At 68.2% G+C, this 228,520-nt stretch carries 207 protein-coding genes, 2 tRNA genes and 4 pseudogenes (2 of these 213 cut by a window edge); 120 read left to right on the plus strand and 93 right to left on the minus strand.

Annotated elements, in window-relative coordinates; all coding sequences use genetic code 11:
* From Sp245p_RS11190 to Sp245p_RS11200, 3 genes are all read right to left on the minus strand, one after another.
* Positions 1–287, minus strand: partial view of a hypothetical protein gene (locus Sp245p_RS11190; RefSeq protein ID WP_014239879.1) — the 5' portion only. The gene continues 76 nt to the left of window position 1, outside the view; 287 of the gene's 363 nt are visible here — the first part of the coding sequence; its start codon is at positions 285–287; its stop codon lies beyond the left edge, outside the window.
* A gap of 8 nt (positions 288–295) precedes the next feature.
* Positions 296–700 (minus strand): response regulator, encoded by a 405-nt coding sequence (locus Sp245p_RS11195; protein ID WP_014239878.1) that lies wholly within the window; start codon positions 698–700, stop codon positions 296–298.
* 259 nt (positions 701–959) lie between these two features.
* Positions 960–1,340 carry a hypothetical protein gene (locus tag Sp245p_RS11200; RefSeq protein ID WP_014239877.1) on the minus strand — a complete coding sequence of 127 codons (381 nt, stop codon included), beginning with the start codon at positions 1,338–1,340 and terminating at the stop codon, positions 960–962.
* Between the two features lie 542 nt (positions 1,341–1,882).
* Between Sp245p_RS11200 and Sp245p_RS11205 the strand changes: the two genes are divergently transcribed.
* The 3 genes from Sp245p_RS11205 to Sp245p_RS11215 all read left to right on the plus strand — a co-directional run bounded on the left by Sp245p_RS11205 (position 1,883) and on the right by Sp245p_RS11215 (position 13,823).
* The gene (locus Sp245p_RS11205) at positions 1,883–3,319 is read left to right on the plus strand and encodes an ATP-binding response regulator (protein ID WP_014239875.1); all 1,437 of its coding nucleotides are present in this window, start codon (positions 1,883–1,885) and stop codon (positions 3,317–3,319) included.
* 589 nt (positions 3,320–3,908) lie between these two features.
* Entirely contained in the window at positions 3,909–12,734 is an 8,826-nt protein-coding gene (locus Sp245p_RS11210) for an Ig-like domain-containing protein (RefSeq protein WP_109138506.1), read from the plus strand.
* A 318-nt stretch (positions 12,735–13,052) separates the two neighbouring features.
* Positions 13,053–13,823, plus strand: a complete 771-nt coding sequence (locus Sp245p_RS11215) for an SAM-dependent methyltransferase (RefSeq protein ID WP_014239871.1) — start codon at positions 13,053–13,055, stop codon at positions 13,821–13,823.
* Here Sp245p_RS11215 and Sp245p_RS11220 read toward each other — a convergent pair.
* Complete coding sequence (locus Sp245p_RS11220) at positions 13,809–14,729, minus strand: LysR family transcriptional regulator (RefSeq protein WP_014239870.1); 921 nt, start codon at positions 14,727–14,729, stop codon at positions 13,809–13,811. The two genes, Sp245p_RS11215 and Sp245p_RS11220, sit on opposite strands and share 15 nt — an antisense overlap.
* A gap of 107 nt (positions 14,730–14,836) precedes the next feature.
* Here Sp245p_RS11220 and Sp245p_RS11225 point away from each other — a divergent pair, with 107 nt between their 5' ends.
* The 8 genes and pseudogenes from Sp245p_RS11225 to Sp245p_RS11260 all read left to right on the plus strand — a co-directional run bounded on the left by Sp245p_RS11225 (position 14,837) and on the right by Sp245p_RS11260 (position 21,845).
* Positions 14,837–15,568, plus strand: coding sequence for an SDR family oxidoreductase (locus tag Sp245p_RS11225; protein ID WP_014239869.1), 732 nt, complete (start codon positions 14,837–14,839; stop codon positions 15,566–15,568).
* A 25-nt stretch (positions 15,569–15,593) separates the two neighbouring features.
* Complete coding sequence (locus Sp245p_RS11230) at positions 15,594–16,103, plus strand: carboxymuconolactone decarboxylase family protein (RefSeq protein WP_014239868.1); 510 nt, start codon at positions 15,594–15,596, stop codon at positions 16,101–16,103.
* Positions 16,100–16,471 (plus strand): Atu4866 domain-containing protein, encoded by a 372-nt coding sequence (locus Sp245p_RS11235; RefSeq protein ID WP_014239867.1) that lies wholly within the window; start codon positions 16,100–16,102, stop codon positions 16,469–16,471. The genes Sp245p_RS11230 and Sp245p_RS11235 overlap by 4 nt, the downstream gene beginning before the upstream one ends.
* Before the next feature lie 176 nt (positions 16,472–16,647).
* Positions 16,648–17,277, plus strand: coding sequence for a calcium-binding protein (locus Sp245p_RS11240; RefSeq protein ID WP_014239866.1), 630 nt, complete (start codon positions 16,648–16,650; stop codon positions 17,275–17,277).
* Positions 17,278–17,358: 81 nt separating this feature from the next.
* Positions 17,359–19,098, plus strand: coding sequence for a type I secretion system permease/ATPase (locus tag Sp245p_RS11245; RefSeq protein ID WP_109138507.1), 1,740 nt, complete (start codon positions 17,359–17,361; stop codon positions 19,096–19,098).
* A gap of 14 nt (positions 19,099–19,112) precedes the next feature.
* Complete coding sequence (locus Sp245p_RS11250; protein WP_109138508.1) at positions 19,113–20,450, plus strand: HlyD family type I secretion periplasmic adaptor subunit; 1,338 nt, start codon at positions 19,113–19,115, stop codon at positions 20,448–20,450.
* A 155-nt stretch (positions 20,451–20,605) separates the two neighbouring features.
* Positions 20,606–21,091: pseudogene (locus tag Sp245p_RS36515) on the plus strand (tyrosine-type recombinase/integrase); the annotation flags it as partial.
* Positions 21,040–21,845, plus strand: a protein-coding gene (locus Sp245p_RS11260; protein WP_088123925.1) for an IS5 family transposase whose coding sequence is annotated in 2 segments (ribosomal slippage) — positions 21,040–21,367 and positions 21,367–21,845 — 807 coding nt in all. Because the reading frame shifts where the segments join, the coding sequence is not laid out codon by codon here. The pseudogene Sp245p_RS36515 and the gene Sp245p_RS11260, both read left to right, overlap by 52 nt.
* Before the next feature lie 227 nt (positions 21,846–22,072).
* On the opposite strand, the gene Sp245p_RS11265 is transcribed toward Sp245p_RS11260, so the two are convergent.
* Positions 22,073–22,675: a hypothetical protein gene (locus Sp245p_RS11265; protein ID WP_129557165.1), complete on the minus strand. Its 603-nt coding sequence runs from the start codon at positions 22,673–22,675 to the stop codon at positions 22,073–22,075.
* A 384-nt stretch (positions 22,676–23,059) separates the two neighbouring features.
* Here Sp245p_RS11265 and Sp245p_RS11270 point away from each other — a divergent pair, with 384 nt between their 5' ends.
* The gene (locus Sp245p_RS11270; protein ID WP_129557166.1) at positions 23,060–23,359 is read left to right on the plus strand and encodes a hypothetical protein; all 300 of its coding nucleotides are present in this window, start codon (positions 23,060–23,062) and stop codon (positions 23,357–23,359) included.
* Between the two features lie 44 nt (positions 23,360–23,403).
* Here the strand turns inward: Sp245p_RS11270 and Sp245p_RS11275 are convergent, their stop codons facing one another.
* The 3 genes and pseudogenes from Sp245p_RS11275 to Sp245p_RS11285 all read right to left on the minus strand — a co-directional run.
* Complete coding sequence (locus Sp245p_RS11275) at positions 23,404–23,802, minus strand: 3TM-type holin (protein WP_014239857.1); 399 nt, start codon at positions 23,800–23,802, stop codon at positions 23,404–23,406.
* Position 23,803: 1 nt separating this feature from the next.
* Positions 23,804–24,121 (minus strand): hypothetical protein, encoded by a 318-nt coding sequence (locus tag Sp245p_RS35400; protein ID WP_014239856.1) that lies wholly within the window; start codon positions 24,119–24,121, stop codon positions 23,804–23,806.
* Between the two features lie 405 nt (positions 24,122–24,526).
* Positions 24,527–25,003, minus strand: a pseudogene (locus tag Sp245p_RS11285) (transposase); the annotation flags it as partial.
* Between the two features lie 926 nt (positions 25,004–25,929).
* On the opposite strand from Sp245p_RS11285, the gene Sp245p_RS11290 reads away from it, so the two are divergent.
* A complete protein-coding gene (locus Sp245p_RS11290; protein ID WP_041810961.1) occupies positions 25,930–26,682 on the plus strand; it encodes a GntR family transcriptional regulator in 753 nt (250 codons plus the stop codon).
* Positions 26,683–26,960: 278 nt separating this feature from the next.
* Here Sp245p_RS11290 and Sp245p_RS11295 read toward each other — a convergent pair whose 3' ends face one another.
* Together Sp245p_RS11295 and Sp245p_RS11300 are read right to left on the minus strand one after the other, a co-directional pair.
* On the minus strand, positions 26,961–27,908 hold the full coding sequence (locus Sp245p_RS11295; protein WP_082188132.1) for an alpha/beta fold hydrolase: 948 nt from the start codon (positions 27,906–27,908) through the stop codon (positions 26,961–26,963).
* Complete coding sequence (locus Sp245p_RS11300) at positions 27,794–28,525, minus strand: SDR family oxidoreductase (protein ID WP_014239852.1); 732 nt, start codon at positions 28,523–28,525, stop codon at positions 27,794–27,796. The genes Sp245p_RS11295 and Sp245p_RS11300 overlap by 115 nt, the downstream gene beginning before the upstream one ends.
* 216 nt (positions 28,526–28,741) lie before the next feature.
* On the opposite strand from Sp245p_RS11300, the gene Sp245p_RS11305 reads away from it, so the two are divergent.
* From Sp245p_RS11305 to nudC, 11 genes are all read left to right on the plus strand, one after another.
* Positions 28,742–30,088, plus strand: a complete 1,347-nt coding sequence (locus Sp245p_RS11305; protein ID WP_014239851.1) for a class I adenylate-forming enzyme family protein — start codon at positions 28,742–28,744, stop codon at positions 30,086–30,088.
* A 68-nt stretch (positions 30,089–30,156) separates the two neighbouring features.
* Positions 30,157–30,876: an SDR family NAD(P)-dependent oxidoreductase gene (locus Sp245p_RS11310; protein WP_198421076.1), complete on the plus strand. Its 720-nt coding sequence runs from the start codon at positions 30,157–30,159 to the stop codon at positions 30,874–30,876.
* Positions 30,870–31,145: an acyl carrier protein gene (locus tag Sp245p_RS11315; protein WP_014239849.1), complete on the plus strand. Its 276-nt coding sequence runs from the start codon at positions 30,870–30,872 to the stop codon at positions 31,143–31,145. The genes Sp245p_RS11310 and Sp245p_RS11315 overlap by 7 nt, the downstream gene beginning before the upstream one ends.
* Before the next feature lie 57 nt (positions 31,146–31,202).
* Entirely contained in the window at positions 31,203–31,847 is a 645-nt protein-coding gene (locus Sp245p_RS11320; RefSeq protein WP_014239848.1) for a hypothetical protein, read from the plus strand.
* Positions 31,844–32,251, plus strand: coding sequence for a carboxymuconolactone decarboxylase family protein (locus tag Sp245p_RS11325; RefSeq protein ID WP_014239847.1), 408 nt, complete (start codon positions 31,844–31,846; stop codon positions 32,249–32,251). Before Sp245p_RS11320 ends, Sp245p_RS11325 begins: the two co-directional genes overlap by 4 nt.
* The gene (locus Sp245p_RS11330) at positions 32,248–33,006 is read left to right on the plus strand and encodes an AfsA-related hotdog domain-containing protein (protein ID WP_014239846.1); all 759 of its coding nucleotides are present in this window, start codon (positions 32,248–32,250) and stop codon (positions 33,004–33,006) included. Before Sp245p_RS11325 ends, Sp245p_RS11330 begins: the two co-directional genes overlap by 4 nt.
* An 8-nt stretch (positions 33,007–33,014) precedes the next feature.
* Positions 33,015–33,911: a hypothetical protein gene (locus Sp245p_RS11335; RefSeq protein ID WP_109138509.1), complete on the plus strand. Its 897-nt coding sequence runs from the start codon at positions 33,015–33,017 to the stop codon at positions 33,909–33,911.
* Between the two features lie 14 nt (positions 33,912–33,925).
* Entirely contained in the window at positions 33,926–34,669 is a 744-nt protein-coding gene (locus tag Sp245p_RS11340) for an HAD family hydrolase (protein WP_041810959.1), read from the plus strand.
* A gap of 67 nt (positions 34,670–34,736) precedes the next feature.
* Positions 34,737–35,675, plus strand: a complete 939-nt coding sequence (locus Sp245p_RS11345) for a DMT family transporter (protein WP_109138510.1) — start codon at positions 34,737–34,739, stop codon at positions 35,673–35,675.
* A gap of 37 nt (positions 35,676–35,712) precedes the next feature.
* The gene (locus Sp245p_RS11350) at positions 35,713–35,997 is read left to right on the plus strand and encodes a YciI family protein (RefSeq protein ID WP_014239842.1); all 285 of its coding nucleotides are present in this window, start codon (positions 35,713–35,715) and stop codon (positions 35,995–35,997) included.
* Between the two features lie 10 nt (positions 35,998–36,007).
* Entirely contained in the window at positions 36,008–36,976 is a 969-nt protein-coding gene (gene nudC / locus Sp245p_RS11355) for an NAD(+) diphosphatase (RefSeq protein WP_014239841.1), read from the plus strand.
* A 354-nt stretch (positions 36,977–37,330) separates the two neighbouring features.
* On the opposite strand, the gene Sp245p_RS11360 is transcribed toward nudC, so the two are convergent.
* The 7 genes from Sp245p_RS11360 to epsC all read right to left on the minus strand — a co-directional run bounded on the left by Sp245p_RS11360 (position 37,331) and on the right by epsC (position 42,468).
* Positions 37,331–37,405: transfer RNA gene (locus tag Sp245p_RS11360), tRNA-Met, on the minus strand.
* Positions 37,406–37,536: 131 nt separating this feature from the next.
* Entirely contained in the window at positions 37,537–38,670 is a 1,134-nt protein-coding gene (gene mnmA / locus Sp245p_RS11365) for a tRNA 2-thiouridine(34) synthase MnmA (protein ID WP_109138511.1), read from the minus strand.
* A gap of 138 nt (positions 38,671–38,808) precedes the next feature.
* Positions 38,809–39,138 (minus strand): ferredoxin family 2Fe-2S iron-sulfur cluster binding protein, encoded by a 330-nt coding sequence (locus Sp245p_RS11370; RefSeq protein ID WP_035672428.1) that lies wholly within the window; start codon positions 39,136–39,138, stop codon positions 38,809–38,811.
* A gap of 46 nt (positions 39,139–39,184) precedes the next feature.
* Positions 39,185–39,850 carry a molecular chaperone DnaJ gene (locus Sp245p_RS11375; protein WP_014239838.1) on the minus strand — a complete coding sequence of 222 codons (666 nt, stop codon included), beginning with the start codon at positions 39,848–39,850 and terminating at the stop codon, positions 39,185–39,187.
* Between the two features lie 144 nt (positions 39,851–39,994).
* Entirely contained in the window at positions 39,995–41,107 is a 1,113-nt protein-coding gene (locus tag Sp245p_RS11380; RefSeq protein ID WP_014239837.1) for a cysteine desulfurase family protein, read from the minus strand.
* 27 nt (positions 41,108–41,134) lie between these two features.
* Positions 41,135–41,617 (minus strand): Rrf2 family transcriptional regulator, encoded by a 483-nt coding sequence (locus Sp245p_RS11385; protein ID WP_014239836.1) that lies wholly within the window; start codon positions 41,615–41,617, stop codon positions 41,135–41,137.
* A 77-nt stretch (positions 41,618–41,694) separates the two neighbouring features.
* Positions 41,695–42,468 carry a serine O-acetyltransferase EpsC gene (gene epsC / locus Sp245p_RS11390; protein WP_109138512.1) on the minus strand — a complete coding sequence of 258 codons (774 nt, stop codon included), beginning with the start codon at positions 42,466–42,468 and terminating at the stop codon, positions 41,695–41,697.
* A gap of 265 nt (positions 42,469–42,733) precedes the next feature.
* Between epsC and Sp245p_RS11395 the strand changes: the two genes are divergently transcribed.
* Positions 42,734–43,396, plus strand: coding sequence for an alpha/beta hydrolase (locus tag Sp245p_RS11395; RefSeq protein ID WP_014239834.1), 663 nt, complete (start codon positions 42,734–42,736; stop codon positions 43,394–43,396).
* Positions 43,397–43,401: 5 nt separating this feature from the next.
* Complete coding sequence (locus Sp245p_RS34875) at positions 43,402–43,545, plus strand: hypothetical protein (RefSeq protein ID WP_158310390.1); 144 nt, start codon at positions 43,402–43,404, stop codon at positions 43,543–43,545.
* Positions 43,546–43,554: 9 nt separating this feature from the next.
* Here Sp245p_RS34875 and Sp245p_RS11400 read toward each other — a convergent pair whose 3' ends face one another.
* Positions 43,555–44,619 carry an anhydro-N-acetylmuramic acid kinase gene (locus tag Sp245p_RS11400; RefSeq protein WP_014239833.1) on the minus strand — a complete coding sequence of 355 codons (1,065 nt, stop codon included), beginning with the start codon at positions 44,617–44,619 and terminating at the stop codon, positions 43,555–43,557.
* A gap of 121 nt (positions 44,620–44,740) precedes the next feature.
* Between Sp245p_RS11400 and tyrS the strand changes: the two genes are divergently transcribed.
* Together tyrS and Sp245p_RS36250 are read left to right on the plus strand one after the other, a co-directional pair.
* Entirely contained in the window at positions 44,741–45,994 is a 1,254-nt protein-coding gene (gene tyrS, locus Sp245p_RS11405; RefSeq protein WP_014239832.1) for a tyrosine--tRNA ligase, read from the plus strand.
* A 210-nt stretch (positions 45,995–46,204) separates the two neighbouring features.
* The gene (locus Sp245p_RS36250) at positions 46,205–47,806 is read left to right on the plus strand and encodes a Calx-beta domain-containing protein (protein ID WP_109138513.1); all 1,602 of its coding nucleotides are present in this window, start codon (positions 46,205–46,207) and stop codon (positions 47,804–47,806) included.
* Between the two features lie 68 nt (positions 47,807–47,874).
* Here Sp245p_RS36250 and Sp245p_RS11415 read toward each other — a convergent pair whose 3' ends face one another.
* A complete protein-coding gene (locus tag Sp245p_RS11415) occupies positions 47,875–51,507 on the minus strand; it encodes a YhdP family protein (protein WP_014239830.1) in 3,633 nt (1,210 codons plus the stop codon).
* Positions 51,508–51,609: 102 nt separating this feature from the next.
* Here Sp245p_RS11415 and Sp245p_RS11420 point away from each other — a divergent pair, with 102 nt between their 5' ends.
* Positions 51,610–54,621 carry a bifunctional [glutamine synthetase] adenylyltransferase/[glutamine synthetase]-adenylyl-L-tyrosine phosphorylase gene (locus Sp245p_RS11420; RefSeq protein WP_109138514.1) on the plus strand — a complete coding sequence of 1,004 codons (3,012 nt, stop codon included), beginning with the start codon at positions 51,610–51,612 and terminating at the stop codon, positions 54,619–54,621.
* The gene (gene bcp / locus Sp245p_RS11425) at positions 54,618–55,121 is read left to right on the plus strand and encodes a thioredoxin-dependent thiol peroxidase (RefSeq protein ID WP_014239829.1); all 504 of its coding nucleotides are present in this window, start codon (positions 54,618–54,620) and stop codon (positions 55,119–55,121) included. The genes Sp245p_RS11420 and bcp overlap by 4 nt, the downstream gene beginning before the upstream one ends.
* Before the next feature lie 43 nt (positions 55,122–55,164).
* Here bcp and Sp245p_RS11430 read toward each other — a convergent pair whose 3' ends face one another.
* On the minus strand, positions 55,165–56,160 hold the full coding sequence (locus tag Sp245p_RS11430) for a glycosyltransferase family 61 protein (RefSeq protein WP_014239828.1): 996 nt from the start codon (positions 56,158–56,160) through the stop codon (positions 55,165–55,167).
* 28 nt (positions 56,161–56,188) lie between these two features.
* Positions 56,189–56,836 carry a ParA family partition ATPase gene (parA, locus tag Sp245p_RS11435; protein ID WP_014239827.1) on the minus strand — a complete coding sequence of 216 codons (648 nt, stop codon included), beginning with the start codon at positions 56,834–56,836 and terminating at the stop codon, positions 56,189–56,191.
* Between the two features lie 111 nt (positions 56,837–56,947).
* On the opposite strand from parA, the gene Sp245p_RS11440 reads away from it, so the two are divergent.
* The 3 genes from Sp245p_RS11440 to Sp245p_RS11450 all read left to right on the plus strand — a co-directional run bounded on the left by Sp245p_RS11440 (position 56,948) and on the right by Sp245p_RS11450 (position 60,331).
* Positions 56,948–57,919 (plus strand): L-threonylcarbamoyladenylate synthase, encoded by a 972-nt coding sequence (locus tag Sp245p_RS11440; protein ID WP_014239826.1) that lies wholly within the window; start codon positions 56,948–56,950, stop codon positions 57,917–57,919.
* Positions 57,920–58,110: 191 nt separating this feature from the next.
* Positions 58,111–59,562 carry an FAD-binding oxidoreductase gene (locus tag Sp245p_RS11445; RefSeq protein ID WP_014239825.1) on the plus strand — a complete coding sequence of 484 codons (1,452 nt, stop codon included), beginning with the start codon at positions 58,111–58,113 and terminating at the stop codon, positions 59,560–59,562.
* 103 nt (positions 59,563–59,665) lie between these two features.
* A complete protein-coding gene (locus tag Sp245p_RS11450) occupies positions 59,666–60,331 on the plus strand; it encodes a hypothetical protein (protein ID WP_014239824.1) in 666 nt (221 codons plus the stop codon).
* A 16-nt stretch (positions 60,332–60,347) separates the two neighbouring features.
* Here the strand turns inward: Sp245p_RS11450 and Sp245p_RS11455 are convergent, their stop codons facing one another.
* Positions 60,348–61,388, minus strand: coding sequence for a lysozyme family protein (locus Sp245p_RS11455; RefSeq protein WP_014239823.1), 1,041 nt, complete (start codon positions 61,386–61,388; stop codon positions 60,348–60,350).
* Positions 61,389–61,640: 252 nt separating this feature from the next.
* Here Sp245p_RS11455 and Sp245p_RS11460 point away from each other — a divergent pair, with 252 nt between their 5' ends.
* From Sp245p_RS11460 to Sp245p_RS11470, 3 genes are all read left to right on the plus strand, one after another.
* On the plus strand, positions 61,641–63,440 hold the full coding sequence (locus Sp245p_RS11460) for an acyl-CoA dehydrogenase (RefSeq protein ID WP_014239822.1): 1,800 nt from the start codon (positions 61,641–61,643) through the stop codon (positions 63,438–63,440).
* 135 nt (positions 63,441–63,575) lie between these two features.
* Entirely contained in the window at positions 63,576–64,253 is a 678-nt protein-coding gene (locus Sp245p_RS11465; RefSeq protein ID WP_014239821.1) for a hypothetical protein, read from the plus strand.
* A 68-nt stretch (positions 64,254–64,321) separates the two neighbouring features.
* Entirely contained in the window at positions 64,322–64,597 is a 276-nt protein-coding gene (locus Sp245p_RS11470) for a hypothetical protein (RefSeq protein ID WP_014239820.1), read from the plus strand.
* Between the two features lie 6 nt (positions 64,598–64,603).
* Here Sp245p_RS11470 and pcsA read toward each other — a convergent pair whose 3' ends face one another.
* From pcsA to Sp245p_RS11530, 12 genes are all read right to left on the minus strand, one after another.
* A complete protein-coding gene (gene pcsA / locus Sp245p_RS11475; protein WP_014239819.1) occupies positions 64,604–65,341 on the minus strand; it encodes a phosphatidylcholine synthase in 738 nt (245 codons plus the stop codon).
* Positions 65,342–65,584: 243 nt separating this feature from the next.
* Positions 65,585–66,931 (minus strand): glycolate oxidase subunit GlcF, encoded by a 1,347-nt coding sequence (gene glcF, locus Sp245p_RS11480; protein ID WP_014239818.1) that lies wholly within the window; start codon positions 66,929–66,931, stop codon positions 65,585–65,587.
* 7 nt (positions 66,932–66,938) lie between these two features.
* On the minus strand, positions 66,939–68,192 hold the full coding sequence (gene glcE / locus Sp245p_RS11485) for a glycolate oxidase subunit GlcE (RefSeq protein WP_014239817.1): 1,254 nt from the start codon (positions 68,190–68,192) through the stop codon (positions 66,939–66,941).
* Positions 68,193–68,202: 10 nt separating this feature from the next.
* A complete protein-coding gene (locus Sp245p_RS11490; RefSeq protein ID WP_014239816.1) occupies positions 68,203–69,690 on the minus strand; it encodes an FAD-linked oxidase C-terminal domain-containing protein in 1,488 nt (495 codons plus the stop codon).
* A gap of 116 nt (positions 69,691–69,806) precedes the next feature.
* Positions 69,807–70,289: a methyltransferase domain-containing protein gene (locus Sp245p_RS11495; protein ID WP_014239815.1), complete on the minus strand. Its 483-nt coding sequence runs from the start codon at positions 70,287–70,289 to the stop codon at positions 69,807–69,809.
* 214 nt (positions 70,290–70,503) lie between these two features.
* Positions 70,504–70,629: a type B 50S ribosomal protein L36 gene (gene ykgO / locus Sp245p_RS11500; protein WP_012973122.1), complete on the minus strand. Its 126-nt coding sequence runs from the start codon at positions 70,627–70,629 to the stop codon at positions 70,504–70,506.
* Positions 70,630–70,749: 120 nt separating this feature from the next.
* Positions 70,750–71,715, minus strand: coding sequence for an SAM-dependent methyltransferase (locus Sp245p_RS11505; RefSeq protein WP_014239813.1), 966 nt, complete (start codon positions 71,713–71,715; stop codon positions 70,750–70,752).
* Between the two features lie 103 nt (positions 71,716–71,818).
* Complete coding sequence (gene mepA, locus Sp245p_RS11510; RefSeq protein WP_109138516.1) at positions 71,819–72,766, minus strand: penicillin-insensitive murein endopeptidase; 948 nt, start codon at positions 72,764–72,766, stop codon at positions 71,819–71,821.
* Positions 72,767–72,901: 135 nt separating this feature from the next.
* On the minus strand, positions 72,902–74,035 hold the full coding sequence (locus Sp245p_RS11515) for an ABC transporter permease (RefSeq protein ID WP_014239811.1): 1,134 nt from the start codon (positions 74,033–74,035) through the stop codon (positions 72,902–72,904).
* Between the two features lie 25 nt (positions 74,036–74,060).
* A complete protein-coding gene (locus Sp245p_RS11520; RefSeq protein ID WP_014239810.1) occupies positions 74,061–75,002 on the minus strand; it encodes an ABC transporter ATP-binding protein in 942 nt (313 codons plus the stop codon).
* Complete coding sequence (locus Sp245p_RS11525; RefSeq protein ID WP_014239809.1) at positions 74,999–75,946, minus strand: HlyD family secretion protein; 948 nt, start codon at positions 75,944–75,946, stop codon at positions 74,999–75,001. The genes Sp245p_RS11520 and Sp245p_RS11525 overlap by 4 nt, the downstream gene beginning before the upstream one ends.
* The gene (locus tag Sp245p_RS11530; protein WP_014239808.1) at positions 75,943–76,593 is read right to left on the minus strand and encodes a TetR/AcrR family transcriptional regulator; all 651 of its coding nucleotides are present in this window, start codon (positions 76,591–76,593) and stop codon (positions 75,943–75,945) included. Before Sp245p_RS11530 ends, Sp245p_RS11525 begins: the two co-directional genes overlap by 4 nt.
* Positions 76,594–76,960: 367 nt before the next feature.
* On the opposite strand from Sp245p_RS11530, the gene nifA reads away from it, so the two are divergent.
* Entirely contained in the window at positions 76,961–78,844 is a 1,884-nt protein-coding gene (gene nifA / locus Sp245p_RS11535) for a nif-specific transcriptional activator NifA (protein WP_109138622.1), read from the plus strand.
* A 22-nt stretch (positions 78,845–78,866) separates the two neighbouring features.
* On the opposite strand, the gene Sp245p_RS11540 is transcribed toward nifA, so the two are convergent.
* The gene (locus Sp245p_RS11540) at positions 78,867–79,913 is read right to left on the minus strand and encodes a hypothetical protein (protein WP_014239805.1); all 1,047 of its coding nucleotides are present in this window, start codon (positions 79,911–79,913) and stop codon (positions 78,867–78,869) included.
* Between the two features lie 264 nt (positions 79,914–80,177).
* Between Sp245p_RS11540 and Sp245p_RS11545 the strand changes: the two genes are divergently transcribed.
* From Sp245p_RS11545 to Sp245p_RS11600, 12 genes are all read left to right on the plus strand, one after another.
* The gene (locus tag Sp245p_RS11545; protein ID WP_014239804.1) at positions 80,178–81,071 is read left to right on the plus strand and encodes an adenylate/guanylate cyclase domain-containing protein; all 894 of its coding nucleotides are present in this window, start codon (positions 80,178–80,180) and stop codon (positions 81,069–81,071) included.
* A gap of 375 nt (positions 81,072–81,446) precedes the next feature.
* Positions 81,447–83,003, plus strand: a complete 1,557-nt coding sequence (gene nifB, locus Sp245p_RS11550; RefSeq protein WP_014239803.1) for a nitrogenase cofactor biosynthesis protein NifB — start codon at positions 81,447–81,449, stop codon at positions 83,001–83,003.
* A gap of 79 nt (positions 83,004–83,082) precedes the next feature.
* A complete protein-coding gene (locus tag Sp245p_RS11555; protein ID WP_014239802.1) occupies positions 83,083–83,274 on the plus strand; it encodes a 4Fe-4S binding protein in 192 nt (63 codons plus the stop codon).
* 44 nt (positions 83,275–83,318) lie between these two features.
* Positions 83,319–83,882, plus strand: a complete 564-nt coding sequence (locus Sp245p_RS11560; RefSeq protein WP_014239801.1) for a hypothetical protein — start codon at positions 83,319–83,321, stop codon at positions 83,880–83,882.
* Positions 83,879–84,652 (plus strand): 4Fe4S-binding leucine-rich repeat protein, encoded by a 774-nt coding sequence (locus Sp245p_RS11565; RefSeq protein WP_014239800.1) that lies wholly within the window; start codon positions 83,879–83,881, stop codon positions 84,650–84,652. The genes Sp245p_RS11560 and Sp245p_RS11565 overlap by 4 nt, the downstream gene beginning before the upstream one ends.
* Before the next feature lie 40 nt (positions 84,653–84,692).
* Entirely contained in the window at positions 84,693–84,989 is a 297-nt protein-coding gene (locus tag Sp245p_RS11570) for a nitrogen fixation protein NifZ (protein WP_014239799.1), read from the plus strand.
* Positions 84,990–85,012: 23 nt separating this feature from the next.
* Positions 85,013–85,324: a nitrogen fixation protein NifZ gene (locus tag Sp245p_RS11575; RefSeq protein WP_014239798.1), complete on the plus strand. Its 312-nt coding sequence runs from the start codon at positions 85,013–85,015 to the stop codon at positions 85,322–85,324.
* A 34-nt stretch (positions 85,325–85,358) separates the two neighbouring features.
* On the plus strand, positions 85,359–86,510 hold the full coding sequence (locus Sp245p_RS11580) for a cysteine desulfurase family protein (protein WP_109138518.1): 1,152 nt from the start codon (positions 85,359–85,361) through the stop codon (positions 86,508–86,510).
* Between the two features lie 38 nt (positions 86,511–86,548).
* Positions 86,549–86,758 carry a putative nitrogen fixation protein NifT gene (nifT, locus tag Sp245p_RS11585; RefSeq protein WP_035672252.1) on the plus strand — a complete coding sequence of 70 codons (210 nt, stop codon included), beginning with the start codon at positions 86,549–86,551 and terminating at the stop codon, positions 86,756–86,758.
* A gap of 5 nt (positions 86,759–86,763) precedes the next feature.
* The gene (locus tag Sp245p_RS11590; protein ID WP_014239797.1) at positions 86,764–87,048 is read left to right on the plus strand and encodes a hypothetical protein; all 285 of its coding nucleotides are present in this window, start codon (positions 86,764–86,766) and stop codon (positions 87,046–87,048) included.
* 14 nt (positions 87,049–87,062) lie between these two features.
* Positions 87,063–88,253, plus strand: a complete 1,191-nt coding sequence (locus Sp245p_RS11595) for a DegT/DnrJ/EryC1/StrS family aminotransferase (protein ID WP_014239796.1) — start codon at positions 87,063–87,065, stop codon at positions 88,251–88,253.
* A gap of 83 nt (positions 88,254–88,336) precedes the next feature.
* The gene (locus tag Sp245p_RS11600; protein WP_014239795.1) at positions 88,337–89,215 is read left to right on the plus strand and encodes an SIR2 family protein; all 879 of its coding nucleotides are present in this window, start codon (positions 88,337–88,339) and stop codon (positions 89,213–89,215) included.
* 152 nt (positions 89,216–89,367) lie between these two features.
* On the opposite strand, the gene Sp245p_RS11605 is transcribed toward Sp245p_RS11600, so the two are convergent.
* The 5 genes from Sp245p_RS11605 to Sp245p_RS11625 form a co-directional block, all read right to left on the minus strand.
* The gene (locus tag Sp245p_RS11605; RefSeq protein WP_014239794.1) at positions 89,368–89,994 is read right to left on the minus strand and encodes an FMN-dependent NADH-azoreductase; all 627 of its coding nucleotides are present in this window, start codon (positions 89,992–89,994) and stop codon (positions 89,368–89,370) included.
* A gap of 149 nt (positions 89,995–90,143) precedes the next feature.
* Positions 90,144–90,911, minus strand: coding sequence for a class II glutamine amidotransferase (locus tag Sp245p_RS11610; protein WP_014239793.1), 768 nt, complete (start codon positions 90,909–90,911; stop codon positions 90,144–90,146).
* A 75-nt stretch (positions 90,912–90,986) separates the two neighbouring features.
* On the minus strand, positions 90,987–91,415 hold the full coding sequence (locus tag Sp245p_RS11615; RefSeq protein WP_014239792.1) for an ArsC/Spx/MgsR family protein: 429 nt from the start codon (positions 91,413–91,415) through the stop codon (positions 90,987–90,989).
* An 8-nt stretch (positions 91,416–91,423) separates the two neighbouring features.
* Positions 91,424–92,317: an ADP-ribosyl-[dinitrogen reductase] hydrolase gene (gene draG, locus Sp245p_RS11620; RefSeq protein WP_014239791.1), complete on the minus strand. Its 894-nt coding sequence runs from the start codon at positions 92,315–92,317 to the stop codon at positions 91,424–91,426.
* Between the two features lie 27 nt (positions 92,318–92,344).
* The gene (locus tag Sp245p_RS11625) at positions 92,345–93,232 is read right to left on the minus strand and encodes an NAD(+)--dinitrogen-reductase ADP-D-ribosyltransferase (protein WP_014239790.1); all 888 of its coding nucleotides are present in this window, start codon (positions 93,230–93,232) and stop codon (positions 92,345–92,347) included.
* Positions 93,233–93,575: 343 nt separating this feature from the next.
* Between Sp245p_RS11625 and Sp245p_RS11630 the strand changes: the two genes are divergently transcribed.
* From Sp245p_RS11630 to Sp245p_RS11695, 14 genes are all read left to right on the plus strand, one after another.
* On the plus strand, positions 93,576–94,826 hold the full coding sequence (locus Sp245p_RS11630; RefSeq protein ID WP_109138519.1) for a hypothetical protein: 1,251 nt from the start codon (positions 93,576–93,578) through the stop codon (positions 94,824–94,826).
* A 272-nt stretch (positions 94,827–95,098) separates the two neighbouring features.
* On the plus strand, positions 95,099–95,980 hold the full coding sequence (gene nifH, locus Sp245p_RS11635) for a nitrogenase iron protein (RefSeq protein ID WP_014239786.1): 882 nt from the start codon (positions 95,099–95,101) through the stop codon (positions 95,978–95,980).
* 141 nt (positions 95,981–96,121) lie between these two features.
* Positions 96,122–97,561 (plus strand): nitrogenase molybdenum-iron protein alpha chain, encoded by a 1,440-nt coding sequence (gene nifD / locus Sp245p_RS11640; protein WP_014239785.1) that lies wholly within the window; start codon positions 96,122–96,124, stop codon positions 97,559–97,561.
* A 30-nt stretch (positions 97,562–97,591) separates the two neighbouring features.
* On the plus strand, positions 97,592–99,151 hold the full coding sequence (nifK, locus tag Sp245p_RS11645) for a nitrogenase molybdenum-iron protein subunit beta (protein WP_014239784.1): 1,560 nt from the start codon (positions 97,592–97,594) through the stop codon (positions 99,149–99,151).
* 210 nt (positions 99,152–99,361) lie between these two features.
* Positions 99,362–99,892, plus strand: coding sequence for an RrF2 family transcriptional regulator (locus Sp245p_RS11650; RefSeq protein ID WP_014239783.1), 531 nt, complete (start codon positions 99,362–99,364; stop codon positions 99,890–99,892).
* A gap of 145 nt (positions 99,893–100,037) precedes the next feature.
* Positions 100,038–101,246, plus strand: a complete 1,209-nt coding sequence (locus Sp245p_RS11655; protein WP_014239782.1) for an NAD(P)/FAD-dependent oxidoreductase — start codon at positions 100,038–100,040, stop codon at positions 101,244–101,246.
* 438 nt (positions 101,247–101,684) lie between these two features.
* Positions 101,685–103,172, plus strand: coding sequence for a methyl-accepting chemotaxis protein (locus tag Sp245p_RS11660; RefSeq protein ID WP_052584235.1), 1,488 nt, complete (start codon positions 101,685–101,687; stop codon positions 103,170–103,172).
* Between the two features lie 189 nt (positions 103,173–103,361).
* Complete coding sequence (gene nifE, locus Sp245p_RS11665) at positions 103,362–104,777, plus strand: nitrogenase iron-molybdenum cofactor biosynthesis protein NifE (protein ID WP_014239780.1); 1,416 nt, start codon at positions 103,362–103,364, stop codon at positions 104,775–104,777.
* Between the two features lie 5 nt (positions 104,778–104,782).
* A complete protein-coding gene (nifN, locus tag Sp245p_RS11670; RefSeq protein ID WP_014239779.1) occupies positions 104,783–106,183 on the plus strand; it encodes a nitrogenase iron-molybdenum cofactor biosynthesis protein NifN in 1,401 nt (466 codons plus the stop codon).
* Between the two features lie 47 nt (positions 106,184–106,230).
* Positions 106,231–106,632, plus strand: a complete 402-nt coding sequence (nifX, locus tag Sp245p_RS11675; RefSeq protein WP_035672311.1) for a nitrogen fixation protein NifX — start codon at positions 106,231–106,233, stop codon at positions 106,630–106,632.
* A gap of 4 nt (positions 106,633–106,636) precedes the next feature.
* Positions 106,637–107,101 carry a NifX-associated nitrogen fixation protein gene (locus Sp245p_RS11680; protein WP_014239777.1) on the plus strand — a complete coding sequence of 155 codons (465 nt, stop codon included), beginning with the start codon at positions 106,637–106,639 and terminating at the stop codon, positions 107,099–107,101.
* Between the two features lie 10 nt (positions 107,102–107,111).
* On the plus strand, positions 107,112–107,318 hold the full coding sequence (locus Sp245p_RS11685) for a CCE_0567 family metalloprotein (RefSeq protein WP_014239776.1): 207 nt from the start codon (positions 107,112–107,114) through the stop codon (positions 107,316–107,318).
* 189 nt (positions 107,319–107,507) lie between these two features.
* Positions 107,508–107,801 (plus strand): ferredoxin III, nif-specific, encoded by a 294-nt coding sequence (fdxB, locus tag Sp245p_RS11690; protein ID WP_014239775.1) that lies wholly within the window; start codon positions 107,508–107,510, stop codon positions 107,799–107,801.
* A gap of 68 nt (positions 107,802–107,869) precedes the next feature.
* Complete coding sequence (locus Sp245p_RS11695; protein WP_014239774.1) at positions 107,870–108,460, plus strand: nitrogen fixation protein NifQ; 591 nt, start codon at positions 107,870–107,872, stop codon at positions 108,458–108,460.
* A gap of 34 nt (positions 108,461–108,494) precedes the next feature.
* On the opposite strand, the gene Sp245p_RS11700 is transcribed toward Sp245p_RS11695, so the two are convergent.
* Positions 108,495–108,992, minus strand: a complete 498-nt coding sequence (locus Sp245p_RS11700) for a hypothetical protein (protein WP_014239773.1) — start codon at positions 108,990–108,992, stop codon at positions 108,495–108,497.
* Between the two features lie 281 nt (positions 108,993–109,273).
* Here Sp245p_RS11700 and Sp245p_RS11705 point away from each other — a divergent pair, with 281 nt between their 5' ends.
* From Sp245p_RS11705 to Sp245p_RS11760, 12 genes are all read left to right on the plus strand, one after another.
* Complete coding sequence (locus Sp245p_RS11705) at positions 109,274–109,654, plus strand: HesB/IscA family protein (protein WP_014239772.1); 381 nt, start codon at positions 109,274–109,276, stop codon at positions 109,652–109,654.
* A gap of 46 nt (positions 109,655–109,700) precedes the next feature.
* On the plus strand, positions 109,701–110,618 hold the full coding sequence (gene nifU / locus Sp245p_RS11710; RefSeq protein ID WP_014239771.1) for a Fe-S cluster assembly protein NifU: 918 nt from the start codon (positions 109,701–109,703) through the stop codon (positions 110,616–110,618).
* Positions 110,619–110,621: 3 nt separating this feature from the next.
* On the plus strand, positions 110,622–111,827 hold the full coding sequence (nifS, locus tag Sp245p_RS11715) for a cysteine desulfurase NifS (protein ID WP_014239770.1): 1,206 nt from the start codon (positions 110,622–110,624) through the stop codon (positions 111,825–111,827).
* Positions 111,828–112,046: 219 nt separating this feature from the next.
* Positions 112,047–113,192 carry a homocitrate synthase gene (gene nifV / locus Sp245p_RS11720; RefSeq protein ID WP_014239769.1) on the plus strand — a complete coding sequence of 382 codons (1,146 nt, stop codon included), beginning with the start codon at positions 112,047–112,049 and terminating at the stop codon, positions 113,190–113,192.
* Between the two features lie 13 nt (positions 113,193–113,205).
* Positions 113,206–114,075 carry a serine O-acetyltransferase gene (gene cysE, locus Sp245p_RS11725; RefSeq protein ID WP_014239768.1) on the plus strand — a complete coding sequence of 290 codons (870 nt, stop codon included), beginning with the start codon at positions 113,206–113,208 and terminating at the stop codon, positions 114,073–114,075.
* A 17-nt stretch (positions 114,076–114,092) separates the two neighbouring features.
* Positions 114,093–114,416 (plus strand): nitrogenase-stabilizing/protective protein NifW, encoded by a 324-nt coding sequence (gene nifW, locus Sp245p_RS11730; RefSeq protein WP_014239767.1) that lies wholly within the window; start codon positions 114,093–114,095, stop codon positions 114,414–114,416.
* 347 nt (positions 114,417–114,763) lie between these two features.
* On the plus strand, positions 114,764–115,615 hold the full coding sequence (locus tag Sp245p_RS11735) for an electron transfer flavoprotein subunit beta/FixA family protein (RefSeq protein WP_014239766.1): 852 nt from the start codon (positions 114,764–114,766) through the stop codon (positions 115,613–115,615).
* Between the two features lie 39 nt (positions 115,616–115,654).
* Positions 115,655–116,734 (plus strand): electron transfer flavoprotein subunit alpha/FixB family protein, encoded by a 1,080-nt coding sequence (locus tag Sp245p_RS11740; protein ID WP_014239765.1) that lies wholly within the window; start codon positions 115,655–115,657, stop codon positions 116,732–116,734.
* 29 nt (positions 116,735–116,763) lie between these two features.
* Complete coding sequence (locus tag Sp245p_RS11745; RefSeq protein ID WP_014239764.1) at positions 116,764–118,065, plus strand: FAD-dependent oxidoreductase; 1,302 nt, start codon at positions 116,764–116,766, stop codon at positions 118,063–118,065.
* Entirely contained in the window at positions 118,062–118,355 is a 294-nt protein-coding gene (locus Sp245p_RS11750; protein WP_014239763.1) for a ferredoxin family protein, read from the plus strand. Before Sp245p_RS11745 ends, Sp245p_RS11750 begins: the two co-directional genes overlap by 4 nt.
* Before the next feature lie 210 nt (positions 118,356–118,565).
* On the plus strand, positions 118,566–118,865 hold the full coding sequence (locus tag Sp245p_RS11755; RefSeq protein WP_014239762.1) for a hypothetical protein: 300 nt from the start codon (positions 118,566–118,568) through the stop codon (positions 118,863–118,865).
* Positions 118,866–119,094: 229 nt separating this feature from the next.
* Positions 119,095–121,086, plus strand: coding sequence for a methyl-accepting chemotaxis protein (locus Sp245p_RS11760; RefSeq protein WP_014239760.1), 1,992 nt, complete (start codon positions 119,095–119,097; stop codon positions 121,084–121,086).
* A 46-nt stretch (positions 121,087–121,132) separates the two neighbouring features.
* Here the strand turns inward: Sp245p_RS11760 and Sp245p_RS11765 are convergent, their stop codons facing one another.
* The 4 genes from Sp245p_RS11765 to recD2 all read right to left on the minus strand — a co-directional run bounded on the left by Sp245p_RS11765 (position 121,133) and on the right by recD2 (position 128,456).
* Positions 121,133–124,114, minus strand: coding sequence for a DUF3369 domain-containing protein (locus Sp245p_RS11765; RefSeq protein ID WP_109138521.1), 2,982 nt, complete (start codon positions 124,112–124,114; stop codon positions 121,133–121,135).
* Positions 124,115–124,269: 155 nt separating this feature from the next.
* Positions 124,270–124,992, minus strand: a complete 723-nt coding sequence (locus Sp245p_RS11770) for a Crp/Fnr family transcriptional regulator (RefSeq protein WP_014239759.1) — start codon at positions 124,990–124,992, stop codon at positions 124,270–124,272.
* 302 nt (positions 124,993–125,294) lie between these two features.
* Complete coding sequence (locus tag Sp245p_RS36255) at positions 125,295–125,906, minus strand: cold-shock protein (protein WP_014239758.1); 612 nt, start codon at positions 125,904–125,906, stop codon at positions 125,295–125,297.
* 351 nt (positions 125,907–126,257) lie between these two features.
* Complete coding sequence (gene recD2, locus Sp245p_RS11780; RefSeq protein ID WP_420867235.1) at positions 126,258–128,456, minus strand: SF1B family DNA helicase RecD2; 2,199 nt, start codon at positions 128,454–128,456, stop codon at positions 126,258–126,260.
* 239 nt (positions 128,457–128,695) lie between these two features.
* Here recD2 and Sp245p_RS11785 point away from each other — a divergent pair, with 239 nt between their 5' ends.
* Both Sp245p_RS11785 and Sp245p_RS11790 read left to right on the plus strand, forming a co-directional pair.
* Entirely contained in the window at positions 128,696–130,867 is a 2,172-nt protein-coding gene (locus tag Sp245p_RS11785) for a malate synthase G (protein WP_109138624.1), read from the plus strand.
* Between the two features lie 236 nt (positions 130,868–131,103).
* Positions 131,104–132,981 carry a methyl-accepting chemotaxis protein gene (locus Sp245p_RS11790; protein ID WP_014239755.1) on the plus strand — a complete coding sequence of 626 codons (1,878 nt, stop codon included), beginning with the start codon at positions 131,104–131,106 and terminating at the stop codon, positions 132,979–132,981.
* A gap of 106 nt (positions 132,982–133,087) precedes the next feature.
* Here the strand turns inward: Sp245p_RS11790 and Sp245p_RS11795 are convergent.
* Positions 133,088–133,162 (minus strand) — tRNA-Val (locus tag Sp245p_RS11795).
* Between the two features lie 234 nt (positions 133,163–133,396).
* Between Sp245p_RS11795 and Sp245p_RS11800 the strand changes: the two genes are divergently transcribed.
* The 3 genes from Sp245p_RS11800 to glk all read left to right on the plus strand — a co-directional run bounded on the left by Sp245p_RS11800 (position 133,397) and on the right by glk (position 137,134).
* Entirely contained in the window at positions 133,397–134,275 is an 879-nt protein-coding gene (locus Sp245p_RS11800; RefSeq protein ID WP_014239754.1) for an N-formylglutamate amidohydrolase, read from the plus strand.
* Between the two features lie 461 nt (positions 134,276–134,736).
* Complete coding sequence (gene otsA, locus Sp245p_RS11805) at positions 134,737–136,134, plus strand: alpha,alpha-trehalose-phosphate synthase (UDP-forming) (protein WP_014239753.1); 1,398 nt, start codon at positions 134,737–134,739, stop codon at positions 136,132–136,134.
* A gap of 10 nt (positions 136,135–136,144) precedes the next feature.
* On the plus strand, positions 136,145–137,134 hold the full coding sequence (gene glk / locus Sp245p_RS11810) for a glucokinase (protein WP_014239752.1): 990 nt from the start codon (positions 136,145–136,147) through the stop codon (positions 137,132–137,134).
* Positions 137,135–137,140: 6 nt separating this feature from the next.
* Here the strand turns inward: glk and Sp245p_RS11815 are convergent, their stop codons facing one another.
* A complete protein-coding gene (locus Sp245p_RS11815; RefSeq protein ID WP_244439363.1) occupies positions 137,141–137,734 on the minus strand; it encodes a uracil-DNA glycosylase in 594 nt (197 codons plus the stop codon).
* A 101-nt stretch (positions 137,735–137,835) separates the two neighbouring features.
* Here Sp245p_RS11815 and Sp245p_RS11820 point away from each other — a divergent pair, with 101 nt between their 5' ends.
* Positions 137,836–138,237: a 4a-hydroxytetrahydrobiopterin dehydratase gene (locus Sp245p_RS11820; RefSeq protein WP_063958361.1), complete on the plus strand. Its 402-nt coding sequence runs from the start codon at positions 137,836–137,838 to the stop codon at positions 138,235–138,237.
* 168 nt (positions 138,238–138,405) lie between these two features.
* Entirely contained in the window at positions 138,406–139,590 is a 1,185-nt protein-coding gene (locus Sp245p_RS11825) for a glycosyltransferase family 4 protein (RefSeq protein ID WP_014239749.1), read from the plus strand.
* A 3-nt stretch (positions 139,591–139,593) separates the two neighbouring features.
* Here Sp245p_RS11825 and Sp245p_RS11830 read toward each other — a convergent pair whose 3' ends face one another.
* The 10 genes from Sp245p_RS11830 to minC all read right to left on the minus strand — a co-directional run bounded on the left by Sp245p_RS11830 (position 139,594) and on the right by minC (position 149,625).
* Positions 139,594–140,796: an aminotransferase class V-fold PLP-dependent enzyme gene (locus Sp245p_RS11830; protein ID WP_014239748.1), complete on the minus strand. Its 1,203-nt coding sequence runs from the start codon at positions 140,794–140,796 to the stop codon at positions 139,594–139,596.
* Positions 140,793–141,176 carry a cupin domain-containing protein gene (locus tag Sp245p_RS11835; RefSeq protein WP_014239747.1) on the minus strand — a complete coding sequence of 128 codons (384 nt, stop codon included), beginning with the start codon at positions 141,174–141,176 and terminating at the stop codon, positions 140,793–140,795. The genes Sp245p_RS11830 and Sp245p_RS11835 overlap by 4 nt, the downstream gene beginning before the upstream one ends.
* Positions 141,173–142,171 (minus strand): N-acetyl-D-Glu racemase DgcA, encoded by a 999-nt coding sequence (gene dgcA / locus Sp245p_RS11840; protein ID WP_014239746.1) that lies wholly within the window; start codon positions 142,169–142,171, stop codon positions 141,173–141,175. Before dgcA ends, Sp245p_RS11835 begins: the two co-directional genes overlap by 4 nt.
* A gap of 79 nt (positions 142,172–142,250) precedes the next feature.
* On the minus strand, positions 142,251–143,357 hold the full coding sequence (locus Sp245p_RS11845; protein ID WP_014239745.1) for a methyl-accepting chemotaxis protein: 1,107 nt from the start codon (positions 143,355–143,357) through the stop codon (positions 142,251–142,253).
* A gap of 430 nt (positions 143,358–143,787) precedes the next feature.
* Positions 143,788–145,098 (minus strand): methyl-accepting chemotaxis protein, encoded by a 1,311-nt coding sequence (locus Sp245p_RS36650; protein ID WP_014239743.1) that lies wholly within the window; start codon positions 145,096–145,098, stop codon positions 143,788–143,790.
* Positions 145,073–145,621 carry a PAS domain-containing protein gene (locus Sp245p_RS11855; protein ID WP_014239742.1) on the minus strand — a complete coding sequence of 183 codons (549 nt, stop codon included), beginning with the start codon at positions 145,619–145,621 and terminating at the stop codon, positions 145,073–145,075. Before Sp245p_RS11855 ends, Sp245p_RS36650 begins: the two co-directional genes overlap by 26 nt.
* Positions 145,622–145,885: 264 nt before the next feature.
* A complete protein-coding gene (locus Sp245p_RS11860) occupies positions 145,886–147,277 on the minus strand; it encodes a CRTAC1 family protein (RefSeq protein ID WP_109138522.1) in 1,392 nt (463 codons plus the stop codon).
* A 240-nt stretch (positions 147,278–147,517) separates the two neighbouring features.
* The gene (gene minE, locus Sp245p_RS36525; RefSeq protein WP_014239739.1) at positions 147,518–147,913 is read right to left on the minus strand and encodes a cell division topological specificity factor MinE; all 396 of its coding nucleotides are present in this window, start codon (positions 147,911–147,913) and stop codon (positions 147,518–147,520) included.
* Entirely contained in the window at positions 147,910–148,725 is an 816-nt protein-coding gene (minD, locus tag Sp245p_RS11870) for a septum site-determining protein MinD (RefSeq protein WP_014239738.1), read from the minus strand. Before minD ends, minE begins: the two co-directional genes overlap by 4 nt.
* Positions 148,726–148,866: 141 nt before the next feature.
* Complete coding sequence (minC, locus tag Sp245p_RS11875; RefSeq protein WP_041810944.1) at positions 148,867–149,625, minus strand: septum site-determining protein MinC; 759 nt, start codon at positions 149,623–149,625, stop codon at positions 148,867–148,869.
* A 741-nt stretch (positions 149,626–150,366) separates the two neighbouring features.
* On the opposite strand from minC, the gene Sp245p_RS11880 reads away from it, so the two are divergent.
* From Sp245p_RS11880 to Sp245p_RS11930, 11 genes are all read left to right on the plus strand, one after another.
* Positions 150,367–151,104, plus strand: coding sequence for a PhoH family protein (locus Sp245p_RS11880; protein WP_014239734.1), 738 nt, complete (start codon positions 150,367–150,369; stop codon positions 151,102–151,104).
* Between the two features lie 288 nt (positions 151,105–151,392).
* A complete protein-coding gene (locus Sp245p_RS11885; RefSeq protein ID WP_014239733.1) occupies positions 151,393–153,537 on the plus strand; it encodes a bacteriohemerythrin in 2,145 nt (714 codons plus the stop codon).
* A 38-nt stretch (positions 153,538–153,575) separates the two neighbouring features.
* Positions 153,576–153,815: a hypothetical protein gene (locus Sp245p_RS11890; protein WP_014239732.1), complete on the plus strand. Its 240-nt coding sequence runs from the start codon at positions 153,576–153,578 to the stop codon at positions 153,813–153,815.
* Positions 153,816–153,887: 72 nt separating this feature from the next.
* Positions 153,888–154,490, plus strand: coding sequence for an SCO family protein (locus Sp245p_RS11895; RefSeq protein ID WP_014239731.1), 603 nt, complete (start codon positions 153,888–153,890; stop codon positions 154,488–154,490).
* A gap of 176 nt (positions 154,491–154,666) precedes the next feature.
* Complete coding sequence (locus Sp245p_RS11900; protein ID WP_014239729.1) at positions 154,667–155,029, plus strand: AtpZ/AtpI family protein; 363 nt, start codon at positions 154,667–154,669, stop codon at positions 155,027–155,029.
* Between the two features lie 12 nt (positions 155,030–155,041).
* Positions 155,042–155,785 (plus strand): F0F1 ATP synthase subunit A, encoded by a 744-nt coding sequence (locus Sp245p_RS11905; protein WP_014239728.1) that lies wholly within the window; start codon positions 155,042–155,044, stop codon positions 155,783–155,785.
* Positions 155,786–155,858: 73 nt separating this feature from the next.
* Positions 155,859–156,083, plus strand: coding sequence for an ATP synthase subunit C family protein (locus tag Sp245p_RS11910; RefSeq protein WP_014239727.1), 225 nt, complete (start codon positions 155,859–155,861; stop codon positions 156,081–156,083).
* An 87-nt stretch (positions 156,084–156,170) separates the two neighbouring features.
* On the plus strand, positions 156,171–156,821 hold the full coding sequence (locus Sp245p_RS11915; RefSeq protein ID WP_014239726.1) for a F0F1 ATP synthase subunit B family protein: 651 nt from the start codon (positions 156,171–156,173) through the stop codon (positions 156,819–156,821).
* Positions 156,818–157,297: a F0F1 ATP synthase subunit B family protein gene (locus Sp245p_RS11920; protein WP_041810942.1), complete on the plus strand. Its 480-nt coding sequence runs from the start codon at positions 156,818–156,820 to the stop codon at positions 157,295–157,297. Before Sp245p_RS11915 ends, Sp245p_RS11920 begins: the two co-directional genes overlap by 4 nt.
* Positions 157,298–157,394: 97 nt before the next feature.
* Positions 157,395–158,198: a DODA-type extradiol aromatic ring-opening family dioxygenase gene (locus tag Sp245p_RS11925; protein WP_014239724.1), complete on the plus strand. Its 804-nt coding sequence runs from the start codon at positions 157,395–157,397 to the stop codon at positions 158,196–158,198.
* A gap of 207 nt (positions 158,199–158,405) precedes the next feature.
* On the plus strand, positions 158,406–160,481 hold the full coding sequence (locus Sp245p_RS11930) for a sensor histidine kinase (RefSeq protein ID WP_014239723.1): 2,076 nt from the start codon (positions 158,406–158,408) through the stop codon (positions 160,479–160,481).
* A gap of 19 nt (positions 160,482–160,500) precedes the next feature.
* On the opposite strand, the gene Sp245p_RS11935 is transcribed toward Sp245p_RS11930, so the two are convergent.
* The 13 genes from Sp245p_RS11935 to fdhD all read right to left on the minus strand — a co-directional run bounded on the left by Sp245p_RS11935 (position 160,501) and on the right by fdhD (position 171,684).
* Positions 160,501–161,199, minus strand: coding sequence for a class II aldolase/adducin family protein (locus Sp245p_RS11935; RefSeq protein ID WP_014239722.1), 699 nt, complete (start codon positions 161,197–161,199; stop codon positions 160,501–160,503).
* 183 nt (positions 161,200–161,382) lie between these two features.
* Positions 161,383–162,387, minus strand: coding sequence for a WD40 repeat domain-containing protein (locus tag Sp245p_RS11940; RefSeq protein ID WP_014239720.1), 1,005 nt, complete (start codon positions 162,385–162,387; stop codon positions 161,383–161,385).
* A 99-nt stretch (positions 162,388–162,486) separates the two neighbouring features.
* Complete coding sequence (locus Sp245p_RS11945) at positions 162,487–162,876, minus strand: hypothetical protein (protein WP_014239718.1); 390 nt, start codon at positions 162,874–162,876, stop codon at positions 162,487–162,489.
* An 11-nt stretch (positions 162,877–162,887) separates the two neighbouring features.
* On the minus strand, positions 162,888–163,946 hold the full coding sequence (locus Sp245p_RS11950) for a formate dehydrogenase subunit gamma (protein WP_014239717.1): 1,059 nt from the start codon (positions 163,944–163,946) through the stop codon (positions 162,888–162,890).
* A gap of 32 nt (positions 163,947–163,978) precedes the next feature.
* On the minus strand, positions 163,979–164,173 hold the full coding sequence (locus Sp245p_RS11955) for a hypothetical protein (protein WP_014239716.1): 195 nt from the start codon (positions 164,171–164,173) through the stop codon (positions 163,979–163,981).
* On the minus strand, positions 164,170–164,766 hold the full coding sequence (gene fdh3B / locus Sp245p_RS11960) for a formate dehydrogenase FDH3 subunit beta (RefSeq protein ID WP_014239715.1): 597 nt from the start codon (positions 164,764–164,766) through the stop codon (positions 164,170–164,172). Before fdh3B ends, Sp245p_RS11955 begins: the two co-directional genes overlap by 4 nt.
* A 20-nt stretch (positions 164,767–164,786) precedes the next feature.
* Positions 164,787–167,675 (minus strand): formate dehydrogenase subunit alpha, encoded by a 2,889-nt coding sequence (locus Sp245p_RS11965; RefSeq protein ID WP_014239714.1) that lies wholly within the window; start codon positions 167,673–167,675, stop codon positions 164,787–164,789.
* A 15-nt stretch (positions 167,676–167,690) separates the two neighbouring features.
* Complete coding sequence (locus Sp245p_RS11970) at positions 167,691–167,891, minus strand: hypothetical protein (RefSeq protein ID WP_014239713.1); 201 nt, start codon at positions 167,889–167,891, stop codon at positions 167,691–167,693.
* Between the two features lie 176 nt (positions 167,892–168,067).
* Positions 168,068–168,679, minus strand: coding sequence for a TorD/DmsD family molecular chaperone (locus Sp245p_RS11975; RefSeq protein WP_014239712.1), 612 nt, complete (start codon positions 168,677–168,679; stop codon positions 168,068–168,070).
* 290 nt (positions 168,680–168,969) lie between these two features.
* Positions 168,970–169,554, minus strand: coding sequence for a DUF3306 domain-containing protein (locus tag Sp245p_RS11980; RefSeq protein ID WP_014239711.1), 585 nt, complete (start codon positions 169,552–169,554; stop codon positions 168,970–168,972).
* A 141-nt stretch (positions 169,555–169,695) separates the two neighbouring features.
* Positions 169,696–170,190 (minus strand): DUF3305 domain-containing protein, encoded by a 495-nt coding sequence (locus Sp245p_RS11985; protein ID WP_014239710.1) that lies wholly within the window; start codon positions 170,188–170,190, stop codon positions 169,696–169,698.
* On the minus strand, positions 170,187–170,813 hold the full coding sequence (gene mobA, locus Sp245p_RS11990; protein ID WP_041810940.1) for a molybdenum cofactor guanylyltransferase MobA: 627 nt from the start codon (positions 170,811–170,813) through the stop codon (positions 170,187–170,189). The genes Sp245p_RS11985 and mobA overlap by 4 nt, the downstream gene beginning before the upstream one ends.
* Entirely contained in the window at positions 170,803–171,684 is an 882-nt protein-coding gene (fdhD, locus tag Sp245p_RS11995) for a formate dehydrogenase accessory sulfurtransferase FdhD (RefSeq protein WP_014239708.1), read from the minus strand. The genes mobA and fdhD overlap by 11 nt, the downstream gene beginning before the upstream one ends.
* 119 nt (positions 171,685–171,803) lie before the next feature.
* Here fdhD and Sp245p_RS12000 point away from each other — a divergent pair, with 119 nt between their 5' ends.
* On the plus strand, positions 171,804–172,499 hold the full coding sequence (locus Sp245p_RS12000; RefSeq protein WP_014239707.1) for an ABC transporter permease: 696 nt from the start codon (positions 171,804–171,806) through the stop codon (positions 172,497–172,499).
* Between the two features lie 112 nt (positions 172,500–172,611).
* On the plus strand, positions 172,612–173,448 hold the full coding sequence (locus tag Sp245p_RS12005) for an ABC transporter substrate-binding protein (protein ID WP_014239706.1): 837 nt from the start codon (positions 172,612–172,614) through the stop codon (positions 173,446–173,448).
* Positions 173,449–173,541: 93 nt separating this feature from the next.
* Here the strand turns inward: Sp245p_RS12005 and Sp245p_RS12010 are convergent, their stop codons facing one another.
* Positions 173,542–174,771, minus strand: a complete 1,230-nt coding sequence (locus Sp245p_RS12010) for a D-alanyl-D-alanine carboxypeptidase family protein (RefSeq protein ID WP_244439361.1) — start codon at positions 174,769–174,771, stop codon at positions 173,542–173,544.
* Positions 174,772–175,174: 403 nt separating this feature from the next.
* Between Sp245p_RS12010 and Sp245p_RS12015 the strand changes: the two genes are divergently transcribed.
* Positions 175,175–175,969, plus strand: coding sequence for a hypothetical protein (locus tag Sp245p_RS12015; protein WP_014239704.1), 795 nt, complete (start codon positions 175,175–175,177; stop codon positions 175,967–175,969).
* A 121-nt stretch (positions 175,970–176,090) separates the two neighbouring features.
* Here the strand turns inward: Sp245p_RS12015 and Sp245p_RS12020 are convergent, their stop codons facing one another.
* A complete protein-coding gene (locus Sp245p_RS12020) occupies positions 176,091–176,852 on the minus strand; it encodes a proteasome-type protease (RefSeq protein WP_038529116.1) in 762 nt (253 codons plus the stop codon).
* Between the two features lie 420 nt (positions 176,853–177,272).
* On the opposite strand from Sp245p_RS12020, the gene Sp245p_RS12025 reads away from it, so the two are divergent.
* The 4 genes from Sp245p_RS12025 to clpA all read left to right on the plus strand — a co-directional run bounded on the left by Sp245p_RS12025 (position 177,273) and on the right by clpA (position 181,669).
* Positions 177,273–177,809, plus strand: coding sequence for a phasin family protein (locus Sp245p_RS12025; RefSeq protein WP_014239702.1), 537 nt, complete (start codon positions 177,273–177,275; stop codon positions 177,807–177,809).
* Between the two features lie 268 nt (positions 177,810–178,077).
* Positions 178,078–178,563 carry a phasin family protein gene (locus Sp245p_RS12030; protein ID WP_014239701.1) on the plus strand — a complete coding sequence of 162 codons (486 nt, stop codon included), beginning with the start codon at positions 178,078–178,080 and terminating at the stop codon, positions 178,561–178,563.
* A gap of 455 nt (positions 178,564–179,018) precedes the next feature.
* Positions 179,019–179,345, plus strand: a complete 327-nt coding sequence (clpS, locus tag Sp245p_RS12035) for an ATP-dependent Clp protease adapter ClpS (RefSeq protein ID WP_038529118.1) — start codon at positions 179,019–179,021, stop codon at positions 179,343–179,345.
* A gap of 8 nt (positions 179,346–179,353) precedes the next feature.
* Positions 179,354–181,669 carry an ATP-dependent Clp protease ATP-binding subunit ClpA gene (clpA, locus tag Sp245p_RS12040; RefSeq protein WP_014239699.1) on the plus strand — a complete coding sequence of 772 codons (2,316 nt, stop codon included), beginning with the start codon at positions 179,354–179,356 and terminating at the stop codon, positions 181,667–181,669.
* A gap of 79 nt (positions 181,670–181,748) precedes the next feature.
* On the opposite strand, the gene Sp245p_RS12045 is transcribed toward clpA, so the two are convergent.
* Entirely contained in the window at positions 181,749–181,940 is a 192-nt protein-coding gene (locus tag Sp245p_RS12045; RefSeq protein ID WP_014239698.1) for a YegP family protein, read from the minus strand.
* Positions 181,941–182,093: 153 nt separating this feature from the next.
* Here Sp245p_RS12045 and Sp245p_RS12050 point away from each other — a divergent pair, with 153 nt between their 5' ends.
* Complete coding sequence (locus Sp245p_RS12050; RefSeq protein ID WP_014239697.1) at positions 182,094–183,206, plus strand: CaiB/BaiF CoA transferase family protein; 1,113 nt, start codon at positions 182,094–182,096, stop codon at positions 183,204–183,206.
* A gap of 3 nt (positions 183,207–183,209) precedes the next feature.
* Here Sp245p_RS12050 and Sp245p_RS12055 read toward each other — a convergent pair whose 3' ends face one another.
* Positions 183,210–184,520, minus strand: a complete 1,311-nt coding sequence (locus Sp245p_RS12055) for a pentapeptide repeat-containing protein (protein WP_014239696.1) — start codon at positions 184,518–184,520, stop codon at positions 183,210–183,212.
* Between the two features lie 179 nt (positions 184,521–184,699).
* On the opposite strand from Sp245p_RS12055, the gene Sp245p_RS12060 reads away from it, so the two are divergent.
* Positions 184,700–185,176 carry a nucleoside deaminase gene (locus tag Sp245p_RS12060; protein WP_014239695.1) on the plus strand — a complete coding sequence of 159 codons (477 nt, stop codon included), beginning with the start codon at positions 184,700–184,702 and terminating at the stop codon, positions 185,174–185,176.
* A gap of 21 nt (positions 185,177–185,197) precedes the next feature.
* Here Sp245p_RS12060 and Sp245p_RS12065 read toward each other — a convergent pair whose 3' ends face one another.
* The gene (locus tag Sp245p_RS12065; RefSeq protein ID WP_014239694.1) at positions 185,198–186,400 is read right to left on the minus strand and encodes a GNAT family N-acetyltransferase; all 1,203 of its coding nucleotides are present in this window, start codon (positions 186,398–186,400) and stop codon (positions 185,198–185,200) included.
* A gap of 89 nt (positions 186,401–186,489) precedes the next feature.
* Positions 186,490–186,957 carry a RidA family protein gene (locus Sp245p_RS12070; RefSeq protein WP_014239693.1) on the minus strand — a complete coding sequence of 156 codons (468 nt, stop codon included), beginning with the start codon at positions 186,955–186,957 and terminating at the stop codon, positions 186,490–186,492.
* A gap of 408 nt (positions 186,958–187,365) precedes the next feature.
* Here Sp245p_RS12070 and Sp245p_RS12075 point away from each other — a divergent pair, with 408 nt between their 5' ends.
* Positions 187,366–189,231: a flagellin N-terminal helical domain-containing protein gene (locus Sp245p_RS12075; RefSeq protein ID WP_014239692.1), complete on the plus strand. Its 1,866-nt coding sequence runs from the start codon at positions 187,366–187,368 to the stop codon at positions 189,229–189,231.
* A gap of 139 nt (positions 189,232–189,370) precedes the next feature.
* Here Sp245p_RS12075 and Sp245p_RS12080 read toward each other — a convergent pair whose 3' ends face one another.
* On the minus strand, positions 189,371–190,990 hold the full coding sequence (locus Sp245p_RS12080; protein ID WP_246119759.1) for a S10 family peptidase: 1,620 nt from the start codon (positions 190,988–190,990) through the stop codon (positions 189,371–189,373).
* A 210-nt stretch (positions 190,991–191,200) separates the two neighbouring features.
* Between Sp245p_RS12080 and Sp245p_RS12085 the strand changes: the two genes are divergently transcribed.
* A complete protein-coding gene (locus Sp245p_RS12085; RefSeq protein ID WP_014239689.1) occupies positions 191,201–191,683 on the plus strand; it encodes a bacteriohemerythrin in 483 nt (160 codons plus the stop codon).
* A 128-nt stretch (positions 191,684–191,811) separates the two neighbouring features.
* Here the strand turns inward: Sp245p_RS12085 and Sp245p_RS12090 are convergent, their stop codons facing one another.
* The gene (locus Sp245p_RS12090) at positions 191,812–195,531 is read right to left on the minus strand and encodes a vitamin B12-dependent ribonucleotide reductase (RefSeq protein ID WP_014239688.1); all 3,720 of its coding nucleotides are present in this window, start codon (positions 195,529–195,531) and stop codon (positions 191,812–191,814) included.
* Positions 195,532–196,073: 542 nt separating this feature from the next.
* Here Sp245p_RS12090 and Sp245p_RS12095 point away from each other — a divergent pair.
* A complete protein-coding gene (locus tag Sp245p_RS12095; RefSeq protein WP_014239686.1) occupies positions 196,074–196,583 on the plus strand; it encodes a PRC-barrel domain-containing protein in 510 nt (169 codons plus the stop codon).
* 50 nt (positions 196,584–196,633) lie between these two features.
* Here the strand turns inward: Sp245p_RS12095 and Sp245p_RS12100 are convergent, their stop codons facing one another.
* From Sp245p_RS12100 to Sp245p_RS12110, 3 genes are all read right to left on the minus strand, one after another.
* Positions 196,634–197,098: a bacteriohemerythrin gene (locus tag Sp245p_RS12100; RefSeq protein ID WP_165359971.1), complete on the minus strand. Its 465-nt coding sequence runs from the start codon at positions 197,096–197,098 to the stop codon at positions 196,634–196,636.
* A gap of 98 nt (positions 197,099–197,196) precedes the next feature.
* Positions 197,197–198,210, minus strand: coding sequence for a DUF6352 family protein (locus tag Sp245p_RS12105; RefSeq protein ID WP_041811556.1), 1,014 nt, complete (start codon positions 198,208–198,210; stop codon positions 197,197–197,199).
* 106 nt (positions 198,211–198,316) lie between these two features.
* Positions 198,317–199,258: an alpha/beta fold hydrolase gene (locus Sp245p_RS12110; protein WP_014239683.1), complete on the minus strand. Its 942-nt coding sequence runs from the start codon at positions 199,256–199,258 to the stop codon at positions 198,317–198,319.
* 140 nt (positions 199,259–199,398) lie between these two features.
* On the opposite strand from Sp245p_RS12110, the gene Sp245p_RS12115 reads away from it, so the two are divergent.
* The gene (locus Sp245p_RS12115; RefSeq protein ID WP_014239681.1) at positions 199,399–200,034 is read left to right on the plus strand and encodes a septal ring lytic transglycosylase RlpA family protein; all 636 of its coding nucleotides are present in this window, start codon (positions 199,399–199,401) and stop codon (positions 200,032–200,034) included.
* Here Sp245p_RS12115 and Sp245p_RS12120 read toward each other — a convergent pair.
* Positions 200,031–200,852 carry an SDR family NAD(P)-dependent oxidoreductase gene (locus tag Sp245p_RS12120; RefSeq protein WP_014239680.1) on the minus strand — a complete coding sequence of 274 codons (822 nt, stop codon included), beginning with the start codon at positions 200,850–200,852 and terminating at the stop codon, positions 200,031–200,033. The two genes, Sp245p_RS12115 and Sp245p_RS12120, sit on opposite strands and share 4 nt — an antisense overlap.
* Positions 200,853–201,216: 364 nt before the next feature.
* Here Sp245p_RS12120 and Sp245p_RS12125 point away from each other — a divergent pair, with 364 nt between their 5' ends.
* The 9 genes from Sp245p_RS12125 to Sp245p_RS12165 all read left to right on the plus strand — a co-directional run bounded on the left by Sp245p_RS12125 (position 201,217) and on the right by Sp245p_RS12165 (position 211,082).
* Complete coding sequence (locus tag Sp245p_RS12125; protein WP_014239679.1) at positions 201,217–201,666, plus strand: MaoC family dehydratase; 450 nt, start codon at positions 201,217–201,219, stop codon at positions 201,664–201,666.
* 182 nt (positions 201,667–201,848) lie between these two features.
* Entirely contained in the window at positions 201,849–202,805 is a 957-nt protein-coding gene (locus tag Sp245p_RS12130; protein ID WP_014239677.1) for a bifunctional riboflavin kinase/FAD synthetase, read from the plus strand.
* 3 nt (positions 202,806–202,808) lie between these two features.
* On the plus strand, positions 202,809–202,985 hold the full coding sequence (locus Sp245p_RS34880) for a hypothetical protein (protein ID WP_014239676.1): 177 nt from the start codon (positions 202,809–202,811) through the stop codon (positions 202,983–202,985).
* An 88-nt stretch (positions 202,986–203,073) separates the two neighbouring features.
* The gene (locus tag Sp245p_RS12135; protein WP_014239675.1) at positions 203,074–203,766 is read left to right on the plus strand and encodes an orotate phosphoribosyltransferase; all 693 of its coding nucleotides are present in this window, start codon (positions 203,074–203,076) and stop codon (positions 203,764–203,766) included.
* Between the two features lie 207 nt (positions 203,767–203,973).
* Positions 203,974–206,829: an isoleucine--tRNA ligase gene (gene ileS / locus Sp245p_RS12140; RefSeq protein WP_014239674.1), complete on the plus strand. Its 2,856-nt coding sequence runs from the start codon at positions 203,974–203,976 to the stop codon at positions 206,827–206,829.
* A 147-nt stretch (positions 206,830–206,976) separates the two neighbouring features.
* Complete coding sequence (gene lspA / locus Sp245p_RS12145) at positions 206,977–207,480, plus strand: signal peptidase II (RefSeq protein ID WP_014239673.1); 504 nt, start codon at positions 206,977–206,979, stop codon at positions 207,478–207,480.
* A gap of 84 nt (positions 207,481–207,564) precedes the next feature.
* Entirely contained in the window at positions 207,565–208,170 is a 606-nt protein-coding gene (locus Sp245p_RS12150) for a DUF3035 domain-containing protein (protein WP_052584234.1), read from the plus strand.
* 103 nt (positions 208,171–208,273) lie between these two features.
* On the plus strand, positions 208,274–209,716 hold the full coding sequence (locus Sp245p_RS12160) for a M16 family metallopeptidase (protein WP_342799409.1): 1,443 nt from the start codon (positions 208,274–208,276) through the stop codon (positions 209,714–209,716).
* A 1-nt stretch (position 209,717) separates the two neighbouring features.
* Positions 209,718–211,082: a M16 family metallopeptidase gene (locus Sp245p_RS12165; RefSeq protein ID WP_014239670.1), complete on the plus strand. Its 1,365-nt coding sequence runs from the start codon at positions 209,718–209,720 to the stop codon at positions 211,080–211,082.
* Between the two features lie 119 nt (positions 211,083–211,201).
* On the opposite strand, the gene Sp245p_RS34885 is transcribed toward Sp245p_RS12165, so the two are convergent.
* Positions 211,202–211,369, minus strand: a complete 168-nt coding sequence (locus Sp245p_RS34885) for a hypothetical protein (RefSeq protein WP_014239669.1) — start codon at positions 211,367–211,369, stop codon at positions 211,202–211,204.
* 175 nt (positions 211,370–211,544) lie between these two features.
* Between Sp245p_RS34885 and pgi the strand changes: the two genes are divergently transcribed.
* The gene (gene pgi / locus Sp245p_RS12170) at positions 211,545–213,188 is read left to right on the plus strand and encodes a glucose-6-phosphate isomerase (RefSeq protein ID WP_014239668.1); all 1,644 of its coding nucleotides are present in this window, start codon (positions 211,545–211,547) and stop codon (positions 213,186–213,188) included.
* 112 nt (positions 213,189–213,300) lie between these two features.
* Positions 213,301–214,086, plus strand: coding sequence for a hypothetical protein (locus Sp245p_RS12175; protein WP_041810934.1), 786 nt, complete (start codon positions 213,301–213,303; stop codon positions 214,084–214,086).
* A 481-nt stretch (positions 214,087–214,567) separates the two neighbouring features.
* Here Sp245p_RS12175 and Sp245p_RS12180 read toward each other — a convergent pair whose 3' ends face one another.
* On the minus strand, positions 214,568–215,773 hold the full coding sequence (locus Sp245p_RS12180; RefSeq protein ID WP_014239664.1) for a hypothetical protein: 1,206 nt from the start codon (positions 215,771–215,773) through the stop codon (positions 214,568–214,570).
* Positions 215,774–216,105: 332 nt separating this feature from the next.
* On the opposite strand from Sp245p_RS12180, the gene Sp245p_RS12185 reads away from it, so the two are divergent.
* The 3 genes and pseudogenes from Sp245p_RS12185 to Sp245p_RS12195 all read left to right on the plus strand — a co-directional run.
* Entirely contained in the window at positions 216,106–216,948 is an 843-nt protein-coding gene (locus Sp245p_RS12185) for a hypothetical protein (protein ID WP_014239663.1), read from the plus strand.
* Between the two features lie 76 nt (positions 216,949–217,024).
* Positions 217,025–218,923, plus strand: coding sequence for a DNA mismatch repair endonuclease MutL (gene mutL / locus Sp245p_RS12190; RefSeq protein WP_014239662.1), 1,899 nt, complete (start codon positions 217,025–217,027; stop codon positions 218,921–218,923).
* 520 nt (positions 218,924–219,443) lie between these two features.
* A pseudogene (locus Sp245p_RS12195) lies at positions 219,444–219,785 on the plus strand (transposase); the annotation flags it as partial.
* Between the two features lie 34 nt (positions 219,786–219,819).
* On the opposite strand, the gene Sp245p_RS34890 reads toward Sp245p_RS12195, so the two are convergent.
* The 9 genes and pseudogenes from Sp245p_RS34890 to Sp245p_RS36530 all read right to left on the minus strand — a co-directional run.
* Complete coding sequence (locus tag Sp245p_RS34890; protein ID WP_014239661.1) at positions 219,820–220,092, minus strand: hypothetical protein; 273 nt, start codon at positions 220,090–220,092, stop codon at positions 219,820–219,822.
* Positions 220,093–220,111: 19 nt separating this feature from the next.
* Positions 220,112–220,917, minus strand: a protein-coding gene (locus Sp245p_RS12200; protein WP_088123918.1) for an IS5 family transposase whose coding sequence is annotated in 2 segments (ribosomal slippage) — positions 220,112–220,590 and positions 220,590–220,917 — 807 coding nt in all. Because the reading frame shifts where the segments join, the coding sequence is not laid out codon by codon here.
* 183 nt (positions 220,918–221,100) lie between these two features.
* Positions 221,101–224,244: a multidrug efflux RND transporter permease subunit gene (locus Sp245p_RS12205; RefSeq protein WP_014239657.1), complete on the minus strand. Its 3,144-nt coding sequence runs from the start codon at positions 224,242–224,244 to the stop codon at positions 221,101–221,103.
* Between the two features lie 20 nt (positions 224,245–224,264).
* Positions 224,265–225,419 carry an efflux RND transporter periplasmic adaptor subunit gene (locus Sp245p_RS12210; RefSeq protein WP_014239656.1) on the minus strand — a complete coding sequence of 385 codons (1,155 nt, stop codon included), beginning with the start codon at positions 225,417–225,419 and terminating at the stop codon, positions 224,265–224,267.
* A 181-nt stretch (positions 225,420–225,600) separates the two neighbouring features.
* Complete coding sequence (locus Sp245p_RS12215) at positions 225,601–226,644, minus strand: ATP-binding protein (RefSeq protein WP_246119760.1); 1,044 nt, start codon at positions 226,642–226,644, stop codon at positions 225,601–225,603.
* A gap of 38 nt (positions 226,645–226,682) precedes the next feature.
* Positions 226,683–227,372 carry a response regulator gene (locus Sp245p_RS12220; protein ID WP_014239654.1) on the minus strand — a complete coding sequence of 230 codons (690 nt, stop codon included), beginning with the start codon at positions 227,370–227,372 and terminating at the stop codon, positions 226,683–226,685.
* Positions 227,373–227,493: 121 nt separating this feature from the next.
* Positions 227,494–227,775: a TolC family protein gene (locus Sp245p_RS36655; RefSeq protein WP_483962345.1), complete on the minus strand. Its 282-nt coding sequence runs from the start codon at positions 227,773–227,775 to the stop codon at positions 227,494–227,496.
* Positions 227,661–228,083 carry a TolC family protein gene (locus Sp245p_RS12225; protein ID WP_052584232.1) on the minus strand — a complete coding sequence of 141 codons (423 nt, stop codon included), beginning with the start codon at positions 228,081–228,083 and terminating at the stop codon, positions 227,661–227,663. The genes Sp245p_RS36655 and Sp245p_RS12225 overlap by 115 nt, the downstream gene beginning before the upstream one ends.
* Positions 228,080–228,520 (minus strand): annotated as a pseudogene (locus tag Sp245p_RS36530) (DDE-type integrase/transposase/recombinase); its annotated part runs 138 nt beyond the window's last position; the annotation flags it as partial. The gene Sp245p_RS12225 and the pseudogene Sp245p_RS36530, both read right to left, overlap by 4 nt.

Raw genomic sequence — 228,520 nt, forward strand, 5'->3', positions numbered from 1 at the left:
GTCAGCGCCGTCGCGCCCGGCTGCGGCGCGAAGGTCGCCGCGTAATAGCAGTCATACTGCTTGTCGTCCGGCTTCGGGACGCCGTTCCGGTATTTGGTGTCGACGCAGCCCTGCTTGCGAAAGCCCTCGAAGCCGCGGAAGCCGCCCTGCCCCTGGCCGTCCAGCGCCCGCTTGGTGTGGGTTTCCACCAGCTTGCGCATGTCGGATTCACCCGGCTCCCCCGAACAGGCGGCCAGCGGCAGCGCCGCCAGACCGCACAGCACCACACGCCGCACCACCTCCCCCATTCTCGTCCTCACTTGCCGGCCAGCAGGCGGTCCACCCGCTCCTTCAGGGCGCCGAAGGACGGCGGCTTCACGACGAAGCCGTTGACGCCCAGGGACATGGCCTTCTTCACGATTTCGGATTCCGTGTGGTTGGTCAGGAAGACCACCGGCGTGCGGCGGTTCCGCACCTCCGCGCTGGCCCGCAGCTCGGCCAGGAACTGGAGGCCGGACACCGGCTTCATGTCGATGTCGCAGACGATCACGTCCGGGGTGGCGCGGATGCACTCCCGCATGCCGGTCTCCCCATTGTCGGCCTCGGCGATCGAGCGGAAGCCGATCTGCGAGAGGATCTGCATGATGGTCCGGCGCACGAAGGGCTGATCTTCGATGACCAGAATGCTGTACTGCCCGTAATCGACCGGCTTCCTGTCCATCGCGGCACCCTCCTTCGCCCGAGCCCGGGAACTGGCCAGGGAGCTGGTCAAAGAACTGGCCAAGAACCGGTGGACCCAGCCCATGGTCGTACAGCCGAACACTGATAATGCGACTCCGCTGAACGAGCAACCAAAGGACGGTTACAACTTTTAAAGAATGGCGGATTTCCGGCGGCATGGAACGGCAAAGGGCCGCGCGAAACCGCACGGCCCTTGGTTATCCGCATGAATCGAAGCCAACTCCAGCGATCGCCCGGCCCTACCGCCGGCTGGGCCCCTGCAACCCCAGGAGGGAGGAAATGACGCCGGCGACGAACCGGCGCTCCGGGTGCAGTTCATGCACCGCCACCGCGCGCCCGGCAAAGGACAGGGCCGCCTTCGCCATCCCCGCCGGGTCCGGACAGGCCTCGCCGTCGATGCGGAAGCGCGTGACGGTCTTGGTCAGTTCGTGCATCGCCGTCAACGGCGGGATGCACATCAGGAAACGGGCGCTGGCGACCGGCGTGAAGCCGCAGCGCTCGAACATGGTCTGAACGGTCACCGGGACACCGTCCGGCCCTTCGGTCCCGACCTGATAGCGGAGCAGGCGCTGCGCCCGCTCCTCCACCGCCTCGGACCAGCCGGCGGTGGCCGTAATCATAGGGTTGATCAAACCTGCCTCCAAATGCACCAGCCACGGGCCGCGCAGGCGCCAGGGACGTTAGATTGTTCGCCAAGCGAACAAGGTCAAGGAACATCCCATATGATGGAAACCTGCATCCGTTCGCTTACAAAGCAATCGGCGTGCCAGCGCAGGGTGGCGACGACGCAGGGCCGCCCCTTCCCCTTGCCGGGTTCCCGCATCGCTTTGAAACTCCACCTGAATAGCCTATGGCGTCGTTACCGGCGCCGGAGCGGCGCCACAGGATTCAACAGCGCGGCGACCGTCCCGGTGCCGCCGGCTGGGCTCCCCGCGCAACCAGGGCATGTCGTGTATGCGACAATCTGCCGCCCTTTTGGGCACAGCGTGTCGCTGCTCCGCAACCGACAGCCTTGAAGCGATGATCGGGACCCTTGCACGCGCGCGAATCGTTATGCCCACGAAAACAATTCCTGTTCTGCGCTGTTGTGACCTGAAGCATGCGGATTCAATAGCCGGAAGTTGTTGTGCGGCGGTGAGCGGGGGCCATCGTGGAGACATATATGCCGAAACATGCGGACTCGGATGAACCGGACAGGGGTGGATCAACCACCGGCAAGGCGTTGCGGGACAGCCTGGAAGCTCTGAACCGCAACCTTGCCGAAGGGGTCCGGACCGCGGACCGTCTCCAGCGCGACGCCAGCCGCTTGGTCGAGGAAAGCGCGCGTCTGGCTGCCGAACTGGTCGAGCAGCGCCGCGAGATGGGGCGGCTCCGCGACCGGCTTCACCGCTCCGAGGACCGCCGCGCCGTTCGGGAGGAGGAACTGCGCCGTGCCCATGAGACGGCGGAGCGCGCCAACCGGGCCAAGGCGCGCTTCCTGACCGCCGCCAGCCACGACCTGCGCCAGCCGATCCAGGCGGCGGCGCTCTATGCCCACATCCTGCGTGGCGCCGTCGGTTCCAACCCCTCGGCCAGAGAGGCGGCGGATCTGCTCCAGGCCTCCATCGACAGCCTGAGCGGTATGCTGAGCGGCCTTCTGGACCTCGCCCGGCTGGAGGCCGGCGCGGTGGACGTCGTCGTCACGGAATTCCGCCCCGACGCGCTGATGCACCGTCTGGCCCAGGAATTCCGGGAGAGCGCAAGGACCGAGGGGACAAGCCTGCACGTCCACCCCTGCGGCGTGGCGGTGCGGACCGACCCGCGGCTGCTGGAACGGATACTGACCCATCTGCTGTCCAACGCCATCCGTCACGGCGGGGGAAACGGGCGGCGTGTTCTTCTGGGCTGCCGACGTCGCCCCGATGCGCTGGAATTTCAGGTGTGGGACGACGGACGGGGCATTCCCCCCGACGCCCGGGCCGCCATCTTCGAAGAATTCCACCAGCTCGACAACCCGGAGCGCAGCGCGGCCAAGGGTTTCGGCCTCGGCCTGCCGCTGGTGGCCCGCATGGCGCGGCTGCTCGGCCTGACGCTGGACCTGCGGTCGCAGGTCGGGCGGGGTACGGTCTTCATGGTGACCGTTCCGCGCGCCGTCCTCCCCTCCAAACCCGACCGACGCCTGACCGCTGCCGCCCGCGCCATGGCCGTCGCCGCCACCAGCGCGGCGGCGACGGCATCACCAACGGATCGGATGAAGGGCCGGCGGGTGCTGCTGGTGGAGGACGACGAGCGGGTGCGCCATGCCATGACCATGCTGCTGAAACGCTGGGGCGTCCAGGTGACGGCCGTCGGCTCGGCGGAGGAGTTGGCTGACCGCCTGCCCCGGATGCGCCACCGCCCCCATGTGGTGCTGGCCGACCATCGCCTGCCCGGCGGCCAGACCGGCCGCACGGTGGCCGAGCTCGTGCGGAGCCGCTGGGATGTTCCGGTGGTCATCATCACCGGCGACACGGCGCCGGAACGGCTGCGCGAGGCGCGCTCCATCGGTTGCCGCCTGCTGCACAAGCCGGTGGAACCCGGCGACCTCGCCGCCACGCTGGACGACGTCATGGACCCGTGACCGGCGGGAGCTGCGGGTGCGGACCCGCAGCTCCCGCCGGTAACCATAGGACCGACGCGGAAATAGACGACCCTTGGGACGTGTCCATTCATTAAGAGGATTTCCCAAACCCTCTCAGTAAATGCTGCAAACGGCTTGGTGCCTCCGTACGCAGAAGGGCGGAAATCCGACCGTGGGAGATTGGCCGCCTGCCCTGTCACCGACGGACCTCGGCGAAATGCGATCAGCAGCAAACAGGGCGCGGTGCTTGCTGCCACAATTTTCCACTGCGCTACTTTTGCTAGTGCTTTGTTCATCAACACATAGAATAGTACGATAAAATTGCGAAGACCTCATGAACGAACCTCTGATAAGACAATAATTAATAACATATTAATACGCCATACATTGCAACATGCTGCAATTTGAAACACTGAAACAGTCTTGAATCCTTAATCTTGACCAAAAACGCGCTGTGTCAAATGCTGTTTTCATGCTTTGACCGTATTGACCAGGGCATCCATTTGTGGGCATGTGAAATCAAACGGGGTACTCATTTCTTTCAGAAAATGGGCGTTCCCGATTGCATCCCATTCAGGAAACGCCCGCCATGACCGAAGTGTCCGCCGTCGCCTCCACATCGCGCATCACCACCTCTGGTCGCTTCCCCCGCCCGGCAACCGAAATTGCCGTCATCGATACCGCTCTTGTTGGCTGGCGGGATCTTCAGGCGGGTCTTCCCGCCGGTATGGAAGCGGTTCTGATCGGCGAGGGCCGCGACGGCGTGGCGGTGACGGCGCAGGCCCTGGCCGGGCGTTACGGCATCCGGGCTCTCCATGTGCTGTGCCATGGCTTCGAAGGCGGGTTGCAACTCGGCACGGCACGGCTCGACCAGGCGGCGCTGGCGGAGCGCAAGGCGGAACTGACGGCCATTGGCGCCTGCCTTGCCGATGATGGCGACATCCTGCTGTACGGCTGCAACGTGGCGAGCGGTCACGGCGAGGCGTTCCTCGACGCGCTGGCCAACCTCACCGGAGCGAGCATGGCGGCGTCGCGGACTCCGACGGGCGCCGCGGAGCTGGGTGGCGATTGGGATCTCGCCTGGACGCGGGGCGTCGTGCGGACCGAGACGCTGTGGATCGAGAGCTACATGGGCGTGCTGATGGCGGCCCCCGAATCCGTGGACACCGTCGCCTATGTCGGCGAGTCCACCATCACCGTGACCTTCGACGGCAACCTCGACAGCGCCAGCCAGCCCGCCCTGTCCACCTTCGATGCGATTTCGCCCGGCGACATGTCCTGGGGCACCGGCGCCGTCCTGATCAACGGGGCGAAGGTCAACGTGACCGCCGCCGTTGTTTCCGGCAAGACCGTGACGCTGACCGTCAGCGGCACTCTCACGGCCGGCGACTACATCGAATTCCGCTACGTCGATCCGGCGGGCGACAACAGCAGCGGAGTGATTCAGGCCACCAACGGCCTCGACGTCGCTTCGGTGTACATTGTAACCACGGTCATGGGACCGCGTCCTGCGGTGCCCCCGGTCCTGCAGAACGCGACGGTGAACGGCGCGTCGCTGGTGCTGACCTATGATATGGCGCTCGACTCCGCCAACCCGCCGACGGCGGGCGCTTTCACCGTCATGGCCGGCGGCTCGCCGGCCACCGTCAGCAATGTCGTGGTGGACGGTGCGAACAAGACCGTTACCCTGACGCTGGCTCAGGCTGTTTCCCCCACCGATGCCGTGACGGTCGCCTACACCGATCCGACGTCGGGCAACGACGCCAACGCCGTCCAGGGCACCACGGGCGTCGACGCCGCGACCTTCGCCGCGCAGTCGGTCACCAACAACACGCTCGACCCGAACGGCACCCCGCCGACGTTGACGCTGACGCCGGTCGACAGCTACGCCCAGCTCGTGATGGGCAACCCGACCTTCGACCTGTTCAATGCCGTCGGCGCCTCGACGGTGGACAGCGGGCAGACCTTCACCGGCATGGTGCTGACCGTCCACTATGTTGCGGGCACCGGCAGCAACGAGTTCCTGACCATTGCCGGAACCGACATCGCGCTGAGCAACGGAAACTCGGGCAGCTTCACCGGCGGCAACTACGCGGTGACACTGGTGAACGGCGTCGCAACGGTGGCGATCAGCGGCATGGCGCTGAGCAACAGCGCGATGGGCACGCTGATCGACGGCATCGCCTACAAGACGACGACATCCACGCCTTCCAGCCTCAGCCAGACCAATTTCGGTTTCAGCGAAACACGCCCGATCGTCCTGCGCTCCATCACCGACAGCGGTGCCGCGAACAACACGACCGAGGTCAACAAGCTCGCCACCGCATCGTTCGGGATGCAGCCGGGCAACCTCTCGCCGATCACCATCACGCCGGACAACCCGACCGCCACCTTCACCGTCGGCACCCCGACCCGGCTTTCCTTTACGGTAAACATCAGCACGGCGCTGACCCTGGTGGGAAGCACCCTCCACTTCGATGTGGCTGCCCCCAGCGGCTGGACGATCGCGAATCTCCAACTCGACGGGTTCGCGAACAACACCCTGACCGGCATCATCATGCTCGGGACCCAAACGCTGACCTTCGACGTGACGGCCTCCGGCGCGGACACGTCCGGCCACTTCCCCATCAGCATCTTCACCTCCACCAGCGGCCTGACTCCGTTCGCGTCGATTTCGGCCGGCTCCGTCATGGTGACGGTCGCCCCGCCGGCTCCGATGCTGCAAAGCGCGTCGGTGGATGGCACGACGCTGGTCCTCACCTATGACAGCGCGCTGGACGCGGCCAACCCGCCGGCGGCCGGCGCCTTCGAGGTCAAGGTCGGCGGCACCACGGTCACGGTCAGCAACGTCGCCGTGAACAGCGCCGACAAGACGGTCACGCTGACGCTCGCCCAGGCGGTCTCGGACAGGGACACGGTCACGGTCGCCTACACCGATCCCACCACGGGCAACGACGCCAACGCCGTCCAGTCCCCCACCGGCACCGACGCCGCCAGCTTCACCGCCCAGCCGGTCACCAACACCACGCCGGACACCACCCCGCCGACGCTGACCTCGGCGGTGCTGAGCGGCACGACCCTGACCCTGACCTATTCGGAACTGCTGAACGGAGCCCAGGCTCCGACCGGGGCCTTCACGGTGATGGTGGGCGGCGTAGCGCGGACGGTCACCGCGGTCGCCTCCAGCGGCAAGACGGTCACCCTGACGCTCGACGCCGGCGTGACCTCCGTCCATCAGACCGTCACGGTCGACTACACCCCGCCGGGCTCCGGCACAAAGACCACGGACGCCGCGGGCAACGCCGCGGGCGCGCTGACCGGTCATGGGGTGACGGTGCCGAAGGACCCCAACTTCGTCCTGGAGGGCACCAATCCCTTCGGCCTCAACACCACTGGCCCCTGGTCGATCCCGACCTTCGCCGACATCGACGGCGACGGCGACATCGACGCGCTCATCGGCATGGGCGACGGCACCATCCTGTTCTACCGGAACGATGGATCGGCGACGGCGCCCGGCTTCACCCTGGCGGGCACCAACCCCTTCGGGTTGAGCCAGCTCGATATGAACGCCTCCCCGATCTTCGTGGACATCGACGGGAACGGCACGCTCGACGCGCTGATCGGCGACTTCAACGGCAACACGGTGGTCTACCGGAACGTCGGGACCGCGACGGCGCCCAGCTTCACCCTGGTCGGCACCAACCCCTTCGGACTGGGCAGTGTCGGAACGGCCACCACCCCCTCCTTCGTGGACATCGACGGCGACGGCGATCTCGACGCGCTGATCGGCAACTACGACGGCAACACAGTGTTCTTCCGGAACATCGGCACGGCGACGGCTCCCAGCTTCGCCCTGGAGAGCACCAATCCCTTCGGGCTGGGTGACGCCGGCAGCTACGCCCAGCCGACTTTCGTGGACGTCGACGGCGACGGCGACCTCGACGCGCTGATCGGCAATTTTGCCGGCGACATGCTGTTCTACCGGAACGTGGGATCGGCGACGGCGCCCAGCTTCACGCTGGAGGGCACCAATCCCTTCGGGCTGGAGAATGTCACCTTCAAGTCCGTCCCGAGCATCGTGGACATCGACGGGGACGGCGATCTCGACGTGCTGGCGGGCGGCGACAGCATCGGCAACAAAATCATCCTGTTCCGCAACCTGCCGCAGCCGCCGACCAACCTCGCGTTGACCGCGGGCACCAACAGCGGTTCCACGACGGACACGCTGACCAACGCCACGGCCCCGGCGATCACCGGCCAAGCCAAGGCGCTGTCCACGGTGGTGCTGTACGAGGGCGCGACGGCGCTGGGAACGGTGACGGCCGACGCCAACGGCCTGTGGACCATCACAACGGCCTCGCTGAGCGACGGCGCTCATTCCCTGACCGCCGTGTCGACCGACGTCACCGGCTCGTCGCCGGCCTCCAGCACGCTGACGGTGACCATCGACAGCGGGGCGCCCAACGCTCCGGCGGTGACCAGCGCGGCGCTGAGCAACAGCGCCACCCCGACCCTCAGCGGCACGGCTGAAGCCGGGGCGACGGTGACGGTCACGGTGGGCGGCGCCACCTACACCACCACGGCGACCAACGGCAACTGGTCGATCAACCTCGCCACCGCGACGCCGACTGCCGGCTCCCTGAGCCTGAACGCCAACGGCGCCAACCCCGTTACGGCCACGGCCACCGACGCGGCGGGCAACACGTCGTCCGCCGGCACCCAGACGCTGACCATCGACACCACCGCGCCCAACGCTCCGGCGGTGACCAGCGCAACCCTGAGCAACAACGCCACCCCGATCCTCACCGGCACGGCGGAAGCCGGCAGCACGGTGACCGTCACCGTCGGTGGGGCGACCTACACCACCACGGCGACCAACGGGACCTGGAGCGTCAACCTCGCCACGGCGACGCCGACCGCCGGCTCCCTGACCCTGAACGCCAACGGCAGCAACGCCGTCTCGGCCACCGCCACCGATGCCGCGGGCAATGTCTCGGCCCCCGGCACGCAAGCGCTGACCATCGACACCACCGCGCCAACCGCCCCGACCGTCACGACGGCGCTGAGCAACAACGCCACCCCGATCCTCACCGGTTCGGCGGAAGCGGGCAGCACCGTCGCCGTCACCGTCGGTGGGGCGACCTACACCACCACGGCGACCAACGGGACCTGGAGCGTCAACCTCGCCACCGCGACACCGACCGCCGGCTCGCTGAGCCTCGATGCCAACGGCGCCAACGCCGTCTCGGCCACCGCCACCGATGCCGCGGGCAACGTCTCCACGCCGGGCACCCAGTCGCTGACCATCGACACCACCGCGCCAACCGCCCCGACCGTCACGACGGCGCTGAGCAACAACGCCACCCCGATCCTCACCGGTTCGGCGGAAGCGGGCAGCACCGTCGCCGTCACCGTTGGTGGGGCGACCTACACCACCACGGCGACCAACGGGACCTGGAGCGTCAACCTCGCCACCGCGACACCGACCGCCGGCTCGCTGAGCCTCGATGCCAACGGCGCCAACCCCGTCACGGCGACGGCGACCGATGCGGCCGGCAACGTCTCCACGCCGGGCACGCAGTCGCTGACCATCGACACCACCGCGCCCAACGCTCCGGCGGTGACCAGCGCGGCGCTGACCAAGAACGCCACCCCGACCGTTGCGGGCACAGCGGAGGCCGGCAGCACGGTGACCGTCACGGTGGGTGGGGCGACCTACACCACCACGGCGACCAATGGAAACTGGTCCATCAACCTCGCAACGGCGACGCCGACCGCCGGCCCCCTGATCCTGAACGCCAACGGCGCCAACCCGGTGTCGGCCACCGCCACCGACGCGGCGGGCAACACCTCGGCTCCCGGTACGCAAACGCTGACCATCGACACCACCGCTCCGACCGCTCCGACCGTCGCCACGGCGCTGACCAACAGCACGACGCCCACCCTCACCGGCACGGCGGAAACCGGCAGCACCGTCACCGTCACGGTGGGCGGCGCCACCTACACCACGACGGCGACCAACGGGGCCTGGAGCCTCAACCTCGCCACGGCGACGCCGACCGCCGGCTCGCTCAGCCTCGACGCCAACGGCGCCAACCCGGTCTCCGCAACGGCCACCGACGCCGCGGGTAACACCTCCTCGGCCGGCACGCAGTCGCTGACCATCGACACCACACTGCCCAACGCTCCGGCGGTGACCAGTGCGGCATTGAGCAACAGCACCACGCCAACCCTCACCGGTACGGCGGAAGTGGGCAGCACCGTCACCGTCACGGTGGGCGGCGCCACCTACACCACCACGGCGACCAACGGCAGCTGGTCCATCAACCTCGCCACCGCGACGCCGACCTCCGGCTCGCTCAGCCTCAACGCCAACGGCGCCAACCCGGTCTCCGCCACGGCAACCGACGCGGCGGGCAACGTCTCGGCCCCCGGCACGCAAGCGCTGACCATCGACACCACGGCGCCGAGCGCGCCCTCGGTGACCAGCGCGGCGCTGACCAACAGCACGACGCCGACCGTCGCCGGCACGGCGGAGGCCGGCAGCACGGTGACCGTCACGGTGGGTGGCGCCACCTACACCACCACCGCCACGAACGGCGGCGCCTGGACCCTCAACCTCGCCACGGCCACACCGGTCACCGGCACGCTCAGCCTCAACGCCAACGGCGCCAACCCGGTCTCGGCCACCGCCACGGATGCCGCTGGCAACATCTCGGCGCCGGGCACGCAGTCGCTGACCGTCGACACCACCGCGCCCACCGCGCCGGCGGTGACCAGCCCCGCGCTGAGCAACAGCACGACGCCGACCCTCACCGGCTCGGCCGAGGCCGGCAGCACCGTCACCGTCACCATCGGTGGGGCGACCTACACCACCACCGCGACCAACGGGACTTGGAGCCTCAACCTCGCCACCGCCACTCCGGTGACCGGCATGCTCAGCCTCAACCCGAACGGCGCCAACCCGGTCTCGGCCACGGCGACCGACGCCGCGGGCAACACCTCCTCGGCCGGCAGCCAGTCGCTGACCATCGACACCACGCTGCCCGATGCCCCGACCGTCGCCACGGCGCTGAGCAACAGCACGACGCCAACCCTCACCGGCACGGCGGAAGTGGGCAGCACGGTGACCGTCACGGTGGGTGGAGCGACCTACACCACCACCGCCACGAACGGCGGAAACTGGTCCATCAACCTCGCCACGGCGACGCCGACCGCCGGGTCGCTGACCCTGAACGCCAACGGCACGAACGCCGTCTCGGCCACCGCCACCGATGCCTCGGGCAACGTCTCGGCACCGGGCACCCAGTCGTTGGTCATCGACACCACGCTGCCCGACGCCCCGACCGTTGCCACGGCGCTGACCAACAGCACGACGCCCACCCTCACCGGCACGGCCGAGGCCGGCAGCACCGTCACCGTCACCGTCGGTGGGGCGACCTACACCACCACCGCCACGAACGGCGGCGCCTGGAGCCTCAACCTCGCCACCGCCACTCCGGTCTCCGGCACGCTCAGCCTCAACCCGAACGGCGCCAACCCGGTCTCGGCCACCGCCACGGATGCCGCCGGCAACATCTCGGCGCCGGGCACGCAGTCCCTGACCGTCGACACCACCCCGCCGACGGCCAGCGTGCTGTTCGAGGACGACAGCATCGATGCCATCGAGCAGTCCAGCGCCGCCTTCACCATCAGCGGCGGCGAGGCCGGGACCAGCTTCACCTGGACGATCACCTCGGCCGGCGGCGGCCAGGTCACCGGCGGCGGCGTGATGAGCGGCCCGACCATGCGGGTGACCGGGCTGGACCTCTCCGCCCTGGGCGACGGCACGCTCACCCTGACCCTCGGCCTGACCGACCCGGCGGGCAACGCCGCGCCGCCCTTCACCGCGACGACGCAGAAGCTCACCGCCACCGTGGAGAAGCCCGCCCCGGTCGCCCCGCCGCCGACGGCCACCGTGGACGGCGCCACCGTCAACGGCTCGATCACCACCGGCGGCGACGGCAAGCGCGTCACCACCGTGACCATCGCGGCCAGCAACAGCAACCGCGTCGAGGACACCAGCACCGCCAACGCCGACCTCGCCGACGTGCCGGTGGTGCGCGAGCAGGTGGTCGACCGCCAGACCGGTGCGGTGTCCACCGTCACCACCCTGACGGTCAGCGTCTCCACCGGCGTGGCCGTCACCACCTCGGGCAGCGCCGAGCGGCAGACCGCCGCGGAGGCGCAGAGCGGGCTGACCGGCCTGATCGCCGCCATCGAGGCGCGCACCGACGCCGGCACCGCCTCGCGCGGCAACCTGACCGGCGGCGGCGACGGCTTCCTCTCGGTGCTCTCCGCCCAGGCCCAGCTCCTGGTGCGCGCCATCGACTTCAGCACGCCGGGGGTGGCCGCCGGCCAGGCGGTGCAGACCAGGGTGACCGGCAACACGCTGGGCGGCACCGGCGTCGCCAGCACGGCGCCGACCGCGGTGGTGCTCGACACCACGGCGGCGGCGGGTCCGGTGACCATCCAGCTCGACAACGTCGAGTTCGCGGCGGTGGTCGGCAACGCCACGCTGGTCGGCGGCGACGGCGAGCAGATCGTCTACGGCGACGACCACGAGCAGTACATGTACCTGGGGGCCGGCGACGACCTCCTGCACGGCGGCGGCGGCAACGACACGATCGCCAGCGCCGGCGGCAACGACACGCTGTACGGCGACGACGGCGACGACGTGGTGATGGGCGGCGAGGGCGACGACTGGCTGTTCGGCGGCGAGGGCAACGACCTGATCGGCGGCGGGGTCGGCAACGACGCGCTGTTCGGCGGGACGGGCCAGGACATCCTGTTCGGCGAGGCGGGCGACGACACGCTGACCGGCGAGGAGGGCGACGACACGCTGTCCGGCGGGGCGGGCAACGACCTGCTGTTCGGTGGGGCGGGCGACGACTTCCTGATCGGCGACGACGGCGACGACACGCTCAGCGGCGGGGCGGGCAACGACGTGGCGCTGGGCGGGGCGGGGCGCGACCTGATCGGGCTCGGCGCGGGCGACGACCTGGCCAGCGGCGGCGAGGGCGACGACACGCTGTTCGGCGAGGAGGGCAACGACACGCTGTTCGGCGGGGCTGGCAACGACCTGCTGAACGGCGGGGCTGGCAACGACGTGCTGTTCGCCGACGGCGGCGCGGACACGCTGTGGGGCGGCGCCGGTGCGGACGTCTTCGCCTTCGGGCGCAGCTCGGGCGGGTCGGTGGTGATGGACTTCGAGGTGGGGGTCGACCGCTTGGCCTTCTACGAGGCCGGCATTGACCTCGGCGCGGTGATCCGCTCGGCGCGGGTGGAGGGCGGCAACACCACGCTCGACGTCGGCGGGGGCAACCGCATCACCATCCTCGGACAGACCGGAAACGTCGCCGGCTGGTTCGGCTGAGGCGGCGGGACCGGAGCGCATTCCAGAAAAAGAAGGCGGGTACCGGGGCCTTGGGGCTCCGCCACCCGCCGTTTCCGTTTCCAGGCGGCCGTGGGTTGGGATGCGAGCCGCAAGCTGTGGGAGCGGTCTCCGGAAACGCAGGGCCGTTCAAGCGCGGAGATTGGCACAACCCTGGTGAGAACTTGTTGAGACGCGCCTCGCAGGTTATCCTGCAATTCCGCGCAGCCATCGCTCCACCACTCTCGCTCGCCGGACCCCCTCCTTCGTGCCGAGGCGAGTCCGCCCACTCTCAGCATCCGTTCAAGGACGTCTCCCAAAGTGGACATTCCTCGAATATTCACCATCAGTGAAAGCGCCCACCGCATTCACAACCCGATCACACCGGAAAATCTCGCCACGCTCGGCGCGGCGCTGCGGTTGGAGTCCGGAGCCCGGGTGCTCGACCTCGGCAGCGGTTCGGGGGAGATGCTGTGCAGTTGGGCACGCGATCACGGCATCACCGGCACCGGCATCGACATGAGCCGGTTGTTCACCGAGCACGCGAAGCTCCGTGCCGTCGAACTCGGGGTCGCCGATCGTGTCACATTCATCCATGGCGATGCCGCCGGATACGTTTCCGACGAGAAGGTCGATGTGGCCGCCTGTGTCGGCGCCACCTGGATCGCCGGTGGTGTCGTCGGCACGGTCGAGCTTTTGGCCCAAAGCCTGCGCGCCGGAGGGATCATCCTCATCGGCGAGCCCTATTGGCGGCAGCTCCCGCCGACGGAAGAGATTGCCAAGGGGTGCCTCGCCAACGCCATCGCCGACTTCCTCACGCTCCCTGAGCTTCTCGCGTCCTTCGACCGCCTTGGCTGCGACGTCGTCGAGATGGTTCTGGCCGACCAGGACGGCTGGGACCGCTACGAGGCCGCCAAATGGCTGACCATGCGCCGCTGGCTGGACGCCAATCCCGGCGATGACTTCGCGAAGGACGTTCGAGCCAAGCTGACCTCGGAACCTGTGCGCTACGCCACCCACACGCGGGACCATCTGGGTTGGGGCGTGTTCGCGCTGATGCCGCGGCAACGCCTCGACTTACCCCTGACGTGACGCCCTCGTCGACGCGCCGTTCCGCGCCCGCAAATGGTCGATGAGGGCGCGCAGCCGCGGCGGCACAGTCCGGCGGCTCGGATAGTAGAGGTGGAAGCCGGCGAAGGGCGGGCAGAACTCCTCCAGGACCGCCTCCAGCGCGCCACGCTCCAGATGGGGCCGGAACGTTTCCTCCATGCCGCAGGTGAGCCCGGCGCCGGCCAGGGCCAGCCGGACCATCATCCCCATGTCGTTGGTGGCGACCCGAGGACTCACCGCGATGTCGAAGTCGCGGCCTTCCTCCGTGAACTCCCAGCGGTAGGGCGCCACGTCCGGTGCCGGACGCCAGCCGATGCAGCGGTGGGCGAGCAGGTCGCGCGGATGGGATGGGCGGCCGGCCTCCGCCAGATAGGCCGGTGAGGCCACCACCAGCTGCCGCTGCGGGGTGGAGACCGGCACCGCGATCATGTCCTGCTCAATCGCTTCGCCCAGCCGGACGCCCGCGTCGAAACCCGCCGCGACGATGTCGAACTCCTCGTCGGTCACCAGGATGTCGACGCCGACCGACGGGTAGGCGGCCAGGAAGCCGGCCAGCGCCTCGCCCTCCAGGATGCTTTCCGCGATGGACGAAACGGCGAGCCGCAGCGTTCCACCGGGCGCCCCGTGCGTCGAGGCGATGACCTCCAGCGCCGTGCCGATCTCCGCCAGCGCCGGGCGCGTCGCGGCAAGCAGATGCGCGCCCGCGTCGGTCAGCCGGACGCTGCGCGTCGTCCTCTGGAGAAGCGGCACGCCGATGCGGTCCTCCAGCCGGCGGACCGTCTGGCTGACGGCGGAGCGGGTGACGCCCAGGCGCTCGGACGCCCGGCGGAAATTGAGCGTCTCGGCAACCGCCAGAAACGCCGCCATGCCTTCGAAGGGATCGCTCATTGGTTAGATATGCTAACCAGCCCGTTCATGATTGGCAACTCGAACCATCGCCCGCCAGATCATAGCTTGTCTCCGTCACCGCAACGATCGACGGAAGGGAGCACGACATGACCGCGATCACCGACAAGACAATCCTCATCACCGGCGCCTCCAGCGGCATCGGCGAGGGCACCGCCCGCGTCCTCGGCGCCGCCGGGGCGAAGCTGGTGCTCGGCGCCCGCCGGACCGACCGGCTGGAGTCCCTGGCCGCCGACATCCGGGCCGGTGGCGGAACCGCCGAGGTCCGCGCGCTGGACGTGACGAGCCGCGAGGACATGGCCGCCTTCGCCGCCTTCGCGCAGGAGCGGTTCGGGCGCATCGACGTGCTGGTCAACAACGCCGGGGTCATGCCGCTGTCCCCCATGACCTCGCTGAAGGTCGAGGAATGGGACCGCATGATCGACGTCAACATCCGCGGCGTCCTCTACGGCATCGCCGCGGTGCTGCCGGTCATGAACGGCCAGGGCTTCGGCCAGATCATCAACATCGCCTCCATCGGTGCCCTCGCCGTGTCGCCGACCGCCGCCGTCTACTGCGCGACAAAATACGCGGTGCGGGCCATTTCCGACGGGCTGCGCCAGGAGAACGAGCGGCTGCGCGTCACTTGCGTCTGCCCCGGCGTCGTGGAATCGGAACTGGCCCACACCATCACCGACCCGGAGGCCGAGGAGCTGATGCGGAGCTACCGCGCCGTCTCCATCAAGCCGGACGCCATCGGGCGGGCCATCCTGCACGCCATCGAGCAACCGGACGACGTGGACACCAACGAGATCGTGGTCCGTCCCACGGCCAGCCATTGAGCCATTCATCGAGGAGGATGTGAGCATGACCCACGGCACCGACACCCTCACCCGTCCCCCCGCACGCCTGCGCACCCTCGTCGCGACGGGGCTGCTCGCCGCGGTTCCGGCGATGCCAGCCGCCGCCCTGGCCAGCGCCCTGACCACGGAGGAGCGCGCCAAGCGCGGCGGCGAGGTGATCCGCAACCTGAACAACGGCCAGCCCCACCCCACCCTGGAGCGGATGCGCGAGGAGTTCCCCTTCCTGGCGGAGGCCACCGAGGCCTACGCGCTGGGCGACGTCTGGTCGCGGCCGGGGCTGGACACGCGGACCCGCCAACTGGCCGCGGTCGCCGCCTTCGCCGCCATCGGCGAGACGGCCTTCATGAAGATCCACGCCGGCTACGCGCTCAACGCCGGCGTCTCCGAGGACGAGTTGAAGGAGATCGTCTACATGGTGACGGTCCCGGCGGGCTTCCCCCGCGCGATCTCCGCCGCACGCACCCTGTCGGAACTGTTCGCCGAGCGCCGCCCGTCGGAAGGAGGCACGCCATGAAACGCGCGTTCGCCCGGACCGCCACCCTGACCGCCGCCCTGCTCGCCTCCGGCGCCGAGGCCCTGCCCGACCGCAAGGCGCTCGCCCAGACCGCCGACCGGCCTGGGGTGGCGCAAGCGGATCACCCCCAAGCGGATCACCCCTATGCCGGCCTGTGGGTGACCGAGGACGGCCGCGTCCGCCATGAACTTCTCCCCAACAACCGCTACGTCGAGGCGCGGGGCAGCCGGGAGAAGGCGTACCAGGGCCGCTATCAAGTCACCGGCGACCACATCGATTATTGGGACGACACCGGCTTCACCGCCGACGGCGACTTCATCGACGGGGTGCTGCACCATGGCGGGATGATCCTGCACCGGCGGCGCTGACCGCAGCGCTTTTTCTCTCCTGTGCAAAACTGTGAAGTGGACAACAGTGCCGGATGCCCGATCCGGGAAGAATGGCTGTGCAAGGGCGAGGTCTTCGGAACGAACCGGCAAAAGGAACGCCGAAGAACATCCCTCCCCCTGCATGGCACAATCCCCTGATCCGAAGGAAACGCATCATGGCAAACGTCTATGGCACGAACAACGCCGACTATCTCGACATGATCAAGTACGGCGTCAGCAATGACTACGTGCAGGGTTATGACGGCAACGACACCATCCTCGGCTGGTCCGGCAACGACACGCTGGACGGCTGGAACGGCAACGACGTGCTCTACGGCGAGTCGGGCAACGACCTGCTGATGGGCTATTACGGCGCCGACACGCTCTATGGCGGCAGCGGCAACGACCAGCTCTACGGCGAGAGCGGGTACGACAAGCTCTACGGCGGCGACGGCAACGACACGCTGAGCGGCGGCGACACCTTCGACGACCTCTACGGCGGCACGGGCAAGGACCAGATGACCGGCGGGGCCGGGGCGGACTGGTTCTTCTTCGAGACGAAGGACAGCGGCGACATCTACGCCGGCAACGCCGACACCATCACCGACTTCAAGGACGAGGACCAGATCTGGCTGAAGGGCAGCTACAGCTACGCCGGTTCGACCAGCGCGCCCGCCGACGGCCAATACAGCATCTGGCAGAAGGACGGCTACTACGTCGTCACGTGGAACGCGGCCAACGACACCGGCTTCCACGATCTGATCGTGAAGGGCGACAACCCGATGGGCGACATCTCCTTCTACTGATCCGCCTGACCGAGGTCCCGGGCGCGCCGTCCTTCCCGGCGCGCCCCTTTCCCTTCTCCGGACGACAGGAGCGCCCTTCCCATGGCCGCACGGGAATCCCGCCGCAGCCCATCCGCCCACCCGCCGGCCCTGCGCGCGATCCGCCGGCGCATCGCCACCGGCCTCGCCGCCGCGGGCGGATTCAGCGTCTTTCTTGCCCTCATCCAACTGGCGATGCCGCTCTACACGATGCAGGTCTATGACCGCGTGCTGGGCAGCCGCAGCGTGGAGACTTTGGTGGCCCTGTCGCTGCTGGCGCTGGGCTGCTTCGCCGTGTTCGGGCTGGTCGAGGCGATCCGCGGACGACTGACCCAGGCCATGGGGCATCTGGCGGCGCGCAGCCTGACCATGGACGCGCTGGAGGCGTCGATGGGCGGCCTGCTGCGCGGCGGCGCCAGCCGCCCGGCCCAGGTGCTGCGCGATCTCAACGAACTGCGCCAGTTCCTGTCCGGGCCGAGCCTCACAGCCCCGCTCGACGCCGCGCTCAGCCTCGTCTTCCTGCTGTTCCTGACGCTGATCCACCCGCTCTACGGCCTCGTCTGCGGCGGCAGCATCCTCTGTCTGGTCGGGGTGAGCCTGCTCGGCCGCATGCTGACCATGCCGGGTGCGGCGGAGGCCAACCGCGCCCTGTGCCGCCACGGCGCCGAGGTCGAGGCGGCGTCGCACGGCGTGGAGGCCGTCGCCGCCATGGGCATGATGGGCAATCTGCGCCGCCGCTGGCAGGCGGTTGAGGACGACCATCTGCGGCTGGTCAACCGGACCGCCGGACGGGCGCAGACCGTCGCCTCGCTCGCCAAGGTCTGCCGGATGACCGCCCAGGTGGCGATCCTCGCCGCCGGCACGATGCTGGTGCTGGACCGGCAGGTGTCGCCGGGCAGCATGCTGGCCGCCTCCATCCTGATGGGCCGGGCGCTGGCGCCCTTCGAGCAGTTGATCGACTCCTGGCGCAACTGGTCCTCGGCCCGCGAGAGCCTGCGCCGCCTGCGCGGCCTGTTCACGGCGGATGCGATGCCCGCGCCGGGCGTCCCCCTGCCCCGCCCCAGCGGCTCCCTGCTGCTGGACCGCGTGACCTACGTCCCGCCGGGATCGGACCGCCCGACCCTGCGCGGCCTCTCCTTCTCGGTGGAGCCGGGCGAGGCGGTGGGCATCGTCGGCCCCTCGGCGGCGGGCAAGTCCACGCTGGCCCGGCTGCTGGTCGGCGTGCTGGAGCCGACCCAGGGCGGCGTCTACCTCGACGGCCACAATGTGTGGCGCTGGCACCGCGACGACTGCGGCCGGCATGTCGGCTATCTGCCGCAGGGCGTCGGCCTGCTCGGCGACACGGTGGAGGACGCCATCGCCCGGCTGGGCGAGCCCGACCCGGCGCTGGTCACCGCGGCGGCGCGGCGGGCCGGCGTGCATGAGATGATCGGCCGCCTCCCCGACGGCTACCGGACGGCGATCGGCGAGGGCGGCGCCCTGCTCTCCGGCGGGCAGAGGCAGCGCATCGCGCTGGCCCGCGCCCTCTACGGCGATCCCCGCCTGCTCGTTCTCGACGAGCCCAACGCGAACTTGGACCAAGCCGGCGAGGCGGCGCTGCTGCGCGCCATTGCCGAGGCCAAGGCCGGCGGGGCCGCGGTGGTGGTGATCGCCCACCGCCGCTGCGTCCTCGACGCGGTGGACCGCATCGTCGTGCTGCGCGACGGCCTGATCGACCAGACCGCAACGCGGGCCGAGATGGTCCGGCGCCTGGGGAGCCCCAATGGCGCCGCCACCCCGCAGCCGGCTGCTGCAACCCTCTGATTGGAGACTTCGCGATGACGACGACCGACACGCTGCTGGGCCGAAGCGCCATTCCGGCGGAGCCGCGCCGCGCCGAGCCCTCCATCGGCGGAGCGGTGCGGGCGGGCTGCGCGGTGATCGCCCTGGCGTTGGGCGCCGGGCTCGGCTGGGGCTTCCTGGCCCCGCTGGACAGCGCCGCCCACGCACCGGGCACGGTGGTGGTGGACGGCAACCGCAAGACCATCCAGCATCTGGAAGGCGGCATCGTCGCCGAACTGGCGGTGCGCGACGGCGACACGGTGGCCGCCGGCCAGACCCTGCTCCGCCTGGAGGGGACGCAGAGCCGCGCCACCCTGGAGGAGCTGTCCACCGAACAGGCCGCCGCCCTGGTCCGCATGGCCCGCCTGCGCGCCGAATACGCCGACCAGCGCGCCTTCTCCGTCCCGACAGACCTGGTGGACGGGGCCCCCGCCGCCCGGCGCGCCCTGGCCGTGCAGCAGCAGCTGTTCGCCGCCCGCTGGACCCGCCACGACGGCGACATCGCCGTTCTGCGCGAGCAGCGCCTCCAGGCCGAGCGCGAGGTGACCGCCCACCGCGCCCAGGAGCGCGCGGCGGCCGAGCAGATCGTCTACATCGAGGAGGAACTGGCCGGCGTGCTCGACCTCTTCAACAAGGGTCTGGAGCGCAAGCTGCGGGTCTTGTCGCTGAAGCGCGCCATGGCCGATCTGGCCGGCACCCGCGATCAATCCCACGCCCGCGCCCTGCTGGCCGAGCAAGCGGTGACGGTCGCCGACACCCAGCTCCATGCCAAGGAGACGGCCCGCCGGTCCGACATCGCCGCCGAGATGGAGGAGGCGCAGAACGCCCTGGACCAGACCGCCGCCCGCCTGAAGGCCGCCCGCGACGCGGTGGAGCGCACGGAGATCCGCGCCCCGGTTCCGGGCCGCGTGGTCGGGCTGACCGTCTTCACCGTGGGTGGGGTGGTGAAGCCGGGCGAGCCGCTGATGGACATCGTCCCGGACAGCGGCCCGCCGACCATCGAGGCGCGCATCGACCCGCTGGACATCGACGTGGTGAAGGCCGGCCAGACCGCGCAGGTCCGCCTCAGCGCCTTCAAGCCCCGCCGCACGCCCTCGATCGACGCCACCGTCGTGGACGTCTCCGCCGACCGCCTGACCGACCCGACGACCCACGCCCCCTACTTCGTGGCTCGCATCCGCCCTCTGCCCGGCGCGCTGGAGCGCATCGGCCCGGCGGCCCTGCATCCGGGCATGCCCGCCGACGTGCTGATCGCGACCGGCCAGCGCCGGGCCATCGATTATGTGCTGGCGCCGTTGCAGGACGCCATGGCCCATGCATTGACGGAGGATTGAAGCGGAGCGCAGCGTCCTGCTTTGATCAAAGAAAAAGCCCGCCAAGTCGAAGACTTGACGGGCTTTCTTGATGGCAGCAGCGGAGTGCTGCCACCGTTACAGTCCTACAATCAAGTTCCCCGTCTGAGCGGAACAAAAGCAGATTTTCTCTCGGTTCAGACGCGGCGAAAGCCCTACGCGCGTGGCTCGGCCACGCCCTAGATGCCGTCATGGGCTTTGCTCCAAGCTCTGGCTTGGGCGGGCGGCACCTCGTATCTCCCACCAAGATCAGCACCGTCGAGTCGCACACCATCCTCCGGAACCGCTGGTGGAAGCCACTCATGGTGGAAGCCGGACTGGTGACGGACGATGGGAAGCTGCACTTCAGTTTCCACAAGCCCCGTCACGCGGCGGCCAGCCTGTGGATTGAGATGGGGCTCCGGCCCAAGCGGATTCAGAAGCTGATAGGCCATGCGGCGTTGCAGATGACCATAGGCTTACGGCCACCTCGGGCACGACCCGGCTCAAGGCAGCCAGATCGCCCGCCAAATGGAACGGCAGTTGGGTTAAGAGTGCGTAACAAAACCGGCTGGGAACGGTTGGTAGGGGCATGGCAGCCCCTCTTGTTTGCGACGCCTTGTGGGCGATCATCGAACCTCTGATCCCGCCGGAGCCGCCCAAGCCGAAAGGCGGACGGCCCCGGCTGTGCGATCGTGCTGCGCTGACCGGCATCCTGTTCGTGCTGCGCACGGGTATTCCTTGGGAGCTTCTGCCGGTGGAGATGGGCTGCGGCTCGGGTATGACCTGCTGGCGGCGTCTGCACGAGTGGCATCGGGCTGGCGTGTGGGAACGGCTGCATCGTGTGCTGCTCGACCGTCTCGGCTATGCCAACGCCATCAACTGGGATCGTGCGGCGGTGGACAGCGCCAGCGTCCCGGCAAAAAGGGGGGTGAGGAGACCGGCCCGAACCCGACGGATCGCGGCAAGCCGGGCTCCAAGCGCCACATCCTCGTCGATGCTAACGGCATCCCGCTCGCCCTGAGGATCTCGCCAGCCAACCGGCACGACAGCAAGCTGCTGGAGGCGCTGGTCGATGCCGTGCCGGCGATCCGCCAGTGTGCGGGCCGGCCCCGGCGGCGACCGGCCAAGCTGCATGCCGACAAGGGCTACGACTTCGCTCACTGCCGGCGGGCGCTGCGCCAACGAGCGATCATTCCGCGGATTGCCCGGCGTGGCGTCGAAAGCAGCGAGCGTCTCGGCCGATATCGATGGGTGGTCGAGCGTACGCTCGCTTGGTTTGCCCGCTTCCGCCGCATCGCCGTCCGCTACGAACGGCGCGCCGACATCTTCACTGCCTTTCACCATATCGCGGCCAGCCTCATCTGCTGGCGCTTCGTCCAGAGATGGTTCTGTTAGGCGCTCTAAGAGTGCAGATCAAAACCTCTTCCAGGCCAAGCAAAATCAATGGTTTGAACCCATAGAAACGGGGATTCGATGCGCGCTCTAAACCCTCCCGCCAGATCCGCTCACCACCACCGAGCGGCACAGGCGTATTCCAAGGGCTTGGCCGGACTTCTCAAGCGCGTCATCGTCAGAGATTTCAATAAGCTCGAGAACCCTATCCGGAAACTATTTCCATTATCTTAATCTCCAGGGTCATATGCCTCAACAATGAAAGGGCCTCTTCCTTTCACCATCGTCACTTCTATTTGAGCATCCGTTTCTTCTGGTGATTTTGCAGAACAAATGCGCCCAGTTACAATGTGCATCTCTCGTCCTATTGTTTTTTGAACAGTTGGAGAAATTGAAGTAACAGATACGTCAATTTTGTTAGAAGGCTTCGTCATGGCAATGTAATTACGACATGATCCGGAAGGTAAGCTAATGATAGTTGCTGACGACTCCGACAATTCTAAAAATCCTCTACTGTACTCTTTTGGCGTTTGCCCGTTGAACAGTCTGTTCCTTGTAGCTTTGGTCACATCGTACCACATCTGGTCAGGTACATTTTCGGCGAGAGATTCAGCGCGACTATCGCCGGATAGCATCCCAATCCTCATATATTCGTATGACAGTCCAATTAATGTGAGTACAACTGAAAATACCATGAAGACGTATATTGAGGTGATTATGCTGGATCGGGGACGCGCGACTTTTTGCTCGGCCAATAGCAAGCGATAAGACAATATAGCGAGCGAAAGCCCCAATCCGCTTAAGCCATATCCAAGCAATTTACTGAATTCCATTTCAAACCCCCCAACAGTTTTCTTGACATTATAAAATACTCAGCTCAACTTTCTCCGGATGCGTAATATCTATAATTTCCATTCATCTACAATCTGTCGAGCGGTGTTTTTGGGTGGGTGCTATTTATAAATATATGCCATCCGTATGCTTACCCATTTTGGCATCTAAGAAATACGTAGTACCGCTTATAGATTATAAAGCAGGTCTTCCAACTTTGATTTATTGTGAGCGGATAGATAAATCGCTTAAGAGACGAAGGCGGTTCGCTGGCAGCCGAAAAAAACGTAGCGCTATAGGCGGTCCATATCGATACGGAAAGGCTCTGCCTGCTGTCCTGTTTCGCAGCCTTTCGGACGAAAGAGGTTTTGACGGACATTTCCCAGATGGACGACTCATCCGTCTATTCGGGAGGCAGTTTACCTGCGTTCTCCTATGGAATCGAACCAGCGGCACCACGCATTCTGGGAGTTGCATCACCCGCACACTACTCACCTTTTACCGCCGCCGAAACAGTTTACGGGGGCTTTCGCAATGTGAGTGCCCAGGCTTATTCAGTCGACCGGATCGCTGCCGTCGCAGCAGGCGAAAAACGAGTGTTTTTGCGGGGTTTCAGGCCACGGTTTGCACAGGTTGTTGCAAACCGTGGCACTGAGTTCAAGATCAAGGGCCTTCTCAGCGCATGAGACGAAAGTCTCACACGTCGAAGCCACCGGCAGTTAACCGCGGATCACCTCGCCGCCCCCTTCAGCTTCTCGACGGTCCGCAAGGTGCCTATGCCCAGCATCGGCACCAGCAGCCCGAGCAGCGTTTCCGTGTCGATCTGCGGCAGGCTGGTGCCCGGCGCGTAGACCGTCAGCGCCCAGCCGGCCAGCGGGTACACGACCGTCTGCACCCCCAGCCCGAGCACGCACAGCCACCCCACCGCTGGGCGCCAGCCGGCAACAAACAGGGATGGGTGGGCGGCCTCTGCGGCGTTGACCTGGAGTTGTGCCGAATCGGACGCGGACAGCACGTCGATGACCTTGGCCTGCATCTCCGCCGCCGCCTTGGCTTGCGCCTGTGGATCGGGGATGCGCTCCACCAGTTCGGTGATGATCGGCATCAGCAGGGGAAGAAGCTGGAGCATGTCACACCTCCGTCAGGCCAAGGGCCATCATGGCGGCCCGGTGATGGTGTTCGGGGCTGTACCAGTCCGCCGGGAAGTCCCGCGGCGCCCGGCCATTCTCATGGGTGACGATGGCGCGGGCCATGCCGGTCAGCGTCTCGGCATAGCCCCAATCCAGCGGCGCGTCGGGATCGAAGCCCAGGCGGCGGGCCACCCTGTTCACATAGGCGGCGGTGTCATTCTCGGACGGCGGCGCCCAGCGGCTGATCGCCTGCTGGATGGTGACGATGCGCCGGCCCTGCGGGTCCGTCTTGCGCCGGTAGTTCAACAGCACCCGCATCAGCGCCCGCAGTCCGTAGAGCGGGCTGTCGAACTGGCGGAACGCAGCGTCGGTCTGGATGGCGGACAGGCCCAGCCAATCGTCGCCGTGGCGCAGATTGCCGGGGTTGTTGTTGCGGACCCTACGCGGCAGCGTGGGGGCGCGCGGGATCGCCGCGCCGGTTCACGTGGTCATCAGGACAGCACCCCGTGCGCCGCCTTCACGCAGTGTCGTGGCGATCGTCTCCGGCGTGGTGGGGCACTTGCCCTGCCAGAGCACCTTCCCAGTTCCATCGACTGCACAGATGGAGCCTGGGCCTGCGGCATGTCCAACCCCACGTACTGTTCCATGGCTGCCCTCGTCGGCGTCGTGGTTGCTGCTCGGTTGTAAACGCCAAGCCCATGCTTCGAGGGCCGCCACCCGCAATACCCCCATGTGCGCAAACCGGCACGAGCCGTGATTTTCCAGGTGCCACTCACCTTTGCCGAACACCGTCAGCCCCGTGGAGACGATCACCACGGAGACCGGTCCGTCCGTCCTGGCCGGCGCTGACGCGACCTTCCAGAATGGCGCTGCGCCGGGAGAAGGTCGTGTGATCCGGAACCGGCAGGTCCAGGCCGAGCAGGCGTATGAGCGGGCCCAGCAAACCCTCGGTCTGCCGCCATGGCCGACCGAACGCCAGACGCAGCGTCAGCCCGGTCTCGATGGTGACATCGGAGCAGCGCGCCGGCCGGCCGCGTCGGCCCGCAGCGGGCAGCGTCCAGGCGGCGGCGCCTCCGGCCTCACCCACACCGCCAAGTCACCGCGCCGGCGAAGCGCCGCATCGTGGGCCACCCAATTCTCCACACGATAGCGGGCCTTGGGGATCTTGCGGCGGCGGGGCTCATTGGCCTCGTCCGGCATCGGAGGCTCGGCTTCAGCGGGCCGCCTTTATAACCGCTTGGCCTCCCGAACACCACTGGTCCGGCCTTTTTGCACCAACGCCCCAGCAAATAGTTCTCTACAAAAATAAATACGCATCCTACCATGAAACAATATTTAAAAATCCTCCATTGACAGGCTTGTATCCATATATGATCATCATGAAAGCCATGCTTGTAATACTATGGTATGGTGTCATGCGGACAGCGCCTGAAAGCTTCCATTGCCAACATGCCATACGAACTGTCCCCAACAGCGGAACAAAGTGGCGGCCTTGAGGAGCTCGGGTTCATTGGCGAGCGCACGACAACGCTGGGCGGGCACTCCCAGCGTATAACGGGGTCGGGGCGCCACGGTCCGGTCGTCCGGCATGCCCAGGCGAGCGGAAACGTGGCAGCTGACGCCATCGAGCACCAGAGGGAAGCGCCGGCCGGCCGGAGAGCCACGGCCGGGGAGCTTGGCCATGAAAGAAGCCGAATGCCCGTGGGTCAGCCGCCAAAGGATCCGACTGCGCGCGCGCTCCGTCGCATCCCGGTCGCGGCGATGCGGCCCTTTGCCCCCAGGGTGATGAACCAGACGAACATTGCTTCTCACCTCACGGCAGGTGAGATGGCCTGGGCTCGATGGAAGCCTTCATGCGTCGACCGCATCACTGGTTGCCGGCATGAATGCAGGACGAACGTGGCGTCGTTCGCTCCAATGGTCCTCGCCCCGGATGGTCGTCCGATTACCAAGCGCTCAAAGACCCCCGCGCCGATCCTCCACGTTCATCGATGGATGCACTTTAACTCTACGCCTTTCTTCAAGCAGCACGGTGTTTATGCGTCTGCTCATGCGGATCGACCATCTACCCGTTCGATTACAGAACGCAATCCAGGCTTGGATAAAGAGACAGCGGAGATGATGCCATGACACATTCGTCCAAAGTCGTCGATCGCGTTTACCAGCAGCTCAAAGAGCTCGTCATTAGTTTTGAGATACCACCAGGCCACCAAATCCATATTGCGGACGTTGCCGACAAACTGAATGTGAGCGTGACGCCGGTTCGCGAGGCACTGAACCGGTTGCTGAATGAAGGGTACCTGGCCCGTTCGAGCGGCAGGGGATTTTACAATAGGCATATCGACATCGAAGAGCTGCGCGATCTCTTCCAATTGCGTGGAAGCATTGCGATTGGAGCCATTCATATTCTGTTGCGCACCAACCTCCGTGATCAGGTTGAGACTCTCCTGATATCTCCCGAGCTGTCCCGCAATGGGGAGAGCGGATCGCCATTCAAATTAAAGATTTGCGAAAACATCATAGCCGCCGTTGGAAACCATGAAATCATGCGGATCTACCGGAACATAAGCGACAGGATGAAATTCATTTGGGACATATATTCGGAAAGCAGCGTCGGAGCCGCTCAAATCGAAGAATATCGCCACAGGTTGAGCGAAGCGCTTCTGGAACGCGACATGGTTGCCTGCGTCGAGGTGATCGAACGCAACATCGAAACCCAGATTTGGATGCTGGACGAGGTCGTTCAGGTTGGTCTCGCCAGAGCCTACGGGGGCGGTTTCACACATATGTCGCGATTTTCAAGCCACACCGGCTTTCGATCGCCGCTTCACCGATCCCAAACTGAAGGGTTTCTCATTCTCGAACCCTCGCAAACCTGAACGGCGGCATTGCCGCCGCAACAGGGTTCTTCGCCGGGTTGGCTGAGGACAATCAGCTGCGCGAGGCCATCACCAGCGGCCCCCGTGCCTCGGCGCTGCCGGGGCATTGCCGGGGCTCCGCAGGAAATTCCTGGCGCGCACGGCTGATCCGTCAGGCGGCGGGTTGGCGCCGTCCGGGCATCGAAGACGCCACCGTGCCAAAGACGGGGAACGCTCCGTCAGCGTTCCCCGCCCCGCGCCCAGCCCGCGCAGCAACGAATCGAAAGGCCAAGGTGGGGCTAGGACGACTGGGCGCTCAGGAAGCGCAGCATCGTGTCAGCCAACCGGGCCGGCTGCTCGAGGTTCGGAATGTGCGCCGCGTCCGGCAGAACCACGAGCGTCCCCTTGAGGGCCGCGCACAGGGCCTGGGCCGCGGCCACCGGCGTGGACTGGTCCTGGTCGCCGACGATGACTAGGGAGGGGGCCGCGATGTCGCCGACGCGCGCCGAAAGATCGGCCGTGGCAAGCGCCTCGGCACAGCCGGCGAAACCCTCTGCCGCTGTTTGATGCAGCATCGTGCGCAGGCCCTGCATCTCCGGACTGTCCGCAAAACCCTGCGTCACCCAGCGCGCCGTGATCGCGTCGGCGAATGGAGCGACGCTGCTTGCCCGCACCTGCCCTGCCCGTTCCCGCCACATGGCCGGAACCGCGGTCGCCATCGAGGTGTCGACCAGCACGAGACCGCCGACGCGGTGCGGCGCTTTCAGCGCCATCGTTTGAGCGATCATGCCGCCGATGGAAACACCACCGACAAAGCAGCGTCCGACGCCGAGCGCGTCCAGCACGGCGAAGGCGTCGTCGGCCAGATCCTCCATCCCGTACGGTCCGGGCGGGGCCTCGCTCAAGCCGTGACCCCGCATGTCCGGGCGGATCACGCGGAATCGCCGCGCAAGGACCTCGGCCTGCGGATCCCAGACGTGATGGTTGGTACCGAGAGAGTGCAGGAGCAGCACCGGCGGCCCATCCTGCGGTCCCTGCACATGAATGTGTATGTTCGTCTTCCGTGGTCTGATGAACATGGGTCGCCTCGCACTCTCGACGGATCTCGGGACGCTCATCGGCGGCCCCTGGGTCACTGGATCAGCCACGCTTCCAGGGTGATGCTCGACGGCAGCGCCCGCGGCGAGCTGCGCAGGACGTAGAGGAGGGAATCCACCACGTCCTGGGGAGTCAGCATCCGTTGGCATTGCTCGTCGCTGAAGCGGACGTGGTCGCGCATCGCGTCGCGGAACGCGGTGTCGACGATGCCGACGACCAGACTCGACACCTTGATCCCCCAAGGAGCCACCTCCTCCCGCAGGGACTTGGTGAAGCCCTCCACCGCGTGTTTCGAGGCCGAATAGGCCATCATGCGCGGGTTGCCGCGAACTCCCCAGACGGATGACATGTTGATGATCGCGCCGCTCCCCGCCTCCTTCATGTGCGGAACGATGGCCCGCGCCGTCAGAAAATAGCCCTTCACATTGGTCGAGGCGACGGCGTCCCACTCCTCCTCGGTGCATGTCAGAATGCCTCCGAAGCGGTTGATGCCGGCGATGTTGATCAGAAAATCGATGCGGCCGAAACGCGTGATGCCGCGCCCCACCGCACCCTCGACCGCGGCCGAGTCCCGGACATCATGCCCGCTCAGTTCGAAGCGGGCCTCGTCCCATCCGGCGTCGCGGACGCGGGCAGCCAGCGCCGCGGCATCGTCGGAATGCAGAATGAGAAAGGCCCCCTGCGCGTAGAGCGCATCGGCCAGCGCGCCCCCGATGCCCCCGCCGGCCCCGGTCAGAAGGGCCACCTTTCCATTGAGATCAGTCATGTCTTCCCCATTGCCTGGACGTGCCCCGCGGACACGGATCGTGCCGTCCGCCTGATAGCCTGACCGGCCCTGGCAAGGCTCATACATATGGAAAAATATTGGGAAATATACGGTCGCCCGACGTTTTAGAATATTTCCTCCTATACGACGCAATATACGGGACTGCCGCCCGTCCACACGCTTACCTCGCTGCGGAGCGTGAGGAGGTGGTGACGCATGCACAAAGAAATCATTTCCAACTTTGCAAGATTTGGCGAAGAGCCGAGCCTGGTCTTCCATGGAGAGGTCTGCACCTACGGCGGGCTGTCTCTGGACATCGGCACGATGGAGCGCCTTCTTGATGAGAGGAGCGTCGCGCCGGGGGGTGTCGTCGCCATCGAAGGCACCTATTCCCCGGAGAACTGCGCGCTTCTGCTGGCGCTGATCGCGAACGGGAACATCGTGGTGCCGCTGCCGCCCGGACCGGCGGCGAAGCGCCAGGAGTATCTCGACGTGTCGGAGGCCGAGTGCCGCGTCGCCCCCGCCGGCAACGGGGAGTGGACCGTGGAGAGGACGGGTCGCGCCGCGACGCACGCCCTCTACGGCCGCCTGCGCGGGCTGGGCGCTCCCGGCTTGGTGCTGTTCAGCTCGGGCACGACCGGACGCAGCAAGGCCTCGGTGCTGAACTTCGCCAAGCTGCTCGGCCGGTATGACACGACGCAGCGCCGGCCCCGCCGCACCCTCGCCTTCCTGTCGCTCGACCATATCGGCGGCATCAACACGCTGATGCACACGCTCAGCCAGGGCGGCTGCATCGTGACGGTCGCGGAGCGCACACCCCGGGCGATCTTCAAGGCCATCGAGGCCCACAAGGTCGACACGCTGCCCACGACACCGACCTTCCTGACCATGTGCCTGATGTCGGGCGAGGCGACCCGGCACGACCTGTCGTCCCTGAGGCTGATCACCTACGGCACCGAACCGATGCCGATGCAGACGTTGCGCAAGCTCAACGCCGCGCTGCCCCAGGTTCGTCTCAAGCAGACCTACGGACTGTCCGAGGTCGGCATCCTGCCGACGGCGTCGCGCAGCAACGACTCGCTGTGGGTCAAACTCGGGACCAGCGGTTTCGACCACAAGATCATCGACGGCATCCTGTGGATACGATCCGACATGGCGATGCTCGGCTACCTCAACGCGCCGGCCGCCTTCGACGAGGACGGATACTTCAACACCCAGGACGCCGTCGAGGTCGATGGCGAGTATGTCCGTATCCTCGGGCGCAAGTCCGAGCTGATCAACGTCGGTGGCGAGAAGGTCTATCCCAACGAGGTGGAGAGCGTCCTCCTGGAGGTCGACAACGTCGTCGAGGCGACCGTCTCCGGCAAGCCGAACGCGGTCACGGGCATGGTCGTGCAGGCCCTCGTCCGGGTGGCCCGGCCCGAGCCGCCGCAGCAGACGGTGGCCCGCATCCGCGAACACTGCCGGGGCCGCCTGCAACCCTTCAAGATTCCGGCCCTGATCGACGTCACCGATCGCGAGCAGCATTCGGACCGCTTCAAGAAGGTCCGTGTGGCCTCATGAACGGGCGGTCCCTTTCCCAAGACGCGCCGCCGACCGGAAGCGCGCCCCCGCCGTCCCCTGCGGAGCGGGTGGCGGTCGTCAGCGGCGGCAGCCGTGGGCTCGGCTTCGTGCTGGTCCAGCGGCTTCTGGACGAGGGCTGGGGCGTGGCGACCTTCAGCCGGGGCACGCCGGGCGCCGATATCGAAGCGCTCCAGGCGCGGTCGGGGAGCCGGCTCTTCTGGCAGCAGGCGGACCTCCGTCTGCCGGAAAGCCTGCACAGCTTCGCCAAGGCCGTGGTCCGCAGGTTCGGGCGCATCGACCTTCTCATCAACAACGCGGCGCTGCTTACCGAGGGACTGCTCGCGACCACCCGGGGGACGACCGTCGCCGACGTGATCGCCGCGAACCTCGTCGGACCGATCGCGCTGTCCCAGGCCTGCGTCAAGCCGATGATGCAGCAGCGCCGCGGCACCATCGTGAACGTGTCGTCCATCAATTCGGTGCGCGGTCATCCCGGTGTCTCGATCTACACGGCGAGCAAGGCCGGGCTCGACGGCTTCACGCGGAGCATGGCGCGCGAACTCGGCCCCCTCAACATCCGGGTGAATTCGATCGTTCCGGGCTTCTTCGAAACGGACCTCGTCGCCGCGCTGACGGCGGAGCGGCGGGACCGGATCGCGCGACGCACGCCCCTGAAGCGGGTGGCGGAGATCGGCGAGATCGCCGACGTCGCGATGTTCCTCGCGTCCGACCGCTCATCCTTCGTCACGGGGCAAACAATCATTGTCGATGGAGGCTACACATGCTGAACGCGCGTGAAATCGAAAACGCCATCGTCGAGGAGATCAGGCTCCTGCTGACCGGTACCGACCTCGCGGGCGTCGAGATCGGCAGCGACTGCCACCTGACCCGGACTCTCCACCTCGACTCGCTGATGATGGCCAGCCTGCTCATCGCGCTCGAGGGCCGGTTCGGCCGGGACCCCTTCCTCGAGGATCTGAGCATCGCCGACGTGGCGAGCGTCGGCGATCTCGTGCGGGCCTATCAGCCCGTCGCCGCCGCGCCGGCGCTTGCCTGACCGCCGGACGGTCCTGCCGCACGCCGCACAACGATCCTCAAGAACAGGAGGCCCATCGTGACGGGCTCAGCAACCTATCTGCTTCATTCCAGGGTCCCGGTCGCGCCCGGGGCCAAGTTCCCCGTCGGGGCCCAGTTGGCGCGACGGGACCGCGAGGGCGGGCACGCCACCTTCGTCGCGCTCGCCGGCGACGAGGTGATGGAACTCACCGCATTCGCAAGCCTCGCCGAGCTTCCCGCCGTACTGGCGGTGCGGACCGAGGCCGAGCGCGGCGTGGCGCCCTGGCTGACGGGCGAATGGCGGCACGAGATCCTCGGCCATGTCGAGGACGTGATCGCAGCGCCGCAGGCCATCACCGCCGCGCCGATGGTCGAGATGCGTCACATCGAGGTCCCGCCGCCCGTCTATGCCGAGTACAGGCAGTGGCGGGAGCGGACGATTTACGAGGCCGTGCGCCAGCGCAGCGAGATCGACGACTTCCGCTCCTATCAATCGGTGCTGAGCACCGAGCCGGGCGTCATGTTCGTCGTCGGCTTCTCGGCCGAACCGGCGCGCTACGCCGAGGTCTACCGAACCCAGCAGTACCAGGAGATCCTGCGCGAAGCGGGGAGCCGCTACATCGCGCAAGGGCTCTCGGGCCTGCGCTGCACCCTGTACGCACGGCCGCAGGTCGCCGAGGAACTCGACCGGAGGGCGGCGTGACGGCGCGGTTCGACCAGGGAATGCGCCGGCTGACCGAACTGAACGGGCCGGCCGGCGAGCAGGTGATCCAGCAACTCGGCCAGTTTGCGCCGGATTTCGCGCGCCATCTCGTCGAGTTCATCTTCGGGGACATCTACACCCGGCCGGGGCTCGACCTCAAGACGCGCCAGATCGTCACGATCTCCGCGTTGGCCGCCCTGGGAACGGCGCAGCCGCAACTGGAAATCCACCTGCGCGGCGCGCTGCGGACCGGCCTGACCAGAGAGGAGATCATCGAGATCTTCACCCAGATCGCCGCCTACGCCGGCTTCCCCGCAGCCCTGAACGCCCTCGCCGTGGCCCGACGGATCTTCGAGGCCGATCCGCCCGCCGAGGGGCGGGCCTTACAAGGAAATCAAAGATGATTGAGACGGTGTCGATCGTTGTTGGCGACCGCTTCGCCGAGTTCGCGCGGAACTCCGAGGTGTCCGGCGTCTCCGAATTCATCGGCGCGCTGCGCAACGGCGCGGCCGTGGTCCATCCCATCGTGATCGGACAGGGGCTTGCTCCCGAAGCGCTCGACGAACTCAACGCGTTGCTGCCCCCCGGCCCAGGCCAGCCCGCCGCCGATCTGGACATCCCGACCCGCGCGACGAGCGCGCTCACCCACAAGCGCGCCGCCAAGAACATCATGGTGTCGGTCCCGGTCGCCCGCTCCCGGCAGCTCTTCGAAGCCGAGCTGTTCCTCGACGACCGCAACGAGGTCATGGAGGACCATCAGACCGGGCAGCACATCCAGGGCCTCGCCCTGATCGAGGCAGCGCGGCAGTTGTGGACCGCGGTGACCGAGCGCTACCTGTCGCCGCCAGACAAGCCGTCGCGCTTCGTCATCGACAGCGTGCAGACGACCTTCTCGCGCTTCGTCTTCCCGCTCCCGGCGACGATGACGCTGGAGGTGCTGGACTCCGCCAGCGGTCCGGTGCAGTCGACCTACGCGGTGCGCATCCTCATCCTGCAGAACGGTCAGACGTCAACCACCATCGACGCGCGCTACCGCGTCATTGACGCCCGCGTGAGCGAGCGCCAGGAGGCGCAGGCCGCCCGCCACGCCATCCGCGTGGCCGTGCCGTCCGCCGTCCGGCCCGTCGCCGCCGCCTCTGTCGCCGCCGCCGTCGCGTGAGGTGCGCCATGGTCCAGTCCCGAACCTACGACCTTGCCCTGACCACCCAGGGTCCAACCTACCCGCCGAGCGAGATCATGAACGAGGATGGCGATTTCGTCGTCATCGGCCGGATCAACCGCGGCAGCGAGCGGAACGGCGGCGAACCCGTCGGCAACGGCGCCCTCGACGTTCACCGGGCGCACGGCACCGCCTCGGAGTGGGGCGGTGCGATCGTGTCGCCGGACAGTCCCGTCCCGGCCTTCGGCACGAACGCGCCCTATCGGATCGTGCGCGCCCTGGATTGGCGGAACCTGAGCGACCAGGACCAGCGGATGGTGCTCTGCACGCTTCCCGTCCCGCTTCCGACCAACAATTACGCCATGCGGTTCGCGCCCGAGCAGGCGAACGGGCACAACATGCGGCCACGGCCCAGCTATCCGCTGCACGCGGCGCCGATTCCCGACCTGCGGCACGAGGACGGGCTGCGGCGCACCGATCCGATCACGCTGGGCGAATGGGTCCGCGCCAAGGGCGCCCTGGAGGTGAGCGTCGCCCCCGATGGCCGTTCGGCGCGGTTCGAAATGCAGTTTTCCGGTCTGATCGCCGATTCGCTCTACACGATCATGAGCCTGCGCGAACGCGATTTCGACCCGCTGGGGCCGACCCGGCCCGGCCCGCTCGGCATCCCGAACGTGATGATCACCAACAGCCACGGCGAAGGAAGCTTCTGGGCGCGGCTGCCCAATCCCTTCCCGGCCTCCGACACGCCGGACCGGAACCGCGTCGTCAACGTCGTGCTGCTGTGGATGAGCTATCAAATGAGCCATGGCGGCGCGCTCGGCCTGTTCGGGCTCGGAGGGGACGTGCACGCGCAGCTCAAGCTACCGGCGCCCGGCTTCTCCGAATTCGTCACCACACCATGACGATGGACCCAGCCATGCCGAATGACATGCGCACTCCGTCCATCGTCGCGGACAAGCCCGCCCTGGACGCCTCCGGAAAGCGCTTCGCCTTCTTCGATGTCGACGAGACGGTCATCCGGTTCAAGTCGATGTTCGTTTTCGCGAATCACTATTACAACCGCACCGGCCCCTTGCCCGGCGTGATCGGTCCGCTGCGGCACCGCGCGTTCATGGCGCGGATGAACGGGTATCTGAGGGCCGGGCGCTCGCGCGAATTCATCAACATGGCCTATTACCGGGAGTTCGCCGGCCGATCGCAGGCGGCGGTCCAACGGCTCGTCCGGGACTGGTTCCGCGAACTCCGCGAGAGCGGGCAGGACATCTATTTCCCCGCGGTACTTGAGGTGATCCGGCGGCACCAGGCCGCGAACACCCGGGTGGTGCTCGTCTCCGGCTCCTTCACCGAGCTTCTCGAGCCCATCGCCGAAGAGCTGAACGTCTTCAAGGTGTTGGCGACGCGCCTGAAGGTGGAGAACGGGCGCTACACCGGAGCCATCCTGCCCCAGCAGATGATCGGTGCCGGCAAGGCCGCCGCCGTCCGGCTGCTGCTGGAGGACGAGGGCGCCGACCGCGCCGACTCCTGGGCCTACGGCGACCACCACTCGGACATCCCGATGCTCTCCGAGGTGGGGCATCCCACCATCGTGTCGCGGGATCCGGAAATGATCAGGCTGGCGGCCGAACGCCAATGGGACGTGCTGGACCCGCTCTTGACCTAGAGCGGGCCGCGGCCGGCCCGATCGCCGCGACGCCGGCCACTACGAAAACATCGCCAACAGGAGACACATGATGAGCAAAGGGGTTGTCTATCTCGAACTGACATGCTCGGCCCTGTTTTGGGGGCTCACGTTCAACGTCGCCAAGATCGCCGTGGACTACATCCCGGCGATGACCACCGCCGGGCTGCGCTTCCTGGTGGCGGCGAGCCTGATGCTCGTTTTCATGCTGACCATCGAACGCGGCTGGGTCGCGCGGCTGAAGCGCAACTGGCTGGGTTATCTCGCGATGGCCGTCGTCGGCGTGGTGGGGTTCAACGCCTTCTTCTTCTTCGGGATGGAACACACATCGCCCACCAACGGCGCGCTGATCATGGCGACCAACCCACTGGTGACGGCGCTCATCGCCGGCCTGTTTCTCGGAGAACCCATAAGCTCCAACCACAAGATCGGCACCCTGATCAGCTTCACCGGCGTGGCGGCGCTGATCCTGGTCGACTCCGGCGACCGTCTGGCTTCCGTCAACATCGGCGACCTGCTGGTGATCGGCGGCAACGTCTCGATGGCGCTCTACAGCATCCTCGGCAAGCGTCTGGTCAAGGACAGCACGCCCCTGATGACCACGGCGGCCAGCACGATCTTCGGTGCCGCCATCCTGTGGTCGGTCGCGCGCACCACCGAACCCGGCGTCCAGATCGTCGACCTGCCGTGGCAGGCCTACGCTTCCATCCTCTTCATGGGGGTGTTCGGCTCGGTGCTCGCCTACATCTTCTGGAATCGCGGCATCCGAGCTATCGGTGTCGCCGATACGGCAATCTTCTTCCACCTCGTTCCAGTCTTCACGGTGCTTCTGTCGTTCGTTCTCGGCCAGACCGTCACCATCGCCCAGATCGGTGCGGGTATTGTTGTCATCATCGGCGTGATGATATCATCTGGCGCCATGCGGAAGCTTTTGAGCGTACTCAATCCAGCGCCGGAAACGCCGATCGCCAAGTCCGAACAACTCTGATCCATAAGCGTCGATCATTTACCAAGGAGAACCAGCCATGATTTGGGCCATATGGTGCAAGGACAGCGGCCGCGCGGCGGCGATCCGCAGCCAGTTCGGCAAGGATCACTCCGCGTATCTCACGGCGTCGCCGCTGCCGATCCTCATGGCTGGTCCCCTGACCGGCGACGATGGCGAGGGATCGGCGGGCAGCCTGATCCTGGTCGAGGCCGACAGCCGGGGGGCGGTGGAGGCGTTCGTCTCCGGTGACCCCTTCGCCGTCCACGGCGTGTGGGAGTCCTTCGAGGTCCAGGCTTTCCGCATGTCGCGCAAGAATCTTTGAGGCAACCGCGATGCCGGATCGGAACATCGTCTTTGCACGTTTCCCCGGAGACGAGGCCCCGGACCTGCGAGCCCAGCCCGAACGGCTGGCCGCAGCGCGGAGTTCGCCGACCAGCCGCATCGTCCTGTTCTCCGAAGCGGGACCGTTGGTGATGGTCGGTAACGGGCCGGGGAGTGGGCCAGGAAATGGGCCAGGAAGTGGGGAGGGGAGCGTTGCCCTGTACCTGCTCGCCCCCGGCGACCTGGACGGCCTGCCCGTCCATGAGGATCTGCTGATTCCGCTCAGCACGCGGGGCGGCTGCACGACTTTCGCCGCCGCCGCGCCGGGCAGCGCCGCGCAGGCGTTCGTGTCGAACCGGACGCGATTCGAGGACCTGCGGCGCATCGGCACGGCGCTGCCGCCCGCCGAGGCGGCGCTCGCGGCGCGGGGCGGCGCGCTGCTCAACTGGCACCGGAAGGCCCCCTTCTGCCCGGCTTGCGGCTCGCCGACCCTTGCCGACCAGGGCGGCTTCATGCGGCGCTGCGCCAACGAGCGGTGCCGGGCGGAGCATTTCCCCCGACTGGATCCGGTTGTGATGACGCTGGTCGTTCGGCAGGACCAGTGCCTGCTCGGCCGTCAGCCGCGTTTCCCACCCGGCTTCTACACCGGTTTCGCCGGATTCATCGAGGCCGGCGAGACGATCGAGCAGGCGGCGCGGCGCGAAACGCGCGAAGAGGCGGGGGTTGACCTCGTTTCCGTCCGGTACCTGTTCTCGCAGCCCTGGCCGTTCCCGCACGTGCTGACCATCGGCTGCATCGCCGAGGCCGAAGCGGACGCCGAAGCGCGGCCGGACGGCAACGAGTTGGAGGAGGTCCGCTGGTTCAGCCGAGCCGAGGTGGAAATCATGCTGGCCCATGCCGAATCGTCGTCGCAGCCACGCATGCCCGGGCCGATGTCGCTGGCCAACCAACTCGCGCGGGCATGGATCAGCGGCTTGTGAGGCCATGCCGAGGACGTTGGTGCAAAAAGGCCGGGCCGGTGGCGTTTCGTTGAGCCCAACCTCTTGAAGCTTCTGGGCCAACTGATCATAGGTGACGGAACGGTGACGCGTATCACTCCACCAACGGAAACCAGCGAAGCAAGCGCCGGCCCACTCCAGAGACCCGCCAGAGCATCACAAACGCCGTCAGAACGTTTTCGGAATCCGCGGTGCCATCGTGGTGCCACGGAGATTCGGCACCCCTACAGAATTCATGCAAAATCACGCACTTAGGCGGAAGGCGCATGAAGCGCTCTATGCACCGTGAACAAATGAAAAACCCTTGATCTCCGCAAGGAAATCAAGGGTTTAAGATGGTAGCAGCGGAGGGATTTGAACCCCCGACCAAGGGATTATGATTCCCCTGCTCTACCACTGAGCTACGCTGCCATCGTGCTTACCATCATCTCCCGGCGCGGTCCGTGTCGGTGTTGTCCGCCGCGGTTCGTGCCGGGGCCGCTTATGTATTCCAGGGGGGCCGGGGTGTCAACGCTGAAATTTCACTTTTTGCGAAGTTTTCGTCAGCCCTCCGTTCCGGCGATCCAGCCGCCGCCCAGCACCCGGTCGCCTTGGTAGACGACGCAGGCTTGGCCGGGCGCCACGCCGTATTGCGGCTCGTGCAGTTCGGCCTGCGCGGTGCCGTCCGCACCCAGCCGCCACACCGCCGGGGCCGGCGGCTGGGCGGAGCGGAGCTTCACCTCGACCTCCAGCCCCTCGCCGGGGGTCAGGGCGGGGCCGAGCCAGTTGACCTCGCGGATCGTCACCACGCGGCGCGCCAGATCGCGGCGCGGGCCGACGACGACGCGGCGCTGGCCGGGCTCCAGGCGGACGACGAACAGCGGCTCCTCCTCGCCCCGGATGCCGCCAATGCCCAGCCCCTTGCGCTGGCCCACCGTGTAATGGACCACGCCGCGGTGGCGGCCCAGGACGCGCCCGTCGACATGGACGATGTCACCGGGCTCGACCGAGCCGGGGCGCAGCTTGGCCACCACGTCGGCGTAGGAGCCGTTGGGGACGAAGCAGATGTCCTGGCTGTCCGGCTTGGCCGCCACCTCCAGCCCGTGGCGCTCGGCCAGGGCGCGGGTCTCCGGCTTGGTCAGGCCGCCCAGCGGGAAGCGCAGGAACTCCAGCTGCTCGCGCGTCGTGGCGAACAGGAAATAGCTCTGGTCGCGGCCGGGATCGATGGCGCGGTGCAGCTCCGCCCCCGCCGCCCCCTGGACGCGGCGCACGTAATGGCCGGTCGCCAGCGCGTCGGCGCCGAGGTCGCGGGCGGTGTTCAGCAGGTCGCGGAACTTGACCCGCTGGTTGCAGCGCACGCAGGGGATCGGCGTCTCGCCGCGCAGATAGGTGTCGGCGAAGTCGTCGATCACGTCCTGGGAGAACTTGCCCTCGTAATCCAGCACATAATGCGGGATGCCGATGCGGTCGGCCACCTGACGGGCGTCGTAGATGTCCTGCCCGGCGCAGCAGGCGCCCGGCTTCTGCAGGGCGATGCCGTGGTCGTAGAGCTGCAGCGTGATGCCAACCACGTCGTAGCCCTCCTCCCGCAGGACGGCGGCGGTGACGGAGGAATCGACGCCGCCGGACATGGCGACGACCACGCGGGTGTCCTGGGGACGCTTGGCGATGCCGAGGGAATTGGCGTAGGAGATCATGGCGCCCTATATGGGCTGGTTCCCAAAAAATTCACCACCGGAGAACCGGGGGCGCCGCGCCCGCGAGCGGGCTGGCGCGCCGGTTCCCCGGTGGCGGGTGCGGACCGCGGCGGCCCCGCAAGGCGCCGCGGCGGTAGGTCAGCGCATGGCGTTGTTGGTGCCGCCGGGAAGGCGCACGGCCAGACCGTCCAGTTCCTCGCTGATGATGATCTGGCAGCCCAGGCGCGAGGTCTTGGTCAGGCCGAAGGCGAGGTCGAGCATGTCCTCCTCGTCCTCCGAGGCCTCGTTCAGAACGTCGAACCACTCCGGCTCCACGATGACGTGGCAGGTCGAGCAGGCAAGCGAGCCCTCGCAGGCGCCTTCCAGGTCCAGGCCGTGCTTGTGCGCGACCTCGAGCACGGACAGGCCGAGCGGGGCGTCCACCTCGTGGCGGGTGCCGTTCGGCTCGATGAAGGTCATCTTGGGCATTGGGGTGCTCTCCTGAACAAAGGCGTCGGTGTGCGAGTGGCGATGGTTAGAGTGTCTTCGGAGCAAGGCCGGAGCGCCGCGTCCGGGATTCGGCCGCCAGCGCCTCCAACCGCTCCAGCCGCGCAAGGATGCGCGCGGCGTTGTCGGTCTGCCCGTTGCGGAAGGCAATGGCAAGATACTTGATGCAACTTTCCACGCGCTGCCCGATGTCCTGGGCCAGCCGGTCCACCGCGGCGGCGTCCGGGGCGCCATTCAGCCGGTCCGCCAGCGCCGTCACCTCCTCGTCCTCCTCCGCGGTCAACGCGGCGGCGGGAGCGTCCAGCAGGTCCAACAGATAGCGGGCGCGGCGCACCGGGTCGCGCAGCGTCTCATGGGCTTCGCCCAGCGCGTCGGCCTGGGCGCGGGCGTTGGCCTGCTGCCGCGCGCCGCGCGCCGCGAAGCGCTCCGGGTCCATGGCGCGGGAGAAGCCGGCGTGCTGGCGGGCCAAAGCCTCCGGCTCGATGTCGAAGCGGCGCTCCAGACCCAGCCGGGAGAAATGGTCGAGCGGGCGCGGCGCCTGCACCGCCCCGCAGGAATGGCAGAACATCGCGCGCGCCGCGACCGAACGGCCGCACAGCCAGCACGGCTCCAGATCGCCGTCGATGGTCCCGGCGATGCCCTTGGGAGACTCTCCCTTGGGAAAGCGCGGCGGGCCGGAATCGGATGTCGTCATGCTTGCCGTCCGTTGAAACGCTGCACAGGTCGGCCGTGAGGGCGGCGGGTCGCCGCCGTCCCTTCGGCCGGGTGATACCCAGAAGCGGGGCGCCGCGCAACCTTACACGGCCCGCGGCGGGAGGTGGAGGTCATGGAGAGGCGATTACGCCGCAGGGGCACGGGCCAGCCTTGCCGCCATCGCGGCGTAGGCGGCGGAGAAACGCTCCACCGCCGCGCCGTCGCTGTCCCAGCCCAGGCTGATCCGGATGGCGCAGGCGGCGTCCCCGGCGCTCTCGCCCATGGCCGCCAGGACGTGGGACGGCTTCACCTTGCCGCTGGAGCAGGCCGAACCGGCGCTGACTGCCACCCCGGCGAGGTCCAGCGCCATCACCTGCGTCTCCCCCGCCACGCCGGGCAGCAGCAGGTTGCTGGTGTTGCCGACCCGCGCCGCGCCGGCCCCCATCACCCGCGCGGCCGGAACGGCGGCGAGCGCCGACGCCTCCAGCGCGTCGCGCAGGGCGGTCAGGCGGGCGCTGTCGGGCAACTCCTCCCGCGCGAGGCGGGCGGCGGCGCCGAAGCCGGCGATGCCGACGACATTCTCGGTCCCGGCGCGGCGGCGCTTCTCCTGCCCGCCGCCGCGGATCAGCGCCTCCGGCTCCAGCCCGTCGGCGAGGATCAGGGCGCCCACGCCGGCGGGGCCGCCGATCTTGTGAGCCGACAGGGTCAGCAGGTCGGCGCCGAGCGTCGCAAGGTCGAGGGGCAGCCGCCCGGCGGCCTGCACCGCGTCGCAATGGACCAGCGCGCCGCGCGCGTGGGCGAGCCGCGCCGCCTCGGCCACCGGCTGGATCACGCCGGTCTCGTTGTTGGCGAGCATCAGGGAAACGAGCACGGGACCGTCTGCGTCGGCGAGCCGGCGGTCGAGCGCGGCCATATCGGCGACGCCGTCGCGGTCCACCGGGACGCGGGCGGCGCCGGGCACCGCCTCCAGCACCGAGTCATGCTCGATCGCTGAGGTGACCACCGTCCGGCCGGGAAAGCCGCGCAGCGCCAGATTGTTGGCTTCCGTCCCGCTTCCGGTGAAGAAGACCTGGGCGGGCCGCACCCCGGCCAGGGCGGCGACCTGGGCGCGCGCCTCCTCCACCGCGCGGCGGACCGTGCGGCCGAAGCCGTGCACCGAGGACGGGTTGCCGGCGAGATCCATGGCCTGGATCATCGCCGTCTTCACCGCCGGCTTCAGAGGCGCCGAGGCGTTGTGGTCGAGATAGACGCGGGTCATCGGAACGAAGGGCCGGAGGGCGCTCCCTTACTCCGCCGCGACCGCAGCGCCCTCGTCCGCCGGCTGCGGGCCGCGGATGGTCAGGCTGCTGGTGCCGATGATCCGCCGCTCCACCACGTCCGCCACCGTGACCGAGCTGAGATACATGTGGATCTGGTTGCCCAGCTCCTCCCACAGGTCGTGGGTCAGGCAGCGCGAGCGGTTGGTGCGGCAACCCTGCGGCGTGCCGTTGGCGCAGCGCGTCGTGCGGATCGGCTCGTCCACCGCCAGGATGATGTCGGACACGCGGGTTGCGTCCGCCGGATGGGCCAGCAGATAACCGCCGCCGGGACCGCGCACGCTCTTGACCAGACCGCCCTTGCGCAGCTTGGCGAACAGCTGCTCCAGATAGGAGAGCGAAATCTCCTGCCGGTCGGCGATGTCGGCAAGGGCGACGGGGCTCCCCTGGCTGGTGGCAGCAAGATCGACCATGGCCATGACGGCATAGCGTCCCTTGGTGCTGAGTCTCATTTTACCCTCCTTACCCTTCCTTCACCCCGGCCCGACCGTCCAGCGGATCGGCGCCAAGCCTCGTGTTTGTGTTTGGTTCAACAGGACGCCGCCGGACCGCCGTCGACGGACACCGGCTGGCGCACCCCATTGTCGGGCCGGGCGCTCCCGTTGGGAACGCCCGATGTTTCGTATACGGATGAATTATGCGCGTCCCCGCGCTCCGATTCCAGTTCCTCGACGCGCCGGCGCAGGGTCGATACCTGATCGAGCAGGCCGTTCAGCGCGCGCGCCACCGGATCGGGGATGTCGCCACAGGGCGTGCCGTAGGGCATGAACTTCTGCGTCTCGACGCGGTCGCGCGTCACCACCGCCTTGGCCGGGATGCCGACCACCGCGATGCCCGGCGCCACATCCGCCACCACGACGGCGTTGGCGCCGACGCGGGCTCCGCGCCCGATGGTGATGGCGCCCAGCACCTTGGCCCCAGCGCCGACGATCACGCCGCTTTCCAGCGTGGGATGGCGCTTGCCCTGGTTCAGCGAGGTGCCGCCCAGCGTAACCCCATGATAGAGCATCACGTCGTCGCCGATCTCGGCGGTCTCGCCGATGACGACGCCCATGCCGTGGTCGATGAAGAAGCGGCGCCCGATGGTCGCCCCCGGATGGATCTCGATCCCGGTCAGCGCGCGGGCGATCTGCGAGACGGCGCGCGCCATCAGGTGCCAGCGGCGATCCCAGCAATAGCGCGCGACGCGGTGCAGGACGATGGCATGGAAGCCCGGATAGCACAACGCGACCTCGGCCCGTGACCGCGCGGCCGGGTCGCGGGCCATGATACCGTCGATCTCTTCGCGAAGATGCTTGAACACCGGAACACCCGCCGTGGTATAGTCCGCCCTCTTGCCGGAAGAGGTGATCTTTCGCAAGAGCCCTCGACCCGTGCCTCGCCGGTCGCGCGGGTTGCCCTGGAAGGACGCATCGACGCATATATGATGACCAAGCAAAACGGTCAAGAATTGTGTGCGAAAAATCCATGCTTGTCCATGGGCAACCACGTCCGCTTGCCGTGGCGTCCGCTCACCGCTCCGCCGGTGGTCCGGATCACCTTATATTCGCGTCAGGATCGCCGTTCCCATGCCTGAAGTGATGATCAACGGTCCGGCCGGACGGCTGGAAGGGCGCTACACACACGGCACGATCCCCAACGCGCCGATGGCCTTGCTGCTGCATCCGCACCCGCATCACAACGGGACCATGAACAACAAGGTGGTCTTCACCCTGTTCCAGTCCTTCACGAAGCGCGGCTACTCGGCCCTGCGCTTCAATTTCCGCGGGGTCGGCCGCAGCCAGGGCACCTACGACAAGGGCGAGGGCGAGCTGGCCGATGCGGCGGCGGCGCTGGACTGGCTGCAGACCCACAACCCCAACGCCCCGGTCTGCTGGATCGCCGGGGTCTCCTTCGGGGCGTGGATCGGCATGCAGCTTCTGATGCGCCGCCCGGAGATCGACGGCTTCGTGTCCGTCTCCCCGCCGGCCAACCTGTTCGACTTCTCCTTCCTGGCGCCCTGCCCCTCCTCCGGCCTGATCATCCACGGCGACAAGGACGAGCTGGTTCCGGGGGCGGCGGTGAACAAGCTGGTGACCAAGCTGTCGCACCAGAAGGACATCCGCATCGACCACCGCGTCGTGCCCGGCGCCAACCATTTCTTCGCCAACCGCAGCGACGATCTGGCGGTGCAGGTGGACGACTATCTGGACCGTGCGATGGGCAACCCGGTCGCCGCCGTGGCGGAGTGAGCGCGATGAAGCTCCGTCGTTTTGCCTTCGTCGCCGGCCTCGCGGCGCTCCTGCTGTCCGGCTGCAGCAACGCCCAGATCGCCAGCACCTTCGGCAACTGGTGCAAGCACGCCGACAACTGCACCGACAACAGCCGGACGCGCCCGTAACCTCCGGCGTCACACCGGGTGGAAGCGCCCGCCGGTCATCGGCCGGGGCACGCCGGTCGTGGCCGGCAGGCTGAGCGGCAGGCTCTTGCGGCTGCGCACCGCCAGATAGGCGAAGGCTTCGGCCTCCAGCGCGTCGCCGTTCCAGCCCACCGCCTCCACCGGATCGACCGGCACTCCCAGCCGGTCCGCCAGCATCCCCATCAGCGTCGCGTTGTGCCGCCCGCCGCCGCAGACCAGCCAGCGCAGCGGCGCGCCCGGCAGGTGCGGGACGATGCGCGCGACCGACGCGGCGGTGAAGGCGGTCAGCGTCGCCGCTCCGTCCGCCACGGACAGCCCGCGGACGGGCGCCGGGTCGAAGGCGTCGCGGTCCAGCGACTTCGGCGCCGGAAGGTCGAAGTAGGGATGGGCGATCAGCGCCGCCAGAGCGTTCCCGTCCACCACGCCCGCCGCCGCCAGCGCACCGCCGGAATCGTAGCGGGCACCCTGGCCGGACAACACCCAGTCATCCACCAGCGCGTTGCCCGGCCCGGTGTCGCAGGCGATCACGTCGTCCGCGCCCTCGCCAATCCAGGTGACGTTGGCGACGCCGCCGATGTTCAGCACGGCCAGCGGGCGCGGCAGGGCGTCGGCCAGCGCGCGGTGGAACAGCGGCACCAGCGGGGCGCCCTGCCCGCCCGCCGCCACGTCCGCCGTGCGGAAGTCGTCGACCACGGCGATGCCGGTCGCCCGCGCCAGCCGCGCGCCGTCGCCGATCTGCCAGGTGCGGCGCTGCGCCGGGTCGTGAAAGATCGTGTGGCCGTGGAAGCCGATCAGGTCCACCGCGGCCGCCTCCATCCCGGCCTCCGCCAGCAGGCGGCGCACCGCGTCGGCGTGGGCGTCGGTCAGGGCCTGCTCCACCGCGTCCACCGGCCCTTTGCCGCCGAGGCAGGAGCGCAGGTCGGCGCGGAAGCCGTCCTCGTAGGGGATGGTGACGAAGGCCAGCGGCTCCACCCGGCTTTCGCCGTCGGTGCGGACCAGGGCCGCGTCGATGCCGTCCATGGAGGTGCCGCTCATCAGCCCGACGACCGTCTGCATGTCCTGCCTCATTCCATCGGACCTCAATCCCCTATCGACTCAGCCCCGAGAATTGTGGGGCCGCGCGTTCCATGCTAACAGACGCGACCCTGGACCCTACCACGACAGCCGGATCGCGGCCATGACGACGCTGACATCGGATTTCCTCCGCACGCTGCAGGAACGCGGCTTCATCCACCAGTGCACCGACCTCGCCGGGCTCGACGAGCGCGCGGCGAAGGGGCCGATCATCGCCTACATCGGTTTCGACTGCACGGCGGACAGCCTGCATGTGGGCAGCCTGCTGCCGATCATGATGCTGCGCTGGCTGCAGAAGACCGGCCACAAGCCGATCGTCCTGATGGGCGGCGGCACGACCAAGATCGGCGACCCGTCGGGCAAGGACGAGGCGCGCCAGCTCCTCACCGACGAGATCATCAACGCCAACATGGCGGGCATCAAGCGCATCTTCGGGCGCTACCTGTCCTTTGGCGACGGGCCGACCGACGCGGTGATGGTCAACAACGCCGACTGGCTGGACGAGCTGAAGTACATCCCGCTGCTGCGCGACATCGGGCGGCACTTCACGATCAACCGCATGATGACCTTCGAATCGGTCAAGCTGCGGCTGGATCGCGAGCAGCCGCTGACCTTCCTGGAATTCAACTACATGATTCTCCAGGCCTACGACTTCGTGGAGCTGTTCCGTCGCGAGAAATGCATGCTCCAGATGGGCGGGTCGGACCAGTGGGGCAACATCATCAACGGCGTCGAGCTGGGCCGCCGCACCGACGGGGCGGAGCTGTTCGGCCTGACCACCCCGCTGCTGACCACGTCGTCGGGCGCCAAGATGGGCAAGACCGCCGCGGGCGCGGTGTGGCTGACCGCCGACAAGCTCAGCGCCTATGATTTCTGGCAGTATTGGCGCAACACCGAGGACGCCGACGTCGGCCGCTTCCTGCGCCTCTACACCGAGCTGCCGCTGGACGAGGTGGCGCGGCTGGAGTCCCTGGAGGGCGCTGGCATCAACGAGGCCAAGAAGATCCTCGCCCACGAGGTGACCAAGCTCGCCCATGGCGAGGCGGCCGCCCTGGAGGCCGCCGAGACCGCCCGCCGCACCTTCGAGCAGGGCGCCGCCGCCGAAGGCCTGCCCAGCATCGACGTGCCGCGCGCCGAGCTTGAGGCCGGCGTCGCGCTGGTGGACCTGCTGGTCTCCGCCGGGCTGGCCGCGTCGAAGGGCGAGGCGCGCCGCCTCATCAAGGGCGCCGGCGCCAAGTTGAACGACGCCGCCATCCCCGACGAGGCCGCCAAGGCCACCGCCGCCGACCTGAACGCCGACGGCGTCATCAAGCTAAGCGCCGGCAAGAAGCGTCACGCGCTGGTCAAGGCGGTGTGAAGCCCTGCCGACGCCACGTGACGCTTCCTCTCCTCCTGGAGCGGGAGCGTCACGTGGCGGATGCCGCCGCTGGAATCATGGATGCCTCTTTCGCATCCACATCCAGGATGGAGGACCGGCATTCATCTCGCTCCAAAAAAGAACCCTGCATATCATTGACAACTCCAAATTGTTGATGTTCTATTTTTAGAACTTCGAATTGGGGGCGTTATGGCGATTTGGGTCAGTTATACACAAAGTGGCTACGAGGGAGGTGGGCAGTCGCTGGCCACCAATACCCGCCTCATCCTCAGCCGCGACGGAAACACATCCTCCCCTGCCTCCGTAAAATGGAGGATCGAGGGCACTGGCCTCAATCCGGCTGATGCCGAGGATTTTGGCGGAACATTTCCAAGCGGCACACTTGAGTTCGCCCCATTTCAAAGCGCGACTCTCGACATCCCAATTCGTGACGACGACATCATTGAACCGAATGAAGAATTTACCATTATATTTTACGATCCGATTGGCGACACGCTGGCAGATTATTTGACAAATGGCGCCATCAAGATGACGATTGCCAATGATGATGCATTGGCGTCAATAAAATCTTACAATGGAGATTCTCCGGAAGGCGATAGTGGTAAAAAATTTATTTACTTTTACATAGAGCTATCAACCAGCACAGGAAAACCCGTTTCGGTTGACTGGGCGCTAACCGGGACCGGCGCGAACCCGGTGGACGCCGCCGACTTTGGCGGCACGCTGCCGTCCGGCACCGTCACCCTCGTGGGCTGGGAGACGTCGCGGATGTTCATGGTGGAGGTTTCCGGCGACACCACGGTGGAGCCGGACGAAACCTACACGATCACCCTGTCCAACCCGAACGGCGTCGCTCTCGGCACCACCACGGCAACCGGGACCATCCGCAACGACGACACCACGCTCTCCATCGCCGCGCTGGATGCGACGAAGGCGGAAGGCAGCAGCGGCTCGACCGCCTACACCTTCGAGGTCACCCGCGCCGGAAACATCGAGGGCAATTCGACCGCCAGCTATGCGGTGACCGGGACCGGGGCGAATCCGGCGGATGCCGCCGACTTCGGCGGCACGCTGCCATCCGATACGGTCAGTTTCGCACCCGGCGAAACCCGCAAGGTCATCACCATCAACGTTTCCGGCGATTCCACCCGCGAGGGCAACGAGACCTTCGCGGTTACGCTGACGAACCTGCGATACGCGCCCATCGCGACCGCGACCGCCACCGGCACGATCGTCAACGACGACATAGAGCCGACACGCCGCCTCGCCATCACCTCCGGCGGAACAAGCCGCGAAGTCGAGATGCAGGCCTACTCCGGACCGGTGTCCTGGCTTCAGAACATGCACATCGGGGCCGACGTCAGCGAGGCCATGCACGGCACCGATCTCGCCGATTTCATCAACACCCTGGGCGGTGACGACGCGATCGACGGCGGCAAGGGCGACGATGTGCTGGACGGGGGGCTCGGCTCCAACTTCCTGACCGGCGGTTCGGGCATGGACACCTTCTTCGTGGACGGGCGTGGCAACGGCGTCACCTGGTCCACGGTGACGGACCTTGAAAAAGGGGAATGGGTCACCTGCTGGGGCTGGAAGGAGGGGACGTCCAAGCTGACCTGGGCTGAGATGGCCGGTGCGGATGGATACAAGGGGGCTACGGCACACATCGACCTGGATGCCAATGGCAGCATCGATATGAGCATGACCATCTCCTCCAAATACTCGGCCGCGGTCCTCGCCATGCCCGGGCAGGTCGGTGACGCAAGCTATCTTGCCTTCACCCTCGCCTGATCCATTTCCCAAAGCCCTCGGCCGGCCAAGGCCGGCTGAGGGGATGGTGTCGCCCTCGACCCTGCCTCCTATTTTTCGAAAGTCCCCGGCGACGGCGCTTCCTTGCCGTCGCCCCCCTCGCCCAGGAAGAACAGGTTGCGCAGGAAGCCCGGTGCCAGCATGGCGAGCGGGTTCACCGTCACGTCCGGGTCGGCCAGCGGGCCGCGGACGTGCCAGGTGGCGCTGAAGATGCCCTGCCCCTCGCCGCCGCTCAGCGCGTTGCCCAACAGCGGAATCTGACCGATCAAGCGGTTCAGTCCGTAGATGGGCACGATGGTGCCGCGCAGGTTGGCGGTGTCGGTCTCGATGTCGATTTCCCCTCCCAAGGTGAGGCCGAGCGCGGAGCCTGAGGTGCGCAGATCCTTGATCGTCAGCAGGCGCCCGTCCTTGCGGTAGTCGCTGACCGCCCGCCCGAACCGGATGCCCTTGCCACCGCCCATCAGCTCGGCGAAGCCGGAGGGGGAGATGGAGTTCAGGATACGGGCCAGGACCGGCGGGTCGACGAGAGCGTAGTCGGTCAGCTCCATCCGGCCTTCGATGGCAGCGTCAGCCCGCGGCTCGACCGTTCGGCCGGTGATGGCCAGCGCGCCGCCCTGCACCCGGTCGTTGATGTCGAGCGCGCGGAAGGTCGCGCCGGCGTCGCTGGCCGAGATGACCACGTCATAGAATCCTTGGGCGCCCGGGAGATAGCGCAGGGACACCGCACCGTCGCGCCCCGCCCGCGCCGTCACGTCGAGCCCCGTCCAGGACAGGCGGTCGCGCTTGATCCGCCCAGCCACGTCGGCCAGATGGCGGCCATCCCCGAAGACGACGCGGTTCAGCTTCAGGTCGAAATCGAGCGGCAGCGGCTTCTCGTCGGCCGGTCCCTGCTTCTTGCCGCCGGGCGGGTCGGCCTTGCCGGCCAGGACGCGGGCGTCCAGGCTCTGGCCCGTGATGGTCCCGGAATAGCCGCTCTTGCCGCCGTCATGCACCGTCACGTCGGCCTTCAGGTCGGTCTGGCCGACGGACATCTGGCTGACCACCACCTTGGTGACGGCCATGGTCTGCGGCGCGAGGTCGACGACCGCCTGGGCGCGCAGCCCCCCGGCATCGACCGACAGGCCGGTGATGCGGGTCACGCGGTCCTTCTGGAACTCCAGCGCCAGCTTGCCGGTGCCGGGAACACCGGGCTTCTTCTCCCAGCCCAGCTCGTCGATGCGCAGGTGGGTCTTTTCCAGGTTCAGCCCGGCGGTCAGGCCGAAGCGGCGGCGCTGGTCCACGGTGAACAGCACGTCCGCCCCCAGCGGCCCCGCGACATGCTCGCCGAGATCAATGCCGTGGCTGCGCAGGTCCTGGGCGTCCACGTCGCCCTTCACGGCGATGCGGGTGCGCGGCCCCTTGGCGGTGGAGGTGAACTGCTCCTTCCAGTCGATGGTGACGGGGATGCCGTCCAGTTTGGTGTTGCCCTTCACCGTCATGGCGTTCATGTCGAGCGCCAGCGTCAGGTCGCCCTCGGTCGCGGTCAGCCCGGCGGCCACCTTCTCCACCCCGACGCCGCGCAGCTTCGCCGCGACGTCCAGGTTCAGCTGCTCCACCTTCAGGTCGACCAGCAGCGGGAACTGGAAGTGGAGCTGCGCGTCCGCCTGCCCCTGGGTGCGCTTGGGGTCGAGGTCGAGGCGCCTGGGATAGCCCAGCGGCGGGCTGTCCAGAACGGTCAGGATGGTGCGCACCGGCCCGCGGACCGGGACGCGGATGTCCATGGTCTCTTTGCCGGTGTCCAGACCGCCGATGACGATCGTGCCCTCGCCGAGCTGGACGTCGTCGATGCGGCCGCCCTTGGTGTGGATGGTGAAGGTCTTGCCGTCGGTGGACACCTCCGCCGCCACGCCGGCGACCTTGGGCAGCGGGTGGAAGTAATCCACCGTCATGTCCTCGGCCTGGATGCCAGCCTGGAAATGCGTCACGTCGATCGCCGCGAGGTCGGACAGCGGCCCGCTGGCCCGGACCGTGGCCGTCGCCTCCGGCACGACGCCGCGCGAAAGGTTTTGGGTCACCCATTCCCGCGGGTTCTTCCCCACCCCGAGCGGCCACAGCCGGGGCAGTTCGTCCGCCGGCACCCGCTTGGCCGTCACGGCGGCCTCCACCGACAGGCGGGCGTCCGGCGTGCCGAACTGGGCGATGGTGGCCTTCGCGGTCCCCTCGATGGTCGGGCCGCCGAGATCGACCGCCAGCCGCTCCACCTCAAGCTGGCCGGAAGCGCGGTCCCCGGCCACCGTCAGGGCGGCGGAGGCGACGGGCAACGGCTCCGGGAACAGGTCCGGCCGGACGACGCGGCCAGCGCCGGCCCTCAGCTCCGCCCGGCCGCTGCGCGGCTGCCCGTCGGGGTCCAGATCCAGGCCGGCCGTGCCGGACAGGGGAAGCTGCGCCGCGGCGAGCGGCGCCAGCGCCGGGGCGAGCCCGGCCAGCGCAGCGGGCACCAGCCCGTCGAGCCGCGCGGCGACCGACACGCCCTTGTCGGGAACCTGCGTGCCGTCGAGGTCGAGCGAGGCCCGCGTGCCGCCCGCCGTCAGGTCGAGCCGCAGGCTGCCGTTGCGCTGTCCGCCCTGCTCCCGCAGGTTGCCCCGCCCGGCCATCGCCATCCCGTCGAACGCGAGGTCCAGCCGCTCCAGCTCGGCCCGCCGGCCCGGCACGTCCAGGCCGCCGCGCAGCCGCACCCGGTCGACGCGGTAGGGGTCGGGCCGCAGCGCGGGCAGGCTGACCTCCCCGGCACCGCCCTGCAGATCGAAGCTGAAGCGCACCGGCTCGAATCGCGAGTCCAGGGTGGCGTCGATGCGCCCGCTTAGCGGCACGGTCACCGCGGAGAGCGGTTCCAGCAACGGACCGATCTTGGCCAGCGCCGCCGGTTGCAGACCGTCGAAGCGGGTGGACAGCGCGGTTTCCGCGTCGGCCATGCGATGGACGCCCGACGCCTCCACCGCCGCCGTTCGCCCGTCGAGGTCGAGCAGCAGCTGCGCCCCGCCGACGATCTCGGTCCCGTCGCGGGTCAGCACGATGTCGGCGCGGTTGGCATGCCAGGACAGGCCCAGCATGCGGTTCGTCACCGTCAGGTCGGCGCCGATGATGGTCAACCGCCGCAGCAGGCCCAGCGGGCGGGCGATGTCCGGGGGCTGCATCAGGGTGGAGACGATCTCCCCCGCGAAATCGGGGCCGCCGCCCGGCTCGTCCTTCTCCGGCTCGCCGGGAGACGGAAGCGAGCGCACGTCGAAATCCAGGCTGCCATCGGCCCGGCGCACCACTTGGAGGCGCGGCCGCACGAGGTCGAGCCGGGTCGGCGACAGCTTGCCCTGGAACAGCGCGCGCACGGAAAAGCCGACGCCCAGCTCCGGCACCGCTGCAAGCTCGTCTCCCTCGGCGTTGACCGCGTGCACGTCGATGGCCCGCAGGTCCAGCCGGGTCAGCCCGTCGCTCTCCTCCTCGTCCACCCAGGACAGGACGAGCTGGCCGACATCGACGCGGTAGCGGCCCTGCGGGTCGCTCAGCGCCCGCTCCACATAGGGGGTCAGCGGGTCGAGCGCGATCGGCCCCTGGGCCAGCCGCCAAGCGAACAGCCCACCCGCAACGCCGCCGACGACGACCGCGCCCGCGGTGGTCCAGGCGAGAAGCTTCGCGGTGCGCCGGATCACGGTCGGTGTCCCGGCGACGGTGCCCGCGCGTTGTCACAGTTGACCGGACCCTCGCGACCGCGCACCTTCCTGCTCAGTTCTTGTGCAGGGATAGCCGCGACCATGACCACCACGCTGCCGAAACCTTTCGACACCGCCCTCGCCGGACGCGGCCTGGAGCGCTGGCGCGCCGAGGCGGCGACCGCCGCCGACGGCACCGGCGACGACGATTTGGGCGCCTGGGCCGAGGCGTACGCCGATTCGGCCGAGGGCCGGGCGCTGATCGACGCGGTGTGCGGCAACAGCCCGTATCTCGGCCAGATCCTGACGCGCGAGCTGCCCTTTGTCCGCGAGATGGTGAGCGAGGGGTACGACGCCGCCTTCGCGGCGCTGCTGCGCCGGCTGGAGACGGACTGCGCGGAGGAGCGCAACATCGACCGGCTGATGACCGCCCTGCGCATCGCCAAGCGGCGGGCGGCGCTGCTGATCGCGATGGCCGACATCACCGGCGCGTGGGAGCTGGAGGCCGTCACCGGCGCGCTGTCCGACATCGCCGAGACGTCGGTTCGGATGGCGGCAAACCACCTGCTGCGCCGCGCCGCGGAGGCGGGGACGCTGACGCTGCCGGAACCGCAGCGGCCATGGGTCGGGTCGGGCCTGATCGTGCTTGGCATGGGCAAACTTGGTGCGCGCGAACTCAACTATTCCAGCGATATCGACCTGATCGTCCTGTACGACGACGCCGTCGTTCAAACGCCCCAGCCGGACAACCTCGCCCGCACGTTCATTCGTATCGCGCGCGATCTTGTCCGCATTATGGATGAACGGACCAAGGACGGCTACGTCTTCCGTACAGATCTGCGGCTGCGCCCCGATCCCGGTGCGACGCCGCTCGCGGTGTCCGTCTCGGCGGCCGAAATTTATTACGGCAGCGTCGGGCAGAACTGGGAGCGCGCGGCCATGATCAAGGCCCGCCCCATCGCCGGCGATCCGGAAGCGGGGGCGCATTTCCTGCGTTTCCTCGAACCGTTCGTGTGGCGGCGCCACCTCGACTTCGCGGCCATCCAGGACATCCATTCCATCAAGCGTCAGATCAACGCCCACAAGGGCCATCGTGAAGTGACGGTGAACGGCCACGACATCAAGGTCGGCCGGGGCGGAATCCGCGAGATCGAGTTCTTCGCCCAGACCCAGCAGCTGATCTTCGGCGGGCGCGACATCCGGGTGCGCATCGCCCCCACATTGCTGGCCAACAAGGCGCTGTGCGCGGTCGGACGCGTGCCGGAGGCGGCGGTGGAGGAGCTGGAGGAGGCCTACCGCTTCCTGCGCCGGGTCGAGCACCGCATCCAGATGACCGACGACCGCCAGACCCACCAGATCCCGGCGGACGACGAGGGCGTGGCCCATCTCGCGACCTTCCTCGGCTACGAGCGGGTCGAGGATTTCCGCGCCGACCTGCTGGCCCAGCTCGGCCGGGTGGAGGACCGCTACGCCGAGCTGTTCGAGGAGGCGCCGTCGCTGTCCGGCCCCGGCAACCTCGTCTTCACCGGCACCGACGACGACCCCGGCACGGTGAAGACGCTGGCCGGCATGGGCTACCGCGACCCCAGCCGGGTCATCGCCGTGGTCTCCACCTGGCACCGCGGGCGCTACCGCTCCACCCGCTCGGGCCGCGCGCGGGAGCTGCTGACCGAGCTGGTGCCGGCCATGCTGAACGAGCTGGCGAAGACCCCCGCCCCGGACGACGCGCTGGTTAAGTTCGACAGCTTCCTGGAGCGGCTTCCGGCGGGGGTCGGGCTGTTCTCGCTGTTCATCGCCAACCCCTGGCTGCTCGCCCTGGTCGCGGAGATCATGGGCACGGCGCCGCAGCTGGCCGAGACGTTGTCGCGCAACCCGTCGCTGCTCGACGCCGTGCTGTCGCCCGACTTCTTCGACCCGCTGCCCGACGCGGCGGGGCTGACGCCGGAGTACCAGCGCTTCATCGCCGGGGCGCACAACTTCGAGGATGTGCTGACCCTGTCGCGGCGCTGGACCAACGACCAGCGCTTCCGCGCCGGGGCGCACATCCTGCGCGGCATCACCGACGGCGACCGCTGCGGCCCCTTCCTCGCCGATCTGGCCGACGTGGTGGTGCCGGAGCTGGCCGCCCGCGTGGAGGAGGAGTTCGCCGCCCGCCACGGCCGCATCCCCGGCGGCGCCTGGGTGGTGGTGGCGATGGGCAAGCTAGGCAGCCGGCAGCTCACCATCACCTCCGACATCGACCTGATCGTGGTCTACGAGGTGCCGCCGGGCACCCGCCAGTCGGACGGAGCCAAGCCGCTGGCCCCCAACGAGTATTACATCAAGCTGACGCAGCGCCTGACCAACGCCATCACCGCCCCGATGGCCGACGGGCGGCTGTACGAGGTGGACATGCGGCTGCGCCCGTCGGGCAACGCCGGTCCGCTCGCCACCGCGCTGGACGCCTTCACCGCCTATCAGGCCAAGGATGCCTGGACGTGGGAGCACATGGCCCTGACCCGCGCCCGCGTCATCGGCAGTGATTCCGGCGGCGGCGATCCGGCGCTGGGTCATAAGGTCGAGTCGGCGATCCGCGGTGTGCTGACCGGCCCGCGCGACCCGGCCAAGGTGCTGCGGGACGTCGCCGACATGCGCCGCCGCATCGACAAGGAGTTCGGCACCACCAACCCGTGGAACGTCAAATACGCCCGCGGCGGCCTGATCGACATCGAGTTCACGGCCCAGTATCTCCAGCTCCGTCACGGCCACGCGCATCCGGACATCCTGTCCATCGCCACCAGCCGCGCCCTGCTCAACGCCGCTGCGGCCGGGCTGCTGGCGCCGGAGGTGGCGGAGGAGCTGGTGGCGACGCTGAAGCTGTGGCGGCGGGTGCAGGGCTTCCTGCGCCTGACCACCGACGGCGTGCTCGATCCGCGGCAGGTTTCGCCCACCCTGCGGGAGGGCCTCTCGCGCGCCGCCTTCCCGGACGAGGAGCCGGCGGTTGACTTCGCCGCGCTCGACAGCAGAATCCGGGACATCGCCGCCCGCGCCCACCGCCATTTCGTGGCGCTGGTCGAGGAGCCGGCGTCAAGGCTGCCTCCCCCAGAGACCAACGAAGAAGCCAAACTCCCATGAGCGAAGCCAACAACGCCAGCGAAGCCACCAACGCCGCCCCGATCGAGGTCGGCACCCCGGCCCCGGACTTCACCATGCCGACCGATGGCGGCGGCAGCGTCACGCTGTCCGCCCTGCGGGGCAAGCCGGTGATCCTGTACTTCTACCCGAAGGACGACACCTCCGGCTGCACGTCGGAGGCCTGCGGCTTCCGCGACCAGCTTCCGGATTTCAGCGGGCTCGACGCCGTCATCATCGGCGTGTCCAAGGACAGCGTGGCCAGCCACGACAAGTTCAAGGCGAAGTACGAGCTGCCCTTCACGCTGGCCTCCGACAAGGAGGCGGGCGTCGCCGAAGCCTACGGCGTCTGGGTCGAGAAGAGCATGTACGGCCGCAAGTACATGGGCCTGGACCGCGCGACCTTCCTGATCGACAAGGACGGCATCGTCCGCAACGTCTGGCGCAAGGTGAAGGTCACCGGCCATGTGGCGGCGGTGCTGAAGGCGTTGCAGGCGCTGTAGTCGTTTCGCGATGCGGTGGGGGGAGACATCATCCCCCGCCGCTTCAGCGGACGCCGACCCCGGCAAGGCATTCGCGCAGCACGTCGAGCGGAACGACGTAGTCCCGGTCGATGATGTCATGATGGCTGTCGGGCCGTTCCGGACAGGCGAGATCGAGATAACGCATCCCCCGCTGGGCGGCGAGATTTCCGAAGAAGGGTTGCAGAACGCGGCCACGAAGTTCGATCAGGGTCGCGCCCGCCGGAGCGAACAGAATGTTGGTCAAGGCCGCCCCGTGGCAGCCGACGACCAGCTCCGCACCGCTGAACAAGGCGACCTGCTCCTCGAACGTGAGGCTTCCCGGATCGACGGCAAGGAAGCCCAGCGGCTCCAGCGCCTCTGCCACCTCATCCTGATTCACGGCGAAGCGCTTGGTGGTATTCCTCCGCAGGACAAACAACCGCTTCGCACCGGATGGCGTCGGCAGGACGTCACGGGCGTGGTTCAGGACCACGCTCCAGATCGCCACTGCCTGAGATCGCAACGGCAGCGGCACGAGGCAATCGGAATAGGCGCTCCAGTCGCTGCGGCTGACATGCAGATCCAGCGTGTCCAGCCTCAACCCGGCCATGAAGAGGCGCAACGAGGCTGCCTGCCACGGGTTGGGCGGCCCGTTCATGATGACCCGCCGCTCCGCCCCGTCCGGGGAGAGCATGCCGAACACCAGCCGCGGCAGGAAATCCAGACACCAATGGTAATAGTTGTCGCTGCCGCCCATCCCCAGATATCTGCCGGGCGGCTCGGGCTGTTCAAGAGCCTGGAGAAGAACCGAGGACGGCGCCTGTCCCACCATCCCGTAGACCGCATCCCGGAAGATGCCGAAATCCCGCCGAAAGCAACGCAGATCCGGCGTCACCGGAAACATGAGGTGGTTGTTCAGAACACAGCGGTTGAAGACGGCGCCGACCGGGCTGTCATCGCTGCCGCGCAGAAGGCGGCCACGATGCGGATTGGCCGCCAGATGTTCGACAAGATCAACGCTCTGAATCGTGCCGTCCATGCGACCCCTCCGTGCAATCGCCCCGGACTTATCCGGCGCGGGACAGGATTTCCTCGGCCAGCGCCTGCATCTCCGCTGCCGCCTGGGTCTTGCGCGCGGCCTCGGTCACCGACAAGCCGGACAGCAGGGTCCCGGCGTAGGCGGTGCGGTTGCCGATCTGCGACTCCGCGATGTCCACGGCCGGCGGGTTCACAAGCTCGCGCACCCGCGCGATCAGCTCGTCGGCGATGCGGGCGCGCGGCGGCACGCGGTTCAGCACCAGCAGCAGCCGGCGCTTCTCCTGCGCGGCGAGGTCCAGCGTCGGCTGCACCGCCCACAGGTCCATCGGGCTGGGCTGCACCGGGGCGATGACGAGGCTGGCGGCGCGCACGGCGATGCGCGCCTCCGTCTGAGCGTGGGGCGGGCTGTCGATCAGCACGATGTCGTGGTCGCGGGCCAGCTTCTCCACCTCGGTCTGGGTGCGCCAGCCGGTGATCTGGACATGGGTGAAGCCGGGCTCCCCGCCCGTGGCCTCCGCCCGCACCGCCTGCCAGCGGGTCAGGCTGCCCTGCGGGTCGATGTCCACCGTGGCGACCGAGCGCCCGAGCTGCATCCAGGCAATGGCAAGGTGCGCCACCAGCGTGGTCTTTCCGGCCCCGCCCTTCTGCTGAGCCACGGTGAAGACCTTGCCCGTCATGCCCACACCCATCATTTGGTTGTTTATCGCGCACACCCGTCATAAGGCTTGGACAAATCCGGCGCAACCGCGCGAATTGACTTCATCCTCCCACGCTTTACAAATCGCCCCGTGACCGACAAGCATCCCGACATCATCCCCGCCACGCCCGCCGGCCTCGCCCGCGCCGGCGAGGCTTTGCGCAGCGGCGAGCTGGTCGCCTTCCCGACCGAGACCGTCTACGGCCTCGGCGGCGACGCCACCGACGACCGGGCCGTGGCCGCGATCTTCGCCGCCAAGGGCCGCCCGCAGTTCAACCCGCTGATCGCCCATGTGCCGGACCTGGAGGCGGCTGAGGCCATCGCCGTGCTCGACGAGCGCGCGGTGGAGCTGGCCCACCAGTTCTGGCCCGGCCCGCTGACCCTGGTCCTGCCCCGCCGGGCCGAGGCCGGGCTGTCGCTGCTGGTGTCGGCCGGACTGGACAGCGTGGCGGTGCGCGTGCCCGCCCACCCGGTGGCGCAGGCCCTGCTGAAGGCCGCCAGCAAGCCGATCGCCGCGCCCAGCGCCAACCGCTCCGGCGCGGTCAGTCCGACCGCCCCGCACCACGTCATCGAGAGCCTGGGCGACCGGGTCAGCATGGTGGTGGCCGGCGGCAAGTGTCAGGTCGGAGTGGAGTCCACCGTCCTCGACCTGACCGGCGAGACGCCCGTGCTGCTGCGCCCCGGCGCCGTGCTGCGCGAGGAGATCGAGCGGTTGATCGGCCCCATCCAGCTTTCCGCCGGCAACCCGGACGCCCCGAAGTCGCCCGGCCAGCTGGAAAGCCACTACGCCCCCAACGCCCCGGTGCGGCTGAACGCCACAAGCGCCGAGGAGGACGAGGCGTTCCTGACCTTCGGCCCCGACCGCTTCATCCGCGGCGGCAAGGCCCGCCTGAACCTGAGCCTCCAGGGCGACCTGAACGAGGCGGCGGCGAACCTGTTCGCCCATCTCCGCGCGCTCGACCAGGAGGGGGTCCGCGCCATCGCGGTGATGCCGATCCCGGACGAGGGGCTGGGTGTCGCCATCAACGACCGGCTGCGGCGGGCCGCCGCCCCGCGGGGGTGATGGATCGGGCGTAGTGGAAAAACGGACGGCAAGGCGATAAGAGTCTCGCAACGAGCCCTCACCCTCCCGCTTCGCGGGTCCCTCCCTCCCTCGCTGTCGCAGGGGAGGGACAGAAAGCAACCCTCCCCTGCGACAGCCGGGGAGGGTCGGGGTGGGGGTGATGCTCTCTCCAGCCCCCGGACCGTCCGCCCATGACCTCCGCCAGCTCTGCCGCCAGCCCTGACGCCGCCAGCCTCGCCGCCGCCCTCGACCGGATCCGCGCCATCGTCGGCCCGAACGGCCTTCTCACCGCGCCGGAGGACATGGCCCCCTACCTGTCGGAATGGCGCGGGCGCTTCAAGGGCAACAGCCCGGCGGTGGTCCGCCCGGCCAGCACCGAGGAGGTTGCGGCGGTGGTGACGATCTGCGCGGAGGCCGGCATCCCGGTCGTCCCGCAGGGTGGCAACACCAGCCTCGTCGGCGGCTCCATCCCCTACGAGGAAGGGCGCGAAATCGTCATCAGCCTGTCGCGGATGAACAAAATCCGCGGCATCGACACGCTGAACTACACCATGACGGTGGAGGCCGGCGTCGTGCTGAAGACCGCGCAGGAGGCCGCGAAGGACAAGGACCGCCTGCTGCCGATGAGCCTGGGGGCGGAGGGCACCTGCCAGATCGGCGGGCTGATCTCCACCAACGCCGGCGGCATCAACGTGCTGCGCTACGGCAACATGCGCGATCTCGTGCTTGGTCTTGAGGTCGTGCTGGCCGACGGTCGCGTCTGGAACGGCCTGCGGTCCTTGCGCAAGAACAACACCGGTTACGACCTGAAGCACCTGTTCATCGGGGCGGAGGGCACGCTGGGCATCGTCACCGCCGCGGTGCTGAAGCTCTACCCGCGCCCGCGCCAGGCGGAGACGGCCTTCATCGCCGTGCCCAGCCCCGCCGCCGCCATCGAGCTGCTGGCCCGGCTGCGCGAGGCCTCGGGCGACGCCGTGGCCGCCTTCGAACTGATGTCGCGCCGCTGCCTGGAATTCGCGCTCAAGCACGTCGCCGGCACCATCGACCCGCTGTCGGAGCCGTCGCCCTGGTATGTGCTGACCGAGCTGACCGCCGGTACCCAGTCCGACGCCTTCCGCGAGACGGTCGAGGCGGCGCTGGGAGAGGCCTTCGAGGCGGAACTGGCCACCGACGCCACTATCGCCCAGTCGGAAACCCAGGCCAACCAGCTCTGGTTCATCCGCGAGGCCATCGTCGAGGCGCAGAAATTCGAGGGCGGCTCGATCAAGAACGACGTGTCGGTCCCGGTGTCGCGCGTCGCCGAGTTCATCGAGCGCGCCGAGGCCGCCGTGGTCGCGGCCTGCCCCGGCATCCGCCCCACCCCCTTCGGCCATGTCGGCGACGGCAACATCCACTTCAACCTCAGCCAGCCGGAGGGCGCCGACACCGCCGCCTACCTCGCCCGCTGGGACGAGATCTGCCACGTCGTGAACGAGGTCATCTTCGCCCTGGACGGCTCGATCTCCGCCGAGCATGGCGTCGGCCGCTTCAAGAAGGACGAGATGCCGGTCATCAAGAGCCCGGTCGAGTTCGATCTGCTGCGCGCCATGAAGGCGGCGCTCGATCCCAAGGGCCTGCTGAACCCCGGCAAGATGCTGCCGTAAGGGGCGCCATCCGAAAGAGGTCCCCTGCCCGCCTCGGGCAACCTTTCACGGTTCCGGCCTGTTCGTCGTCGTGCAGGTCGGTAACCGCGGAACGGAGGCGGCGATGCTTCTCGCGATGTCGGCGTGGATGCGCCTGATGCTGGGCGAGGCCGAGGTGGCGCCGGTGCCTGGCACGTCCACCACGTGCGCCCTGCCTCCGGAGCGGGAGCGCATCCGGCGGGCGGTGCATGACGCCGTGACCGCCCATCCGCTTCACCGCGAGCTGGTCCACACCCACCGGCTGGGCGGCTGCCAGTATTACGCCTTTGCCGGGGCGATGCTGCTGGAGGCCCTGGGCCACGGCCGGGCCGAGGTTGCACTGGGCCGCGTGGCGTTCCGCAAGTCCGAGGCTCCTGGCCGGGCGCGCTGGCTCGGTTACCCTGCGGCACCCGCCGACGTTCGTCCTCCCGATCCGGCGCAACGGCGGCAGGAGGCGGAAGCCTTCCCCTTCCACGCCTGGATTCGCCTGACCGGCCCCGGCGGGCGGCCGTTCCTGATCGATTTCGATCTGACCAACGTGCTGCGGGAGGTGCGGCTGCGCGAACCGCGCCATGCGGCGGGCCTGCGCTACCAGCCGCCGGCCTTCTGGGGAAGCGCCGCAGCGGCGTACCGGGCAGGGTTGCGGTTCGAGCCGCACCGACGGCTGACCCCCGACGCGCTGCTGCCCGGCGACCGCCGGGTCTTCGCGGCCATCGCAGCGGAAGCCCGCGATCGTCTCAAGGACGTCTAGGCCGGCGCTCAGCCGATCAGGCCGCCGTCGCGGTTGTTTCCGTCGTCCCAGCCGCAGTCCCAGCCGCAGCCCCCTGCCCGACCACCTTGGACAGGCCCAGCCCGAGGCCAAGCCCGGTGTGCTCGTTCTGATCCGTGCGGACCGGCTGGTCGCGCATGCGGCGGTTGTCCTTGTCCTCGCCGTCCGGGCGGCGGCCGCGCGCGGGCCTGCCGGAGATGCTGTCCACCTCGTCCGGCGTCTCCAGCGCGTTCAGGGCCAGCACATGGTAGATCGACAGCGGCGTGCCGTTCAGCGCCTTCTGCGGCATGCTGGGCACCTGGGTGGTGAAGCCGTCCGGCATGTCCTGGCGGCGCACCCGGTCGATGGCGGTCTGGGCCGGGGCGAAGTCGGCGTTGGGCGACTCCGCGAACTTCGTCGCGAAGCGGTCGTAGATGTCCTTCAGCGACTTGGCCCGGCCGGTGTCCTTGTCGAAGAACACCGCCTTGTTGGCCGAGGCGGCGTCGGGGAACAGCTCCTTGGCGGCGCGGTTCGGGTTGTCCTGCATGGCGTTCAGGAACTTCGAGGCCCCGCCCGCCCCGAGGAAATGCGCCATGTAGAGTTCGGTGGACCCGACCTTCCCTTTGACCGTGTCCTCCAGATACTCCTTGTTGTCGCGGGTGTATTCCGCGGCCATCAGGGCCGAGGCGTTGGGGTCCTTGCGCAGGTCCAGGATCTCGCGCTTCAGGTCGGGATCGGTGACGTAGGGGCGCCCGTCGCCGCGCGTCTGGATCGCGTTGGCGTATTTGGCGTAGCCGTGGTCCGCCCCGTGGTCGCGCATCGTCGCCAGCCACGTGCTGTCGATGAACTGGTAGAGCCCGGTCGCCGAGGAGGAGGAAGACTTCACGTCCGTCCGGTACCCGCTCTCCACGGCAGCTTTTTCCATGAGGTAGGAAAAATCGACCCCGGTCTTGGCGCTGGCGTTGCGGACCGCCGCCTCGACATTCTCCGGCCCGCGGCTGGTCTTCGCGGCCTGGACGGCGGATTCGGCCTGACGGGCAAGGGCGGCGGCGATGGTCATGGGAGGAACCCCTGTGAGCGGTGCTGCCCCACTCTTGCAACCGGGATGCCAAGTCGGACGTCTCCTCCTGCGTCGCAGCCGCGCTGTTCGCGCCGCAACCCAGATGCCAATATTCCTGTCCGACGGTGAGGCTCGCCATGCACCATTCGGTACGGTATGGTGACGCGCACGTAAACCGCCCAAGGCGTGTTCACGCGCAATCGGGCACGCAGAAACGCACGCACAATCGGGTCACGGGAGGCCGCTCCATCCATGATTCCCTACACCGCTCCGGTCGATGACCTCCGCTTTGTCCTGAACGAGGTGGTCGGCCTCGAAACGGTCGCCGCGCTTCCGAACTGCGATTCGGCGGCCCCCGATCTGGTCGACGCCGTGCTGGAGGAGGCCGGCAAGTTCGCCTCCGGCGTTCTCGCCCCACTGAACCGGGTCGGCGACAAGGAAGGCTCGGTGCTGGAGAACGGCGTGGTCCGCACGCCGACCGGCTGGAAGGACGCCTACAGCCAGTTCACCGAGAGCGGCTGGAACAGCCTGCCCTTTGAGCCGGAGTATGGCGGGCAGGGCCTGCCCTGGACCGTGGCCTTCGCGGTGAACGAGATGTGGCAGGCGGCCAACCTGTCCTTCGGCCTGTGCCCCCTGCTGACCCAGGGCGCCGTCGATCTGCTGACCGAGCACGCCAGCGCGGAGCAGAAGGCGCTCTACCTGCCGAAGATGATCGCCGGCGAGTGGAACGGCACCATGAACCTGACGGAGCCGCAGGCCGGCTCCGACCTCGCCGCCGTGCGCACCCGCGCGGTGCGGGCCGACGACGGGACCTACCGCATCACCGGCCAGAAGATCTTCATCACCTACGGCGAGCATGACCTGACGGACAACATCGTCCATCTGGTGCTGGCCCGCCTGCCCGACGCGCCTCCGGGCATCAAGGGCATCAGCCTGTTCATCGTGCCGAAGTTCCTGCCCAACGCGGACGGCACGCCGGGCGCGCGCAACGACCTGCGCTGCGCCAGCCTGGAGCACAAGCTGGGCATCATGGCCAGCCCCACCGCCGTGATGGCCTTCGGCGACGATGGCGGAGCCGTCGGCTTCCTGGTCGGCCAGGAGAACCGCGGCATCGAATACATGTTCACCATGATGAACAACGCCCGCCTCGGCGTCGGCATCCAAGGCGTGGCGATCGCCGAGCGCGCCTACCAGCAGGCCCGCGACTACGCCAAGGGCCGCGTGCAGAGCAAGGATCTGGCCGACCCGAAGGGCTCCGGCGTCGCCATCATCCGCCACCCCGACGTGCGCCGGATGCTGCTGGACATGCGCGCCAAGACGGAAGCCGCCCGCGCGCTGGCGCTCTACGCCGGCACCCAGCTCGACGTGTCCCGCCACCACGAGGACGCCACGGTGCGCGCCGCCGCCACCGCCCGCGTGGACATCCTGACCCCCATCGTGAAGGCGTGGAGCACCGACATCGGCTGCGACGTCGCCTCGACCGGCGTGCAGATCCACGGCGGCATGGGCTTCATCGAGGAGACCGGCGCCGCGCAGCATTACCGCGACGCCCGCATCACCCCGATCTACGAAGGCACCAACGGCATCCACGCCAACGACCTGACCTTCCGCAAGACCGGCCGCGACGGCGGCGAGTCGGCCCGGACCTTCATCGCGGAGATGCGCGCCACGGTGGCGGAGCTGGAGAGCATCCCCGGCGACGACATGGAGGCGATCCGCACCAACCTGTCCGCCGGTCTGGACGCGCTGGAGCAGGCGGTGGCCTGGGTGGTGAAGACACAGGCCGACGGCGACCTGCGCGCCGCCGCCGCGGGGGCGGTGAACTATCTGAAGCTGTGGGGCACGGTGGCCGGCGGCTGGATGCTCGCCCGCTCCGCCGCCAAGGCGCTGGAAGGGCTGCGCCAGCCCGGCGCCAACGCCCCCTTCCTGGAGGCCAAGCTGGTCACCGCCCGCTTCTACGCCGAGCAGATCCTGGCCCAGGGGCCGGGCCTGCTGCTGCCGATCCTGACCGCCCACCGCACGGTCATGGCGCTGAGCGAGGACCAGTTCTGAGCACGCTCAGGACCCATCGCTGTGGCGGTTTGGCCACAGTTAGCTGAAACGCGGCCGGCGCCCCACGCCGGCCGCAACCTTTGCGGTTGCTCCGCGTTCCCCGTTCGATCGAGACGTCTCAAGGGGAAACGCCGCATGCGCACCGCCGCCCTTCTCGCCTTCGCCCTCGCTGCTGCCGGAGCCTCCGCCGCCACCGCCCAGACCATGGATGGTCCGGTCGAATCCCCTTTCCATGTCGGCGCGCAGGCCAGCACGCTGGGGCTTGGGCTGGAGGCCGGTTACCGGGTGAATCCGATGTTCGGGCTGCGCCTGGGCGGCAACATGTTCACCTTCAGCACCGACCGCGGCATCTCCGGCGTCGATTACGACCTGGATGTGAAGCTGCGCAGCTTCGGCGCGGTGCTGGACCTCTATCCGGTCGCCGGCACCGGCTTCCGCATCAGCGGCGGCGCGCGGATCAACTACAACAAGGCCGACCTGACGGGCACCCTGTCCGGCCCGCGCAGCTTCGGCGGGGTGGTGGTCACGCCGCAGCAGGCCGGCCAGCTCGACGGCGAGGCCAAGTTCGACCGCTTCGCCCCCTACGCCGGCATCGGCTACAACGGCACGGTGTTCAGCCCCAACTTCAGCGTCGGCGTCGATCTCGGCGTGCTGTTCCAGGGCAAGCCGCGGGTCAGCCTGAGCGCGCCGGGCGCGGCGACCACGCCGGCCATCGCCGCCGTCCTGGAAGACCAGCGCCGCGAGGTCGAGGATTCGATCCGCGCCGCCCGCTTCTGGCCGGTGGTCGCCATCACCGCCTCCTACCGCTTTTGATGGAGGGCGGGCACCAAACACCCCCGCGAACCGTTACGCCTCCATGGATCAACTGTGGAGACCATCCCATGGCTCGTCGTAACGGGATTCGCACCGCCGTCCTTGCCCTTCCCCTCCTGGCCCTGCCGCTGCTGGCCGCCTGCGACGACCAGCAGTCGGCGGAAAAGACCGGCCAGGAGATCGGACGCGCGGTGGACCAGACCGCGGAGCGCGTGGGCGAGGCCGCCAAGGGCATCGGCGCCGAGGCCGGCCGCATGATGCAGGACGCCGGCGCGGCCATCCAGCAGAAGGCCCGCGACGCCAAGGACGACATCAACCGGGAGACCGCTCCTGAAAAGCCTTAACTCGGCCTACGCTTGGGCCGGCCCCCGCAGCGTCCGCCACGCGCAGATCGCGGCGTAATAAGCGCTGCTGGCCAGCCAGACGTACCAGACGGCGTCGGGACGGTCCGGATACAGGACCACCAGCGCCGCGCTGGAGGCCAGCCAGGCGCCGCTGACCAGAAGATTCAGGCGCATCCAGCGGCGCACCCGGAAAGGATGCAGGAACTTCACCGTCGTGAAGGTCAGCAGGCCGAGAACCAGCACCACGGCGGTGTTGACCCACGGGTCGAGCGCCAGAAGCCACAGATAGAGCGCGACCACGTTCCAGATCGCCGGAAAGCCGACGAAGTAGTTGTCGCCGCTCTTCATCCCGGTGTTCGAGAAGCAGTAGAGCGACGTCATCATGATGAAGGCGGCCAGCGCCACGCCCAGCCCGTCGGGCAGCAGGCCGAAACGGTACAGGAAGACTGCCGGAACGACGACGTAGGTCAGATAGTCGACCACGAGGTCCAGCGCCGACCCGTCGATGCCCGGCAGCACCTCCTTCACCGAGGCGCGGCGGGCCAGCGTGCCGTCCACCCCGTCGACCACCAGCGCCAGCCCCAGCCAGCCGAGGCACGCCTTGGCCTCGCCGTTGACCGCGGCGAGCAGCGCCAGCAATCCCAGCACCACGCCGCTGCCCGTGAAGGCGTGCACCCCCCAGGCCGACAGCCGCCGCACGATCCCGTACCCGCCGTCGCTGTCGTCCTTGAACCCGCTGTCCACTGAGCGCCTCATCGTCCCGTTGGCGCCAACCTAGCCATACGCCGCGAAAAGTCCAAGGGGGTCGGTGTTGGAGGCCGGCACACAGCACGGAGCCCCCTCTCCCGCCCCGGGAGGGGGGCGCCGAAGGCGCCGGATGAGGGTCCATTCAAGGATCATGGCCAGCCCGTTGCCGGCACCCTCACCCTTCCCACGCTTCGCGCGGGCCCCTTCCCTCTCCCGGGACGGGAGAGGGTTCCCGACGACCTACTCCGCGGCGCGCACCGCAGCACCCGGCGCCTGGGCGGGACCGGCGAAGGCCGGGCTGTCCCGCAGGGCGTCGGGCTTCGGGCCGCCGGTCGCCCAATCCAGCAACTCGACCGTGTGAACGACGGGCAGCCCGGTGCCGGTGGCGATCTGGGTGATGCAGCCAAGGTTGCCGGCGGCGATGGCGGCGGCCTTCGTGCTCTCGATGTTGCGGACCTTGCGGTCGCGCAACTGCACGGCGATCTCCGGCTGAAGCATGTTGTAGGTGCCGGCGGAACCGCAGCAGATGTGCGCCTCCGGGATCTCCTTCACCTCGAAACCGGCGCCGCGCAGCAGATGGCGCGGCGGGTCCTTGATGCGCTGGCCATGCTGCATGGAACAGGCGGAATGGTAGGCGATGGCCTGCCCCGTCTCGATCACGGGAGCGGACAGACCGATCTCCGCCAGGAACTCCGTCACGTCGCGGGCGATGGCCGCCACGCGCAGCGCCTTGGGCGCGTATTCCGCGTCCTCGCGGAACTGGAAGGCGTAGTCCTTCACCGTGGTGCCGCAGCCCGACGTGTTGACGATGATGGCGTCCAGCCCCTCCCCGTCCATCTCGGCGATCCAGGCGTTGATGGTCTTCTTCGCGGCGGCGTCGCTGAGGTCGGTCTTGCCCATGTGATGGGTCAGGGCGCCGCAACAGTCGGCCCCCTTGGCCACCACCACCTCCACTCCCTGGCGGTTCAGCAGGCGGATGGTCGCCTCGTTGATCTGCGGGGCCAGCACCTGCTGGGCGCAGCCGACCAACAGGGCGGCGCGCTTGCGGCGCGGCCCGACCGCCGGGTGGCTGCCCGGACGGTCGCTGTGGCTCGGCCCCGGCACCGATTTCGGGGCCAGCGCCAGCAGCGCGCCCAGCCGTCCCGGCAGCAGCCCGGCGAAGGGCTTTCCGAACCAGGCGGCGATCAGGGCCAGCCGGAACAGCCGCGGGTTGGGCAGCACGCGGGCCAGCAGGTCGCGGATGGCGCGGTCGGCGGGCGGGCGGGCGTGGGTCGCCTCGATATGGGCGCGGGCGTGATCGACCAGATGCATGTAATTGACGCCCGACGGGCAGGTCGTCATGCAGGACAGGCAGGAGAGGCAGCGGTCGACGTGCTTCACCTGATGCTCGGTGGGCGGCCCGCCCTTTTCCAGCATGTCCTTGATCTGGTAGATGCGGCCGCGCGGGCTGTCCAACTCGTCGCCCAGCAGGACGTAGGTCGGACAGGTCGCGGTGCAGAAGCCGCAATGGACGCACTTGCGCAGGATCGCTTCCGAGTCCCGGTAATCAGCGTTGGCGAGCTGGGTCAGCGTGAAGTTGGTCTGCATGGATGCCTTACACTCCCGCGTACATGCGGCCGGGGTTCAGGATGCCGCAGGGGTCGAAGCTCTCCTTCACCCGGCGGCTCAGCGCCTTCACCGGATCGGGCAGCGGGTGGAACACCTCCGTCGTGGTCCGCACGTCCTCGGGCGCGCGCACCAGAGTCGCGTGGCCGGCGGTGCCCAGCGCGCCGCGGATCGCCGAGGCGGCATCGGGCGTCGGCGCCACCGCCGCCCAGATCAGCCCGCCGCCCCAGTCGAAGTACAATTCCGCGTCCAGCGCCCAACGGATCGACTCCGCCACGCGCGGCCCTTCGGAAGGCTGGACGGAGATTTTCCAGATGTGGCGGGAGTCCTCGCCCCCACCCCAACCCTCCCCCGCTGACGCAGGGGAGGGAGTGGGCCCAAAATACGCCACGTCCCGAACCTCCTTCCACACCGCCAGCGACTCGTCCCGGTCCAGCACGGCGTCGGCGCCCAACTCCTCCTTCAGCGCGGCGACGCGGGCGATGACGGACGGGCCGAAGCCCTCCACCCGCACCAGCGTGACCGCCCCGCCCACCGCGGCGACCGCCCGCACATGGGATCGCGCCGCCACCGCGGCCGGCAGATGGGCGGCGCCGGACACGTCGTAGGGGCTCTGCAGCGCCGCGGTCAGCGCCGCCACGGCCCCGGCGTCCTCGCGCCCGGCCAGCAGAAGCGTCCGCACGTCCTCCGACGCCGGCAGCACCTTCACCGTCAGCTCCGTCAGCACGGTCAGCGTGCCGAAGGATCCGGCCATCAGCTTGGGCACGTCGTAGCCGGTGACGTTCTTCACCACCTTGCCGCCGCCCTTGTAGAGGTCGCCGCGCCCGTTCACCCCCTCGATGCCCAGCGTGTGGTCGCGGGCGGAGCCGGCGCTGATGCGCCGCGGCCCGGCCAACCCGCAGGATATCACCCCGCCCAGCGTCCCCTGCCCCTCCGGCCGGCCGAACAGCGGCCCGAGGTCCTGCGGCTCGAAGGCGAACTGCTGCCGCCGCTCCGCCAGCATCGGCAGAATCTCGGCCATCGGCGTGCCGGCCCTGGCGGTCAGCACCAGCTCTTCCGCCTCGTAGGCGACGACTCCGGACAGGCCGGAGAGGTCGAGGGTGTAGGCGGTCTGGATCGGGCGCCCGAGGCCGCGCTTGGACCCCGAACCGGCGACGTCCAGCGGCGTCCCTTCCGATAAGGCCCAGCGCACCGCATCGGCGGCCTGGGCCGCCGAGTCGGGCTTGACGGTGGTCACGGTCATGCGGATGGCCTCAGAAGCGGGGGATGTCGGGAAAGCGCAGCTCCCCCTTGTGGATGTGCACGCGGCCCAGCTCGGCGCAGCGGTGCAGCTTGGGAAAGACCTTGCCGGGGTTCAGCAGCCCGTCGGGGTCGAAGGCGCATTTGATGCGCTGCTGCTGGTCGAGATCGACCTCGTCGAACTGGTCGGTCATCAGGTCGCGCTTCTCCACCCCCACGCCATGCTCGCCGGTCAGCACGCCGCCGACCTCCACGCACAGGCGCAGGATGTCGTTGCCGAAGGCCTCCGCCCGCTCCAGCTCGCCCGGCTTGTTGGCGTCGTAGAGGATCAGCGGGTGCAGGTTGCCGTCCCCGGCGTGGAAGACGTTGGCGACCCGCAGGGCGTAGCGGTCGGACATCTCCTGCATGCGGTGCAGCACCAGCGGCAGCGCCTTGCGCGGGATGGTGCCGTCCATGCAGTAGTAATCGGGGCTGATTCGCCCCACCGCCGGGAAGGCCGCCTTGCGCCCGGCCCAGAAGGACAGCCGCTCCTCCTCCGAGGTCGAGACTCGGGAGTAGCAGCAGCCCTTGGACCGCGCGATCTCCGCCACCTGGTCGATCAGATGGTCGACCTCCGCCGCCGGGCCGTCCAGTTCGACGATCAGCAGGGCCTCGACGTCCAGCGGATAGCCAGCGTGGACGAAATCCTCCGCCGCATGGATGGCCGGCTTGTCCATCATCTCCATGCCGCCGGGGATGATGCCCGCGGCGATGATGGCCGCCACGCAGTCGCCGCCCTGCTCGCTGGTCGGGAAGCCGATCAGCACGGCGCGGGCGGTGGCCGGCTTCTTCAGGATGCGCACCGTGACCTCGGTCACCACCCCCAGCAGCCCCTCGGAGCCGGTGACCACGCCCATCAGGTCGTAGCCGCCGGCGTCGAGGTGCTTGCCACCCAGCCGCAGGACGGTGCCGTCCATCAGCACCATCTCCAGCCCCAGCACGTTGTTGGTGGTCAGCCCGTATTTCAGGCAATGCACCCCGCCGGAATTCTCCGCGATGTTGCCGCCGATGGTGCAGGCGATCTGGCTGGAGGGATCGGGCGCGTAATAGAAGCCCTCATGCGCCACCGCGGTGGAGATGCCGAGGTTGGTCACCCCAGGCTGGGTCACCACGCAGCGGTTGGCGAAGTCGATGTCGAGGATGCGGTTGAACTTGCCCATCCCCAGCAGCACTCCGTCGGCCAGCGGCAGCGCCCCGCCCGACAGGGAGGTGCCGGCGCCGCGCGGCACCACCTTCACCCCCATCTCCTTGCAGGTCCGTAGCACCCGGCTCACCTGCTCCACCGTGCTGGGGAGCACCACGACCATGGGAAGCTGGCGGTAGGCGGTCAGCCCGTCGCATTCATAGGCGCGCAGTTCGCTTTCGTCGGCGATCACCCCCTCGCCGGGCACGATGGCCCGCAGCGCTGCGATGATCTCGCGGCGGCGCGCGATGACGCCGTCGTCGGGCGCGGGCATCCGCATGGCCGGCCGTCCTCCCCTCTTTTCGGTCGCCGGGGTTGTTCCTGCGGCGTTCCTTTTTCAGAGGTAGCATCGAAGCCGCGCCGGCACCAGTCCCCCTTTTGACGCCCGCCACCCGGTCAGGCCGGAGCGGGCGCCTTCTGAAGCGTCGACAGCAGGTGGAAGCCGCGCCATTCCTGCGATAGGACCCGGAAGGCCCCGCGAAAGCCGTAATTGGCCGCCCAACGGTGCTGGTCGTCGAAGTAGAGGGCGAAGGTGTTCTCGGTGATGATGTTGACGTGGGTGGGGTCCTGGAACGCCTCGGCGTGCGGATAGGCCGGGGTCTGGGCGTAGAAGAGCCCGTCCGGCTTCAGGACGCGGTAGATCTCATCCATCAGCGCGATGAAGCTGTAGCGGCGATGCGGCGCGTAGACGATTCGCGGAACATGCTCGATCACATCGAAGGCGGTGACATAATCGAAGTGGCCGTCCTCGAAGGGAAGCGCATCCACGGCCAGATCCGCCGTCCGGATGTGCGGTGCGGGGTGGTCCTCGACGTCGAGCCCGAACAGTTCGCTCGCAGAGAAGGGATTCTTCGGGTTGGGACCGCAACCCAGATCCAAACTTCTGGTGACTAAACTTTTGGCACTCAAACTCTTGGTCATCCAACAACTCCGGATCGCACAGGCTACCTGAAACTGTCCGGAATTGATGCCGCTTTCAACCGAAACAAACGCCAGGCACGCAAAACGCGACGCCGCGCCGTCCCAAGGGAACGGCGCGGCGTCGCGTTCAACAACACAGCACTCGTCGGCCGGGCGGACCCGGCCGCCGGTCTCAGCCCTGGCGGGCCTTGAAGCGCGGGTTCTGCTTGTTGATGACGTAGACGCGGCCCTTGCGGCGGATCACGCGGCAGGCCTTGTGGCGCGTCTTCATCGACTTGAGAGAGTTAACGATCTTCATAGTTCTTCATCCTGGTCGGTCGGCGGCTCGATCGAAGGCGCGCACCATAGTGCGGCGCACCCCCGCTGTCAACGGCCCCCGTCGTGGTTGCGTTTCCCGCAGGATGCGGCCGTTTCGACGCTACTCTGCCGGTTTCAGCGCGTAGAAACGACACACCCGCATCCCCGCCTCGATGGCGGACACGCGGCGGACCCACAGCTCAACCTCGTCCATCACGGCGAGCTTGGTGTCGTGATCCAGATGATGGCGTTCCAGATGCTCGACCAGCCCCTGGATGGCGCTCACGATCAGGCCGCGGTGGGTGTCGGTGATGTCCTCGGCGATTCGCAGGTCGAGGTTCCGCTGGGCGAAGGCGGCGGCCATCTGGTCCTTGGACCACAAATGCGGCTGCATCGGCTCCTTGTCGCACCAGACCTGCACGGCCTTGGCCCCGGCCAGGGCCGGTTCGATCACGTAATCGGTCATCAGCAGATGGCCACGCGGCTTCAACGCCAGTTCCATCCCGTCGAACAGCTGGTCCTTGCCGCGGACGGAGAACATCCCTTCCTTGTAGACGATGGCGTCCACGCGCTTGGGATAGCTGAAATTCTCCGGGTCGTAGGTTTCGATCGGGGCCTTCTTCTCCAGCCCTTCCTTGAAGGAGCGGATCATCCCCTCCTTCGCCAGAAGCTCCGACGCCTCCAGGCCGGTCACCCAGCAGCCATACTTGCTCGTCATGGTGCGGCTGGTGCCGCCCAGACCGGCCGACAGGTCCAGCACGCTCATCGCCGGATTCAGCCCGAGCGGCTTCACCAAGTAGGGGATGTGGTCGTGGCCGCCCGGCGTGTTGAAGCCCTCGCCCCACAGCTTCTCCGCCACCTCGATCCGGTTGGCGCTCCACAGCGGCTTGCCCCAGCGGTTCACGCCGGGGCCATGGCCGCGGGCGGCGGGCTGGGCCGGAGCGGTGCCGGCCTGCGGCTTGCCGTCCTCCTCGCCGCCCCGGCCCTTCAGGCCGGAGAGGTCGTACCCCTCCCACCAGGCGTGAAGGCGGGTCTTGAGCGTGATGCGGGGAGCGCCCGCGTGATCGTGTCCGCTGTTATCGCTCATCGCCTTCGCGCCTGCCCCGTTGCCTGGACCGCCGGACGAATTCATTCCGACTTTCACAGTATCCGGGCGCTCCGTTCGTGCAAGCGCAAAATCCTGCGTCACATTACCGTAACGCCTTCTCCGCGTGCGGATCGTCCATGGCGGCGACCCGCGTCCCGGCCGCGCGCAGCACCGGCGTGCAGGCGGGCGGCATGCTGACGTAGCGCGGCTGCGGCTTGCCGTTGTGCCTCTCCACCACCGGGTAGACGGAGCCGAGCCAGGACGCGACCTCGTCGCCGCAGCCGTCGCCGTCGGGAATGTCGCGCTGGTCCTCGCACTGCGGGCTTCCCGCCGGGCAGCCCAGGCGGATGTGCATGTGCCCGTCATGGCCGTGCCAGGGCCGCAGCTTGCGCAGGAAGGCGCGGTCCGGCCAGGAATGGCGGCACATGGCGAGCTTGATCGCCGGGTTGACGAAGATGCGGGTCACCCGAGGGTCGCTGGCGGCGATGCGGACAAGCTGGGCCTGCCGTTCCGACCAGTCCTCGGTGACGCGGACACGCCCGTAATCGACGTATTTGATCTCAGTCAGGCTTTCCCGCGCGTTGCGGCCCATCGGCGGGTGGTCGAGCCGCAGCCAGACGTCGGCGTCGAGCCCGATCTGGTGGCTGGCGTGGCCGAAGCTCATCGGGCCGCCGCGCGCCTGCCCCATGTCGCCGATCAGCGCGGTTCCCAGCCCGGCCGCCGCGACCTTCCGCCCGAAGCCCTTCAGATAGTCGATCAGTTCCGGATGGCCGTAATAGCGTTGGCGGGACATGCGGATCACCTGATAGCCGGTGCCCTCCCCCGGCAGCGCCTGCGCCCCCGTGATGCAGCCCGCGGCGTAGCCGCCGATGGACTGGGCCGGCCCCAGGGCGGGACCGCTCACCTGGCTCCAGGCGATGGAATTGGGAGCCGGCGGTGCGGGCTTCTTCTTCTTGTGCGATCCGGCTTCGGCCGGTCCGGCGAGAGCGGCGGCGATCAGGGCCGCCGCAAGAATCCCGATCGTCGGGCCAACCGCCAAGCGCCCCATCATCTTCCCCCACGGACCGCCAATCGGGAAAGATTAGAGCCAATGTTTCTTAACGAAACGTGAGGCTCACGCTCATGTCACAACCGGTTTCGACTTGCCGACAAGGATGAAGGGCCGCACCCGGCCTCCGTTTACTGCTCAGTCCAAGGTCTGCCGATAGCGTTTCAGCGCGACGATCGTGACCACCGCCAGGAAGAGCAGCAGCGCCGCCACCTCCCCCGCGATTTCCGCCGGGCCGTTGCCTTTCAGGAGGATGCCGCGGACGATGCGCAGGAAATGGGTGAGTGGCAGGACCTCCCCCACCGCCTGCGCCCAGCCGGGCATGCCGCGGAAGGGGAACATGAAGCCGGACAGCAGCATGGACGGCAGAAAGAAGAAGAAGGACATCTGCATCGCCTGGAGCTGGTTCTTCGCCACGGTGGAGAAGGTGAACCCCACCGCCAGATTGGCGGCGATGAACAGCACCAACACGGCGGACAGCAGGGCAAGGCTGCCGACGAGGGGCACGCCGAACAGCAGCCGGGCGGCCAGAACGATGATGACGACCTGGATGTAGCCGACCAGGATGAAGGGCACGATCTTGCCCAGCATCACCTCGAACGGGCGGACCGGCATCGCCAGCAGGTTCTCCATCGTCCCGCGCTCCCGCTCGCGGGTGACGGCCAGGGCGGTCATCATCACCATGGTCATGGTCAGGACCACGCCCATCAGGCCGGGCACCACGTTGTACTGGGTGATGCCCTCCGGGTTGTAGCGGCGGTGGACCCGCAGCTCGACCGGGTCGGGCGTGGAGCGCAGAGGAGCCAGCGGCCCGGTCAGGTCGGGGTCCAGCGCCTGCCGCACGAGGGTGGACAGGGCGGCCAGCGCGTTGCTGGTCGCCGCCGGGTCGGTCGCGTCGGCCTCGACCAACAGCACCGGGCGCTCGCCCCGCTGCAGGTCGCGAGCGAAGCCGGCGGGAATGGTGACGGCGAACTGCACCCGCCCTTCCGCCAGCAGGCGGTCCAGCTCCGCCGGGCTGCCGGCGGCGCGGGTCACGTCGAAATAGCCGGAATTCGCCATGGCCGACACCAGCGTGCGCGCGAAGGGGCTGGAGTCGGCGGCGTGGACGGCGGTCGGCAGGCTCTTGGGATCGGAGTTGATGGCGAAGCCGAACAGCACGAGCTGGAGCACCGGCACTCCCACCATCATGGCGAAGGTCAGCCGGTCGCGCCGCATCTGGATGAACTCCTTCACCATCACCGCGACGAAGCGCGCGAAGGAAAAGTGCGTCATGGCATTTGTCCTTCCGCTGGCGTGGTCATGCGAAGTTGTCCGTGCTTCGGTTCATCAAATGGATGAACACATCCTCCAGCGTGGGCTCCGTCCGCCGCACCAGCAGGCCCGAGTCAGCGGCCCAGGGGCGCAACGCCTCCTCCAGTTCCGCACCATCGCCGCCGCTGACATGCAGCCGGGCGCCGAAGGCGGCGACCATCTCGACACCCGGACGGTCGCGCAGCGACGCCGCGACGTGCCCGAGGTCCGCCCCGCCCGCCCCCCGCGCGCCGACCTCGTAGGTGACCAGACCCGAGGTGGCGATCACCTCCTCCACGCTGCCCTGGGTCATCAGCCGGCCATAGGCGAGGTAGGCGATGGCGTGGCAGCGTTCGGCCTCGTCCATGTAATGGGTGCTGACCAGCACGGTCAGACCCTCGGCGGCCAGCCGGTGGATCTCGTCCCAGAACTCCCGCCGCGCCTTGGGATCGACGCCGGCGGTGGGCTCGTCGAGCAGCAGCAGCTTCGGCTCATGCAGGATGCAGGCAGCCAGCGCCAGACGCTGCTTCCAGCCGCCGGACAGTTCGCCCGCCAACTGCGCCCGCCGGTTGCCCAGCCCCAGCCGCTCCAGCGCCGCGACAACCTTCTGCCGCCGGTCCGGCAACCCGTACATGCGGGCGACGAAATCCAGATTCTCGGCGATGCTCAAATCCTCCCAGAAGCTGAACTTCTGGGTCATGTAGCCGACCTGCCGCTTGATGGCGGCGCTCTGGCGGCGGATGTCGAGCCCGAGGCAGGTCCCCTCCCCGGCGTCGGGGGTCAGCAGCCCGCAGAGCATGCGGATGGTCGTCGTCTTGCCCGACCCGTTCGGCCCCAGGAAACCATAGATTTGCCCGCGCGCCACCCGGATGGAGAAGCCGTCCACCACCGTCTTGGCGCCGAAGCGCTTGACCAGACCGCGGACGTCGATGACGGCGTCTCCGGTCATGGCGGCAGTTCCACGTCCACCGGAAGACCGGGGTTGAGCGCCGCCCCGTCCTCCAGCCGCGCTTCCACGCGGAAGACCAGCTTCTCGCGGCTGCCGACGCTGTAGATCACCGGCGGGGTGTATTCCACCCGCGGCGCCACATAGGTCACGCGCGCCGTCAGGCCGGGCGGGCAGCCGTCGCAACGCACGGTCACCCGGTCCCCCGGACGGACGCGGGCCATCAGCGGCTCCGGGACGAAGACCACCAGCTTCCGCTTCTCCGGCGGCAGCAGCGAGACCACCGGGGCGCCCGCCGGCACCCATTCGCCGGGGTTGAACAGCGTGTCCTCGACCAGCGCCGCCTCGGGTGCCGGCGGAGCCATTTCGGCGAGGCGCCTGTCCGCCTGGGCCAGGGCCGCCTCGGCCTGGGCGACGGCGTCCTCCGCCGCGCGGATCTGGTCGGGGCGGGCCGGCAGGTTGGAGACGGCCAGTTGCGCGGTCAGCTCCTCCAGCCGCGCGCGGTCGCCGTCGCGGCTGGCGCGGGCGGCGTCCAGCCGGTCGTCGGAGCTGACCTTGCGCGCCACCAGCGTCTGCTGCCGCGCCAGCTCCGCTTCGGAATAGCGCAGCGCCGCCTCGGCCTGCGCGCGCTGGGCGGCGACCACCGCCAGCTCGTCGGGGCGCCGGCCGGTCCGCAGGTCGGCCAGCTGCGCCCGCGCCTGCGCCAGCGCGGCGGCAAGCCGGTCGCGCTCCGCCCGCGCGCTGGTGCGGTCGAGCGCGAAGAGGGGCGCGCCCGCCTCCACCCGCCCGCCGCGCGTCACCGCCAGCGTGTCGAGCGTCCCGGCCACCGGAGCGGCGATGCGCAGATACTCGCCCTCCGCATAGCCGTGGGCCAGCGGCACGGCGTACCCACCGCCCAGCCCGAGGACGGACAGGGCCGCCGCCAGCGTTTCGGCGATCCAGCTCATGACGGCGGCCCTCCCTCCGGAGCGAGGGTCCGGCGCAGCGCGTCGAGATGGGCGGCCAGCAGAGCCGCGACGTCCGGCGGGCGGCCCTCCAGCGCTTCGAAGGAGGAGCGCCACAGCGCGCTCATCAGCATCGGCGCGACGATCAGCCGGACGGTCGAGTCGACGTCCACCGGGCGGAACTCCCCGCGCGCCATGCCGCGCTCCAGCACCGCCGCCAGCAGGGCGAAAGCACGGCGGATCACCTCGTCGTAATAGAAGCGGGCGAGGTCGGGGAAATTGCCGGCCTCGGCGATGATCAGCTTGGGGATGGCGCCGGCGCGGGATTTCAGGATGCGCGTCGCGAAGAGGGTCAGCAGCGTTTCCAACACGGCGAAGCTTGGCCCCTGCGCCCCGGCCAGCAGACGCTCGGCCATGTTCAGGTTGGGCAGGATGGCCTCGCGGACCACCGCCTTGAACAGCTCCTCCTTGTTCGGGAAGTAGAGGTAGAGCGTGCCTTTGCTGACCCCGGCCCGCGCCGCGACGTCGTCCAGCCGGGTTGCCGCGAAACCGCGCTCGCCGAAGACGGTCAGGGCCGCGTCGACGATCTCCCGGGGGCGCGCCTCCTTGCGGCGGCGCCAGCGCGGAACGGCGGGATCATCCTCCGGCATGCCGTCCTCCAGGGTGGAGAAAATATTACTGACCAGTCAGTTATTAGCTGTTTGACAGTAGAAATTCCAGTTTTCTCAAGGGTTGCGCCGTTCTGCCGCAGCCATAAGTCATTGTGCGCCGCAGCAACTGATATGCAAAAGGGCTTGCCTTTCGACCGAGAGTTTCCGAAACTTTCGACAGTCCGCAGCGCGAACGGCTTGTCACGGAAGCACGCGCGGCGGGCGCACCGGTGGTCAAAGGCGCCGATCCGCAACGAGCGCACACCCCACCCCGGGAGGAACGGTTCAAGGCGCCGTGCCGGGATCAATTCGACGAGCGCGCCGGTGCGCGGCGTCCGGAGTCCCGGTTGAGCAGGGGGTGTCGATCATGCCGGGTGCAATGCGCCAGTCCACGTCGAACCTGGAACTGCTGACCATCTATGAGGTCAGCAAGATCCTCGGTTCCTCTCTCGACCTCCAGCAGACCCTGCGCGAGGTGCTTCGCGCGCTGGCCTACCAGCTGCAGATGCACCGCGGGCGCGTCTATCTGGTCGGCGAGGACAATGTGCTGCGTCTCGTGGCCGCGAACGGCCTGTCGAACGAGGCCGCGGCGCAGATCGAATTCCGCGACGGGGAAGGCATCACCGGCCGCATTCTGAAGACCGGCATGCCCGCCGTCGTCCCGAATCTGGCGGAGGAGCCGCTGTTCCTCAACCGCACCGGCGGGCGCGAGGACCTGGATGAGCAGGTGGCCTCGCTGGTCGGCGTGCCGATCAAAGCGGCGGGGGTGGTCGTCGGCGTGCTGACCATCGACCGCATTTCCGACGAGGGGCCGCAGGGCCATTTCGGCAGCGACGTGCGCTTCCTGACCATGGTCGCCAACCTGATCGGCCAGACCGTGCGGCTGCACCGCACCGTGGCCGAGGAGCGCCGCTTCATGATGCGGGAAACCTTCCGCATGCAGAAGGAGCTGCGGCCCATCGCCGCCCCGATCAACGACGTGGTCTGCACCAGCCCCAACATGCTGGAGGTGATGGCCCAGGTCCACCGGGTGGCGCCCTTCAAGTCCACCGTGCTGATCCGCGGCGAGAGCGGCACCGGCAAGGAGCTGATCGCGCGGGCCATCCACAACATGTCGCCGCGCAAGGATGCCCCCTTCATCCGCGTGAACTGCGCCGCCCTACCGGAATCGCTTCTGGAATCGGAGCTGTTCGGCCATGAGAAGGGCGCCTTCACCGGCGCGCAGAAGGACCACAAGGGCCGATTCGAACTGGCGTCGGGCGGCACGCTGTTCCTCGACGAGATCGGCGACATCTCGCCCAACTTCCAGGCCAAGCTGCTGCGCGTGCTGCAGGAGCAGGAGTTCGAGCGGGTCGGCGGGTCCAAGACCATCAAGACCGACGTCCGGCTGATCTGCGCCACCAACCTGAACCTGGAGGAGGCGGTCGGCCACGGCAAGTTCCGCGCCGACCTGTATTTCCGCATCAACGTGGTGACGATCCATCTGCCGCCGCTGCGCGAACGGCGCCAGGACATCGGCCCGCTGGCCCGCCATTTCGTGGCGAAGTTCGCCAAGGACAACGGTATGGCCCTCGTCATGGAGGACGAGGCGCTGGAGGTGCTGAACCGCTGCACCTGGCCCGGCAACGTGCGCGAGCTGGAGAACTGCATCGAGCGCGCGGCCACCCAGTCGCGCGACGGCATCATCCGCACCGAGTCCCTGTCCTGCAGCCTGAACCTCTGCAACTCCTCGGTCCTGTTCCAGTACCGCACGCTGGGCGCGTCGGTCGGCGGGCTCGCCCCGTCCATGGGGCCGGGGGCCGTCAACCGCGCTCCTCCCGGACGCCCCGGCGTTCCGGCGCCGGCCAACGCGCCGAAGATGCCGGCGATGCCGGCCCCGGTGCCGGAGCCGGTGGGTGCCGGCGGCGGCGCGTGGCCGGCCTGCGCGTCGGGCTGTTCCGCCGGCCCGTCGCCGGTCTGCGGCGCCGCCCAGCCGGTGGTTCCGGTCCCCCTGATCCCGCTGCCCCTGCCGGAACCGAGCGCGCCCGCCGCCGCGGCTCCCCCGGCCGCATCGGTTGCCAACGCCGCTCCGCCGCCCGCCGCGGAGGTGCCGCTGGACGAGCCGGAGTCGGGATCGCTGCGCGACCGATTGCTCTGGGCGATGGAGCGCACCGGCTGGGTGCAGGCCAAGGCCGCCCGCCTGCTCGGCATGACGACCCGTCAGGTGAGCTATGCCCTGCGCAAGTACAACATCGAGATCAAGCGCTTCTGAGGGCCGGACAACCGCAGGCCGATCAGTAACGGGTGGCCAAACCGATCATGTACGCGCGATCCACCGGCTCTCCCTGAGCGATGGCGGCGCCCGCTGATGAAGGCGTCGGGAGGTCCCGGGAGCGCTGGATAGGGTCGGGGGGACGGTCGACCTGATACACCGTGTGCCCTCCCAGTTCACCGACCTTGCGCATGTTCGCGACGGATGCCTGGAGAAACTCGCGCAGCTTCCTGCCGTAGTCGAGGGGATTCGGGTAGTCGCGGGCATCCGGCGGCGAAGCGCCCGGTGGCGCGGTCAGGGGCTTGACCAGGGCGTCGTCCACCGAATAGTCCTGATCGGCCGCCACCTTTCGGGAGGTCGGCAAGCCTGCCCGCTCCGACAGGATGGCGGCGGCGTCCTCTTCGCCGGTCTTGCGCAGCGCCTTGTCGATCGCGTCGAGATCGACGCCCAACGCCTTCAGGCTGTAGGTGGCATCCCCCTGCTTCTTCGTGGAATTCAGACGGGAATCGGAAAAGTCCATGGAGAAGAAGCCCGGCATGATGTAGCGCGACATTCCCATCCGGTCCTTCGCCAGGAGCGGATTCATCGTTCGCGCCGCCAGATCGGTCGACGCCGCCGCCCGTTCATCCTCGTTCATCGCCGCGGTCAGCTTGTCCATCAGCGACGACCGCCGGGCCAGCGTCTGGGACAGGGCACCGCGCAGATCGTCGACGCTGGTCGCCTCATCGAAGAAAAGATCAGCGTGATCGTTGTTGTACATACGCTGAGTCGCGCCCATGGCGCTGACGCGGGCCTGCTTCAACCGTTGCGTGAGCGCGTCGTTGACCGTCTCGCCGCTGATCTTCCCGCTGTCGACGAGATCGGCCAACTGCTGGCGCTGGGCGTCCGACAGGACCCCGAAGGCGGTCAGCCCGTCGCCGCGAAGCGCCCCGCCCAACCCGCTCAGCGCCACGCGATCGGACGCGGCAGCGCCGCTCGCGGCGGTCGCCCCCGGCGATGCGGGCGCCTCGGTGGATCGGGGCAGGACCGGCAACGACGAAGCCGCCGAGGTCACACCCGATACCGTCATGATCCCCTCCCTGAAAGGCCGGCCGGCGGCGATGCACGTCCAACCGCGGCGAATTCTCCGAACCACATCTTATGAGAGAAGAAATAAACGCGCAATATAACCTTTGAGGGCTGATCGGCGATCCGGCTGCGGCACGTCAGCCGTGCGGCCTGCGGGTTCCAAGGTCCCTGTAACCGTTACGAACGGTTGTGATATGACAGTGGAACACCGGCTTTACGCTGTGCCCCGCTTCCCGCAACCTCCAGCTTCGGGCCTTTGCACGGGATGGAAAAGCCCCTCGCGCTCCTCTTCGTGGACATCGCCGACAGCACGCTGCTCTACGAACTGGCGGGCGACCGCAAGGCGGCGGCGCTGACCCAGCGGGCGCTGGAAGGCTTGCGCCGGATCGTCGGGGAGAACGGCGGCACGGTGGTGAAAAGCCTGGGCGATGGGCTGCTGGCCTGCTTCCCCATGAGCGACGGCGCCACCCGCGCCGCGCTCGCCATGATGGAGCGGCAGGCGGATTTCGGGCTTCGCCTGCGTGCCGGGCTGCATTTCGGCCCGGTGATCGCCGGCCCCGGCGACCTCTACGGCGACGCCTGCAACGTCGCCGCCCGGCTGGAATCCATCGCCCGCCCCGGCGAGATCCTGGCGACCGACGATCTGGTTGACCGCCTCTCCCCGCCGCTGCGGACGCGGGCCCGCCTTCTGAACAGCGTCGCGGTGAAGGGAAAGGCAGCCCCGGTCCGCGTCCACCAGATCCGCGGCGACGATGCCGCGCCGGAGGCCGAAGACAACGCCACCGTCGCCTTTACCACATCGATCCCCGGCAACGGGCGCGGCCTGCCGTCCCTGCGGCTGTCCGGGCGCGGCGCCGACGCGACGCTGACCCCGCTGCTGCCGCGCGTCACGGTGGGGCGTGACGAGGGCTGCGGCCTGCGCATCCCGTCGCGCCGCACCTCGCGCCAGCACGCGGTGATCGACTTCAGCCGCGGCGGCTTCCTGCTGACCGACCATTCGACCAACGGCACCTTCATCCGCACGGGCGACTCCCCCTCCCTGCTGCTGCGTCGCGATTCGACGAAGCTGACCGGCAGCGGGCTGATCGGGTTCGGGGGAGAGCCGCTGCGGCCGGACGAGGACCATGTCCTGACCTTCCAGGTCGGGAGTGCCCGCTGAACCCTCTCCCGCCCCGGGAGAGGGAGGGACCCGCCGCGGCAGCGGCGGGAGGGTGAGGGTGCCGGCAAGGGTTGAACCGCTGATCCTCGCACGACCCTCACCCGGCGCCTCGGGCGCCCCCCTCTCCCGGGGCGGGAGAGGGAGCCATCGCCCACTCCGCTATTTTTTGAGCCCCCGTGTCGGGTCCCCGACAGGCGGCGTCATTGTCGGCCATTGTTGGGCTTTGTCCGCCTTTGTCGGATTGCCGACATGGCCCACACGCCCGACGCATCCCCATAACTCACTGAAAATCCACAAATCACCCGGTTGGCCCCGAACTTGCTTTTAACGACCTGACCAAGGGCGCCGACGGCGCGGCTGGGAAGGGAGTGGACGATGGCCAACGTTATTTCGCTCGACAGCATCCTGGGCGTGGGTGAGCTGAAAGCCGCCGCCGAGGCGCCGCCCGCCGCCGCCTCCGGCTGCGCGTCCTCCTCCTGCGGGTCGTCGGACGGCCCCGCCGACATGGCGCCGGAGGTGTGGGAGAAGGTGAAGAACCACCCCTGCTACTCCGAGGAGGCGCATCACTACTTCGCCCGCATGCACGTCGCCGTGGCGCCGGCCTGCAACATCCAGTGCAACTACTGCAACCGCAAATACGACTGCTCGAACGAGAGCCGGCCGGGCGTGGTCTCCGAGAAGCTGACCCCCGATCAGGCGCTCCGCAAGATCATGGCGGTGGCCAAGGAAATCCCGCAGCTCTCCGTCATCGGCATCGCCGGCCCCGGCGACAGCCTGGCGGCGGGCGGCAAGAACACCTTCAAGACCTTCGAGATGCTGGCAAAGAAGGCGCCGGACCTCAAGCTGTGCCTGTCCACCAACGGTCTGGCCCTGCCCGACCATGTGGACACCATCGCGAACTACAACATCGACCACGTCACGATCACCATCAACATGGTCGATCCCGAGGTCGGGCAGCACATCTACCCCTGGATCTTCCACGACCACAAGCGCTGGACCGGCCTGGACGCCGCCAAGATCCTGCACGAGCGGCAGATGCTCGGGCTGGAGATGCTGACGTCGCGCGGCATCCTGGTGAAGGTGAACTCCGTCATGATCCCGGGGATCAACGACGAGCACCTGATGGACGTGAACAAGGCCGTGAAGTCGCGCGGCGCCTTCCTGCACAACATCATGCCGCTGATCTCCGACCCGGCGCACGGCACGCATTTCGGGCTGACCGGCCAGCGCGGCCCGACCGCGCAGGAGTTGAAGGTCCTGCAGGACCAGTGCGAGGGCGGGGCCAAGCTGATGCGCCACTGCCGCCAGTGCCGCGCCGACGCGGTCGGCCTGCTGGGTGAGGACCGCGGTTCCGAATTCACCATCGACCAGATCGAGGCGATGGGCGAGGTCGAGTACGACCAGGAGGCCGCCCGCACCTACCGCGAGCATGTGGAGGGCGAGCGCGCCGGGCGCCACGCCGCCAAGGCCGCAGCACAGGCCGACGTCGCCGAGACGGTCGGCACCGAAGTGCAGCCGATCCTGATCGCCGTCGCCACCAAGGGCGGCGAGCGCATCAACGAGCATTTCGGCCACGCCAAGGAATTCCAGATCTACGAGGTCGGTCCGAAGGGCGCCAAGTTCGTCGGCCACCGCCGCGTCGACCAGTATTGCGAAGGCGGCTCGGGCGACGAGGACGCGCTCGGCGGCGTGCTGTCGGCGATCAACGACTGCACCGCGGTCTTCGTCGCCAAGATCGGCGGCTGCCCCTCGACGAGCCTCAAGGACGCGGGCATCGAGCCGGTTGACCGCTTCGCCTTCGAATACATCGAGGAGTCGGCATTGACCTACTTCAAGGACTATGCCGAGCGGCTCGGCCAAGGTGCGATCAACGCCCGCGAGGGCCAGGACGCGGTGATCCGCACCGGCGCCTTCACCGCCCTGCGCGCCTGATACCCAAGAGACCGACCAGAACCCACGGATTTACCCGGCGGCCCACCGCAACAGCCGCCCCACCTGCAAGGAGAGTGTCATGGCTTACAAGATCAAGGCTTCCGACTGCACCGCCTGCGGCGCCTGCGAGGCCGAGTGCCCGAACAACGCCATCAGCTTCAAGAAGGGCGCCTACGCCATCAACGCGGACCTGTGCACCGAGTGCAAGGGCCAGTTCTCCAGCCCGCAATGCGCCTCGGTCTGCCCGGCCGACTGCTGCGTCCCGGCCTGATCGCCCGAAACCCCTCTCCCGTCCCATCACGGGAGAGGGTGCCCATGGAGCGCACCGCCATGCTGGACGAGGTGGATGAAGGCTGGCTCAACCGCCGTTACTACGGCGGCGACCTGCCGCCCGAGGCGGAGCGGTTCCTGCATCTCGCCGCCGCCAGCCACGCCGACGCCGAGGCGGCGCAGCGTTACCTCGCCCGCGCCGCCGAGCTGGCGCCGGGGCACCGGCTGGTCGATCTCGGCCATTACAAATTCCACTTCTACAAGGCGAACCTGGACACCGCCTTGCTCTACGGCGAGCGGATGCTCGGCCACGCCATGGCGGCCATCGGCCTGAACCACACCGACTGGCGCATGGTCGGTCCGGACTCTTCCAAGTCATTGGGGGCGGACTTCGCGGGCCTGGAGCCGGCTCCGCGCCTGTTCCTCTTCGCCCTGACCGCGGTCGGCTACCTGCATTTGCGCCTGGGCCGCCTGGCCGAAGGGCGCGAGGCCCTGAACAAGGTCCGGGACCTGGACCCGAAGGACCGCTTCGGAACCACCCGCCTGCTCGCCGCCGCGGACCGTCATGAAGCCGGCCAACACGAAGCCGGCCCGGAGGACGACGCATGAGCGACGACATCGACAAGGCGCTGGACTGGCTGGGCAACCCCGTCGACTGCGACGGCTGCGCCTACCGCGACCGTCTGGCCGAGGGGCGCTGCGAGCCGCTGCGCGCCTGCGTGCAGGACCGCTACGCCAAGCGCATCCAGCGTTTCTTCCAATGGAACGGCGATCTGGCGGGCGAGCATCTCGACCATCCCTATTTCGAAGTCCGCGCCAACGCCGCCCGCTTCGCGCCGATCTTCATCGTGCCGCGGCTGATGGACGACCCCGACGAGACGGTGCGCGCCGCCGTCGCCCGCCGCCTGCCCCGCCGCCTGCTGCTGAAGATGCGCGGCGACCCCGACCGCGAGGTGCGCATCGCCGTCGCCTCCCGGCTGGAGGACGCCGACCTCTCGCCGCTGATGCGCGACCCCGATTACTCCGTCCGCCTGCGCGTCGCCCGCCGCGTGCCCGAGGGCATGCTGCCGGCGATGATGCACGACGAGGACCCGGAAATCCGGCTGGAGGTCGCCAACCGCATCGGGCTGGACTGGCTGATGAGCATGGCCTGGGACGACAGCGCCCGCGTGCGCATGGTCGTCGCCCGGCGCCTGCCGCCGGAAAAGCTGTCCGCGCTGACCGGCGATGCGGACTGGTGCGTGCGCTTCGTCGTCGCCAGCCGCCTGCCGCCCGAAGACCTCGCCCCGCTGACCGAGGACCCGGTGGACGATGTCCGCACCGTGGCGCAGAAGCGCCGCGCCGGACTGCCCGCCACCGGCGACCTGATCCCCGACTGACGCACCCGGACCCCCGACTGACCGGAACAAGGAGCACCGAATGCGCGAGCGCGCCCGCGATCCGAACGAGACGATCGAACTGGAAGACCGCCCCGCCTTCGAGGAGGGCCAGAAGGTCCGCGCCCTTCGCGACGTGCGCAACGACGGCACCTATCCCGGACGCCCGATGGGTGACTTCCTGATCCGCACCGGGGACATCGGCTATGTGAAGTCGATCGGCACCTATCTGCAGATGTATTACATATACGGCATCGACTTTTACGAGAAGCGCATCATCGTCGGCATGCGCGCCAAGGAACTCGAACTGGTCGACGCCCGCTGCAACGACCCGCAATGACCTTCCCGCCTGAGGAGCACGCGATGAGCGACGCCGTCACCGAAGCGAAGAAGCCCGGCTTCATCCCACCCCGCGAGCCGCTCTACGACTGGGGCCTGATGGTCACCGCCGCGGTGGACCTCCACAACGACGGCAGCCACCCCAACGCCGAGGATGGCGCGCTGCTGGCCCCCAAGGGCACGCCCGGCACCATCGTGCGCATCGGCCACGCCGAGGGCACGCAGATCCCCGTCTATCTGGTGGAGTTCCCGGCCGGCGTCGTCGTCGGCTGCCTGGAGGAGGAGATCACGCCCGCCGACGGCCGCCGCCGCGGCGTCCCCGGCGTGATGGACTGACCGCCCCCTCCGTGCCACAGCCGACGATGGACCCATGATCTATCTCGACAACAACGCGACGACCCCGCTGGCCCCCGAGGTGCGGGAGGCGATGCTGCCGCACCTGTCCGGGGAGTTCGGCAACCCCTCCAGCCCGCACGCCGCCGGCATGGCCGCCAAGCGGGCGGTGGGCGAGGCGCGTGGCCGGGTGGCGGCGTTGGTTGGCGCGAAGGCGGCGGACATCCTCTTCACCGCCAGCGCGACCGAGGCCAACCACACGGCCCTGCTCGGCACGCTGCGCGCCGTCGCGGCGGAGCGTCCGGAGCGCCGCCACCTCGTCACCACGGCGATCGAGCATCCCTCGACGCTGATGCTGGCGAATGATCTGGAACGGCAGGGCTGGCGGGTCACCGTCCTGCCGGTGGACGGCACCGGCACCATCGCGCTCGCCGACCTGCGCGACGCGGTGACGGCGGAGACGGCTCTGGTCTCCGTCCTATGGGCGAACAACGAGACCGGGGCGATCCAGCCGGTCGGCGCCGCCGCCGACATCGCCCAGGCGCGCGGCGCCCTGTTCCACACCGACGCGGTGCAGGCCGCCGGGCGGCTGCCCATCCGGGTGGACGCGGTGAACGCCGACCTGCTGACCCTGTCCGCCCACAAGATGCACGGGCCAAAGGGCATCGGCGCCCTCTTCATCCGCAAGGGCGTGCCCTTCGCCCCGCTGATCCACGGCCATCAGGAGCGCCACCGCCGCGGCGGGACGGAGAATGTGCCGGCCATCGTCGGCTTCGGCGCCGCCGCCAACCGCGCCGCCGCCAGCGTGGCGGAGGCCGGCGGCATGGCGATCCTGCGCGACCGGCTGGAGCGCGGCGTGCTCGCCGCCTGGCCGGGCAGCCGGGTCAACGGCGAGGGGGCGGCCCGCCTGTCCAACACCAGCAACATCCGCTTCGCCGACCCGCAAGGCCGCCCGCTGGACGCGGAGGAGCTGCTGATGCGGCTCGACCGCGCCGGCATCGCCGTCTCCATGGGGGCGGCCTGCGCGTCCGGCGGCAACGAGCCGAGCCACGTCCTGACCGCCATGGGCCTGACCCCGGCGGAGGCCGCGGCGAGCCTGCGCTTCTCCCTCAGCCGCTACAGCACGGCGGAGGAGGTGGAATCGGTCCTCAACGAGTTTCCCGCGCTCTACGCGCGGATCGCGGCCTGACCAAACGACAGCCCAAAACACGACGACTGGAGAGTGACATGAAGGTGATGGTGCGCAAGGCCGGTGAGCAATACACGATCTACGTCGCCAAAAAGGACCTGGAGGAGCCCATCACCGAGATGGAGAAGCCGGGCCTGTGGGGCGGCTGGGTCAAGGTCGCCAACGGCTGGACGCTCGACCTGCCGGAGATGCCGGCGGACACCCGCCTGCCCATCACCGTCGAAGCCAAGAAGCGCGGCGCGGAGTGACGGCCATGGCCCTGTCCCCGGAACGGATCGACGCCATCGCCGCCCTGGCCGGCGGCCTCTTCGCGAACGGCACCCGGCTCGACGCCGTGGTCCGCGCCGTTCGCGAGGCGCACCCGGACCTGTCCAACGTCACCGGGGCGCACGCCGCGGTGATGGCGGAGGACGCCTTCCGGGAGGAGCCCGGCTTCAACCTCTACCTCGTGGACGGCACCAACCATTGCTGGCTCATCACCAACAAGCCGGAGACGGCGACCGGCGTGGTGATCGCGCAACGGGACGAGGACGACTGAATAAGGATCGCGGAATGACGATGCCCCCGGACAACTCAGCCGAAGACGACGCGGAGCTTGGCGACTACATCCCGCTGATCGACCCGGACATTTCGGAAGCGGAGGTGGCGGTCATCAGCCGCATCCTCACCTCCGGCAGCCTCGGCGACGGGCGGATGACGGAGGGGTTCGAGCAGGCCTTCGCCGCCTGGCTCGGCCGCGCCCACGCGGTCGCGGTGTCCAGCGGCACCATCGCCACGCTGATGGTGCTCAAGGCCTACGGCATCGGGCCGGGGGACGAGGTTCTCTGCTCCCCCTTCGGCTGGCATCAGGTGCAACACGCCATCGCGCTGGCCGGCGCGGAGCCGGTCTTCGTCGACATCGACTATTGGCAGCACACCATCAACCCGGCGAAGGCCGAGGCCAGGATCACGCCGCGGACCAAGGCCATCCTGGCCGGCAACGTCAACGGCCACCCCGCCCACTGGGACGAGCTGCGCACGCTCGCCACCGACAAGGGGCTGATCCTGATCGAGGATTCGACCGAGGCCATCGGCTCGTCCTACAAGGGGAAGCTGGTCGGCAGTTTCGGCGACTGCGCGGTCTTCGACTTTTCCGAACCCGGCGTGCTGGTGACCGGCGAAGGCGGGATGATCGTCACCGACGACCGCAATCTCGCCCACCAGCTCCGCTACCTGCGCCGCCGCGAGATGGAGCACCGCAACACGGTGGTCATCACCCGCACCATTCCCTTCCAGGCGGGCATGAGCAACATCACCGCCGCGCTGGGCCTCGTCCAGTTGAAGCGCCTGCCGGAAATCCTGGCGAAGCGCCGGGAGGTGGTCGGCCACTACGAGGCGGCCATGGCCTCCTTCGAGGGCATCAAGCCGCCCTACAAGGGGCCGGGCGCCGACGACGTCCATCCGATGGTCTACGCCGTCCACCTCGGCACCCGCTTCACCGCGTCGGGGCGCAAGGCGGTGCTGGAGGACTTGGCGACCCACGACGTCGAGGCGTCAGACTACGGGCAGGCGCTCTACACCCAGCAATATTACCAGGAGCGCGGCGCCAGCCGGGCCGACTGCCCGGTCTGCCAGAAGACGGTGGACCGCGTTCTGGCCCTGCCGCTGCACCACAAGGTCACCGCCGACGAAGTGCAGTTCATCGTGGACACGCTGAAGGACGCCACCGTCAACACGGGGGCGGGCGCGGCGATCTATTTGTGAAACGCGACCCCTTCCCAGCGCTTTTCCCCCGCCCAGCGGGGGAGGGTCAGGGAGGGGGCAAACGCCAGCCGAACGGGGTTAGCATGACCGACACCGCCGTCATCGACAGCACGGACACCGACACCATCATCGCGGACATCGCCGCGGCGCTGAAAGCGCGGGGTGTGGTGCCCTATCTCGGGCCGGGCGCCTTCGCGCTGCTGCCGGAGGCCGACTGCCCGATCCCGCGCACCTCGCTGGAACTGGCGCAGCGGCTGAACGCCAAGGTCGCCGCACCGGGCCGCATCCGCAGCCAGCTGACCGCCGTCGCCCAGTTCATCGAATCGCGGCGCCACCGCAAGACGCTGGACGGCATCCTGAACGAGATCTTCAAGCGCGAGGTCCCGGCCACACCGGTTCACGCGTGGCTGGCCACCCTGCCCGCCCCGCCGATGATCGTCGATGTCTGGTACGACAACACGCTGGAAAGCCTGCTGACCGCCGATGCGGGGCGGAGCTGGGGCCAGATCCAGGGCCTGTCCCACCCGCAGGGCGTCGGCGAATGGGTGAAATACTACGCGCCGGGCGGAGCGGAGGTCGAGGCCGCCGCGGCGCCGGGCTGGGAGACCCTGCTCTACAAGCCATCGGGCAGCGCCGCCCCGGCGGGGAACTACCTGATTTCCGACAGCGACTTTGTCGAGATCCTGACGGAGATCGACATCCAGACGCCGATTCCCGCCGTCGTGCAGGAACGCCGGGCGGGCCGGAGCTTCCTCTATCTCGGCTGCCGCTTCGATCAGGAAATCCAGCGCACCTTCGCCCGCCAGATCGCCAAGCGGTCGTCGGACAAGCACTGGGCGGTGATCGAGGGCGAGCTGTCGAAGAACGAGGCGCGCTTCCTGGAGCTGCAGAACATCACCCGCCTCGATCTGCCTCTGGGCGAGGCCATCCGGCGGATCAGCGAGGCGATGGGGGCCAATTAAAGCGAGCGCATCGCGAAGCTCCCCTCTCCCCTCTGGGGAGAGGGTGGCCCGAAGGGCCGGGTGAGGGGGTTGCGCTTGTGCCGGACGTAACGACACGCACACCCCCCTCACCCTAACCCTCTCCCCAGAGGGGAGAGGGAATGCGGTGTTCCTTACGCCGCGACCGGGGTCGCCAGGGCGTCGATCTCCTGCTGGGCGGCGGCCAGCGCCTTGGCGCGGGCGTCCGGACCCATGCCGACGCCCTCGGCGCGGATCACCGTCACGTCGGTAACGCCCAGGAAGCCCAGCACCGTGCGCAGGAAGGCCTCCTGGTGGTCCAGCGCGCTCATCGCGGCGTTGGTCGAATAGACGCCGCCGCGCGTCGAGGCGATGTAGACCTTCTTGCCGCCGGCCAGACCGACCGGGCCGGTCTCGGTGTAGCGGAAGGTGCGACCCGCCTGGGCGATGCGGTCGATCCAGGCCTTGAGCTGGGTCGGGACCGTGAAATTGTACATCGGGGCGCCGATCACCACGACGTCGGCGGCCAGGAACTCGTCGACCAGCGCGTCGGTCAGGGCCAACTCCTCCTGCTGGCGGGCGGTCAGGCCCTCCAGGTTGCGGAACTTCACGACCTGCATCAGCTCACCGGTCAGGTGGTCCGGCGGGGCGACGGTCAGGTCGCGCACGGACACCTCGGCGTCCGGCGTCGCCTGGCGCAGCGCCGCGACGATGGAGGCGGTGAGCTGGCGCGAAACGGAGGCGTCGCCCAGCGGGCTGGAGTCGATGCGAAGGATCTTCATGGTCACGTCTTCCTGTCCGGGAAGCGGGGCGCCGGTCCGGCACCGTCACCGCTTCGGTTTGTCTCGGAAGTGACCATAAGCCTGCTTACGCCAATCGATTGAGCCCCGATTTCGCCAATCTTCGTTGCGCGGATCAGAACAATCCCCGGTCAGCGCACCCGATTGCCGCCCTTGAACACGACCATCTCTCCCCCCTTCATGACGGTCCAATCCTCGTCGCGGGTCAGGGGGCGGGTGGCGACCACCGTCACCACGTCGTCGGGCGTCGTCTCCTTGGCGAAATCGACGCTCATGTCCTCGTCGATCAGCGTCGCCGGGCCGAAGGGGGCCTTGCGGGTCAGCCAGGCGAGGTTGGTCGCGCAGTGGCACCACAGGTACCGCCCGTCGCTGAGCAGCATGTTGAAGACGCCCAGCGTGCCGAGGTCGGTGGCGAGGTCGCGGATCAGCCGCATCAGCGCGCCGCTGCTCTTGGGCGGCTCCGGATACTGCATGCGGATCTGGTCGAGCAGCCAGCAGAAGGCGTGCTCGCTGTCCGTCGTCCCGACCGGCTCGTAGAAGGTCAGCGTCCGGTCCTTGATGCCCTTGAGCTGGCCGTTGTGGGCGAAGGTCCAGACGCGGCCCCACAGCTCCCGCGTGAAGGGATGGGTGTTCTCCAGGGATACCCGGCCGCGGTTGGCGCGGCGGATGTGGGAGATCACCACGCAGGACTTGATGGAATAGCTGCTGACCAGCCGCGCGATCTCCGACTCGCAGCTCGGCGCCGGGTCGTGGAAAGCGCGGCAGCCCTTCCCCTCGTAGAAGGCGATTCCCCAGCCGTCGCGGTGCGGACCGGTCTGCCCGCCGCGGCGCATCAGGCCGCGAAAGCTGAAGCAGATGTCCGTGGGCACGTTGGCGCTCATGCCCAGGAGTTCGCACATGGATCGGCCCCCATCGCTGAAATGTCGGGTTTCAAACAGGACGGGGGCAAACCTACGACAGTCCGGGTTGTCCCGTCACCCCTTTGCGGGTGGTGGGCAGGGCGGCATCCCGGCGCGGGCGCAGCCTTCCAGCTTGCCCTCCGGCGCCCCGGCGGCCAGCCCGATCCAGGCGTCCACCCGCTCCGCCTCGAAGCCGCAGTCGCGGCGGTCGCCCACCTGCATCAGCGGACGGCGGATCAGCAGCGGAGTCTTGAGCATCAGCGCCAGGGCGGCGGCCTCGTCCAGAGCGTCCGGATCGACCTCCCCGCTCTTCACCGCCGGGGCGCTTCGGTTGAACCACTCGGCCACCGGGCGGTCGCCGAAGAAGGGGCGCAGGCGGTCCGCCGTCCAGGGCTCGGACAGCAGGTCGCGGGCCTGGACGGTGTGCCCGGCCTCCGCCAGCAGGGCCTTCTGGCGGTTGTTGCCGGCGCAGCCGGGCTTTTCGAAGAAGATCACGTCGGCCATGGTCGAAATCACCCCTGCTTGAGCGCCGGGGAGCGGGCGAGCAGCCCGTCCACCTGGGCGCAGATTTCGTTGTAGACGTCGCGGTCGAGCTTGCGCAGCCAGCGCGGCGGGATGGTCTCCACCCCGTAGGTCGCGCCGGCCAGCATGCCGGCGATGGCGCCGGTGGTGTCGGCGTCGCCGCCCTGGTTGACGGTCTCGACGACGCAGGATTCCACGGAATCGGTCTGGAAATAATAATGCATGACCGTCTGCATCGTATCGACGATGTAGGCGGTGGCCAGACCCCGGTAGGGCTGGAACTTGAATTGCCGGTGCTGCGCGATGAGCTTGTTCGATTCGTCGCGCACGTCGCGTACGCTGCCGCCCAGCACCAGACGGCGGACCATGTGGCCGAGCGTCAGGGTCGCCGCGTCGGACATCGCGTTGCAATGGGTGATGTGCGCCTGCTCCACGGTCCAGCGCTCGAAGGCGTCGTCGTCGCCCAGCGTCGCCAGGGCGACCGGCAGGTTGCGCATCGCCGCCCCGTTGCCGGCGTGATACTCGCTCTCCGGCTCCGACAGTGTGCCGTGCATGATGAAACGGCGGATGCCGCGCCGTGTCGTGTCCCCGACATCGACGGGAACCCCCTTCAGCCAGACGGCGAACTCCTCCGCGGCGCGGCGGGCGTCCCATTCCGGGGCGGCCAGGATGGCACGGCCGAGATGGATCGACATCTCGGTGTCGTCGGTCACCTGCCCGGCGGGCAGCTTCAGCCAGCCGCCGCCCTTGATGTGCTTGTGCACGCCGTATTGATGGGCGATCTCGCCCTTTGTCAGAAACTCGACGGTGGCGCCCAGCGCGTCGCCGCAGGCCAGCCCGAGATAGGCGCCCAGCGCGCGCGAGCGGATGGAATGGTCAGTCATGGGCCGGATCTGTCCCGTGATCGGTTGTCAGAGAAGCGACACCCCCACCCTGTAGTCCCCGCCGACGACCAGATACTCGCCCTCCCCCTTGAAGGGGTAGCGGGGCAGGATGTCGCGGAAGAAGACCACCTTGGTGAGCGGCACCCAGGTTTCGAGGATGTAGTCCCCGAACTGGCCGGCGATGTCGCGCTCGATGGAAAAGGAGCTGAGGTTGTTGAGGCGCAGGACCGCCGTGCGCTTGTCAGGGCGCGCGACGATGTGGTGTTCCTCGAAATCGTTGACGCCGCGGTAGAGCCGGATGTGGCTGGCGCGGGACGGCATCGGCGCGTCCGGCCAGCCGCGGCGCATCCACCACTGGCAATACTCGTAGAGCAGGTCGAGCTGCAGGTTGATGTTGTTGTTGTGGAAGCGGGTGGCGACCTTCTCCTCGCCGTAGGTCCGCCACGCGTCGGAGGCGAAGCGCAGGATCGGTTCCTTGTGATAGGTGGGCAGCAGACCGAAGCGGCTCTCCACCCAGCCTTTCAGCACAGCCCCCTCGGCGTTGTTGCTGTCGAACAGCCACCCCTTCAGCAGGCGCAGGTAGCTGGCGCGGTAACGCCGCCGTCCGTCCACGCCCTCGGCGCCGGAAAAGTCCGGGTTCAGCCCGAAGGTGAAGGCCATGTAGTGCTGGAAGATGTCGGCGGCGATCAGGCTGTTCGGGCTCTCGTCGAGCGCCTCGAACAGCACGGCGTGTTCGCTGCGCGTGCCGCCGATGCGCAGGCGCCGCGGTTCGTCGTTGAAGGATTCCGCGCACAGCGCTTCCGCCGTCACGTTCAGCAGGTTGGTGCGATGCGCCTTCAACGCCAGCGGCGAATCCGGATCGATCAGCCGCCCCCGCGCATCCCTCAAGCCACCGCTCGCCGAACCGTCCGCCATCGCGCTCTCAAATCCACAATTCTTTCATGGATACCGCGAACCGGCGCGTCAGCCAAGGGTCCGCGTCATCGCAGGGCGATACCGCCTAGCCCGCAATACATTTCGAATTCGAAAACAATTCGGCTAAATACACGAAACAACTTTTGGCTTACTCCAAATATCTAAAAAATATCCGTTTGAACGGATGCCGAGACGACACCATAGTTCTTCGGACAGGATTCAGTGCACCGCAAGACGAGGCAAGGCCATGTGGCCGATGAAGCGTAAGGAACAGGAGACGCGCAACCGGGCGGTACAGCCCCCGCGCGTTCTTCTTCCTTCCGCCGTCTCGGAAAAGATGCCGATGCGTTCAGGACGGCCGCCGGTTCCGCTGCGCGGCGCCAGGGAGGCCCGCGACGCCGTGACGCTCGCCCGGCTTCTGCGCGGCACCATCACCCCGCTGCGCGGCGACGAGGTGCTGGCCCTGCTGGAGCCCCACCGCCCGCGTCTGGTGCCCAAGCCGGTCAACCCGCTGGCCGCCATGCTCGGCCAGCCGCAGGGTCGCCTGCTGGAGGCGCTGCTGCGCCCCACCGCGCCGATCATCCTGGACGTCCTGCTGCCCCGCCTGCGCGACCATCTGATCGACCGCGTCGTCCACAACAAGGGCACCGCCGAGGACGGGCTGCCCGGCGCGCTGGAGGTGGCCACCGCCCTGCGCGCCCTGGTCGCCCTGCTGCGCGGCGCTGGGCGCGGCGCGGTGCTGTCGGTGGTGTCGGCCATCGAGGCGGACGCCCGCGCCGACGCCGACCGGCTGGTCCGCGGCGAAGCGCCCGTCGCAACCGCGGAAGACGATCCGGCCGGCGTCGCGGGGGGTGCCACCGCCGGCGCCATGGACAGCCTCGCCCACGCCCTGCTGCGCTTCGAGGCGCGGCGGCTGATGCTGGAGACGCTGGGCGCCACCGTCGCCCTGCGCGACGTCGTCTACCAGTCGCGCCGTCTCACCCGCCACGCTCTGCGCCGGGCGGCGGAGGCCATGGACGGCTTCGGCGCCGACCGCGGCATCAAGGCGCTGCACGCCAGCCTCGCCACGCTGGCCTCGGTGGACGGGCTGCTCGTCGTCGCGATGCGGAACCTCGACGACCAGGAGGAGCACCGCGAGGAGGCCAACGCCTTCGTCGAACCCGCTGACCGCAAGGCGATGAACGATTGCCTGTCGGCGGCGTGGCGGCTTTCCGACACGCTGTTCGATCTTGTCGGAAAGGCCGCCAACGGCGGCGACCTTGACGAGCTGCTGTTCGAGGCGCTGCTGCGCCAGCTCCGCTCCCTGCACCAGTTCTGCACCGACCTCGACCATGCCGGGCGGCCGGCGGTGCTCGACACGCTGGAGCGCCGTCTGGCCGAGCGCAGCCGCGCGCTGGCCGGCATCGCCGGGGAGCGTCTCGTCGGCATCCTGCTGGCCCGCCCCGCCGACCCGGCCAAGGCGCGCCGCCTGCTCGCCCGCGGCCAGTCGCTGGCCCAGCTTCTCTATGACATGGGCCAGGACGGCGACGAGCTGGAGGCGCTGGCGCTGCGCCTCGTGGTCGCTCGCGACGCGCTGAACCACGCCGCCGCCTGACGCCGTCTTCTGACGCTGGCGGACGACATTCGTCCATCCCTTCCTTTTCATTGCGAGAGACCCGACAAAATGTCGGGCTTTGTCGGGTATGTCACAGGCCCGACAAAGCGGACCGCGCTCGTCCGTAATCTAATTTCTTGTTCGTTTTCAAAGGCTTAAAAATTTTCCGCGAACTGGCACGGGGGATGCAGAGAAGGGGTCGAAGCGGCCGCTGGGCAGGCCGCCCCGGAATTGAAGACACCCTGTAGACCCAAGCAAAGGAGTAACCTCCCATGTCTTTGCGCCAGATTGCGTTCTACGGTAAGGGCGGTATCGGAAAGTCCACCACCTCCCAGAACACCCTGGCCGCGCTGGTCGAGCTGGATCAGAAGATCCTGATCGTCGGCTGCGATCCGAAGGCCGACTCGACCCGCCTGATCCTGCACGCCAAGGCGCAGGACACCGTGCTGCACCTCGCCGCCGAAGCCGGCTCGGTCGAGGATCTGGAACTCGAGGACGTTCTCAAGATCGGCTACAAGGGCATCAAGTGCGTCGAGTCCGGCGGTCCGGAGCCGGGGGTCGGCTGCGCCGGCCGCGGCGTGATCACCTCGATCAACTTCCTCGAAGAGAACGGCGCCTACGACGACGTGGACTACGTCTCCTACGACGTGCTGGGCGACGTGGTGTGCGGCGGTTTCGCCATGCCCATCCGCGAGAACAAGGCCCAGGAAATCTACATCGTCATGTCCGGTGAGATGATGGCGCTCTACGCCGCCAACAACATCGCCAAGGGCATTCTGAAGTACGCGCACAGCGGCGGCGTGCGCCTCGGCGGCCTGATCTGCAACGAGCGCCAGACCGACAAGGAAATCGACCTCGCCTCGGCCCTGGCCGCCCGCCTCGGCACCCAGCTCATCCACTTCGTGCCGCGCGACAACATCGTGCAGCACGCCGAGCTGCGCCGCATGACCGTGATCGAGTACGCGCCGGACAGCCAGCAGGCCCAGGAATACCGCCAGCTCGCCAACAAGGTCCACGCGAACAAGGGCAAGGGCACCATCCCGACCCCGATCACGATGGAAGAGCTGGAGGAGATGCTGATGGACTTCGGCATCATGAAGTCGGAGGAGCAGCAGCTCGCCGAGCTCCAGGCCAAGGAAGCCGCCAAGGCCTGACACCTGGGTCCCTGACGGGGCACAGGTCTGAACTGGCCCCCTCCCCAGCCCACCCCGCCTTTGTGCGCGGGGTGGGAGAGAGGGGGCTCGGTCCCGCGCTGAAGTGGCGCGGACAATGAGAGCATGCAGGAGACTGGCACCATGAGCCTGTCCGTGAACGAAGGCGTCGACGTCAAGGGTCTCGTCGACAAGGTTCTCGAAGCGTATCCCGAGAAGTCGCGCAAGCGCCGCGCCAAGCACCTGAACGTGCTGGAGGCCGAGGCGAAGGACTGCGGCGTCAAGTCGAACATCAAGTCGATCCCCGGTGTGATGACCATCCGTGGTTGCGCCTACGCCGGTTCCAAGGGCGTGGTGTGGGGTCCGATCAAGGACATGATCCACATCTCCCACGGCCCGGTCGGCTGCGGCTACTACTCCTGGTCCGGCCGCCGCAACTACTATGTCGGCGACACCGGCGTGGACAGCTGGGGCACGATGCACTTCACCTCCGACTTCCAGGAGAAGGACATCGTCTTCGGCGGCGACAAGAAGCTGCACAAGGTGATCGAGGAGATCAACGAGCTGTTCCCGCTCGTCAACGGCATCTCCATCCAGTCCGAGTGCCCGATCGGCCTGATCGGCGACGACATCGAGGCGGTCGCCCGCGCCAAGTCCGAGGAGCTGGGCAAGCCGGTCGTTCCGGTCCGTTGCGAAGGCTTCCGCGGCGTCTCCCAGTCGCTGGGCCACCACATCGCCAACGACGTCATCCGCGACTGGATCTTCGAGAAGACCGAGCCGAAGGAAGGCTTTGTCTCCACCCCGTACGACGTCACCATCATCGGTGACTACAACATCGGTGGCGACGCCTGGGCCAGCCGCATCCTGCTGGAAGAGATCGGCCTGCGCGTGATCGCCCAGTGGTCGGGCGACGGTACGCTCGCCGAGCTGGAGAACACGCCAAAGGCGAAGGTGAACCTCATCCACTGCTACCGCTCGATGAACTACATCGCGCGCCACATGGAAGAGAAGTTCGGTATTCCGTGGATGGAGTACAACTTCTTCGGCCCGTCGCAGATCGCCGAGTCCCTGCGCAAGATCGCCGCTCTCTTCGATGACACCATCAAGGAGAACGCGGAGAAGGTCATCGCAAAGTACCAGCCGATGGTCGACGCCGTCATTGCCAAGTTCAAGCCGCGGCTCGAAGGCAAGAAGGTGATGATCTACGTCGGCGGCCTGCGTCCGCGCCACGTGGTCGACGCCTACCATGACCTGGGCATGGAGATCGTCGGCACGGGTTACGAATTCGCCCACAACGACGACTATCAGCGCACCCAGCACTACGTGAAGGAAGGCACGCTGATCTACGACGACGTCACCGCCTTCGAACTGGAGAAGTTCGTCGAAGTGATGCGTCCGGACCTCGTCGCCTCGGGCATCAAGGAAAAGTACGTCTTCCAGAAGATGGGCCTGCCCTTCCGCCAGATGCACTCCTGGGATTACTCGGGTCCGTATCACGGCTACGACGGCTTCGCGATCTTCGCCCGCGACATGGATCTGGCCATCAACAACCCCGTCTGGGGCATCATGAAGGCTCCGTTCTAAAGCGGCCTCTGGAAGATAGGAGTAATGAGCATGTCCCACCCCGTTTCCCAGAGCGCCGACAAGGTCATCGACCACTTCACGCTCTTCCGTCAGCCCGAATACAAGGAGCTGTTCGAGCGCAAGAAGACGGAGTTCGAGTACGGCCACTCCGACGAAGAGGTCGCCCGGGTTTCCGCGTGGACCAAGACGGAAGAGTACAAGGAAAAGAACTTCGCCCGTGAGGCGGTCGTCATCAACCCGACGAAGGCCTGCCAGCCGATCGGCGCGATGTTCGCGGCCCAGGGTTTCGAGGGCACCCTGCCCTTCGTCCATGGTTCGCAGGGCTGCGTCGCCTACTACCGCACGCACCTCACCCGCCACTTCAAGGAGCCAAACTCCGCGGTCTCCTCGTCGATGACGGAAGACGCGGCGGTGTTCGGCGGCCTGAACAACATGATCGACGGCCTGGCCAACGCCTACGCGCTGTACAAGCCGAAGATGATCGCGGTGCTGACCACCTGCATGGCGGAAGTCATCGGCGACGATCTGTCCGGCTTCATCAACAACGCGAAGAACAAGGAAAGCGTCCCGGCGGATTTCCCGGTTCCCTTCGCCCACACCCCGGCCTTCGTCGGCAGCCACATCGTTGGCTACGACAACATGATCAAGGGCGTTCTGACCCACTTCTGGGGCACGTCGGAGAACTTCGACACCCCGAAGAACGAGAAGATCAACTTGATCCCGGGCTTCGACGGCTTTGCGGTCGGCAACAACCGCGAGCTGAAGCGCATCGCCGGCCTGTTCGGCATCGACCTGACGATCCTGTCGGACGTGTCGGACAACTTCGACACCCCGGCCGACGGCGAGTACCGCATGTATGACGGCGGCACCCCGCTGGAGGCCACGAAGGAGGCCGTCCACGCCAAGGCCACCATCTCCATGCAGGAATACTGCACCCCGCAGTCCCTGCAGTTCATCAAGGAGAAGGGCCAGCAGGTCGCCAAGTACAACTACCCGATGGGCGTCACCGGCACCGACGAGCTTCTGCTGAAGCTGGCCGAGCTGTCCGGCAAGCCGGTCCCGGCGGAGCTGAAGCTGGAGCGTGGTCGTCTCGTCGACGCCATCGCCGACAGCCACACCCACCTGCACGGCAAGCGCTTCGCCGTGTACGGCGACCCGGACTTCTGCCTGGGCATGTCGAAGTTCCTGATGGAGCTGGGCGCCGAGCCGGTGCACATCCTGTCCACCTCCGGCTCGAAGAAGTGGGAGAAGCAGGTTCAGAAGGTGCTCGACGCCTCGCCGTTCGGCAAGTCCGGCAAGGCCTACGGCGGCAAGGACCTCTGGCACCTGCGCTCGCTGCTGTTCACCGACAAGGTCGACTACATCATCGGCAACAGCTACGGCAAGTACCTGGAGCGCGACACCAAGATCCCGCTCATCCGCCTGACCTACCCGATCTTCGACCGCCACCATCATCACCGTTACCCGACCTGGGGCTACCAGGGCGCTCTGAACGTGCTGGTGCGCATCCTGGATCGGATCTTCGAGGATATGGACGCCAACACGAACATCGTCGGCGAGACCGACTACTCGTTCGATCTGGTGCGCTGACCTCCCCCGGCCGGCGCGGGGCCTCCATCCCCCCGCCCGGCCGCTTCCCCGGAGAGCCGGAGCCCACCGCAAGGTGGGCTCCGGCTTTTCCATGTCCGGCCTGCCGCCTCGCCCATAAACGCGGATAAACATCATCCGTGTTTCCGTCTTGCGCTTGAGAACGCGGACTGATACGGTCTGTGTTGTCGAGACCGTTGGACGGGCCACGCCATGGCACACCTCACCGCAAGCGTTGAATACGGCATCCACTGCCTGCTCTGGCTGGCCGCCGCCGGCGACACGCCGCTGAGCAGCCGGGATCTGGCGGAGTTGCAGGGAATCTCCCCCTCTTTCCTCGCCAAGATCTTTCCGAAGCTGGAGAAGGCGGGGATCGTCACGGCCAGCGAAGGGGTGCGCGGCGGTTACCGCCTCGCCAAGGCACCGGAAGACATCAGCTTTCTCGTCATCGTCGACGCCATCGAGGGCGAGAAGCCGCTGTTCGAGTGCCAGGAGATCCGCGGCCGCTGCGCGGTCTTCGACGATAGGCCGCCGGATTGGGCGACCTCCGGCGTCTGCGCCATCCACGCCGTGATGCTGAAGGCCGAAAAGGCGATGCGCGACACGCTGGCCAAGGAGACGCTGGCCAGCGTCGGCGAGACCTTCGGGCGCAAGACCCCGCCGGAATTCCAAGGCGACGTCCAGACCTGGATCGACGCGCGCCTCAGCGCTCGCGCCGCATCACGGACACGGCAAACGCCATAGTCGGCCGCCGTAGCCGGCCCGACCACCACGCCTCCCCCGATGCTCTGAGCTTTTCCCGGACCTCCGCCGGACGGACGGGATGGCTGCCGCGCACCCGCGCGCCAGAACGCTCCCCCATGTCCGGCTTTCAGAAGGACACAGAGTCATGACCCAACGAATCGTCATCGCCGGTTCCGGTTTCGCCGGATTGTGGGCCGCCCTGTCCGCCGCCCGCGCCGTGGCGGTGGCCGGCCGCGACGGCGACGTCGCGATCACCGTCGTCTCGCCGGCCCCGCAGCTCCACATCCGCCCCCGCCTCTACGAAGCGGTTCTGGAAGGCATGGCGCCGGACCTCGCCGCGCTGTTCGAGGCCGTGGGCGTCCGCCACGTCTCCGGCGTCGTGACGACCATCCACGCCGGCCGCCGCGCGGTGGACGTCACCGGCACCGACGGCGCCGAGTTCACCCTGCCCTACGACCGCTTCGTCCTGGCCGCCGGCAGCCGCCTGTTCACCCCGCCCATTCCCGGTCTCGCCGAGCACGCCTTCAACGTCGACCAACTCGACAGCGCGCACGCCCTCGACGCCCATCTGAAGGCCCTGGCCGCCCGGCCGGAAACGGCGGCGCGCAACACCGTGGTGGTGGCCGGCGGCGGCTTCTCCGGCATCGAGACGGCGGCGGAGATGCCGGACCGGCTGCGCGCCATCCTGGGCGCGGACGCCAAGATCCGCGTCGTGGTGGTCGAACAGGCGCCGGCCATCGGCCCGGACCTCGGCCCTGTGCCGCGACCCGTGATCGAGCAGGCGCTGGCCGAATGCGGCGTGGAGATCGTCGCCGGCACGGCGGTCGCCGCCATCGACGCTGGGGGCGTCACCACCTCCACCGGCGAGCGCATCGCCGCCGCCACCGTCGTCTGGACGGCGGGTGCCCGCGCCAACCCTCTGGCCGCGCAGATCAGCGGCGGGCATGACCGGTTCGGGCGCGTCCCGGCCGATCCGTTCCTGCGGGCGGTCGGCAGCGACGGGATCTTCGTCGCCGGGGACGTGGCGCGGGCCGCCACCGACGACCTCGGCAACGTCGCCGCGATGTCCTGCCAGCACGCCCTCAGCTTGGGCCGCGTCGCCGGCCACAACGCCGCGGCGGAGCTGGTCGGCCTGCCCACCCACCCCTACAGCCAGCCCAAATACGTGACCTGCCTCGACCTCGGTCCGTGGGGGGCGCTCTTCACGGAGGGCTGGGACCGGCAGGTCCGGCTGACCCGCGACGAGGGCAAGGCGGTGAAGCGCGAGATCAACACCAAGTGGATCTACCCGCCCCAGCCGGACCGCGACGCCGTCTTCGCGATCGCCAACCCCGATTATGTGATCGTCCCCTGACGATGGCCCTGCGGAGCCGCGCCCCTTGCCACCGCAACGCGTGGTTCCGCACAGGCATTACTTTCGGTGGAACACCCCGGCACGACCAGCCCGCACCCTTTGCAGGCACACCCTTCTCACAGCTTTCCATGGAAAGAGATAAACGAGAGACGGTCTCGTCCGCTTTTGCAAATCCCCTCTGCGATGCCTGGCGGTTGAACAGACAATCATTTAAATCCCTGGAGTGCGAGCCATTACCACCGGAAGAATGACCACAATATCAACAAAAAATTGCGTACAATTACCTATCTGCGAAACGACATATCTTAGCGAATACAATCATCACCGAAACGACATGGCACTCTACGACACTGCATGAACACCAATTAATTGTTTTTTATATAAATTGCTGATAATCTCAAATCATCATTCCCTTTTTGCCCCATAAGGACAATCAACATGCCCTTTAAAACCTTTCTAAGGTCGGCAGACACGGAAGCGACGGAAATAACCAACGCATTAGACAAATCTAATGGCATGATCACCTTTGACACATCTGGCAACATATTGTCGGCGAATGATCAATTCCTCCGATGTATGGGCTACAGCCTTGAGGAAATCAAAGGAAAGCATCACCGGATATTCGTCGACCCGAATCTTCACGACAGCCTGGATTACAGGGATTTCTGGGAGCGCCTGCGCCGCGGCGAGTTCCAGTCCTCCCTGTACAAGCGCATCGGCAAGGGCGGGCGCGAGGTCTGGATCGAGGCCTCCTACAACCCGATCAAGAACCGCCAGGGCGTTACCCACAAGGTGGTGAAGGTCTGCACCGACGTCACCGAGCGCCATCTCGAACACATCGATCTGCGCGGCAAGGCGGAGGCCATCTCGAAGTCCCAGGCGGTGATCGAATTCACCCCCGATGGCACCGTCATAACCGCCAACGAGAATTTCCTGTCCCTGCTCGGCTACACGCTGCCGGAGATCGAAGGGCGCCATCACAGCACCTTCGTCGATCCGGCGGAGCACGGCGGCGCGGATTACCGGGCCTTCTGGGAGAGCCTGCGCCAGGGCCGTTTCCAGGCCGCCCAGTACAAGCGGATCGGCAAGGGCGGCCGCGTGGTGTGGATTCAGGCGTCCTACAACCCGGTGTTCGACACCAGCAACCGGCTGTCCAAGATCGTCAAGTTCGCCACCGACATCACCCGCCAGGTCGAACTGCTGGACCAGTTGAAGGCGCTGATCGACAACAACTTCACCGAGATCGACGCCGCGTTGTCCGCCGCCGGCCGGCAGGCCGAGGACGCCGCCCAGCGGTCGGGCGCGACGCAAGGCACCGTCCAGACCGTTGCCGCCAGCGCCGAGGAACTCGCCGCGTCGGCCCGCGAGATCGCCGACAGCATGATCCGCTCCCGTCAGGCGGCGAGCACCGCGATGGACGAGACGGGGAACGCTGACCGGGCGGCGGCGCGCCTCACGGAGGTCGCCAAGGCGATGGGCGGCATCGTCGATCTGATCAGCTCGATCGCCAGCCAGATCAACCTGCTGGCGCTCAACGCCACCATCGAGGCGGCGCGGGCTGGCGAGGCCGGGCGCGGCTTCGCGGTCGTCGCCAACGAGGTCAAGAATCTCGCCAACCAGTCGGCCAACGCGACCGCCCAGATCTCCAAGGAGATCGAAGGCATGCAGGCCGTCTCGTCCGACGTCGTCGCGTCGCTGGGCAACATCCGTCAGGCCACCAGCAACCTGATGGAATTCGTCACCGTCTCCGCCGGGGCGGTGGAGGAGCAGAGCGCGGTGACCGGCGACATGTCCACCAACATGCAGAACGCGTCGGCCTCCGTCAGCGCCGTCGATCACAATATCGGCGCCATCAACTCCGCGATCACCCAGATCGCGTCGGCGGTCTCGGAAACCAAGGAAGCCGCCAAGGTGCTGGCCCGTTGACGGCACGCGCCATGCGCGGCCGGCCATCGCCCCGGGCTGTGCGATACCCGACAAAGTCCGCGATTGTCGGGTATCGCACACGACGGCGATCGACTTAACTTATTGAATATAAACAAATCACTCCTTGGCACACCTCCTGCATATGACTGACCCACAGGCGCCGATGTCGGCCAATGGCGGGAGAAGGTCATGCTCCAGGAAAAGCTCCAGGACGTCTTCAACGAGCCGGGTTGCTCCACCAACCAAGCCAAGTCGGAGAAGGAGCGGAAGAAGGGTTGCTCCAAGGCTCTGAAGCCGGGAGCCGCCGCCGGAGGCTGCGCCTATGACGGCGCCATGATCGCCCTCCAGCCGATCGCCGACGCCGCCCACCTCGTGCACGGGCCGATCGCCTGCCTCGGCAACTCCTGGGACAACCGCGGCACCAAATCGTCAGGCTCGCAGCTCTACCGCACCGGCTTCACCACGGACATGTCGGAACTCGACATCATCCACGGCGGCGAGAAGAAGCTCTACAAGGCGATCAAGGAGATCGTGCAGCAGTACGATCCGCCGGCCGTCTTCGTCTATCAGACCTGCGTCCCCGCCATGATCGGCGACGACATCGAGGCGGTCTGCAAATTCGCCGCGAAGAAGCTGGGCAAGCCGGTGATCCCGGTGATGGCGCCGGGCTTCGTCGGATCGAAGAACCTGGGCAACAAGCTGGCCGGCGAGACGTTGCTCGATCACGTCATCGGCACGGTGGAGCCGGAGGTCACGACCCCGACCGACATCTGCATCGTCGGCGAATACAATCTGGCCGGCGAACTGTGGCTGGTGAAGCCGCTGCTCGACGAGATCGGCATCCGCATCCTGTCCTGCATCTCCGGCGACGGGCGCTACAACGAGGTGGCGCAGGCCCACCGGGCGCGGCTGACCATGGTGGTCTGCTCGCAGGCGCTGGTGAATGTCGGGCGCAAGATGCAGGAGCGCTGGGGCATCCCCTATTTCGAAGGCTCCTTCTACGGCGTGTCGGACATGTCGGACACGCTGCGCACCATGGCCCGCATGCTGGTGGAGCGCGGCGCCGACAAGGCGATCATCGACCGCACCGAGGGCGTCATCGCCCGTGAGGAAAGCCGCGTCTGGCGGCGCCTGGAACCCTACAAGCCGCGCTTCGACGGCAAGCGCGTCCTGCTGTTCACCGGCGGCGTGAAGAGCTGGTCGATGGTCACCGCGCTGGAGGGCGCCGGGCTGACCATCGTCGGCACCTCCACCAAGAAGTCCACCAAGGAGGACAAGGAGCGCATCAAGAAGATGAAGGGGGAGGAGTTCCACCAGTGGGACGACCTGAAGCCCCGCGACATCTACAAGATGCTGCGCGACAGCGAAGCCGACATCATGATGTCCGGCGGCCGGTCGCAGTTCATCGCGCTGAAGGCCAAGGTGCCGTGGCTCGACCTGAACCAGGAGCGCCACACCCCCTACGCGGGTTATGACGGCATCGTCAACCTGTGTGAGGAAATCGACAAGACCCTGTCCAACCCGATCTGGCGGCAGGTGCGTCTGGCCGCCCCCTGGGACTTGAAACCGGATGCCAAGCCGGACGCCCGGCCGGTGGGAGCGTAACCGCCATGGGCAACATCCAGCGCTTCCCCCACTCCGCCAAGGCGGCCTCCACCAACCCGCTGAAGATGAGCCAGCCGCTGGGCGCGGCGCTCGCCTTCCTCGGCGTGGACCGCTGCATGCCGCTGTTCCACGGCAGCCAGGGCTGCACCGCCTTCGGGCTGGTCCTGCTGGTCCGTCATTTCCGCGAGGCTATCCCGCTCCAGACCACGGCGATGGATCAGGTCTCCACCATCCTCGGCGGCTACGAGAATCTGGAACAGGCCGTCCGCACCATCCACGAGCGCAACGCGCCCGCCCTGATCGGCGTCGCCACCACCGGCGTGACCGAGACCAAGGGCGAGGACATGTCCGGGCAGTATTCGCTGTTCCGCCAGCGCAACCCCGCCCTGGCCGGCCTGAAGCTGGTCTTCGCCAACACCCCGGACTTCTCCGGCGGCTTCGAGGACGGCTTCTCCGCCGCGGTGACCGGCATCGTCGAGGAGGTGGTCCAGCCGTCGGAAACCACGATGAAGGGCCAGATCAATGTGCTGGCCGGCTGCCACCTGTCGCCGGGCGACGTGGAGGAACTGCGCGACATCATCGAGAGCTTCGGCCTGTCGCCGATCTTCCTGCCCGACCTGTCGCTGTCCATGTCGGGCCGCCAGCCCGACGACTTCACGGCGACCTCGCTGGGCGGCGTGACGGTGGACCAGATCGCGTCCATGGGCGCGTCGGAACTCACGCTGGTGATCGGCGAGCACATGCGCGTCGCCGCCGCCGCGCTGGAGCTGAAGACCGACGTGCGCAGCGTCTTCTTCGACCGGCTGACCGGGCTGGAGGCGTCGGACCGCCTCGTCCGCACCCTGTCGGAGCTGTCGGGCCGCCCGGTGCCGGCGAAGCTGCGGCGCCAGCGCGAGACGCTGGTCGACGGCATGCTGGACGGGCATTTCTTCTACAGCCGCAAGCGGATCGCCGTGGCGCTGGAGCCGGACCTGCTCTACGCCGTCACCAGCTTCCTGGCGGACATGGGGGCGGAGGTGATCGCCGCCGTCTCCCCCACCCAGACCGCCGTGCTGGAGAAGCTGAAGGCCGCGACCGTCATGGTCGGCGACCATTCCGACGTGGAGACGCTGGCCCGCGACGCCGACCTGATCGTGTCGAACTCGCACGGGCGGCAGGGGGCGGCGCGCATCGGCGTGCCGCTGCACCGCATGGGTCTTCCGATGTTCGACCGGCTGGGCGCCGGGCTGAAGGTCCATGTCGGCTACCGCGGCACCCGCGAGCTTCTGTTCGAGATCGGCAACCTGTTCCTGTCCCGCGAGATGGACCACGACGAGCACGGCCACGCTCACGGTCATCGTCATGGGGACGGGCATGAACACGGCCAGCACTGCGGGAGCGGATCATGCGGATGCAGCGCCGGCTGAGTGTGGTGGGCCAGGCCGAGGAGGGCCGGCCCCGCAAAGGAGGTTCCATGAAGGTCGCTTTCTGCACCCAGGACATGCAGCACGTCGACGCGCATTTCGGGTGGGCCAAGAACATCGTGGTCTACGAGGTGGACAAGGCCGGCTACACGATGGTCGAGACCTGCCAGTTCGGCGGCTCGATGTTCGAGGACGGCAACGAGGACAAGCTGATTCCGAAGCTCGACGCGCTGGCCGACTGCGCCATCGTCTACCTGTCGGCCATCGGCGCCTCCGCCGCCGCCCGCGTGGTGGCGAAGAAGATCCACCCCGTGAAGGTGGAGGCCACGGAGACCATCACCGCCCTGCTCGACCGTCTGGTCGAAACCATCAACGGCAACCCGCCGCCCTGGCTGCGCAAGGCCCTGAACGCCGGCCAGCCGCAGGAGCTGGCCTTCGACGAGGAGGATTGAGAGCATGACCGACACCACCGTGGCCGCCGGGAGCGATCTCGCCGAGGCCTTTCTGAAGACCCTGGTCATGCTGTTCCGCGCCGAAGACAGCTACGGCGCCTGGGAAGGCAAAAGCGACGAGACGATCCTCGCCCCCTTCATCCTCGACAAGGAGGCCCGCGCCGCCATCCCGATCATGGGCGACCCGGACCCCGACACGCTGTGGCGGCTGGAGCTGTTCTACAAGGCCGTCGGCATCACGGTCGAGAAGCAGACCGGCCACATCGCCTCCCCCATCATGAAGATGAGCCACGAGGGCTTCGGCCGCATGGTGCTGACCACGGGCCGGCTGGTCGTGGTGTCGAAGCATCTGCGCGACGTCCACCGTTTCGGCTTCCCGTCGCTGGAAAAGCTGGCCGCCGATGGCGCGAAAGTCGTGGAAGAGGCCGTGGCGCTGATCCGCAAATATCCCGACGTCGCCGATCTGTGAGGATTCCGCCATGTTCGACATCGACGCCCTGAAGGACGAGGTCAAGAAGCTCAACGCCCGCGCGACCCAGAAGAAGATGGACCTGCACGACCTGTCGGAGGAGCTGCCGCAGAATTGGCAGTCCATCCTCCAGGTCGCCCAGGAAACCTACGACGCCTACAAGACCCTGACCGAGAAGCGCGCCGCGCTGAAGGCGCTGGAGACGGCGTCCGCCTGAGCGGACTGATTGGTAAGCCGTGCCCCCACCCTAACCCTCCCCCGCTGACGCAGGGGAGGGAACTGCCGCCGCTTCGCGATCATCTCCCTCCCCTGCGATAGCGGGGGAGGGCCGGGGTGGGGGCAAGACCAGCACCCGCCCACATCCCTACCAAAAACCCCGACACCAAGCCCGATTGAGGAGCAGACGATGGCTGAGTTCGTGACCGGCACCACCCGCGGCGGCGCCGCCTGGACGCCGAAATTCGTGGAAAGCATCGACCAGAAGATGTGCATCGGCTGCGGCCGCTGCTTCAAGGTCTGCGGCCGCGACGTGCTGGAGCTGATCGGCATCACCGAGGACGGCGACATCGTCGACGCCTTCGACGACGAGGCCGAGAAGAAGGTCATGAGCGTCAAGAACGCCGGCAATTGCATCGGCTGCGAAAGCTGCGGCAAGGTCTGTTCCAAGAACTGCATCACCCACTTGCCCCAGGCGGCCTGAGGGTCGCCAACCTTACCTGAACCTGTCTGAAGCGGCCTGACGGCCGCCCGCCCCCGGAGGAGGACGCCATGGGCATCCTGCACGCCGCCCCGCCGGGGGTGGGCGACACCACGCTTCTGTACCGCTGGCTGACCGACCGCCAGGGACGCTGCAACGTCTTCGACGCGCATCTGTTCGCCTGCATCCTGTCCCGCCGCTGGTCGGCGGGTCCGGGCGCGCTGGGTCTCGACGACCGGGCGCTCGGCCAGTTGCTGGACCGCTATTTCCCCGGCGCCTTCGCGGCCGGCCTGCCTGTTCCCGACAGCTCGCCCACCCCCTTGCCGCCGCTTCTCCGGAGTGAGGCGGACGACATCGCCGCCCTTCTGCTCGCCCACCGCTCGCTGGGCATCGAGGAGGAGGACTGGCTCGCCGCCATCGTGGCGCGGGCCATGCTCGACGAGGGCGAGCTGTGGCGGGATCTCGGACTGGCCGGCCCGAGCCATCTCGCGGCGCTGATGGAGCGCCATTTCGACTCGCTGGCCCTGCTGAACGCCACCGGCACCCGTTGGAAGGCTTTTCTCTACCGCTTCCTCTGCGCACGGGACGGGCTGATCCCCTGCGGTGCCCCGGTCTGCCGCGATTGCGGCGCGGAGGCCGTGTGCTTCGGGTCGGGTGACTGACGGAACCAAACCGTCAATCACCCCTCTTCCCAAGTCACTCCTCCCCCAGACCTTTCGCCAGCGCGGCGATGACGCCGTAGCCGACCCGGTCCTGCGGATCGATGTCCGTCAGCTTGGCGAGGATCGCCCTCGCCTCCTCCACCCGCCCGCTGCGCAGGCTGATGAAGGCCAGCGCCTTCAGGGTGAAGAGGGTGAAGCGTGGCGGCCCCTCCTTCGCCCAATCCGCGCTGTCCACGCGCAGGCTCCGCCAGTCGCCAGCATAGCCACCCTCGCGCGCCGCCGCGTCCAGCCCGATCGTCGCCACCCGCTCCGCGTCTGCGAAGCGCTTGCGGTTGAAGTAGAATTTGTAGAGCGCGTAGAACACCGGCAGCACCCGCGGCCCCATCCGGTGGGCCTCCCACAGCAGGGCCTCACAGGCCGCGGCGTCGGGGCGGGCCTTCACCGCCTCCTGCAGTTTCTCGTCGATGTGCTCGGGCACCTCGCCGAAGGCCATCCGCCCGTTGGACATCCGCAATTCGACCGGCCGCTCCATCACCCGTCCCCTTCCGTTGTTTCGCAAAACCGTGCGCCCGTCCGACAATCCTGTATGGGCCGCAAGCCGGTTTCGCAAAAGCCCACAATTAATTTGTGCGTCCTTTCGTCGCAGGATGTCACAAAGCCGACATGCCCCCGACCCGACAATTGTCGGGAAGGCGTCAGCCGCCCGACCTGACAATTCATCAAAATCAAAGACTTAGAATTTGGCACGCCGCTTGCTGATCCTATGACCAGGAACGGTCGGCATGCCCGACGAAGCATTTGGAGGCGGCAGACATGGTGACCCTGACGGATGCGGCGGTGAACACCCTGGAGCGCGTGCTGGCGAAGTCCGGCGGCGCCGCGGCCGGCCTGCGCATCGCGGTGGCCGACGGCGGCTGCGCCGGCATGAAGTACCAGATGGGGTTGGAGGCCACGGCGGGCGACGAAGACGCCGTGCTGACCTTCGGCCCGGTGACGATCTTCGTCGATCCGACCAGCCAGCCCTTCCTGACCGGCGTGGTGGTCGATTTCGTCGAAGGGGTCGAGGGCGCGGGCTTCAAGTTCGACAACCCGAACGCCACGGGCAGCTGCGGCTGCGGCAAGTCCTTCTCGGCAGGTCCGGGGGGCAGCTGCTCCTCCGCGCCGGCGGCCGGCGGCTGCGGCACCGCCCACTAACCCCGAACACTCCCCCCACCCGGTAACGCGGGAAAGGCAAGGCGTCATGTGGAACTACACCGACAAGGTCAAGGAACACTTCTTCAACCCGAAGAACGCCGGCGCGCTGGATGAGGCGAACGCCGTGGGCGAGGTCGGGTCGATCACCTGCGGCGACGCCCTGAAGCTGATGATGAAGGTCAACCCCGACAGCCAGGTCATCGAGGACGCGAAGTTCCAGACCTTCGGCTGCGGCTCGGCCATCGCGTCCTCGTCGGCGCTGACGGAGATGATTATCGGCAAGACGGTGGACGAGGCGCTGGCCGTCACCAACCGCGACATCGCCGAGTATCTGGGCGGCCTGCCGCCGGAGAAGATGCACTGTTCGGTCATGGGCGCCGAGGCGCTCCGCGCCGCCATCGCCAACTTCAAGGGCGAGGAGTGGGTCGACGACCACGAGGAAGGCGAGCTGGTCTGCAAGTGCTTCGGCATCGACGCGGCGATGATCGAGCGCGCGGTGACCGTCAACAGCCTGACCACGCTGGAGGAGGTCACCCACTACACCAAGGCCGGCGGTTCCTGCCAGACCTGCCACGAGAAGATCGAGGAGGTGCTGGAGGCCGTGCTCGCCAAGACCGGCGCGCTGGCCCCGCCCAAGCCGCACGCCCCCGGCACGGTCGGGCTGGACGCCATCAAGCCGCTGGCCCCGAAGGCCGAGGCCGCCCCGGCGAAGCTCACGAACGTGCAGCGCATGCAGAAGATCATGGTCGCCATCGAGGAGCTGCGCCCGCAGATCCAGCGCGACGGCGGCGACGTAGAGCTGGTGGACATCGACGGCAAGGACATCTACGTCCGGCTGACCGGCGCCTGCTCCGGCTGTTCGCAGTCCGCCGGCACCATGATGGGCGTGCAGGCCAAGCTGGTCGAGGCGCTGGGCGAGTTCGTCCGCGTCAAACCCGCCTCCCTTCTGCCGGTGGGGGCCTGAGCCATGACCGCACAGGGAATCTACCTGGACAACAACGCCACCACCCGCGTCGATCCGGAGGTGCTGGCGGAGATGCTGCCGCTGTTCACCGAGCAGTTCGGCAACCCCTCCTCCATGCACGGCTTCGGCGCCGCGGTGGGCGGCAAGATCGAATGGGCGCGCAAGCAGGTGCAGGCGCTGCTCGGCGCCGCCCATGACAGCGAGATCGTCTTCACCTCCGGCGGCACGGAGAGCGACAACACCGCCATCCTGTCGGTGCTGGAGGCCTACCCGAAGAAGAAGAGCATCGTCACCAGCGTGGTCGAGCATCCCGCCGTCCTGGCGCTGTGCGACTATCTGGAGAAAAAGCGCGGCTACACCGTCCACCGCATCGGCGTGGACAACCGGGGCAACCTGGACCTGGACGCCTACAAGGCGGCCCTGTCGCCGGACGTCGCCATTGTCTCGATCATGTGGGCGAACAACGAGACCGGGACGATCTTCCCGATCGAGGAGCTGGCCCAGCTCGCCAAGGCCGCCAGCGCGGTGTTCCACACCGACGCCGTGCAGGCGGTCGGCAAGATCCCGATGACGCTCGCCAGCAGCGCGGTGGACATGCTGTCGCTGTCCGGCCACAAGCTGCACGCGCCCAAGGGCATCGGCGCGCTCTACGTCAAGCGCGGCCTGCGCTTCCGCCCGATGCTGCGCGGCGGCCACCAGGAGCGCTCGCGCCGCGCCGGCACGGAGAACGCGCCGGGCATCGTCGGGCTGGGGGCGGCCGCACAGCTCGCGCTCATGCACATGACCGACGAGAACACGCGGGTGAAGGCGCTGCGCGACAAGCTGGAGCAGGCCATCCTGGCCGCCGTTCCGAACTGCTTCGTCACCGGCAACCCGGCCAACCGCCTGCCCAACACCTGCAACGTCGCCTTCGAGTACATCGAGGGCGAGGCGATCCTCCTCCTGCTGAACGAGGCTGGCATCGCCGCCTCCTCGGGGTCGGCCTGCACCTCCGGGTCGCTGGAGCCGAGCCACGTGATGCGGGCGATGGGCGTGCCCTACACGGCCGCCCACGGCGCCACCCGCTTCTCCCTGTCGCGCGAGACGACCGAGGGGGAGATCGACCGGGTGATCGCTGTGGTCCCCGGCATCATCGCGAAGCTGCGCTCGCTGTCGCCCTACTGGTCGCAGGCGGGCGCGCCGAAGGAGTTCGCACCGGTTTACTCGTAACACCGAGATCGCAGGCCGGGCCGGGCCCGCGCCCCGGCAACCCGCCCGACGACACCCGCCGGGACGCGGTTCCCCGGCCCGGTCTGCGACACAACACCCTGGCACCGTTGCCCCACCCTAACCCTCCCCCGCTGGGCGGGGGAGGGAGGGGACCCACGCAGTGGGGAGGGTGGGGGCAAGACCCACCACTGATTACGCTCAGATTGAGGATGTGACCGAATGCCGATGGCCGGTTCCACCATCATCAACGACACGACGCTGCGCGACGGGGAGCAGACGGCGGGGGTCGCCTTCACGCTCGACGAGAAGATCGCCATCGCCCGCGCGCTCGACGAGGCCGGCGTGCCGGAACTGGAGATCGGCATCCCCGCCATGGGTCCGGAGGAGCGCGAAGGCATCCGCGCCGTCGCCGCTCTGGGGCTGAAGGCCCGGCTGATGGTCTGGTGCCGCATGCACGACACCGACCTGAAGGCGGCGTTGGACTGCAAGGTCGGCACCGTCAACCTGTCGATGCCCGTCTCCGACATCCACATCACCAAGAAGCTGAAGCGCAGCCGGGCCTGGGCCTTGGCGGAAATCGAACGCAAGGTCAAGACGGCCCGCGACCACGGGCTGGAGGTCAGCCTGGGCGGCGAGGATTCCTCGCGCGCCGACATGGATTTCCTGATCGCCGCCGCGACCGTGGCGCAGGAGGCCGGCGCCCGCCGCTTCCGCTTCGCCGACACGCTGGGCGTGCTCGACCCCTTCCAGACGCGCGCCTGCATCGAACGGCTGCGCCGGGCCACCGACCTGGAGATCGAGATCCACGCCCACGACGACCTCGGCCTCGCCAACGCCAACTCGCTGGCCGCCGTGCTGGGCGGGGCGACCCACGTCAACACCACCGTCAACGGGCTGGGCGAGCGCGCCGGCAACGCCCCGCTGGAGGAGGTGGTGGTGTCGCTGAAGGTTCTCTACGGGCAGGACTGCGGGGTGGACACCCGCGCGCTGGGGGCGATCTCCGACCTCGTCGAGCGCGCGTCCAACCGGCCGGTTGCGGTCAACAAGTCGATCGTCGGCGACGCCGTCTTCACGCACGAGGCCGGCATCCACGTCGACGGGCTGCTGCGCGACCGCGCCACCTATCAGAATTTCGACCCCGCCGAGGTGGGGCGTGAGCACCGCATCGTGCTGGGCAAGCATTCCGGCACGGCCGGGGTGAAGATGGCCTACGGCCAGCTCGGCATCCCCTGCGACGACGCCACCGCCCAGGCGGTGCTCCCGCGGGTCCGCGCGCTCGCCACCCGCGCCAAGCGCGCCCCGACGGCGGAGGAACTGCGCGCCTTCCACGACGATGCCACCCGCTGGAGCGTCGTCTCCTCGTGATGCGGAGGACCCCATGGCCGCGATCGACGCCCACCCGGACCTCGCCATGACGGACACCAGCCTGTGGCGGCTGCTGCGCGAGGACGTCGCTTGCGTCTTCGACCGCGACCCGGCGGCGCGCAATGTCCTCGACGTGCTGACCTGCTACCCCGGCATCCACGCGCTGGTGTGCCACCGGCTGTCCAACGCCGCTTGGCGGCGGGGGCTGCGCTGGCCGGCGCGTTTCCTGTCCTATCTGGCCCGCGCCCTGACCAACATTGACATCCACCCCGGCGCCACCATCGGCCGCCGCTTCTTCATCGACCACGGGGCCGGCGTCGTCATCGGCGAAACGGCGGAGATCGGCGACGACGTGACGCTCTACCACGGCGTGACTCTCGGCGGCACCTCTTGGACCAAGGGCAAGCGGCACCCGACGCTGGGTGACGGCGTGCTGGTCGGGTCCGGGGCCAAGATCCTGGGACCGATCACCGTCGGTGCCCAGTGCCGCGTCGGCGCCAACTCCGTGGTGACCAAGGACGTGCCGGAGGGCATGACGGTGGTCGGCATCCCCGGCCGCATCGTCCGTCCGGACACCCAGCGCCGGCTGGCCGCCCACGGCATCGACCTCGACCACCATCTGATGCCCGACCCGGTCGGCAAGGCCATCGCCTGCCTGATCGACCACATCAACCGCATCGAGGCCCGGCTGGAAGCCCACGCGGCGGAGGAGGCCACGCGCCCCGCCCCACCGCTAAGCGCGATCCGGCTGGACGATCTGCCGCTCGACGGCATCGTCTGCCGGAGCTGCGGCAACCTGTGCGACCAGGACGCCTGCGGCGACCGCGACCACCACACCCATTCCCCCGACACCGGCGCGCGCGCCGATCATTACGTCATCTGAACGGAAAGGACCCCGCCATGAGCTTCAAGGACGATCTGGAGGATCTGGAGACCGCGGAGGACTTCCTGCGCTTCCTCGGCGTCACCTACGAGCAGCGCGTGGTGAACGTGAACCGCCTGCACATCCTGCAGCGCTTCCACGACTATCTGTCCGCCGACACCGGCATGGAGGGTCTGGACGACGAGGGCATGGCCGCCCGCTACGGCGCCCATCTGCAGCGCGCCTACCAGGACTTCGTGGTGTCCAACGCCATCGCCGAGAAGACCTTCAAGGTCCACCAGGACGAGGCCAAGCGGATGGCCGACCGTTTCGTGCCGCTGGACTCCCTGCTGCCGACCTGATCCGTTCCATCCTTCGTTTCCAAGACGGCCCGCGAACCCGCCTCCCGGCGAGCGTCCGCGGGCCGTTGCGCTTTCCGGCCGTCCTCCGCGCCCTGTGCGGCGCTTGTCGGGTTTGTCCGGTAGGCGACAGAGGGCGGACGAGGTCCGGGATCGGGTCGGGCCGCGACGGAATCCCCCTGTTGAGAAGCCGACACGTCCGGTCTTTGTCGTTTTTGCGACAATCTCTCAACAGCCATAAAATCCATTTATTACAATGATTTACCGCTCCGCACAAGTTTGGCACGCCGCTTGCTGGTAGGACCATAGCCACGCCGCGCGACAGGCGGCGGAATGTCAAGGAGACCGGGATGCACATCGTTGTCTGTATCAAACAGGTGCCCGACAGCGCCCAGATCCGCATCCACCCCGTGACGAACACGATCATGCGTCAGGGCGTCCCGGCCATCATCAACCCCTTCGACCTCTTCTCGCTGGAGGAGGCGCTGCGGATCAAGGACAAGGTCGGCGCCCGCGTCACCGTCCTGACCATGGGGCCGCCGATGGCCGAAACCTCGCTGCGCAAGGCGCTGTCGCTGGGTGCTGACGACGCGGTGCTGCTGACCGACCGCAAGTTCGCGGGATCGGACACGCTGGCAACCTCCTACGCCCTGACCTCCGCCATCAAGAAGCTGTCGGAGGAGGAACAGGTCGATCTGGTCTTCTGCGGCAAGCAGACGGTGGACGGCGACACCGCGCAGGTCGGTCCGGGCATCGCCACGCGGCTGGGTTTCCAGCAGCTCACCTACATCACGAAGATCGAATCGATAGACCAGGGCGCCAGGGAGATCGTCGTGCACCGCCGCTCCGAAGGCGGCGTGCAGGTGCTGAAGACCGCCCTGCCCTGCATGATCACGATGCTGGAAGGCACGAACACCATCCGCTTCGGCAAGATGGACGACATGTTCCGCGCCGCCCGTTACGGCCTGAAGACCTGGAACAAGGACACCACCGGCGCCGAGGAGACGAAGGTCGGGCTGAAGGGCTCGCCCACCGTCGTGTCGAAGGTCTTCGTGCCGAAGCCGCGCGCCCAGAAGGCGACGATGGTCGAGGCCGAGACTCCCACCGCGGAGGCCCAGGCCGCCGCCGCCGTGGACGCCATCTTCGGCGCCCAGCCGAAACTCGCCGACGAGCTGCTCGCCCGCGCCGCCGCGGGGCTGTGACGCGCCGTTCCTGACGAATCCTCCGCCGGAGACATCCCGATGAGCGAACCAAGCAAGCCGCAGGGACGCAAGTTCCAACTGCCCGAGCACCTGAAGGAATACAAGGGCATCTGGGTGATCGTGGAGCAGGAGCGCGGCTCCGTCCATTCCGTGTCGTGGGAGCTGGTGGGCGAGGCCCGCAAGCTCGCCGACAAGCTGGGGGTCGAGGTGGGGGCCGTGGTCCTGGGCGCCGACAGCCCGGAGCTGAACGCCATCTGCGGCGACGCCTTCACCTACGGCGCCGACGTCGTCTACAAGGTGACCGACCCCGTCCTGGCCGACTACCGCACCGATCCCTACACGCGGGTGATGACCGACGTGGTCAACACCTACAAGCCGGAGATCGTGCTGCTGGGCGCCACCACGCTGGGCCGCGACCTCGCCGGCGCCATCGCCACCACGCTCGCCACCGGCCTGACCGCCGACTGCACCGAGCTGGACATCTACATGGACAACCGGTCGCTGGCGGCCACCCGCCCGACCTTCGGCGGCACGCTGCTCTGCACCATCCAGACGCTGGCCTACCGCCCGCAGATGGCCACGGTGCGCCCGCGCGTGATGTCGATGCCCGACCGCGACGACAGCCGCACCGGCCGCGTCGTCGAGGTGTTCCCGAACCTGCGTGAGACCGACGTCATCACCAAGGTGCTGAGCTTCATCGCCGACCGCGAGCAGACCGAAGCGCAGCTCGCCTTCGCCGACATCATCGTCGCGGCGGGCAAGGGGCTGGGCAAGCCGGAGAACCTGAAGCTGGTCTTCGACCTCGCCAAGGTCCTGGGCGGCGAGGTCGGGGTGACCCGTCCGCTGGTCCAGGCCGGCTGGACCGGCTTCGACCGGCAGGTCGGGCAGACCGGCAAGACGGTGCGCCCGAAGCTCTACATCGCCGCCGGCATCTCCGGCGCCATCCAGCACCGGGTCGGCATGGAGAAGTCCGACCTGATCCTGGCCATCAACACCGACCCCAACGCGCCGATCTTCGACTTCGCCCATCTCGGGCTGGTCGGCGACGCGCTGACCATCCTGCCGGCCCTGACCGACGCCTTCGGCAAGCGCCTGTCGGTCAACCGGCTGGCCGGCTAAGCAACCGGACGATAAGGAGCCAACAGGACATGGTCGAAAAGTTCGACGCCATCGTCATCGGTGCCGGCCCGTCCGGCAACGCGGCGGCCTACACGCTGGCCAAGCAGGGCCTCAACGTTCTTCAGCTCGAGCGCGGGGAGTATCCCGGCGCCAAGAACGTCCAGGGCGGCATCATGTACGCCGCCGAGCTGGAGAAGATCATCCCGGACTTCCGCGAGGATTGCCCGACCGAGCGCCACATCATCGAACAGCGCGTCTGGCTGCTCGGCGACGACAACTACATCGGCACCAACTACCGGTCGGAGGCTTTCAACAGCGACAAGCCGAACCGTTACACGATCATCCGCGCCAACATCGACAAGTGGTTCTCCGAGAAGATCCGCGAGGCCGGCGGCCTGCAGATCTGCGAGACCACGGTGACGGAGCTGATCCGCGACGCCTCGGGCAAGGTCATCGGCGTGCGCACCGACCGCGAGGGCGGCGAGATCCACGCCGACGTGGTCATCATGGCCGACGGCGTGAACGCCCTGCTCGCCCGCCGCACCGGCTTCCAGCAGGAGTTGGCACCGCAGAACGTCGCGCTGGCCGTCAAGGAAATCCTGTTCATCGATCCCGAGCTGATCCAGCAGCGCTTCGGCCTGAAGGACGAAGAGGGCGTGGTCATCGAGATCATGGGCAAGGTGACCAAGGGCATGGTCGGCACGGCGTTCCTCTACACCAACAAGGAATCGCTGACGATCGGCATCGGCTGCCTGATCTCCGACTTCAAGGAGGGCGCCATCCCGCCCTACAAGATGCTGGAGGACCTGAAGAACCACCCCGTCATCAAGCCGCTGATCGAAGGGGCGGAGATGAAGGAATACGCCGCCCACATGATCCCGGAGGGCGGCTACAAGGCGGTTCCGCAGCTCTACGGCGACGGCTGGATGGTGGTCGGCGACGCCGCCCACTTCAACAACGCCGCCCACCGCGAGGGCTCCAACCTCGCCATGGCGTCGGGCCGCATGGCCGCGGAGACGGTGATCGAGCTGAAGCAGGCCGGCAAGCCCTTCAACGCCGCCAACCTCGCCGCCTACAAGAAGAAGCTGGACGACAGCTTCATCATGAAGGACCTGAAGAAGTACCGGAACCTGCCGGGCATCATGCACGAGAACAAGCAGTTCTTCGGCGCCTATCCCGACACGCTGACCGCCGCCGCCCACAGCTGGTTCACCGTGGACAGCGTCGACAAGAGGACGAAGGAGAAGGAGATCATGAAGTCCTTCGTCAAGAAGCGCTCGATCATGGGTCTGGTCGGCGACGCAATCAAGCTGGTGAGGGCCGTGCGATGAGCATCGTGGTCAAGATCGAAGAGAAGCTGTACCAGAACCGCTACATCGTGGACGAGAGCCGGCCGCACATCCAGATCCGCAACGACGCGGTCTGCAAGTCCTGCGAGTCCCAGGCCTGCACCGTCTGCTGCCCGGCGGCCTGCTACAGCAAGAACGAGACCGGCAGCGTGACGCTGGCCACCGACGGCTGCCTGGAATGCGGCACCTGCCGCGTGGTCTGCCAGGACAAGGAAAATATTCAGTGGGACTACCCACGGGGCGGCTACGGCATCAGTTATAAGTTTGGTTGAGGAACGCACCGGCGGTCCTACGGCCTTCGCCGCTGGCCTGCCGGTCGTCTCCCTCTCCTATCCGCCATGACTGAAACCCCTTCCCGCTCCGCGGGGAGGGGTTTTCTTCGTTGCTCCCATCCGAATTTTCAGCCCGCCCGACGGGTGCAGAAGGGACGAAGGCTGCACATATCCGTTGTATCGAGACCCGCGGAACGAGGGAGACGGAACATGCAGCTTCGTGTCTGCTTCGAGAACATGAAGTCGGTCAACGTCAACGACGCATCCATGATGCGGCATTATGCCGAAAGCTATCTCGCCGACTTCCGGCCAGAATGGGCAGGCTTCATCATGCTGCCGCACAACGAGACCCAGCGCGCCACGATGGAGCCGGCTTGGCAGATGCTGATCCGCAACGCCACGCCGGACATGGAACGCCGTCTGCTGGAGTATGTCCGGGGCAATCCGATGGCCGCCTACCATGTGCACATCTACCGCCGCGATCATGGGAACGAGGTCAAGGTCCACTGACGCCCGAGGGGTTGGACACGGGGCACCGCCCGTAAACACCCACCGGCTGTTCGGACAGGACCCGGATCGCCCGGCCAGCTGTGCAGAGCAGAAGCAAGGAATCGCCGTTCGCGCCCATCCCGCGGACGGCGATTTTTTCGTTCCGTCCACGCCTGTCGCCTCCGAAGCCCGTCCCGTCGCACGACGATGGAAAAAGCGGGTGCCTGTCGAAATCCGCGGGAAGTTTGCAATGCGCCTCTCCATCAAAATCCTTCTTCTTGTGGTCCTGAATCTTCTCGGCCTTCTGCTCGCCGTCAGTGACGTCGTCGGGCTGCGCGCGCTCAACATGGCGAACGCCGACCTGCGGTCGGTTCATGACGAACGCGTGCTGCCGCTGCGCAACCTGAAGATCATCTCGGACGCCTACGCCGTCTTCATCGTCGACGCCTCGCACAAGGCCCGCAACGGCAACTTCACCTGGGACGAAAGCCTGGCGTCGACCCGCAAGGCGAAGGAGGATATCCGGTCGCACTGGTCCGCCTATCTGGCCAACCCGCTCAACGCCGAGGAACAGGCCCTCGTCGACCAGATCAAGCCGGACATGGCCAAGGCCGATATCCTGATCGAGCGGCTGATCGGCATCCTGTCGGACAAGGACGGCCGGGCGCTGGACGGCTTCGTCCGGAAGGAGCTGTATCAGACCATCGACCCCGTCACCGACCGCATCGGCCTGCTGATCGACCTCCAGGTGCGCGTCGCCGGCGAGAATTACGAGGCGGCCCAGAAGACCCACGACATGGCCAGCACGACCGCCTGGACGCTGCTGGCCGTCGGCATCGCCATGGTGCTGCTGGGCGTGATGGTGGTGGTCCGCCGCGTCGTCGGCCCGGTGGGGCGCCTGACCGCCGCGATGCGGCGTATCGCCGGTGGCGACTATGCCGAAGCCGTGCCGGGAAGCGGCGGGCACGACGAGATCGGAGCGATGGCCCGCGCGGTGGAGGTGTTCAAGGCCAACGGGCTGGAGAACCAGCGCATGCGCCAGGAGCAGGAACGCCAGCGCGAGCAGGCCGAGATCGCCAAGCGCGACGCGCTGGAGAACATGGCCCAGACGGTGGAGCGCGAAACCCGCAACGCCGTGGACCGGGTGGCCGAGCGCACCGGGCAGATGGAAGGCAACGCCGCCGCCATGGCCCGGTCGGCGGACGCCGTCGGGGCGAACAGCCAGTCGGTGGCCGCCGCCGCGGAGCAGGCCCTGCGCAACGCCCAGACCGTCGCCGCCGCCTCGGAGGAACTGGCCGCCTCGATCCGCGAGATCGGCACCCAGGTGGCGCAGGCCAGCAGCATCACCCGAATCGCCGTGGAGAAGGGCGATCTGGCGCGCGGCACCATCCAGTCCCTGTCCAACGCCGTGCAGAAGATCGGTGACGTCGCCCAGCTCATTCAGACGATCGCCAGCCAGACCAACCTTCTGGCGCTGAACGCCACCATCGAGGCGGCACGGGCCGGGGAAGCCGGCAAGGGCTTCGCCGTGGTGGCCAGCGAGGTGAAGAATCTGGCGAACCAGACCGCGCAGGCGACCGAGGACATCGCCACCCAGATCGGCGAGATCCAGGCCGCGACCGGCGGCGCCGTGGCTGCCGTCTCCACCATCACCGACAGCATCACCGAGGTCGATCAGGTTGCCGCCGCCATCGCCGCCGCGATGGAGGAACAGGCCGCCGCGACCCAGGAGATCAGCCGGAACGTCAACCAGACCGCCGACGCCGCGCGCGAGGTCTCCCGCCGCATCGCCGAGGTCTCCAGCGAGGCGCAGGCCACCGGCGACCGCGCGTCCGACGTGCGCACCGTCGCCGACGACGTCTCGGGGAGCATCGACGAGCTGCGCGGCATCCTGGTCCGTGTCGTCCGCACCTCGATGAGCGAAGTGGACCGCCGCCGCGAGGCCCGCTACGCGGTGGAACTGCCCGCCCGCGCCGACACCCCCGCCGGCAACCGGATCTGCCGCCTGCACAACCTGTCCTCCAGCGGCGCCGCGCTGCAGGTGTGGGACGGCGCCACGAACGGCGCGCGCGGCACGCTGCACATCGACGGCTTCGGCATGCCCCTGCCCTTCACCGTCGTGACGGTCGAGGCCCAGAGCTGCCACGTCCGTTTCGAGCTGCCGGACGAGGCGAAGGCCGGCTTCGAACAGCGCTTCAGCGCGCTGGTCCGTGACCGCGCCCTGCGGCCGATGGCCGCCTGATCGACTGATGGGGATGGCGCCGGCTTAAAGCGAGCGGGAGTTCGCTTTAAGCCGGCGCCATCCCATGAATGTAGGCGGCGGCACGGCCAAGCTCATGGTCGGCGCGGGCGACCAGCCCGCCGATGCCGTCCAGCCGCCGGTCCACGCAGGCCAGCTCAATGGCGTCGCTCGCTGCGGCCAGATCGCGCGCGCCCACCGTGCGGGAGGACCCCGCCAGCTTGTGGGCGGCCTGACGCACGCTGTCCCAATCCTCCGCCGCGTGGGCGGCGACCAGACGGTCGCGGCTGGCGCTGTTGGAGACGATAAACTCCTGCAGCAACTGCCCGACGAACTCCATATCCCCGTCGAACAGCGTCGCCAGCACGCCCACATCGATGGGCGGCGCGTCGGGGCCGGAATCCGGCGCCGTAACGGGTGCGGTGAGAGCCGGCACCGGCTCGGGTCCCGGCGGGGACGGCAGGTGGCGGTCCAGCAGGCGGCGCAGCTGGCCGATCTCCACCGGCTTCGACACGGCGTCGTCCATCCCCGCAGACAGGCAGCGCTGGGCCTCCCCGGCCATGGCGTTGGCGGTGACCGCGATGATGGGCAGGCGCGGGCGCCCTTTCGCCGCCTCCTCGGCGCGGATCAGGCGGGTCAGCTCGAAGCCGTCCATCTCCGGCATCTGGCAATCGGTCAGCAGCAGCGCGTAATCGCCGTCGCGCCACAGGGCCAGCGCCTGGACGCCGTCCTCCGCCATGTCCACGGTATGGCCGAGCAGGGCGAGCTGCCGCTGGATGACCTGCCGGTTGGTCGGATGGTCCTCGGCCACCAGGATGCGCGGCGGGGTTGCCGCGCCATCTTCCGCCAGGAAAGCTCCGGCCGGGCCGGGATGCCCCGCCTCGGCCTCGACCGCCGGTCCGCGGCCCGCGGCGGCCAGCACGGCGCGCACCAGATGACCGCGGCGCACCGGACGGGCCAGCCCGACCGCGTCGATCAGGGCGCCGCTCCCGCCCAGCAGCACCCGCCCGCGCGCCAGCCCCGGCGCCGCGGCGTCCAACGCCCGCACATCCGCCTCGGCGGTGGTGAGCACGACGTCGCAGGGCGTGCCGGGCGGCAGGGCCCGCATCCCCGCCGCCGCGTCCGGCGCGTCCAGCAGCACGGCACCGTCGGTGTTCAGGTAGCGGGCGAGGAACCGCCGCTCCTCCGCGTCGGCGGCCAGGAGCAGCACCGACAGCCCGGCCAGTGGCGGAGCCGCGACGCCCGCGGCGTCGCCGTCCGCGGCGAGATCGGCGGTGAAGGTGAACCAGAAGGTGGAGCCGCGGCCGGGCTCGCTCGTCACCCCGACCTCGCCGCCCATCAGCTCGGCGAGACGGCGGCAGATCGACAGCCCCAGACCGGTGCCGCCGAAGCGCCGGGTGGTCGAGGCTTCCGCCTGGGTGAAGGGGCGGAACAACTGGGCCTGCGCTTCCGGGGCGATGCCGATGCCGGTGTCGGTCACGGTGATCCGGATGGTCGCCCGCCCCTCCTCGAAGCGCGCCAGTTCGGCGCGGATGCGCACCGAGCCGGAGGGGGTGAACTTCACGGCGTTGCCGGCGATGTTGAACAGCACCTGCCGGATGCGCACCGAATCGCCCATGACCAGCGGCGGCAGGTCGGGATCGACGTAGGTGACCAGCGTCAGGTCCTTCTGCCGCGCCGCCGGGGCCCGCGTCTCGGCCACGCCCTCCACAACCGCGGACAGCGACACCGGGGCCTGCTCCAGATCCAGCCGTCCGGCCTCGATCTTCGAGAAGTCCAGGATGTCGTTGATGATGGTCAGCAGCGCCCCCGCCGAATCGCGCACGACGGAGACCAACTCCTGCTGCTCGGGAGTCAGCGGCGTGTATTCCAGCAGTTCCAGCATGCCCTGGACGCCGTTCATCGGGGTGCGGATCTCGTGGCTCATCGTCGCCAGGAACAGCGACTTGGCCTGGTTGGCCGCCTCCGCCTCCGCCCTTGCCGCCTCCGCCGCCTCGGTCGCGGCCACCAGTTCTCGGGTGCGGTCGGCCACCTGGTTTTCCAGGTTGCGGTTCAGCGCGGTCAGTTCCTCGTACAGATGCACGTTGTCGAAGCCGACCGCGACCTTGGAGCAGAAGACCTCCAGCAGCCGCCGCTCGTCCTCCGTCAGGGGGTGCCGGTGGCTGATGTGGAACACCGTGTCGTGGTGCCGCGAGGTGGAGCGGAAGACCAGCAGGCTGCGCTCCCGCTCATACCGGTTCCGCCCGTCGGCCAGCGCCTGCGTCACCGCCTCCGCCGCCTCCGCCGGCAGGGCGGCGCGCACCGGCTTGCCCTCCGCCGCCGCGTGGATGCCGCCGGCCCCCAGCACCAGCGGGTCGCGCGCGGCACCGCCGGTTTCCTCCTCCGTCCAGCGGCTGCACAAGGCGATGCCGTCGCAGGGCGGGCAGATCTCGGCGATCTTCGACACCGCCCCGCGGACGAACTCCGCCATGGTCCGCTTGTCGAGCAGGGCGGAGGAAGCGTCCAGAATGCGCTCCAGCCCCTGGCGGTGGTCCTCGATGGCGGTGATGTCCTGATAGCCGCGCAGGGCGGCGACGACCGAGGTGAACAGCTTCTGCGCCGTCAGCTCCGTCTTCGATTTGTAGTCGTTGATGTCGTAGTTCAGGATGACGTCGCGTTCCGGCGCCTGCCCCGGCTGGCCGGTGCGCAGGATGATGCGCACGCGCCGGTTGTTCAGCTCGCTGCGGATCATGCGCACCAGCCGCAGGCCGGCGTCGTCCGATTCCATGACGACGTCGAGAAGCACCACGGCGATGGCCGGGTTCTGCTCCAGCAGGCTGCGCGCCTCGGCCGCGGTGCCGGCGGACAGGAACTGCGCCGGGCGGCCTTCGAAGGTGAAGCCGCGCAGGACCATCTTGGTGGTCGCGTGGATCGCGGGATCGTCGTCGACGATCAGGATGATCCATGGATCGACGGGCTCCGGCGCCGTTTCCCTCGCCGTGTCGGCCTCGATACCCGGCTCGTCGTCGGCGAAAAGAAACTCGTCGCTCATCGAACTCCCTCCGCACCGCCGACAGCCTCCGGTCGCGGGAGGATATCACAGGGCCGCCGCGCGTGAACATGCCCCTGCGGCCCGCCACAACTCTTCATCGGCAAGGCGCCGCGGGCGATGACAACCCCAAACTGCGCCCTGCCCCGCCTGTCCCGTTAGCCGCCGTGGTCACCGCCCCCGGCATCGGCGTTGCAGAAACGGCGCAACGCATCCAGGTCGGCGACGGACACCGTCCCGCCCTGCGTGTCCACCCCAACGCCGCGCAGCTTCGCCAGGGCGCGGGAGAAGGTTTCCGGCTGCATGCCGAGGCGCCGAGCGATCAGCGCCTTGTCGAAGGGCAGCGCGAAGCTGGTGGCGCCGCCCCCCTCCGGGCAGAAGCGCAGCAGGAAGCTGCCGACGCGCTGGGCGGTCGGCTGGACCTGCAACTGCTCGATCTGCTGGACGAGATGGCGCAGCCGCACCGACAGCGACCCCAGCATGGCGAAGGCGATCTGCTCGTCCTCGCGCAGGCAGCGGGCGAAGCCCTCCGCCGTCAGGGTCATGACGCGCGAGTCGGCCACCGCCTCCGCGCAGACCGGGAACTTGCCGCTGGCGAACATGGCGGCCTCGGCGAAGGTCTCGCCGGGGGCGACGATGGTCACCACCGCCTCCGCCCCGTCGCGGGTCAGGCGGTAGAGCTTCACCCAGCCGTCCAGCAGCGCGAAGAAGCGGTCGGCGTCCTCGTCCTGAACGAACAGGGTGGTGCCGCGTGGCACCGTGCGCACCTGCGCGGTGCTGACGAGAAGTTCCAGCGACCGGTCGGGCAGGCGCCCGAACAGCGCGTTGGACCGCAACGTCGCGGCGTCCTGGGGCCGGAAGCCCGGCGGATCGTTCCTCATGCCTTCCTCACCTCTTCACCCTCTCCCACAGCCCCGGTACGGGCATCCGGTCGGCAGGACCTTCCGCCACACCGGCGATGATCGTTCCGCGCCGCCAGCAAGCCCCCGGACACGCCACGGTCCAGGACCCGCCGGGTCCAAACCGCCCGGGCACTGTCGCAGCATGCACAAGGTTTGGGCAAGATGGGGATTCGCCGCAACGATGCGGATGCCTTTGGCGCTGGCATCGGAAGCCCGGAAACGAACCGGGGCGCCTCCTTGCGGAGGCGCCCCGGCCGATCTTCAGAGAGGCTGAAGACGGTTTAGCGGTACTCGACCTTGCCGGCCTCCGGACCCTTCTGGCCCTGGCGGACGGTCACGCGCACCTGATCGCCTTCCTGGAGCGTCTGCATGCCGGAGCGACGCAGAACATTCACATGGACGAACACGTCCTTGCCACCGGTGCTCGGCGTGATGAAGCCGAAGCCCTTGTCGGCGTTGAACCACTTGACGGTGCCGTCGACCTCTTCGCCGCCGCCGGCGTCGTTGCCCCAGCCGCCGCGGTCGTAACCGCCGCCGCCGCCGCCGTAGCCGCCACGGTCATAACCGCCGCCGCCAAAGCCGCCGCCGGCGCCCGTGCGGGCCGGACGGGCCGGCGAGCGCGAGGCGGTGGACGTGTCCACGGATTGAATGGAAGCAACCTGCGGACCCTTGGGGCCGCGGGCGAGGTCGCAAACGATGGTAGCGCCTTCGTCGAGCGCGTCATAGCCAGCGGCCTGAACCGCGGAGACGTGCAGGAAGGCGTCGGGCGAACCGTCCTCGGGTGACACGAAGCCGAACCCCTTGGTGGGGTTGAACCACTTCACAGTGGCGGTGACGTTGGCCTTGGTGATCTCGGGAGCGCGGTAGCCCTGGCGGGGCGGGCGGTCGAACATGTGTCTTCAAGCTCATAGAGGATGCCGAATTATCTTTGTCACAGGGTACGAGCCATCCGTCAAGCACGCCAAAGGCCAGACGCCCTTTCCTGCGACATTCGGCCAGGGGGAAATCCGCCCGTTCGGAAGGGGTGCCGGTCCCGAAGACGTCCGGTGCTGCCCACGGCGGCCTCCGGGCGTCTTCCCCCGCCCCGGCCCTGGGAGGGGAGGAGTTTCTTTCGTCAATTGAACAGGTTAGGACATCTTCCACACGTTTCGTAAGAGGACGGGCCGCATACCGGGGCAGGCACCGCAAACGGCGCGCGCATACGTCTGTGACAAAATCCCGACATGGTTGTCCTCCGCCAAGGGTCATAGAGGCGCCAGCCATTCCCCCAGTTTCGTCCAGCGCCGCCGCCCCGGCGTTCCACGCACCGCCATGGCGAGCGCGCGGCGCTGGCCGAGCATGACCACCAGGCGCTTGCCTCGCGTCACGCCGGTATAAATCAGGTTGCGGTGGAGCATCGTGTAATGCTGGGTCACCACCGGAATGACGACCACCGGGTATTCGGAGCCTTGGCTCTTGTGAATCGTCGTCGCATAGGCCAGGACGACCTCGTCCAATTCTCCGAAGTCATAGGTCACCGGGCGGCCGTCGAAGGTGGCGGTCAGCACACCTTCTTCGGCGTCGACGGCGGATACGATGCCGAGGTCGCCGTTGTAGACCTCCTTGTCATAGTTGTTCTCGACCTGCATGACCTTGTCGCCGGGACCGAAGGTCCAGCCGAATCGCTCGACTCGGGACTCGCCCGGCGGGTTCAGCACCCTCTGCAATTCGATGTTCAGCGAGCGCGCGCCCAGGCCCCCGCGGTTCATCGGACAGAGGATCTGCACGTCGCGCACCGGGTCGGCGCCGAATCGGCGGGGAATGCGGTCGCGCACCATCTCGATCAGCTTCGCCACACCGGCCTCCGGAGTCGCCGCCTCGACGAAGTAGAAGTCGCTGTCCTCCCCTGTCTTCGGTATCTCCGGCATCTGGCCGGCGTTGATGCGGTGGGCGTTGACGATGATGCGGCTGGTCGCCGCCTGCCGGAAGATCTCGGTCAGCCGGACCACCGGCACCGCGCCGGAGCCGATCACGTCGCCCAGCACCTGCCCCGGCCCGACCGAGGGCAGCTGGTCCACGTCGCCGACCAGCAGCAGCGCCGCCCGCCCCGGGACGGCGCGCAGCAGCGCGTTCATCAGCGGCACGTCGACCATGCTGGTCTCGTCCACCACCAGCAGGTCGCAGTCCAGCGGGTTGGTCTCGTCGCGCTTGAAGCCGCCGGCCTGCGGATCGGTCTCCAGCAGGCGGTGGATGGTCCGCGCCTCCAGGCCGGTGCTCTCGCTCAGCCGCTTGGCGGCACGGCCGGTGGGGGCGGCCAGCGCGATCGACACGCCCTTGGCCTTCAGCATGGTCAGGATGCTGTTCACCAGCGTCGTCTTGCCGACCCCCGGGCCGCCGGTGATGACCAGCAGCTTCGACGTCGCCGCTTGGCGCAGCGCCTCCCGCTGACCTTCGGCCAGCGTGATCCCGGCTTTCGCCTCGACCCAGGGAATAGCCTTCTCCGCGTCGATCTCCGGCCAGGGCACGGGACCGCCAGCCAGCCGACGCAGCCGCTCGGCAATGGCCTGCTCCGCCCGGTAGAGGCTGGCCAGGAACAGGCAGGGCTCCCCGCCCAGGCTGTCGGCGACCACCGCGCCGTCCTGCCGCTCCAGTTCCGCCGCGGTCTCCAGGATGGAGGCGTCAATCTCCAGCAGCTTCACGGCCAGCGGGATCAGCTCGGCCACCGGCACGCCGCAATGGCCCTGGTCGGTCGCCTCGGCCAGGGCATAGCCGATGCCGGCCCGCGCCCGGATCATCGCGGTCTTCTCGATGCCCAGCCTTGCGGCCACCGCGTCCGCCGTCTTGAAGCCGATGCCGCGGATGTCGCGGGCCAGCCGGTAGGGGTTCTCGGTGATCAGCCGGATGGCGTCCGGCCCGTAGGTCTTGAAGATGCGCACCGCCCGCGAGGTGCCGACCCCGTGGCTGTGCAGGAAGATCATGATCTCGCGGATCACCTTTTGGTCGGCCCAGCCGGCGATGATGCGCTGCGCCCGCTTCGGCCCGATGCCGGTGACCTGCCGCAGCCGGTCCGGCTCCTGCTCGATCACGTCGAACACCGCCTCGCCGAAGGCCTTGACCATCTTCTTGGCGTAGACCGGCCCGATGCCGCGGATCAGGCCGGAGCCGAGATACTTCTCGATGCCCTCCACCGTGGTCGGCGGGGTGGCGCGCAGGAAGTCGGCCTTGAACTGGAGTCCGTGGTTGCGGTCGTTCACCCAGACGCCGCTGGCCTGCACGAACTCCCCCGCGCCGATGGTGGCGGCGTGGCCGACCAGCGTGACGAGGTCGCGCTGCCCGCGCACCTTCAGCCGCAGCACGCAGAATCCCGTCTCCGGGCTGTGGAAGGTCACCCGCTCCACCAGCCCCGACAGCGGCTCCCGCGCGGGCGTGCCCGCCGCCGGGGGTGCATGGCCGGATATGCTCATGCCACCCAACATAGGTGCTGGCAGGCCTTTGGGGGAGTTCCCCGCGCAACCGCCGCAGCGCGGCAATTCGGGGGAAGACCGCGACGCCGCGAATGTGTACCTTGTCGCGCGAACCCCGCGCCGGACACCGGACCGAACGGACCGTGCCGGAGCGGGCTTGCGGTGAAAAAACGTCAGCCAAAGAACGACAAACCGAAAAACCGCGGTGTCTACGACTTCGGAAGGAAAGAGCAGCAATGGTGACGGAACGCATTCAGGTTGGCGGCTTGCAAGTTGCCACGGAGCTTCACCGCTTCATCGAGAACGAAGCCCTGCCGGGCACCGGCGTGACGCCGGAGCAATTCTGGTCGGGCCTTGACGCGATCCTCCACGATCTGGCCCCGCGCAACCGCGCGCTGCTGGCCAAGCGGGACGCGCTGCAGGCCCAGATCGACGAGTGGTACCGCAGCCGCCGCGGCCAGCCGCTGGACCGCGCCGCCCACACCGAATTCCTCAAGGAGATCGGCTATCTCCTGCCGGAAGGCCCGGACTTCGCCGTGACGACCGAGAACGTCGACCCGGAGATCTCCACGACCGCCGGCCCGCAGCTCGTCGTGCCGGTGATGAACGCCCGCTACGCGCTGAACGCCGCCAACGCCCGCTGGGGCAGCCTGTACGACGCGCTCTACGGCACCGACGCCATCCCCGACACGGACGGGGCGGAGCGCACCGCCGGCTACAACCCGAAGCGCGGCGAGAAGGTCATCGCCTTCGCCCGCGACGTGCTCGACCGCGCCGCGCCGCTGTCCGACGGGTCGCACGCCGACGCCGCCGGCTACACGGTGGACAACGGCCGCCTCGTCGTCGCGCTGAAGGACGGCCGCAGCACGGGTCTGGCCGAGCCGGAGCGTCTGGTCGGCTACAACGGCGCGCCGTCGGCCCCGACCGCCATCCTGCTGGCCGACAACGGCCTGCACATGGAAATCCGCATCGACCGCAGCCACCCCATCGGCAAGACCGACGCGGCGGGCGTCGCCGACCTCGTGCTCGAATCCGCCCTGACCACCATCCAGGACTGCGAGGATTCCGTCGCCGCCGTGGATGCCGAGGACAAGGTGCTGGCCTACCGCAACTGGCTGGGCCTGATGACCGGCAGCCTGACCGCCAGCTTCCCCAAGGGCAGCGGCACGGTGGAGCGCCGGCTGAACCCCGACCGCAGCTACACCAGCCGCAACGGCGAGACGATCACCCTGCCGGGCCGCAGCCTGATGCTGATCCGCAACGTCGGTCATCTGATGACCAACAGCGCGGTCCTGCTGAAGGACGGCAGCGAGGCGCCGGAAGGCATCCTCGACGGCATGATCACCTCGCTGATCGCGCTGCACGACGTGAAGGGCGCCCGCCTCAACAGCCGCGCCGGCTCCGTCTACATCGTGAAGCCGAAGATGCACGGGCCGGAGGAGGTCGCCTTCGCGGACGAGCTGTTCGCCCGCGTCGAGGACGCGCTGGGCATCGCGCGCAACACGCTGAAGATGGGCATCATGGACGAGGAGCGCCGCACCACGGTGAACCTCAAGGAGTGCATCCGGGCCGCGGCGGCGCGCGTGGTGTTCATCAACACCGGCTTCCTCGACCGCACCGGCGACGAGATGCACACCGCCATGGAAGCCGGCCCGATGATCCGCAAGAACGACATGAAGTCGTCCGCCTGGATCAAGGCCTATGAAGACTGGAACGTGGACACCGGCCTGCTCTGCGGGCTGAAGGGCCACGCCCAGATCGGCAAGGGCATGTGGGCGATGCCCGACCGCATGGCCGACATGCTGGCCGCCAAGATCGTCCACCCGCAGGCCGGCGCCAACACCGCCTGGGTGCCCTCGCCCACCGCGGCCACGCTGCACGCCCTGCATTACCATCAGGTCAACGTCGCCGCCCGCCAGGAGGAGCTGGCCCGCCGCGAGCGCGCCAGCCTGGACGCCATCCTGACCATCCCGCTGGCCGACCGCCCCAACTGGTCGGAGGAGGAGATCCAGCAGGAGCTGGACAACAACGCCCAGGGCATCCTCGGCTATGTCGTGCGCTGGATCGACCAGGGCGTCGGCTGCTCCAAGGTGCCGGACATCAACAATGTCGGGCTGATGGAAGACCGCGCCACCCTGCGCATCTCCAGCCAGCACATCGCCAACTGGCTGCTCCACGGCATCACCACCGAGGCGCAGGTCATGGAGACGATGAAGCGCATGGCCGCCGTGGTGGACAAGCAGAACGCCGGCGATCCGCTCTACCGCCCGATGGCCGCCGACTTCGACGGCAGCGTCGCCTTCCAGGCCGCCTGCGACCTCGTCTTCAAGGGCCGCGAGCAGCCGAACGGCTACACCGAGCCGGTGCTGCACCGCCGCCGCATCGAAGCCAAGGCGAAAGCCGCCGGCTGAGTCGACGCGCCACCCGGCACGCATCACAGGCCCTTCCCCGTTCGCGGGGAAGGGCCTTTTTCTTTGCGCGCCAGCAACGAAATGGCCGGGAGCGAGACATGAAATGAGGCATCAGCGACGGGAAATACCGATCATTGAATAGCAAATAAAAAAAGTGACGACTCCAAACAAGATTTTTCCGAACGAACATCATCCGCCGAGCGTCCAATTGCCGAGAACCAACACCTCATGCCGAGATGATCGCCAACATCCGTTACGATGTGGCGCAGGTTCAGCAATGGTTGACGGACGTGTCGGCGACCCGCGGGCTGGACGATCTGGATGACGGGCCCGCCAAGGCCGAGGAGTTCGCGAAGGCCTTCGCCCAGCATGCCGAGAACGCTCACGCCATCGCCCGGGAACTGGAGCTGACGGACATGGTGCGGAGCATCGCCGCCACCCGCGACGCCTTTCCACCCTTCTACGAGCTGGGCCGGCGCATGTCCCAGACCTACGTCGAGGGCGGCCCGTCGGCGGGGAACGCCATGATGGGACAGTTCGACGCGGTCGCCGAGAGCATGGACAAGGAGATGGAGCGGCTCCTCTCCACCATGGAGCAGGTCCGCGAGGAGCGTCTGGGAGGCCTCGATGCCGCGGTGACCGACATCGAGGCCGCCACCGCCACGCTGGAAACCGTGCTGATCGCCGCCACCGCGGTGGCGCTGTTCCTGATCGTCGCCTCCATCCTCTTCCTGCGCCGGGCGGTGATCGGCCCGATCGACCGGATGCGGCTGACCATGGCCGGCATGGCCGCCGGCAACCTGAGGGCGGAGGTTGGATTCGACGGGCGCCGCGACGAGATCGGACAGATGGCCGATGCCGTGCGCGTCTTCCGCGAAGCCGGCCTGGAGAACGAGCGTCTGCGCGCCGAACAGGAGCGCGCCCGCGAGGCCGGCGAGGAGGAGCGGCGCCAGGCGCTGGCCGCCATGGCCGACACGGTGGAGCGCGAGACCCGCGCCGCCGTTGAGCAAGTCGCCCGGCACGCCGGGCAGATGGCCAGCAACGCCGAGGCGATGGCCGCCTCCGCCGGGATGGTCAGCGACAACTCCCAGACCGTCTCCGCCGCGGCAAGCCAGGCGCTGGCCAACGCCCAGACGGTCGCCGCGGCCGCCAACGAACTGTCGGCCTCCATCCAGGAAATCGGCCGGCAGGTGGCCGCGTCGGTGTCGGTGACGGGGAACGCGGTGGACAAGGCCGGCTCCGCCAGCGCGATCATCGGGCATCTGTCGACGGCGGTGGAGCGGATCGGCGCCGTCGCCCGGCTGATCGGCGACATCGCCAGCCAGACCAACCTGCTGGCGCTGAACGCCACCATCGAGGCGGCGCGCGCCGGCGAGGCCGGCAAGGGCTTCGCCGTGGTGGCGCAGGAGGTCAAGAACCTGGCCAGCCAGACCGCCCGCTCCACCGAGGAGATCGCCGCGCTGATCACCGACGTCCAGTCGGTCACCAAGCAGGCCGTGGACCGGGTGAGCGAGGTCGCCGCGAGCATCGACCAAGTGTCCGACATCTCCTCCTCCATCGCCGCGGCGGTCGAGGAGCAGGACGCCGCCACCCGGGAGATCGCCCGCACCGTCAACGAGACCAGCCACGCCGCCCAGGAGGTGTCCAGCCGGATCGCGCTGGTGTCGGAGGAGGCCAACCAGACCGGTGAGCGAGCCGGCGGCATGCGCGCCGTCGCCGGCGACGTGGCGCGGAGCATCGACGACCTGCAAAGCGTCCTGGTGCGGGTGGTGCGCACCGCAACCAGCGACGTCGACCGCCGCCATAAGCCGCGCCTGCGGGTCAACCTGCCCTGCACCATTGACTGCGCCGGTGTCGGCACGGGCAAAGCGGCGCGGATCGCCAACCTGTCGTCCGGCGGCGCGATGATCCTGGACAGGCCCATCATGACGGTGGGCACCACCGGCACCCTGCGGGCTCACGGCCTGTCCCGCCCCGTGCCCTTCACGGTGAAGTCCTGCGAGCCGGGACAGCTGCACGTGAAGTTCAGCCTTCCGGAGGCCGACCAGCCGGCGCTGGAGCGTGATCTGGCGACTCTGGCGCGCGGGCTGGCACCGGACCGCAGCGCGGCGTGACGCGCAAGGCCCCTGCCCAGGAGGGCGGGGGCCGGTCGTCCGGTGGAACGGCAAGGCCCGGATATGGCGAAGGCCGGAAACCCGTTAGGGTTCCGGCCTTCGAGGATGGTGGGCGCGACAGGGATTGAACCTGTGACCCCTACGATGTCAACGTAGTGCTCTCCCGCTGAGCTACGCGCCCATCCGTGTCGCCGGTCGGTTCGGGGTTCGGCATCCGTCTTGCGTCCCGTCCGGCGTGGGCGTGGGGTGTACCATCATCCCGGAGGTCTGGCAAGCCTGGATTTCACTTTTTTGCGACCCGACGACGAACGCCGCCTTTTTTCCCGCCGACGGGACGGCAGGCGCCTCACATCTGTTGGGGCGTGAGCGGGACGGTGCGTGACAGAGCCGTCCAGGTCCACTACATCACAGTGCCATGGATGCTTCCGTCGACGCCGCCACACCGGAGCCGGCCTTCGAACTTCTGGCCCCGGACGAACAGACCAAGCCGCTGGTGCTGGCCTCGCCGCACAGCGGCAACCGCTATCCGGCCGAGTTCCTGGCGGCGGCGCGGCTCGACCCGCGCGCGTTGCGCAAATCGGAAGACTGCTTCGTCGACGAGATATTCGCGGGCGCCCCAACGCTGGGCATACCGCTGATCCGCGCGCTGTTCCCCCGCGCCTTCCTGGACGTCAACCGCGAAGCCTACGAGTTGGACCCGGAGATGTTCGCCGACCCCCTGCCGCCCTATGTGAACACACGTTCGCCGCGCGTGGCCGCGGGGCTGGGCACCATCGCGCGGGTGGTCGCCAACGGCGAGGACATCTACCGCGGCAAGCTGCGCTTCTCCGAAGCGGTGCGGCGGGTGGAGCAGTGCTACACCCCCTACCACAACGCACTGCGCCGCCTCGTTGAAGACACGCGCGCCCGCTTCGGCCACGCGGTGCTGATCGACTGCCATTCCATGCCCTCCCCCGGGCTGGGCGATCGCGACAACCGGCGCAGCGACATCGTGCTGGGGGACTGTTTCGGCAATTCCTGCGCCCCCGCGGTCACCGAGACGGCGGAGCGCTTCCTGCGCGGCCTTGGCTACACGGTCAGCCGCAACGCGCCCTACGCCGGCGGCTACACCACACGCCATTACGGACGCCCGCGCCAGGGGATCCATGTGCTTCAGATCGAAATCAGCCGCGATCTCTACATGGACGAGGCCACGCTGTCGCGCCTGCCCTTCCTGACCGTCCTGACCCGGCACATGCATGAGATGGTGGACAACATCGCCCACCTGCCGCCCGCCCCCCTTGCCCCGCGTTGAACGACCCGTCGCGCCGGGCCGCGCACAAAAAAAGGCCGGGGCAAAGGCCCCGGCCCGAGTCTAGGGAGGAAACGCCCAAGAAGTGCGTTACGGCACCGCCCGCATCGCAGACGCGATCGATGCCGCACTGCACAATATGATGAAACCCCGCCCGGGGATCAAGAGGGAAAATGTTTTTTCATGTCATTCAATGGCTTAACCAAAGTTAAGACAAAGCTGCAGCGCGGCGCAAACAGCCGCTCATGCTGCATTGCACACAGAATCCCGGCCCTGCTCCCGCACAATCTGGGGCTGGCGGCGCGCCCGCCAACCCACCCCGGTCCTTCGGCATAACCCATTCGACCGATAGGGAACCAACCCCCGACACGGTCGTTTTGTCCCTGCGCGTCCCGGGGTCTGCCCCGCCACACGCGATTCGGCCGCCTTTTCAAGCGGCCGTCCGGCACCGGAGAACCACCCACGTGAGCAGACTGGTCGTCGTATCCAACCGCGTCGCCCCCATCGACGAAGGCAAACAGGCCGCCGGGGGCCTCGCCGTGGCCGTGCTGGCCGCGCTGAAGAAGACCGGAGGCATCTGGTTCGGCTGGAGCGGCACGGTGGTCGAGGAGGAGTCGCAGAGCGAACCCCGGCGCACCGACGTCGGGCGCCTGACCTACGCGACGCTGGACCTCAGCCGCCGCGACTTCGAGGAATATTACAACGGCTTCGCCAACCAGACCCTGTGGCCGCTGTTCCACTACCGCGTCGGCCTGATCGAGGTCAGCCGCCGCACGCGCGAAGGCTACAAGCGGGTCAACGGCTACTTCGCGGAGAAACTCGTCCCGCTGCTGCGGCCCGACGACATGGTGTGGGTCCACGACTATCACCTGATCCCCTTCGGCGAGGAACTGCGCCAGCGCGGCTGCACCCAGCGCATGGGCTTCTTCCTGCATACGCCTTTCCCGGCGCCGGAGATCCTGGTGGCCTTACCCAACCACCGGGAGCTGATCCGGGAGCTGTGCGCCTACGACCTCGTCGGCTTCCACACCCAGGTCGACCTGCGCAGCTTCGCCGACTACATCCGGCAGGAGCTGAACGGCGAGGTGGAGGATCGCGGCCCCGAGGGCGGCATGCTGATCCATGCTTTCGGGCGCACGCTGCTGGCCCGCGCCTTCCCCATCAGCATCGACACCGAAAATCTGGTGGGCATCGCCGAGACCGCCGTGCGCTCCCGCCACACCGAGCGGCTGAAGGAGAGCCTTGTCGGGCGGCGGCTGATCATCGGGGTGGACCGGCTGGACTATTCGAAGGGCCTGCCACAGCGCTTCCAGGCCTTCGAACAGCTTCTGGCGGCCTATCCGGAGCATTGCAACCGCGTTTCCTTCCTCCAGGTGGCGCCGCCGAGCCGGGAGGACGTGCCCGAGTACATCGCCATCAAGCGCGAGTTGTCGGAACTGTCCGGGCGCATCAACGGGCGCTTCGCCGAATTCGACTGGGTGCCGATCCGCTACCTGAACAAGAGCTTCGGACGGCGCGTGCTGGCCGGCTTCTACCGCACCGCCCATGTCGGGCTGGTCACCCCGCTGCGCGACGGCATGAATCTCGTCGCCAAGGAGTATGTCGCCTGCCAGGACGCCGACGACCCCGGCGTTCTGGTGCTGTCCACCTTCGCCGGGGCCGCGCGGGAACTCGATTCGGCGCTGATCGTCAATCCCTTCGACATCGAGGCGGTGGCCGACGCCCTCCAGCGCGCCCTGACCATGTCGCTGCCCGAGCGCAAGGAGCGCCACGCCGCGATGATGCGCACCCTGCGCAGCCACGACATCGGCTGGTGGCGGGAAAGCTACGTCGATGCCTTGACGCGCGCACCGTACGGGTGAAACTGATTGCATGACCGCAGACCACACCACCAATGACCGCGCCACCGTTTCCGGCCCCGTCACCCTGGTCGCCGACATCGGCGCCACCAACGCCCGCTTCGGCCTGATCGACGGCACGGGCATCCACGGGTCGCGCGTGCTGCGCTGCGCCGACTTCCCGTCGCTGGAGGCGGCGGCGCTCGCCTATCTGGGCGGCGTGGCCCATGACGCCCGGCCCAGCCGCGGCGCCTTCGCGATCGCCGGCCCGGTGACCGGCGACGCGGTGCTGATGACCAACCGCGGCTGGTCCTTCTCCACGGCCGAGGTGCGCGGCAAGCTGGGGCTGGAGCGGCTGGCCGTCATCAACGACTTCACCGCCGTCGCCCTGTCGGTGCCCCGCCTCACCGCCGCCGACGTCCGTCAGGTGGGCGAGGGAGCGCCGGTGCCGGGCCGCGTCGTCGGCGTGGTCGGGCCGGGCAGCGGGCTGGGCGTGTCGGGGCTGGTGCCCGGCGCCGAGGGCTGGACCGCGCTGGCCGCGGAGGGTGGCCACGTCACCATGGCGCCGGTCAGCGACCGCGAGAGCGCCGTCCTGGCCCAGCTCCGCAAGAGCTTCGAGCATGTGTCGGCGGAGCGGGTGCTGTCCGGGCCGGGGCTGGTTAACCTCTATCAGGCGCTGTGCGTCCTCGACCACCAGGAGCCGGAACCCTTCACCCCGGCCCAGGTGTCGGATGCGGCGACCGCCAACACCAATCCCCATTGCGTGGAGGCGGTGGAGATGTTCTGCGCGATGCTCGGCACCGTGGCGGGCAACCTCGCTTTGACGCTGGGTGCGCGCGGCGGCATCTACATCGCGGGCGGCATCGTGCCGAAACTGGGCACCCTGTTCACCCACTCCCGCTTCCGCAAGCGTTTCATGGAGAAGGGCCGGATGCGCGATTTCCTGGCCCCCATCCCGACCTACGTCATCACCCACGAGCTTCCCGCCTTCCTCGGTCTGGCCGAGGCCGCGGAGCGGGCGTAACGGCGCTTACGCCGTCAACCGCGAGACGGCCAGTTTCAGGTCGGCCAGGAAGGTCGGCTGTTCGGCGAGTTGGCCGCGCAGGATGTAGCTGGGGTGGAAGGTCGCCACCACCTCGGCCCCCGGCACGAGGCGGCAGGGCTGGACCGTGCCGCGCAACTGCATGATCCCGTTCAGCCCGGTCAACGCCCACAGCGGCGTGCGGCCCAGCGCGACGATGACGCGGGGGGCGAAGCCCTCCAGAGTCCGCTGCAGATGCTCGATCTCGCCGGAAAACTCCGCCAGCACCCAGTCGGAGGTGCCGAACGGCCCCCAGCGCTCGTCGAGCGCCCGCCCTTCCTTCCTGGCGCGGGTGCGCGAGGCGAAGAAATGCCCGACCTTGTTGCCCGGCGGCTGGTAACGGAAGACGTTGGCGACGAGGCATTCCGCCCGCTCCACCCCCGCCGCCTTCAGCGTCTCGTCGAGGAGCTGCCCGCTGCGCCCGACGAAGGGAGCGCCCCGCCGGGCCTCCTCCGCCCCCGGCGCCTCTCCGACGATGGCGAGGCGCGGCCCGGCGGCGGTCTTCGTGGGCTGCTGGTAATCGGCGAAGGGCAGGTCCGTCATGCGCGCGTCCATGGCTGGTTGTGAGGCTTGCCGCCGCGAGGCTTCGGCCCCAGCATTGTTCGAAACGAGGGTTCGAAACCAACAACACAGGAGGACGCGATATGGCGACACACCAAGAGCTGGCTGGAAAGACCTGTGAACCCTGCCGCGGTGGCATCCCGCCGATGGACCGCGCCATGGCCGAGAACTATCTGGTGCAGGTCCCCGGCTGGTCGATCAGGCCGGACCCCGACCGGCTGGAGCGCGATTACCGATTCTCCAACTTCCGCGAGGCGCAGCATTTCGCCATGCGCGTCGGCGATCTGTGCGAGGCGGAAGGCCACCACGCCGAGATCCTCTACGGCTGGGGCCATTGCACCGTCACCTTCTGGACGCACAAGATCAGGGGCCTGCACGAGAACGACTTCATCATGGCCGCCAAGGTCGAGGGGCTGATGGACGAGCCCTACGCCCCGGTGTCGGAGTCCATGGGCGACGTCTCCCCCACCGCGCGCCGCGGCTGATTTCTTCCGTTCCCCTCAACTTTTTCCCCTGTCCCCTCCGGGGAGAGGGTTAGGGTTGAGGGGATTGCGCGTGGCGGTACGTCCGGCACAAGCGCATACCCTTCACCCGGCCCTCCGGGCCACCCTCTCCCCAGAGGGGCGAGGGAAAATCAGCCCGAAGGACGAACCATGCCCACCGCCCTGCCCGCCATCATCCAATGGGGCCTGTCCAGCTACAGCGGATGGGGCGTCAACGGGCTGCAGCTGGCGCTGAGCTGGACGCGCAGCGGTCGGCTGGTGCCGGTCTGCTCGCTGCCGCTGCGGCTGGAGGACATCGCGCTGTCTCCGCTGGAATGGCGGCGCATGAGCGGCTTCGTCCGCGAGTCCGAAGCGCTGTGCCGGCAGATCGCGCCTCATGCGGGGCAGGAGATCGGGGTGTCGGTGCCGGTGCTGCGCGGGCTCGGCAACAACCTCGTCGGCAGCCGGTCGGTGGAGGGGGTGACGGTGAAGGGCCAGCCCACCGTCGGCGTCTGCTATCTGGAGGACAGCGGCATCAATGCGGAAGGCTTGGCGCGGGCGGAGCAATGCGCGGCCATCGTCGCCGGGTCCAGCTTCGTCGAGCGGGTGCTGACCGGCGCCGGGATCGGGCGGGTGCAGACGGTGCTGCAGGGCGTCGATCCCACCCACTTCCACCCGGCGCCCAAGGTCGGCTGGTTCAAGGACCGCTTCGTCGTCTTCTCCGGCGGCAAGCCGGAGTTCCGCAAGGGGCAGGACCTCGCCCTGCTCGGCTTCCGCGCCTTCGCCGAGCGCCATCCCGAGGCGCTGCTGCTGACCGCTTGGCACAACCCCTGGCCGGAAAGCGCCCGCTCGCTGGAGGCCAACCCCGCCGTGGCTCCGGTGCCCTTCCATGACAACGGGCAGTTCGACGGCGCGGGCTGGGCGGTCGCCAACGGCGTGCCGCCCGATCAGGTGATGGACCTCGGGCCCGTCCCCAACGCCGACATGGCCCGCATCCTGCGCGAGGTCGACGTCGGCCTGTTCCCCAACCGCGGCGAGGGCGGGACCAACCTCGTCGCCATGGAATGCATGGCCTGCGGCGTGCCCGCCATCCTGTCGGCCAACACCGGGCATCTCGACCTGATCGGGGCGGACCGCTGCGTCCCGCTGACCCGGCAGGGCACCGTCCAGGCCTCCTTCGGCACGGAGGGCTGGGGCGAGAGCGACGTGGAGGAGATCGTCGCGGCGCTGGAAGGCCTGTGGGCCGACCGCGCCCACGCCGCGACCATCGGGCGGACGGGCGCCGCCTTCCTGGCCGGGTTGACCTGGGACCGTTACGCGGACGGGGTGGCGGAGGTCGTGGAGTCGGTGCTGTAGCGCCTACAGCGCTTTCACCGCCGTCAGCAGCCGCTCCACCTCCGCCTCGTCGTTGTAGTAATGTGGGGAGGCGCGGACGACCTCGGTCAGCCCACGGGCCTCCATGTCGAGCGGGGTCGAGGGCGCTGAGGACACCGACAGGTTGATCCCCTGGCCGCGCAGAGCGGATTTGATGGACCGCGGCTCATGGCCGTCCACCGTGAAGGTGACGATGGCGCAGCGCTCCGCCCCGAGATCGCGCACCGTCACGCCGGGAAGCGCGCCCAGACCGTGCCGCAGCCTGTCGGCCAGCGCGAAGGCGCGGTCGCGGATCGCCTCCAGCCCCCAGGACAGCGCATACTCCACCGCCACCCCCAGCCCGAGCCGGGCCGCAATGTTGCTCTCCCACAGCTCGAAGCGGCGGGCGTCGGGGCGCATGGTGTAGCGGTCCGGCCCTACCAGCGCGCCGCCGCTGTGGTCGAGCGTGTGCGGCTCGATGCGGTCGAGCCAGTCCTTGCGGACATAGAGAAAGCCGGTGCCCCGCGGCGCGCGCAGGAACTTGCGCCCGGTCGCCGACAGGAAGTCGCAGCCCAGCTCCTCGACGTCCACCGGCATCTGGCCCACCGTCTGGCAGGCGTCGAGCAGATAAGGAATGCCATGCCGCCGGGCGACGCGCCCGATGGCAGCCGCCGGGTTGACCAACCCGCCGTTGGTCGGAATGTGGGTGATGGCGATCAGCTTGACCGGACCCTTCCCCGGCTCCCCGATCATCGCCTCCAGCGCCGCGACGGAGGCCTGGCCGGTCTCGTCGCTGGGGATCACCTCGACCACCACGCCGGTGCGCCGGGAGGCCTGCAGGAAGGGAATCAGGTTGGCGGCGTATTCGGCGCGCGCCGTCAGGATGCGGTCGCCGGGCCGGAAGCCCTCCCCCGGCAGGACGGCCAGCGCGTTGAAGGCCATGCCCCAGGCCACGGTCGCGTTCTCCGCCAGGGCCACCTCCTCCCGCGAGCAGGCGAGCAGGCGGGCCACGGAGTCATAGACGCCCTCCAGCCGGTCGGCGGCGCGCTCGGCCGCCTCGTAGCCGCCGATTGTGGCCTCCAGCGCCAGATGCGCGGTCACGGCGTCCAGCACCGGCTGCGGCGGCAGGGCGGCCCCGGCGTTGTTGAAGTGGACGACGTGCCGGGTCCCCGGCGTCTCCGCGCGGGCGCGCGCGATGTCGATGGTCATGCGTTCTCCCCCTGCCCCGGTGTTTCCGGTGGTTGTTTCTCGCCGATGTGCACCGCCAACCAGACGGTCGGGGCGGTCGGATCGGTCCAGGCGACGCGGTGCCGCCGCCGGGCGGGGATCATCACCCAGTCGCCGGGTCCGAGCGCGCGCTCCGCCTCGCCTTCAAGCTGCAGCCGGGCCGCGCCCTGGACGACCAGCACGAACTCGTCCCAGTCCTGATCGTACCAGAAGCCGTTGGGGGACGCCTGACCGGTGGACAGGATGCGCTCGATGCGCACCGTGCCAGACGATGCCGCCGCTTCCGTCAATGTCGTGAAAATCTCGTCCGGCAGTGTACCGGACGACAGGCCCGCCAGCAGGTTGCCGGCCGGGACGCTCATCCCCAGAGTTCGGGGGCGGGCGGGAACAGGGTGCCGCCGTCGTAATGCAGGGCCGGCGTGCGGTCCTCGGCCAGCAGCAGCGGCCCGTCGAGGTCGACGTAGCGCGCGCCCTGGGCCAGCAGGACGGCCGGCGCCATGGCGAGCGAGGTGGCGACCATGCAGCCGACCATGATGTCGAAGCCGGACTCCTGCGCCGCCTGCTTCAGCAGCAGCGCCTCGGTCAGGCCGCCGGTCTTGTCCAGCTTGATGTTCACCACCCGGTAGATGCCCTTCAGCCGGTCGAGCGAGTCCAGCCCGTGGCAGGATTCGTCGGCGCCCAGCGGCACCGGGCAGTCGATGCCGCGCAGCGCCTCGTCCTCGCCGGCGGGCAGCGGCTGCTCGATCAGCTCCACCCCGAGATCGGCGAGCACCGGGGCGAAGCGGCGGAGCATCTCCAGAGTCCAGGCCTCGTTGGCGTCGACGATCAGGCGGGTGGTCGGGGCGGCCTCGCGCACCGCGCGCACGCGGTCGAGGTCGCCCTCCCCGGTCAGCTTCATCTTCAGCAGCGGATGGTCCGCCGCCCGCGCCTTGGCGGAGGCGGCCATCGCCGCGGGTTCGTCGACGCTCAGCGTGTAGCAGGTGGTCAGCTTCTTCGGCGCGTCGGGCAAGCCGGCGAGCCGCCACGCCGGTTTGCCCGCCTGTTTGGCCTCCAGGTCCCACAGCGCGCAGTCCAGCGCGTTGCGCGCGGCCCCCGGCGGCAGAAGGGCGCGCAGCCGCTCGCGGTCCAGCCCGTCCGCCACCACCCCGGCCAGGGACTCCAGCGTCTTGACCGTCTCGTGCAGCGACTCCCCGTAGCGGGCGTAGGGCACGCACTCCCCACGCCCCCGCTTGCAGGATTCGACCACCTCGGCGACCACGACCTCGGCCTCGGTCTTGGCGCCGCGCGATATGCGGAAGGTCCCCGCGATGGGGAAGGTATCGCGGCGGACGTAAAGACGGCGGGCGGTGGACGACATGAAACTCTCCAGCAACGCGGCGGACCCGAAGTGTAAGCAAACCCGCCGCGATGACCAGAGCAGGGTGCGAATGCCAGCCTTACCCGTGGAGCCCGGCCCCGTTCATTCCCGCACGCCCGTTCACGCCTGTGGTGACCGGTGTCTGCTGCTGGCGCGGGTCCGGGTCCTGCACGATCACCCCGTACCAGCCCAGCCCCTTGTAGGTCTCGTAGCCCGGCGTCAGCGCGTAGCCGTAGGTGCGCCCGGCCCCGTCGGCGTAATGGCCCATGCTCTCGCCGCTGCGGCGGAGCTGGACGGTCTCGCTGAGGATGCCACGCCCGTCGGACGAGGCGATCACCCGGTGCCGCGCGTCGAGCAGAAGGCAGCGCGAACGGGAACGCTCCTCCTCCTCAAGCCGGACACCCTGGACGACCGCGGCGGCCTGCGGCTCCCAGTCGAAGAAGATGCCCAGCACGCCGATCGGCTCGCCGTCCGCCTCGCCGCCGCGCCGGATCGCGGTGGCGTAGGTGGCGACCACCCGGTCCTCCAGACGGCCGTTGCGCGCCACGTCGCCCACCGTGAACTCGCCGCCGTTGCGCGTGGCCAGCGCCTGGCGGAACCACCCCTCGTCCCCCACGCGGGCGCCCTGGGCGCCGGGGTAGCGGCCGGGACGGCCGGTGGCGATCACCTCCCCCTTCAGGTCGGCGATCCACAGGTCGAGATAGACGGTGTAGGATTCCAGGATGACGCTCAGCCGGTGCGAGGCGTGCTGGCGGTTCACCTCCGTCGGGTCGGCGGCGCAGTCCACCACCGCGCTGTCGGTCGCCCACCAGCGCACGTCGCAGGACCGCTCGTACAGGTTCCGGTCGATGATCTCGATCATGTTCAGCGACAGGTCGGCCAGACGCCGCCCGTGCATCTCCTGCACCATGGCGCTGCCGGTGGTGGTCAGGTGATCGACGCGCGAGACGATCTCCGACCGCAGCTCCTTGGTGATGGTGTTCACCTGCTTGGAAATCTCGGAGACTTCGTTCGCCACCACCGCGAAGCCCCGCCCGGCGTCGCCGGCCCGCGACGCCTCGATCAGGGCGTTCATCGCCAGCATCTTGGTGCGGCGGGTGATGTCTTCGATCAAAGACACCTTCCGGGAGGCGACATCGAGGACGCCCCGGGAAAGCTCGAACAGTTCGTTTCCGGCCACACTCATCCCGAACACCTCTGTGAGTTTGGGTGGGATATCTTTTTAGACGTCTAACCATCAAACGCTGTGCCAAACGCCCTTTCGGAACCATCGGGACGCGCAAAGCCGCGGAACGCCTGTGTTTGCGGGCGGCGCTCCGGGTTCGACTTCAACGTTCTTGAGATGTCAGTTTCGAAATTGTGATGAATTCGGCGTCATATTGGAGTCCGAACAATCACACCCGGCACCGTCTTCGCTGCGCCGCACCCCGCGCATCGCGTGCGCCGCAACAAAAGCAACGGTTTCTCCTAAAAAATGAGACAAAAGGTCGCAGGACCCCTCACCGCCGCTCTGGCACTGCTTAGCATACAAGCAAATGACGGCCCGCTAATCAATGCCCGGCTTTTGAGCAAGCGCAATTTTTCGGGCAAAAGAGCCGAGATTGCACAAAATCGCGTCAGGCGACCTTGTGCATCTCATCGAGGAAAAGCTGCACCTCGCGGGTCAGGCGGTCGGCCTGGACGCTCATCCGCTCCGACGCGGCGAAGACCTCGTGGGCGGTGCCGCTGGTGCGTTCGGCGGCGGTGGTGACGTCCTGGATGTCCTCGGTGACGGCGCGGGTGCCGGCGGCGGCCTGATCCATGTTGCTGACGATCGAGCGGATCGCCGAGCCCTGCTGCCCGATGCCCGCGGCGATGCCGCCGGCGATCTGGTTGATGTCCTGGATGGTGTGGCCGATGCCGACGATGGAGGCGACCGCCACGTCGGTGGAGGACTGGATGCCGGCGATCTGCCCGGCGATGTCGCCGGTGGCCTTGGCGGTCTGGTCGGCCAGCCGCTTGACCTCCTGCGCCACCACGGCGAAGCCCTTGCCCGCCTCACCCGCACGGGCGGCCTCGATGGTGGCGTTCAAGGCCAGCAGATTGGTCTGGCTGGCGATGTCGTTGATCAGGGTAACCACCTCGCCCACCGTCTTGGCGGCCCCCGACAGGTCGGCGATCAGGGCGTTGGAGCGCTCGGCCTCGCCCGCCGCGTTGGCGGCGACCTTGGCGACCTCCTCCACCTGCCGGGCGATCTCCCGGATCGACGCCGACAGTTCCTCCGTCGCCACGGCGACGCTGCCGACCGAGGAGCCGGTCTGCGACGCGGCGGCGGCGACCGAGGAGGCCTTGCCGGTGGCGGTCTGGGCGTCGGTCTCCATGGTGCGGGCCGACATCTCCAGTTGGTGGGCGGTCCCGGACACCTGTTCGCAGACCGCGCGGATCTGGGTCTCGAAACGGTCGGTCACCCCGGCGAAGCCCTTCACCTTGACGGCGATGGCGTCGGTGGCGGTGTTGATCGTGCGCGACGCGTGCAGGAAGTTGCCCTGCATGCCCTTCAGCACGATCCGCCGGAAATACTTGTTGGCCGACACGTAGCTCATCGAGGCGGTGGCCTCGCGGATGAAGGCGTCGGTGCGGTCGATCGAGTCGTTCAGAGCGTGCATCAGCTCGCCGAGGTCGCCCTTTTCCCGCACATTGACAACCCGCGCCTCGAAGTCGCCGCGCGACACCGCCTGACAGACGGCCACCGCCTGCCCCACCGCGGCGCGGGCGCGCACCATGCACAGCATGACGCCGACCAGCGCGGCCAGCGCGGCGCCGCCGATCCCGATGCGCAGCGGCGCGCCGCCGACGTCCAGCGCATCGGTCACCAACAGCGCTGCGACGAGCAGCGCGGCGACCGCCCCGAGCGCGAACGCCTTAGAGAGAGAAGACGAATTCGTCATACCCGATCCCCTTCTCCGTCAGCAGCCCGACAACGGTGGCGAAGGCCTCGTTCATGCCCTGCTTGCGGTCTTCGTGGCGGTTTTCGATGTCCAGAAGCGTGCGGTAGAGCGGCACCACCTTGTCGATGGCGCCGCGGTCCGGCACCCGGCGCGACGAGTGGTAGCCGACGAGCCGACCGTTGACGTCGTAGCTGGGGGTGACGTGGGCGAAGACCCAGTAATGGTCGCCGTTGCGCGCCCGGTTCACGACGTAGGCGAAGATCTCCTGCCCCGCCCCCAGCGTGTCCCACAGCAGCTTGAACACGCAGCGCGGCATGTCCGGATGGCGGACGATGGAGTGCGGAGCGCCCATCAGCTCCGCCTCGCTGTAGCCGGCGACGCGCTGGAACACGCGGTTGGCGTAGGTGATCCGGCCCTTCAGGTCGGTCTTGGAAACGATGACCTCGTCGGCGTCGAAGAACCGCTCGACCCCGGTCAGCGTCCGGTCGCGGGGGCCGGGACTGAGAACGTCGCTGTGTGCCATGTGCCTGCGGTCGCGGGCCGAGAGCCCGGCGCCCCCTTATTGGTTCGCGGTCGGTTACAGGGCGTACATCTCCCCATCCGCGCGTTCCCGTCGGGCACTGGCGGACGCCGCAAAATAAAGACCATGCAGGTTATACAAAAGATTAAATTTGTTGCCGGACGGAAATATGATTCAGCTCAACCGTCCGCCCGACATCGCTCAACCCCCGACATCGCTCAACCGTTGACCGGACGCAATATTGTGCCGCGTCTCACTCCGGCGGCCTCACTCCGGCGGATAGGGAACGGTCAGCAGCCGGCCGATGGGCGGGTTCTCGACGATGGCCGTCATGCCGTCCGGCCAGCGCACCTCCAGCCGCTCCACCCCGCGGGCGCTGCCCAGCCCGAAATGGGCCACCGGCTCCATCTGGCAGAGATAGCCCGACCCGGCGCAGACGGACCGCACCTGCCGCCGCCCGTTGGCGATGCAGGTGACCACGGCGCCGCGCGCCGGCGCGCCGTAGGGGGTCAGCGGCAGCACGCGCAGCCACCCGTTGTGGTTCGCCGCCGTGCGGTAGAGCGACAGGGGCTGCGGCGATCCGCCGCCATGCCCGCCGCCCACCCCGTTGCCATGGGCGATCAGCAGTTCCAGCCGTCCGTCGCCGTCGATGTCGGCCACCGCCGCCCCGGTCCCCAGCCCCTTGGGCTCCAGCGCGTCACCGATTTCGATGGCCTGCCAACGGTCGTCGCGCCAGCCGAACAGGCGGTTGGGCTCGCCGTGCAGGTTGAAGAACAGCTCTTCATAGCCGTCGTTGTCGAAATCGGCGGCGATCACGCTGGACACCCGGCCCGGAAAGGACATCTCGGGGTCGGCCTCGTCCACGAAGCCGCCGCCGGAGCGCTGGACGAACAGGCGCTGCGGCCCCTCCCAGGCGCCGACCAGCAGCCCGAACCCGCCATAGCCCGGCCCGTCCACCGCGGTCACCGCCCGCCCGGCGAATCGCGAATCGGCGACCCCCCGCTCCTCGGCGATCTCTTCGTAAGTGCCGTCGCCCAGGTTGCGGAACAGGAAGTTCGGGCCACCCTCGTTGCAGGCGAACAGGTCGACGCGATCGGACAGGAACGGCAGGGCGAGCAGCCCGCGCCCGGCGCCGATCAGGTCGATGCCCGCATCCTCCGCCGCGTCCTCCAGCCGCCCGCGCCGGCTCAGCTCGAACAGGCGGAAGGGACCGCCGTCTGCCGCCACGACAAATCCGTAGCGGCCATGGCCGTGCCGGTCCATGGCGATCACCGACCGTCCGGCGACGCGGTTCGCCATGCCGGCGTTCTCCGGCTGGGCCAGCAGGTCGAGCCAGTGCTTGCCGAAGCAGGCGAACAGCCGGTCGCCCATCTCCTTCGGCCCGCTCGCCCGGTCGGAGTTCAGGACATACAGCTCCTCCCGCCCGTCGCCGTCCACGTCGGCGGCGGCGATGGCCACCGCGCAGCCCGAGGGGTCGGCCAGCAGCGGCCCGGCGATGTCCACCAGCCGGGAGCCGTCCCATTTGAGGATGAGGTTGTTGGTGGCGTAGCCCGTGACCACCAGTTCGAATGCCCCGTCACCGTCGACGTCGGTCACGGTGATGCCGTTGGACAGGCGCGGCTGGTTGCCGTCGATCAGCCGCGAGCATTCGAAGAACATCGGCCGCCACTCCCTCACTGCCGCGACACGGCCCGGGGAGGGTTTGGCCCGCGAAGGCCGGTCCCTGACGGGCTCTAATCCGTTGATACCTCTTCGAACGGCTGAGGTAAACCCGCACGGAAGTCCAGCCCGCCAGGGAACTGCGGCCTATGACCGCGCGGGAAGCGTCCCGAAGGGCATGAAAAATCCCGCCGCAGCGGGCCGGCTGCGGCGGGATCGGTTCACGGAGCGCAAGGACCCTCAGCGACGCTTCTTGACGCCGCCGTTGGTCAGGGCGCCGCCCGCGGCCATCTTGACCGCATCGGACTCGTCGCCGTCCTTGGCCGCCGGACGGTTCCCGGCCACCGCCAGCTTGGCGCTTTCCTTCAGAGCCTTGGCGGCCGCCTCGCGGGCCGGCAGCTCGATGTTCAGCTCCAGCGTCGAACAGTCGCCGCCGCGGTCCAGCTTCACCTCGACCTTGTTCTGGTCGATGTCGATGTACTTGGCGATGACCGCCAGCAGCTCCTGCTGGAGCATCGGCAGATAGTCCGGCCCGGTCCGCCCGGCGCGCTCGTGCGCCATGACGATCTGGAGGCGTTCCTTGGCCTGGACCGCCGACGCGCGGGGTGCGGAGCGGAAGAAGCTGAAGATGCTCATGCGGACCTCCGGAGGAGGCGGCTGAACAGGCCCTTTTTCTGCGGGGTGACGAAGCGGTGCTCGACATCCTCGCCCAGGAAGCGGGAGACCGAATCCAGATAGGCCTGGCCGGCGTTGGACGCCTCGTCGAGGATGACCGGCATGCCGACGTTGGAGGCGCGCAGCACAGCCTGGCTTTCCGGGATCACGCCGAGCAGCGGGATCGCCAGGATCTCCAGCACATCGTCGACCTTCAGCATCTCGCCGCGCTCCACCCGCTCCGGGTCGTAGCGGGTGAGGAGAAGCTGCTGGGTCACCGGCTCCAGCCCCTGCTCCGCCCGGCGCGAGCGCGAGGCCAGCACGCCGAGGATGCGGTCGCTGTCGCGGACCGAGGAGACTTCCGGGTTGGTCACGATCACCGCGTGGTCGGCGAAGTACAGCGCCATCAGCGCGCCCCGCTCGATGCCCGCCGGGCTGTCGCAGACGATGTAGTCGAAGTCCTTGGAGAGTTCGTTCAGAACCTTCTCCACGCCTTCGCGGGTCAGGGCGTCCTTGTCGCGGGTCTGCGAGGTCGGCAGGATCGACAGGTTGTCGATGCGCTTGTCCTTGATCAGCGCCTGGCTCAGCTTCGCTTCACCGTTGATGACGTTGATGAAGTCGAACACCACGCGCCGCTCGCAGCCCATGATGAGGTCGAGGTTGCGCAGCCCGACGTCGAAATCGATGACGACCGTCTTGAAGCCGCGCAAGGCGAGTCCGGTCGCGAAAGCGGCGGAGGAGGTCGTCTTGCCGACGCCGCCCTTGCCGGAAGTCATGACGATGATCTTGCCCAACGGAGCTTCTCCCACGTTCCTAAATGTTGCCGCCAAGGTCCGGTTACCGGGTTACGCAGATCAGGGCCTGTGCCGGGCACGCTTTGCGTGACACCGTCCTCGCACAGAGGGCCGTTCGACAGAAAGCGCTCAAAAGCGTCATCATTGGGGCTCCATGTGAAGATAGCCGTCGCGCAGGAAAATCTGCACCGGCTTCTTCAGCACGTCGTTCCCGAAATCCTCGCTGACGCGGTACAGCCCGGCCACCGAGACGACCTCGGCCTCCAGGCTGTGGCAGAAGATGCGCGCGTTGGTGTCGCCGGACACGCCGGCCAGCGCCCGGCCGCGCAGCGCGCCGTAGACATGGATGTTGCCGTCGGCCACCACCTCCGCGCCGGGGGAGACCGGGGCGGTGATGACCAGATCCGTCTTCTCGGCGTAGATCTGCTGGCCGGAGCGCACCGGCTCGGTCACCAGCAGCGCCGGCCGGTAGATCGGCTCGGGCGGCGGGGCGGGAATCGGGGCGGCGCCGGCCTGCGGGTCGGCGGGGGGTGCGGCGGACTCCAGCTTGGCGGCGCGGCCGGCGGGCATCGGCGTCAGCCCGGCGGCGAGCGCCCCCTCATGGACCGCGCGCGGCCCGCCCCGGAAGCCGACCGGCAGCAGGTACAGCGCGCGCAGGTTGGTCACCAGGGCGGCGATGTCGAAGCGCGGGGTGTCTTCCGTCAGCTCCTCGAAATCGAGGACGACGGGGGCGTTGCGGAAGAAGTTGGGCGCCTGCCGCACCTTGACGGCGAGCTGGGTGAAGAAGTCCGGCGACGCCGGATCATTCACCTTCAGCACCATCATGGTGAAGGAATTGCCCCGCAACTGGAACGGACCGTCCCGATCGGCACCCTGCCTGGCGCTGCTCACCGCTGCCATCCTGCTTGTGTTCCTGCCGAATCCGTGTCGTCCGCATGTCTGGGGCCATCGGCCAGGCACCAGGGCGGAAGGGTCAACCACCCGGGTTCTAGCGGCGCGGACCCCATCCGTTCAAGCCTTTCCCGGCGCCGATGGAGTGACAACCACCGGACACACGCGCCTTGGGCCGGAACAGGGGGTCCCCGTCCGGGCTGGAGGTCCATGTGTTGCGTCAGCGGAAGGTCTCACTACAAAGTATGGTAATGGAACTGGATTCGCCGGGCAAAGGGTTTTGCAGGCATATGCCCTTTTCGCGCTGCGGCATCTTTCCCTCCCCACAGCGCCCGCAAAGATGGTTTTCAAGCCTTCAACACACCTTCCTGTCGCGGCGGCGGCGGGTTCCCTCCGCCTCTGGCGGTAGTCCGTCGCCGCTGCGCTCCCACCTGCGACTCATCCACAACATCTTGTGTGAATCTTTTGCGATGCCCGCAATTCCGCCTGACCTTCGTCGCCGCGCGCCCTATGTTTGTGATGTGAGGTTCCTATTCTGACGAAGAGGTTCCGCTTGCACCCTGCTTCGTTCCCAAGCGTCCGAATGTCGCCGGCACCCCATGACGGGCGCAGCCGACGGGACGCACGCCTCGCACCGGCAAGCCAGACTCCGGCCATCCTGTTGCACAGCAGCATTGACGACCTCCCCCTTGCGGGAGGTTTTTTTGTGCCCGGAGCCGCCGCCCACCAACGTGACGTTAGGAGAGCGATATGGCCAAACGCCAGACCAAAGGCAGCGCCGTTTCAGCGTCCGAGTCGACGGTCCACCCACTGTTCCCCGCCGCCGGCTGGGACCCCGTGGGCGGCGACGACCGCCGCGACCAGAGCTATCTCCGCAAGGTCAAGCCCCAGAGCCCCAACCAGAAGAGGCTGATGGAGGCGATCAAGGACCATAACCTCGTTGTGGCGCTCGGCCCCGCCGGCACCGGCAAGACCTACTTGGCGATCTCCTCCGCGGTGGAGGCGCTGGAGGAGGGCAAGGTCGACCGCATCGTGCTGTCCCGCCCGGCCATCGAGGCGGGCGAGAGCATCGGCTATCTGCCGGGCGACATGCACGAGAAGATGGCCCCCTTCCTGCGCCCGCTCTACGACGCGCTGAGCGAGCGGCTGGGCGCCAAGCGCCTGCGCGCCCTGATGGCCGACGGCACCATCGAGATCGCGCCCGTCGGCTTCATGCGCGGGCGCACCCTGAACAACGCCTTCGTGGTGATCGACGAGGCGCAGAACTGCACCTACGCCCAGATCAAGATGCTGCTGACCCGCCTGGGCTGGCACTCCACCATGGTCCTGACCGGCGACCCCGACCAGACGGACCTGCTGGACAACCTGTCGGGTCTGGCCGACATCGCGCGCCGGCTGGAGGCGGTGGAGGGCATTTCCGTCGTCCGGCTGAGCGACACCGACATCGTCCGCCACCCCCTGGTCGCCAGCATGTTGACCGTGCTCTGACGCTACCGGCAAACGAAGGGCATCGACGCGCAACCACCCCACCGGTTCGCAACTGCGGGAGGCCTTCGGGCCTCCCCTTTCTTTTTCACGGCACCACGATCTTTCTCTTCCAAACTTTTGGACGGCGGCCCGCGACGTTTTCTCACCCTGGGTTGATCCGCCTTGACGACGATCAGATGCGCGGAGCAAAAGTAACAAAAAATTTAGCAGAATTTCCGGACGGTCGTCGCACCGCCCGGAACCGGCGCCGGTGTGCCGGACATAAGGAAGATTCCGGAGGAACGTCAGGTGTTCGAGCGCATCAGCATCAAGGGTAAGATCTCCGTCATCCTGGGCGTCGCGGCTGTCGGCCTCGCCCTGATCGCCGCCGTCAGCCTGTTCGGCCTGCGCGCCGAGATGATGAAGGACCGCCAGGACAAGACCCGCAGCGTGGTGGAGGTCGCGCACAGCCTCGTCGCCCATTACGAGGAGATGGAGCGCAAGGGCGCGCTGACCCGCGACGCCGCCCAGGCGGCGGCCAAGGACGCGCTGCGCCGGCTGCGCTACGCCGGTTCGGAATATTTCTTCGTCATCGACCGTGCGCAACGCATGATCATGCACCCCATCCGCCCGGAGATGGACGGGCAGGACCAGTCGCGCACCGCCGATCCGAACGGCAAGCTGCTGTTCGTCGAGATGACCCGCGTCGGCGTCGCGGCGGATGGCGGCTTCGTCGACTACCTGTGGCCGAAGCCGGGCCAGGCGGAACCGGTGCCGAAGATCTCCTACGTGCGCGGGTTCGAGCCCTGGGGCTGGCTGATCGGGTCGGGCATCTATGTGGACGACGTGGCCGCCGCCTTCCGCGAGGCCGCCCTGTTCCTCGGCGGGCTGGGGCTGCTGATCGCCCTGGTGGCGACGGGCATCGCCCTGCTGGTCAGCCGGGCCATCGTCCGCCCGCTGCACGCCATGACCGGGGTGATGCAGACGCTGGCCGGCGGCGACACGGCGGTAACGGTGTCCGGCACGCAGCGCGGCGACGAGATCGGCGTCATGGCCCGCACACTGGACATCTTCCGCAGCAACCAGATCGACCTGCAGCGCCATTGGGAGCGCCAGCAGGTGGAGCACCGCGTGACCGGGCAGCGCGCCCGCGCCTTGGAACGGCTGACCGAGCGGTTCGACGCCACGGTCAGCGCCATGGTCGGCACGGTCGGGCAGGCGGTGCAGGCGCTGGAGAACACGGCGCGCTCGCTGTCCGACACCGCCGATCGCAACATGCGCGAGGCGGCCTCGGTCGCCGGGGCGTCGCAGCAGGCGTCGGTGAACGTGCAGACCGTCGCCGCCGCCGCCGAGGAGTTGAGCAGCGCCATCGCGGAGATCGGCACCCAGGTCGCCACCTCCTCGCACATCTCGATGGAGGCGGTGACCGCCTCCCGCCAAGCCAGCGACCGCATCGACGGGCTGGGCCATGCCGCGCAGAAGATCAACGAGGTCGCCGACCTCATCACCAGCATCGCCAGCCAGACCAATCTGCTGGCGCTGAACGCCACCATCGAGGCGGCGCGGGCCGGCGAGATGGGCAAGGGCTTCGCCGTGGTGGCGGGCGAGGTGAAGAACCTCGCCGGCCAGACCGCCAAGGCGACGGAGGAGATCGCCGCCCAGATCAGCGAGGTGCAGCAGGCGTCCCACGGTGCCGTCACCGCCATCCGCGAGATCGCCGGGATCATCGCCCGCAGCGACGAGATCGGGACCTCCATCGCCGCCGCGGTCCAGCAGCAGGGTGCGGCGACCGGCGAAATCGCCCGCAGCGCCGGGGAGGCGGCGCAGGGCACGCGGCAGGTCTCCACCAGCATCGACGAGGTTTCGGCCTCCGCCCTGGAGACGGAGAAGGCCGCCAACAGCCTGCTCGACGCCGCGGAGAGCCTGGCGCAGCAGGCCGGGTCCTTGCGCGCCCTGGTGGACGCCTTCCTGGTCAATGTGGAGGCGATCAACAGCGCGGAGCTGGCCACCCTCTTCGCCCCAGCCGGCGAGGAGGTCTTCATGCCCTGGAACGACACGCTGGCCGTCGGGCAGGAGGACATCGACAACGACCACATGATCCTGGTCGCGCTGATCAACCGGGCGGCCCGGCGCATCCGGGGTGGCGAAGTGCCGCAGGCCATCGGGGCGGCCATCGACCAGCTCGTCGCCTATACGGTTCTGCATTTCGAGGAGGAGGAGCGGGTGATGCAGCGCTCGGGCTATCCCGAGTTCGTGCAGCACAAGGCGCAGCACGACGCCCTGCGCAAGCGCGTGGCCGAGTTGAAGCAGCGCTTCGCAGCCGGGGAGGCGCGGGTCGGCGACGACCTGCTGGCGCTGTTCCGCGATTGGCTGACCGGCCACATCCAGCGCTTCGACAAGCGCATCGGCAACCATCTCGCCCATTCGGGAGAGCCGGCGCGCAAGGCCGCGTGAGGAACGGGAAACAAGGCGGGGTTTGCAATGGAGATGAGATGTTAGCCGATGCTCTTGTGGAGATCGTTGCCCAGCTGCTGGCCAAGGCCACGGTCGACTTCGTTGTCTGGAAGCCCCGCCTGGCTTGGCTGCTCCTTGCTCTGTTGCCAAGCGGCATCGCCGCCGGGGTGGTTTATGCCGCCACTGGTACGTTGACCGGCACCGCGCTCGCTCTGATTGCGCTGGCGTCAGCCCCCGCGGCGGTGGCGCTCCGCTGGGCCGCGCGCCGCCTCTGGTGAGCGCGCGGCGCTTGCTCCTTGGGCAGATTGTCCTCTTGACCTGGACCGTGCGCCGCCCCATTCCAGTCGGTCATGAAAGCCCGACTCATCCGTATCGCCGCCGCCTCCGTCGTGGGGCTCGTGATCGCCGCCGGCATCGCCTGGTGGCAGGTCGACAACGCCTCCAGCACGGTGCAGAGCAGCGTGCCCATCGGCGGCCCCTTCACCCTGACCGACCAGGACGGGAGGACGGTCACCGACGCCGACTATCGCGGCAAGTATCTGCTGATCTACTTCGGCTACACCTATTGCCCCGACGTCTGCCCGACGGAGCTGGGCACGATGGCCCGCGCCATGGATCTGCTGGGCGTGCAGGCGGACAAGGTCCAGCCGATGTTCATCTCGGTCGACCCGGAGCGCGACACGGTGGCGCATCTGAAGGACTATGTCGGGCTGTTCCACCCCAATCTGGTCGGGCTGACCGGCACGCCGGAGCAGGTCAAGGCGGCGGCCAAGGCCTACCGGGTCTATTATGCCAAGGCGCCGCAGGAGGGCGGAAAACCGGAGGATTACTTGATGGATCACTCCAGTTTCCTTTACCTGATGGGCCCTGACGGACGCTTCCTGGGGGTCTATCCGGCGGGCACCACCGCCGACCGCGTGGCCCAGGATCTGGGCACCCGCATTGCCGGCTGACGGAAAACATGAGCGGAGCCGCGCCCTTTGACCCGGTAATACCAAGGTTTCGGCGCGGTTTTGTTGGGTTTTCAAGCACTTGTATTAAGGGTTTTGCGACTTGACAGGGTTGTGCCCTGTCCGTATGGTCTCGCCGCTTTCGCGTGGCTGCGAGACAACGGGGACAACGAAGCGACATGAGCGACGAAAAGCCCCCGCCGTCTCTGGCAGAGCTTGACGCCCGACTGAAGAAGGCGCGTGAAGGGAAGGAATCGCAGAGCGGTCCGGGGAAATATCACCGGCTGCCGCAGAGTCCTCTCGGCATCGCCTTTCGAATCGGGACCGAGCTGGTCGCTGCCATGATCGTTGGCGTCGGTGGCGGGCTTCTGCTCGACCGCTGGCTCGGAACGGCGCCCTGGGGATTGATCGTCATGTTCTTCCTCGGCGCGGCGGCCGGAATTCTGAATGTCTACCGGGCCATCACCGGGCTCGGATTAGCCCCCGGCTACCGCCGGGCCCGTGAGGATGACAACGAGCGCCCCAACGGCGACGCACACTGAGCGAGGACGACCTTGGATCCGCTGCACCAGTTCCAGATCAACCCGATCCTCCAGATCGTGATCGCCGGGTATGACGTGTCCTTCACGAACTCGGCCTTCTTCATGGTCGTGGCGGTCGCGCTGATCTACGCGCTGCTCGTCTTCGGCATGTCTGGCCGCGCCCTGGTTCCGGGCCGCCTGCAGTCCCTGGCCGAGATCTTCTACGAATTCGTCGCGAACATGGTTCGGGACAACGCCGGGCACGACGCCCGCCCGTACTTCCCGTTCGTCTTCGCGATCTTCATGTTCGTGCTGTTCGGCAACCTCGTCGGCATGATCCCGTTCACCTTCACCTTCACCAGCCACATCATCGTGACCTTCACGCTGGCGGCGACGGTGTTCGTGTTCGTGACCGTCCTGGCCCTGATGAAGCACGGCCTGCATTTCTTCAGCTTCTTCATGCCGCACGGCGCGCCGGTGCTGCTCGCCCCGATCCTCATCCCGATCGAGGTGATCTCCTACCTGATGCGTCCTGTCAGCCTGTCGATCCGACTGTTCGCCAACATGATGGCCGGTCACACCATGCTGAAGGTGTTCGCGGGTTTCACGGTTATGATGATCAGCGGTCTGGGCGCCGTCGGCTTCCTCGCCGGCCTCGTCCCGCTGGCCATCAACATCGCGCTGACCGGCTTCGAGTTCCTGGTCGCGTTCCTGCAAGCCTACGTCTTCTCGATCCTGACCTGCCTGTACATCCGCGACGCTCTGGAACTGCACTGAGCACCAGCGCCGACCCGGATTATCCCTTCACCGTTTTCACCACAGTTCACCCTTACCTAGAGGAATGAGTACCATGGAAGCTGAAGCCGCCAAGTACGTCGGTGCCGGTCTGGCCGTTATCGCCCTCGCCGGCGTCGGCCTGGGTATCGGCAACATCTTCTCGACCCTGATCGGTTCGATCGCCCGCAACCCGGCCGTCCAGCCGAAGGTCTTCCCGATCGGCATTCTGGGCTTCGCGCTGACGGAAGCCGTCGCGCTGTTCGCCCTGCTGATCGCCTTCCTGATCCTGTTCGCCTAAGGCCCGAGCGAACGTCATATTTCGCTCTGACGCGGCGCCGGGCTCTCGAAGTTTCGGCGCCGCATTCTTGCCTAGGGGGACCGATCCATGCCGAACCTGTTGGCCAAGCGACGGCTGGTCCGCTGGTCGGGTGCTGCGGGCGCCTCGCTCGCCACTCTGACCGTGCTTGCCGGTAACGTCCTGGCGGCGACGGCGGAGCACGCGCCGGAAGCCGCCCATGGCGGCGAACATGCCGCCGGCGGCCTGCCGCAGCTCAATCCCGCCACCTTCCCCACCCAGATCTTCTGGCTGGCGCTGACCTTCATCACCCTCTACTACCTCCTGTCCAAGAAAGCGCTGCCGCGCGTGGCCGAGGTTCTGGAGGAGCGCCAGGAGCGCATTTCGCGCGACCTGAGCAAGGCCGCTTCGCTCAAGGAAGAGGCCGAGGCCGCCATGGCCCAGGTCGACCAGTCCCTCGCCGGGGCCCGTTCCGAAGCCCAGGCCGTGATCGCCCAGGTGGCCGCCGAGATCGACGCGAACAACCACGCCCGTCAGGCCCAGTTGAACGCCGAGAACGCCGAGCGTCTGCGCAGCGCCGAAGCGAACATCGCCGCGGCCAAGGAGCAGGCGATCGCCAACGTCCGCTCCATCTCCGCCGACATCGCCCGTGACGTCGCCGGCCGCTTGGCCGGGCTGAACGTCGACGCGGCCCAGGCCGATGCGGCGGTCGCCGCCGTGATCGAGGAGCGCCGGTCATGAACACGCCTGAAATGTGGGTCGCCATCGCCTTCATCATCTTCGCCGCCCTGGTGTGGAAGAAGGCGGCTGGCGCGATCACCGGCCTTCTCGACGCCCGCGCCGAGAAGATCCGGGCGGAGCTGGACGAGGCCCAGCGCCTGCGTGAAGACGCCCAGGCGCTGCTCGCCAACTACCAGCGCCGTCAGCGCGACGCGCTGAAGGAGGCCGAGGCCATCATCGCCCACGCCCGCGAGGAGGCCGACCGCCTCCGCTCGCAGGCCGGCGCCGACCTCGAAGCCTCGCTGAAGCGCCGCGAGGCCCAGGCCATGGACCGCATCGCCCAGGCGGAAGCCGGGGCGCTGGCCGAAGTCCGCAACCTGACCGTCGATATCGCCATGGACGCCAGCCGCCGCATCCTGGAAACCGGCATCCAGCCGGCCCAGGCGGACAAGCTGATCGACCAGTCGATCGCCGAGCTGCCGAAGCACCTGCACTGAGATCGTTGCTCCACCGGCAACGGTCTTTCGAAAAACCCCGGCCTAGGCGCCGGGGTTTTTCTTTGGTGGAATGGTCCGGCAACCCGGAGCCCATTCCATGACCACGACCCAGCCGGCCACCGCCCTGCCCTCTTCCGCCTTCCCCAGCGTCTTCGTCTCGCACGGCGCGCCCACCCTCATCATCGAGGATTCGCCGGGCCGCCATTTCCTGGCCGGTCTGGGCACGCGGCTGGGCCGCCCGAGCGCGGTGATCGCGGTGTCGGCGCATTGGACGACCCAGACCCCGGCGATCAGCGGCGCCACGCAGCCGGACACCATCCACGACTTCTACGGCTTCCCCCGCGCCCTCTACGCGATGCGCTACGCCGCCCCCGGTGCCCCGGCGCTGGCCGACCGTGTGCGGGCGCTGACCGGCGCCACGGTGGACCCCGGCCAGGGGCTCGACCACGGCGCCTGGGTGCCGCTGATGCTGATGTATCCGGAGGCCGACATCCCGGTCGCCCAGCTCTCCGTCCAGCCAAGTGCCACCGCCGCCGAACACATCGCGCTGGGCCGCGCCCTGGCGCCCCTGCGGAAAGAGGGCGTGCTGATCCTGGGCAGCGGCGGCGCCGTCCACAATCTCGGCGACTTCCGCTTCGGCGAGCGCGACGTGGCCGGTTGGGCGGAGGACTTCGCCGGCTGGCTCGACGGGGTGCTGACGGCGGGCGACGAGGCGTCGCTGGCCGGCTGGAAGACCCTCTGCCCGCAGGCCAAGGCGGCGCATCCCACCGACGAGCATTTCCTGCCCCTGCCCGTGGCCTTCGGCGCCGCCGGAAGCGCGGTGCGGACGGAGCGGCTTCACACCGGGTTCGAGCATGGCAGCATCGGCATGCAAGCCTACGCCTTCCACGGCACGATCTGAGACGACGCCAGAGATGTTCAAAGGGAAGATGTTTAAAGGGGGCTGAACCTTACGCACTTGTCTGTTTGCGCCGTTGCCTCGCCAAGCTACAATCCGCGCCACCCGTCCGTGCACACGGAGGGGTTTCTGACAACGTCGGGCTTTTCCCGCCCGCAACCTTCGGCCGGATCTCGTGGCTTACGAACGACAGCGCGTACGGGACGTGGCGTGAAGCGGAACGGAACCCTGCCCCGGTCCGGCGACGCCCCCTCCCCCCTCGGTGCCCCGGCCCGCCCCGCGCGCTCCCTTCCGGGGCTCGGCCTTCTGCGCCGCCTGGACGAGCTGACGCTCGCCGCGCGCGTCGGGCTGGGCTTCGGCGTGGTCCTGGCTCTGGTCCTTCTGCTGGCGCTGATCGGCGTGGCCTCGCTCTACGGGGTCAGCCGCGAAGTCGGCACTTTCTCCGGCTACGCCGACGCCTCCCAGACCGCCGCCGACCTGGACATCGGGCTGCGCGACCTGGAGGTCTCGGTCCGCGATCATCTGGCCGAGGGCGACCAGCAGAGCCTGCTCGACGCCGGGCTGCGCCGCGACGGCCTGCTGGAACGGCTGACCGCCCTGGCCGGGATGGTGCAGGACGGTGCAGATCACCGATCGGTCGAAGACGCGCGCAAGGCGCTGGACGCCTACTGGAGCGGCTTCGAGGCGCTGGTCGCCCTGCGCGGCGAGCGCGCTCGGCTGACCGAGTCGGTGTTGGAACCCCAGATCTCCCAGATCCGCGCCGGGCTGGGCCGGCTGAAGGACGCGGGCGGCGTCGATTCGGCGGCGCTGGCCGGCGACGCGACCGTCGCCATCCTGATGATGCAGGACCATCTCGGCCGCTACGTGGCGCGGCGCGACGACCGCGACTCGCTGCGCATGCGCGCCGAATTGGGCAACGCCCGCGCCAAGCTGGCAGAGATGAACCGCTATCTCTGGGTCCCCGGCACCCGGCAGACCATCGACGAGGTGGAGGCGGCTCTGGCCGGCATCGATGGGGTGCTGGACAGCATCGAGGCCTCCCTGGTCGACGAGGACGGGCTGCGCGCCGAGCGGCTGACGCCCAACGCCGCCGTCGTCGCCACCCGCGCGGCGGAAATCCGCCAGCGCAACGATGCCGTGGCGGCCGAGCTGCGCGGCGGTCTGGCCGACCAGTCCTGGCGCACGGTGCGCATCGCCCTGTGGGCGGCGCTGGGGGTGACGCTGGCCGGTCTGGCGATGGTCTGGTTCGTCAACCGCCGGGTCGCCCGTCCGGTCGCCGGCATGGCCGCCGCCGTGACCTCGCTCGCCGCCGGACGGACCGACATCGCCCTGCCGCCGGACGAGGGGGCGGACGAGGTGGCCGCCATGGCCCGCGCCGTCCGCGTCCTGCGCGACAACACCGCGGAGATGGAGCGCCAGCGCCAGGAGGCCGCCGACCGGCACGGCCAGCTGCTGCGCGACAAGGAGCGCGCCGACGCCGCCAACGAGGCGAAGACCCATTTCCTGGTCAACATCGGGCAGGAGCTTCACGCCCCGCTCAACGAGATCGTCGCCTCCAGCCAGTCGCTGATGGGCGAGCTGCACCGGCTGGGCGCCGGGGAACTGGCGACCGACATCGAGCAGATCCAGTGGACCGGCGAGCAGATGCTGACCCTGGTCGATGCGATCCTCGACTACGCCCGGATCGAGGCCGGCAACATGGACGTCGTGCTGCAGGATTTCGACGTGCACCGGCTGCTGATCGAGGCGCGGGAGCGCACGCTGCCCGCCGCCGACCTCAACGGCAACGAGGTGACGCTCCAGGCGGAGGCCGCGGCGCTCGGCCAGATGTATTCGGATTTCGGCAAGGTCCGGCAGGCGCTTCTGAACCTGCTCGACAACGCTTGCAAGTTCACCCAGAGCGGCGCCGTCCGGCTGGCCGCCGAGCGGGTCGAGCGTGATGGCGAGCCTTGGCTGCGCTTCACCGTGACCGACAGCGGCAGCGGCTTCGCCACCAGCCAGACCGCCCGGCTGTTCCAGCCTTTCGTCCAGGGCGGCGGCGGCGGCGCCAAGCGCCGCGGTGCCGGGCTCGGCCTGACCCTGGTCGGCCATTACGCCGCCATGCTCGGCGGCGACATCGAGGTGGCGAGCGAGCCCGGTCAGGGCACCCGCGTCACGGTGGCCCTGCCCGCCTACTACCAGCCCCCGGCGGAGGAACGCCCGCTCCAGGTCGGCACCGCTGGTGCGGCCAAGCGTCCGCTGGTCACCGTCGCCCCCTTGCGCCCCGTCGCCCAGCTGGCCTCCTGAGCCCTGGAGCCGTCGGCCGTCAGGCCTCGCGCGGGCGGGCGGTGTCCTCCAGCGCTGCACCCTCGTCGGGCGGCAGGCCATACTTCATGCGGCGCATCTTCTCGGCGACTCGCGCGATCTCCTCGGGCGGCAGGATAACCGGCTCGCCGAGCAGATGGGCATGGAGATACTGGCGGGCCAGCGTCTCCACCTCCACCGCCAGCGCCAGCGCGCCCTTCGGCGTCTTGCCCAGCACGATCATGCCGTGATTGGCCAGCAGGCAGGCCAGCCGCCCCTCCAGCGCCGCCACGGCGTGGTCGGACAGCTCCTGCGAACCGAAGGTGGCGTAGGGCGCGCAGCGGATCGAATCGCCGCCGGCCAGCGCCACCATGTAATGGAAGCTGGGGATGCCCCGGCCATGAACGGCCAGCGCCGTGGCGAAGGTCGAATGGGTGTGCAGCACCACGTCCACGTCGGGCCGCGCCTTCAGGATGTCGCGGTGGAAGCGCCATTCCGACGAGGGCCGCCGCCGGCCGACATAGGTCCCGTCGAAGCCCATCTCCACGATGTCCTCGGGCGCCGTCTCGTCATAAGGCAGGCTGCTGGGCGTGATCAGGAAGCCGCCCTCCACCCGAACCGACAGGTTGCCCGACGAGCCCTGGTTGATGCCCGCCCCGTTCATGGCGAGGCAGGTGTCGATGATGGCGCGGCGCTGCGCCGGGTGGGACAGGCTGGTCATGGGCGGTGGTCTCGCTTGTGAAACAGTGCGCGCCTCCCGTACCCCTCTCCCGCCCCGGGAGAGGGAGGGACCCGCCGCAACGCGGCGGGAGGGTGAGGGTACAGCCGAGGATCTGCGTCTGGATTCTTGATTTTACCCTCACCCGGCCCTTCGGGCCACCCTCTCCCGGGACGGGAGAGGGGATCATGGACGCTCGGCGTCGGCCTTGCTCATCAGGTCCCAATGGCGAACCACCGCGTCGTAGCCGGCGGACAGGGCGCCCTGCCCGTCCGGGGTGAAGACGACCGCCAGGACCGGCTTCTCATGGCCACGGAAGGAGGCGAGTTGTCGCCCGGTGGCGGCATCCCACAGCCGGACACGCCGGTCGCCGCCCCCGCCGGACAGGAGGGTCCTGCCATCGGGTGCGACGGCGACGGAGGTGACGAAGCCCGTATGCCCGTAGAGCGTGCGCAGGAGCGCGCCGGCCTCCAGGTCCCACAGCCGCACCGTCTCGTCGCTCGACGCCGTGGCGGCCAGTCGCCCGTCGGGGGACAGGGCCAGACCGTTGACGCTGCCCTCATGCCCTTCCAGAACGGTCTTCTCCTGACCGGTCGCCGCGTCCCAGAGACGGATCTGGAAGTCGTAGCCGGCGGAGACCAGCCGCCCGCCGTCCGGGGTGTAAGCCACGGCGTTCACGTTGGCGCCATGCCCCTCCAGCACCCGCAGCGCGGCGCCGCTCTCCGGGTCCCAGACGCGGATGGCAAAGTCCCAGCCCGCGGAGGCGAAGCGGCGGCCGTCCGGCGCCACCGCCAAACCCGCCACGGTGCCGGTGTGGCCTTCGAAACGGCGCAGCGACCGGCCGCTCTCCATATCCCAGAGGAGGATGGCGGCATCCCGGCTGCCGGTCAGGGCGCGTTTGCCGTCCGGCAGGAAGGCCACGGCGGTGACGCCGGCGGCGTGCTCGTGAAAGGAGGCGATCTGGGAGCCGGAGGCGAGGTCCCAGAGGATGGCCGAATAGTCCCAGCTTCCGGTCAGGACGCGGGTTCCGTCGGGCGACACGGCGACGGCGTTGACCATGGCGCCATGGCCGATCAGGTCGGCGGCACGGGACAGCAGAGGGGCGGTGAGGACTGGCGCGGCCGCGGCCAGCGCGAGCAGCCGGCGACGGGTCCGGCACGGCGGATTCCCCGGATAACGCCCTCTTCCCATGCCCGAACCGCCTCCCGAAAAGGAAAAGACCGGCGGCCTCTCAGCCGCCGGTCAGGGGTAACAGGTATCAGCACCGGACGTTCTTAGCGCCCGGCTATTTCAGCGCCAGGTGTGCCCGCGGGCGACCGCGGGGTTGTTGGAGGTCCGGTTCGGCTCGTAGCTGCCGCCCTGGGGCAGGCTGTAGCCCGCCGCATGGTGGCGGAAGGGCGGAAGCGCGAGGCCGGTCGCCGCATCGACGGTCAGGGTGTTGACCATGAAGGCGGCGTTGCCGGCGGTCCCCGGCATCATGGCGGCGACCTTGTAGACGGCGGTGCCATCCTCCAGCGCCGCCTCGGTCACGCGCAGGACCTGCACGTTGTAGGTCTGCTCGACGATCCGCTTCACCTCGTCCGCCGGCTTGGCCGCCGGAGAGGCCGGGACGGAGGTTTGTGCGGCGGCCGGAGCGGCGAGCGCCCCGGCCAGCAGCAGGCTGATCAGGAAAGAACGCATGAATGGGATCCTCACTCGGCGGGCGCGCGGTGACGGCCGTGGTGATGGCCCCCATGACGGCCGGGAGTCTCGCCCGTCACCTCCTGAACCCACAGCGAATGGTGCTCGCGCGCCCACTGGAGTTCGACGTCGCCCGTGCCCATGGCGTCGAAGGCGCCTTCCATGCCGACCGAGCCGATGTAGATGTGCGCGATGATGACCGCGGTCAGCACCACCGCCACCGCGGCGTGGATCAGCTGGTAGAGCTGCATGTCGGCCATCGAGGCGAAGGAGAAGGGCCACAGGAGTTGCACGCCCGTGAAGCCCAGCGCCGCGCCGCCCAGCACCGTCGCCCAGAAGATCACCTTCTGGCCGGCGTTGAACTTCTTCGCCGCCGGATGCACGCCCTTGCTGAACAGGCCGCCGGCCTTCAACGCCCAGGTGATGTCGTTGCGCTCCGGGATGTTGTGCTTCACCCACATCACGAAGATGAGGACGATGCCCAGCATGAAGGCGAAACCCAGGTAGTTGTGGGCGAACTTGCCGTACTGGGTCATCGTGGCGAACGCCTCCGGCCCCAGCAGCGGCAGGACGGTGTAGCGCCCGTACAGCACGTTCAGCCCGGTGAAGGCCAGGATGACGAAGCTGCCGGCGGTCAGCCAGTGCACGCCCCGTTCGAAGGCGTTGAAGCGCTGGATGGTCCGGCCGGTCTTCTGGCCGTCGATCCGGATGCGCCCGCGCACCAGGAAGAACAGGACGAGCAGCCCGATCATGCCGCCCAGCGCCCAGCCGCCATAGGTGGACAGCGGGCCGTTGCGGACCGAGCGCCACAGCTCCCCTTCCGACTGCACCAGCACCCCGGCGCTCTTGTTGGGAATGGAGACGTAGCCCTGCTCGCCGGAGCGGATCCCGCGCCACATGTCGGTCTTGGAGGTGCCGTCCGCCGGCTGGCTGGCGACCGGCGGGAACGCCTCCGCCGCCGACGCGGCCGAGACGTTGGCCATGACCAGCGTCAGCGCCAGCATGGCGACGCCCAGCAGGACGATGTGCAGCGTCCTGCCGACCCCGCCCTTGGAATGATTCGACGTCATTGCGTCAGCCCTTCCCTTGAGAACCGCGCCAATCAGAAACGCTGGCCGGCCGAGCGCTGCTGGAGCGCCTGGACCTGATCCGCGGACAGAGGACTGTCCGCGGCGCCGCGGTAGACGCCCTTCTCCATATGGATCGGGCGCGCCTGCTCCTCCTCGTTGCACCCCGCCAGAAGCGGGGTGACGAGGAGAAGCGCCATCGCACAGACGGTGCGGCGGATCACGGTCACGACCCCGCCTTCATCTGATAGGCGGTGCCCCAGCCCCAGGCGCCGGACCCGAAGCCGCGGGCGACCACGCGCTCGCGGTAGATGTCCGACACCTTGTCGCCGTCGCCGGCCAGCAGGGCCTTGGTCGAGCACATCTCGGCACAGAGCGGCAGCTTGCCTTCGGCCAGACGGTTGCGGCCGTACTTCTTGTACTCCGCATCCGTGTTGTCGGCCTCCGGGCCGCCGGCGCAGAAGGTGCACTTGTCCATCTTGCCGCGGGTGCCGAAGTTTCCGGCCTGCGGGTACTGCGGGGCGCCGAACGGGCAGGCGTAGAAGCAGTAGCCGCAGCCGATGCACAGGTCCTTGTTGTGCAGGACCACGCCCTGCTCGGTCTGGTAGAAGCAGTCGACCGGGCAGACGGCCTTGCAGGGCGCGTCGGAGCAATGCATGCAGGCGACCGAGATCGACCGCTCACCCGGCTTGCCGTCGTTGATGGTGACGACGCGGCGGCGGTTGATGCCCCAGGGCACCTCGTGCTCGTTCTTGCAGGCGGTGACGCAGGCGTTGCATTCGATGCAGCGGTCCGCGTCGCAGAGGAATTTCATGCGGGCCATGGTGATGAACTCCTAGCGTCTCAGGCCGCCGAGATCCGGCAGAGGGTGGTCTTGGTTTCCTGCATCTGCGTGACCGAGTCGTAGCCGTAGGTCGTGGCGGTGTTCGCCGCCTCGCCCAGCACGATCGGGTCGGCGCCCTGCGGGTACTTGGCGCGCAGATCCTGGCCCTGGTAATGGCCGCCGAAGTGGAAGGGCATGAAGGCGACGCCACGGCCGACACGCTCGGTCAGCATGGCCTTGACCTTCACCTTGCCCTGCTCCGCACCCTCGACCCAGACCATCTGGCCGTCCTTGATGCCGGCGTTGTTGGCATCGAACGGGTTGATCTCGACGAACATGTCCTGCTGCAGCTCGGCCAGCCAGGGGTTCGACCGGGTCTCGTCGCCGCCGCCCTCATACTCGACCAGACGGCCGGAGGTGAGGATGATCGGGTACTCCTTCGACACGTCGCGGTCCTGGATGGACTTGTAGAGCGTCGGCAGACGCCAGGACTTGGTGTCCTTGTAGGTCGGGTAGCTGGCGACCAGATCGCGGCGCGGCGTGTAGAGCGGCTCGCGGTGCACCGGCACCGGGTCCGGGAAGTTCCAGGCGACGCAACGGGCCTTGGCGTTGCCCGGCGGGTTCAGGCCGTGCTTGATCGCCACGCGCTGGATGCCGCCCGACAGGTCGGTGGTCCAGGACACCGCGCCGATCTTCTCGCCGCCGATCTTGCGGATCACCGCCATTTCGGCCTCGGTGAAGTCGCCGGCCCAGCCCAGCTTCTCCAGCATGGCGTAGGTGACTTCCGGATAGCCGTCCTTGATCTCCGACCCGACCGGGTAGGAGCCCTCGGCCAGCAGCGTCACGCCGTTGCGCTCCACGCCGAAGCGCGCACGGAAGGCGCCGCCGCCCTCGGCGACCGGCAGGGAGGTGTCGTAGAGATTGGCGGTGCCCGGATGCTTCATCTCCGGCGTGCCCCAGCAGGGCCACGGCAGGCCGTAATAGTCGCCGTCGCACGGGCCGCCGTTGGCGCGCAGCGTGGTCTTGTCGAAGGTCGCCTGATGCTGCATGTGCAGCTTCAGCCGCTCCGGCGACTGGCCGGTGTAGCCGACCGACCACATGCCGCGGTTCCACTCCCGCGTCGTGTCCTCGATGTCCGGCTCGTTGCCGTGGAGCTTGATGTTCTTGAACATCGGCTCGGCGAAGCCGAACTTCTTGGCGAACAGGTACATGATCTCATGGTCCGTCTTCGCCTCGAAGAGCGGCTCCATGATCTTGTCGCACCACTGGACCGAGCGGTTGGACGCGGTGCGCGACCCGACGGTCTCGAACTGGGTGGCGGCGGGCAGCAGGTAGAAGTTGTCCTTGCGGTCGGACAGGACGGCGGTCATCGTCGGGAACGGATCGACGACGACGAGCAGTTCCAGCTTCTCCATCGCCTTCTTCATGTCCGGAAGGCGGACCTGGCTGTTCGGCGCGTGACCCCAGAAGACCATGCCCTTGATGCTCTCGGGCTGGTCCATGTTCTCCTTGGCTTCCAGGACGCCGTCGAACCAGCGGGACACCGGGATGCCGGTGGCCTCCATCAGCTTCTTGTCCTTGAAGCGGGCCAGGACCTCGTCATAGGAGACGTCCCAGACGCGCGCCCAGTGGCGCCACGCGCCTTCCGCCAGACCGTAGTAGCCGGGCAGCGAGTCCGAGGTGACGCCGAAGTCGGTGGCGCCCTGCACGTTGTCGTGGCCGCGGAAGATGTTGGTGCCGCCGCCCGTCACGCCGACGTTGCCCAGCGCCAGCTGGAGCACGCAGTAGGCGCGGGTGTTGTTGTTGCCGATGTGGTGCTGCGTGCCGCCCATGCACCAGACGAGCGTGCCCGGACGGTTGGAGGCCAGCGTGCGGGCGACGCGCTTCAGCTGCGAGCCCGGAACGCCGGTGACCTTCTCGACCTCTTCCGGAGTCCACTTGGCGACCTCGGCGCGGATCTCGTCCATGCCGTAGACGCGCTTGGCGATGTACTCCTTGTCCTCCCAGCCATTCTCGAAGATGTGCCAGAGGATGCCCCAGATCAGGCCGACGTCGGTGCCGGGGCGGAAGCGGATGTACTCGTCGGCCTTGGCCGCGGTGCGGGTGAAGCGCGGATCGGCGACGATCAGCGGGGCGTTGTTCTGCTCCTTGCCCTTCAGGATGTGGAGCATGGAGACCGGGTGGGCCTCCGCGGCGTTGGAGCCGATGAAGAACATCGCGCGCGACTTCTGGATGTCGTTGTACGAGTTCGTCATGGCGCCGTAGCCCCACACGTTCGCCACGCCGGCGACGGTGGTGGAATGGCAGATGCGGGCCTGATGGTCGACGTTGTTCGTGCCCCAGAAGGCGGCGAACTTGCGGATCAGATAGGCCTGCTCGTTGCTGTGCTTGGCCGAGCCGAGCCAGAAGACCGAATCCGGGCCGGACTTCTCGCGGATCGCCAGCAGCTTGTCGCCGACCTCCTGGATGGCCTGGTCCCAGGAGATCCGGGTCCACTTGCCGTCCACCATCTTCATCGGGTAGCGCAGGCGGCGGTCACCGTGGGCGTGCTCGCGCACCGCGGCACCCTTGGCGCAATGGGCGCCCAGGTTGATCGGGCTGTCGAAGCTCGGCTCCTGGCCGATCCACACGCCGTTCTGGACCTCGGCGGTGACCGTGCAGCCGACCGAGCAGTGGGTGCAGACGTTCTTGACCAGCTTGACCGGCGCCCCCGCGGCGGGGGTGGCGGTCACCGCCTCGGCCTTCTTCACCATGCCGAAAGGCATGGTGGCGGCGATGGCGGCGCCACCGGCGGCGATGCCCGAGGTGCGGAGGAACGAACGACGGTCGACGGTGTTACCAGTCAAGCCGGAAACCATCTTCGCGAGCGAACGGCCGCCGGAAGCAGCCGCCTTCTTCTTTGTCAGCATGTGCGGCGGTCCTTCTTAGAAGCGGCTCAGTTCGTAGACCGTCCGGACATGGTCGGTCTCGCGGTAGCCCTGGGCGGGAGCGGGCTCGGCGGCCTGCACCGCCCCCGCACCCGCCACGGCGCCCACGGCGGCGGCGCCAAGCGCGCCGACGCCCAATCCAGCCGCGCGGAACAGGTCGCGCCGCGCCAGCGTGGTCTTTTCCTTCTTGTCCGTCATAGCTTCACCCTATTCTTCGCGGCTTCCCCGAGACTGAAGACCGATGTGCCACCCGGTTTCCGGGCCTTGTTTTGAGCGTTTCCGGACCGGTCTTGTCGTGGACCGGTCTCGTTGTTTTGCTGTCCGTTCGGCGGCGGTGCCGGTGTGCGGTCGGGCCGCCCCGTCACGCCGCCCGATCACGCCGCCATGTCGAAGGCCTTGCCCTCGACCTCCAGATAGCGGTGACCCAGCGTGCCCACCGTGCGGTAGAAGGCGGCGGACGGCGTGGATTCCAGATCGGTGAAGAACCGGCCGGCCCAGGAGCCGATGTGGCGGTCGAAGAAGCGGCGCTGCGCCTCCAGATCGGCCGGGGCGTCGAAGGCCCCGGTGATCAGACCCGCCATCATCTCGGCCAGGGCGGCGATGTGGTCTTCGGGTTCCTTCACATCGTCGGCGCGGGCGATACCCAGCAGCGCCATGTCGCCGCGCAGCTCGGCCAGCGGCTTTTCGTGAAGGAAACCCGTGAGATAGTAAGAGCCGTAGGGGGACAGGATGCCGCCGCCGACGCCGATGAAGAGGATATTGAACTCCTCCTCCACCGCGGCGGCGTCCGTGCCGCGGGCGGCCTCGGCCAGACCGCGCAGCGCCTGCCCGAGGGGGCTGGCGTCGCCGTCCAGCGCCGCCAGGGCGGCCAGGAACTCCCCGCCGGGCGGGCGGGCAAGCAGATGCGCCAGCAGCGCATAGAGCTGCGCCCGCTGCATCTCTTCCGGCGGCAGGGCCGACGGATCGTGTTCACCGGTCACGGACACGGCGTTCATCCCTCCCGACACGACGAAAGGACCAGATCGGCAAAACTCCGGCACCCGGCCCCACCCGTCGCGACAACGGCGGCGCATTGGCTCGCCCGTTGCAGGCTCACGGCGTCATGGGCCGGCGCCCGAGACGCCCTGGACCGACAACCACATATTGCACCTGCGAAAAGCCTCGCCATATCAGGGGCTTAACGTTCAGGATCGGGCTATTAAAGGGCAGATTCGCGGTGTTTGTCAACAAAGGTTGACTCAGAAGTGTGCTTACCGCGACCTGGGCTGGACTGGCGCTATGCTCTTTTTATCATATCGATATCGGGTTCCTGCGAAGCAGAGGGGACCTGCTCAGGCTCCGAACCTTCGGGAAGCGCCACTATTTCTTTTGCGCCCTCATCGGCGTCGCCCATCTCGCCGGTCGCCTGTTCCGCCTTCTCGGCCGCCTCTTCCGCGGCGTCGAGGAAGCCCTTGCCGACGCGGTAGAGCGTCTTCACCGGCGAGGACCCGGTGAACAGGCTGGCGTAGTCGTCGGCGTAGTCCTTCAGCCCGTCGTCGTTGGCGAAGACCGGGTCGGAGGTCCACAGCTTGCGCAGCGCCTGCCGGTGCAGGTCGTCCGGGACTTCCGCCCGCAGGAAGGGCGTGAAGTCGGACTCCAGCGTCAGTTCTTCCACGGGGGGAAGGTCCTTCAGCGGGTCGTCGGGTTCCGGCGCGGCTTCCGGCGCGGTCTCGGCTGGCTCGGCCGCCACTTCCACCGGGAGTTGCGCAGGCGGCTCCTCGGCCGGCGGCGGCTGTGCTGGCTCCAGGGCCGGCTCCGGGGAGGGGGCGACGGGCTGCCGCTTCAGGCGGGACCAGCGGGAGAGGAAGGATTCGTCGGTCATGTCGGTGTGTCTCGGGGATCGTCAGACCTTGCCCCCACCCAACCCTCCCCCGCTGCGCAGGGGAGGGCTTTTTCTCCTCCCCCTGCGAAGCGGGGGGAGGCCGGGAGGGGGGCACGAGACTGGCGCCCCATCAAGAATTCATCACCCCTGCTTCGGGAAGTGCCGCTTGCGCTCGCGCTTCACGAAGGGGACATCCACATGGTGCTGCTCGGTGAAGTCGCGGACCAGGGCCGTGACCTCCGGCGGCATCGGCACCGTCTCCACCATCTCCACGCCGCTCACCTGATAAGCCTCGCATTCGTGGGCGGAGGCGGTGACGACGAAGGGCACGACACCCCCCGGCTCGCCCGTCTCGTCCGGGCGCAGCACGACCCAGAGGCGCGGCGGCTCCTGCGACAGGTTCAGCTTGTAGCCTTCGGTGTCGCTGCGGAACAGCTCCAGCGGCAGGGTCGCGGCGTGGAAATGCGCCCAGCCCTCCCCCTCGCGCAGCAGGCGCCAGGAACCGTCGACCGGCGGGGCGCCGGGAATCACCGAAACCGGACGCCACGCCCAGTCCGCCCAGGCGCTGGTGCCCTTGCGGCGCTCCAGCACGATGCCCAAGGCCATCGTCTCGGTTCTGTTCAGCGCTTCGCTCATCGGACCAGTCCCGCCGCCATCAGCCGTTCCGCCTCCGCCAGATCGTCGGGGCGGTTGGTGTTGAAGAAGGGGTCTACCGGATCGGAGGCGAAGTCGGCAACCGCGAGACGGTACCGGGCGGTCCAGGCGTCCACCTTGCGCATGTCCTCCTCCACCATGGCGCGGCGGAGGTCGTCGGCGAGATCCACCCGCCACAGCCCGAAGACCGGATGCTCCTGCCTGTCGGACCGGGCGCAGGCGAGGTCGGCGCCCTCGCGCTCCACCGCCGCGGCCAGACGCGCGACCAGATCGTCGGGAATGAAGGGCGCGTCGGTGGCAAAGCTGGCCAGCCAGCGGCAGTCCGGCGCGTTGGCCCGCGCCCACTCCATCCCGGTCAGCACCCCGGCCAGCGGCCCAGCGAAGCCCTCCACCACGTCCGCCGCCACCGGCAGGCCGAAGGCGGCGAAGCGCGCCGGGTCGCCGTTGGCGTTCAGCACCAGCGGCCCGACCTGCGGGCGCACCGTGGCGACGATGCGCTCCAGGATGCTGCGCCCGCCCAGCGTGCGCAGGCTCTTGTCGCCGCCGCCCATGCGCCGTGACAGGCCGCCGGCCAGCAGCACGCCGGCAATGCCATCACTCGTCATCGCGGCTCCCCTTGCGCTGGTGGCGTCCGCCCTCGTCCCCGACCGCGGCCGGGTCGGCGTCGAAGTCCAGCCGGTCGGTGCCGGCCAGGGCGAGGAAGCGCTTGCCCTTGGCCCGCCCGACCATGGTCAGGTTGGCCTGCCGTCCCAGCTCCACCCCCCAGGCGGTGAAGCCGGAGCGGGAGATCAGGATCGGGATGCCCATCTGCACCGTCTTGATGACCATCTCCGAGGTCAGGCGCCCGGTCGTGTAGAAGATCTTGTCGTGCGCCGGCACGCCGTGCAGGTGCATGTAGCCCGCCACCTTGTCCACCGCGTTGTGCCGCCCGACGTCCTCCATGTAGACGAGGGGACGGTCGTCCTGGCAGAGCACGCAGCCGTGGATGGCGCCGGCCTCCAGATACAGGCTGGGGGTCAGGTTGATCTTCTTCGACAGGGCGTAGATCCAGGAGGTCTTCAGCCGCGCGTCGGGGTTCAGCCGCACCGACTCGAAGGTCTCCATCACATCGCCGAAGGCGGTGCCCTGGGCGCAACCGGAGGTCAGCGTCTTCTTCTTGAGCTTCTGCTCGTAATTCGTGACGCGCTCGGTGCGGACGACGACGGTGTCGATCTCCTCGTCGTAGTCGATGCCGGTGATCCGGTCGTCGCGCTTCAGCATGTTCTGGTTGAGCAGATAGCCCACCGCCAGATAGTCGGGGTAGTCGGCGATCGTCATCATGGTGACGATCTCCTGCCCGTTCAGGTACAGCGTCAGCGGCCGTTCCACGGTGACCGACGCCTCCACCGGGCGCCCGTCCTGATCCAGCCCGGAAACGCGCTCCGTCAGCTTGGGATTCGCCGGGTCCGGCCTTATGGTGAATTCCGAGAGGTCCATGACCGGAAGAGTGGGGAAGATTGCGCGCCGGGGCAAGCGGCGGATGATCGGCTCCCGCAAGACGGAAGCGATGCGGCCCCGATTTGACGCGCGAGCACCTGGTATGCACGAGTACCCTTATGCATGAGTTCGGTCTGGCCTTCGTCACCGCCTTCCACCTGATCGCCGATTTCGACCCCGGTCTGGTGGGGATCGTCGGCCTGTCGCTGCGCGTCAGCCTGACCGCCGTCCTGCTGTCGGCCCTGATCGGCCTGCCGCTGGGCGCCGCCGTAGCCGCCTTCCGCTTTCCGGGGCGGCGCGCGGTGACCCTGTTCCTGAACACGGCGATGGGGCTGCCACCGGTGGTGGTGGGGCTGATCGTTTACCTGATCCTCTCCCGCTCCGGCCCGCTGGGGGTGCTGGGGCTGCTGTTCACCCCGACCGCGATGATCGTGGCCCAGACCGTGTTGATCGTGCCCATCGTCGCTGCCCTGACCCGCCAGATCGTCGAGGATCTGCTGATGGAGTATGGCGACCTGCTGAGGGTGATGGGGGCCGGGCCGCTGACCACCCTGCTCACCTTGCTGTCGGAAGCGCGCTGGAGCCTGCTGACCATCGTGCTGGCCGGCTTCGGCCGGGCCTCGGCCGAGGTCGGGGCGGTGATGATCGTCGGCGGCAACATCGACCGGGTGACCCGCGTCATGACCACCTCCATCGCGCTGGAGACCAGCAAGGGCGACCTGCCGCTGGCGCTCGGCCTCGGCGTCATCCTGATGACTCTGTCGCTGTCGGTGAACCTCGCCGCCGCCATGGTGCGGGAGACGCGCCGGGCCTGAGTCACGGCCGCCTCCGCGATTCTGGAAAATTTGCAAAGCCATTCGAACTTTCCCATAGTCGCCGCCAGAGCCCGCAACCAAGGCGGGCGAGAACCTGGAGAGGGATAGTCCGATGCTGCGCCGTTCTTTCGTGCTGGGATGCGCCGCCGCGGCGGCTCTGCTGCTCGGCTCCGTTCAGCCGTCCACCGCCGCCGACCGCTTCATCACCGTGGCCTCCACCACCTCGACCGAGGATTCGGGGCTGTTCAAGTCGATCCTGCCGAAGTTCACGGAGAAGACCGGGATCGAGGTCCGCGTGGTCGCCAAGGGCACCGGCCAGGCCATCGACATCGCCAAGCGCGGCGACGCCGACGTGCTGTTCGTCCATCACAAGCCGTCGGAGGACAAGTTCGTCGCCGAGGGCTTCAGCACCGAGCGCAAGCCGGTCATGTACAACGACTTCGTGATCGTCGGGCCGAAGGCCGACCCGGCCAAGGTCGGCGGCAGCAAGGACGTGTCCGCCGCGCTGAAGAGCATCGCCGCCGCCAAGGCCCCCTTCGTGTCGCGCGGCGACGACAGCGGCACGCACAAGTCGGAGCAGGCGCTGTGGAAGACCGCCGGCGTCGATCCCACGACGGGCGACGGCTGGTACCGCGCCATCGGCCAGGGCATGGGCGCCACGCTGAACACCGCCGCCGCGGTGAGCGGCTACGCCATGACCGACCGCGCCACCTGGCTCAGCTTCAAGAACCGCGGCGACCTCGACATCCTGGTGGAGGGCGACAAGCGCCTGTTCAACCAGTATGGCGTCATGCTGGTGAACCCGGCCAAGTTCAGCCACGTCAAGGCCGCCGACGGGCAGGCCTTCGTCGATTGGCTGGTCTCCGCCGAGGGCCAGCAGGCCATCGCGGATTACAAGATCAACGGCAACTCGCTGTTCTTCCCGAACGCCAACGAGCCGGGTGCCTGACCGGCCCCCGCCCCGCGGGCACGAAAAAAGGCGCAGCCCCGCGGCTGCGCCTTTTTTCGTGTGGCGGAAAAGAACGGGCGGAAAAGAGCCGGCTTACAGCTTCTCGTTCGGAGACACCGGGACGCAGCGGTGGCCGTTGCGGGTCAGTTCCGAGCAGACCTTGCGGGCCGTGCGCTCGTCCAGCCCGACCATGCGGGCGCGGTAGACGGTGGAGCCGTTCGCCTTCACCGGCATCACCGCCGGCTTGGCGGCGCGCAGCAGGAAGGGCGCCTGCTTGGTCGCCTGGGTCAATGCCCGGTTGCTCGCCTCCCGCGTGGAGAAGGCGCCGACCTGGACTCCCCATTTCGACCCGTCCGCCTTCGGCGAATCGGCGTCTTCGTCACGGGCGCGGGCCGGCGGACGGACCGCGGCGGGAGTGGAGACGGTGGAGGCGAGCTGCGCGATGGTCTCCGCCTTGGCCGGCGGCTTGCCCTTGGCGGTGACGCGCGGCGCGTCCTCGTCCCCGGCGCGGGCGACGACCGGAGCCTCCGAACCGCGGCTCGGCTTGTCGAACGCCTTGTCCAGGATCGCTTCCATGCGGGCGTCGCGCGAGGCCGCGGACTTGCCGCCCAGCACCACGGCGACCAGCCGGCGCCCGTCGCGCACCGCCGACGCCGCGAGGTTGAAGCCGCTGGCCACGGTGTAGCCGGTCTTGATGCCGTCCATGCCCTCGTAGCGCGACATCAGCCGGTTGTGGTTGTTCAGGCTGCGCCCGCCATAGACGAAGGCGCGCCGGCTGAAATAGGGATAATAGCGGGAGTGGTCGGACAGCATCGCCCGCGACAGAATGGAGAAGTCGCGCGCCGTGGTCAGCTGCTCCATGTTCGGGAGGCCGTTGGAGTTGCGGAACACGGTGTTGCGCATCCCCAGTTCGCGGGCCTTGCGGGTCATCATCTCGGCGAATTTCGCCTCGCTGCCGCCCAGCGCCTCCGCCAGCACGACCGAGGCGTCGTTGGCCGACTTGGTGACCAGCCCGAGGATCGCCTGCTCCACCCGCAGCGTCTTGCCGGCGCGCAGCCCGAGCTTGGTCGGGGACTGCGCCTCCGCCCAGGCCGACACCGGCAGCGCCTGGTCCAGCCGCAGCCGCCCTGAATCCAACGCGTCGAAGGTCAGGTAGAGCGTCATCATCTTGGTCAACGACGCCGGATAGGTGAGGGTGTCGGCGTTCTCCTCGTGCAGCACCTCACCCGTCCGCGCGTCCACGACGATCGCCGCGTATTTCGCGGCCAGCGCCGGCAGCGGCGCCAGGACGGTCACCGCCAGCACCGCCAGGGCGCCGCACAACCCCCGGCCGCGCAAGGCTCGAACGAAAGGGGTAATGCTGAAGGCACTTCCCAGAGTCGAACGTCCATTCGCCAAACGTTCTGTGGCCTGTTCCCCCTCCGTTTCGCGCCCGCGCCAAGCGAACGCCAAAAGCAGGCTTCGAACGGTCTGGCCCGTTACGTTCATGATGCCCCCGCCAAAGGCTAATACTTGCTGTTTGGCGCAATGGTAAATTCCATGCAAATCAGTGTCTAGCGACAATTCGTTAATTTGCCGCTTCGATTTCTTCGGCGACGCTGTGACGAAATTGGATAAGGTGGGGACCCGCGGCGGGCGAGCCGCGTTGAAGGAGCGCGGCCGCCGATCCATCTTCCCGGAAGGGCGGGACCACCCCACCCCATCCATACCGGACGCGAGGCACCTCATGACACGCCCGCCCAAGCGACGCCCGACGAATCCGCGCGCTGCCGTCCGGGACGGACGAAGAGGCAGGATTGCCAAGGTCGCGGGACTGGCGGCGGCAGGGCTCCTCGCCGGCTGCGCCTCGGTCGGGCCGACCGACAATCCGGTGGCGCGCAAGCTCACCTGGGTCAGCTACCTCAACGGCGACGACCTGCGCGCCGCCTGCACCAAGGGCGAGAGCGACCGCTACCGGCTGGTCTTCAACGCCGATTATCAGAAGCATGTGCGGACCTACGACATCGTCGGCGACCGCGGCACCGGCGGCGCGATGGTTGAGGCGCGCGTGCTGGAGGCCACCGACCTCGCACGGATCGACCTGGACGACCCGGCGGCGGTCGGCCGCGGTCCGGTCGCCAAGGCCCAGCTGTCGCCGCGCCAGTTCGCCCTGTTCGTCCTGCGCCTCTACGAGAGCGGCGCCTTCGAGCCGGCGCCGAGCGGAGTTCGCCTGCCGTCGAACGGTGTCTACTGGCTGATCAACGGCTGCCGGCGGGGAAGCTGGTTCTTCAACGCCTACCCCTACCCCTCCGACCGTTTCGCCGACATCCGTTTCGACGGGCCGCTGAAGGAGCTGGATGGCAGCGTTCAGGGGACCGGCGTGCCCTATCCCGTCCTGCCGCGCCCGCAGGACGCGCCGCGCACCCTGCCGACCGGCGGCCAGGTGGACAGCGCCGGCGTGGTGTTCGAGGTCCAGGTGGGCCGCGACGGGCTGGTCGGACCGACGGCGCCCTTCGGCAACTGGCTGTTCGCCGGGAAGTAGGGGGGCAAGGCGCTTGCCCCCACCCCGGCCCTCCCCCGCTTTGCAGGGGAGGGAGACTATGCGGAGCGGCGGCAGTCCCCTCCCCTGCGAAACGGGGGAGGGTTAGGGAGGGGGCAGGAACCTAGACCACCTCTTCCTCAGCGACATCCGCCCGCGCGCCCGCAGCCAGCAGCGTGTCCACCCACGGGCCGTCCGGCATGCGGCGGGCCAACTCGGTGATGTTCCGGTTCCACCACAGGCGCTGCTCGACCAGATCGTCGTAATCGAAGTTCGACTGGCGCCACAGCCGCTCCTCGGCGTTGAAGGTCACCATGTCGATGGGGAAGCCGACGTCGTTGGATGAGAAGCGCGTGCTGTCGAAGGACAGGTAGGCGATCTTCAGCGCCGTCCGCATGTCCGTGCTGTAGGACAGCGCGCGGTCGAGGATCGGCTTGCCGTAGGCGGTGGCGCCGATCGACAGGTAGGGGGTGCGCTCGTCCACCTCGATCCAGTTGCCCTCCGGATAGACCAGGAACATGTAGGGCTCGCGGTCCTCGGCAAGTTGGCCGCCGATGATGGCGTGCAGGTTGAAGGCCAGCTTGGACGCCTCCAGCGCCTCCTTGTCCTCCGCCGCCACTTGGCGCAGGCAGGCCGTGAAGGCCGACAGCGCGTCCAGCATGGTCGGGTAGGTCTCGCCGCGGCGGCGGGACATGTCGCGGCGCAGGTAGGCCAGCGTCTTGTCGCGCACGCTGCGCAGGCCGGAATTCAGGATGAAGAAGCGGTCGCCGCCGCTGCCCACCATGGTCACCTTGCGCGCGGACGACAGCTGCGAACCGCTGGTGATGCGCCCGTCGGACAGGCCGATCAGGCCGTCGCGGGTCTTGATGCCGAGGCAATAGGTCATGAAAGAACGTTCCCGAACTGAAAGCTGCGACGTTCCGCCGCGGTTGGTCTGACCTTTGGCCGAAGCGCGTCCCTTCGGCGGGCAGAGTATGATTGGGCAGGATTGGCGGTAAAGCTTTCGTAAAGGCTCCGCCCAGTCGAACCGAAGTGGATCGGTTTTCCCATGAGGCGGAACGGTGGAGCTTTCGCCGTACCGACCAAGCAAAGGGACCGGGCTCAACTGATATATTGTGCGGCGCACAAGATTCTTTGTTGACTCCACCGGAAAATGCCCATAGTTTAGCCATTGCTGCACTGCAGCATTTTCGGGCCCGGAGCCGTCCGGGTCTCCCCAACGCAGCCGGTCTGCGCCCCGCAGGCGGACGGTCCGCCGGTCCGGGTTGATGCGCGCCGGGCTTCGACGAAGGAAGGAACGCAAGGCATGACGACCGTGACGAAGGCCAAGCCGGCCCCCGCCCCCACCCAGGCGTTCGAGAGCGCCGCCGCCCAGGCCAAGGAGCAGGTCGAGGGCTTCGTCAAGGCCGGCCAGGAGCAGGCCGCGAAGACGTTCGAGCAGACCGCGTCCGCCACCAAGGAGCAGGTCGAGAAGCTGTCCTCCCAGCTTCTGAAGATCTCCGCCGAGCTTCAGGCCCTGAACAAGGCCAACGTGGAAGCGCTGATCCAGAGCGGCAGCATCGCCACCCAGGGTGCGGAGGAGCTGACCCGCGAGGTGACCGCCTACGCCCAGGCGTCCTTCGACAAGTCGGTCACCACCGGCAAGGCCCTGCTGACCGCCAAGTCGCTGAAGGAGGTCGTCGATCTCCAGAGCGAGTATGTGAAGGCCAGCTTCGACGCCTTCGTCGCGGAGTCCTCCCGCCTCCAGGGCATCGGCACCCGCGTCGCCACGGCGGCCCTGACCCCGCTGAAGGACCGCGTGTCGGTCACCGTCAGCACCCTGTCCAAGCCGATCGCGGCCTGAGACGGCGGCACGCCGAAACCACGAAGCCCGGCCGTCCCCCGACGGCCGGGCTTCGTGCGTGAAGGGACCGGCCAGGACGCGCAAAAGTTTTTGTGCACCGCACAAAATCCCGTTGACAGGCGCCGGAACCTGCCCTAAGTTTAGTCATGCTGCATTGCAGCATCGACCCGACGCCCGAAGCCACGGGGTCGCTGGTCGGATCATCCGCGCGGTCGCCAATCGGTGGGTCCGGCGCGGGTCAACCCGATGAAATTCGAGGAGCCGTTCCATGACCGACAAGTTCGCCGCCGCCACCAAGACCTTCGAAGACGCCGTCTCCGCCGCCAAGCAGAACGTCGACGGCCTGGTCAAGGCCCAGCAGGAGCAGTTCGAGAAGGCCTCGGCCCAGATCCTGAAGGGCTTCGACGAGCTGACCGCCCTGACCAAGGGCAACGTCGACGCCGTCGTGAAGTCGGGCACCATCGTCGCCAAGGGCGCCGAGGAAGCCGGCAAGCAGGTCGCCTCCTTCACCCAGTCCTCGCTGGAGAAGAGCGCCGCCACCGGCAAGGCCCTGCTGGCCGTCAAGACCGTCCAGGAGCTGGTCGAGCTGCAGAGCAGCTTCGCCAAGGCGAGCTTCGAGACCTTCGTCAAGGAGAGCGCCAAGCTGCAGGAGCTGTCGCTGAAGACCGCCAAGGACGCCTTCGCGCCGATCAACGACCGCCTCCAGGTCACGGTCGAGACGCTGTCCAAGCCGGTCGCGGCGAAGGCCGCCTGATCCAGGCCGGTCCCAGACGTCAGCCTGAGACAAAATGTCCCGGAGCCAGCAATTCCACAGACCCGGCCGCAGGGCCGGGGCGGCTCCCACCTCCGCCGCCCCCGGGACGCTATCGTCCGGGGGTGCGGACGGCGCAAGGCGGTACCGCTTTAAATCCTGCCGCCTCACGGCATTGTGAAGTTCCGGGAAAGCCCGGCGGTGCAGACCGCCGGGCTTGTTTCTTTTGGGCGCGAGGGACATCTACAGGGTGCGGGCCGTGCCATTTTTGGCACGCCGGTGCGGCAGTTCTGCCGCAAAATCAAATGCCTTCCACCAATTCCGGGGTAGCCGGGCAGGTCTTGTTCCGAATGGGCCTCTCCCAAATGGGGACTCACCGAAAACGGCCCCTTCCCACCGCGCCCGGAGTTCTCATATCATTCATGCGACGTACATCGCGATGTTGACCTGTTGAGACCATGGCCGAAAACGACAAGCACGGCGACGAGGGCACTACCACGGGCGTGGTTATCAAAACCAAGCCTAAGACTAAAAAGCCCTCGATGTATAAGGTCTTGATGTTGAACGACGACTACACACCTATGGAATTCGTCGTTCATGTCTTGGAGCGCTTCTTTGCCAAGTCGCGCGAGGAGGCTACGCGGATCATGCTGCATGTGCACCGGCGGGGTGTGGGCTTGTGCGGCGTGTTCACCTACGAGGTGGCGGAGACGAAAGTCACGCAGGTGATGGACTTTGCGCGCCAGCACCAGCACCCGCTGCAATGTACGCTAGAAAAGGATTAAGGCCACAGATGCTGTCGCGTAACTTGGAACAGACGCTGCACCGAGCCCTGGCCCATGCGAACGAGCGCAGGCACGAATACGCGACGCTCGAACACTTGCTGCTCGCATTGACCGAGGATGCCGATGCCATGGCCGTCTTGCGCGCTTGTGGGGTCGATCTGGACCGACTGCGCGCCGAACTCTCGGATTACCTCGACAACGAGCTTGCGAACCTGATCACGAACAGGCCCGATGATGCTAAGCCGACGGCTGGCTTCCAGCGGGTGCTGCAACGCGCGGCCATCCACGTCCAGTCGTCGGGGCGTGAAGAGGTGACGGGAGCAAATGTGCTCGTCGCCCTGTTCTCTGAACGCGAAAGCCACGCGGTCTATTTCCTGCAGGAGCAGGAGATGACCCGTTTCGACGCGGTGAACTACATCTCTCACGGAATCGCGAAGGCCCCGGGCCGCTCGGAAGCGAAGCGCGTTACCGGAGCCGACGAGGACGCGGCGGCGGAGAAGGTCGTGAAGAAAGGCAGCGAAGCCCTAGAGGCTTATTGCGTCAACCTGAACAAGAAGGCGGCCAGCGGGAAGATCGATCCGCTGATCGGACGGGAGCAGGAGGTCGAACGGACCATCCAGATCCTGTGCCGGCGGTCGAAGAACAACCCGCTGTATGTCGGTGACCCCGGTGTCGGCAAGACCGCCATCGCCGAGGGGCTGGCCCGCCGCATCGTCCATGGCGAGGTTCCGGAGGTGCTGAAGGGCGCCACCATCTTCGCGCTCGACATGGGCTCCCTGCTCGCCGGTACGCGGTACCGCGGCGACTTCGAAGAGCGCCTCAAGGCCGTCGTCTCCGAACTGGAGGCCACGGAAGGTGCCGTCCTCTTCATCGACGAGATCCACACGGTCATCGGCGCCGGTGCGACCTCGGGCGGTGCGATGGACGCCTCGAACCTGCTGAAGCCGGCCCTCGCCTCCGGCTCGCTGCGTTGCATCGGTTCGACGACCTACAAGGAATACCGGAACTATTTCGAGAAGGACCGGGCGCTCGTCCGGCGCTTCCAGAAGATCGACGTCAACGAGCCGACGGTCGAGGATGCGATCAAGATCCTCCAGGGGATCAAGACCTACTACGAGAAGCACCACCGGGTGAGCTACACCAACGACGCGATCCGTTCGGCGGTGGAGCTGTCCGCGAAGTACATCGGCGACCGCAAGCTGCCGGACAAGGCCATCGACATCATCGACGAGGTCGGCGCCGCGCAGATGCTGCTGCCGGAGAACAAGCGGAAGAAGAAGATCTCCGTCAAGGACGTGGAGGCGGTGGTCGCCAAGATCGCCCGCATCCCACCGAAGTCGGTCAGCCGCGACGACAAGGAGACGCTCCTCAACCTGGAGCGCGACCTGAAGACCATGGTCTTCGGCCAGAACAAGGCCATCGACGCGCTGGTCTCCGCCATCAAGCTGGCCCGCGCCGGCCTGCGCGAACCGGAGAAGCCGATCGGCAACTATCTGTTCACCGGCCCGACCGGCGTCGGCAAGACCGAGGTGGCCCGCCAGCTCTCCCTGACGCTGGGCATCGAGCTGACCCGCTTCGACATGTCGGAGTATATGGAGCGGCACACCGTCTCCCGCCTGATCGGCGCCCCTCCGGGCTATGTCGGGTTCGACCAGGGCGGCCTGCTGACCGACGCCATCGACCAGCATCCGCATTGCGTGCTGCTGCTCGACGAGATCGAGAAGGCCCATCCGGATCTGTTCAACATCCTGTTGCAGATCATGGATCACGGCAAGCTGACCGACCACAACGGCAAGACGGTGGACTTCCGCAACGTCATCCTCATCATGACCTCCAACGCGGGCGCCGCGGACATGGCCAAGCCGGCCATCGGCTTCGAGCGCGAGCGCCGGGTCGGCGAGGACATGGAAGCGGTGGAGAAGCTGTTCACGCCGGAGTTCCGCAACCGTCTGGATGCGATCATCCCCTTCGCGCCGCTGACCCAGGAGGTCATCAACCGCGTCGTGGACAAGTTCATCATGCAGATGGAAGCGCAGCTCGAGGACCGCGGCGTCACGATCGAACTCGACGATCAGGCTCGCGAGTGGCTGGGCAAGAAGGGCTACGATCCGCTCTACGGCGCGCGTCCGCTGGGCCGCGTGATCCAGGAGCATCTGAAGAAGCCGCTGGCGGAGGAGCTGCTGTTCGGCAAGCTCGCCAAGGGCGGTCTGGTCAAGGTCACCGTGAAGGACGACAAGCCCGCCTTCGAGTACACCGAGGGCTCGCGCAAGCGGCGCTCCGGCGACGAGGACGAGGACGAGGTCGTGCACGAACTGGCGGAATGACGCCGCGTCGCACGCAACGTGAAAAAGGGGGCCGCAAGGCCCCCTTTCTTTTTGTCCGGTCGGCCGGCTCTTTGAACCATCATTCCTCGACCAGGACGACCGCGTCGTTGGAACCCTTCATCAGAGCGATGCCGTGCAGGCAGTCGCGCTCGGCCGTGTAGCCCTCGCTGCTGACGGCGATGGCCTCGCCGTTGGCGGCGTGGAAGGTCCAGCGCCATTCGTTGCGGTGATCCTTGTAGACCTTGTATTTGGGAGCCTTGCCCGTGGACATGTGTTCCTCCTCGCCGTTGGTCTGATACGGACGGCGGAGGCGGCACGACTGTGAAGGGCGGACGGTTGCATTCCCGACGCCGCATCACGGACACTCCTTCCAGGCGGCCCCCCAAAACGAAGCACGCCGAAACGAAGAATGAGGAAACGCACCATGCCCCTTCCTTTCCTGAGCGGACTGCGCGTCATCGACCTCGGCCAGTATCTGCCGGGTCCGTACGCCGCCCAGATGCTGGCCGACCTCGGCGCCGAGGTGGTGAAGGTGGAGCCGCCGAGCGGCGACCCGCTGCGCCAGATGGGTCCCACCGACGCCGACGGCACCACCGCCGCCTACAAGCTGCTCAACGCCGGCAAGACGGTCATCCGCCTGAACCTGAAGGACGATGGCGACCGAGGCGCCTTCGAAAGATTGATCGCCGGGGCCGACGCCCTGGTGGAAAGCTACCGCCCGGGCGTGCTGGACAAGCTGGGGGTCGGCCACGCCCGGCTGCGCGCGCTGAATCCGCGGCTGGTCCACGCCAGCCTGTCCGGATGGGGCAGCAGCGGTCCCTACGCCCGGCGGGCCGGCCACGACCTGAACTATATGGCGGTCGGCGGCGGGCTGGACTCCTCGGGCACGCCGGACCGCCCCTCGATCAGCCACCCGCCGGTCGCCGACTTCGCCTCGGCCCAGCAGGCGGCGCTGGCGGTGGTCGCCGCCCTGTTCGGGCGCCAGCGCAGCGGCGAAGGCTGCTTCCTCGACCTGTCGATCATGGAGACGGTGCTGGGCTGGCAGGGCTTCAACCTGACCGCTGACGCCCGCGGCGAGGTCCCGGCCCGCGGCGAGGCGCTGCTGTCGGGCGGGGCCGCCTGCTACCGCATCTACCGCACCGCCGACGGCCGTTTCGCCACCCTGTCGGCGCTGGAGGCCAAGTTCTGGCAAGGCTTCTGCGAGGCGGTGGGACGTCCCGACTGGATCGCCCGGCAAGCCGACCCGCTGCCCCAGGCCGCCCTGATCGCGGAACTGGACGCCTTGTTCGCCAGCCGCTGCCTCGCCGACTGGAAGGCGCTGCTCGACCCCGTGGACTGCTGCTTCGAGGCGCTGCCGACTCTGACGGAGATGCCGGACCACCCGCACATCGCCGCCCGCGGCCAGATCCGCGTCACGCCGGGACCGGAGCCGCTGGTGGAGACCCTGATGGGGCTGCGCGTCAATGGCGGAACTCCGCCCGAGCGAGCCCCCTTGCGCGAGTCCACCGCGGCCGCGGTGCTCGCCGCCTGGACATGAGGCCTACAGGGCGATGAGGGGGCCGCCGCCGTCGCGCGGCGGCCGCGCGTCCAGCGGGCCGCGGCGGGCGCCCATCAGGCTGGCCTTCGACAGGTTCGCCGCCGCGTCGTCGCAGCCGCGCAGGTCGGCGGAGGCGAGGTTGGCCATCTCGAAACTGGCGCCGGCCAGCTTGGCCCCGGTCAGCCGGGCGCCGCGCAGGTCGGCGGCGGCCAGCGTGGCGTTCGTCAGGTTGGTCGGCCAGCTCCGCCCGGTCGGGGTGCCGTCCGGGTTGCGCAACTCCACCATGCCGAGGTCACCACCGTGGAGGTCCGCCCCGGTCAGGTCGGCCCCGCTCAGGTTCGCCCCGGTCAGCACCGCTTGGTCCAGCCGCGCCCGGCGCAGGCTGGCCCCGCCGAAATCGGCCAGCGAGAGCGAGGCGTTGGACAGCCGGGCCTCGTCCAGGTTGGCGTCGCGGAACACCCCGCCCGACAGGTCGCAGGCGGTGAGGTCCTGCCCGCGCAGGTCCATCCCGGTGAAGTCCGCCCGCAGCCCGGCCCCGCCGCCGCTGTTGATCCACAGGATGTGGGCGTCCAGCACGCTGCGCACCGGCGCCGGCAGGGCGTCGGCGTTCCTCATATAGACGGCACCGCTCAGGTTGGCGCCCTGCGTGTCCGCCACGGTCAGGTCGACGTTGCGCAGGGTCGCCTCGCGCAGGTCGGCGTTGCGCAGGATGGCGCGGGTCAGGTTGGCGCCGTTCAGCACGGCGCGCTTCATCTTGGCCCCGCTGAAGTTCGCCTCGGTCAGGTCGGCCCCGGCCAGATTGGCGGCGAACAGGTTGGCGTTGCTGAAGTCGCCGCCCGCCGTCGAGGCGTTGGCCAGTTCGGCGTGGCTGAGGTCGGCGCCCTTGAAGTTGACGCCGTCCATCCGCGCGTCCGTCAGGTTGGCGGGCCGCCGCTCCTCCTCGTCCTCGCGCCCGGCGCGGTGAACCATGATCTGGCCGGGGCGCAGATCGGCCCCTTCGAAGTCGGTGCGGGTCAGGTCGGCCTTCAGGAAGTTCGTTCCGCGCAGGTCCGCCCGCGCGAAGGAGGAGCCCACCAGCTTCGCCCGGCTGAAATTCGCCCCGAACAGATCGGACATGGCGAAGCTGACCTCCTCGAGCTGGGCATCGGAAAAGTTGCCCTGGGTGAGGATGGCCGTTTGCAGATTGAAACCCTTCAGCCGGAGCCTCGACAGATCGACGCCCTTCGCCTGAAGGCGCACACCGCCCGGCCTCAGTTTGAGATAGAATAGATGGTCCCGCACCTGCTTCAGGAACTCCATGGCGCGGTCGGTCATCGGGCAAGTCCGTCGGTCGGCTGATCCCGTCCACACTACGCATTGCGCATGGGCAGTAAAGGAGAAATCCCCAATCGTCCGCCACCCCTGCAATGCCGCGGACGCATGCCGGACCGGGGCCATGGAGCAGTCTTTAAGCCATTGAACGACAACGCGGTTAGGGTTGGGAGAGGGAAAGCATGACGAGTTTCGACACGGAGTGCCTGCGCCGCGCCATCGCGCTCAGCCGCACACACATGCAGGGCAACGCCGGCGGCCCCTTCGGCGCGGTCATCGCGCGGGACGGCCGGATCATCGGCGAGGGATGGAACTGCGTGACCTCCACCAACGACCCGACGGCGCACGCCGAGGTCGTCGCGATCCGCAACGCCTGCCGCGACCTCGGCAGCTTCAGCCTCGCCGGGGCGACCGTCTATACGAGCTGCGAGCCCTGCCCGATGTGCCTGTCGGCGATCTACTGGGCGCGGATCGAACGCATCGTCTACGCCAACGGGCGCGACGACGCGGCGTCCATCGGTTTCGACGACGCCTTCCTCTACACGGAAATCGCCCTGCCGCTGGAGCAGCGGGCGATCCCCATGCAGCGTTTGCTGGCCGACGAGGCGCGCGCCGTCTTCGACGAATGGGCTGCCCGGCCCGATCGCGTTCCCTACTGATCCGGCCCTATTGCTCCGGCCCTATTGCTCCGGTAGGCCATCCTGGCGGTAGGGTGACAGCTCCATCAGCGCCTCGCGCTCCGCCGCAACGCCGGGCCGCTCGCGGCGCAGGTAATCGGCGATGGCGCGGCGAAAGCCGGGATCGGCCACCCAGTGGGCGCTGTAGGTCGGCACCGGCAGATAGCCGCGCTGGATCTTGTGCTCCCCCTGGGCACCGGCCTCAACCCGGCCGAGGCCGCGCTCGATGGCGAAGTCCAGCGCGCGGTAATAGCACGCCTCGAAATGCAGGAAACGGTAGCTGCCGTCGGAGCCCCAGTTGCGGCCATAGAGGGCGTCGGCCCCGATCAGGTTCAGGGCGCCGGCCACCCACTCCCCGTTGTCCTCGCACATCACCAGCATGACCCGGTCGGCCATGGTCTCGCCCAGAAGCCGGAAGAAGGCGCGGTTCAGATAGCCGCCGCCCCATTTGCGGTCGGCGGTCTCCAGATAGAAGCGGTGGAAGGCGTCCCAATGCTCCGGCTTCAGGTCGGCGCCGGTCAGGCTGTGCAGCCGGACGCTGCTCTCCGCCACCTCGCGCCGCTCCTTGCGGATGGCCTTGCGCTTGCGGCTGTTCAAGGTGCCCAGGAAATCGTCGAAGCTGGCGTAGCCGCGGTTCTCCCAATGATACTGCACGCCTTCGCGGAGCAGCCAGCCGGCCTCGCCGAGGCGGCGCCAGTCGCCCTCCTCCGGAAAGGTGACGTGGACGGAGGAGACGCCGTAGCGCCGCGCCACCTCCTCCATCCCCTGGATCAGGGCACCGGCGACCGCCTCCATCCCCAGGGTCGAGGCGCCGGGCCGGACCAGAAGGCGCGGCCCCGGCACCGGGGTGAAGGGCACGGCGCACTGCAGCTTCGGGTAATACTGCCCGCCCGCCCGCTCGTAGGCGTGCGCCCAGGCGTGATCGAAGACATACTCGCCGTAGGAATGGTTCTTCAGATAGAGCGGCACCGCGCCCATGATCCGCCCGGCCCCGTCGAGGGCGGCGAGGTGGCTGGGCTGCCAGCCGGTGCGGCCGATGGCCGACCCCGACTCCTCCAGCGCCAGCAGGAAGGCGTGGCTGAGGAAAGGGTTGTCCGGCCCGGCGCAGGCGTCCCATTCCTCGGGATCCGCCAGACCGATGCCGGTCAGGACCTTGACGGTGATGGCCTCCCCGGCGTCGGGGCCGGTGTCCTTGCCGTCGGGCATGCTCTCTCCTTCACGGGTACGCCGAGGGAGGTGGGCGCTTTGCCGCGCCGCGGCAAGAGGCCCTCCCCTCTCCCGATGCGGAGCCCGGATCAGGCCAGTTCGAGGATGGCGTCCACCTCGACCGCCACGTTGCCGGGCAGCGACGGGGCGCCGACCGCGGCGCGGGCGTGCTTCCCGGCGTCGCCGAACACCTGCATCATCAGTTCCGACGCACCGTTGATGACCAGCGGCTGGTCGTGGAAGTCCGGGGTGCCGTTGACGAAGCCGCCCAGCCGCAGCACGCGCGCCACCCGGTCGAGATCGCCGCCGCAGGCCGCCTTCGCCTGGGCGATGATGTTCAGGGCGCACAGCCGCGCCGCCTGCTGGCCCTGCTCCACCGTGAACTCCTGCCCCAGCTTGCCGATGAAGCGGCGCTCGCCGTTCCACACGGTGACCTGCCCCGACACGTAGAGCGTGTTGCCCGACTGGGTGTAGGGCACATAGGCCGCCACCGGGGCCGCCGCCTGCGGCAGCTCGATCCCCAATTCCTTCAGCCGCGCTTCGATGCGTCCGGCCATGCTTCATCCCTCCGTCTTCGTTGCGGGCGCCGAGAACGCCGCGATGGGTGGCGCCCCGACGGGCGCGACACCCCGACGATAGCCCCCTCCGCCGCCGTCACCAAGGGCTTACCGGCACCCTTCGCACACGGTCCGCCCGCCCCCCAACTGGGAAGTTTTGTCCTGGAGTCCGGGGCGCAACACCCTTTCTGCCCGGCAAAACTTTCCGCCGTCCTAGGAAGAGCCGCCCAGCCCACCAAAGCCGGATCGTCGCGCACGCTCCACAAATGCCATTTCAGAACAGCATGTTATCCGGATTTCCGGAAACTGGCACGGGACTTGATAGGGGAGGATCGCGCAAATGCACGTTGCCTCGCTTCGGTTTCAAGCACCAGCCGCGGGGCGAGCCTCAGAAGGAGACTTGGAACCATGGCCATCAACGACGTCACTCTCACCGCGTCAATGCGCACGAATCTGCTGCAACTGCAGAGCGTGAACGACAAGATCGGTGTCAAGCAGAACATCCTCTCGACCGGCAACAAGATCAACTCGGCGCTCGACGGCCCGACTTCGTTCTTCGCAGCGAAGAGCCTGACCCAGCGCGCCGGTGACCTGTCGTCGTTGAAGGACGCCATGGGTCAGTCGATCAGCACCATCAAGGCCGCCGACAAGGGCGTGACCGCGATCGAAAGCATGATCGAGCAGGCGCGCGGCCTGACCACCGCCGCCTATTCCGCTCTGGGCACCGACGCCGGCTCCGTCGCCTCCCGCAAGACGCTGGCCTCGCAGTTCAACGCGCTGAAGGAGCAGATCGACAAGCTGGCCGGCGACAGCGGCTATGCCGGCAAGAATCTGCTGGCGGGCAACGGCCTGCGGCTGGACTCCACCAGCGAGTCGCGCCGCGCCGTCAACACCATCCAGGGCATCGAGAACGCCCGCATCACCAACGTGGTGTCGACCGACACCTACACGGTGCGCGTGAAGGGCGACGGCTCCATCGAGGGCGCGGCCGGCGAGATCAACAGCGCCGAAATGGCCCACGGCCTGGTCGGCCTGAAGCTGTCCGGCACGATGACCACCTCGCTCGGCAGCTTCTCCGACGTGCAGATCGAGGTCCGCGGCGCCTCGGGCCGCGAGCGGTCGTTCATCATCACGGACGGCAACGAGTCGCGCACGATCACCTACTTCGACAACAGCCAGACGATGGCTGCCAACACGACGAGGACGGCCTCGACGGGTACCGCGCAGCTTACCAATGTGACGCTGGGCGGCACGATCGAAGCCGGCGACAGCTTCACCATCACCGTCGAAGACCAGACCTTCACCTACACCGCCACCGCCGGCGACGTGGCGATCGGCCAGACCGCGCGCAACAACATCGCCAACCAGCTCAAGGCGTCGATCAACAACGCGCTGGGCGCCAACGGCCGCCTCAGCGGCAAGGACGTCCAGACCGTCACGGTCAACTCGGCCGGCACGATCACGCTGTCCGGCGCGACGACGACCAACTCCGCCCGCGAGATGACGGTCAAGGCCACCGCCGAGAACGCCCTGACCAAGCGCATCTCCGAGAGCTTCGCGTCGGGCACCATCGTGTCCTTCACGGTCGACCGCAAGCTGCTGGAGCAGGCCGCCAACGCCGGCAACGGCATCTCGACGATCGAGAAGAAGGTCGACATCCAGATCCAGGTCAGCAACCTGAGCGGCGCCACGGTGACCCGCGACGGCATGTCCAAGCGCGGCGAGGGCAAGCTGTCGGACGGCGAGAACGCCTTCGCGTTCGACACCGGCACGGTGCGCTTCAACGTCGATCAGAAGAGCATCAAGCAGGCGGCGGCGGCCAACTCCGCGGCCAATCTGGTCTCGGTGCAGGTGACCGACGCCAACACCTCCAACGATCTGACGGTGCAGCTCAACGAGCGCAACACCAACGCGATCACGGTGAAGTCGCAGAACCTGGGCACCAGCGGCCAGGGCCTGCGTCTGGACTACGCGCAGAACGACTGGACCGACCGCGCCGACATCGACAAGGCGGTCGCCAGCATCGACTACGCGAAGCAGACCCTGCGGTCGGCCTCGCAGACGCTGTCGACCAACCTGAACATCATCACGACCCGCGAAACCTTCACCAAGGAGTTCAGCGACGTGCTGGTCGAAGGCGCCAACAAGCTGACGCTGGCCGACCAGAACGAGGAAGGCGCCAGCCTGCTGATGCTGCAGACCCGTCAGCAGCTCGGCACCATCGCCCTCTCGCTGGCCAACCAGTCGCAGCAGTCGATCCTGCGTCTGTTCTAACCGGCAAGGTCCAGCCGGCGACCACAGGCCGAGGCAAGGCATTGCGCAGCAGGCGCCCCAACCGGGGCGCCTGTTTCCTTTTGGCCACCCATCCGCCCTACCGAAGGCTTCCTTATCAAAGGCCGCATCAAAGGCCGCCCTACCGCAGGGCGGCCTCGATCAGGGCCCGCGCATCGGCGGCCAGCTTCGCCCGCTCCGGCGCGCGGGTGTACATCATGTGCCCCCCCTCATAGACCGTCACGGCAACCCGGTCGGCCTGACCGTCCGGCAGTTCCAGGCGCGACGCCACCCAGCGCGACGCCATGTAGGGGGTGATCAGGTCGGTCCTCCCATGGGCGATCAGCACCCGCAACGCGGGCTGCAAGGTCAGGGCGGCCTGGAGGTCGTCCACCGCGCTGGGCTGGCCGGAGCGCGGCCATTCCCAGCCCCGGTTCACCCGGTCGCTGAGCAGGTCGAACGGCACCTCCGTCCGCACGCCCAGCCACTCGTGGGCGTAGGCGGCGAAGGCGGTGGTGTAGGTCGGCACCGTACCCTTCAGGAAGGGATCGAAGGGAAGGCGCGCCGCCGACGGGTCGGGATCCGCGGCGGTGAAGGTGCCGTCATAGACGCTGGCGACCCGCCCGCGCCCACGCAGCAGTTCGCGGGCGAAGATGTCGGTGGGGATCTCGCCGCGGAAGCGGGTCACCAGCTCCTCGGGCAGGCCGGTGGTCCGCGCCACCTCGGCGAAGAAGTCCCGCGCCGCACCGGGCCGGCGGTAGTCCAGCCCGGCCAGCCCGGTGAGGTAGCCGGTGAAGGCGTAGCGCTCCGCCGCCTCGGCCGCCTGCTCCGGGGTGCCGGACGCCAGACCGTTGGCGGCAGCGGAGGCAGCGTAGGAGGGCAGCCGCAGCGCCGGAACCAGAAGCCCGCCGCCGCCGCGGATGGTGGCGAAGTCCACCACCGGCGACACCATGATCAGCCCGTTGACCGCGATGCCCGTGTCGTCGATCAGCCGGTTGGCCATCTTGGCGATGCGGAACCCGCCATAGCTTTCCCCCACCAGGAATTTCGGCGACTCCCAGCGCCCGTTGCGGGTCAGCCAGAGACGGACGATCTCGGCCATGGCCCGGCTGTCGGCATCGACCGACCAGAAGCGCTTGCCGGGGTCCTCGTCCCGCCGCCCGCCGCCGTCCTTCCCGCCGTCGCGCCCGCCGTCGCGCTGGATGCCCCGGCTGTAGCCCGTGCCGACCGGATCGACGAAGACCAGATCGGTGAAGGCCAGCCAGCTGTCCGGGTTGTCGAGCAGCGGGGCCGGTGGGCGGGCCAGCGACCCGTCGTCGTTGAAGCCGACCACCTTCGGCCCTAAGGCTCCCAGATGCAGATAGGCCGAGGAGGCCCCCGGCCCGCCGTTGAACACGAAGGCGACCGGCCGCCGGCCGCGCGGCGCCCCGTCCGGCGCGCCCCCATCCAGCGTATAGGAGACGGTGAACACACGGGCCGCCGCCTCTTCACGCGGGCCGTCGCGCAGCGGCAGGAACTCCGCCACCGCCGTGTAGGCGAGCGGCCCGGACGGCAAGGGCAGCTGGTGCCTGGTCTCGCTGCGCTGGGCGTCGAACCCGCCGGCCCGGTCCGCCGGCTTCGGGGCGCCCTGGTTCTGTTCGTTCCGGGCCGGAGTGTTCTGGGGCGGAGTGTTCTGGGGCGCCGCGTCCTGAGCGCCCGCGACATGGAGCGGCGGCAGCACCAGCGCGGCGAGCAGTGGCAAAAGGCGAAGGCGGCGATTCATGGCACGTCGCATGGCGCATCCCGTCGGCTGTGTCGTCACAGGCCCGCATATTGACCCGCGCCCGGCGTCCGGCAAGGACACACCCTTCCAGCCTGCGCCGCGGCCGTCACCGAAGCCGCGACAATTTATCTCAATTCAGACCATTGATGCACATACGACCGTGTTTATGATGCCCAGGCTTCCACCACCTTAAGCCGAGTCACCCCGATCATGGACATGCCCGCCGAGAATTTCCAGGATCTCGTCTGGAGCGACGATCTTGCGTTGGGCGTCGAGGACATCGACGAGCAGCACAAGCATTGGATCGAACTGGTCCAGGCGTTCCATGTCGCCGTCGCCGAAGGCCGCTCCCGCGAGGAGGTCTATCGCACGCTGGCCGATGCGGTGGTCTATACGGAGATTCACTTCGCGAGTGAGCAGAAGGTGATGGAGGAGGCCGGCTATCCTTTCCTGGCCGACCATCTGGTCCAGCATTCCCTGGCCTGGGAGCAGCTGCACGCCTTCACCACCGGCAACGTGCCGGAGGAGAACATCGCCGAGTATCTGGCGACCTTCCTGCCGCAATGGCTGATGCTGCACATCAACTCCGCCGACCGCCAGTTCGCCCGCTGGCTGAAGGAGCGCGACGCCGTCCCGGCGGAGCTGGCCGACGCCCAGCTGTCCGGCCGCGTCTTCCCCAACATCCCGGTCTGACCCCGCCGGCCGGTCTGATCCCGCCGGGGCGCTCTCACCGGAGCCCGCATAAAAAGGCCGCATGAAAAAAGGGGAGGTCCGAGGACCTCCCCTTTTCCACGCCATGCCGGGGATGGAACCGGCTGGCCTCAGCTGCAGCCCGTGGTGGAGCCGCAGGTGTCGCACTTCAGGCAGGTGCCGTTGCGGACAAGCGTCATGTTGCCGCACTCCCCGCACTGATCCCCCTCGTAGCCGCGGGCGCGGGCCTCGCGGATGCGGTCGTAGCGCTGGTCGCTGTTGCTGCCGCCGTAAGCCGTACCGGTGGTGCCGCCGACCGGGGCCGTGCCGCCGGCATGGACCACCGCGGCGCCGACCGCCGGGCTGGAGGCCACCGCCGCGTGGGCGGCGGACGCCGTGGCCTGGGCCGCGGTGCCGGTGGCGGCCAGGGCCGCCGCCGCGGAGACCCGCTGGGTCTGCCCGCCGTTCAGGACGCGCAGGTTGTTGCGGACATAGCCGGTGGACGCGACCTTGCGGACGATGTCCGACGGTTGGACCGCGCCGGTCTCCGGCAGGTCGCCCTGCTTGTCGCCGCTGCCGACCGTGAAGGGCACCAGATCCTCCGGCGTGGCGTGCGCCAGATCGGTGCGGCCCAGGTAGGAGATGGCGATCTCGCGGAAGATGTAGTCGATGACCGAGGTCGCCATCTTGATGGTGTCGTTGCCGGTCACCATGCCCGACGGCTCAAAGCGGGTGAAGGTGAAGGCCTCCACGAACTCTTCCAGCGGCACGCCGTACTGCAGGCCGATCGACACCGCGATGGCGAAGTTGTTCATCAGCGAGCGGAAGGCGGCGCCCTCCTTGTGCATGTCGATGAAGATCTCGCCGATGCGGCCGTCCTCATACTCGCCGGTGCGCAGGTAGATCTTGTGGCCGCCGACGGTCGCCTTCTGGGTGTAGCCCTTGCGGCGGTGCGGCAGGCGCTCGCGCTCGGTGCGCTTGCGCTCGATGATGCGCTCCACGACCTTCTCGACGATGCGCTCGGACACCATCTGAGTGCGGGTGGCGTTCGCCGCCTCGACGATCTCCTCGACCGCGTCCTCCTCGTCGTCCAGCAGGGCGGCGGAGAGCGGCTGGCTCAGCTTGGAGCCGTCGCGGTACAGCGCGTTGGCCTTGATGCCCAGGCGCCAGGACAGCAGGTAGGCATCCTTGCACTCCTCGACCGTCGCCGTGTTCGGCATGTTGATGGTCTTGGAGATGGCGCCGGAGATGAAGGGCTGCGAGGCGGCCATCATGGTGATGTGCGATTCCCAGGACAGGAAGCGCTTGCCGATGCGGCCGCAGGGGTTGGCGCAGTCGAACACCGGCAGATGCTCGTCCTTCAGGAAGGGCGCGCCTTCCAGCGTCATGGCGCCGCAGCAGAAGGTGTTCGCCGCCTCAAGCTCGGCCTTGGTGAAGCCGAGAGCGGTCAGCAGGTCGAAGCCCGGCGCGTCCATCTGCTCGGCGGGGATGCCCAGCGTGTCGACGATGACGTCGGCGCCGACCGTCCAGCGGTTGAAGGCGAACTTGATGTCGAAGGCGGTGGCGAGGTTGCCCTCCAGCTTCTCCAGCACCTCGGCCGGGAAGCCCTTGGCGGCCAGGGTCTCGTGGTTGACGCCCGGCGCGCCCTTCAGCGTGCCGTGGCCGACCGCGTAGCGCTCGATCGCGGCGATCTCGTCGGCGGTGTAGCCCAGCGTGCGCAGGGCCTCCGGCACCAGACGGTTGACGATCTTGAAGTAGCCGCCGCCGGCCAGCTTCTTGAACTTCACCAGCGCGAAGTCCGGCTCGATGCCCGTGGTGTCGCAATCCATGACCAGACCAATGGTGCCGGTCGGGGCGACCACCGTGGCCTGGGCGTTGCGGAAGCCGTGCTGCTCGCCCAGTTCCAGCGCCATGTCCCAGGCGCGGACGGCGGCCATCGCCAGTTCCTGCTCCGGGCACTCGTCGGCGACGAAGGGCACCGGCTTGACCGACAGGCCCTCGTAACCCTCCATCTCGCCGCAGGCAGCGCGGCGGTGGTTGCGGATGACCCGCAGCATGTGGTCGCGGTTCTGCTCATAGGCCGGGAAGGCGCCCAGCTCCTGCGCCATCTCGGCGGAGGTGGCGTAGGCGACGCCGGTCATCACCGCCGAGATGGCGGCGCAGTAGGCGCGGCCTTCCGCCGAGTCGTAAGGCAGGCCGGAGGACATCAGCAGGCCGCCGAGGTTGGCGAAGCCCAGGCCCAGCGTGCGGAACTCGTAGGACAGCTGGGCGATCTCCTTGGACGGGAACTGCGCCATCAGCACGGAGATTTCCAGCACCATGGTCCACAGGCGGCAGGCGTGCTCGAACGCCTCGACGTCGAAGGACCCGTCCTTCAGACGGAACGACATCAGGTTCAGCGAGGCGAGGTTGCAGGCCGTGTCGTCGAGGAACATGTACTCCGAGCACGGGTTCGAGGCGTTGATGCGCCCCGAGGCCGGGCAGGTGTGCCAGTCGTTGATCGTGGTGTCGAACTGCACGCCCGGATCGGCACAGGCCCAGGCGGCGTAGCCGACCTTGTCCCACAGGTCGCGGGCGCGGATCGTGCGATGGACCGTGCCGTCGGTGCGGCGGATCAGCTTCCACTCGTCGTCGTTCAGGACGGCCTGGATGAAGTCGTCGGAGATGCGCACCGAGTTGTTGGAATTCTGGCCGGCCACCGTCAGGTAGGCGTCCGAGTCCCAATCGGTGTTGTAGGTCTTGAACTCGATGCTGGTGAAGCCCTGGCCGGCGAACTGGATCACGCGCTGGACGTAGTTCTCCGGCACCTGCGCCTTGCGGGCGGCGACGATGGCCTTCTTCAGCTCCTTGTTGACCTTCGGGTCCTGGCTATCCTGAGCGGCGGCCATGATCGTGGTCAGGTGCTGCTGGCAGATCTTGGAGCCGGTAACGAGGGCGGCGACCTTCTGCTCCTCGGTCACCTTCCAGTCGATGTAGGCCTCGATATCCGGGTGGTCCATGTCCACCGTGACCATCTTGGCCGCACGGCGGGTGGTGCCGCCCGACTTGATGGCGCCCGCCGCGCGGTCGCCGATCTTCAGGAAGCTCATCAGGCCCGACGACTTACCGCCGCCGGCCAGCTTCTCACCCTCGCCGCGCAGGCGGGAGAAGTTGGAGCCGGTGCCCGAGCCGTACTTGAACAGGCGCGCCTCGCGGACCCACAGGTCCATGATGCCGCCCTCGTTCACCAGATCGTCGGCGACGGACTGGATGAAGCAGGCGTGCGGCTGCGGGTGCTCGTAGGCCGAGGCGGACGAGGTCAGCAGGCCGGTCTTGAAATCGACGTAGAAGTGGCCCTGGCTCGGGCCGTCGATGCCGTAGGCCCAGTGCAGGCCGGTGTTGAACCACTGCGGGCTGTTCGGGGCCGCCATCTGGGCGGCCAGCATGAAGCGCATCTCGTCGAAGAAGGCGCGGGCGTCGGCCTCAGTGTCGAAATAGCCGCCCTTCCAGCCCCAGTAGGTCCAGGTGCCGGCCAGACGGTCGAAGACCTGCTTGGCCGACTTCTCGCCGGAGTAGCGCTTCTCCTTCGGCAGCGCCGCCAGAGCCGATTCATCGGCGGTCTTGCGCCACAGCCAGGACGGGACGGTGTTCTCCTCGACCGCCTTCAGGGCGACCGGAACGCCGGCCTTGCGGAAGTACTTCTGGGCCAGGATGTCGCTGGCGACCTGGCTGTAATTCTCGGGAACCTCGATGTCCGTCTGCTGGAAGACCACAGAGCCGTCAGGGTTGCGGATCTCGCTCGTCGTGCGGCGGAAGCCGAGAGCGGCGTAAGCATCCTGACCCTCTTTCGTGAAACGACGCTGGACCCGCATGTGACTCGTGCTCCCTCTGGCTGGCGAACAAAGGTGTCGCGCTCCGTGCGGCGCAGCTCGCGCTGGCTGACGAACGCAACACCCTGTATGTTGGTGCGCATCCTAGCCTCAAGCTTTGGGTCAAGCAAGACCCGACCCAAGATATTGTGTGCTTGACGCGGGGCCACCTCCTAGATATGGCGCGTCAGGTCAACGGACCAAGCCGTCGGCGGTTCCCGAAAAAAATCCGCCCACCCCCACATCTAGTCCTGCACCGAAAGCCTCCGGCGCCCGATTCCTGTAAGGAATCCGTCACTTTCGCGGGGTCGCCGACCCCCTCCGACCGCAGGAGTCACGGGGGGCGAATCGGCGGTACGCCCTTCTCGGTCCCACACCCCCGCCACCCCACTTTTGCCCGCTGGACCGGCCCCGTGGCGAGGCCCCCGGACGGTGCCCCGAGTCGCCCCACGATGTCAGCCGCAGGATGTCACAGGCGACCTTGCGTGACCTTTCCCGCTCCCTCCGGTTGGATGGGGCGGTTTCGTGCAACGAGGAGAGCTTCCATGCACAAGACGGTGATCGCGACCCTGTCCGCCCTGGCGCTGATGACCGGCGCCGCCGCGGCCCAGACCGGCACCGGCGGCTCCACCCAGGCCCCGAGTTCCCAGGCCCCGAATTCGGTCATCATGGACCAGGGGCAGAGCGCCCGCCCGGCCGGCCCCGCAAGCGGCGCCACAAGCAACGCCACGGGTGGCGCCAGCGTCGAGCATTTGATGAGCCGCACGGTGATCGGCGCCGATGGCGAAAAGGTCGGCAAGGTGTCCGACGTGATCCTCGGCCCGGACGGCAACGCGCAGCTTCTGGTGATCCAGAGCGGCGGCTTCCTCGGCATCGGCGGCAAGGAGATCGCCGCGGACATCGCGCTGGCTGACGTGCTGCCGGGCAACGGCCCGATCACGCTGCGCGACGTCACCCAGGCGAGCGTGCGCGACATGCCGGAGTTCCAGTACAGCGACAGCATGACTTCGCTGAACCGCGGCCCCAAACACAGCGGCGAGTCGAACAAGCAGTAACCATCCGGTGACAAAGCCCCTCTCCCGCCTTGGGAGAGGGGCTTTGCCATTTACGCCTCCACCCCGCGATCGCGCAGGTAGGCGCCCAGCTTGGTGTCCACGCCCAGGATGTGGCCAGACAGCCATTTGGCGAGGAAGCCCAGCACGAAGGCGCCTTTCTCCCCACCCGCGTCCAGCGCGCTGTTCACGTCGTGAAGTTGGCGGACGAAGCTGTCGTGCAGCGCCTTGTGGGCGGTGTAGTCGGGATAGCCGTGCTCGCGCATCAGCGTCTCTTCCCGGTCGAAATGCGTGTCGGTGTAGTCGAGCAGCTCCCTCAGCACGTCCTGGATCTCGCTGTCGGCGCGGAACTCGTTCACCGCGGTGACGAATTCGTTGAACAGCTCGAACAGGCGCTTGTGGTCGGCGTCGATCACCGCGTTCCCGACTCCGAAGCCGTCCTGCCACGCCATCGTCTGCCAGCGCGGATCAGCAAGGTTCGGCTTCATCGTCTTCGGCTGCGTTGTGTTTAATTGCATGACGTTTCCCCCTTCAGGAAACATCCTTATAAGCCGCCGCCCACCCGCCGCCGGGGCGGCAGATGGTCACACTAACAGTATGGTTATAGGATGGCCGGTCAGTTCATCTTCGCCAGAGGCAGATTGACCAGCAGGTTCTGCGGCTTCAGGCGCAGCTTGCGGTCGGCGGTCATCGCCAGGGCCAAATAGACGGGCCGCCCGGCGATGTCGGCGCGCATCGCCGCGGGGTCGGCGAACTCCAGCCGGAACAGCGACAGGATGCGGGCCAGCCGCTCCTCCCCCACCTCGGCCCCGTTGTAGAGGTCGTTGAGGATCGCCGTGGCCTCCCCGTCCAGCCCGACATGCCAGACCCAGCGCTCGTCGCTGATCCGCTGCACGGGATGGATCGACACCGCCACCCCCAGGAAATGCTTCACCCAGCCCTCCAGAACGCGGCACAGCGCGTCGAGACCGGCCGCGGCGAAGGTCACGTCCAGCACGGTGTCGTGCCGCGAGTCGCGCTCCCAATAGCGAGGGTGGTTGGTCTCGTCGAGGATGTCGAGATCGACGGAGCGCGGGGCGGTTCCGGCCTCCACCACCAGCCGGCCCAGGCTGCCGAAGCCGCCGGTCGCGGCCAGCATCTCCACCGTCTCGCTGTCGGCCAGCCGGACGCGCCCATCGTCCACCGACACGGTCTGGGGCCGGAAGAACAGCTCGCCCGCGCGCGCGCGCAGGCCCGACGGCGTGCCGTCCAGAATGTTGCGCAGGATCACATGGGCCATCTGGTCGATGAACAGCCCCGGCACGCCCCGCGCACCCTCGCGGAACAGGCGGAGGTAGCAGCCCTCGATCGTGCCGGCGGCGAGCAGCCGGTCGCGGAAGCCCAGCCAGACCGCCCAGTTCTCCCGCGCGTCCGCGTCGGCCAGCGCCTCCACCATGCCCGGCGGGACGGGGCGGACGGGATCCTCCAACAGCCCGGCGAACAGCGTGTGCTCGGTCTCGCAGGCGTCCTCGGGCGGGCGCATCTCCGGCCGCATCAGATAGGCGCGCAGGAAGTCCGGTGTGACCGCCAGCCAGCCGTCGGCGTCGCGCGTCAGCAGATGGAAGCCGGACTCTTTCCAGAAATCGGACATGGAAGGCAGACCCTTGAACATAGATGCAGGCGCAAAGCGTCCCTCATGTGGGCGCGCGGGCGCCCGCGCCAAGGACCTAGCACAGCCCGGCCTACGGATGCCCGGCTTACATATGTAGGGCGGCCAGGAAGGCGTCGACGTCCGCCCACACCCGGTCGCGGATGTCGTCGCGCTCCATCAGCAGCTCGTGCTTGGCGTCGGAATGCTCCTTCAGCACGGCGTTGCCCAGCCGGGCGGCGGCCAGCCGGTGCGACTCCGCGCGGACGACGGCGTCGGCCGGGGCGCTCAGCAGCAGGATGGGGGTCGTCACCCGCTCCAGCGGGGCGGTGAAGCGGATGTGGTCGGAGGCGCGCAGGGCCGCCCGCACCCAGCCGAAGCTGACCCCGCCCACCCGCAACTCGGGCCGGTCGCGGAAGGCGTCGTGGTAAGTGGCGTAGCGGCGGGGGTCGGAGGTGATCGGGTTGACCGGGGTGAACAGCCCCTCCACCGGGTCGTAATCGTGCTGGCCGAAGGCGTATTCGGCGGCCCGCCCGCGGGCGCACAGGCGTTCGGCCAGCCAGACCGCCATGCGGCGCGGCACCGGGCCGGTGAAGATGTCGAACATCGGCGCCGTCAGCACCGCGGCGTCGCACAGGGCCGGGTTTCGCAGCAGGGCCATCAGGGCGACCAGCCCGCCCATGCTGTGGGCAAGCAGCAGCAGCGGCCCGTGCTGCCGCGGCCTCACCAGCCGCTCCACCACCTCGTCGAGATCGCCGGCCAGCGTGTCGAAGCTGTCCAGGTGATGAATCTGGGGGTTGGGCAGGGGGCGGTCGGACAGCCCCTGGTTGCGCCAGTCGAAGGTGAAGACCTCGAAGCCGCGGGCGAGCATCGCACCCGCCGTCTCGGTGTACTTCTCGATGAACTCCGCCCGACCGGTCAGCAGCAGCGCGGTGCCGCGCGGCGGGGCTTTGGTGGCCGTCCAATGGGCGGTGCGCAGCCGGGTCCCATCCCCCATCGTCACCCAGCCGAACCGTGGCCCCACACCCAGATCCGCCACGCTCACGGCCATTCCTGCGCTCTCCATTGTTCGCCGAACGATTGAAGCATCATCGGGCCGGGTCGGTCCAGCCCAGGGCACGGAGGCGGCGACCCAGTGGAACCCCCGTCCTCCCACGGATGTTGTCCAGGTCCAATGGGAGGTACATTCGAATGCACATGGCGCGTATACTGTCCATGGCGCTCTGCGCCTTGTCCCTGTCCTTGCCTCTGTCCCCCATGGCCGCCCAGGCCCAGCCCTCATCCAAATCGCAAAGCGCCAAGGACGCGTCGGTGCCGCCGATCGCCGTGGAGCGCACGGACGAGGGCGAGCCGGTGATCGTCCATGAGGGCGAGGCGTCCTTCTATGGCGGCTCGTTCCACGGCCGGAAGACGGCCAGCGGCGAGCGCTTCGACCAGAACAAGCCGACCGCCGCCTCGCGTGAGTTGCCGCTGGGCAGCAAGGTCACCGTGACCAACCAGGACAACGGCAAGAGCGTCGACGTCATCGTCAACGACCGTGGCCCCTATGTGGACGGGCGGGTCATCGACCTGTCGAAGAAGGCCGCCAAACAGCTCGACATGATCGAGGACGGCGTGGCCCCCGTGCGCGTCGAGGCCAAGCCGTCCGAACAGCCGACCGAGGCCGTGAAGGAAAAGGTCGAGGCCAAGGCCGAGAAGGCCGACCAGACCCAGGTGGCGGAGCAGCCGGGCTCCCAGAAGAAGGGCAACGGCGCCGCTCTGTCCGGGTCGTCCGGGGCCGGTTCGTCCCGCACCGATCAGCAGAGCGGGTCGGGGTCCGACCGCTAAGCCCCTCCGCGCGACGGACGGGCGGACCTGCCGGCGCGCTGCCCCCGGTCGAAGGCGGCCAGCAGCGCGCCCAGCCCGTCCGACGCCGCATGGCGCGACCACAGGAAGGGGCGCAGCATGTTGCGGGTGCCGAAGCCGTGCACATGCACCGTGCGGCGCCCCAGCGCCTGCAACCCCTCCCGCGCCACGTCCAGCGGATCGGCGGCCCCTGGCAGGGCGTTCAGGGCGAAGCCGGCCCGCTGGCCGAAGGCGGTGCGGGTGGCGCCGGGGCACAGGACCAGCACATCCACCGGCTTGCGCTTCAACTCCGTCGCCAGCGCCTCGCCATAGGCCAGGACGAAGCTCTTGCTGGCGCAGTAGGTCCCGAGGAACGGGATCGGCTGGAAGGCCGCCGTGCTCGACAGCAGGATCAGCCCGGCCCGCCGGCCATCGCGGGCCGCCCGCTCGATCATGCCGGGCAGCAGCGCGCGGGTCAGCACGGTGGTGGCCACCACGTTCAGTTCCACCGTCGTCCGCTCCGCCTCCGGGCTGTTGTGGAGCACCGGCCCGAAGGCTCCGGACCCGGCGTTGTTGATGAGCAGGTCGATCTCCAACGTCTCCGCTTTCTGGATCAGCGCGTTCCGCCCCGCGTCGGTGGTCAAGTCGGTGGCCAGCACCTCCACCCGGCGCCCGGCGGCCTCCAGCTCCGTCTTGGCGGTGTTGAGGGCCTCGGCGTTGCGGGCGGCCAGCAACAGGCCGGTGTCGGCGGACAGGGCGCGGGCGAAGCCGGCGCCGATGCCGGAGGTGCCGCCGGTGACCAGCGCGAAGCGGTGGGGCATGGCTCGGATTCCATCGCGGTTCGGGGGATGAGAGGTGACGGTTGGCTGCGGCGGCGCGAAGTCAAGCCATCCGCCCCCGAGTCGCCGCGCATTCCGCGGTGCAGCAGGCCGAATTGTCAGTGTGCATATTAACTGGGGCCGGTCCGCACTTTTACTGTCACGGAACTGAAATCGCCGAGACCCAGGAAATAGGTGGGAAATAGGCAGGACGCCTCGACTGCCCCCTCTTTCGAAAGAGGTTAGCGGTTTTTTCACTTTTTCAGGCGAGTCGTGTTGCCATCACGTGGTTGCAGTGCATATATCGCATTGCACCATACGTGTTGTCGCACCGCTCTGCCGGTGCTTGATGAAAAGGAACCGCGGTATGGATGATGTTCGCCAAGTCCTGAAGGACAACGAGGGCCACTGCATCGAGGATTTGACCGTCGGCATGACGGCGTCCTTCGCGAAGACGGTTACCGAGGCGGACATCGTGCTGTTCGCCGGCATCTCCGGCGACACCAACCCGGTCCACCTGAACCAGGAATACGCCAGCGGCACCATGTTCCAGGGCCGCATCGCCCACGGCATGCTGAGCGTCAGCTTCATCTCCGCCGTTCTCGGCACCAAGCTGCCGGGTCCGGGCGCCATCTACATGAGCCAGACCGTCCGCTTCAAGGCGCCGGTCCGCGCCGGCGACACGGTGACCGCCCGCGCCACCGTCACCGAGATCATCCCGGAGAAGCGCCGCGCCGTCGTCCGCACGGTCTGCACCGTCGGCGAGACGGTGGTGATCGAGGGCGAGGCCCTGCTGATGGTCCCGTCGCGCGGCTGATCCCGCAGGCAAGCCTTCAATAAGGGCAAGCCTTTAACGATCGAAATGACCTGCCGGTCGCCGGTGCGTAGACCACGCGCCGGCTCCGGTCTATATAAGACGCCCATGGCATGGCCCGCCCCGGCGGGCCGCCATCGTTTCCGGGGGCCGTGCGCGGCCCGCAGACCATCAGGGCGTGACGCATGCGATTGTTCCGACACACCGCCGACCTGCCGGAGGACGCCCGCGGGGCCGTCGTCGCCCTGGGCAACTTCGACGGGGTGCACCGCGGCCATCAGGTGGTGATCGCCACCGCCCAGCGGATCGCCCGCGATCTCGGCGCGCCCTCGGCGGTGATGACCTTCGAGCCGCACCCCCGCTCGGTCTTCCGCCCGGACGACGCCCCCTTCCGCCTGTCGCCCTTCCGCGTCAAGGCCCGCTACATCGAGGCGCTGGGGGTCGACCTGCTGTTCGTCTGCCATTTCGACGAGAGCTTCCTGCACAAGACCGCCGACGCCTTCATCCAGGAGGATCTGGTGGCCGGGCTGGGCGTGCGGCACGTCGTCTGCGGCTACGACTTCCTGTTCGGCCATGGCCGCGGCGGCGACCCCGCCCTGCTGCGGCAGGCCGGCGCGGCCCACGGCTTCGGCGTGACCGAGGTCGGGCCGGTGGCCGACGACGCGGATGGCGTCTATTCCTCCACCCGCGTGCGCGACGCGCTGGTCGCTGGCAACCCGCGCGAGGCCGCCCGGCTGCTCGGCTCCCCCTGGGAGATCGAGGGGCGCGTGGAGCATGGCGACCACAAGGGCCGCACCATCGGCTTTCCCACCGCCAACGTCGAGTTGGCCGACTATCTCCGCCCCGCCTTCGGCGTCTACGCGGTGCGCACCGGGGTGGACCAGGGGTCGGGCACGGTGTGGCGCAACGGCGTCGCCAACCTGGGCCGCCGCCCGACCGTGGGCGGAACGGTGGAGCGGCTGGAGACCCACATCCTCGACTTCGACGGCGACCTCTACGGCCAGCACCTGCGCGTCCAGCTCATCGAGTTCCTGCGGCCGGAGCGCAAGTTCGCCAGCTTCACCGAGCTGAAGGACCAAATCGTCCAGGACGCCGCCGCCGCCCGCGCCGTTCTGGCCAAGGAACCACGGACGGAGGGTTGAGCGATGGACCGCGTGATCCTGCTGCTGTTCATCCTGAACCAGGGCGGCCCGACCACCATCGAGTTCCAAACGATGGAACAATGCAAGGCCGCCGAGCCCGCCATCGTCCAGGCCTACCGCGAGATGACCGGCAACCCGGTGCTGACCCGCTGCATCGCGCTGGCCCTGCCGGGAAAGTGACGGCGCAGGGCAAGCCCGCCCCATTGCGATTCGCACGCTGGGGGGCTACACACGGGGCAGTTTGAGCCTCCCTGGGAGCCGTTAGGCCATGACCACCGCCGCTTTGCCCGACCGGGCCACAATTGCCGCCACCGCCGCGAAGATCCTGCTGGAAATCAAGGCGCTGCATTTCAACGCCGAGACGCCCTTCATCTTCACCTCCGGCTGGGCGAGCCCGGTCTACACCGACTGTCGGCGCATCGTGTCCTTCCCGCGCGCCCGCAAGGCTCTGATGGACTTCGCCGTCCAGACCATCGAGCGCGAGATCGGCTACGAGAGCATCGACGCGGTGGCCGGCGGCGAGACGGCGGGCATCCCCTTCGCCGCCTGGATCGCCGAGCGGCTGGAACTGCCCATGCAGTATGTCCGCAAGAAGCCGAAGGGCTTCGGGCGCAACGCCCAGATCGAGGGTGTGCTGACCGAGGGGCAGCGGGTCATCCTGGTCGAGGACCTCGCCACCGACGGCAAGAGCAAGGAGAACTTCGTCACGGCGCTGCGCAACGGCGGCGCCACCGTGACCGACAGCTTCGTGATCTTCCATTACGGCATCTTCCCGCAGTCGAAGACCAACATGGACCGCATCGGCGTCCGCCTGCACGAGCTGTGCACCTGGTGGGACGTGTTGAAGGTCGCCCGCGAGAACCAATACTTCGACGAGAACACCCTGTCGGAGGTCGAGAAGTTCCTGAACGACCCGGTCACCTGGTCGGCCGCCCACGGCGGCAAGGCCAGCTTCGACTGACGCACCCGGAGGCGCCGCGCCTTGACCGCACCGCCCACACCGCTAATATCCCGCGCGATGCTGCATCCGGCGTGGGTCATGGCGCGTATGGCGCGAATTACCAACCCGGCCTCCTGAGGGGGGCCGGGACCGCCTCGTTTGTGCGTGCGTCGGGGGCCTGACCGCTGCCGCCCGACGGTTCTGCTTCAGGTTCAGGATATCCCCGACATGACCCGCGACTACAAGTCCACCGTCTTCCTGCCCCGCACCGACTTCCCCATGCGCGGCGGCCTGCCCACCAAGGAGCCGGAGCTGCTGAAGCGCTGGGAGGACATGGGCCTCTTCCAGCGGCTGCGCGAGACGGCGAAGGGCCGTGAGAAGTTCGTCCTGCACGACGGCCCGCCCTATGCCAACGGCAACATCCACATCGGCCACGCCGTCAACAAGGTGCTGAAGGACGTCATCGTCCGCTCGCGCCAGATGCAGGGCTTCGACTCCAACTACGTCCCCGGCTGGGACTGCCACGGCCTGCCCATCGAGTGGAAGATCGAGGAGAAGTACCGCGCCGAGGGCAAGGACAAGGACGAGGTTCCGCTCAACCAGTTCCGCGCCGAGTGCCGCCAGTTCGCCCAGAAATGGGTGGACATCCAGGCCGGCGAGTTCCGCCGCCTGGGCGTCGAGGGCAACTGGGCCGACCCGTACCTGACCATGACGCTGCCCGCCGAGGCGCAGATCGTCCGCGAGATCCACAAGTTCGCCATGAACGGCGGCCTCTACAAGGGCGCCAAGCCGGTCATGTGGTCGGTGGTGGAGAAGACCGCGCTGGCCGAGGCGGAGATCGAATACCACGACCACACCTCGACCACCGTCTTCGCGCGCTTCGCCATCTGGGGCTCGCCGGCGCCGGAGGTCGACGACGCCAACATCGTCATCTGGACGACCACCCCCTGGACCCTGCCGGGCAACCGCGCCATCGCCTTCGGCGACGAGATCGAATACGCGACCTACAAGGTGCTGGCGGTCGAGGAGGGCAGCCTCGCCGAGGTCGGCGAGCGGCTGGTCGTCGCCACCGCGCTGGCCGAGAGCGTCTTCAAGGAAACCAAGATCACGGACGCGCGGCTGCTGCACCGCTTCCCCGGCTCGCGTCTGGCCGGCGGCTACTGCCACCACCCGCTGACCCGCAGCGGCTACGACTTCAAGGTGCCGCTGCTGGCCGGCGACTTCGTGACGACCGACGCCGGCACCGGCTTCGTCCACATCGCGCCGGGCCACGGCGAAGACGACTTCCATCTCGGTCAGGCCAACGGCATCGAGGTGCCGCAGACGGTCGGCGAGGATGGGCGCTACTACGACCACGTCCCGCTGTTCGCCGGCCTGCGCGTCTACACCGCCGAAGGCAAGCCGGGCGAGGCCAACGGCGCCGTGCTGAAGGCCTTCCAGGAGGTCGGGGCTCTGCTCGCCAAGGGCCGGATCAAGCACAGCTACCCGCATTCCTGGCGGTCGAAGGCCCCGCTGATCTTCCGCACCACGCCGCAGTGGTTCATCTCCATGGAGACGAACGACCTGCGCAAGACGGCGCTGCAGGCGATCGCCGACACGACGTGGTTCCCGGCCCAGGGAGAGAACCGCATCCGCGCGATGATCGAGCAGCGCCCGGACTGGTGCATCAGCCGCCAGCGCGCCTGGGGCGTGCCGATCGCCCTGTTCGTCCGCAAGGACAACGGCGCGATCCTGCGCGACGCCGAGGTGTTCAACCGCATCGCCGACATCTTCGAGAAGGAAGGCTCCGACGCGTGGTTCGCCCGCCCGGCGCAGGACTTCCTCGGCAACGCCTACCGCGCCGACGATTACGAGCAGGTCAAGGACATCGTGGACGTGTGGTTCGAGTCCGGCTCGACCCACGCCTTCGTGCTGGAGCAGCGGCCGGAGCTGAAGTGGCCGGCCTCGCTGTACCTTGAAGGTTCCGACCAGCACCGCGGCTGGTTCCACTCCTCTCTGCTGGAAAGCTGCGGCACGCGTGGCCGGGCGCCCTACGACGCGGTGCTGACGCACGGCTTCACGCTCGACGAGCAGGGCCGCAAGATGTCCAAGTCGCTGGGCAACGTGGTCGCCCCGCAGGAGGTCTGCGACAAATACGGCGCCGACATCCTGCGCCTCTGGGTGGTCAGCACCGACTACACCGAGGATCAGCGCATCGGTCCGGAGATCATCAAGTACCAGGCCGACCACTACCGCCGCCTGCGCAACACGCTGCGCTACATCCTCGGCGCGCTGGCCGACTACACCCCGGCGGAGCGCATCGCCGTCGCCGAGATGCCGGAGCTGGAGCGCTGGGTCCTGCACCGCCTGTCGGAACTGGACGCCCTGGTCCGCGCCAAGATCGAAGCCTACGACTTCCATGACCTGTCGGTGGCGATCCACAATTTCTGCGCCGTGGAGCTGTCGGCCTTCTACTTCGACGTCCGCAAGGACAGCCTCTACTGCGACGCGCCGGGCTCGGTCCGCCGCCGCTCGGTCCGCACGGTGATGGAGCATCTGCTCTCCACCCTGACCGCGTGGCTGGCCCCGATCCTCTGCTTCACCGCGGAAGAGGCGTGGCTCGCCCGTCCCGAGGGCCTGACCGGCACCGAGGGCTGGAACGAGGAGAGCGTCCATCTGCGCGTCTTCCCGGCCATCCCGGCGGAGTGGCGCGACGACGATCTCGCCGCCAAGTGGGAGTCCATCCGCACCGTCCGCCGCACCGTCACCGGAGCGCTGGAGCTGGAGCGGGCCAACAAGAAGATCGGTTCGTCCCTGCAGGCCAACCCGACCGTCTTCGTGGACGCGGCGACCAAGGCATTGCTCGACGGCGTGGACTTCGCCGAGATCTGCATCACCTCGCAGATCACGGTGGCGGAGGGCACGGCCCCCGAGGGGGCGTTCGTCCTGCCCGACGTGGCCGGCATCGCGGTGGTGCCCGGACTCGCCGAAGGGGGCAAGTGCGAGCGCTGCTGGAAGATCCTTCCGGAGGTCGGCACGAACGCCGCACACCCGACGCTGTGCCTCCGTTGCGCCGAAGCCGTGGACGCGGAACCGGCGTTCTGATTGGGCTTGGTGGTTGAGTCGGGCCCCCACCCAACCCTCCCCCGCTGCGCAGGGGAGGGCTTCGTCTCCTCCCCCTGCGCAGCGGGGGGAGGTCGGGAGGGGGGCCCGGCGCGACCACCCCACCCCACCATTCCCTCGGAGCACCCCATGAGCAGCCTCTCCACGTCCGGCAGCCGCGGCTACACGGTCTTCGGCCTGTCCGTCGCCGCGCTGGTGGTGGTCCTCGACCAGCTCACCAAATGGTGGATCCTCGACGTGGTCATGCAGCCCTATCCACGGGTCATCGAGGTCACGCCCTTCTTCAACCTCGTGCTGGCCTGGAACACCGGGGTCAGCTTCGGCACCTTCGGCAGCTCCCACGCCTGGATGCCCTATGTGCTGGCCGCGGTGGCCTTCGCCATCGTGGTGGCGCTGCTGCTGTGGCTGCGGCAGGCCGACCGGCGCTACCTCGCGCTGGCGTTGGGAATGGTCATCGGCGGGGCCATCGGCAATGTGATCGACCGCTTCCTCTACGGGGCCGTCGCCGATTTCCTCGATTTCCACATCGGGGGGTGGCATTTCTGGGCCTTCAACGTGGCAGACAGCGGAATCAGCGTCGGCGTGGCGCTTCTCGTGCTGGATGGGCTGTTCGCCGGCCGCGAAAAGTCGTAATAGTTCACGCGACGGAGCCGCTATAAGGGACGCGGCCCGACGACAAGCGGCCTGACGACTAGACGACGGGACTCGAACGTGACCATGCTTTCCTTCGCCTCCTCCATCGCGCGGCGCTCCACCCGTTCCCTGGGGCGGGGCCCGCTGCTGGGCTTGGCGCTCGTCGCGCTGGCGCTCACCGGATGCACCGACGTCCGCCGCTCCATCGGCCTCGACCGCACGAGCCCGGACGAGTTCACGGTCGTGTCCCGCGCGCCGCTGACCATGCCGCCGAGCCTCGCCCGCCTGCCGGAGCCGCGCCCCGGCGCGGCGCGCCCGCAAGACGCCACGTCGGCCGCGGTGGCCGCCGCCTCGGTCTTCGGCGGCTCCTCGCGCGCCGCCGCCACTGCCACCGCCGGACACACGGCGGGCGAGTCGGCGCTGATCGCCCAGGCCGGCGCCAAGGGCGGCATCGAGCCGGGCATCCGGAACAAGGTCGATCAGGAAACGACCCAGCTCGTCGTCGCCGACAAGAGCTGGATCGACTCCCTGCTGTTCTGGCAGACGCAGGAGCAGCCCTACGAGGTCGTCGATCCGAAGAAGGAGAACCAGCGTCTGCGCGAGGCCCAGGCCACCGGCAAGGCGCTGAACGACGGCACCGTCCCGACCATCGAACGCAAGCGCCGGGCGCCGCTGGAAGGGCTGTTCTAAGCCGCGTCCAGAGCCCCGGTTCAGGACCCCAACTCGGGGCATTGTTCCGGGCGCTTCGCCGCACCAGTATCTAGGGGGCGTTCCCAGACGGGGACGCCCCCTTTTGCATTCCCGTCCCCTTTGCTCCCAACGAGAGGCCCATGCTCCCCAACGGCCCCACCGCTCCCCACCCTGGAAACGGCCCTGGCGCCGGCTCGCCGCCGCCGGCGTCCTGGCCTTCGCCCTGGCCGGCGCCGTCCCCGCCGCCACCCCGGCCTTCGCCGCCGAGAAGGGCGTCTTCTTCCCGGAGACCTTCACCCTGTCCAACGGCATGCAGGTCGTGCTGGTGACCAACCAGCGCGTGCCGGTGGTCACCCACATGGTCTGGTACAAGGTGGGCGCGGCGGACGAGCCGCGCGGCGTGTCGGGCATCGCCCATTTCCTGGAGCATCTGATGTTCAAGGGGACGGAGGAGGTTCCGCCCGGCGCCTTCTCGCGCATCGTCGCCAAGAACGGGGGGCGCGACAACGCCTTCACCTCCTGGGACTACACGGCCTATTTCCAGAACGTGGCGCGCGACCGGCTGGAGCTGGTGATGAAGATGGAGGCCGACCGCATGTCGAACCTCCGCCTCACCGATCAGCTCGTCTATCCGGAGCGCGACGTCATCATCGAGGAGCGCCGCCAGCGCATCGAGAACGAGCCCGCCGACCGCATCGGCGAGCAGGTCAACGCCACCCTCTACGTCCACCACCCCTACGGCACGCCGATCATTGGCTGGCCGCAGGAGATGGCCACCCTGACGCGGGAGGAGGCGGAGTCCTTCTACAAGAGCTGGTACGCGCCCAACAACGCCGTCTTGGTGGTGTCCGGCGACGTGACGGCGGAGGAGTTGAAGCCGCTCGCCGAGAAATACTACGGCGGCATCCCCACCCGCCCGGTGCCCGAGCGCGTCCGTGTCCAGGAACCGCCGATCAGCGCCGCCCGCCGCGTCATCCTGCGCGACGACGAGGTGCGCCAGCCCTCGATCCGCCGCAACTGGCTCGCCCCCTCCTACCGCACCGACAAGGAGGGCTACGCCTACCCGCTCCAGGTACTGTCGGAGATCATGAGCGGCGGCCCGACCTCCCGCCTCTACCGCAGCCTCGTCGTCGACCAGCGCATCGCCACCTCGGCCTGGCTGGGCTACAGCCCGTCGTCCTGGGACATGACCTCGCTGGCGGCGGGCGCCTCGCCGGCCCCCGGCGTGACCATGGAGAAGCTGGAAGCGGCACTGGAGGCCGACATCCGGACGCTCGTCGAGAAGGGCGTGACGGAGGAGGAGGTGACCACTGCCAAGAAGCGCATGCTGGCCGAGGCCGCCTACGCCCGCGACAGCCTGACCGGCCCGGCCCAGACGCTGGGCGCCGCCATCGCCACCGGCCAGAGCATCGACGACGTGGAGAACTGGCCGGTGCGCATCGACGCGGTGACCGCCGATCAGGTCAACGCCGCCGCCCGCGCCGTTCTGGGCCAGACCAACCACGTCACCGGCCTTCTGCTGCCGCTCCAGGACAAGGGAAGCTGAGATGATCGTCCTATCCAAGCGCCTCATGTCCAAGCGCGTCTTCGGCGCCTGTCTTTTCCTTTTCGCCTTCGCCATCACCACTCCGGCAGCCGCCATCGAGATCAAGCGGGTGGTCAGCCCCGGCGGGATCGAGGCGTGGCTGGTTGAGGACCACAAGGTCCCCATCATCGCCCTGGAATGGGCCTTCGAAGGGGCCGGGGCGTCCGACCCCAAGGGCAAGGAGGGCCTCGCCAACCTCGCCGCCCGCACGCTGGACGAGGGCGCCGGCCCCTATGACAGCCAGGCCTTCGCCGCGCGGCTTCAGGACAACGCCATCGCGCTGGGCTACGACGCCGGACGCGACGGCTTCGGCGGCAGCCTGCGCACGCTGAGCGACCGCCGCGACGAGGCGTTCGAGCTGACCCGCCTGTCGCTGGCCGAGCCGCGCTTCGACGCGGAGGCGGTGGAGCGCATGCGCGCCGCCGTGCTGTCCAGCCTGCGCCGCGATCAGGCCGATCCCAACTACGTCGGACGGCGGCTGTTCTATTCCACCGCCTACCCCGGCCACCCCTACGGCGACGAGATCCGCGGCACGCTGGAATCGCTGCCGACGATCACCCCGGACGACCTGCGCGGCTTCGTGAAGGACGGCTTCGGCCGCGACCGGCTGGTCGTCGCCGCGGCGGGCGACATCAGCCCGGAGGATCTGGGCCGCGCGCTCGACCATGTGTTCGGCGGCCTGCCGGCCACCTCCGCGAACGCCGCCATCCCCGACATCGAGCCGAAGGGGCTGGGCGAAACGCTGGTCGCCACCCGCCCGACCGCGCAAACCGTCATGCTGATGGGCCAGACCGGGCTCAAGCGCGCCGACCCCGACTGGTACGCGGCGACCGTGATGAACTACGTCCTGGGCGGCGGCGGCTTCGGCTCCCGCCTGATGGAGGAGGTTCGGGAAAAGCGCGGCCTCAGTTACGGCGTCTACAGCTACCTGATCCCGATGGAGCATTCCGCGCTGGTGATGGCCGGCGGCAACACGGTGAACGCCAAGGCCGGTCAGGCGCTGGACATCATGCGCCAGGAATGGAAGCGCATGGCCGACGAGGGCGTGACGGAGGAGGAACTGGCCGACGCCAAGACGTACCTCACCGGCAGCTTCCCGCTGCAGCTCAGCAGCACCCAGGCGATCGCAGGCATCCTGCTTCAGGTCAAGCGCGACGAGTTGGGCATCGACTATCTCGACCGCCGCGACGCCTTCATCAACGGCGTCACCCAGGCCGACGTGCAGCGCGTCGCCAAGCGGCTGCTCGACCCCAACCGGCTGCTGACCGTGCTGGTCGGCCGTCCGGAGGGCGTGACCGCGACGCGGACGATCGACGGGGGGAGCTGAGGAACGTTGTTTCGACGAGCCCCCCTCCCGACCTCCCCCCGCTTGGCAGGGGGAGGAGAAAAGCCCTCCCCTGCGAAGCGGGGGAGGGTTGGGTGGGGGCCCAACGCGACTACCCCCCCTCACGCTAAGTCCGGCTGGCTCCCCGGAAAGCGCGGATCGCCGGGGTCGATGGGGCGGCCCGGCACCTTGCCGGGGATGATCCCCACCTGATCGGGCCGCTCGTCCTCGCGGCGTTCCTCGTCCGCTGGAACCGGCGGATTCTGTTCGGGTTTGCTGGGATCGCTCATGGTCACCTCCTGTCCCGAAAAGAACACAGGGCGGCGGTTGCCGGTTTCATCCACCGCCCCGCATAGTCCGCTCAACCTAGTCCTTTGTGCACGTTGGATGCGCCGCTTTGGCGCGTACCCGGCGCGCACCGATCGGTGCTAGGCTCCGCGCACGCGAGAAGGAGGCAAAATCCCGATGTCAGCGCTCACCCGTTCGCCCGCCTGGGAAGCCCTGGCCCGTCATCGCCAGGACATTTCGACCCTCCATATGCGCGACCTGTTCGCCGCCGACGCCGACCGCTTCAACCGCTTCTCCCTGGAAGCCTGCGGCCTGCTGTTCGATTATTCGAAGAATCGCATCACCGAGGAGACTCGCACCCTTCTGGTCGACCTCGCCCGCCAGCAGGACGTGGAGGGCTGGCGCGACCGCATGTTCGCCGGGGAGCGGATCAACATCACCGAGGACCGCGCCGTCCTGCACACCGCGCTGCGCAACCGCTCCAACCGCCCGGTCATGGTGGACGGCCAGGACGTGATGCCGGAGGTGAACGCCGTCCTGCACCGCATGGAGCGCTTCGTCCGGCAGGTCCGTGACGGCGCCTGGACCGGCTACACCGGCCACCCGATCACCGACATCGTCAACATCGGCATCGGCGGGTCCGACCTCGGCCCGGTGATGGTGACTGAGGCGCTGACCCCCTATCTGCACCCGCAGATCGGCGTGCATTTCGTCTCCAACGTGGATGGCACCCACATCAGCGAGACGCTGGAATGGCTGGACCCGGAGACGACGCTGTTCGTCATCGCGTCCAAGACCTTCACCACCCAGGAGACGCTGACCAACGCCCACACCGCGCGGCGCTGGTTTCTGGAGAGCGCCGGCGACCCCGCCCATGTCGCCAGGCATTTCGTCGCCGTCTCCACCAACGAGGCGGAGGTGCGCAAGTTCGGCATCGACCCGGCCAACATGTTCGGCTTCTGGGACTGGGTCGGCGGGCGCTATTCGCTGTGGTCGGCGATCGGGCTGTCCATCGCGCTCGGCATCGGCATGGACCGCTTCTATGAGTTGCTGGCCGGTGCCCACGAGATGGACGAGCATTTCCGCACCGCGCCGCTGGAGCGCAACATGCCGGTGCTGATGGCGATGCTCGGCGTCTGGTACGTCAATTTCTGGGGCGCCAAGTCGCACGCCGTGCTGCCCTACGACCAGTATCTGCACCGCTTCCCCGCCTATCTCCAGCAGTTGGACATGGAGAGCAACGGCAAGACGGTGGACAGGCAGGGCGCGCGGGTGGATTACGCCACCGGCCCGGTGGTCTTCGGTGAGCCGGGCACCAACGGCCAGCACGCCTTCTACCAGCTGATCCACCAGGGGACGGAGCTGGTGCCCGCCGACTTCCTGGCCCCGGCCGAAACCCACAACCCCATCGGCGATCATCACCGCATCCTGCTGTCGAACTTCTTCGCCCAGCCGGAGGCCCTGATGCGCGGCAAGACCGCCGACGAGGTGCGCGCCGAGATGGCCAAGTCCGGCAAGCCGGCCGAGGCCGTCGAGCCGCTGGTCCCCCACCGCGTGTTCGAGGGCAACAAGCCGTCCAACAGCATCCTGTTCAAAAAGCTGGACCCGCGCACGCTGGGCGCCCTGATCGCGCTCTACGAGCACAAGGTGTTCGTCCAGGGCATCGTGTGGGCCATCAACAGCTTCGATCAGTGGGGGGTGGAGTTGGGCAAGCAGTTGGCCGGCAAGATCCTGCCCGAACTCCAGACCGGCCCGACCGCCGCGCTGGGGCACGACAGCTCGACCAACGGGCTGATCGGCTGGTACCGCAAGCACCGCTGAGCGGAGGAAGGTCGCCTTTCGGTTTTATTGCCAAAGGGGAAAAACAACCATAAAATCATCGCCGCGGAATTGCTCAACCGTGAGGGATGATCCGATGGACGCTTTATCTCCTTTGGCCGGCACCCCGGCCGCCGCCGCGACGAAGACCACGTCGGCGGCCCAAGGCGCCGCAAGCAACCCTCCTGGGGCGGCAACGACCGCCACCACCACGAGCGCCAAGGACACGCTGTCCCTGAGCCCCCTGGCGGCAAGCCTGAAGGGGCCTTCGCTGGATTTGTTCAACAAGCTGAAGCAGAACGAGCGCACCCTGCTCAGCGGCCTCGTGGACAGCGGTAAAATCACTGGCGACGACGTGAACAACGCGCTGATGGGCAGCCTGAAAATGGCTCGGTCCACGGCCTTCATGAACGGAGGCCGGATGTTCGAATCCCAGAATCGCGGCCTCTTCGCCCGCGCCGCCACCGTCACCGCGGATGAGATGCTGAAGGCGACGGACGACACGCTGGCCCGGCGCAAGGAACTGGTTGCGCGGCTGGGAGAATTGGACAAGAACGGCCAGGGTGGCTCCGCCGACTACGGCGAGATCCTGCGCGCCCTTTCCGGAGTGGAGCCCGGCGCGGGCGCCGATCAACCCAGCGCGGAACCCCACGGCAACAGCCGGGCGACCGCCCATTTACGCCAGACCCGGCTCTTCTCGCCCTATTACATGAAGTTGGGCGATCCTTTTTTCATCCGCAACGGTGAAGAGGAAGCGGCAAGCAACAAGCTGAAGGAGGCCGGGGTCTCCTTGTCCAGCCTCACGGACGCCGCCCGCGGCATGGCCGAGGACAACGTGGCGGACATGGTGCAGCAACAGGCGTCGGATAGGGCCGAGATCATGCGGCGGAACGGCGGCTGAGTCAGCGCAGCGGGGCGCTCCCGCAGGAAGCCCTTGTGCGGCGCGGCGATCGGGCGTAGGGTGCAGGCCATGAACCCCGTGCGCCTCACCTCTCCCGCCCTCCTGGGGCGATTTTGGTACCGCTGGTACACACCGGCGGCATAGGTATCGCACACCCACGATGCACCCAAAGCCGCCCGACCCGAGGCGGCTTTTGTGTTTCCAGCACGCGGTGCACGCAAAATCCTCCTGACGGTCACGGCGGCCTCCCTTACCAACCGGAGGTCATATCATGTCCGATTTCGATTTCGACGTCGTCACCGGCCCGTCCCGCGCCAGCTGCCCCGCCACCCCCAGCGAACCGGAAACCCAGGAGGACGGCCACCCCGCCGACAAGACCGGCCCGGCGTGATCGCCCCGTGCCTGGAACCACCCCGCCCTTCCCGCCCCGCCATGGCGGTACGGGACGGCGGGACGGTCCATACGCAAGAACGTCCGCCGCTTACGGCAGCGTGACCGGCGCGGCGGTGGCGAAGCCGAACTGGCCCAGCTGCGCGTCGAAGAAGTAATTGTAGGCCTGCAGCAGGTTGATACCCGTGTTGACGAAGGCGATGTCGGCGTCCGGCACGACCGGCTCCAGCGACGCCGGGGCCGCCGCGGTGGACAGCGCGGTGTTTATGGCGAAGATGCCCTTGACCGGGGCTGCGCTCGAAATGGCGAAGCTGTAGGTCATCACCGGCTCCGCGTCGGGGCTGGACCCGTTCGGTACCGCAATGGTGATCTCCGCCCCGCCGAGATTGGCCACCCAGTTCTTCACCTGCGGAACGCTCATCATCGCGCCGGTGACCCCGCTGTCGAGCAGCAGCGTGGCGCTCAGCGGCTGCGCGTCGTTGATCGTGCCGATGGTAATGGTCGCCGGGCCGGTCAGCCAATAGGGCTGGGTCGGCGCCGCCGGCCAGGAGGTTCCCGACGCCGGGGCGCAGTTGCAGCCGTTGGTGACGTTCGGCGTGACCGGCGGCTTGGCCGAGGTCAGCGCGACGGTCTGGCCGTTGAAGGGGGCGGCCGTGAACTCGGCGGTCGTGACGCCCAGCGCTATGCAGCCGCTCGCCCCGCTCCCCGCCGAGGACAGCAGATAGGACGGGTAGAGCGGCTGGCCGTCCACCGACGCCGAGAGGAACGGGTTGCTCAGCGTGTAGACCACCTGATCGGATTGACCGGCGTTCGCGGTGTAGCTCAGCGCCGGGCGGCCGAAGCCGACACCCATCATGCCCATGCCCGGATCGACCGGGTTCTGGACGCCGGGCGTGCCGGTGTTGCCGGCATATTGCGCACCGAAGACCACCAGCGGCCCGGCCTCGCAGACGGAAACGACCTGCTTCGACTCGTCCAGCGACGCGCCAAGCGCCAGGCTGGGCACGAGATAGAGGCAACCGGCCAGCGTGTTCCCCGACGGGTGATAGGTGATCTGTGCCGGCCCGAGCGACACAACGCCGGCGGCCAGCCCCTTCGACGTGTCGCCGTCGACCATCAGCAACGTTGCGGGGATGACGATGCCGGTCGAACCGGTGTCGACCTGCACCTCGTGCAGCAGGCCGCTCGGCGTGCCGATGGTGACGTTGAGGGAGTTGCTGTAGCCCTGCAGGTTGAAGGGCTGGCGGACCACCGGAATATCAACTGGCGCGGCGTAGGTGATGGGGGTATCGGACATGGGCTGCTCCCACAAGAAATCGGATGGAGCAGCACATTTCCTCAGATCAAAATATTATTCAAACATCTCATCAATACACACGCATTTGCATTCTTGTAATTTGCTCAGAGAAAAGGAAGCGGAAATCAAGGCTGCTTGATGATATATATTTTCACGGACCCCATTGACGCTTCGTCCTTCAGTTTATTACCCCAAGAAAAGAAGCGGGCCGGACACGCGCCATCCGACCGGTCGCTTCCGCCGCATGGACAACCGACCCCGCCCCCGGCATCATCGCTCACCACCTCGGGATGCAACCCGAAGGCCGCACCATCGAAAGGCGGGGGAAGCGCATGTCCATCACCGATGTCACCAGCAGCACGCCCGCCGCTTTCGGCGCCAGCGCCAAGCCGGCTCCGGCAAAGGGCCCCGATGCTGCCACGTCGGGAACCGCCCCGCCCACGATCGGCCGCAACGGCACGGTGGACACGGTCAGCCTGTCTCCCGACGCGGTCCGGGCCATGAAGGCCGGGGTCATCTCCTTCGCGGTGCCAAAGGCCAGCGACGCGGCGGAGAGGGACCCGGTCGCGGCGGGCATGGACGCCGTGCTCGCCCGCCGCGATTACGACCTTAAGCAGGCCGACTACATGCGGGAGGCGATGGGCATGCTGCGCCAGACGCTCAACCTGCCCGAGGACCAGCCCATTGTCCTGGGTGGCGCTGCGCATGGCCTGCTGGACAAGCTGGCGGCGAAGAATGGCCTCAGCAAACCCGAACTGCCGGACGCACTGCGCGCCCCCGGGGTGAAGGACCTGTTCGCGGAGGATGCCGACGCCGGGGCCGGCGTGATCGGCGTCGGCATGCCCAACAGCGGCAAGGAATTGCAGGTCGTCTTCGACCGGCTCGGCCTCGCCGGCCGGTCCGCCAAGACCGACAATCCGCTGCGCATGATCGCGCTGAAGGATGGAAGCGACCACAGCGGCCCGCTGCTCGGCGCCATAAAGGGGGGAACGCTGGGACGCCTCACCGACACCCGGCCCGACCAGGGCGCCAGCCTGTGGGCGGTCACCGACGGTGGCGAGGGGCCGAACGCCCGCGTCCTCGCCTCGGTCCGCTCGGTCGGCATGGACGACACCGCCACCGACATGGCCGCCGGCCTGCTGAAGGGGCTGAAGGGGCTGTTCGCCGGAGCCTGAGGATCGCCGCATCCGGTCGCCGCGCACGCCCCCGCTCATGGTGGCATTCCGCGCGTGAGCCTACTATATTTGGCGGATGCCGATCCGCATGTTGCCCGACACGCTCGTCAACCGCATCGCCGCCGGCGAGGTGATCGAGCGGCCCGCCGCCGCCGTCAAGGAACTGGTGGAGAACGCCATCGACGCCGGGGCCACCCGCATCGACGTGGTGGTGCGTGATGGCGGCAAGTCGCTCATCACCATCACCGACGACGGCTGCGGCATGGGGCCGGACGAGTTGGCGCTCGCCGTGGAGCGGCACGCCACCTCAAAGCTGCCGTCCGACGACCTGCTCGACATCCGCTCGCTGGGCTTCCGCGGGGAGGCGCTGCCCTCCATCGGGGCGGTCAGCCGCCTGACCCTGACCAGCCGCCCGCGCGGCGCCGACAGCGCCTGGGCGCTGACCGTGGACGCCGGCCTGAAGGGCGCGCCGCAGCCCGCCGCGCTGGCCCAGGGCACCCGCGTCGAGGTGCGCGACCTGTTCGCCGCCGTGCCCGCCCGCCTGAAGTTCCTGAAGGCCGCCCGGACCGAGTTCGACCACATCGGCGACTGCATCGAACGGCTGGCCATGGCCCATCCCGGCGTGGCCTTCACTCTGGACGGCGACAACCGCTCGACGCTGCGCCTGTCGGCGGCGCAGGGCGACCTGCTCGACGCCCGGCTGACCCGGCTGGGCGCCTTGATGGGCCGCGATTTCCAGGACAACGCCGTGCCGGTGCAGGCGGCGCGCGAGGGGGTGACGCTCGCCGGCTGGATCGGCCTGCCCACCCTGCACCGCCCCACGGCCCGCCACCAGCATCTGTTCGTCAACGGCCGCCCGGTGCGGGACAAGCTGATGGTCGGCGCGGTGCGGGCGGCCTACGCCGATTTCCTGCCGCGCGACCGCCACCCCATGCTGGCGCTGTTCCTCGACCTCGACCCGCAGGAGGTGGACGTGAACGTCCATCCCGCCAAGGCGGAGGTGCGGTTCCGCGACCAGGGGCTGGTGCGCGGGCTGATCGTCGGCGCGCTCAAGCACGCGCTGGCCGAGGCCGGGCACCGCGCCTCGACCACCGTGGGTCTGGCGACTCTGGGGGCGCTGCGCCCGGAGAACAGCGAGGTGGACGCGGATGGAGCCATCCTGTCGCCTTCCCCTCTGCCCTACCGCAGCCCGGGGCACCAGCCGGCGCAGTCCTGGGGCGGCAGCTACGGCTCCGTCGTTCCGCGCGGGCTGGCCGACCGGGCGACCGCCTTCCAGGCACCCCATCAGGCGCCGCTCCCTCCCTTGCAGGGCCGCCTCGCCGGCTGGCAGGCCGCGCCCGCCGCGCGCCCGCCGGACTACTCGGCACAGGCCGCCGCTGCTCCGCCGCTGGACAGCCACCCGCTGGGCGCGGCCCGCGCGCAGGTCCACAACACCTACATCGTCGCCCAGACCACCGAGGGAATCGTCATCGTCGACCAGCACGCCGCCCATGAGCGGCTGGTCTATGAACGGATGAAGACCGCCCTCCTGGAGGGCGGCGTGAAGCGGCAGGCCCTGCTGATTCCGGAGCTGGTGGAGTTGGACGAGCCGTCCGCCAACCGCCTGCTGGGCCGCGCCGCGGAACTGGCCGAGCTGGGCCTTGCGGTGGAGGGTTTCGGCCCGGGCTGCGTCCTGGTGCGCGAGGTGCCGGCGCTGCTGGGCCAGAGCGACGTGAAGAGCCTCGTCCGCGACCTCGCCGAGGAGTTGGCGGAGTTGGGCGATGCGCTGTCGTTGAAGGAACGGCTGGAGCATGTGTGCGGCACCATGGCCTGTCACGGCTCCGTCCGCGCCGGGCGGTCGCTCAGCGTCGAGGAGATGAACGCCTTGCTGCGCCAGATGGAGGCCACTCCCCACAGCGGCCAATGCAACCACGGTCGCCCGACCTATGTGGAGTTGAAGCTGTCGGATATCGAACGGCTGTTCGGGCGCCGCTAGATTTGTCGGACCTCAGATAGACTGACCCTGAACCACACACGAATTGACCCTGGAACCACAAGAGGACTGACCCGGAGACGGCCCGCTTCGGCGTCGCGCCAGCAGTCATTGGTTGGCCGCTGACCGGCCTCCTCTCGCCGCGGATCGCGCTATGAAACGGGCGGCGCGACGAAGGGAGCAAGCCGTCATGAGAATGATCGGCGAATGCCCCGCCAACGCGCCGACAGGCAAAGGAATTTATCTGCAACGGCCAGCCTGCTGGCTGGGATAACGGGGAAGCGCCAACCAAATCAAGCGGCGGCAACAGATCGTCATGCGTGATTGAGCCCCTCCCTGTGAGCAACCGCACTGCCCAGTGCAGAAGCGGGCTTCACACACGAATCCGCTCGCCAATCTCAAGTTAACTCTAAAGCGGAGTTCTTTGAGCTTCAGCGCTGTCAATGGACTAGGGTCTGGACCCATAAAGAGCCTTTCCCGCAGGGAGTCCTTGTGAATCAACGCCCTGGAAAGGGGCTTTGTAATGAGCGACGGTCAGTTCTGGTTGACGGTGGTGCCGTCTGGGCGGCTTGAACCGCACCTTCCGCGGAACACCCGAGACAAGCCGCGCGTGGATGATCGCCGTGTGATCAGCGGGATCGTCCCGCGCGGTCGGCCGCTCGCCTTCCTGTTGACCGGCGGTCAGGTTGCCGACTGCACCACCGCCGACCGTCTGCTCGACCGGATGCCTGCCACCGACCTCCTACACGGCGACAAGGGCTCCGACAGTGCCGCTGTTCGCCGGAAGGTCGAAAAGGCTGGGGTCGCACCCAACATTCCGCCACGCGCCAACAAGCTCTGCAAAACTGCGTTTCCCCCTACCCTCGGCGTGGGGGCGGCATGGCCGCCCGCCAGACGCATCAACCTCGGCAGCCATCAACCCGTCGCTCCGAAGAACCGTCGTCTTTCGCCCCTTCCTGATCGGCAAGCATGCGACGCACGACCAAGGCGACGGCAATCAGCATCAGGGCAGCCGTGCCGACGACACCGGTGAAGGCTTGGTCGAAGGCCACCCGGGCCACGCCGATCACCTGCTCGGCCTGGGATGGTACCAGTCCTTCCGATAGAGCAAGGGCCTCATCAATGCTGTCGCGCGCCTCGGGAGCGATCGCAATACCCGGCGGCACGAGCATGGCCCGCGTGTAAGAGTGCCTAACAGAACCATCTCTGGACGAAGCGCCAGCAGATGAGGCTGGCGGCGATGTTGTGGAAGGCTGTGAAGATGTCGGCGCGCCGTTCGTAGCGTAGGGCGAGGCGACGGAAGCGAGCGAACCAGGCGAGCGTACGCTCGACCACCCATCGGTGTCGGCCGAGGCGCTCACTGCTCTCGATGCCACGCCGGGCGATGCGCGGGATGATCGCCCGCCGGCGCAGCGCCTGCCGACAGTGGGCGAAGTCGTAGCCCTTGTCGGCGTGTAGCTTGGCCGGGCGGCGCCGTGGCCGGCCCGCACATTGGCGGATCGCCGGCACGGCATCGACCAGCGCCTCCAAGAGTTTGCTGTCGTGCCGGTTGGCCGGCGAGATCCTCAGGGCGAGGGGGATGCCGTTGGCATCGACAAGGATGTGGCGCTTGGAGCCCGGCTTGCCGCGATCCGTCGGGTTCGGGCCGGTCTCCTCGCCCCCCTTTTTGCCGGGACGCTGGCGCTGTCCACTGCCGCGCGATCCCAGTTGATGGCGTTGGCGTAGCCAAGCCGGTCGAGCAGCACACGGTGCAACCGCTCCCAGACGCCGGCCTGATGCCACTCGTGCAGCCGCCGCCAGCAGGTCATGCCCGAGCCGCACCCCATCTCCACCGGCAGCAGTTCCCAAGGAATGCCTGTGCGCAGCACAAACAGGATGCCGGTCAGCGCCGCGCGGTCGTCCAGGCGTGGCCTGCCGCCTTTCGGCTTGGGCGGCTCCGGCGGGATCAGAGGCTCGATGATCGCCCATAGGGCGTCGCAAACAAGAGGGGCTGCCATACCCCTCCCAACCGCTCCACGCCGGTTTTGTTACGCACTCTAAAGCAGCGACATCAGGCTGCCCAGCAGCGCGATGCCGAGCGTTCCTCCCAGCTCGTAGGAAACCTCCTCGACCGACGCCGCCATTCCGGCCCGGTCCTCGGGGGCCGAGAGCATGATGGCCGAGGAGCGATCTCATCGTTTTCATTTCTCCTCCACCTGGCGGGGCGCAGGGGCGGTTCGTCGGGTCATCCGCCGGGCTTCGAGACGCTCTCTCCCGCCCATCACGAACACGAAGAAAACGGGCACGAAGATGATGGCCAGCACGGTTGCGCTGACCATGCCGCCGAACACGCCGGTACCGATGGCGTGCTGGGTCTCGGCACTGGCGCCCATGGCGATCATCAGCGGCACGACGCCGAGACCGAAGGCCAGGGAGGTCATCAGGATCGGGCGCAGGCGCAAGCGGGCCGCGGCCACGGCGGCCTCCGCCAGATCCATGCCCTCTTCGCGCAGTTGCTTGGCGAACTCGACGATCAGGATGGCATTCTTGGCCGACAAGCCGATCACGGTGATCATGCCGACCTTGAAGTACACGTCGTTGGGCAGGCCGCGCAGCGTCACCGCGAGCACCGCGCCGAGGAGGCCGAGCGGCACCACCAGCATGACCGACAGCGGAATGGCCCAACTCTCGTACAACGCGGCAAGCACGAGGAACACCACCAGCATCGACAGCGCCATCAGCACCGGGGCCTGCGCGGCGGACTGCCGCTCCTGCAGCGATTGTCCGGTCCAGGCGATGGCGAAGCCGGACGGCAGCTGCGCGGCCAGCCGCTCCATTTCGGCCATGGCGGTGCCGCTGGAGACGCCGGGGGCAGCGCTGCCGGAGATGCGCGCGGCCGGAAAGCCCTGATAGCGAACAAGCTGCAGCGGAGTCTCACTCCAGACCGGGCGGACAATCTCCGACAACGGCACCATCCCGCCGGCCGCGTTGCGCACAAACAGCTTGAGCACATCGTCGATCTGCATGCGCGCCGATGCGTCGGCCTGGATGATGACCTGCTGCATGCGTCCGGCGTTGGGAAAGTCGTTGACGTACGTCGACCCCATCGCCGTGGACAGCGTGTCGCTGACGCTGGTGAACGCCACCCCCAGCGCTTCGGCCTTCTCGCGGTCGATGTCCAGGCGGACGCTGGTGCCGGCCGGCAGACCGTCGGGATAGACGCCGGTCACGGCCCCACTCTTCGCCGCCAGTTCCAACAGGCGTGCTTCGGCGGCCTTGAGCGCGGCATACCCTTGGTTGGCGCGGTCCTGCAGACGCAGTGTGAAGCCGGAGCTGGTGCCCAGCTCCTCGATGGCGGGCGGCAGCAGATTCATCACCGTGCCTTCCGTCGTGCCGGCCATGGCCCGCTGCGCAAGCTCCGCCTCGCTCGGGGGCGTCGCGCCATCGCGCTCGCCCCAGTCCTTGAGCATGGTGAACCCCATCGCCGCGTTCGTGCCCGACCCCGAAAAGCCGAACCCCACGATGGACAGGGTGGACGCGAGCGATGGGCGCGAGGCGACATGCTCCTCGAACGTCTTGACGATCCTGAGCGTGCGTTCGGTCGTGGCCTCGGCGGGAAGCTGGATGGAGGTCATGAAGTAGCCCTGATCCTCCTCGGGCAGGAAGGCCGACGGCAGTTGCCGGAAGGCCAGCACCAGAACCGCGACGAGGGCCGCGAAGACCAGCATCACGCGCCCGGTGCGCGTCACCAACCCGGCGACACGCCGCTCATAACGCTGCGTCAGGCGGTCGAAACCACGATTGAACCAGCCGAAGAAGCCGCGCTTTTCGTGATGCGCGGGGTCGACCGGCCGGAGGAGCGTCGCGCAGAGCGCCGGCGTCAGGGTGAGCGCCAGGAAGGCGGAGAACAGAATCGCCACCGCCATCGACAGCGTGAACTGCTGGTAGATCACACCGACGGAACCGCTCGCCAACGCCATGGGAATGAACACCGCGGTCAGGACCAAGGTGATGCCGATCACCGCACCGGTGATCTCCTTCATCGCCTTGACCGTCGCGTCCTTTGGCGCCAGCCCTTCCCGGGCCATGATGCGCTCGACGTTCTCGACCACGACGATGGCGTCGTCGACGATGATGCCGATGGCGAGCACCATCCCGAACATGGTCAGGACGTTGATGGAAAAGCCCACGGCCAGCATCACGGCGAAGGTGCCGAGCAGCGCGATCGGCGCGACAATGGCCGGGATGAGCGTGCAGCGCACGTTCTGGAGGAACAGGTACATCACCAGGAAAACCAGCAGCATCGCCTCGGCCAGCGTCTGGATGACCTTCTCGATCGACACCTTCACGAAGGGAGCGGAGTTGAAGGGAATTGAGTAGCTCATGCCCGTGGGCAGGGTCCTGCTCAGTTCCTCCAGGCGGGCCTGCACGCCCTCGGCGGTTCTCACCGCGTTGCCGCCGGACGTGAGTTGCACGGACGCGGCGGTGGTGGCTTTTCCGTTCTCCCGGTTGATGAAGCTGTACGACTGGGCCCCGAGTTCGACGCGCGCGACGTCGCCGAGCGTCACCTTCGAGCCGTCGGAGGCCGCACGGAGCACGACGCCGGCGAATTCCTCCGATGTGGTCAGCTGCCCCTGGATCGTGAGCGGAACGGTCACGGCCTGGCCCGGCAGCGTCGGCGACGCGCCGACACTGCCGGGAGCGATCTGGACGTTCTGCTGGCTGATCGCCGCCGTCAGGTCGCTCATGGACAGGCCATGGGCCATCAGCTTGGCTGGATCGACCCAGACGCGCATCGCCTGCTCGGAGCCGAACAGCTGCACCCGACCGACGCCGTCGATCCGCCGCAACTCCTCGACGATGTTGCGCGCCATGTAGTCGCTGAGCGCGGTTTCATCGAAACGGCCGTCATCGGACTTCAGCCCGACGATCATCAGGAAGCCCGACGACGCGGACTCCACGGTCAGGCCATTCTGCCGCACGGCCTGCGGCAGCCGCGGTTCAATGGACTTGAGCTTGTTCTGCACATCGACCTGGGCCATGTCCGGGTCGGTGCCGGGTGTGAAGGTGGCGGTGACGGTCGCCGATCCGGAGGCATCCGACGCCGATTCGAAGTAGAGCAGGTTCTTGACGCTCGACAGCTCGCGCTCGATGAGGCTGATCACCCCGTCGTTCATCGTCTGCGGGCTGGCCCCGGGATAAGTTGCCAAGATGCTGACGGTCGGCGGCGCCACCGACGGGTAACGGGCGATCGGCAGCTGTGGAATGGCGATCGCACCGACCAGGATGATGAACAGGGCGATGACCCAGGCGAACACCGGGCGTTCGATGAAGAATTGAGGCATGATGGGATTGTCCTGTCCGCTCAGCGCATGGTGGTGGCGGTCGGTTTGGAAACCGGCCAGTCACGCGCGCTCACCGGGACGCCCTCGGACAGGCGCTCCATGCCCTCGACCACGACCCTCCGCCCGGCTTCGAGGCCGGCGCTGACGCGATAGCGGCGGTCCACCAGTTCGCCGAGTTCCACCGGCTTGAGGGAAGCCTGATCGTTCCCGTCGAGCGTCCACACCTGCGGCTGGCCGCCGACGCGCACCACCGCCTGCTGAGGAAGGGTCAGGGCATCGGCGTAGCTCGTGCGCGGCACCCGCGCACGAACGAACATGCCCGGGAGCAGGTCGCGCCGCGGGTTGTCGACGAGGATGCGGAGCAGCACGTCGCCCGTGCCGGGATCGACGGAGATGCCCGAGAACAGCACGCGCCCGGTCGCCTCGTACGGTTCGCCGTCGCCGCGCAGAATGGCGACCGGCAGGCCATCCCTGGAGTCCGCTTTCCGCAGGGCCATGGCCTTGCGCAGGGGAGCGAGCGAGGACGCCGGCTGACGCACATCCACATAGACCTGATCGATCTGCTGGATGCGCGCCATCGGGTTGCCGTCGCTGCCGCCGACCAACGCCCCCTCGGTCACCAGCGCTTGGTCGATGCGTCCCGGAATCGGCGCCTCCACCGTGGCGAATTTCAGGTCGAGTTCGCGGCGGGCCAGGGTCGCGCGGGCCTGCGCCACGTCGGCCACGGCCTGATCGCGCTGGAACACCGCGTCGTCGTAGACTTGGCGGCTGACGGCATCGGCCTTGAGCAGCGGCTGCAGCCTCGCCACCTGCACCCTGGCACGCTCCAGCCCCACCGTTGTCCGCTGCAGGGCGGCGGCAGCCATGTCCACCTCGGACTTGAACGGCGCCGGGTCGATCTGGAACAGCGGCTGGCCGGCAGCCACCTCGCTGCCCTGCTCGAAGCTCCGGCGCAGCACGATGCCGCTCACCTGCGGCCGTATCTCGGCAACCCGCAACGCGGCGACGCGGCCCGGCAGGTCGTCGGTCAGCTCCAGCCGGGATGGCGCAACGGTGAGAACGGAAACCTGCGGGGCCGGATTGTCCGTGACCGGTTCGGATTGCTCACACCCCATCAGCAGCATCGCCACCAGGGCACAGGCGCCACCATGACGGCGCAACTGGTCGATCCTCATCCACTTTCCTTCAGGCGCAGGCCGCTATCGGCAAAAACGCCGGCACTCTGAAGGCGCCTGATTGCGTTTCGTTCGAGGTCGTGTGGAGATTTGATGGAGAGGGAAAAATTGTTGCGAGCCGCCGCGATGCCCATGACGCCTGCGCCCGGACCCGCCGACGCCTGGACAGCATGCTTGCGGCTTATGGTCCGATTTTCGGCAGCCGGATCTCGAACGTCACACCTTGCGGTTCCGACGCCATCGCCACCGCGACGCCGCCATGGGCCTGCGCGATGGCCTGCACCACCGCCAAGCCCAAACCGCTGCCACCGCTCTCCCGCGAACGGGACGCGTCGCTCCGCCAGAAGGGATCGAAAATTATCTTCTCCGCACCGTCCGGCAGACCGGGGCCATGGTCGCAGACCCGCAAAATGGCATGATCGCGCGTCGCCCTGGTTTCGATGCGCACCTCGCAGGGCGCGGCGTAGCGCCGGACGTTTTCGAGCAGCACCGTCAGGACCTGACGGATGCGCGCACCGTCGCCGTGGATCATCACGGACCCCAGATCCGCATGGATCGACACGCCGGCCTGCTGAAGCATCGGCTTGGTGATCGCCACCACGGAGGCGACTTCACCCGCAAGATCAATCGTTTCGAGCCTCAATTCGAGACGCCCGTTCTGCGCCAGCGTCAGAATCTTCAAATCGTCGACGATCCGGCTCAACCCCTCGACCTGGACGAGAAGGACCTGAAGCGACGGCGGGTCGGGAATGAAGACGCCATCGACGTACCCCTGTATCTGGCCGCGCAGAATGGTCAAGGGCGTGCGCAGTTCGTGAGCGATCGCGGCGTGCCAGGCCCGCATTTCCGTTTCCGCCCGGCTCAACTGTCCGGCCATGTGGTTGAAGTCCTCGATCAGTTGGCGCGTTTCGGCAAACGACGCCTTCGTCGGCATGGCCCGCGCGCCGAGATCGCCTGCGGCAATGCGCCGGGCCGCCGTCGCGACCGCATCCAGGGGATGGATGAGCCGACGGGCGAAGCGCATCGCCGCGACGATCGCCCCTCCCAATCCGATGGCCCACAGCACGAGGAAGGCGGTCCATTCCGGCGTCGTCGGCCAGTAGCTGTCCGGTTCGGGAACGCCCTCGAACCCCTCGGGTGCCCAGAACCGGAAGAAGACGAGTTCGTAGAACAGGAAGGACCCGGCGCACATGATGATGAGCGCCAGCCCGGTCACGCCCGCCATGGACGCGACCAGCTGCCGGTTCAATGACTTGGCCGATTTCATGGAACGAACGACAGCCGATAGCCGACGCCCCTGATGCTCTCGAAGAAATCCTGAGCTCCGGCGGCGTGGAGCTTGCGCCGGATGTTGCTGGCGTGCGTATCGATCGTCCGCTCCAGCGTGTTGCCTTCCGGCAGGCAGGCGTCGATCAGGTCGGCGCGGCTGAAAACGCGTGTGGGCTGCCGCGCCATATGCGAGAGGATGCGGAACTCCGTCGCCGTGAAGTCGATGCGGACCCGGCCGTCGGCGCCTTCGACAGCGACGGCATGAGCCGTCAAGTCGATTTCCAGCGGACCGACCCGCAGCACCGCGACGTCGGTCCGGCCCATCGCCCGACGCAGAACGGCCTTGACCCTGGCGACCACCTCCAGCGGGTTGAACGGCTTGACGATGTAGTCGTCGGCACCGATCCGCAGGGCCTGAAGCTTATCGAGATCCTCGTCGAGCGCCGTGATCATGATCACCGGCGTATCGCCGCGACGCCGAATGGCCGCCAGAACCTCGTAGCCGTCGAGCTTGGGGATCTTGACGTCGAGGAGCACGATGTCGGGCCGGAGCTGGTGATGCAGATCCAGCGCGATCGGACCGTTCTCCGCACGGACGGTGCGCAGCCCTTCACGATCAAGATACCCCGTGATGATCCGGGCGACGTCGGGCTCGTCCTCCACAACCAAAGCCAGCACGCTCATTCCACTCTCCAAATTCCGGCCACTCTTCGATTGCCGGCAAGGCTCATGATAGCGTCGCTTTATGGACGTTCCGTGGAGATCGTGAGGACATCCCACCTGTCCGCACACCCCCGGACCGGGCTCATCCGGATGTCGAAGGACAGCCGCCCAGGGCACGGTAGAGAGCGGCGGCGTTCTCCAGCCGCGCCTTCCTGGCGTCCAGCAGCGCCTGGTCGGCGGCGAACAGGCCGCGTTCGGCGTCCAGAACCTCGAGATAGCCGACCGCACCGGCCAGATACCGGTTCATCGTCATCGTCCGACGCCGTGCCTCCACCTCATGCATCGCCCATCGGGCCGCGACCTCGTGATCCAGAAGCGTTTGGCTGTCCAGCGCGTCCGACGCCTCGTGGAAGGCCGTTTGAATGGCCCGTTCAACTCGATGACGGCCAGGCTTTCGCGCGCCTTCGCCGGATCCAGGTTGGCGCGGTTCCGCCCGCCGTCGAAGATCGGCAGGCTCACCTGGGGAACGAACTGCAACGCACCGCTGCCGGGGGCGAAGAGGTTGCTGAGTTCGCCGGAGGCAACGCCCCCCATCACCGTCAGCCGGACCGAGGGAAAGAAGGCGGCGCGGGCGGCACCGATCTGCGCGTTGGCCGCCTGGAGCCGCTGTTCCGCCGCGACGATGTCGGGACGCGCCATCAGCAGTTCGGAAGGCAGACCGGCGTGGGTCACCCCCCCATGCCTATAAACGTCGTCTGTGAGCTGCCTTGCGGGATGAGTGGACCGCATGCTGAAAGCTGGACGTTGGCGGCATCGGATGGTGCCGCCGGCTTGGCATCGCGGCAAGCAGCATGGTTTGCGCTGTGGCAGCCCAACGCATCGAGATCATCATGGGCGCCGGTGGGGGCGAATCTATTCGCCTGAGGAGAATATCCGCTTGGTGGGCGAAGCGGTTGGGTCGCACAGCGTGCATGAGGGCATGACGCCGCCCTGAATTGGAGGGGTTGATTACGCGACGGCGAGCATGTCGCGCAGGGCGGCGACCCTCCGGACATAGATCGCCCGCACCCGGGGGGCGGAACCTGCTGGTTGCGCCGGGTTGCCGGGCACAGAAAGTTGCGCGCTTCGCCCTGGGCCCGCCAGAAAAGATGGGCACTGTCCGGGAGTTG

Origin of the sequence: Azospirillum baldaniorum, assembly GCF_003119195.2 — a bacterium.
GTDB lineage: Bacteria > Pseudomonadota > Alphaproteobacteria > Azospirillales > Azospirillaceae > Azospirillum > Azospirillum baldaniorum.

Bases quoted from the DNA above. Each gene is read 5' to 3' on its own strand.
- Sp245p_RS11195 (WP_014239878.1), bottom strand. From the start codon at position 700: ATGGACAGGAAGCCGGTCGATTACGGGCAGTACAGCATTCTGGTCATC.
- Sp245p_RS11200 (WP_014239877.1), bottom strand. From the start codon at position 1,340: ATGATTACGGCCACCGCCGGCTGGTCCGAGGCGGTGGAGGAGCGGGCG.
- Sp245p_RS11205 (WP_014239875.1), top strand. From the start codon at position 1,883: ATGCCGAAACATGCGGACTCGGATGAACCGGACAGGGGTGGATCAACC.
- Sp245p_RS11210 (WP_109138506.1), top strand. From the start codon at position 3,909: ATGACCGAAGTGTCCGCCGTCGCCTCCACATCGCGCATCACCACCTCT.
- Sp245p_RS11220 (WP_014239870.1), bottom strand. From the start codon at position 14,729: ATGAGCGATCCCTTCGAAGGCATGGCGGCGTTTCTGGCGGTTGCCGAG.
- Sp245p_RS11225 (WP_014239869.1), top strand. From the start codon at position 14,837: ATGACCGCGATCACCGACAAGACAATCCTCATCACCGGCGCCTCCAGC.
- Sp245p_RS11230 (WP_014239868.1), top strand. From the start codon at position 15,594: ATGACCCACGGCACCGACACCCTCACCCGTCCCCCCGCACGCCTGCGC.
- Sp245p_RS11235 (WP_014239867.1), top strand. From the start codon at position 16,100: ATGAAACGCGCGTTCGCCCGGACCGCCACCCTGACCGCCGCCCTGCTC.
- Sp245p_RS11240 (WP_014239866.1), top strand. From the start codon at position 16,648: ATGGCAAACGTCTATGGCACGAACAACGCCGACTATCTCGACATGATC.
- Sp245p_RS11245 (WP_109138507.1), top strand. From the start codon at position 17,359: ATGGCCGCACGGGAATCCCGCCGCAGCCCATCCGCCCACCCGCCGGCC.
- Sp245p_RS11250 (WP_109138508.1), top strand. From the start codon at position 19,113: ATGACGACGACCGACACGCTGCTGGGCCGAAGCGCCATTCCGGCGGAG.
- Sp245p_RS11265 (WP_129557165.1), bottom strand. From the start codon at position 22,675: ATGGAATTCAGTAAATTGCTTGGATATGGCTTAAGCGGATTGGGGCTT.
- Sp245p_RS11270 (WP_129557166.1), top strand. From the start codon at position 23,060: ATGGACGACTCATCCGTCTATTCGGGAGGCAGTTTACCTGCGTTCTCC.
- Sp245p_RS11275 (WP_014239857.1), bottom strand. From the start codon at position 23,802: ATGCTCCAGCTTCTTCCCCTGCTGATGCCGATCATCACCGAACTGGTG.
- Sp245p_RS35400 (WP_014239856.1), bottom strand. From the start codon at position 24,121: ATGCGGGTGCTGTTGAACTACCGGCGCAAGACGGACCCGCAGGGCCGG.
- Sp245p_RS11290 (WP_041810961.1), top strand. From the start codon at position 25,930: ATGACACATTCGTCCAAAGTCGTCGATCGCGTTTACCAGCAGCTCAAA.
- Sp245p_RS11295 (WP_082188132.1), bottom strand. From the start codon at position 27,908: ATGCCAACGGATGCTGACTCCCCAGGACGTGGTGGATTCCCTCCTCTA.
- Sp245p_RS11300 (WP_014239852.1), bottom strand. From the start codon at position 28,525: ATGACTGATCTCAATGGAAAGGTGGCCCTTCTGACCGGGGCCGGCGGG.
- Sp245p_RS11305 (WP_014239851.1), top strand. From the start codon at position 28,742: ATGCACAAAGAAATCATTTCCAACTTTGCAAGATTTGGCGAAGAGCCG.
- Sp245p_RS11315 (WP_014239849.1), top strand. From the start codon at position 30,870: ATGCTGAACGCGCGTGAAATCGAAAACGCCATCGTCGAGGAGATCAGG.
- Sp245p_RS11330 (WP_014239846.1), top strand. From the start codon at position 32,248: ATGATTGAGACGGTGTCGATCGTTGTTGGCGACCGCTTCGCCGAGTTC.
- Sp245p_RS11335 (WP_109138509.1), top strand. From the start codon at position 33,015: ATGGTCCAGTCCCGAACCTACGACCTTGCCCTGACCACCCAGGGTCCA.
- Sp245p_RS11340 (WP_041810959.1), top strand. From the start codon at position 33,926: ATGCCGAATGACATGCGCACTCCGTCCATCGTCGCGGACAAGCCCGCC.
- Sp245p_RS11345 (WP_109138510.1), top strand. From the start codon at position 34,737: ATGATGAGCAAAGGGGTTGTCTATCTCGAACTGACATGCTCGGCCCTG.
- Sp245p_RS11350 (WP_014239842.1), top strand. From the start codon at position 35,713: ATGATTTGGGCCATATGGTGCAAGGACAGCGGCCGCGCGGCGGCGATC.
- nudC (WP_014239841.1), top strand. From the start codon at position 36,008: ATGCCGGATCGGAACATCGTCTTTGCACGTTTCCCCGGAGACGAGGCC.
- mnmA (WP_109138511.1), bottom strand. From the start codon at position 38,670: ATGATCTCCTACGCCAATTCCCTCGGCATCGCCAAGCGTCCCCAGGAC.
- Sp245p_RS11370 (WP_035672428.1), bottom strand. From the start codon at position 39,138: ATGCCCAAGATGACCTTCATCGAGCCGAACGGCACCCGCCACGAGGTG.
- Sp245p_RS11375 (WP_014239838.1), bottom strand. From the start codon at position 39,850: ATGACGACATCCGATTCCGGCCCGCCGCGCTTTCCCAAGGGAGAGTCT.
- Sp245p_RS11380 (WP_014239837.1), bottom strand. From the start codon at position 41,107: ATGACCCGCGTCTATCTCGACCACAACGCCTCGGCGCCTCTGAAGCCG.
- Sp245p_RS11385 (WP_014239836.1), bottom strand. From the start codon at position 41,617: ATGAGACTCAGCACCAAGGGACGCTATGCCGTCATGGCCATGGTCGAT.
- Sp245p_RS11395 (WP_014239834.1), top strand. From the start codon at position 42,734: ATGCCTGAAGTGATGATCAACGGTCCGGCCGGACGGCTGGAAGGGCGC.
- Sp245p_RS34875 (WP_158310390.1), top strand. From the start codon at position 43,402: ATGAAGCTCCGTCGTTTTGCCTTCGTCGCCGGCCTCGCGGCGCTCCTG.
- Sp245p_RS11400 (WP_014239833.1), bottom strand. From the start codon at position 44,619: ATGCAGACGGTCGTCGGGCTGATGAGCGGCACCTCCATGGACGGCATC.
- tyrS (WP_014239832.1), top strand. From the start codon at position 44,741: ATGACGACGCTGACATCGGATTTCCTCCGCACGCTGCAGGAACGCGGC.
- Sp245p_RS36250 (WP_109138513.1), top strand. From the start codon at position 46,205: ATGGCGATTTGGGTCAGTTATACACAAAGTGGCTACGAGGGAGGTGGG.
- Sp245p_RS11420 (WP_109138514.1), top strand. From the start codon at position 51,610: ATGACCACCACGCTGCCGAAACCTTTCGACACCGCCCTCGCCGGACGC.
- bcp (WP_014239829.1), top strand. From the start codon at position 54,618: ATGAGCGAAGCCAACAACGCCAGCGAAGCCACCAACGCCGCCCCGATC.
- Sp245p_RS11430 (WP_014239828.1), bottom strand. From the start codon at position 56,160: ATGGACGGCACGATTCAGAGCGTTGATCTTGTCGAACATCTGGCGGCC.
- parA (WP_014239827.1), bottom strand. From the start codon at position 56,836: ATGACGGGCAAGGTCTTCACCGTGGCTCAGCAGAAGGGCGGGGCCGGA.
- Sp245p_RS11445 (WP_014239825.1), top strand. From the start codon at position 58,111: ATGACCTCCGCCAGCTCTGCCGCCAGCCCTGACGCCGCCAGCCTCGCC.
- Sp245p_RS11450 (WP_014239824.1), top strand. From the start codon at position 59,666: ATGCTTCTCGCGATGTCGGCGTGGATGCGCCTGATGCTGGGCGAGGCC.
- Sp245p_RS11455 (WP_014239823.1), bottom strand. From the start codon at position 61,388: ATGACCATCGCCGCCGCCCTTGCCCGTCAGGCCGAATCCGCCGTCCAG.
- Sp245p_RS11460 (WP_014239822.1), top strand. From the start codon at position 61,641: ATGATTCCCTACACCGCTCCGGTCGATGACCTCCGCTTTGTCCTGAAC.
- Sp245p_RS11465 (WP_014239821.1), top strand. From the start codon at position 63,576: ATGCGCACCGCCGCCCTTCTCGCCTTCGCCCTCGCTGCTGCCGGAGCC.
- Sp245p_RS11470 (WP_014239820.1), top strand. From the start codon at position 64,322: ATGGCTCGTCGTAACGGGATTCGCACCGCCGTCCTTGCCCTTCCCCTC.
- glcF (WP_014239818.1), bottom strand. From the start codon at position 66,931: ATGCAGACCAACTTCACGCTGACCCAGCTCGCCAACGCTGATTACCGG.
- glcE (WP_014239817.1), bottom strand. From the start codon at position 68,192: ATGACCGTGACCACCGTCAAGCCCGACTCGGCGGCCCAGGCCGCCGAT.
- Sp245p_RS11490 (WP_014239816.1), bottom strand. From the start codon at position 69,690: ATGCGGATGCCCGCGCCCGACGACGGCGTCATCGCGCGCCGCCGCGAG.
- ykgO (WP_012973122.1), bottom strand. From the start codon at position 70,629: ATGAAGATCGTTAACTCTCTCAAGTCGATGAAGACGCGCCACAAGGCC.
- Sp245p_RS11505 (WP_014239813.1), bottom strand. From the start codon at position 71,715: ATGAGCGATAACAGCGGACACGATCACGCGGGCGCTCCCCGCATCACG.
- mepA (WP_109138516.1), bottom strand. From the start codon at position 72,766: ATGATGGGGCGCTTGGCGGTTGGCCCGACGATCGGGATTCTTGCGGCG.
- Sp245p_RS11515 (WP_014239811.1), bottom strand. From the start codon at position 74,035: ATGACGCACTTTTCCTTCGCGCGCTTCGTCGCGGTGATGGTGAAGGAG.
- Sp245p_RS11520 (WP_014239810.1), bottom strand. From the start codon at position 75,002: ATGACCGGAGACGCCGTCATCGACGTCCGCGGTCTGGTCAAGCGCTTC.
- Sp245p_RS11525 (WP_014239809.1), bottom strand. From the start codon at position 75,946: ATGAGCTGGATCGCCGAAACGCTGGCGGCGGCCCTGTCCGTCCTCGGG.
- Sp245p_RS11530 (WP_014239808.1), bottom strand. From the start codon at position 76,593: ATGCCGGAGGATGATCCCGCCGTTCCGCGCTGGCGCCGCCGCAAGGAG.
- nifA (WP_109138622.1), top strand. From the start codon at position 76,961: ATGCCGGGTGCAATGCGCCAGTCCACGTCGAACCTGGAACTGCTGACC.
- Sp245p_RS11540 (WP_014239805.1), bottom strand. From the start codon at position 79,913: ATGACGGTATCGGGTGTGACCTCGGCGGCTTCGTCGTTGCCGGTCCTG.
- Sp245p_RS11545 (WP_014239804.1), top strand. From the start codon at position 80,178: ATGGAAAAGCCCCTCGCGCTCCTCTTCGTGGACATCGCCGACAGCACG.
- nifB (WP_014239803.1), top strand. From the start codon at position 81,447: ATGGCCAACGTTATTTCGCTCGACAGCATCCTGGGCGTGGGTGAGCTG.
- Sp245p_RS11555 (WP_014239802.1), top strand. From the start codon at position 83,083: ATGGCTTACAAGATCAAGGCTTCCGACTGCACCGCCTGCGGCGCCTGC.
- Sp245p_RS11560 (WP_014239801.1), top strand. From the start codon at position 83,319: ATGGAGCGCACCGCCATGCTGGACGAGGTGGATGAAGGCTGGCTCAAC.
- Sp245p_RS11565 (WP_014239800.1), top strand. From the start codon at position 83,879: ATGAGCGACGACATCGACAAGGCGCTGGACTGGCTGGGCAACCCCGTC.
- Sp245p_RS11570 (WP_014239799.1), top strand. From the start codon at position 84,693: ATGCGCGAGCGCGCCCGCGATCCGAACGAGACGATCGAACTGGAAGAC.
- Sp245p_RS11575 (WP_014239798.1), top strand. From the start codon at position 85,013: ATGAGCGACGCCGTCACCGAAGCGAAGAAGCCCGGCTTCATCCCACCC.
- Sp245p_RS11580 (WP_109138518.1), top strand. From the start codon at position 85,359: ATGATCTATCTCGACAACAACGCGACGACCCCGCTGGCCCCCGAGGTG.
- nifT (WP_035672252.1), top strand. From the start codon at position 86,549: ATGAAGGTGATGGTGCGCAAGGCCGGTGAGCAATACACGATCTACGTC.
- Sp245p_RS11590 (WP_014239797.1), top strand. From the start codon at position 86,764: ATGGCCCTGTCCCCGGAACGGATCGACGCCATCGCCGCCCTGGCCGGC.
- Sp245p_RS11595 (WP_014239796.1), top strand. From the start codon at position 87,063: ATGACGATGCCCCCGGACAACTCAGCCGAAGACGACGCGGAGCTTGGC.
- Sp245p_RS11600 (WP_014239795.1), top strand. From the start codon at position 88,337: ATGACCGACACCGCCGTCATCGACAGCACGGACACCGACACCATCATC.
- Sp245p_RS11605 (WP_014239794.1), bottom strand. From the start codon at position 89,994: ATGAAGATCCTTCGCATCGACTCCAGCCCGCTGGGCGACGCCTCCGTT.
- Sp245p_RS11610 (WP_014239793.1), bottom strand. From the start codon at position 90,911: ATGTGCGAACTCCTGGGCATGAGCGCCAACGTGCCCACGGACATCTGC.
- Sp245p_RS11615 (WP_014239792.1), bottom strand. From the start codon at position 91,415: ATGGCCGACGTGATCTTCTTCGAAAAGCCCGGCTGCGCCGGCAACAAC.
- draG (WP_014239791.1), bottom strand. From the start codon at position 92,317: ATGACTGACCATTCCATCCGCTCGCGCGCGCTGGGCGCCTATCTCGGG.
- Sp245p_RS11625 (WP_014239790.1), bottom strand. From the start codon at position 93,232: ATGGCGGACGGTTCGGCGAGCGGTGGCTTGAGGGATGCGCGGGGGCGG.
- Sp245p_RS11630 (WP_109138519.1), top strand. From the start codon at position 93,576: ATGCGTTCAGGACGGCCGCCGGTTCCGCTGCGCGGCGCCAGGGAGGCC.
- nifH (WP_014239786.1), top strand. From the start codon at position 95,099: ATGTCTTTGCGCCAGATTGCGTTCTACGGTAAGGGCGGTATCGGAAAG.
- nifD (WP_014239785.1), top strand. From the start codon at position 96,122: ATGAGCCTGTCCGTGAACGAAGGCGTCGACGTCAAGGGTCTCGTCGAC.
- nifK (WP_014239784.1), top strand. From the start codon at position 97,592: ATGTCCCACCCCGTTTCCCAGAGCGCCGACAAGGTCATCGACCACTTC.
- Sp245p_RS11650 (WP_014239783.1), top strand. From the start codon at position 99,362: ATGGCACACCTCACCGCAAGCGTTGAATACGGCATCCACTGCCTGCTC.
- Sp245p_RS11655 (WP_014239782.1), top strand. From the start codon at position 100,038: ATGACCCAACGAATCGTCATCGCCGGTTCCGGTTTCGCCGGATTGTGG.
- Sp245p_RS11660 (WP_052584235.1), top strand. From the start codon at position 101,685: ATGCCCTTTAAAACCTTTCTAAGGTCGGCAGACACGGAAGCGACGGAA.
- nifE (WP_014239780.1), top strand. From the start codon at position 103,362: ATGCTCCAGGAAAAGCTCCAGGACGTCTTCAACGAGCCGGGTTGCTCC.
- nifN (WP_014239779.1), top strand. From the start codon at position 104,783: ATGGGCAACATCCAGCGCTTCCCCCACTCCGCCAAGGCGGCCTCCACC.
- nifX (WP_035672311.1), top strand. From the start codon at position 106,231: ATGAAGGTCGCTTTCTGCACCCAGGACATGCAGCACGTCGACGCGCAT.
- Sp245p_RS11680 (WP_014239777.1), top strand. From the start codon at position 106,637: ATGACCGACACCACCGTGGCCGCCGGGAGCGATCTCGCCGAGGCCTTT.
- Sp245p_RS11685 (WP_014239776.1), top strand. From the start codon at position 107,112: ATGTTCGACATCGACGCCCTGAAGGACGAGGTCAAGAAGCTCAACGCC.
- fdxB (WP_014239775.1), top strand. From the start codon at position 107,508: ATGGCTGAGTTCGTGACCGGCACCACCCGCGGCGGCGCCGCCTGGACG.
- Sp245p_RS11695 (WP_014239774.1), top strand. From the start codon at position 107,870: ATGGGCATCCTGCACGCCGCCCCGCCGGGGGTGGGCGACACCACGCTT.
- Sp245p_RS11700 (WP_014239773.1), bottom strand. From the start codon at position 108,992: ATGGAGCGGCCGGTCGAATTGCGGATGTCCAACGGGCGGATGGCCTTC.
- Sp245p_RS11705 (WP_014239772.1), top strand. From the start codon at position 109,274: ATGGTGACCCTGACGGATGCGGCGGTGAACACCCTGGAGCGCGTGCTG.
- nifU (WP_014239771.1), top strand. From the start codon at position 109,701: ATGTGGAACTACACCGACAAGGTCAAGGAACACTTCTTCAACCCGAAG.
- nifS (WP_014239770.1), top strand. From the start codon at position 110,622: ATGACCGCACAGGGAATCTACCTGGACAACAACGCCACCACCCGCGTC.
- nifV (WP_014239769.1), top strand. From the start codon at position 112,047: ATGCCGATGGCCGGTTCCACCATCATCAACGACACGACGCTGCGCGAC.
- cysE (WP_014239768.1), top strand. From the start codon at position 113,206: ATGGCCGCGATCGACGCCCACCCGGACCTCGCCATGACGGACACCAGC.
- nifW (WP_014239767.1), top strand. From the start codon at position 114,093: ATGAGCTTCAAGGACGATCTGGAGGATCTGGAGACCGCGGAGGACTTC.
- Sp245p_RS11735 (WP_014239766.1), top strand. From the start codon at position 114,764: ATGCACATCGTTGTCTGTATCAAACAGGTGCCCGACAGCGCCCAGATC.
- Sp245p_RS11740 (WP_014239765.1), top strand. From the start codon at position 115,655: ATGAGCGAACCAAGCAAGCCGCAGGGACGCAAGTTCCAACTGCCCGAG.
- Sp245p_RS11745 (WP_014239764.1), top strand. From the start codon at position 116,764: ATGGTCGAAAAGTTCGACGCCATCGTCATCGGTGCCGGCCCGTCCGGC.
- Sp245p_RS11750 (WP_014239763.1), top strand. From the start codon at position 118,062: ATGAGCATCGTGGTCAAGATCGAAGAGAAGCTGTACCAGAACCGCTAC.
- Sp245p_RS11755 (WP_014239762.1), top strand. From the start codon at position 118,566: ATGCAGCTTCGTGTCTGCTTCGAGAACATGAAGTCGGTCAACGTCAAC.
- Sp245p_RS11760 (WP_014239760.1), top strand. From the start codon at position 119,095: ATGCGCCTCTCCATCAAAATCCTTCTTCTTGTGGTCCTGAATCTTCTC.
- Sp245p_RS11765 (WP_109138521.1), bottom strand. From the start codon at position 124,114: ATGAGCGACGAGTTTCTTTTCGCCGACGACGAGCCGGGTATCGAGGCC.
- Sp245p_RS11770 (WP_014239759.1), bottom strand. From the start codon at position 124,992: ATGAGGAACGATCCGCCGGGCTTCCGGCCCCAGGACGCCGCGACGTTG.
- Sp245p_RS36255 (WP_014239758.1), bottom strand. From the start codon at position 125,906: ATGTTCGACCGCCCGCCCCGCCAGGGCTACCGCGCTCCCGAGATCACC.
- recD2 (WP_420867235.1), bottom strand. From the start codon at position 128,456: ATGAGCATATCCGGCCATGCACCCCCGGCGGCGGGCACGCCCGCGCGG.
- Sp245p_RS11790 (WP_014239755.1), top strand. From the start codon at position 131,104: ATGATCGCCAACATCCGTTACGATGTGGCGCAGGTTCAGCAATGGTTG.
- Sp245p_RS11800 (WP_014239754.1), top strand. From the start codon at position 133,397: ATGGATGCTTCCGTCGACGCCGCCACACCGGAGCCGGCCTTCGAACTT.
- glk (WP_014239752.1), top strand. From the start codon at position 136,145: ATGACCGCAGACCACACCACCAATGACCGCGCCACCGTTTCCGGCCCC.
- Sp245p_RS11815 (WP_244439363.1), bottom strand. From the start codon at position 137,734: ATGACGGACCTGCCCTTCGCCGATTACCAGCAGCCCACGAAGACCGCC.
- Sp245p_RS11820 (WP_063958361.1), top strand. From the start codon at position 137,836: ATGGCGACACACCAAGAGCTGGCTGGAAAGACCTGTGAACCCTGCCGC.
- Sp245p_RS11825 (WP_014239749.1), top strand. From the start codon at position 138,406: ATGCCCACCGCCCTGCCCGCCATCATCCAATGGGGCCTGTCCAGCTAC.
- Sp245p_RS11830 (WP_014239748.1), bottom strand. From the start codon at position 140,796: ATGACCATCGACATCGCGCGCGCCCGCGCGGAGACGCCGGGGACCCGG.
- Sp245p_RS11835 (WP_014239747.1), bottom strand. From the start codon at position 141,176: ATGAGCGTCCCGGCCGGCAACCTGCTGGCGGGCCTGTCGTCCGGTACA.
- dgcA (WP_014239746.1), bottom strand. From the start codon at position 142,171: ATGTCGTCCACCGCCCGCCGTCTTTACGTCCGCCGCGATACCTTCCCC.
- Sp245p_RS11845 (WP_014239745.1), bottom strand. From the start codon at position 143,357: ATGAGTGTGGCCGGAAACGAACTGTTCGAGCTTTCCCGGGGCGTCCTC.
- Sp245p_RS36650 (WP_014239743.1), bottom strand. From the start codon at position 145,098: ATGACGAATTCGTCTTCTCTCTCTAAGGCGTTCGCGCTCGGGGCGGTC.
- Sp245p_RS11855 (WP_014239742.1), bottom strand. From the start codon at position 145,621: ATGGCACACAGCGACGTTCTCAGTCCCGGCCCCCGCGACCGGACGCTG.
- Sp245p_RS11860 (WP_109138522.1), bottom strand. From the start codon at position 147,277: ATGTTCTTCGAATGCTCGCGGCTGATCGACGGCAACCAGCCGCGCCTG.
- minE (WP_014239739.1), bottom strand. From the start codon at position 147,913: ATGAGCATCTTCAGCTTCTTCCGCTCCGCACCCCGCGCGTCGGCGGTC.
- minC (WP_041810944.1), bottom strand. From the start codon at position 149,625: ATGGCAGCGGTGAGCAGCGCCAGGCAGGGTGCCGATCGGGACGGTCCG.
- Sp245p_RS11880 (WP_014239734.1), top strand. From the start codon at position 150,367: ATGGCCAAACGCCAGACCAAAGGCAGCGCCGTTTCAGCGTCCGAGTCG.
- Sp245p_RS11890 (WP_014239732.1), top strand. From the start codon at position 153,576: ATGTTAGCCGATGCTCTTGTGGAGATCGTTGCCCAGCTGCTGGCCAAG.
- Sp245p_RS11895 (WP_014239731.1), top strand. From the start codon at position 153,888: ATGAAAGCCCGACTCATCCGTATCGCCGCCGCCTCCGTCGTGGGGCTC.
- Sp245p_RS11900 (WP_014239729.1), top strand. From the start codon at position 154,667: ATGAGCGACGAAAAGCCCCCGCCGTCTCTGGCAGAGCTTGACGCCCGA.
- Sp245p_RS11910 (WP_014239727.1), top strand. From the start codon at position 155,859: ATGGAAGCTGAAGCCGCCAAGTACGTCGGTGCCGGTCTGGCCGTTATC.
- Sp245p_RS11915 (WP_014239726.1), top strand. From the start codon at position 156,171: ATGCCGAACCTGTTGGCCAAGCGACGGCTGGTCCGCTGGTCGGGTGCT.
- Sp245p_RS11920 (WP_041810942.1), top strand. From the start codon at position 156,818: ATGAACACGCCTGAAATGTGGGTCGCCATCGCCTTCATCATCTTCGCC.
- Sp245p_RS11925 (WP_014239724.1), top strand. From the start codon at position 157,395: ATGACCACGACCCAGCCGGCCACCGCCCTGCCCTCTTCCGCCTTCCCC.
- Sp245p_RS11935 (WP_014239722.1), bottom strand. From the start codon at position 161,199: ATGACCAGCCTGTCCCACCCGGCGCAGCGCCGCGCCATCATCGACACC.
- Sp245p_RS11940 (WP_014239720.1), bottom strand. From the start codon at position 162,387: ATGGGAAGAGGGCGTTATCCGGGGAATCCGCCGTGCCGGACCCGTCGC.
- Sp245p_RS11945 (WP_014239718.1), bottom strand. From the start codon at position 162,876: ATGCGTTCTTTCCTGATCAGCCTGCTGCTGGCCGGGGCGCTCGCCGCT.
- Sp245p_RS11950 (WP_014239717.1), bottom strand. From the start codon at position 163,946: ATGACGTCGAATCATTCCAAGGGCGGGGTCGGCAGGACGCTGCACATC.
- fdh3B (WP_014239715.1), bottom strand. From the start codon at position 164,766: ATGGCCCGCATGAAATTCCTCTGCGACGCGGACCGCTGCATCGAATGC.
- Sp245p_RS11965 (WP_014239714.1), bottom strand. From the start codon at position 167,675: ATGCTGACAAAGAAGAAGGCGGCTGCTTCCGGCGGCCGTTCGCTCGCG.
- Sp245p_RS11970 (WP_014239713.1), bottom strand. From the start codon at position 167,891: ATGACGGACAAGAAGGAAAAGACCACGCTGGCGCGGCGCGACCTGTTC.
- Sp245p_RS11980 (WP_014239711.1), bottom strand. From the start codon at position 169,554: ATGACCGACGAATCCTTCCTCTCCCGCTGGTCCCGCCTGAAGCGGCAG.
- Sp245p_RS11985 (WP_014239710.1), bottom strand. From the start codon at position 170,190: ATGAGCGAAGCGCTGAACAGAACCGAGACGATGGCCTTGGGCATCGTG.
- mobA (WP_041810940.1), bottom strand. From the start codon at position 170,813: ATGACGAGTGATGGCATTGCCGGCGTGCTGCTGGCCGGCGGCCTGTCA.
- fdhD (WP_014239708.1), bottom strand. From the start codon at position 171,684: ATGGACCTCTCGGAATTCACCATAAGGCCGGACCCGGCGAATCCCAAG.
- Sp245p_RS12000 (WP_014239707.1), top strand. From the start codon at position 171,804: ATGCATGAGTTCGGTCTGGCCTTCGTCACCGCCTTCCACCTGATCGCC.
- Sp245p_RS12005 (WP_014239706.1), top strand. From the start codon at position 172,612: ATGCTGCGCCGTTCTTTCGTGCTGGGATGCGCCGCCGCGGCGGCTCTG.
- Sp245p_RS12015 (WP_014239704.1), top strand. From the start codon at position 175,175: ATGACACGCCCGCCCAAGCGACGCCCGACGAATCCGCGCGCTGCCGTC.
- Sp245p_RS12020 (WP_038529116.1), bottom strand. From the start codon at position 176,852: ATGACCTATTGCCTCGGCATCAAGACCCGCGACGGCCTGATCGGCCTG.
- Sp245p_RS12025 (WP_014239702.1), top strand. From the start codon at position 177,273: ATGACGACCGTGACGAAGGCCAAGCCGGCCCCCGCCCCCACCCAGGCG.
- Sp245p_RS12030 (WP_014239701.1), top strand. From the start codon at position 178,078: ATGACCGACAAGTTCGCCGCCGCCACCAAGACCTTCGAAGACGCCGTC.
- clpS (WP_038529118.1), top strand. From the start codon at position 179,019: ATGGCCGAAAACGACAAGCACGGCGACGAGGGCACTACCACGGGCGTG.
- clpA (WP_014239699.1), top strand. From the start codon at position 179,354: ATGCTGTCGCGTAACTTGGAACAGACGCTGCACCGAGCCCTGGCCCAT.
- Sp245p_RS12045 (WP_014239698.1), bottom strand. From the start codon at position 181,940: ATGTCCACGGGCAAGGCTCCCAAATACAAGGTCTACAAGGATCACCGC.
- Sp245p_RS12050 (WP_014239697.1), top strand. From the start codon at position 182,094: ATGCCCCTTCCTTTCCTGAGCGGACTGCGCGTCATCGACCTCGGCCAG.
- Sp245p_RS12055 (WP_014239696.1), bottom strand. From the start codon at position 184,520: ATGACCGACCGCGCCATGGAGTTCCTGAAGCAGGTGCGGGACCATCTA.
- Sp245p_RS12060 (WP_014239695.1), top strand. From the start codon at position 184,700: ATGACGAGTTTCGACACGGAGTGCCTGCGCCGCGCCATCGCGCTCAGC.
- Sp245p_RS12065 (WP_014239694.1), bottom strand. From the start codon at position 186,400: ATGCCCGACGGCAAGGACACCGGCCCCGACGCCGGGGAGGCCATCACC.
- Sp245p_RS12070 (WP_014239693.1), bottom strand. From the start codon at position 186,957: ATGGCCGGACGCATCGAAGCGCGGCTGAAGGAATTGGGGATCGAGCTG.
- Sp245p_RS12075 (WP_014239692.1), top strand. From the start codon at position 187,366: ATGGCCATCAACGACGTCACTCTCACCGCGTCAATGCGCACGAATCTG.
- Sp245p_RS12080 (WP_246119759.1), bottom strand. From the start codon at position 190,990: ATGAATCGCCGCCTTCGCCTTTTGCCACTGCTCGCCGCGCTGGTGCTG.
- Sp245p_RS12085 (WP_014239689.1), top strand. From the start codon at position 191,201: ATGGACATGCCCGCCGAGAATTTCCAGGATCTCGTCTGGAGCGACGAT.
- Sp245p_RS12090 (WP_014239688.1), bottom strand. From the start codon at position 195,531: ATGCGGGTCCAGCGTCGTTTCACGAAAGAGGGTCAGGATGCTTACGCC.
- Sp245p_RS12095 (WP_014239686.1), top strand. From the start codon at position 196,074: ATGCACAAGACGGTGATCGCGACCCTGTCCGCCCTGGCGCTGATGACC.
- Sp245p_RS12100 (WP_165359971.1), bottom strand. From the start codon at position 197,098: ATGCAATTAAACACAACGCAGCCGAAGACGATGAAGCCGAACCTTGCT.
- Sp245p_RS12105 (WP_041811556.1), bottom strand. From the start codon at position 198,210: ATGTCCGATTTCTGGAAAGAGTCCGGCTTCCATCTGCTGACGCGCGAC.
- Sp245p_RS12110 (WP_014239683.1), bottom strand. From the start codon at position 199,258: ATGGCCGTGAGCGTGGCGGATCTGGGTGTGGGGCCACGGTTCGGCTGG.
- Sp245p_RS12115 (WP_014239681.1), top strand. From the start codon at position 199,399: ATGCACATGGCGCGTATACTGTCCATGGCGCTCTGCGCCTTGTCCCTG.
- Sp245p_RS12120 (WP_014239680.1), bottom strand. From the start codon at position 200,852: ATGCCCCACCGCTTCGCGCTGGTCACCGGCGGCACCTCCGGCATCGGC.
- Sp245p_RS12125 (WP_014239679.1), top strand. From the start codon at position 201,217: ATGGATGATGTTCGCCAAGTCCTGAAGGACAACGAGGGCCACTGCATC.
- Sp245p_RS12130 (WP_014239677.1), top strand. From the start codon at position 201,849: ATGCGATTGTTCCGACACACCGCCGACCTGCCGGAGGACGCCCGCGGG.
- Sp245p_RS34880 (WP_014239676.1), top strand. From the start codon at position 202,809: ATGGACCGCGTGATCCTGCTGCTGTTCATCCTGAACCAGGGCGGCCCG.
- Sp245p_RS12135 (WP_014239675.1), top strand. From the start codon at position 203,074: ATGACCACCGCCGCTTTGCCCGACCGGGCCACAATTGCCGCCACCGCC.
- ileS (WP_014239674.1), top strand. From the start codon at position 203,974: ATGACCCGCGACTACAAGTCCACCGTCTTCCTGCCCCGCACCGACTTC.
- lspA (WP_014239673.1), top strand. From the start codon at position 206,977: ATGAGCAGCCTCTCCACGTCCGGCAGCCGCGGCTACACGGTCTTCGGC.
- Sp245p_RS12150 (WP_052584234.1), top strand. From the start codon at position 207,565: ATGCTTTCCTTCGCCTCCTCCATCGCGCGGCGCTCCACCCGTTCCCTG.
- Sp245p_RS12165 (WP_014239670.1), top strand. From the start codon at position 209,718: ATGATCGTCCTATCCAAGCGCCTCATGTCCAAGCGCGTCTTCGGCGCC.
- Sp245p_RS34885 (WP_014239669.1), bottom strand. From the start codon at position 211,369: ATGAGCGATCCCAGCAAACCCGAACAGAATCCGCCGGTTCCAGCGGAC.
- pgi (WP_014239668.1), top strand. From the start codon at position 211,545: ATGTCAGCGCTCACCCGTTCGCCCGCCTGGGAAGCCCTGGCCCGTCAT.
- Sp245p_RS12180 (WP_014239664.1), bottom strand. From the start codon at position 215,773: ATGTCCGATACCCCCATCACCTACGCCGCGCCAGTTGATATTCCGGTG.
- Sp245p_RS12185 (WP_014239663.1), top strand. From the start codon at position 216,106: ATGTCCATCACCGATGTCACCAGCAGCACGCCCGCCGCTTTCGGCGCC.
- mutL (WP_014239662.1), top strand. From the start codon at position 217,025: ATGCCGATCCGCATGTTGCCCGACACGCTCGTCAACCGCATCGCCGCC.
- Sp245p_RS34890 (WP_014239661.1), bottom strand. From the start codon at position 220,092: ATGCTCGTGCCGCCGGGTATTGCGATCGCTCCCGAGGCGCGCGACAGC.
- Sp245p_RS12205 (WP_014239657.1), bottom strand. From the start codon at position 224,244: ATGCCTCAATTCTTCATCGAACGCCCGGTGTTCGCCTGGGTCATCGCC.
- Sp245p_RS12210 (WP_014239656.1), bottom strand. From the start codon at position 225,419: ATGAGGATCGACCAGTTGCGCCGTCATGGTGGCGCCTGTGCCCTGGTG.
- Sp245p_RS12215 (WP_246119760.1), bottom strand. From the start codon at position 226,644: ATGGCGGGCGTGACCGGGCTGGCGCTCATCATCATGTGCGCCGGGTCC.
- Sp245p_RS12220 (WP_014239654.1), bottom strand. From the start codon at position 227,372: ATGAGCGTGCTGGCTTTGGTTGTGGAGGACGAGCCCGACGTCGCCCGG.